206 protein-coding genes, 1 tRNA gene, 1 other RNA gene, 5 pseudogenes and 1 riboswitch (2 of these 214 only partly in view) are annotated in these 225947 nt (G+C 71.1%); of the genes and pseudogenes, 93 read left to right on the top strand and 120 right to left on the bottom strand.

Annotation, left to right across the window (positions count from 1 at the left end; all coding sequences use genetic code 11):
• A protein-coding gene (locus MQN93_RS10540) for a PhzF family phenazine biosynthesis protein (protein WP_037782533.1) crosses the window boundary here: on the bottom strand, positions 1-462 show its 5' portion. The gene continues 195 nt to the left of window position 1, outside the view; only the first 462 of its 657 coding nucleotides appear in the window; it begins with the start codon at positions 460-462; the stop codon falls past the left edge of the window.
• Positions 455-1096, bottom strand: coding sequence for a hypothetical protein (locus MQN93_RS10535; RefSeq protein ID WP_242709248.1), 642 nt, complete (start codon positions 1094-1096; stop codon positions 455-457). Before MQN93_RS10535 ends, MQN93_RS10540 begins: the two co-directional genes overlap by 8 nt.
• A gap of 243 nt (positions 1097-1339) precedes the next feature.
• On the opposite strand from MQN93_RS10535, the gene efeO reads away from it, so the two are divergent.
• Genes efeO through MQN93_RS10515 form a run of 4 tightly spaced genes read left to right on the top strand, consistent with a single transcriptional unit; the run spans position 1340 to position 5606 of the window.
• On the top strand, positions 1340-2479 hold the full coding sequence (gene efeO / locus MQN93_RS10530) for an iron uptake system protein EfeO (RefSeq protein WP_016435664.1): 1140 nt from the start codon (positions 1340-1342) through the stop codon (positions 2477-2479).
• 12 nt (positions 2480-2491) lie between these two features.
• Positions 2492-3769 (top strand): iron uptake transporter deferrochelatase/peroxidase subunit, encoded by a 1278-nt coding sequence (gene efeB, locus MQN93_RS10525; RefSeq protein WP_016435663.1) that lies wholly within the window; start codon positions 2492-2494, stop codon positions 3767-3769.
• Positions 3770-3772: 3 nt separating this feature from the next.
• A complete protein-coding gene (efeU, locus tag MQN93_RS10520) occupies positions 3773-4645 on the top strand; it encodes an iron uptake transporter permease EfeU (protein ID WP_242709247.1) in 873 nt (290 codons plus the stop codon).
• Entirely contained in the window at positions 4605-5606 is a 1002-nt protein-coding gene (locus MQN93_RS10515; RefSeq protein WP_242709246.1) for an SCO2278 family lipoprotein, read from the top strand. Before efeU ends, MQN93_RS10515 begins: the two co-directional genes overlap by 41 nt.
• Positions 5607-5633: 27 nt before the next feature.
• Here the strand turns inward: MQN93_RS10515 and MQN93_RS10510 are convergent, their stop codons facing one another.
• From MQN93_RS10510 to MQN93_RS10490, 5 genes are read right to left on the bottom strand one after another with little or no spacing between them, the layout of a single operon-like run.
• Positions 5634-6374, bottom strand: a complete 741-nt coding sequence (locus MQN93_RS10510) for a bifunctional DNA primase/polymerase (protein ID WP_016435660.1) — start codon at positions 6372-6374, stop codon at positions 5634-5636.
• A gap of 38 nt (positions 6375-6412) precedes the next feature.
• Complete coding sequence (locus tag MQN93_RS10505; protein ID WP_242709245.1) at positions 6413-7081, bottom strand: TetR/AcrR family transcriptional regulator; 669 nt, start codon at positions 7079-7081, stop codon at positions 6413-6415.
• Between the two features lie 25 nt (positions 7082-7106).
• Positions 7107-8120, bottom strand: a complete 1014-nt coding sequence (locus MQN93_RS10500) for a small ribosomal subunit Rsm22 family protein (RefSeq protein WP_242709244.1) — start codon at positions 8118-8120, stop codon at positions 7107-7109.
• Between the two features lie 24 nt (positions 8121-8144).
• On the bottom strand, positions 8145-9326 hold the full coding sequence (locus tag MQN93_RS10495; RefSeq protein ID WP_016435657.1) for a serine hydrolase domain-containing protein: 1182 nt from the start codon (positions 9324-9326) through the stop codon (positions 8145-8147).
• Positions 9278-10573, bottom strand: a complete 1296-nt coding sequence (locus tag MQN93_RS10490) for a multidrug effflux MFS transporter (RefSeq protein ID WP_016435656.1) — start codon at positions 10571-10573, stop codon at positions 9278-9280. The genes MQN93_RS10495 and MQN93_RS10490 overlap by 49 nt, the downstream gene beginning before the upstream one ends.
• 100 nt (positions 10574-10673) lie before the next feature.
• Here MQN93_RS10490 and MQN93_RS10485 point away from each other — a divergent pair, with 100 nt between their 5' ends.
• A complete protein-coding gene (locus MQN93_RS10485; protein WP_242709243.1) occupies positions 10674-11693 on the top strand; it encodes a Gfo/Idh/MocA family protein in 1020 nt (339 codons plus the stop codon).
• On the opposite strand, the gene MQN93_RS10480 is transcribed toward MQN93_RS10485, so the two are convergent.
• Complete coding sequence (locus MQN93_RS10480; protein WP_242709242.1) at positions 11680-13323, bottom strand: alkaline phosphatase D family protein; 1644 nt, start codon at positions 13321-13323, stop codon at positions 11680-11682. The genes MQN93_RS10485 and MQN93_RS10480 overlap by 14 nt on opposite strands.
• Positions 13324-13445: 122 nt before the next feature.
• Between MQN93_RS10480 and MQN93_RS10475 the strand changes: the two genes are divergently transcribed.
• Entirely contained in the window at positions 13446-14216 is a 771-nt protein-coding gene (locus tag MQN93_RS10475; RefSeq protein WP_016435653.1) for an SDR family oxidoreductase, read from the top strand.
• A gap of 239 nt (positions 14217-14455) precedes the next feature.
• Here MQN93_RS10475 and MQN93_RS10470 read toward each other — a convergent pair whose 3' ends face one another.
• The 3 genes from MQN93_RS10470 to MQN93_RS10460 all read right to left on the bottom strand — a co-directional run bounded on the left by MQN93_RS10470 (position 14456) and on the right by MQN93_RS10460 (position 17026).
• Positions 14456-15631, bottom strand: coding sequence for a D-alanyl-D-alanine carboxypeptidase family protein (locus tag MQN93_RS10470; protein ID WP_242709241.1), 1176 nt, complete (start codon positions 15629-15631; stop codon positions 14456-14458).
• A gap of 19 nt (positions 15632-15650) precedes the next feature.
• Positions 15651-16631: an aldo/keto reductase gene (locus MQN93_RS10465; RefSeq protein ID WP_242709240.1), complete on the bottom strand. Its 981-nt coding sequence runs from the start codon at positions 16629-16631 to the stop codon at positions 15651-15653.
• 68 nt (positions 16632-16699) lie between these two features.
• Positions 16700-17026 (bottom strand): nuclear transport factor 2-like protein, encoded by a 327-nt coding sequence (locus MQN93_RS10460; RefSeq protein ID WP_242709239.1) that lies wholly within the window; start codon positions 17024-17026, stop codon positions 16700-16702.
• Between the two features lie 140 nt (positions 17027-17166).
• On the opposite strand from MQN93_RS10460, the gene MQN93_RS10455 reads away from it, so the two are divergent.
• From MQN93_RS10455 to MQN93_RS10440, 4 genes are all read left to right on the top strand, one after another.
• Positions 17167-17733 (top strand): DoxX family membrane protein, encoded by a 567-nt coding sequence (locus MQN93_RS10455; RefSeq protein WP_242709238.1) that lies wholly within the window; start codon positions 17167-17169, stop codon positions 17731-17733.
• A 23-nt stretch (positions 17734-17756) separates the two neighbouring features.
• A complete protein-coding gene (locus MQN93_RS10450; RefSeq protein ID WP_242709237.1) occupies positions 17757-18179 on the top strand; it encodes a MazG-like family protein in 423 nt (140 codons plus the stop codon).
• Positions 18180-18273: 94 nt separating this feature from the next.
• Positions 18274-19890 (top strand): AMP-binding protein, encoded by a 1617-nt coding sequence (locus tag MQN93_RS10445; protein WP_242709236.1) that lies wholly within the window; start codon positions 18274-18276, stop codon positions 19888-19890.
• Positions 19891-19998: 108 nt separating this feature from the next.
• A complete protein-coding gene (locus tag MQN93_RS10440; RefSeq protein WP_242709235.1) occupies positions 19999-20418 on the top strand; it encodes a TOBE domain-containing protein in 420 nt (139 codons plus the stop codon).
• Positions 20419-20589: 171 nt separating this feature from the next.
• On the opposite strand, the gene MQN93_RS10435 is transcribed toward MQN93_RS10440, so the two are convergent.
• Both MQN93_RS10435 and MQN93_RS10430 read right to left on the bottom strand, forming a co-directional pair.
• On the bottom strand, positions 20590-21144 hold the full coding sequence (locus MQN93_RS10435) for a hypothetical protein (protein ID WP_278190564.1): 555 nt from the start codon (positions 21142-21144) through the stop codon (positions 20590-20592).
• A 165-nt stretch (positions 21145-21309) separates the two neighbouring features.
• Positions 21310-22491 (bottom strand): helix-turn-helix domain-containing protein, encoded by a 1182-nt coding sequence (locus tag MQN93_RS10430; protein WP_242709234.1) that lies wholly within the window; start codon positions 22489-22491, stop codon positions 21310-21312.
• 199 nt (positions 22492-22690) lie between these two features.
• Here MQN93_RS10430 and MQN93_RS10425 point away from each other — a divergent pair, with 199 nt between their 5' ends.
• Positions 22691-27847 carry a hypothetical protein gene (locus MQN93_RS10425; RefSeq protein ID WP_242709233.1) on the top strand — a complete coding sequence of 1719 codons (5157 nt, stop codon included), beginning with the start codon at positions 22691-22693 and terminating at the stop codon, positions 27845-27847.
• On the opposite strand, the gene MQN93_RS10420 is transcribed toward MQN93_RS10425, so the two are convergent.
• On the bottom strand, positions 27844-30639 hold the full coding sequence (locus MQN93_RS10420) for a helix-turn-helix transcriptional regulator (RefSeq protein WP_242709232.1): 2796 nt from the start codon (positions 30637-30639) through the stop codon (positions 27844-27846). The two genes, MQN93_RS10425 and MQN93_RS10420, sit on opposite strands and share 4 nt — an antisense overlap.
• Positions 30640-30908: 269 nt before the next feature.
• On the opposite strand from MQN93_RS10420, the gene MQN93_RS10415 reads away from it, so the two are divergent.
• From MQN93_RS10415 to MQN93_RS10405, 3 genes are all read left to right on the top strand, one after another.
• On the top strand, positions 30909-31577 hold the full coding sequence (locus MQN93_RS10415) for a helix-turn-helix transcriptional regulator (RefSeq protein ID WP_278190560.1): 669 nt from the start codon (positions 30909-30911) through the stop codon (positions 31575-31577).
• Positions 31578-31729: 152 nt separating this feature from the next.
• Positions 31730-32413 (top strand): Pvc16 family protein, encoded by a 684-nt coding sequence (locus MQN93_RS10410; RefSeq protein WP_242709230.1) that lies wholly within the window; start codon positions 31730-31732, stop codon positions 32411-32413.
• On the top strand, positions 32410-34437 hold the full coding sequence (locus MQN93_RS10405) for an ATP-binding protein (RefSeq protein WP_242709229.1): 2028 nt from the start codon (positions 32410-32412) through the stop codon (positions 34435-34437). Before MQN93_RS10410 ends, MQN93_RS10405 begins: the two co-directional genes overlap by 4 nt.
• Positions 34438-34465: 28 nt before the next feature.
• Here the strand turns inward: MQN93_RS10405 and MQN93_RS10400 are convergent, their stop codons facing one another.
• The 3 genes from MQN93_RS10400 to MQN93_RS10390 all read right to left on the bottom strand — a co-directional run bounded on the left by MQN93_RS10400 (position 34466) and on the right by MQN93_RS10390 (position 38810).
• Positions 34466-35836 (bottom strand): ricin-type beta-trefoil lectin domain protein, encoded by a 1371-nt coding sequence (locus tag MQN93_RS10400; protein WP_242709228.1) that lies wholly within the window; start codon positions 35834-35836, stop codon positions 34466-34468.
• Positions 35837-35840: 4 nt separating this feature from the next.
• Positions 35841-37262, bottom strand: coding sequence for a hypothetical protein (locus MQN93_RS10395; protein ID WP_016435637.1), 1422 nt, complete (start codon positions 37260-37262; stop codon positions 35841-35843).
• Positions 37263-37343: 81 nt separating this feature from the next.
• The gene (locus MQN93_RS10390) at positions 37344-38810 is read right to left on the bottom strand and encodes an eCIS core domain-containing protein (RefSeq protein ID WP_242709227.1); all 1467 of its coding nucleotides are present in this window, start codon (positions 38808-38810) and stop codon (positions 37344-37346) included.
• A 232-nt stretch (positions 38811-39042) separates the two neighbouring features.
• On the opposite strand from MQN93_RS10390, the gene MQN93_RS10385 reads away from it, so the two are divergent.
• The 4 genes from MQN93_RS10385 to MQN93_RS10370 all read left to right on the top strand — a co-directional run bounded on the left by MQN93_RS10385 (position 39043) and on the right by MQN93_RS10370 (position 41859).
• A complete protein-coding gene (locus tag MQN93_RS10385) occupies positions 39043-40632 on the top strand; it encodes a phage tail sheath subtilisin-like domain-containing protein (protein WP_242709226.1) in 1590 nt (529 codons plus the stop codon).
• 68 nt (positions 40633-40700) lie between these two features.
• Entirely contained in the window at positions 40701-41144 is a 444-nt protein-coding gene (locus MQN93_RS10380; RefSeq protein WP_016435634.1) for a phage tail protein, read from the top strand.
• A complete protein-coding gene (locus MQN93_RS10375) occupies positions 41144-41701 on the top strand; it encodes a hypothetical protein (RefSeq protein WP_242709225.1) in 558 nt (185 codons plus the stop codon). The genes MQN93_RS10380 and MQN93_RS10375 overlap by 1 nt, the downstream gene beginning before the upstream one ends.
• Entirely contained in the window at positions 41698-41859 is a 162-nt protein-coding gene (locus MQN93_RS10370; RefSeq protein ID WP_016435632.1) for a DUF6760 family protein, read from the top strand. Before MQN93_RS10375 ends, MQN93_RS10370 begins: the two co-directional genes overlap by 4 nt.
• A 1448-nt stretch (positions 41860-43307) precedes the next feature.
• Here the strand turns inward: MQN93_RS10370 and MQN93_RS10365 are convergent.
• Positions 43308-43979, bottom strand: coding sequence for a hypothetical protein (locus tag MQN93_RS10365; protein WP_242709406.1), 672 nt, complete (start codon positions 43977-43979; stop codon positions 43308-43310).
• Between the two features lie 550 nt (positions 43980-44529).
• On the opposite strand from MQN93_RS10365, the gene MQN93_RS10360 reads away from it, so the two are divergent.
• From MQN93_RS10360 to MQN93_RS10325, 8 genes are all read left to right on the top strand, one after another.
• The gene (locus MQN93_RS10360) at positions 44530-45279 is read left to right on the top strand and encodes a hypothetical protein (RefSeq protein ID WP_242709402.1); all 750 of its coding nucleotides are present in this window, start codon (positions 44530-44532) and stop codon (positions 45277-45279) included.
• 57 nt (positions 45280-45336) lie between these two features.
• On the top strand, positions 45337-45759 hold the full coding sequence (locus MQN93_RS10355) for a phage tail protein (RefSeq protein ID WP_016435630.1): 423 nt from the start codon (positions 45337-45339) through the stop codon (positions 45757-45759).
• A 17-nt stretch (positions 45760-45776) separates the two neighbouring features.
• A complete protein-coding gene (locus MQN93_RS10350; protein WP_016435629.1) occupies positions 45777-46502 on the top strand; it encodes a CIS tube protein in 726 nt (241 codons plus the stop codon).
• Positions 46502-48409, top strand: a complete 1908-nt coding sequence (locus tag MQN93_RS10345) for a VgrG-related protein (protein WP_242709224.1) — start codon at positions 46502-46504, stop codon at positions 48407-48409. The genes MQN93_RS10350 and MQN93_RS10345 overlap by 1 nt, the downstream gene beginning before the upstream one ends.
• 82 nt (positions 48410-48491) lie before the next feature.
• Positions 48492-48944 carry a GPW/gp25 family protein gene (locus MQN93_RS10340; RefSeq protein ID WP_016435627.1) on the top strand — a complete coding sequence of 151 codons (453 nt, stop codon included), beginning with the start codon at positions 48492-48494 and terminating at the stop codon, positions 48942-48944.
• A complete protein-coding gene (locus MQN93_RS10335) occupies positions 48944-50914 on the top strand; it encodes a putative baseplate assembly protein (RefSeq protein WP_016435626.1) in 1971 nt (656 codons plus the stop codon). The genes MQN93_RS10340 and MQN93_RS10335 overlap by 1 nt, the downstream gene beginning before the upstream one ends.
• Positions 50914-51480 (top strand): phage tail protein, encoded by a 567-nt coding sequence (locus MQN93_RS10330; RefSeq protein ID WP_016435625.1) that lies wholly within the window; start codon positions 50914-50916, stop codon positions 51478-51480. The genes MQN93_RS10335 and MQN93_RS10330 overlap by 1 nt, the downstream gene beginning before the upstream one ends.
• Positions 51477-52955 (top strand): NADase-type glycan-binding domain-containing protein, encoded by a 1479-nt coding sequence (locus tag MQN93_RS10325; protein ID WP_242709223.1) that lies wholly within the window; start codon positions 51477-51479, stop codon positions 52953-52955. Before MQN93_RS10330 ends, MQN93_RS10325 begins: the two co-directional genes overlap by 4 nt.
• A gap of 7 nt (positions 52956-52962) precedes the next feature.
• Here MQN93_RS10325 and MQN93_RS10320 read toward each other — a convergent pair whose 3' ends face one another.
• From MQN93_RS10320 to MQN93_RS10280, 9 genes are all read right to left on the bottom strand, one after another.
• Positions 52963-53337: a nuclear transport factor 2 family protein gene (locus tag MQN93_RS10320; protein WP_016435623.1), complete on the bottom strand. Its 375-nt coding sequence runs from the start codon at positions 53335-53337 to the stop codon at positions 52963-52965.
• Between the two features lie 68 nt (positions 53338-53405).
• A complete protein-coding gene (locus MQN93_RS10315) occupies positions 53406-54614 on the bottom strand; it encodes a beta-ketoacyl-[acyl-carrier-protein] synthase family protein (protein WP_242709222.1) in 1209 nt (402 codons plus the stop codon).
• Entirely contained in the window at positions 54611-55672 is a 1062-nt protein-coding gene (locus MQN93_RS10310) for a ketoacyl-ACP synthase III family protein (RefSeq protein WP_242709221.1), read from the bottom strand. The genes MQN93_RS10315 and MQN93_RS10310 overlap by 4 nt, the downstream gene beginning before the upstream one ends.
• A gap of 38 nt (positions 55673-55710) precedes the next feature.
• Positions 55711-56142, bottom strand: a complete 432-nt coding sequence (locus tag MQN93_RS10305) for a hypothetical protein (protein WP_016435620.1) — start codon at positions 56140-56142, stop codon at positions 55711-55713.
• Between the two features lie 81 nt (positions 56143-56223).
• A complete protein-coding gene (locus MQN93_RS10300) occupies positions 56224-57654 on the bottom strand; it encodes an MFS transporter (RefSeq protein ID WP_242709220.1) in 1431 nt (476 codons plus the stop codon).
• Between the two features lie 49 nt (positions 57655-57703).
• Positions 57704-59077 (bottom strand): aldehyde dehydrogenase family protein, encoded by a 1374-nt coding sequence (locus tag MQN93_RS10295; protein WP_242709219.1) that lies wholly within the window; start codon positions 59075-59077, stop codon positions 57704-57706.
• Between the two features lie 2 nt (positions 59078-59079).
• Positions 59080-60195, bottom strand: coding sequence for an AMP-binding protein (locus tag MQN93_RS10290; protein ID WP_242709218.1), 1116 nt, complete (start codon positions 60193-60195; stop codon positions 59080-59082).
• Between the two features lie 54 nt (positions 60196-60249).
• On the bottom strand, positions 60250-61317 hold the full coding sequence (locus MQN93_RS10285; protein WP_242709217.1) for a 3-oxoacyl-[acyl-carrier-protein] synthase III C-terminal domain-containing protein: 1068 nt from the start codon (positions 61315-61317) through the stop codon (positions 60250-60252).
• A complete protein-coding gene (locus MQN93_RS10280; RefSeq protein WP_242709216.1) occupies positions 61317-61784 on the bottom strand; it encodes an ester cyclase in 468 nt (155 codons plus the stop codon). Before MQN93_RS10280 ends, MQN93_RS10285 begins: the two co-directional genes overlap by 1 nt.
• Positions 61785-62267: 483 nt before the next feature.
• On the opposite strand from MQN93_RS10280, the gene MQN93_RS10275 reads away from it, so the two are divergent.
• The 3 genes from MQN93_RS10275 (at position 62268) to MQN93_RS44205 (ending at position 64632) form a co-directional block, all read left to right on the top strand.
• Positions 62268-62843 carry a TetR/AcrR family transcriptional regulator gene (locus MQN93_RS10275; RefSeq protein WP_242709215.1) on the top strand — a complete coding sequence of 192 codons (576 nt, stop codon included), beginning with the start codon at positions 62268-62270 and terminating at the stop codon, positions 62841-62843.
• 215 nt (positions 62844-63058) lie between these two features.
• Positions 63059-63805 (top strand): 3-oxoacyl-[acyl-carrier-protein] reductase, encoded by a 747-nt coding sequence (fabG, locus tag MQN93_RS10270; RefSeq protein WP_016435613.1) that lies wholly within the window; start codon positions 63059-63061, stop codon positions 63803-63805.
• On the top strand, positions 63802-64632 hold the full coding sequence (locus MQN93_RS44205; RefSeq protein ID WP_242709214.1) for a 4'-phosphopantetheinyl transferase family protein: 831 nt from the start codon (positions 63802-63804) through the stop codon (positions 64630-64632). Before fabG ends, MQN93_RS44205 begins: the two co-directional genes overlap by 4 nt.
• A gap of 17 nt (positions 64633-64649) precedes the next feature.
• On the opposite strand, the gene MQN93_RS10260 is transcribed toward MQN93_RS44205, so the two are convergent.
• The 6 genes from MQN93_RS10260 to MQN93_RS10235 form a co-directional block, all read right to left on the bottom strand.
• On the bottom strand, positions 64650-65237 hold the full coding sequence (locus tag MQN93_RS10260; RefSeq protein WP_242709213.1) for an RNA polymerase sigma factor: 588 nt from the start codon (positions 65235-65237) through the stop codon (positions 64650-64652).
• 762 nt (positions 65238-65999) lie between these two features.
• Positions 66000-67157 carry a beta-ketoacyl synthase N-terminal-like domain-containing protein gene (locus MQN93_RS10255; protein WP_242709212.1) on the bottom strand — a complete coding sequence of 386 codons (1158 nt, stop codon included), beginning with the start codon at positions 67155-67157 and terminating at the stop codon, positions 66000-66002.
• Positions 67154-68377 carry a beta-ketoacyl-[acyl-carrier-protein] synthase family protein gene (locus tag MQN93_RS10250; protein ID WP_016435609.1) on the bottom strand — a complete coding sequence of 408 codons (1224 nt, stop codon included), beginning with the start codon at positions 68375-68377 and terminating at the stop codon, positions 67154-67156. Before MQN93_RS10250 ends, MQN93_RS10255 begins: the two co-directional genes overlap by 4 nt.
• Positions 68370-68645 (bottom strand): acyl carrier protein, encoded by a 276-nt coding sequence (locus MQN93_RS10245; protein WP_016435608.1) that lies wholly within the window; start codon positions 68643-68645, stop codon positions 68370-68372. The genes MQN93_RS10250 and MQN93_RS10245 overlap by 8 nt, the downstream gene beginning before the upstream one ends.
• A gap of 83 nt (positions 68646-68728) precedes the next feature.
• Positions 68729-70009 carry an NAD(P)/FAD-dependent oxidoreductase gene (locus tag MQN93_RS10240; protein ID WP_242709211.1) on the bottom strand — a complete coding sequence of 427 codons (1281 nt, stop codon included), beginning with the start codon at positions 70007-70009 and terminating at the stop codon, positions 68729-68731.
• Positions 70006-70872 carry an alpha/beta fold hydrolase gene (locus MQN93_RS10235; protein WP_242709210.1) on the bottom strand — a complete coding sequence of 289 codons (867 nt, stop codon included), beginning with the start codon at positions 70870-70872 and terminating at the stop codon, positions 70006-70008. The genes MQN93_RS10240 and MQN93_RS10235 overlap by 4 nt, the downstream gene beginning before the upstream one ends.
• Before the next feature lie 395 nt (positions 70873-71267).
• Here MQN93_RS10235 and MQN93_RS44200 point away from each other — a divergent pair, with 395 nt between their 5' ends.
• The 4 genes from MQN93_RS44200 to MQN93_RS10215 all read left to right on the top strand — a co-directional run bounded on the left by MQN93_RS44200 (position 71268) and on the right by MQN93_RS10215 (position 77608).
• A complete protein-coding gene (locus MQN93_RS44200; protein WP_242709209.1) occupies positions 71268-72068 on the top strand; it encodes an AfsR/SARP family transcriptional regulator in 801 nt (266 codons plus the stop codon).
• 359 nt (positions 72069-72427) lie between these two features.
• The gene (lat, locus tag MQN93_RS10225) at positions 72428-73768 is read left to right on the top strand and encodes an L-lysine 6-transaminase (RefSeq protein WP_242709208.1); all 1341 of its coding nucleotides are present in this window, start codon (positions 72428-72430) and stop codon (positions 73766-73768) included.
• A 52-nt stretch (positions 73769-73820) separates the two neighbouring features.
• Complete coding sequence (locus tag MQN93_RS10220) at positions 73821-75374, top strand: aldehyde dehydrogenase family protein (RefSeq protein ID WP_242709207.1); 1554 nt, start codon at positions 73821-73823, stop codon at positions 75372-75374.
• Between the two features lie 119 nt (positions 75375-75493).
• Complete coding sequence (locus MQN93_RS10215) at positions 75494-77608, top strand: thiamine pyrophosphate-dependent enzyme (protein ID WP_242709206.1); 2115 nt, start codon at positions 75494-75496, stop codon at positions 77606-77608.
• A gap of 41 nt (positions 77609-77649) precedes the next feature.
• Here MQN93_RS10215 and MQN93_RS10210 read toward each other — a convergent pair whose 3' ends face one another.
• The 28 genes from MQN93_RS10210 to MQN93_RS10075 all read right to left on the bottom strand — a co-directional run bounded on the left by MQN93_RS10210 (position 77650) and on the right by MQN93_RS10075 (position 109560).
• Positions 77650-78639: a BtrH N-terminal domain-containing protein gene (locus MQN93_RS10210; protein ID WP_308404288.1), complete on the bottom strand. Its 990-nt coding sequence runs from the start codon at positions 78637-78639 to the stop codon at positions 77650-77652.
• A 97-nt stretch (positions 78640-78736) separates the two neighbouring features.
• Positions 78737-80524 (bottom strand): carbamoyltransferase family protein, encoded by a 1788-nt coding sequence (locus tag MQN93_RS10205; RefSeq protein WP_242709204.1) that lies wholly within the window; start codon positions 80522-80524, stop codon positions 78737-78739.
• Between the two features lie 15 nt (positions 80525-80539).
• A complete protein-coding gene (locus MQN93_RS10200) occupies positions 80540-80935 on the bottom strand; it encodes a pentapeptide repeat-containing protein (protein ID WP_242709203.1) in 396 nt (131 codons plus the stop codon).
• A 15-nt stretch (positions 80936-80950) separates the two neighbouring features.
• The gene (locus tag MQN93_RS10195) at positions 80951-81991 is read right to left on the bottom strand and encodes a DUF4872 domain-containing protein (protein WP_242709202.1); all 1041 of its coding nucleotides are present in this window, start codon (positions 81989-81991) and stop codon (positions 80951-80953) included.
• Positions 81988-82749, bottom strand: a complete 762-nt coding sequence (locus tag MQN93_RS10190; RefSeq protein WP_242709201.1) for a DNA alkylation repair protein — start codon at positions 82747-82749, stop codon at positions 81988-81990. The genes MQN93_RS10195 and MQN93_RS10190 overlap by 4 nt, the downstream gene beginning before the upstream one ends.
• Positions 82746-84242: a B12-binding domain-containing radical SAM protein gene (locus tag MQN93_RS10185; RefSeq protein WP_242709200.1), complete on the bottom strand. Its 1497-nt coding sequence runs from the start codon at positions 84240-84242 to the stop codon at positions 82746-82748. Before MQN93_RS10185 ends, MQN93_RS10190 begins: the two co-directional genes overlap by 4 nt.
• A gap of 6 nt (positions 84243-84248) precedes the next feature.
• Positions 84249-85088, bottom strand: a complete 840-nt coding sequence (locus MQN93_RS10180; protein WP_242709199.1) for a carbon-nitrogen hydrolase family protein — start codon at positions 85086-85088, stop codon at positions 84249-84251.
• A complete protein-coding gene (locus tag MQN93_RS10175) occupies positions 85088-85792 on the bottom strand; it encodes a class I SAM-dependent methyltransferase (RefSeq protein ID WP_242709198.1) in 705 nt (234 codons plus the stop codon). Before MQN93_RS10175 ends, MQN93_RS10180 begins: the two co-directional genes overlap by 1 nt.
• A complete protein-coding gene (locus MQN93_RS10170; protein ID WP_242709197.1) occupies positions 85782-87161 on the bottom strand; it encodes a coproporphyrinogen-III oxidase family protein in 1380 nt (459 codons plus the stop codon). Before MQN93_RS10170 ends, MQN93_RS10175 begins: the two co-directional genes overlap by 11 nt.
• On the bottom strand, positions 87158-88132 hold the full coding sequence (locus tag MQN93_RS10165) for an ABC transporter ATP-binding protein (RefSeq protein WP_242709196.1): 975 nt from the start codon (positions 88130-88132) through the stop codon (positions 87158-87160). Before MQN93_RS10165 ends, MQN93_RS10170 begins: the two co-directional genes overlap by 4 nt.
• Positions 88125-88904, bottom strand: a complete 780-nt coding sequence (locus MQN93_RS10160; protein ID WP_242709195.1) for an ABC transporter permease — start codon at positions 88902-88904, stop codon at positions 88125-88127. The genes MQN93_RS10165 and MQN93_RS10160 overlap by 8 nt, the downstream gene beginning before the upstream one ends.
• Positions 88901-89755 (bottom strand): carbon-nitrogen hydrolase family protein, encoded by an 855-nt coding sequence (locus MQN93_RS10155; RefSeq protein ID WP_242709194.1) that lies wholly within the window; start codon positions 89753-89755, stop codon positions 88901-88903. The genes MQN93_RS10160 and MQN93_RS10155 overlap by 4 nt, the downstream gene beginning before the upstream one ends.
• On the bottom strand, positions 89752-90936 hold the full coding sequence (gene mfnA / locus MQN93_RS10150) for a tyrosine decarboxylase MfnA (RefSeq protein ID WP_242709193.1): 1185 nt from the start codon (positions 90934-90936) through the stop codon (positions 89752-89754). Before mfnA ends, MQN93_RS10155 begins: the two co-directional genes overlap by 4 nt.
• 1 nt (position 90937) lies before the next feature.
• Positions 90938-91726 (bottom strand): carbon-nitrogen hydrolase family protein, encoded by a 789-nt coding sequence (locus MQN93_RS10145; protein ID WP_242709192.1) that lies wholly within the window; start codon positions 91724-91726, stop codon positions 90938-90940.
• Complete coding sequence (locus tag MQN93_RS10140; RefSeq protein ID WP_242709191.1) at positions 91723-92661, bottom strand: carbon-nitrogen hydrolase family protein; 939 nt, start codon at positions 92659-92661, stop codon at positions 91723-91725. The genes MQN93_RS10145 and MQN93_RS10140 overlap by 4 nt, the downstream gene beginning before the upstream one ends.
• 76 nt (positions 92662-92737) lie before the next feature.
• Entirely contained in the window at positions 92738-93790 is a 1053-nt protein-coding gene (locus MQN93_RS10135) for an AMP-binding protein (RefSeq protein ID WP_242709190.1), read from the bottom strand.
• Positions 93787-96870 (bottom strand): flavin reductase, encoded by a 3084-nt coding sequence (locus MQN93_RS10130; protein ID WP_242709189.1) that lies wholly within the window; start codon positions 96868-96870, stop codon positions 93787-93789. The genes MQN93_RS10135 and MQN93_RS10130 overlap by 4 nt, the downstream gene beginning before the upstream one ends.
• A complete protein-coding gene (locus MQN93_RS10125) occupies positions 96867-98375 on the bottom strand; it encodes a 4-hydroxyphenylacetate 3-hydroxylase N-terminal domain-containing protein (RefSeq protein WP_242709188.1) in 1509 nt (502 codons plus the stop codon). The genes MQN93_RS10130 and MQN93_RS10125 overlap by 4 nt, the downstream gene beginning before the upstream one ends.
• An 11-nt stretch (positions 98376-98386) precedes the next feature.
• Positions 98387-99853 (bottom strand): tryptophan 2,3-dioxygenase, encoded by a 1467-nt coding sequence (locus tag MQN93_RS10120; protein ID WP_242709187.1) that lies wholly within the window; start codon positions 99851-99853, stop codon positions 98387-98389.
• Positions 99854-99860: 7 nt separating this feature from the next.
• A complete protein-coding gene (locus tag MQN93_RS10115) occupies positions 99861-100109 on the bottom strand; it encodes a ferredoxin (protein ID WP_242709186.1) in 249 nt (82 codons plus the stop codon).
• Positions 100106-101479 (bottom strand): phenylacetate--CoA ligase family protein, encoded by a 1374-nt coding sequence (locus MQN93_RS10110; protein WP_242709185.1) that lies wholly within the window; start codon positions 101477-101479, stop codon positions 100106-100108. Before MQN93_RS10110 ends, MQN93_RS10115 begins: the two co-directional genes overlap by 4 nt.
• Positions 101476-102462 (bottom strand): BtrH N-terminal domain-containing protein, encoded by a 987-nt coding sequence (locus MQN93_RS10105; RefSeq protein WP_242709184.1) that lies wholly within the window; start codon positions 102460-102462, stop codon positions 101476-101478. Before MQN93_RS10105 ends, MQN93_RS10110 begins: the two co-directional genes overlap by 4 nt.
• Positions 102449-103126 (bottom strand): hypothetical protein, encoded by a 678-nt coding sequence (locus MQN93_RS10100; RefSeq protein ID WP_242709183.1) that lies wholly within the window; start codon positions 103124-103126, stop codon positions 102449-102451. The genes MQN93_RS10105 and MQN93_RS10100 overlap by 14 nt, the downstream gene beginning before the upstream one ends.
• Positions 103123-103812 (bottom strand): class I SAM-dependent methyltransferase, encoded by a 690-nt coding sequence (locus tag MQN93_RS10095; RefSeq protein WP_242709182.1) that lies wholly within the window; start codon positions 103810-103812, stop codon positions 103123-103125. Before MQN93_RS10095 ends, MQN93_RS10100 begins: the two co-directional genes overlap by 4 nt.
• Entirely contained in the window at positions 103805-105877 is a 2073-nt protein-coding gene (locus tag MQN93_RS10090; protein WP_242709181.1) for a molybdopterin-containing oxidoreductase family protein, read from the bottom strand. Before MQN93_RS10090 ends, MQN93_RS10095 begins: the two co-directional genes overlap by 8 nt.
• Positions 105874-106920 carry a BtrH N-terminal domain-containing protein gene (locus MQN93_RS10085; protein WP_278190558.1) on the bottom strand — a complete coding sequence of 349 codons (1047 nt, stop codon included), beginning with the start codon at positions 106918-106920 and terminating at the stop codon, positions 105874-105876. The genes MQN93_RS10090 and MQN93_RS10085 overlap by 4 nt, the downstream gene beginning before the upstream one ends.
• A 63-nt stretch (positions 106921-106983) precedes the next feature.
• Positions 106984-108288, bottom strand: coding sequence for a TrpB-like pyridoxal phosphate-dependent enzyme (locus MQN93_RS10080; protein WP_308404279.1), 1305 nt, complete (start codon positions 108286-108288; stop codon positions 106984-106986).
• A gap of 141 nt (positions 108289-108429) precedes the next feature.
• Complete coding sequence (locus tag MQN93_RS10075; protein ID WP_242709178.1) at positions 108430-109560, bottom strand: ParB/RepB/Spo0J family partition protein; 1131 nt, start codon at positions 109558-109560, stop codon at positions 108430-108432.
• Positions 109561-110300: 740 nt separating this feature from the next.
• Here MQN93_RS10075 and MQN93_RS10070 point away from each other — a divergent pair.
• Together MQN93_RS10070 and MQN93_RS10065 are read left to right on the top strand one after the other, a co-directional pair.
• Positions 110301-111473, top strand: coding sequence for a serine hydrolase domain-containing protein (locus MQN93_RS10070; protein WP_242709177.1), 1173 nt, complete (start codon positions 110301-110303; stop codon positions 111471-111473).
• Positions 111474-111591: 118 nt separating this feature from the next.
• Positions 111592-112030, top strand: a pseudogene (locus MQN93_RS10065) (DUF4291 family protein); the annotation flags it as partial.
• Positions 112031-112158: 128 nt separating this feature from the next.
• Here MQN93_RS10065 and MQN93_RS10060 read toward each other — a convergent pair.
• The 4 genes and pseudogenes from MQN93_RS10060 to MQN93_RS10040 all read right to left on the bottom strand — a co-directional run bounded on the left by MQN93_RS10060 (position 112159) and on the right by MQN93_RS10040 (position 115307).
• Positions 112159-112821, bottom strand: a complete 663-nt coding sequence (locus MQN93_RS10060) for a hypothetical protein (protein ID WP_242709176.1) — start codon at positions 112819-112821, stop codon at positions 112159-112161.
• Between the two features lie 294 nt (positions 112822-113115).
• Positions 113116-113526: RNase P RNA component class A (rnpB, locus tag MQN93_RS10055), an RNA gene on the bottom strand.
• Positions 113527-113680: 154 nt separating this feature from the next.
• Positions 113681-114400 (bottom strand): annotated as a pseudogene (locus tag MQN93_RS44360) (DMT family transporter); the annotation flags it as partial.
• Positions 114401-114485: 85 nt separating this feature from the next.
• On the bottom strand, positions 114486-115307 hold the full coding sequence (locus MQN93_RS10040) for a helix-turn-helix domain-containing protein (protein WP_242709173.1): 822 nt from the start codon (positions 115305-115307) through the stop codon (positions 114486-114488).
• Between the two features lie 205 nt (positions 115308-115512).
• Here MQN93_RS10040 and MQN93_RS10035 point away from each other — a divergent pair, with 205 nt between their 5' ends.
• Positions 115513-116322: a MerR family transcriptional regulator gene (locus MQN93_RS10035; RefSeq protein ID WP_242709172.1), complete on the top strand. Its 810-nt coding sequence runs from the start codon at positions 115513-115515 to the stop codon at positions 116320-116322.
• A pseudogene (locus MQN93_RS10030) lies at positions 116319-116924 on the top strand (hypothetical protein); the annotation flags it as partial. The gene MQN93_RS10035 and the pseudogene MQN93_RS10030, both read left to right, overlap by 4 nt.
• On the opposite strand, the gene MQN93_RS10025 reads toward MQN93_RS10030, so the two are convergent.
• The gene (locus MQN93_RS10025; RefSeq protein WP_242709171.1) at positions 116890-118347 is read right to left on the bottom strand and encodes an RNB domain-containing ribonuclease; all 1458 of its coding nucleotides are present in this window, start codon (positions 118345-118347) and stop codon (positions 116890-116892) included. The pseudogene MQN93_RS10030 and the gene MQN93_RS10025 overlap by 35 nt on opposite strands.
• A gap of 65 nt (positions 118348-118412) precedes the next feature.
• On the opposite strand from MQN93_RS10025, the gene yaaA reads away from it, so the two are divergent.
• Entirely contained in the window at positions 118413-119195 is a 783-nt protein-coding gene (yaaA, locus tag MQN93_RS10020) for a peroxide stress protein YaaA (RefSeq protein ID WP_242709170.1), read from the top strand.
• A 79-nt stretch (positions 119196-119274) separates the two neighbouring features.
• Positions 119275-119925, top strand: coding sequence for a bifunctional 4-hydroxy-2-oxoglutarate aldolase/2-dehydro-3-deoxy-phosphogluconate aldolase (locus MQN93_RS10015; RefSeq protein WP_016435590.1), 651 nt, complete (start codon positions 119275-119277; stop codon positions 119923-119925).
• A gap of 81 nt (positions 119926-120006) precedes the next feature.
• On the opposite strand, the gene MQN93_RS10010 is transcribed toward MQN93_RS10015, so the two are convergent.
• On the bottom strand, positions 120007-121038 hold the full coding sequence (locus MQN93_RS10010; protein ID WP_242709169.1) for a zinc-dependent alcohol dehydrogenase family protein: 1032 nt from the start codon (positions 121036-121038) through the stop codon (positions 120007-120009).
• A 143-nt stretch (positions 121039-121181) separates the two neighbouring features.
• Between MQN93_RS10010 and MQN93_RS10005 the strand changes: the two genes are divergently transcribed.
• Positions 121182-121982, top strand: a complete 801-nt coding sequence (locus MQN93_RS10005; RefSeq protein WP_242709168.1) for a helix-turn-helix domain-containing protein — start codon at positions 121182-121184, stop codon at positions 121980-121982.
• On the opposite strand, the gene MQN93_RS10000 is transcribed toward MQN93_RS10005, so the two are convergent.
• The 3 genes from MQN93_RS10000 to MQN93_RS09990 all read right to left on the bottom strand — a co-directional run bounded on the left by MQN93_RS10000 (position 121970) and on the right by MQN93_RS09990 (position 124803).
• On the bottom strand, positions 121970-123130 hold the full coding sequence (locus MQN93_RS10000) for a bifunctional RNase H/acid phosphatase (RefSeq protein WP_242709167.1): 1161 nt from the start codon (positions 123128-123130) through the stop codon (positions 121970-121972). The two genes, MQN93_RS10005 and MQN93_RS10000, sit on opposite strands and share 13 nt — an antisense overlap.
• Positions 123131-123202: 72 nt before the next feature.
• On the bottom strand, positions 123203-123946 hold the full coding sequence (locus MQN93_RS44195) for a zinc ribbon domain-containing protein (RefSeq protein WP_308404287.1): 744 nt from the start codon (positions 123944-123946) through the stop codon (positions 123203-123205).
• Positions 123943-124803, bottom strand: a complete 861-nt coding sequence (locus MQN93_RS09990) for a Nif3-like dinuclear metal center hexameric protein (protein ID WP_242709165.1) — start codon at positions 124801-124803, stop codon at positions 123943-123945. The genes MQN93_RS44195 and MQN93_RS09990 overlap by 4 nt, the downstream gene beginning before the upstream one ends.
• A gap of 244 nt (positions 124804-125047) precedes the next feature.
• Here MQN93_RS09990 and MQN93_RS09985 point away from each other — a divergent pair, with 244 nt between their 5' ends.
• Both MQN93_RS09985 and MQN93_RS09980 read left to right on the top strand, forming a co-directional pair.
• Complete coding sequence (locus tag MQN93_RS09985) at positions 125048-126244, top strand: hypothetical protein (protein ID WP_242709164.1); 1197 nt, start codon at positions 125048-125050, stop codon at positions 126242-126244.
• A gap of 97 nt (positions 126245-126341) precedes the next feature.
• Entirely contained in the window at positions 126342-126500 is a 159-nt protein-coding gene (locus MQN93_RS09980) for a hypothetical protein (protein WP_016435583.1), read from the top strand.
• An 80-nt stretch (positions 126501-126580) separates the two neighbouring features.
• On the opposite strand, the gene MQN93_RS09975 is transcribed toward MQN93_RS09980, so the two are convergent.
• The 3 genes from MQN93_RS09975 to chsH3 are packed head-to-tail and all read right to left on the bottom strand — an operon-like array spanning position 126581 to position 129545.
• Positions 126581-127522 (bottom strand): 3-oxoacyl-ACP reductase, encoded by a 942-nt coding sequence (locus MQN93_RS09975; RefSeq protein ID WP_016435582.1) that lies wholly within the window; start codon positions 127520-127522, stop codon positions 126581-126583.
• A 60-nt stretch (positions 127523-127582) separates the two neighbouring features.
• Positions 127583-128659 carry a Zn-dependent alcohol dehydrogenase gene (locus tag MQN93_RS09970; RefSeq protein WP_242709163.1) on the bottom strand — a complete coding sequence of 359 codons (1077 nt, stop codon included), beginning with the start codon at positions 128657-128659 and terminating at the stop codon, positions 127583-127585.
• A gap of 28 nt (positions 128660-128687) precedes the next feature.
• Complete coding sequence (chsH3, locus tag MQN93_RS09965; RefSeq protein WP_242709162.1) at positions 128688-129545, bottom strand: enoyl-CoA hydratase ChsH3; 858 nt, start codon at positions 129543-129545, stop codon at positions 128688-128690.
• 273 nt (positions 129546-129818) lie between these two features.
• Between chsH3 and MQN93_RS09960 the strand changes: the two genes are divergently transcribed.
• From MQN93_RS09960 to MQN93_RS09945, 4 genes are all read left to right on the top strand, one after another.
• Entirely contained in the window at positions 129819-130724 is a 906-nt protein-coding gene (locus MQN93_RS09960) for an ABC transporter ATP-binding protein (RefSeq protein WP_242709161.1), read from the top strand.
• 122 nt (positions 130725-130846) lie between these two features.
• Positions 130847-131563 (top strand): ABC transporter permease, encoded by a 717-nt coding sequence (locus tag MQN93_RS09955; protein WP_242709160.1) that lies wholly within the window; start codon positions 130847-130849, stop codon positions 131561-131563.
• A gap of 14 nt (positions 131564-131577) precedes the next feature.
• On the top strand, positions 131578-132864 hold the full coding sequence (locus MQN93_RS09950) for a sensor histidine kinase (protein WP_242709159.1): 1287 nt from the start codon (positions 131578-131580) through the stop codon (positions 132862-132864).
• Positions 132865-132925: 61 nt separating this feature from the next.
• A complete protein-coding gene (locus tag MQN93_RS09945; RefSeq protein ID WP_037782512.1) occupies positions 132926-133558 on the top strand; it encodes a response regulator transcription factor in 633 nt (210 codons plus the stop codon).
• A gap of 43 nt (positions 133559-133601) precedes the next feature.
• On the opposite strand, the gene MQN93_RS09940 is transcribed toward MQN93_RS09945, so the two are convergent.
• Positions 133602-135029, bottom strand: coding sequence for a DHA2 family efflux MFS transporter permease subunit (locus tag MQN93_RS09940; RefSeq protein WP_016435575.1), 1428 nt, complete (start codon positions 135027-135029; stop codon positions 133602-133604).
• A 229-nt stretch (positions 135030-135258) separates the two neighbouring features.
• Here MQN93_RS09940 and MQN93_RS09935 point away from each other — a divergent pair, with 229 nt between their 5' ends.
• Entirely contained in the window at positions 135259-136992 is a 1734-nt protein-coding gene (locus MQN93_RS09935; RefSeq protein ID WP_242709158.1) for an MFS transporter, read from the top strand.
• 158 nt (positions 136993-137150) lie between these two features.
• Complete coding sequence (locus tag MQN93_RS09930) at positions 137151-137819, top strand: class I SAM-dependent methyltransferase (protein ID WP_242709157.1); 669 nt, start codon at positions 137151-137153, stop codon at positions 137817-137819.
• Positions 137820-137828: 9 nt separating this feature from the next.
• On the opposite strand, the gene MQN93_RS09925 is transcribed toward MQN93_RS09930, so the two are convergent.
• Together MQN93_RS09925 and MQN93_RS09920 are read right to left on the bottom strand one after the other, a co-directional pair.
• The gene (locus tag MQN93_RS09925; RefSeq protein WP_016435572.1) at positions 137829-138050 is read right to left on the bottom strand and encodes a helix-turn-helix domain-containing protein; all 222 of its coding nucleotides are present in this window, start codon (positions 138048-138050) and stop codon (positions 137829-137831) included.
• Positions 138050-138541 carry a DUF2975 domain-containing protein gene (locus MQN93_RS09920; RefSeq protein WP_242709156.1) on the bottom strand — a complete coding sequence of 164 codons (492 nt, stop codon included), beginning with the start codon at positions 138539-138541 and terminating at the stop codon, positions 138050-138052. The genes MQN93_RS09925 and MQN93_RS09920 overlap by 1 nt, the downstream gene beginning before the upstream one ends.
• 106 nt (positions 138542-138647) lie before the next feature.
• Between MQN93_RS09920 and MQN93_RS09915 the strand changes: the two genes are divergently transcribed.
• From MQN93_RS09915 to MQN93_RS09900, 4 genes are all read left to right on the top strand, one after another.
• The gene (locus MQN93_RS09915; RefSeq protein ID WP_242709155.1) at positions 138648-139625 is read left to right on the top strand and encodes an N-acetylmuramoyl-L-alanine amidase; all 978 of its coding nucleotides are present in this window, start codon (positions 138648-138650) and stop codon (positions 139623-139625) included.
• A gap of 83 nt (positions 139626-139708) precedes the next feature.
• Positions 139709-140542 carry a DUF5336 domain-containing protein gene (locus MQN93_RS09910; RefSeq protein ID WP_016435569.1) on the top strand — a complete coding sequence of 278 codons (834 nt, stop codon included), beginning with the start codon at positions 139709-139711 and terminating at the stop codon, positions 140540-140542.
• Positions 140543-140649: 107 nt separating this feature from the next.
• Complete coding sequence (locus MQN93_RS09905; RefSeq protein ID WP_242709154.1) at positions 140650-141660, top strand: LLM class F420-dependent oxidoreductase; 1011 nt, start codon at positions 140650-140652, stop codon at positions 141658-141660.
• A 52-nt stretch (positions 141661-141712) separates the two neighbouring features.
• Positions 141713-142006: a hypothetical protein gene (locus MQN93_RS09900; protein WP_016435567.1), complete on the top strand. Its 294-nt coding sequence runs from the start codon at positions 141713-141715 to the stop codon at positions 142004-142006.
• A 33-nt stretch (positions 142007-142039) separates the two neighbouring features.
• Here the strand turns inward: MQN93_RS09900 and MQN93_RS09895 are convergent, their stop codons facing one another.
• The 3 genes from MQN93_RS09895 to MQN93_RS09885 are packed head-to-tail and all read right to left on the bottom strand — an operon-like array spanning position 142040 to position 145265.
• A complete protein-coding gene (locus tag MQN93_RS09895) occupies positions 142040-143107 on the bottom strand; it encodes a prenyltransferase/squalene oxidase repeat-containing protein (protein WP_242709153.1) in 1068 nt (355 codons plus the stop codon).
• The gene (locus tag MQN93_RS09890) at positions 143104-143853 is read right to left on the bottom strand and encodes a class I SAM-dependent methyltransferase (protein WP_016435565.1); all 750 of its coding nucleotides are present in this window, start codon (positions 143851-143853) and stop codon (positions 143104-143106) included. Before MQN93_RS09890 ends, MQN93_RS09895 begins: the two co-directional genes overlap by 4 nt.
• Positions 143847-145265 carry a glycosyltransferase family 4 protein gene (locus MQN93_RS09885; protein WP_016435564.1) on the bottom strand — a complete coding sequence of 473 codons (1419 nt, stop codon included), beginning with the start codon at positions 145263-145265 and terminating at the stop codon, positions 143847-143849. Before MQN93_RS09885 ends, MQN93_RS09890 begins: the two co-directional genes overlap by 7 nt.
• A gap of 210 nt (positions 145266-145475) precedes the next feature.
• Between MQN93_RS09885 and MQN93_RS09880 the strand changes: the two genes are divergently transcribed.
• On the top strand, positions 145476-146123 hold the full coding sequence (locus MQN93_RS09880) for a TetR family transcriptional regulator (RefSeq protein WP_016435563.1): 648 nt from the start codon (positions 145476-145478) through the stop codon (positions 146121-146123).
• Positions 146123-146767 (top strand): maltokinase N-terminal cap-like domain-containing protein, encoded by a 645-nt coding sequence (locus MQN93_RS09875; RefSeq protein WP_242709152.1) that lies wholly within the window; start codon positions 146123-146125, stop codon positions 146765-146767. Before MQN93_RS09880 ends, MQN93_RS09875 begins: the two co-directional genes overlap by 1 nt.
• Positions 146768-146789: 22 nt before the next feature.
• Here MQN93_RS09875 and MQN93_RS09870 read toward each other — a convergent pair whose 3' ends face one another.
• From MQN93_RS09870 to MQN93_RS09855, 4 genes are all read right to left on the bottom strand, one after another.
• Positions 146790-147878, bottom strand: coding sequence for a saccharopine dehydrogenase NADP-binding domain-containing protein (locus MQN93_RS09870; protein ID WP_242709151.1), 1089 nt, complete (start codon positions 147876-147878; stop codon positions 146790-146792).
• Between the two features lie 155 nt (positions 147879-148033).
• Positions 148034-148597 carry a TetR/AcrR family transcriptional regulator gene (locus tag MQN93_RS09865; protein WP_242709150.1) on the bottom strand — a complete coding sequence of 188 codons (564 nt, stop codon included), beginning with the start codon at positions 148595-148597 and terminating at the stop codon, positions 148034-148036.
• A 24-nt stretch (positions 148598-148621) separates the two neighbouring features.
• Positions 148622-150052: an amidase family protein gene (locus tag MQN93_RS09860; protein ID WP_242709149.1), complete on the bottom strand. Its 1431-nt coding sequence runs from the start codon at positions 150050-150052 to the stop codon at positions 148622-148624.
• 26 nt (positions 150053-150078) lie between these two features.
• A complete protein-coding gene (locus MQN93_RS09855) occupies positions 150079-150618 on the bottom strand; it encodes a DUF302 domain-containing protein (protein ID WP_242709148.1) in 540 nt (179 codons plus the stop codon).
• Positions 150619-150715: 97 nt separating this feature from the next.
• Between MQN93_RS09855 and MQN93_RS09850 the strand changes: the two genes are divergently transcribed.
• Positions 150716-151321, top strand: a complete 606-nt coding sequence (locus MQN93_RS09850; protein ID WP_242709147.1) for a TetR/AcrR family transcriptional regulator — start codon at positions 150716-150718, stop codon at positions 151319-151321.
• 66 nt (positions 151322-151387) lie between these two features.
• Here MQN93_RS09850 and MQN93_RS09845 read toward each other — a convergent pair whose 3' ends face one another.
• Together MQN93_RS09845 and MQN93_RS09840 are read right to left on the bottom strand one after the other, a co-directional pair.
• Entirely contained in the window at positions 151388-151660 is a 273-nt protein-coding gene (locus tag MQN93_RS09845) for a ferredoxin (protein WP_242709146.1), read from the bottom strand.
• A gap of 3 nt (positions 151661-151663) precedes the next feature.
• The gene (locus MQN93_RS09840; protein WP_016435555.1) at positions 151664-153121 is read right to left on the bottom strand and encodes an aldehyde dehydrogenase; all 1458 of its coding nucleotides are present in this window, start codon (positions 153119-153121) and stop codon (positions 151664-151666) included.
• Positions 153122-153283: 162 nt separating this feature from the next.
• Here MQN93_RS09840 and MQN93_RS09835 point away from each other — a divergent pair, with 162 nt between their 5' ends.
• From MQN93_RS09835 to MQN93_RS09825, 3 genes and pseudogenes are all read left to right on the top strand, one after another.
• Entirely contained in the window at positions 153284-154312 is a 1029-nt protein-coding gene (locus MQN93_RS09835) for a Strvi_7410 family MBL fold metallo-hydrolase (RefSeq protein WP_242709145.1), read from the top strand.
• Positions 154313-154321: 9 nt separating this feature from the next.
• A pseudogene (locus MQN93_RS09830) lies at positions 154322-154759 on the top strand (nuclear transport factor 2 family protein); the annotation flags it as partial.
• Positions 154760-154801: 42 nt separating this feature from the next.
• On the top strand, positions 154802-155167 hold the full coding sequence (locus MQN93_RS09825; protein WP_372504333.1) for a RidA family protein: 366 nt from the start codon (positions 154802-154804) through the stop codon (positions 155165-155167).
• A gap of 20 nt (positions 155168-155187) precedes the next feature.
• Here MQN93_RS09825 and MQN93_RS09820 read toward each other — a convergent pair whose 3' ends face one another.
• Positions 155188-155856 (bottom strand): phosphotransferase, encoded by a 669-nt coding sequence (locus tag MQN93_RS09820; protein WP_242709144.1) that lies wholly within the window; start codon positions 155854-155856, stop codon positions 155188-155190.
• Positions 155857-155873: 17 nt separating this feature from the next.
• Entirely contained in the window at positions 155874-158039 is a 2166-nt protein-coding gene (locus MQN93_RS09815; RefSeq protein WP_242709143.1) for an ATP-binding protein, read from the bottom strand.
• 196 nt (positions 158040-158235) lie between these two features.
• Here MQN93_RS09815 and MQN93_RS09810 point away from each other — a divergent pair, with 196 nt between their 5' ends.
• From MQN93_RS09810 to MQN93_RS09780, 7 genes are all read left to right on the top strand, one after another.
• Positions 158236-159081, top strand: a complete 846-nt coding sequence (locus MQN93_RS09810) for a PP2C family protein-serine/threonine phosphatase (protein WP_242709142.1) — start codon at positions 158236-158238, stop codon at positions 159079-159081.
• A 52-nt stretch (positions 159082-159133) separates the two neighbouring features.
• A riboswitch (cobalamin riboswitch) is annotated at positions 159134-159253 on the top strand.
• 120 nt (positions 159254-159373) lie between these two features.
• Positions 159374-160630, top strand: a complete 1257-nt coding sequence (locus MQN93_RS09805) for an SCO2321 family membrane protein (RefSeq protein WP_242709141.1) — start codon at positions 159374-159376, stop codon at positions 160628-160630.
• Positions 160631-160635: 5 nt separating this feature from the next.
• Positions 160636-161274 (top strand): SCO2322 family protein, encoded by a 639-nt coding sequence (locus MQN93_RS09800; RefSeq protein WP_242709140.1) that lies wholly within the window; start codon positions 160636-160638, stop codon positions 161272-161274.
• Positions 161267-162340, top strand: coding sequence for an energy-coupling factor transporter transmembrane component T (locus MQN93_RS09795; protein ID WP_242709139.1), 1074 nt, complete (start codon positions 161267-161269; stop codon positions 162338-162340). The genes MQN93_RS09800 and MQN93_RS09795 overlap by 8 nt, the downstream gene beginning before the upstream one ends.
• Positions 162337-164055 carry an ABC transporter ATP-binding protein gene (locus tag MQN93_RS09790; RefSeq protein ID WP_242709138.1) on the top strand — a complete coding sequence of 573 codons (1719 nt, stop codon included), beginning with the start codon at positions 162337-162339 and terminating at the stop codon, positions 164053-164055. The genes MQN93_RS09795 and MQN93_RS09790 overlap by 4 nt, the downstream gene beginning before the upstream one ends.
• On the top strand, positions 164052-164912 hold the full coding sequence (locus tag MQN93_RS09785) for an ECF transporter S component (protein ID WP_242709137.1): 861 nt from the start codon (positions 164052-164054) through the stop codon (positions 164910-164912). Before MQN93_RS09790 ends, MQN93_RS09785 begins: the two co-directional genes overlap by 4 nt.
• A 291-nt stretch (positions 164913-165203) precedes the next feature.
• A complete protein-coding gene (locus MQN93_RS09780) occupies positions 165204-165623 on the top strand; it encodes an aggregation-promoting factor C-terminal-like domain-containing protein (protein ID WP_016435544.1) in 420 nt (139 codons plus the stop codon).
• A gap of 150 nt (positions 165624-165773) precedes the next feature.
• Here MQN93_RS09780 and MQN93_RS09775 read toward each other — a convergent pair whose 3' ends face one another.
• Entirely contained in the window at positions 165774-166451 is a 678-nt protein-coding gene (locus tag MQN93_RS09775) for a GntR family transcriptional regulator (RefSeq protein WP_242709136.1), read from the bottom strand.
• Between the two features lie 107 nt (positions 166452-166558).
• On the opposite strand from MQN93_RS09775, the gene MQN93_RS44190 reads away from it, so the two are divergent.
• The 3 genes from MQN93_RS44190 to MQN93_RS09760 all read left to right on the top strand — a co-directional run bounded on the left by MQN93_RS44190 (position 166559) and on the right by MQN93_RS09760 (position 170013).
• Positions 166559-167725, top strand: coding sequence for a mandelate racemase/muconate lactonizing enzyme family protein (locus MQN93_RS44190; protein ID WP_242709135.1), 1167 nt, complete (start codon positions 166559-166561; stop codon positions 167723-167725).
• Positions 167726-167862: 137 nt separating this feature from the next.
• The gene (locus tag MQN93_RS09765; protein ID WP_242709134.1) at positions 167863-169209 is read left to right on the top strand and encodes a cation:dicarboxylate symporter family transporter; all 1347 of its coding nucleotides are present in this window, start codon (positions 167863-167865) and stop codon (positions 169207-169209) included.
• A 105-nt stretch (positions 169210-169314) separates the two neighbouring features.
• Positions 169315-170013, top strand: a complete 699-nt coding sequence (locus tag MQN93_RS09760; protein ID WP_242709133.1) for a YoaK family protein — start codon at positions 169315-169317, stop codon at positions 170011-170013.
• 27 nt (positions 170014-170040) lie between these two features.
• On the opposite strand, the gene MQN93_RS09755 is transcribed toward MQN93_RS09760, so the two are convergent.
• Genes MQN93_RS09755 through MQN93_RS09745 form a run of 3 tightly spaced genes read right to left on the bottom strand, consistent with a single transcriptional unit; the run spans position 170041 to position 171538 of the window.
• Positions 170041-170502 (bottom strand): pyridoxamine 5'-phosphate oxidase family protein, encoded by a 462-nt coding sequence (locus MQN93_RS09755; RefSeq protein WP_242709132.1) that lies wholly within the window; start codon positions 170500-170502, stop codon positions 170041-170043.
• Positions 170503-170504: 2 nt separating this feature from the next.
• Positions 170505-170960, bottom strand: a complete 456-nt coding sequence (locus MQN93_RS09750) for a hypothetical protein (protein WP_242709131.1) — start codon at positions 170958-170960, stop codon at positions 170505-170507.
• Positions 170961-171007: 47 nt separating this feature from the next.
• A complete protein-coding gene (locus tag MQN93_RS09745) occupies positions 171008-171538 on the bottom strand; it encodes a GNAT family N-acetyltransferase (RefSeq protein ID WP_242709130.1) in 531 nt (176 codons plus the stop codon).
• 92 nt (positions 171539-171630) lie between these two features.
• On the opposite strand from MQN93_RS09745, the gene MQN93_RS09740 reads away from it, so the two are divergent.
• Together MQN93_RS09740 and MQN93_RS09735 are read left to right on the top strand one after the other, a co-directional pair.
• The gene (locus MQN93_RS09740; RefSeq protein ID WP_242709129.1) at positions 171631-172467 is read left to right on the top strand and encodes a helix-turn-helix domain-containing protein; all 837 of its coding nucleotides are present in this window, start codon (positions 171631-171633) and stop codon (positions 172465-172467) included.
• Entirely contained in the window at positions 172439-172630 is a 192-nt protein-coding gene (locus MQN93_RS09735; RefSeq protein ID WP_242709128.1) for a DUF397 domain-containing protein, read from the top strand. The genes MQN93_RS09740 and MQN93_RS09735 overlap by 29 nt, the downstream gene beginning before the upstream one ends.
• Here the strand turns inward: MQN93_RS09735 and MQN93_RS09730 are convergent.
• On the bottom strand, positions 172614-173783 hold the full coding sequence (locus MQN93_RS09730) for a steroid 3-ketoacyl-CoA thiolase (protein ID WP_016435536.1): 1170 nt from the start codon (positions 173781-173783) through the stop codon (positions 172614-172616). The genes MQN93_RS09735 and MQN93_RS09730 overlap by 17 nt on opposite strands.
• A gap of 230 nt (positions 173784-174013) precedes the next feature.
• On the opposite strand from MQN93_RS09730, the gene MQN93_RS09725 reads away from it, so the two are divergent.
• Positions 174014-175249 carry a cytochrome P450 gene (locus tag MQN93_RS09725; RefSeq protein ID WP_242709127.1) on the top strand — a complete coding sequence of 412 codons (1236 nt, stop codon included), beginning with the start codon at positions 174014-174016 and terminating at the stop codon, positions 175247-175249.
• Positions 175250-175329: 80 nt separating this feature from the next.
• Here MQN93_RS09725 and MQN93_RS09720 read toward each other — a convergent pair whose 3' ends face one another.
• The 4 genes from MQN93_RS09720 to MQN93_RS09705 all read right to left on the bottom strand — a co-directional run bounded on the left by MQN93_RS09720 (position 175330) and on the right by MQN93_RS09705 (position 181176).
• Positions 175330-176484, bottom strand: a complete 1155-nt coding sequence (locus MQN93_RS09720; RefSeq protein WP_242709126.1) for a flavin-containing monooxygenase — start codon at positions 176482-176484, stop codon at positions 175330-175332.
• Positions 176481-176753, bottom strand: a complete 273-nt coding sequence (locus MQN93_RS09715; RefSeq protein ID WP_242709125.1) for a tetratricopeptide repeat protein — start codon at positions 176751-176753, stop codon at positions 176481-176483. The genes MQN93_RS09720 and MQN93_RS09715 overlap by 4 nt, the downstream gene beginning before the upstream one ends.
• A gap of 103 nt (positions 176754-176856) precedes the next feature.
• On the bottom strand, positions 176857-178509 hold the full coding sequence (locus MQN93_RS09710) for a helix-turn-helix transcriptional regulator (protein ID WP_242709124.1): 1653 nt from the start codon (positions 178507-178509) through the stop codon (positions 176857-176859).
• Positions 178510-179130: 621 nt separating this feature from the next.
• Complete coding sequence (locus MQN93_RS09705) at positions 179131-181176, bottom strand: bifunctional glycosyltransferase 87/phosphatase PAP2 family protein (protein WP_242709123.1); 2046 nt, start codon at positions 181174-181176, stop codon at positions 179131-179133.
• Positions 181177-181516: 340 nt separating this feature from the next.
• Between MQN93_RS09705 and proP the strand changes: the two genes are divergently transcribed.
• From proP to MQN93_RS09690, 3 genes are all read left to right on the top strand, one after another.
• Positions 181517-182872: a glycine betaine/L-proline transporter ProP gene (gene proP / locus MQN93_RS09700; protein WP_242709122.1), complete on the top strand. Its 1356-nt coding sequence runs from the start codon at positions 181517-181519 to the stop codon at positions 182870-182872.
• An 85-nt stretch (positions 182873-182957) separates the two neighbouring features.
• The gene (locus MQN93_RS09695) at positions 182958-184067 is read left to right on the top strand and encodes a DUF2330 domain-containing protein (protein ID WP_242709121.1); all 1110 of its coding nucleotides are present in this window, start codon (positions 182958-182960) and stop codon (positions 184065-184067) included.
• Positions 184068-184119: 52 nt separating this feature from the next.
• A complete protein-coding gene (locus MQN93_RS09690; RefSeq protein ID WP_242709120.1) occupies positions 184120-184788 on the top strand; it encodes an O-methyltransferase in 669 nt (222 codons plus the stop codon).
• Positions 184789-184830: 42 nt separating this feature from the next.
• Here MQN93_RS09690 and MQN93_RS09685 read toward each other — a convergent pair whose 3' ends face one another.
• A complete protein-coding gene (locus MQN93_RS09685) occupies positions 184831-185220 on the bottom strand; it encodes an FHA domain-containing protein (RefSeq protein WP_016435529.1) in 390 nt (129 codons plus the stop codon).
• Between the two features lie 81 nt (positions 185221-185301).
• Here MQN93_RS09685 and MQN93_RS09680 point away from each other — a divergent pair, with 81 nt between their 5' ends.
• Complete coding sequence (locus MQN93_RS09680; protein ID WP_242709119.1) at positions 185302-185718, top strand: DnaJ family domain-containing protein; 417 nt, start codon at positions 185302-185304, stop codon at positions 185716-185718.
• Here MQN93_RS09680 and MQN93_RS09675 read toward each other — a convergent pair.
• Both MQN93_RS09675 and MQN93_RS09670 read right to left on the bottom strand, forming a co-directional pair.
• Positions 185707-186351, bottom strand: a complete 645-nt coding sequence (locus tag MQN93_RS09675) for a hypothetical protein (RefSeq protein ID WP_242709118.1) — start codon at positions 186349-186351, stop codon at positions 185707-185709. The two genes, MQN93_RS09680 and MQN93_RS09675, sit on opposite strands and share 12 nt — an antisense overlap.
• A gap of 3 nt (positions 186352-186354) precedes the next feature.
• Positions 186355-187068, bottom strand: coding sequence for a hypothetical protein (locus tag MQN93_RS09670; RefSeq protein WP_242709117.1), 714 nt, complete (start codon positions 187066-187068; stop codon positions 186355-186357).
• A 154-nt stretch (positions 187069-187222) separates the two neighbouring features.
• Between MQN93_RS09670 and MQN93_RS09665 the strand changes: the two are divergent.
• Positions 187223-187708 (top strand): annotated as a pseudogene (locus tag MQN93_RS09665) (GNAT family N-acetyltransferase); the annotation flags it as partial.
• Between the two features lie 61 nt (positions 187709-187769).
• On the opposite strand, the gene MQN93_RS09660 reads toward MQN93_RS09665, so the two are convergent.
• Entirely contained in the window at positions 187770-189851 is a 2082-nt protein-coding gene (locus MQN93_RS09660; protein WP_242709116.1) for an MDR family MFS transporter, read from the bottom strand.
• A gap of 167 nt (positions 189852-190018) precedes the next feature.
• On the opposite strand from MQN93_RS09660, the gene MQN93_RS09655 reads away from it, so the two are divergent.
• Positions 190019-190972: a peptidoglycan-binding domain-containing protein gene (locus tag MQN93_RS09655; RefSeq protein ID WP_242709115.1), complete on the top strand. Its 954-nt coding sequence runs from the start codon at positions 190019-190021 to the stop codon at positions 190970-190972.
• 122 nt (positions 190973-191094) lie between these two features.
• Here the strand turns inward: MQN93_RS09655 and MQN93_RS09650 are convergent, their stop codons facing one another.
• Entirely contained in the window at positions 191095-191763 is a 669-nt protein-coding gene (locus MQN93_RS09650) for an HAD-IA family hydrolase (RefSeq protein ID WP_242709114.1), read from the bottom strand.
• 177 nt (positions 191764-191940) lie between these two features.
• Entirely contained in the window at positions 191941-192522 is a 582-nt protein-coding gene (locus MQN93_RS09645; protein WP_016435521.1) for a TMEM165/GDT1 family protein, read from the bottom strand.
• 354 nt (positions 192523-192876) lie between these two features.
• Between MQN93_RS09645 and MQN93_RS09640 the strand changes: the two genes are divergently transcribed.
• The 3 genes from MQN93_RS09640 to MQN93_RS09630 all read left to right on the top strand — a co-directional run bounded on the left by MQN93_RS09640 (position 192877) and on the right by MQN93_RS09630 (position 196012).
• Positions 192877-193521 (top strand): HNH endonuclease family protein, encoded by a 645-nt coding sequence (locus tag MQN93_RS09640; protein ID WP_016435520.1) that lies wholly within the window; start codon positions 192877-192879, stop codon positions 193519-193521.
• Positions 193522-193608: 87 nt separating this feature from the next.
• Entirely contained in the window at positions 193609-195237 is a 1629-nt protein-coding gene (locus tag MQN93_RS09635) for an alkaline phosphatase D family protein (protein WP_242709113.1), read from the top strand.
• Positions 195238-195403: 166 nt separating this feature from the next.
• The gene (locus MQN93_RS09630; RefSeq protein WP_016435518.1) at positions 195404-196012 is read left to right on the top strand and encodes a DedA family protein; all 609 of its coding nucleotides are present in this window, start codon (positions 195404-195406) and stop codon (positions 196010-196012) included.
• An 88-nt stretch (positions 196013-196100) separates the two neighbouring features.
• Here the strand turns inward: MQN93_RS09630 and MQN93_RS09625 are convergent, their stop codons facing one another.
• Together MQN93_RS09625 and MQN93_RS09620 are read right to left on the bottom strand one after the other, a co-directional pair.
• Complete coding sequence (locus MQN93_RS09625) at positions 196101-196325, bottom strand: DUF2277 domain-containing protein (protein WP_016435517.1); 225 nt, start codon at positions 196323-196325, stop codon at positions 196101-196103.
• 59 nt (positions 196326-196384) lie between these two features.
• A complete protein-coding gene (locus MQN93_RS09620) occupies positions 196385-197452 on the bottom strand; it encodes an aldo/keto reductase (RefSeq protein WP_242709112.1) in 1068 nt (355 codons plus the stop codon).
• A gap of 112 nt (positions 197453-197564) precedes the next feature.
• Here MQN93_RS09620 and MQN93_RS09615 point away from each other — a divergent pair, with 112 nt between their 5' ends.
• Both MQN93_RS09615 and MQN93_RS09610 read left to right on the top strand, forming a co-directional pair.
• A complete protein-coding gene (locus tag MQN93_RS09615) occupies positions 197565-198194 on the top strand; it encodes a TetR/AcrR family transcriptional regulator (RefSeq protein WP_242709111.1) in 630 nt (209 codons plus the stop codon).
• 51 nt (positions 198195-198245) lie between these two features.
• Complete coding sequence (locus MQN93_RS09610) at positions 198246-198572, top strand: DUF8825 domain-containing protein (RefSeq protein ID WP_242709110.1); 327 nt, start codon at positions 198246-198248, stop codon at positions 198570-198572.
• A gap of 46 nt (positions 198573-198618) precedes the next feature.
• Here MQN93_RS09610 and MQN93_RS09605 read toward each other — a convergent pair.
• Positions 198619-198690: transfer RNA gene (locus tag MQN93_RS09605), tRNA-Val, on the bottom strand.
• A gap of 197 nt (positions 198691-198887) precedes the next feature.
• On the opposite strand from MQN93_RS09605, the gene MQN93_RS09600 reads away from it, so the two are divergent.
• A complete protein-coding gene (locus MQN93_RS09600) occupies positions 198888-199661 on the top strand; it encodes a DUF4097 family beta strand repeat-containing protein (protein ID WP_016435513.1) in 774 nt (257 codons plus the stop codon).
• Between the two features lie 81 nt (positions 199662-199742).
• A complete protein-coding gene (locus MQN93_RS09595) occupies positions 199743-201116 on the top strand; it encodes a hypothetical protein (protein WP_242709109.1) in 1374 nt (457 codons plus the stop codon).
• A 22-nt stretch (positions 201117-201138) separates the two neighbouring features.
• Here MQN93_RS09595 and MQN93_RS09590 read toward each other — a convergent pair whose 3' ends face one another.
• Positions 201139-202287 carry an amidase domain-containing protein gene (locus MQN93_RS09590; protein ID WP_242709108.1) on the bottom strand — a complete coding sequence of 383 codons (1149 nt, stop codon included), beginning with the start codon at positions 202285-202287 and terminating at the stop codon, positions 201139-201141.
• Positions 202288-202386: 99 nt separating this feature from the next.
• On the opposite strand from MQN93_RS09590, the gene MQN93_RS09585 reads away from it, so the two are divergent.
• A complete protein-coding gene (locus MQN93_RS09585) occupies positions 202387-202602 on the top strand; it encodes an FmdB family zinc ribbon protein (RefSeq protein WP_037782505.1) in 216 nt (71 codons plus the stop codon).
• On the opposite strand, the gene MQN93_RS09580 is transcribed toward MQN93_RS09585, so the two are convergent.
• Genes MQN93_RS09580 through MQN93_RS09570 form a run of 3 tightly spaced genes read right to left on the bottom strand, consistent with a single transcriptional unit; the run spans position 202599 to position 207126 of the window.
• On the bottom strand, positions 202599-203477 hold the full coding sequence (locus MQN93_RS09580) for an HAD family hydrolase (RefSeq protein ID WP_242709107.1): 879 nt from the start codon (positions 203475-203477) through the stop codon (positions 202599-202601). The genes MQN93_RS09585 and MQN93_RS09580 overlap by 4 nt on opposite strands.
• Positions 203477-205939, bottom strand: a complete 2463-nt coding sequence (locus tag MQN93_RS09575; protein WP_242709400.1) for a phosphoribosyltransferase — start codon at positions 205937-205939, stop codon at positions 203477-203479. Before MQN93_RS09575 ends, MQN93_RS09580 begins: the two co-directional genes overlap by 1 nt.
• A gap of 20 nt (positions 205940-205959) precedes the next feature.
• A complete protein-coding gene (locus tag MQN93_RS09570; protein WP_016435508.1) occupies positions 205960-207126 on the bottom strand; it encodes an HpcH/HpaI aldolase/citrate lyase family protein in 1167 nt (388 codons plus the stop codon).
• A 208-nt stretch (positions 207127-207334) separates the two neighbouring features.
• On the opposite strand from MQN93_RS09570, the gene MQN93_RS09565 reads away from it, so the two are divergent.
• A complete protein-coding gene (locus MQN93_RS09565; protein ID WP_242709106.1) occupies positions 207335-208144 on the top strand; it encodes a TerD family protein in 810 nt (269 codons plus the stop codon).
• A gap of 15 nt (positions 208145-208159) precedes the next feature.
• Here MQN93_RS09565 and MQN93_RS09560 read toward each other — a convergent pair whose 3' ends face one another.
• The 6 genes from MQN93_RS09560 to MQN93_RS09535 form a co-directional block, all read right to left on the bottom strand.
• A complete protein-coding gene (locus tag MQN93_RS09560) occupies positions 208160-208897 on the bottom strand; it encodes a TerD family protein (RefSeq protein ID WP_016435506.1) in 738 nt (245 codons plus the stop codon).
• A 114-nt stretch (positions 208898-209011) separates the two neighbouring features.
• The gene (locus MQN93_RS09555; RefSeq protein WP_242709105.1) at positions 209012-210157 is read right to left on the bottom strand and encodes a DUF475 domain-containing protein; all 1146 of its coding nucleotides are present in this window, start codon (positions 210155-210157) and stop codon (positions 209012-209014) included.
• Between the two features lie 48 nt (positions 210158-210205).
• Entirely contained in the window at positions 210206-210781 is a 576-nt protein-coding gene (locus MQN93_RS09550; RefSeq protein WP_016435504.1) for a TerD family protein, read from the bottom strand.
• 128 nt (positions 210782-210909) lie between these two features.
• Positions 210910-211485 carry a calcium homeostasis/redox stress adaptation protein gene (locus MQN93_RS09545; RefSeq protein ID WP_016435503.1) on the bottom strand — a complete coding sequence of 192 codons (576 nt, stop codon included), beginning with the start codon at positions 211483-211485 and terminating at the stop codon, positions 210910-210912.
• Positions 211486-211598: 113 nt separating this feature from the next.
• The gene (locus tag MQN93_RS09540; protein ID WP_016435502.1) at positions 211599-212057 is read right to left on the bottom strand and encodes a peroxiredoxin; all 459 of its coding nucleotides are present in this window, start codon (positions 212055-212057) and stop codon (positions 211599-211601) included.
• A gap of 111 nt (positions 212058-212168) precedes the next feature.
• On the bottom strand, positions 212169-212600 hold the full coding sequence (locus MQN93_RS09535; protein ID WP_016435501.1) for a DUF3052 domain-containing protein: 432 nt from the start codon (positions 212598-212600) through the stop codon (positions 212169-212171).
• Positions 212601-212971: 371 nt separating this feature from the next.
• Here MQN93_RS09535 and aceE point away from each other — a divergent pair, with 371 nt between their 5' ends.
• Positions 212972-215719, top strand: coding sequence for a pyruvate dehydrogenase (acetyl-transferring), homodimeric type (aceE, locus tag MQN93_RS09530; protein WP_242709104.1), 2748 nt, complete (start codon positions 212972-212974; stop codon positions 215717-215719).
• Positions 215720-215789: 70 nt separating this feature from the next.
• Positions 215790-216536, top strand: a complete 747-nt coding sequence (locus MQN93_RS09525; protein WP_242709103.1) for a potassium channel family protein — start codon at positions 215790-215792, stop codon at positions 216534-216536.
• 64 nt (positions 216537-216600) lie between these two features.
• Here MQN93_RS09525 and MQN93_RS09520 read toward each other — a convergent pair whose 3' ends face one another.
• On the bottom strand, positions 216601-216909 hold the full coding sequence (locus MQN93_RS09520; RefSeq protein WP_037782496.1) for a hypothetical protein: 309 nt from the start codon (positions 216907-216909) through the stop codon (positions 216601-216603).
• Between the two features lie 302 nt (positions 216910-217211).
• A complete protein-coding gene (locus MQN93_RS09515) occupies positions 217212-218831 on the bottom strand; it encodes an MFS transporter (protein ID WP_242709102.1) in 1620 nt (539 codons plus the stop codon).
• Between the two features lie 66 nt (positions 218832-218897).
• Between MQN93_RS09515 and MQN93_RS09510 the strand changes: the two genes are divergently transcribed.
• The 3 genes from MQN93_RS09510 to MQN93_RS09500 all read left to right on the top strand — a co-directional run bounded on the left by MQN93_RS09510 (position 218898) and on the right by MQN93_RS09500 (position 221739).
• Positions 218898-219524, top strand: coding sequence for a TetR family transcriptional regulator (locus MQN93_RS09510; RefSeq protein ID WP_016435496.1), 627 nt, complete (start codon positions 218898-218900; stop codon positions 219522-219524).
• Between the two features lie 79 nt (positions 219525-219603).
• A complete protein-coding gene (locus MQN93_RS09505; protein ID WP_242709101.1) occupies positions 219604-220821 on the top strand; it encodes an alpha/beta hydrolase in 1218 nt (405 codons plus the stop codon).
• 57 nt (positions 220822-220878) lie between these two features.
• Positions 220879-221739 (top strand): DUF4429 domain-containing protein, encoded by an 861-nt coding sequence (locus MQN93_RS09500; RefSeq protein ID WP_016435494.1) that lies wholly within the window; start codon positions 220879-220881, stop codon positions 221737-221739.
• A gap of 1 nt (position 221740) precedes the next feature.
• Here MQN93_RS09500 and MQN93_RS09495 read toward each other — a convergent pair whose 3' ends face one another.
• Positions 221741-222757, bottom strand: coding sequence for an aldo/keto reductase (locus MQN93_RS09495; protein ID WP_242709100.1), 1017 nt, complete (start codon positions 222755-222757; stop codon positions 221741-221743).
• Positions 222754-223224, bottom strand: coding sequence for a MerR family transcriptional regulator (locus MQN93_RS09490; protein WP_037782493.1), 471 nt, complete (start codon positions 223222-223224; stop codon positions 222754-222756). The genes MQN93_RS09495 and MQN93_RS09490 overlap by 4 nt, the downstream gene beginning before the upstream one ends.
• A gap of 109 nt (positions 223225-223333) precedes the next feature.
• Here MQN93_RS09490 and MQN93_RS09485 point away from each other — a divergent pair, with 109 nt between their 5' ends.
• Positions 223334-224152 (top strand): serine hydrolase domain-containing protein, encoded by an 819-nt coding sequence (locus tag MQN93_RS09485; RefSeq protein WP_242709099.1) that lies wholly within the window; start codon positions 223334-223336, stop codon positions 224150-224152.
• On the opposite strand, the gene MQN93_RS09480 is transcribed toward MQN93_RS09485, so the two are convergent.
• On the bottom strand, positions 224149-224808 hold the full coding sequence (locus MQN93_RS09480; protein WP_242709098.1) for a pirin family protein: 660 nt from the start codon (positions 224806-224808) through the stop codon (positions 224149-224151). The two genes, MQN93_RS09485 and MQN93_RS09480, sit on opposite strands and share 4 nt — an antisense overlap.
• 92 nt (positions 224809-224900) lie before the next feature.
• Here MQN93_RS09480 and fasR point away from each other — a divergent pair, with 92 nt between their 5' ends.
• Positions 224901-225947, top strand: partial view of a fatty acid biosynthesis transcriptional regulator FasR gene (gene fasR / locus MQN93_RS09475; protein WP_016435489.1) — the 5' portion only. Its footprint extends 159 nt past the window's final position; only the first 1047 of its 1206 coding nucleotides appear in the window; its start codon is at positions 224901-224903; its stop codon lies off the right edge, out of view.

Raw genomic sequence — 225947 nt, 5'->3', positions numbered from 1 at the left:
CCGGGCGCGGACCCGCCCGGCGGGCTCGTCCTCCCAGGCCCAGGCATAGATCCACTCCCCCTTCGGGGGCACGGGCAGGTCGTCCACCTCGGCGGCCGTGGCGTACTGGCGCAGCGTGCGCGGCGGCGCCCACTCCGCCCGCGCCTCGATCCAGCAGAACTCCCCGTCCTGCCGTGCCCCGACCACCCCGGCGGGCGTCACCAGCTCGGGCACGTCGAGCAGCCAGGCCGTACCGACACAGGGGTGTCCGGCGAAGGGCAGCCGCAGGGTCGGCGTGTAGATGTCGATGACGCCCCGCTCCGGGTCGTCCACGAACACGGTCTCACTGAACCCGAGCTTCGCCGCGAACGCCTGCCGTTCCGCCCGCCCGGGCATGACGGATCCCTCACGTACGACACCGAGTTCATTGCCGTACCCGCCGTTCGCCGCGCAGAAGACACGCAGTACGTCGTAGTCAGTCACCCGGGCATTGAAACACTGCACGGGCGGCGAGGTCGTCCCAGGCGGCCCGTCCGCCGGGCAGGGGCAGGAACGGCGTGGAGCCCACCTCGTACGGCAGGCTCGCGAGGGTGTCGGCGTGCGCGCGCTCGAGAACGGCTCGTTGCCGGTCGGTGCCGAGCCCGGCCATGCGCTGCTCGTGCCGCTCGGCGATCTCCTCGGCCTCCCGCCGCCACGCCTCCTCGTCACTGACCCTGGTCAACACCACACACTCCGGCACCCGCCCCTCGGCGAGCGCCGCCACCGCCCGGTCGTGACCGTCCAGGATCAGCCAGCCGTCGAGGTGGCCCACCCACCAGAGCAGAACGGGCGCGAGCGTCCCGTCACGCACATGCTTGCGGTAGGCCTTCACCCGCGACGAGTCCGACGCCGACAGCCGCCGCAGCGGAAGAATGCCGTGCCAGCCGCCCCCGCAGTACAGCCCCAGACATCCGCCCGGCCAGTCCCGCACGAAGTCCTCGGTCCAGACGCCCGGCTGGAACGCCGTCCTCGCGGACAGTCCCCAGCGTCCGTCCTGCAGCGGGGTGCCCTCCGGGCTGTCCTGCACCTGCAGCACCAGTCGTCCCGGCCCGAGCACTTCCCTGCGGCCTCTGTTCACGGGAACAGTGTCAGGGCCGGCGCCGACCTTTGAATTTCCTTTGACCTTCCCATGGGGTGCGTTTTAGGCCGACGTGATCGGGCCGTGCTCATACAGCGTTTATGAGAGCTGAATCACCGCATGGGTGGGTATCGGGCAGGCAAGCCTTAGATAAGTTAGGCGAGCCTCACCATGCTTGTGTGAGCCCCGACACGCGATTTTTCGCCAGTACTGAACCCGGTACTTGAGCCTCTTGGAGCCCGGATGCGAGCCGCCAGACTCTCCGTCGTCACCGCCGTCGCGACCGCGGCGGCCCTGACCGCCGTCACGGGATGCACCGAGAAGAGCAAGGCCGACGGCGACGGCGCGATCAAGGTCACCGCGGCCGACGCCAAGTGCGACACCTCCACCAAGTCGGTGCCGGCCGGACAGGTCTCGCTGAGCATCGAGAACAAGGGCTCCAAGGCGACCGAGGTCGAGATCCTCTTCCCGGACGACCGGATCGTCTCGGAGAAGGAGAACATCGGCCCCGGCACCAAGTACCGGCTGACCGCCGAGATCAAGGCCGGTTCGTACGAGATCGCCTGCCGCCCCGGCATGAAGGGCCACGGCGTCCGCCAGAAGCTCACGGTCACCGGCTCCGGCAAGGTCACCAAGCGCGACCCGCAGCTGGACAAGGCCGTCGCCGCCTACCGCGCGTACGCGCAGGAGCAGGCCGACCAGACCCTCCCGAAGGTGGAGACCTTCACGAACGCGATCAAGGCCGGGAACCTCAAGGCCGCCCAGGACGCCTACGCCCCCTCCCGGGTCGGCTGGGAGCGCACCGAGCCGATCGCCGAGTCCTTCGGCGACATCGACCCGAAGACCGACACCCGCGCCGACGGCCTCGAGAAGGGCCAGAAGTGGACCGGCTGGCACGCGCTGGAGAAGGCGCTGTGGCAGGACAAGAAGATCGGCCCCGCGCAGAAGACCCTCGCCGACCAGCTGGTCACCGACCTCAAGGACTGGCAACAGCGGGTCGGCAAGGCCGAGATCACCCCGACCTCCATGGCCAACGGCGCCAAGGAGCTGCTGGACGAGGTCGCCACCGGCAAGGTCACCGGCGAGGAGGACCGCTACTCGCACACCGACCTCAGCGACTTCAAGGCCAACGTCGAGGGCGCCGAGAAGGCGTACGAGCTGCTCAAGCCGGTCGCGCAGAAGAACGACAAGGCGCTGACCACCGAGCTCGACCAGCAGTTCGCGTCGCTGAACACGACGCTCGACAAGTACCGCACGAAGAGCACCTCGGACGGCTTCGTGTCGTACGACAAGGTCACCAAGGAACAGCGCAAGGAGCTGTCGGACGCGGTGAACGCGCTCGCGGAGCCGCTGTCGAAGCTCGCCGCCGCCGTCGTGAAGTAGGGACGACCGACCATGACGGACACCCAGGAAGCCACCACCGCCGAGTCCGGTGACGCGAAGGCTCCGTCGCGGCGTTCGCTGATCGGCTGGGGCGGTGCCGGGCTCGCGCTCGGTGCCGTCGCGGCCGGCGGCGGCGTCGCGGTGAGCCGCGTCGGCGACGACGTGGATCCGGCCGCCGCCGACACCGGCGCCGCGGTCGCCTTCCACGGCGCCCACCAGGCGGGCATCGCCACGCCGGTGCAGGACAGGCTGCACTTCGCCGCGTTCGACGTGCAGAGCGACGACCGCGCCGCGTTCGTGCGGATGCTCAAGGACTGGACGGCTGCCGCGCGCCGGATGACCGCCGGGAAGGCGGTCGGTGACGGCGCGTACGGCGGTCTCGCGGAGGCCCCGCCGGACGACACCGGTGAGGCGCTGGGGCTCAAGCCCTCGCGGCTGACGCTGACCATCGGCTTCGGTCCGTCGCTGTTCGAGAAGTTCGGGCTGAAGGACAAGCGGCCGGCGGCCCTCGTCGACCTGCCGCAGTTCCCCGGCGACAACCTCGACAAGTCCCGTACCGGCGGCGACCTGTGCATCCAGGCCTGCGCGGACGACCCGCAGGTGGCGGTGCACGCGATCCGCAACCTGGCCCGCATCGGCATGGGCACGGTCAACATCCGCTGGTCGCAGCTCGGTTTCGGCAAGACGTCGTCGACGACGCCGGACGCGCAGACCCCGCGCAACCTGATGGGGTTCAAGGACGGCACCCGCAACATCGCGGGCACCGAGACGGACCGGCTGAAGAAGTTCGTGTGGGTCGGCGACGGCGACGGGCCGGACTGGATGACCGGCGGCTCGTATCTGGTCGCCCGGCGCATCCGGATGCACATCGAGACCTGGGACCGGACCTCGCTGCAGGAGCAGGAGGACATCTTCGGCCGGGACAAGGGCGAGGGCGCACCGGTCGGCAAGGCCAAGGAGCACGACGAGCCGTTCCTGAAGGCCATGAAGCCCGACGCGCACGTACGTCTCGCGCACCCGGACTCCAACGGCGGGGTGACGATCCTGCGCCGCGGCTACTCCTTCACGGACGGCACCGACGGCCTCGGCCGGCTCGACGCGGGCCTGTTCTTCCTGGCCTATCAGCGCGACGTCCGCAAGGGGTTCGTGCCGCTGCAGCGCAGGCTGTCGGCGCAGGACGCCCTCAACGAGTACATCCAGCACGTGGGTTCGGCGGTCTTCGCCGTTCCGCCCGGCGTCCGCGACAAGGACGACTGGTGGGGCAGCACGCTGTTCTCCGAGGAGGCGTAGCCCGTGTTCTCCAACTATCTGATCGGTCTGCGCGAGGGCCTGGAAGCCAGCCTGGTCGTCTGCATCCTGATCGCCTATCTGGTCAAGACCGGCCGCAGGGACGCCATCCGGCCCATCTGGATCGGTATCGCCGTCGCCGTCCTGATCGCGATGGGCTTCGGCTGCGCCCTCGAATTCGGCTCCCAGGAGCTGACGTTCCAGGCGCAGGAGGCGCTCGGCGGCTCGCTGTCGATCGTCGCGGTGGGCCTGGTGACCTGGATGGTCTTCTGGATGCGGCGCACGGCCCGGCATCTGAGGGCCGAGCTGCACGGCAAGCTGGACGCGGCCCTGGCGATGGGCACGGGCGCCCTGGTCGCCACCGCCTTCCTCGCCGTGGGCCGTGAGGGCCTGGAGACCGCGCTGTTCGTGTGGGCGTCGGTGCACGCGGCCAGCGACGGCACCCCGCGTCCGCTGGTCGGTGTGGCCCTGGGCCTGGCCACGGCGGTCCTGCTGGGCTGGCTGTTCTACCGCGGCGCCCTGAGGATCAACCTGTCGAAGTTCTTCACCTGGACCGGCGGCATGCTGGTCGTGGTCGCGGCGGGCGTGCTGGCGTACGGCTTCCACGACCTGCAGGAGGCCGACTGGATCCCCGGTCTGACGAACCTGGGCTTCGACATCAGCGGGACGATCCCGCCGGACAGCTGGTACGGGACGCTGCTGAAGGGTGTGTTCAACTTCCAGCCCGACCCGACGGTGCTCCAGGTCACGGTGTGGCTGCTGTACCTGATCCCGACGCTCGCGCTGTTCTTCGCCCCGGTAGGGTTCGCCTCCGGGAAGGGGAAGGTGAAGGTACCTGATGAGCAGGGATCGCGGCCCTCGAAGGCTCCGCAGGCTTGACCGCAGGACGCTGATCGCGGCCTCGCTGACCGCTTTGTCGATGACGGCGAGCGGGTGCGTGGTGGTCCACGGGGAGCGCGAGGTGCTCCCCTCCTCCACGCGCGCCGAGGCCGCGAAGGCGCTGGAGCAGTTCCTCGTCGCGTACAACAAGGCGGACAAGGCGTACGACAGTTCACTGGACGCCGACCATGTCACCGGCGCCCTGGGCGACATCGACGCGGCCCGGCTCAAGGCCGGTCATGCGAACAACCCGGACGGCAATCCGGCGCACACGCCGCTGAAGCTGACCGACGCGACGTACACGATCCCCAAGAAGGCCGGCTGGCCGCGCTGGTTCGTCGCCGAGGCGAAGGGCAACAAGGGCGGCAACCTGCACTGGCTGCTGGTGTTCACCCGCGACGGGCTGGGCCGGCCCTGGCAGGTGGCGTATCTGACGCTGGTCACCCCCGGCGCGCTGCCCAAGGTCGAGAAGGACGCGGACGGCTGGGCCGAGGCCGTGCCCGCCAACTCCACCGAACTGGCCGTCGCGCCCGGGGAGTTGAGCAAGACGTACGCGACGTATCTGAAGAGCGGCGGGAAGTCCTTCGCAGCGGGCCCGTACACCGACCAGTGGCGGGCGCAGCGCAAGAAGCAGTCCAGGCGGCCGGGCCTCGCCACCCAGTACATCGACGAGCCGCTGACGAGCGGTGACTACGCCCCGCTGGCGCTGCGCACCACGGACGGCGGTGCGCTGGTGTTCTTCACCACCCGCCGCTACGAGAAGCAGACCGCGGCCGCGGGCACCTCGATCCCGCAGCCGAACGCGAGCGTGAAGGCGCTGACGACCGGCGAGATCAAGCAGTCGCTGACGATGGAGTTCGTCTCCAACGGGGTGGCGCTGGACCCGAAGCAGGGTGCGGGTGACGGGCAGGTGTCGATGCTGTCCCGGCTGGAGGGGCTGACCTCGGCGCAGGGGTCCTAGCCCGGACGTGCCGGCAGCCCGGAGCGCTCAGTGGCGCAGGGGCCAGGCCGCGTTCGCGTGGTCGGGCTCCTCGCCGGCGTAGCGGGCGCAGGCGTCCGTGAGGATCTCCAGCAGGCTCAGCGGGTCGGGCAGCGGGTGTTCCGGGCCGCGCACCCAGTGCACGCTGCGGCCGTCGTCGCCGGGCAGCCGGGCGGGCGGTACGAGGACGTAGGACCCGCGGCAGTGCCAGCGCAGTCCGGGGTGCTCGTCCGCGGTCTCGGGGTGGCAGTCCAGCTCGCAGGGCCACCACTCGTCCTCGTCCTCCGGGGTGCCGCGGGTGAGGGTGAAGAAGAGGAGCCGGCCGTCGTCGCTCTCGGCGACCGGGCCGACCTCGACGCCGGAGCCGAGCAGCCGCTCCAGGGCCTCCCGGCCCGCTTCCAGGGGCACGTCGAGGACGTCGTGCACCATGCCGGTCGCGGTGATGAAGTTGGCCTGCGGCTGGTGCCGGGCCCAGCGCTCGATCTGTGCGCGGTCGGTGGTCGACTGGGTCTGCCAGGCGAACGACACCGGGTGCCGGGCCGGGGTGGGGCAGCCGACGCGGTCGCAGGAGCAGCGGTAGCCGGGGGCGGGGTGGGCGGCGGGGGCGAGCGGCAGGCCCGCTCCGGCGGCGGCCAGCAGCAGGGCCTCACGGGCGTCGCCGTCGGCGCCGGTGTCCTTCGGACGGCGTCCACGCAGCCACTGGGAGATCTTGCCCTGCCGGCCGGTGCGGCCGCCGAACTCCGCGCTCATCAGTCCCCTTGCCTCGCCGTCGTGCAAAACAGGATGCCCTATGGTCCCACCGAGTCGCGCTCCGGGGTGCCAGAAGGGACATCCGGGGTACGGGGGGCCAGACCGTGCAGGGCGTAGTCGACGAGGGTGTCGGTGTACTCGTAGGAGATGGGGCCCGTGTGCTGGAGCCAGCGCTGGGCGAGCGGTGAGACGAACAGTTCCAGGGCGATGCGCGGGTCGACCTCCGGGCGGACCTGGCCGGCCCGCTGTGCGGAGCGCAGCCGGTCGACGTAGAGCAGGAGCGAGGGTTCCATCAGCTTGGCCACGGACTCCCGGCCGAGCTGCTCGTTGACCAGGCCTTCGGCGGCCAGGGCCCGGGCGGGCACCTCGAAGCGGGGGTCGTGCAGCTGGTCGACGGTCAGCCGCAGTACGGCCTTGAGGTCGGCGGCGAGGTCGCCGGTGTCCGGGATGACGTACGGCTCGCGCTCCTGGCCCGCCTCGTGTGCGGCCTGGGCGCTGAGGTCGAGGAACGCCTCCAGCAGGACGTCCGCCTTCGACCCCCACCAGCGGTAGATCGTCTGCTTGCCGACGCCGGCCCGGGCGGCGATGCCCTCGATGGTCGTCCTCGGGTAGCCGACCTCGCCGACCAGTGCGAGGGCGGCGGCGTAGATCGCGCGTCGGGACCTCTCGCTGCGGCGGGTGGCGTCGGGGGCGGGCTTCTTGACCATGGTCCGACGGTACCGTTTCGCGGTTCTACGGCTTCTGCGTGTACGGGGGCTCCTGCGTGTACGGGGGCCAGGGGTCGCCCCACTCGGTGTCGCGGGCCGCCCGGTACAGGTCGCCGTGGCGCTTGGTGACGGTGGTGCGGCGCAGCTGTTCGTCCGGTTCGCACAGGTCGAGGAGGACCTGGCCCTTGCGGATCTGCAGGCGGCGGACCACCCGGGAGGGGGCCGGTGCGGCGGGGAGGCGGGTGGCGGCGACGTAGCTGAACTTCTCGTCCTCGTACGGCAGGGAGCCGCCCTTGACCTGGCGGTGCAGGGAGGAGCGGCTGACCCGGGCCGAGAAGTGGCACCAGTCCTCGCCGGGGACGATCGGACAGGCCGCGCTGTGCGGGCAGGGCGCGGCGACGCGGAAGCCGGCCGCGATCAGCCGGTCGCGGGCCTCGATGACGCGGGCGTATCCGGCGGGGGTGCCGGCCTCGACGATCACGACGGACCGGGCGGCGGACGCCGCGGCGTCGACGAGCGAGGCGCGGTCGGCCTCGGTCAGCTCGTTGAGGACGTAGGAGACGGTGACCAGGTCGGTGTCGTCCAGGGCGAGCGCCGGGCCGATCCGTTCGCGTCGCCAACTCGCCTGCTCCAGCGCCGGGTTGGCGGCGGCGAGCTCGCGGCCGAGGGCGAGCGCGGGCTCGGCCCAGTCCAGGACGGTGACGTCGCGCCCGCCGGACCAGGTGGCGGCGACGGCCCAGCTCGCCGCCCCGGTGCCGCCGCCGACGTCGGTATGACGGCCGGGCACGAAGTCCGGCACGGCCGCCGCGAACTCCCCCAACGCCGCCCGCACCGCCTCGAACGTCGCCGGCATCCGGTACGCGGCATAGGCAACGACATCGGCCCGGTCCCGCAGGATCGGCACATCGGTCGGGGTGGCCCCGCGATAGTGCCCCACAAGCCGCTCAACAGCCCGCCCGGCCTGCTTGGGCGGCAGCCCGTCCAAGAGGGCGGCGAGGGCGGTACGCAGGGTGTCGGGCGGGGATACGGGGGCGTTCACCGGGCGATTCTACGGCCGCCCGGGTCAGCGCTGGACCGGGCGTACGGCCCTGGCGATTCTGGTTGCCGCTGCTGACCGGGGGCGGCTGTCCGGTCGGCGGCGGCGGGGGTGGACCGTGTTGGCGAGGAGGATCAGGAAGGTGTCCGTCTGCGGGTCCATGACCAGGGACGTGCCCGTGAACCCTGTGTGCCCGGCCGCTCCCCGGCCCGCCAGTTCGCCCATGAACCACGGCTGGTCCACGGCGAAGCCGAGGCCCGGTGGGGTCAGCAGGAGTTCCACGAAGTCGGCGCCGAGGATGCGGGCGGGGCCGTAGGAGCCGCCGGCCAGGAGCGTGCGGCAGAACACCGCGAGGTCGCGGCCGGTGGAGAACATGCCCGCGTGTCCGGCGATCCCGCCGAGCGCCCAGGCGTTCTCGTCGTGGACCACACCGCGCACCATCCCCCGGTCGGCCTTGGCCCACGGCCGGCGCTGGTCCTCGGTCGCCGCGGCGCCGGGGCAGGGCCCGAAGTCGGTCGAGAGCATGCCCAGCGGGCGGGTGATGCCCTCGTAGATCAGGACGTCCAGGGTGCGGCCGGTGATCCGCTCCAGGACGAACTGCAGCAGCAGGAAGTTCAGGTCGGAGTAGGTGTAGGTGCCGGGGACGCCCACCGGTGTCTCCGCGCGTAGCCTGGCGAGCCGCTCGGTGTCGTTCGCGTAGTCGTACAGCGGGAGTTCGGGGCGCAGCCCGGAGGTGTGGGTGAGCAGTTCGCGCACGGTGATGCCGTGGCGGGCGGCGGCGGTGAACTCCGGCAGATACGCGCCGACCCGGGCGTCGATGCCGAGCGTGCCCCGTTCGATCTGCTGCACGGCGGCCACCGCGGTGAACAGCTTGGTCAGCGAGGCCAGGTCGAAGGGGGTGTCCACGGTCATGGCGACGCGTGCCTCGGCGGGCAGCTCGACCCCGCGGTCCGTCCCGGCGTCGTAGGCGGTGTAGCGCACGGCCCAGCCCGCCGCCTCCTCGACGGCGATCACCGGGCCGCGTCCGGCGACCACGACGGTGCCCGCGGCCCAGGGCTGCTCCCCGGTGGTGAGGTCGTGGACCTCCTGGACGAGGTGGCGGAGTTCTTCGGCGTCGAGTCCGGCCCGTTCGGGACTGTCTCTGCGCAGTCTCGGTGCGCTCAGCTCTCTGCTCCCTCCGCGTTCGCACGCACGTTCCAAGGACGGCACATTCCCACGAAGCAGGCCAGTGCCACCAGTGCTGCAGCCAGTTGGACGACGGCCATCGGGACGGCGGTGTGCTCCCCGGCGATCCCGACGAGAGGGGAGGCGACGGCGCCGATGAGGAAGGAGGAGGTGCCGAGCAGCGCGGACGCGGAGCCCGCGGAGTGCTTGGTGCGCATCAGGGCGAGCGCCTGGGCGTTGGGCAGGGTGATCCCCATCGCGGACATCAGCACGAACAGCGCGGTGGCGACGGGCACCAGGCCGACCGTGCCGAAGACCCCGGTGGACATCAGCAGCAGCGCGGTCGCGGCGGTGATGACGACGGCCAGTCCGAGGCCGAGGACCCGGTCGAGGCGGACCCTGCCGACGAGGATCTTGCCGTTGATCTGGCCGACGGCGACGAGCCCGACGGAGTTGACCCCGAACAGCAGGCTGAACGTCTGCGGCGAGGCGCCGTAGATCTCCTGCATCACGAAGGGCGAGGCGGACACGTAGGCGAACAGGGCCGCGAAGGCGAAGCCGCCCGCGAGCATGAAGCCGGTGAAGGGCAGGTCGGCGACGAGCCGGCGCATGCTGTGCAGGGCCTCGCCCACTCCTCCGCCGTGCCGCTCGCCCGCGGGCAGGGTCTCGGGCAGCCTCACCCACACGAGCGCGGTCAGCGCCGCACCGACGACGGTGAGCACCACGAAGACGCCCCGCCAGTCGGTCACCCGCAGGATCTGCCCGCCGATCAGCGGCGCGACGATCGGGGCGACGCCGCCGATGAGCATCAGGGTGGAGAAGAAGCGGGCCATCGCCACGCCGTCGTACAGGTCGCGGACCACGGCCCGCGCGATGACGATCCCCGCCGCGCCCGCGAGTCCCTGCGCCAGCCGGAAGACGACCAAGGTCTCGACGGTCGGCGCGAACGCGCACAGGACGGTGGAGACGACGAAGGCGAGCAGTCCGGTCAGCAGGGGGCGCCTGCGTCCCCACCGGTCGCTCATGGGACCTGCCACCAGCTGCCCGAGCGCCATCCCGAGCAGACAGGCGGTGAGGGTGAGCTGCACGGTGGCGGCGGACGCGTGGAGTGAGCCGGTGACCTCCGGGAGCGAGGGGAGGTACATGTCCATCGCCAGCGGAGGGATGGCGGTCAGTCCGCCGAGGATCAGGGTGACGAGCAACCCGGTACGGCGCACAGCGGTGGCGGCCGGTTGCTGCAACGCTCCGGCCGCCGGCTGTATGTGTGATGTCGAGGCCGCCTGTTCGGCCATGCGCCCCTCCCTTTCCGTTCGATACGCCACCTATGCTCTCAGCTCGAACACAGTGCGCAGGGCAGGCCCTGCGCGCGCACGAGCGAGGGCGGGTCGGGGAATGGCGGAAAGCGTGCGGTGGGGGATTCTGGCGACCGGCGGGATCGCCGCCGCCTTCGCGGCCGACCTGGTCGACCTGCCGGAGGCGGAGGTCGTGGCGGTGGCCTCGCGCACCGAGGCGTCGGCGAAGGCGTTCGCGGAGCGGTTCGGGATCGAGCGGGCGTACGGCGACTGGGCCGCGCTCGCCGAGGACACGGACATCGATGTCGTGTACGTCGCCACCCCGCACTCGGCGCACCGGGCGGCGGCAGGCCTGTGCCTGGAGGCCGGGCGCAATGTGCTGTGCGAGAAGGCGTTCACGCTCAACGCGCGCGAGGCGCAGGAGCTGGTGGCGCTCGCGCGGGGCCGCGGGAGCTTCCTGATGGAGGCGATGTGGATGTACTGCAATCCGCTCGTACGGCGCCTGAAGGAGCTCGTCGAGGACGGCGCGATCGGTGAAGTGCGCAGTGTGCAGGCCGACTTCGGGCTGGCCGGTCCCTTCCCTCCGACCCACCGGCTGCGCGACCCCGAGCAGGGCGGCGGCGCGCTGCTCGACCTCGGGGTCTACCCGGTGTCGTTCGCGCACCTGCTGCTCGGGGAGCCGTCGGACGTGGCGGCGCGGGCGGTGCTCTCCGAGGAGGGCGTCGACCTGCAGACCGGCGCCCTGCTCTGCTACGACAGCGGCGCCCTCGCCTCGGTGCACTGCTCGATCGTCGGCGGTACGGCGACCTCGGCGTCGGTCACCGGCTCCACGGGCCGCATCGACGTCCCCGGCGGCTTCTTCTACCCGGACCGGTTCGTGCTGCACCGGGACGGCCGTGACCCCGAGGAGTTCGCGGCCGCCCCGTCCGACGGTCCCCGCAACAGCCTCAAGCACGAGGCGCGGGAGGTGATGCGGGCCCTGCGGGCCGGTGAGCGCGAGTCGCCGCTGGTCCCGCTGGACGGCACCCTCGCGGTGATGCGGACCCTGGACGCGATCCGGGACCGTATCGGCGTGCGCTACCCGGGCGAGGACGCGCGCGGGGCCGTCACGCCCGTCTGAGGCCCTGCTCCCCCACCTCCGTCACGAAGGACGCGGCCGTCGTGAGCTCCGCCCCGGGTGTGGTGACGTACGGCACGGTCTTGAAGTCGGCGCGCGCCTGCGTCTGCTCCAGGGTGACCTTCACATAGCCGCGGCGGCCGTCGTAGAACTTCAGGTGGGGGTTGGCGGTCATGTACGTCGTCCAGTTGGCGGGCTGCTCGGAGCCGTCCCGGCCGCTGGTGACCGACGTGGCCACGATCTCCGTGCCGAGGGTGCGGGAGTCCGGGTCGTCGAAGTCGTCCTTGATGTCGAAGGCGTATCCGACGTGCACGTCGCCGCTGAGCACCATCAGGTTCTCGATGCCGGCCGCCTTCGCCCCGTCGAGGAGGCGGCGGCGGGCGGCGGGGTAGCCGTCCCAGGCGTCCATCGAGAGCTTGGGGTCCGCGTTGAGGTCCAGTCTGCGCCGGGAGAAGCAGACCTGCTGCGGCACGACGTTCCACAGCGCCCGGGAGGCGGTCCAGCCGTCGAGCAGCCAGCGCTCCTGCACCGCGCCGGTCATGGTGCGCGCCGGGTCCTCTGACTCGGGGCCCGAGACGTGCTTGGTGTCGTTGTAGGCCTGGTCGGAGCGGTACTGCCGGGTGTCGAGGATGTCGAACTGGGCGCGCAGCCCCCAGTGCAGCCGCCGGTAGAGCTGCATGTCCGGGCCGACGGGCAGCTGCGGGAGGCGCAGCGGCTGGTTCTCCCAGTAGGCGCGGTAGGCGGCCGCGCGGCGCAGCAGGAACTCCTCGGTCGGGACGGTGTTCTGCGGGACGGAGCCGGCGTAGTTGTTCTCGGTCTCGTGGTCGTCGAAGGTGACCACGAAGGGGTGTCTGGCGTGTGCGGCGCGCAGGTCGGCGTCGGTCTTGTAGAGGGCGTAGCGCAGCCGGTAGTCCTCCAGGGTGGTGCTCTCGCGGTCGTAGAGCGCCGGGAGCACCCGGTCGGTGTACTTGCGGGCGCCGCCGGCCGCGTCGACCGCGTACTCGTAGAGGTAGTCGCCGAGGTGGAGGACGAGGTCGACGTCGTCCTCGGCGAGATGGCGGTGCGCGGTGAAGTAGCCGTCGGTGTAGGCCTGGCAGGAGACGGCGGCGAAGGACAGGGCGGGGGTGCTGCTGTCGGCGGCCGGGGCGGTGCGGGTGCGGCCCGTCTCGCTGATCCAGGTGCCGGTGCGGAAGCGGTAGTAGTAGACGCGGCCGGGTTCGAGGCCCTGCGCCTCGACGTGCACGGTGTGGTGGAACTCGGGGTGCGCGATGACCGTGCCCTTGGCGACGGACGTGCCGAAGGTCTCGTCGTCGGCCATCTCCCAGTCGACGTCGACGCTTTCGGCGGGCATGCCGCCGTCGGGCTGGTACGGCGCGGGGGCGAGCCGGGTCCACAGCACCACCGAGCCGGGCAGCGGATCGCCGGAGGCGACGCCGAGCGTGAAGGGGAACTCGGTGATGCGGGCCGCGTCCAGGCGGGCGGCCGCCGCGGCGCCGGGTGTGGGCAGCTCGACGGCGAAGGCGAGCACGGTGGCCGCGGCGGTCAGGGTCAGCAGTCGGCGGCGGGTGATGTGGCGGGCGGCGGCGCGGAGTTCGGGGGTGTGCCACCCGGGCCGGATCGGTGTGATGGTCATCCTGGACAGTTGAGGGAGGAGCGCACGGGAGGCGCGGCACGACACTCCCTTGTCGGGTACACAGCACTCGGATGGCGGACGGCCCCGTCCCGCATCCCGGACCCTCGCCTACCCTGCGACGCATGGATGCCAAGCAGACGGAACAGCAATCGAGGACCGCCGTCGTGACCGGCGCCGGCTCCGGCATCGGACGGGCCGTGGCCGTGGAGCTGCTGCGCGCGGGCTGGTCGGTGGCGCTGGCGGGGCGGCGCCCCGAAACGCTGGAGGAGACGGCGGCGCTGGTGCCGGAGGGCGCGAGTCTCACCGTACGGACGGACGTCTCGCGGCCGGAGGACGTCGACGCCCTGTTCGCCGCCACGGTCGGCCGGTTCGGGCGGGTGGACCTGCTGTTCAACAACGCCGGGACGTTCGGCCCCGGCGGGGTGCCGGTCGAGGAGCTGCCGTACGACGCCTGGCGGCATGTGGTGGACACCAACCTCAACGGGGCGTTCCTGTGCGCGCAGGCGGCCTACCGGCAGATGAAGGAGCAGGACCCGCAGGGCGGGCGGATCATCAACAACGGCTCGATCTCCGCCCATACGCCCCGCCCGCTCTCCGTGGCCTACACGGCGACCAAGCACGCGCTGACCGGACTGACCAAGTCGCTGTCGCTGGACGGGCGGCCGTACGACATCGCGGTCGGGCAGATCGACATCGGCAACGCGGCGACCGACATGACCGCCCGGATGCAGACCGGGGCGCTGCAGGCCAACGGCGAGATCGCGCCCGAGCCCGTGATGGACGTGGCCGATGTGGCGCGCACGGTGCGGCACATGGCCGAGCTGCCGCTGGCGGCGAATGTCCAGTTCGCGACGGTGCTGGCCACGGCCATGCCGTTCGTGGGGCGGGGCTGACCGCACCTGCAGACCCTCAAGTCCTCGATTTGCACAAACGGAATGTGAACTTCCGTACCGTTGCGGCCGGTCGTAGGCCTATGCTCAAATCTCCTCCACAAGAGCTTCACACTTGGAGGAGTGCAGTTCCGTAGGCCAAACCGAGGGGGGAGACGGCAGCCGTTCCATCGCACCGGGTGGGGGTGGATCTCGCGTGGGACCGCGAGAGAAGCACCGGTGGATGGAACGGCTGCCGCGCGTCAGCCCGCGTGCCGTCCGCCGCTGCCGCGCAGCCGCCTGCGCAGCGCCCACACCCCGCCCGCCAGCACGACGACGGTGCCGCCCGCGCCCTCCAGCAGCCGCCAGGCCGAGGGGCTGCCCGCCGGTGCGCCCGGAGCGCCCGCCGCCGCCCGCGCCGCCTTGCGCGTGGGGGTCGTGCGCGCACCGCCCTCACTGAGCGGCCGGACCAGCGTGCCCACCGCCTTTGCCGAACTCCCCTTCGTGAAGCCCCAGTCGAGCAGCGCGGCCGTCTCCTCGTAGACGGCGTTGTAGCCGCTCGTGGGGTGCATCACCGTGACCAGCAGGGTGCGGCCGCCGCGGGTGGCGGCGCCGGTGAAGGTGTTGCCGGCGTTGCTGGTGAAGCCGTTCTTGACCCCGATCAGCCCGTCGTACGTCTTCACGCCCCAGGCACCCGTGAGCAGCCGGTCGGTGTTCTGGATCTGGAAGGTCTTCTTCCCGCCGGCCGGGAACTGGGCGGTCCGGGTGTGGCAGTACGCGCGGAAGTCCGCGTTCCGCAGGCCGTGCCGGGCGAAGAGGGTGAGGTCGTAGGCCGAGGACAGCTGGCCCTTGTGGTCGAAGCCGTCGGGGCTGACCACATGGGTGTCCAGGGCCTGCAGATCCTCGGCCCGTGCCTGCATCTCGGCGACCGTCTTCGCCACGCCGCCGTTCATATGGGCGAGCACATGCACGGCGTCGTTGCCGGAGCGCAGGAAGACGCCCTGCCACAACTGCTCGACGGTGTAGGTGATCCCGGGCTTGATCCCGACGAGGCTGGAGCCCGCCGGGATGTCGGCCAGCTCGGCCGCGGTCACCTTGTGCCGGTCGGTGCGGTGGAACTTCGTCAGCACCGTGTCCGCGAAGAGCATCTTCAGCGTGGAGGCGGGGGCCAGACGCCGGTGCGCGTCGTAGGAGGCGAGGACCTCTCCGCTGTCGTGGTCCGCCACGATCCACGCGCTCGCGGTGAGCTTCTTCGGCAGTCCTGTCGCACCGCTCACCTGAATTCCCTTACGGGCGAGGCGCGCACCGCCCACGACGGTGGCTGCGGCGGAAGCGGGGGCCGCCGCGGCGAGCGGGACGGCGGCAGCGGTCAGGCCGAGAGCGGCTCGCCGCGTCAGCGGAGAGAAAGCGTGCACCCCGGGACCGTACACCGCGCCCATCAGGAGTCCGGCCGGCGGTTCACCTGCCGAGGACGCGGTCGATCTCGGCCAGCTGTGCGGCGGTGAGCGGCCCCTTCGCGAGCGCGCCCGCGTTCTGCTCGGCCTGCGCGACCGAGCGGAAGCCGGGGATCGGCACGGTGCGCGGGCTGCGGGCCCAGATCCAGCCGAGGGCGCCCTGCGCGAGCGTACGGCCGCCGCTGGTGAGGATCTCCCGGATCGCGTCGACGCGGGAGAGCCAGTCGGAGTCGGCGCCGGTGCCCGCCGTAAAGCCCGGCAGCCACTCCGGCGGCGTGCTGCGGATGTCTCCGGCCTCCAGCGGGCCCTGGCGCTTGCCCGCCAGCAAGCCCATCGCCAGGGGGCTGCGGTTGATGCTCGCGAGATCCGACTCCTCGCACAGGGCGAGCATCTCGGGGGCGTCCTGGAAGACGTTGAGGGCGTGCTGCACGGCCGCGCAGTGGGTGCCCTCGGCGAAGACGGCGGCGCGCGCGGGGTCGTCGGTGCTCCACGCGTAGGCCCGGATCAGCCCCTCGCCCACCAACTCCTCGCAGACGTCGCGGAGCTGGGCCGCCCGGCCGGGGTCGGCGTCGGAGAGGTGCAGCTGGTACAGGTCGACGTGGTCGGTGCCGAGCCGCGCGAGGGAGGCGGTGAGCGCCTCGCGGACATGCTCCACGGAGTCGTCCTGGCCGAGCGAGGTGCGGGTGCGCTCGTCGAAGACGTTGCCCCACTTGGTGGCGACGACCACGTCCGCGCGCCGCTTGCCGAGCGCCCGGCCGAGCACGCGCTCACTGTGCCCGGTGCCGTAGGTGTCGGCGGTGTCGAAGAAGGTCACGCCGAGGTCGAGGGCCCGGTGGATCGCCCGTACGGACTCCTCGTCGTCGACCTTGCCCCAGCCGAGAGGCTGCCCGTCCGGGGAGGACCACTCCCCGCCGATCGCCCAGCAGCCGAAGCCGAGGGCGCTCACGTCGATGCCGCTGCTGCCGAGGGTTCTGTTCGTCTCCATGGCCGAAGACGGTAGGAGTTGGAGCGCACACCAAGGCAAGCCCCCCGGGCCCCTTTTGTGCGCCGGGTTCAGGCCTGGCCGGTCTCGAAGCGGGAGATCCGGCCGTCGTCGTCGACCGTGAAGCTCCACCGCGTGCGCATCTCGCCCCAGGTGTCGTTGCGGTAGTGGGCGAGGAGGGCGCGGCCGCCCTGGGACTCGTTGTCGACGTCCAGATGGCCGTTGGAGGAGAAGATCTCCCGGTCGATCCACTCGCTCAGATCACGGTCGGACCCGTCGTCCGACATCGTCGCGTTCTCCGCGAGCAGGTCCATGAATCCCGCGCGGTCGTGGGCGTTGACGGCGGTGACGAAGGCACGGACGGCCGGGTCGGTGAGTTTGGCAGGCTGAATCGTCATGCCAGCAGACTCACACCGGGGGCCCGGGCCCGCCACCCGTACGGCGGTCCGAGCGGGTGACGGGCGGTGCGAGGTGCGACGGTGGAGGAGCGGAGGGGAGACGGAGGGGGCTGTTCCTGCTGTCTGTTCCGGGAGAGACGATGAGCTGTTACGACCGCCGCGATCTCGGGCTGCTGCTGCTCCGGCTGGGTACCGGCGGCGTGCTGGCGGCCCACGGCGCCCAGAAGCTGTTCGGCTGGTTCGGCGGACACGGGATCGAGGGAACCGGCCAATTCATGGAGTCCGTCGGCTACGCACCGGGCAGGACGAGCGCGACCGCGGCGGGCCTCGCCGAGACCGGCGGCGGCGCCCTGCTGGCCCTGGGTCTGGCGACCCCCGCCGCGGGCGCGGCGGCGGCCGGTGCGATGGCGGGAGCGTCGGCGGTGCACGCACCCAACGGCTTCTTCGCCATGGAGGGCGGCTACGAGTACGCGGCGACCCTGGCCCTCGCCGCCACCGGCCTCGCGGTCGCGGGCCCCGGCCGGCTCTCCCTCGACCATGCGCTCGGCCATGTCCTGGACCGCGGCTGGATGGTCCCGGCGGCCCTCGGAGCGACGGCCGCGGTCACGGCGCTGGTGGTGGGGGCGCGCAGCAAGCGGCTGCGGAAGGCGGACCAGGACGAGCAGGAGGCGCTGTTCGCGGAGGAAGAGGCCCTGTTCGGCGCGTGACGTGATGGGGCAGGCTGCGTGCCATGACCGATCAGCCCGCATCCTCTCAGCTCCGTTCCGACGACTCCGAGGTCCGTTCCGACGACTCCGAGCTCCGTTGTGACGACTCCCGGCTCCGTTCCTCCGACATCTGGCCCTCCATCGACGCCCTGTGGGCCTGGCTCGACGACGGCCGGTCGCACGGCGGCGAGGAGGGGCTGCTGCTGCGCATGCTCAAGCTGTCGGAGGAGGTCGGCGAGGTCGCCCAGGCGGTGATCGGCGCGACCGGGCAGAACCCGCGCAAGGGCGTGACCCACACCTGGGACGACGTCCAGGGCGAGCTGTGCGACGTGGTGATCACCGCGCTGGTCGCCCTGCGCACCCTCACGCCCGACACGCGTGAGGTGTTCACCCGTCACCTCGCGCGGGTCACCGCCCGCTCCCTCGGTCCGTCGGACGGCAACTGACCGGCCCGATCGGGGCATTGGGCCGCGGGCCCGGGTCCGGGATACTGGCGCCGTGGCCGACCGACCACGGCACGCCGGAGACCGGGGGGCTGACATGGTGGGCACGTCGTACCGGACGGGCGAGCCCGGCGAGGAACTGCTGGACGAGACCGTCGGATCCCTGCTGCGCGGCGCGGCCGAGCAGGCGCCGGACGCGCTCGCACTGGTCGAGGGTGTGCCGGACCCCGCCGGGCGGCGGCGGTGGACGTACGCCGAACTGCTCGACGAGGCGGAGCGCGCGGCCCGGGCCCTGCTCGGCCGGTTCTCGCCGGGCGAGCGGGTGGCGGTGTGGGCGAACAACATCCCGGAGTGGGTGATCCTCGAACTCGCCGCGGCCCTCGCGGACATCACGCTCGTCACGGTCAATCCGGCGCTGCGCGAGGCCGAGTTGCGGCATGTGCTCGGCCATTCCCGGGCGGCGGGCGTCTTTCTGCGCCGGGAGTACCGCGGCAACCCGATGGCCCGGACCCTGGACGGCATCCGTGAGGACCTGCCCGATCTGCGCACGAGTGTGCTGTTCGAGGACTGGGTGGAGTTCTGCGCCGAGGGCTCGCCGGGGCGGGAGCTGCCCGAGGCGGACGGCTCGTCGCCGGCCCAGATCCAGTACACCTCGGGCACGACCGGCGTGCCGAAGGGCGTGGTGCTGCACCATCGCGGCATCACCAACAACGCACGGCTGGCCTATGTCCGCACCTTCGGGCTGCGGCCGGGCGAGGCGCAGCTCAATCCGATGCCGCTGTTCCACACGGCGGGCTGTGTGCTGGCCACCCTCTCGTCGATCGCGAGCCTCGGCACCCAGGTCCTGCCGCCGTACTTCGAGCCGGGGCTGATGCTCGAACTCACCGAGTCCGAACGGTGCGTGGTGATGGGCGGGGTGCCGACCATGCTCATCGCCATGCTCGAACACCCCGCGCTCTCCCGCACCGACCTCTCGTCCCTGCGGTACGTGCTGTCCGGCGGTGCGTCGGTCCCGCCCGAGCTGGTCCGCCGGGTCGAGGACACCTTCGGCGTGCCGATGTGCATCATCTACGCCCAGACCGAGGCCTCCCCGGGGATCACCATCACGCGGCTCGACGACACCCCCGAGGACCGTGCCCACACGGTCGGCAGGCCGCTGCCGCTGTCCGAGGTGAAGATCGTGGACGCGGCCGGCACGGTCGTCCCGAACGGTGTCACCGGTGAACTGTGCACCCGCGGCTACCACGTCATGACCGGCTACCTTGACGCCCCGGCCGACACCGCCGCGGCGGTCGACGACGACGGCTGGCTGCACACCGGGGACCTCGCGTCGATGGACGAGCGCGGCTACTGCCGTATCGAGGGACGGCTCAAGGACATGATCATCCGCGGCGGCGAGAACATCTATCCGCGCGAGATCGAGCAGGTCCTGGCCGAACACCCCGCCGTCGCCGAGGTCGCCGTCGTCGGCGTCCCCGACCCCGTCTGGGGCGAACGGGTCGCCGCCTTCATCCGCCGCGCCCCCGCTCGTACGGTCGCCGAGAAGGAGCTCTTCGATCACGTCCGCGCCCATCTCGCCCCGCACAAGACCCCTCGCACCTGGGTGTTCGTCGAGGACTTCCCGCTGACCGGGTCCGGCAAGATCCGCAAGAACGTGCTGCGGGAGGAGTACGCGGCGGGACGGCTCCGGGAGGAGGCGGACACGGGCGACTGACGCGCGCAGGCGCGCAACGGGCGTGGCGGAATTGGCTAGGTTGTGTCGCACAGTCGGCACAAAGCCCGGCATTCCGCCCCTTTTCCCACTCCTGTGAGGCGTCCCGACATGAGCCTGAGCATCCGGAACCAGATTCCCGGCACCGTCACCTCCGTCACCGCCGGGGAGGCCATGGCGACCGTGAGGGTGCGCCTCGACGGCGGCCAGGAGCTCACCGCCGCGATCACCGTGGACGCGGTCCAGGAGCTGGGGCTCGCACAGGGTTCGGCCGTGCGCGCCCTGGTGAAGTCCACCGAGGTCGCGCTCGCGAGCGCGCGCGTGGAGGGCCTGTCCATCCGCAACCAGCTGCCCGGCACGGTCCGTGAGGTCGCCGCGGGTGGCGCCATGGCCGCGGTCAGGGTCACGGTCGACGGGGGCGAACTGACCGCCGCGATCACCAGGGACGCGGTCGCCGACCTGGGCCTCTCGGCCGGTTCGCCGGTCGTCGCCCTGATCAAGTCGACCGAGGTGTCCCTCGCGACCGTGTGACGGCCTGACCTGCACCGGGACGTGTGAGCGGTACGGGGACTGCCGCGCCGCCCGCCGAGGGGGGCCCGGCGGGCGGCGTGGGGCCGCGGGTGGGGGGTGTCGTCCCGGGAGGCGGGGCCCGGTGTGGACGAAGCCGCGGCCGTTCTGGGGGCGAGCCGGCCGGTGCGGGGCTCAGCAGCCGCAGGAGTAGAAGAGGACGTCCCAGTGGTTGCTCTCGCGGGCGTAGATGTTCCCGGAGGCGGCCCGGTACTGCGGGGCGCCGTCGCCCGCGCGCGGGCCGATGTAGGTGAACGTGCCGGTGATGTAGTTGCTCAGGCACGTGGTGGGGTCGAAGTCGAGCTTGTAGCCGTTCCAGTGGCTGTACGTGCCGGAGGCGTGCCCCGTCTCGGTGCCGCCGGTGATGGTGGTCGCGCAGCCGCTGGCGTTCTTCAGCGTGATGGCGCCCTGCACGGTCGCCAGGTTGATCTGCTCGAAGGACGTGCAGGTGGGGTTGTTGCGGTCGGTGCAGTTGCCGCTGGATCTCCAGGCGACTCCCGCGCTGCGGAGCCGGTTCGCGGCGTCCGCCTGGCTCAGTTTGGTCACGGCGGCCGTCGAGGCGGCGGGGGCTGCCCAGGCCGTGGTGCCGGCGGCCGGGAGGGCGAGGGCGAGGACCGCGCCGCCCAGGGCGGCGGCGAGCTTGGTCTTGGTGTTCACGTCCTGGGTCTCCTTCGCTGGTTGGGGACACATGTGCTCGGCGCGGCCACGCCGCCCGGTGGAAGCGGCGCACAGGACGATGTCAGCCCCGGGCTGCGCGGCCAATGATCTGCGCGACATCGGGACAGCGGGCTGTCTCACCCCTTCCCACCTGCGGTGACGGGACGGGATGGGACGGAGGATGGGACGGGGGCGGGGCTACGGCTGCTTCTGCGAAGCCGTGGCGGCTCCCGCCTCGTACGCCTTGTCGCACGACGGCCAGGCGCGGAAGTCGTGGGTGCGGGCCCACAGGCGGTGGGCGGCCCGGATGTTCCACTCCGGGTCGAAGGCCTTGCGCGGGGTGCCGCCGAGTTGGCGCAGGGTGCCGTCGTAGAGCTGGAAGACGCCCCAGTTCCGGGTGCCGTTGGTGTTGCCCAGGCTGTAGAGCGGGTCGAGGTTCGAGGCGCACTCGGCGATGCCACTGGCGCGGTCAGGGTCCTCGGTGAAGACCTCGCGCACCCTCCGGTCGACCCGGGCGGGCGACCATGGGTGGGCCTTGACGTGGCCGGCGTAGAGGGCGCGTTTGGTCCTGTCGTCGACCGATCCGTTGGCCTCCAGCCCGGCGAGGACCTGGAAGACGACGACACGCATCTGCGTGATGGGCCCGAAGGCGCCGTCGACCTCGAGGTCGAGTCCGGCCTGTTTGAGCCGGAGTTGGAGTTCACGGACGCAGGAGTCCTGGTGTCCCATGGCCACGAACCGGCACTTGTCCGTCAGGAGGGGACGGCCCGCCGCGTCGTCGGCACCCGCCGGACGGTCGTCGGTGAGGAGGGCGGCGCCCATCACGGTCGCACCGACGGCGAGCAGGGCCACGAGGACGAGGAGCCATCGCCGCGGACGCGGCAGACGGCGCAGACGGAGCAGATGCGGCAGTCGGGGGCGGTGGGGCGGGCGGGGTGGTTCGGCCTCGCTGCCGGGTGACGGGGCCGGGGTCTTCGTCACCTCGGGTTCACCCGAGGCCGTGGGCGTCTCTGCGGGCGTCACTGTGGCGGCCACCGTCGCTCTGGCCGTGGGCGACGCCGACTGCTCGGCCGGGCGTGCGCCCCGGGCCGGTTCCGCCCGGACCGTTCCGCGTCTTCGCCCGGCGTCCACGAGCACCCAGAGCCGGTGCAGTTCCAGGAGTTCGTGCTGATCGGCCCCGCAGGCCTTGCCGAACCGGGCGAGGGGGTCGAAGTCGTTGGGGACGCCGGCGCCCGAGCAGTAGCGGTGCAGGGTGGAACCGCTCACCCCCGCCCGGCGCGCCAGTGCCTCGTAACTGCAGTCCGCCCGGCCCTTGAGGGTCTGCAGCAGATCGGTGAGTTCCCGCGCATAGCGGGACCCGGCAGTCCGTAGCTCGGTCACGCACATACCTCCACTGATCGGCGCCGTACGGCAGCGGAGTACACGGTGCCCCAACCGGTCGGTAACGTCCACAAATTCGAGGCGTTGCATGACCGCCGGATGTACCGCGGTCGGCGCCTGGGTGACTCGACGACGGCAAGAGGGGCCGGAGTTGCGGGAGAGACTCCGGGCCGCGTTCTCGCTGGTTACGTTGAGGTCTGTGCGGACGCAGAAGAGGTCAGGGGACGGCAGGAGCGGCGACGCGAAGGGGACGCCCCGGGTGCCCCGTGGCGCGGGTCCGGCCCACCCGGTGCTCGCCTTCCAGAACTCCGCCGGCAACGCCGCCACCGCCAGGGCGCTGCGGCCGGGCGGCCAACGGCCGGGGGCGGCACGCCCGTTCGCTCCGCTGCCCGGCGTCGACGAGCGGATCCAGGGGCTGGTGCTGCCGCCGTATCTGATGGATCTGGCGGCGGGAGGGCTGTCGACGGCGTACGGGCTGACCGGGCACGAGTTCGTGAAGAACGCGGTGGCCGCGGTGGTCGGGCACGGCGGGGGCACCGTCTCCGACATCGCGGCCGAACTGGCCGGGCGCCCCGAGACGTTCTTCGGGCAGGGCCGCGCCTTCGCCGTCGAGGGCACCAAGGGCAAGGACTGGTGGGACGTCACCGTCTCCATCGCCCCGGCGCCCGACGACCGGCCGCCCGTGTTCCATCCGAACGACCTGCTTCAGGAGGCCCCTTCGGACCCGTACGGGGCTCCGAAGGTGGGCCTGGACAACGACGCCGAGGGCAAGGACACCAAGGTCGACGTCCAGCACAACACCGCGGCCACCACGAGCACCACCGCCGGTTCGTCGTCCAGCAAGGGGGCGGGCGGCCTGGTCTTCGGGCTGGCGCCGGTGGCGCCCGCGCTGTGGCTGGGCGGGGCGGCCAGTGGCAGCGCCCAGCCCTGGCAGTCCTCCCGGGAGTCGCGCAGTCAGCGCAATGTGGCCGAGCCGCGTGTGCTGCGCAGCGACAAGGGCTCGGTCGAGGTGACGCGCAAGGTGCGCTACCTCGTACGGCTCAGGAAGCACGGCACCGAGCAGCCGCCGGAGCTGCTGCGCGCCTCCGGTTCGCTCACCCAGCGCGTGCCGACCGAGCATCTGGTCCCGGCCGGTACCACGACACCGGCCGCGCCGACGCCGTTCGCCGCCGGTGACCCCACTCCCGCGCGGGTCTCGCTCGCCGACTCGATGGCCCCGCTCGCGGTGACCGACAACGCCGCCCCGCACCAGGGCGGCCGGGGCCTGTTCGACGCGGTGCGCTCCGTGCTGCATCCCTCCCTGACGGCGCCGGGCGCGCCGGGGCTGGCCCGGCTCTACGAGGCGACCTCGACCGCGACGGTCCTGGAGGACATGCCCCGGCTGCTGCGGGACGGTGTGGTCGGCGAGGATCTGCAGTCCAAGGACGGGAAGACGGCGGGCAGTTACCGGCTGCACGCGACGCTCACCGGCCTCTCCCCCGCCTGGGGCACCGGAAAGACCCAGCTGCGCACCCATCAGCAGGCGCAGACCTCGGTCACGGAGAGCGCGGGCAAGGGCCGGGCGGTCACGGCGGGTGTGGGTCCGGCCATCGGCGTCGGGGCGGCCGGGAACGCGGCCGTCGTGCGGGGCACCGCCATGCCCGTCGCGGCCGCCCGCAAGGCGCGCTTCACGGCGACGGAGCAGAGCGTCTCCAGCCGGCAGGGCGCCGAGGTCCGGGGCGAGAAGGCGCTTTACCACGGGACGGTGCAGTTCACCGCGGAGGGCACGGGCCCGCGGTCGGCGGAGATGGTCCTGAATCCCGGGCGCCGGGTCGCCACCCACACGATGAAGGTGTGGATCAGCCTGCGGGCCGACGAGGCGCAGAGCCTCGGGCTGCCGCTGCCGCCGGGCATGGAGGCCGGGGACTTCACGAAGAAGCCGAAGCGGACCGACGAGAACGGCGAGGAGACGGACGTCGAGCGCCATCTCGCCTACGGCGGCAAGGGCTCCAACGTCGTGCTCAGCCAACTCGACACCGGACCCATGGTGCGGGCCGTGTGCGAGATGTTCGCCACCGACCCGAGGCTCGCGGGCTATCTGCCCGCCTTCGGCGCCACCGCGCCCGCCGCCCGCACCAGCGCCGAGGAGGCCGAGGCCCAGCGGCGCAACCACCGCGAGCTGATGACCGCCCTGTCGGAGACCAACCTGCGGGTCAACAAGGACCAGTTGCTGTCCACCGGCGTCACGGTCCGGCTGCGCCGCAAGACGGCGATGCACTCCCACGACGTACAGTTGCGGGTCCGGGGCGAACTGGGCGACAGCTCCTACCAGGGCGACATCAAGGACTGGCTGGTGCGCGCCCACTCCGGCGTCACGAGCAACTCACAGAGCGGGCGCAGCAGTTCGCGTTCGATCGGCGGTCTGGTGCTCGGCCAGGCCCGGCTGATCCCCGGTGCGCTGACCGCGTCGGCGCGCTACGAGCGGCACAGCACCGGGAACCGCCGCAACCAGGCCGGTCCCACCGGCCGTTCGGACGTCGTGACCAACGGCTCCGAGTCGGCCGCCGCGTTCTCGGCGCCCCTGCGGCTCGACGTGGACGTCACGATGACGTCCCGGCAGCGCAAGCTGGCCCGCACGCTCACCCCCGGCTCCCCCGGGCAGGACGCGCCGGAGTCCGCCCTGCTGGGCGGGCTGACCCTGCCGGAGCAGGACGTACGGCTGCTCACGCCGACGGAGTTCACGCTCGACCGGGCGGGCAAGGACCGGCTGGACGCGGTGGTCGGGGCCCGCAGGGCAGCGCCCGCGGCGCCCGACCACGACTTCGCCGCCGAGGGCATCGGCGACCTGGCCGCGATCACCCCGAGGCCGTCCGCCGGGCGGGTGCTGAAGGACTGGCAGCTGGTGGAGACCGTCGACGGGGAGCCCGTACGGGCCCTCGCCCGCGAGCTGCTGGCCCGGGCGGCCGCACGCAACAAGGGTGCGCACCGGGACACCGCGCTGGAGTCGGAGGGGCTCGCGCCGCTGCAGGCGCTGGAGGAGCGGCTGGGCGAGCGGGCGATCCAGGGGGCGCTGCGGCAGGCCGTGTCGTCCGGCTGGGTGGTGAAGAACCTGCGCTACCCGCGCCGTCTCGCGGCTCTCAACGGCGCGGTCGGCATCCGGCTCGCCCTCGCCAACCCCAGGTTCCTGCACCAGGGCGCGGGCCCCGGCACGGAGACCTTCGTGCTGGGCGGGCACCAGTCGGCCGGGCAGTCCGGGCAGGGCACCACGAGCACGGTGCAGTTCGGCGCCACCGGGTCGGAGAACGGCGCCGAGTGGCGCACCGGCCAGGGGCTGTCGGCGTCCCGGACCAGCGGCACGGGCGACAGCCGGGCGTCCGCGGTGTCCGGCACGGTCGAGCGCAACGCCCACACCCCGAAGAAGGCGCCCCTGTATCTGGTCCAGTGCGACGTGCTGGTGAACATGGTCGCGGAGGTCAAGGTCACCGGCGGCGGCCCCTACGTCGCCAAGGGCGCCCGGACCCTCCCGGCCGCGGCGGGCGTCTGGCTGACGGAGGCGCAGCTGCCGCCGCGGATCAGACGGCAACTGGGCCTGGACGAGGAGCCGGCGGCCACCACGGCGGGCTCGTCGCGGGGGCCGGGCGAGAGCCGGGCGGAGAGCTCCCGCATGGCCCAGGAGCGGGCGGCCGGTGCCTCCAAGGCAGGTGCGTCTGCGGCCGGTGCCTCCAAGGCAGGTGCGTCTGCGGCCGGTTCGTCCACTGTGTCTGCGGCCGGTCCCACCCTGAAGGCAGACGCCGCGCTCGGCTTCGGGATGATCGAGGACCTGCCGGACTTCGTCCCGCTGCTGGGCCGGCTGCGCGCGGACCTGGTGCGGCAGGGCCGGCAGGACGTCGCCGACGACCTGCTGCCGCGGCAGCAGCTCAAGGACCGCAACGACAACGTGCAGCGGCTGCTGCGCGTCCTGGACCGGGACGGCTCCATGGGGCTGCTGTCCGGTGCGATGGACGGCGGGGTCACCGTCGAACTGCTCGACGGCCGCAGGACGCCGTACTGGGCCGTGTTCAGGATCGTCCGCACGGGCGACGCCACCCACGCGGGCGACGCGACGGACGGCCGGGACATGGAGTACATCACCTCCGCCGTCTCGCAGAGCGCCGCCGCCCACGACCAGGGGGCGCAGACCGGCGTCGAGGGCGTCCTCGCCGGATCGGGCAAACCCGAGGGCGGGACGGGCCAGTTGAAGAGCACCGGCGGCGCCGCGGGCGTCGGTTACGCGTCCGGTGCCTCGCGGCGCGGCGGCTCCGCGAGCCGGGGGCAGCTCGGCATGAAGACGGTCGCGGAGGCGGGTGCGGCGCCGTCGGCGAGGATGCGCGTACCGATCCGGGCGAGCCTGGAACTGTTCAAGGGCGGCAAGCGGGTGGGGCTCGCCCTGATGGACGACCGCAGGACGGCGCTGACCCATCGCGTCCTCAAGAAGGACCTGGAGGCGCTCGGCAGGGTGGTCGCGCCGACCGTCCCCGCCGCGGCCCCGGCCCCGGCGGCCGCGAGCGGACCGGCCGGACTCGGGCCGTCCGGACTCGGCGCCTGGCGTGCGGCCGGTGTGCGGCTGCCGATGGAGGCGCAGGTCAACGGCTTCCAAGGCATCACCCAGGTACGGGAGTTGATGGCGTCCGCGGTCCGGCAGGCGGGCGGCGGCGACCGCTTCCGCGACAAGGGGCAGGCCGCGGCGTACGCCCTGAACGAGGCCGTGTCGACCGAGTGGATGATCGCCGCGCTGCCGCTGCTCACCTCTGCCGGGATCGATCTGCCGCCGGTGCACGCCTCCGGCGCGGAGGGCCAGGACCTGCGCGCCTCGCTGCACGCCCGGCTGCGGGAGGGCCGGGTGCTGGGCGTCGGCGACAAGATGACCTTCGAGACGGTGGGCCAGAGCCATCTGGAGGCGCCGCGGCCCACCCAGACGGACGGCCAGAGTTCGGCCGACCACGGCAGGCAGGGGCGGGGGCTCGCGGGCGCGGGGCTGCTGAACGCCGACGAGTTCCGGCTCAACCAGCTGATGGCCAACGCCGGCGGCTCGGGCGGCGCGACGGACGCCGCCGCGAACTCCGCCGGTTCGACGCCGCTGCACAAACCGAAGATGAGGTCGGTCCTGGTGCAGTTCACGCTGGATGTGAAGGCGGTGGCCCGGGTGAGCAACCGGGTGCGCGGCGGCCGCGGTGCCACGGCGGAACGCGAGACCACTCTCACCAGGCCGGTGGTGATCCGGATGCCGGAGCCGGTGGTCCGGCGGATGCTGGCCACGCAGGGTGCCGTGCTCCAGGACCCGGACAACCATCTGGGCACGGCGGCGACCGTCGCGCCGCCGCCCCCGCCCACGAGTTAGCCCGCGGCCGTCACCCCGCCCGCGCCCAGCGCCTCGCGCAGCTCGCCCCGGCGTCGTATGCCCAACTTCTTGTACGTGCTGGTGAGATGGGTCTCCACGGTGCGGCGGGCCAGGTGCAGCAGGCCCGCGATCTCGGTGTTGGTGCGGCCGTCGGCGGCGAGCTGGGCGATGCGCAGTTCGCTGCCGGTGAGGGAGCCGGAGCCGGTGCGGACGAGGGTGGGGCGGCGGGCGCCGCCCTCGCGCAGGGCGTCCCCGGCGAGGGTGCGCAGGCGCAACGCGCCCAGCCGTTCGGCGCGTTCGGCCGCGTCGCGCAGACACTCGCGGGCCCGCGCGCTCTCCCCGGCAGCGGTCAGCAGGCGGCCCTGCGCGATGAGCGCTGCCACCAGTTCCGGCTCCGTGGCGGCCGGGGCGTCCCGCAGCAGTCGTACGGCCTCCTCGGCCAGTTCCCGTCCGCGGCGGCCGCCGGTGGCGGTGGCCAGGGTGCGCAGGGCGCGGCCCACGGTGCGGGGCGTGCCCCATTCACGGGCCAACCGCAGCTCCTCCTCCGCCAGTTGGAGCGCCTTCCGCGGGTCGCCGAGCGCGAGGAGGCACTCGGCGGCGGCGGTGCGCCACGGTGTGACGACCGGGCTGACCACGTCCCGGGCCGACTGGCGGCGGCCGCACTCCAGGAAGTCGTGCAGGGCGGCGGCCCGGTCGCCGTCGGCGGCTCGCTGTACCCCCCGTGCGTACAGGAACCGGTTCAACTCCCAGGAGTCGGGCGCCTCGTACAGGTCGAAGCCGTCCGCGAGGCGGCGGGCCTCGGCCCTGCGGTCGCACTCCACCAGCGCGATCAGGGTGTGCGCGTGCTCGTTGGAGGGGCCGGTGACGGGCGGCAGGGGCGGCTCGGACGGCAGTCGGCCGTACGCGCCGCGAGCCGCCGCGATGTCGGCGCGGGTGTTGAGGAGGGCCTGGTGCATGGGGTGCAGCAGGCCGGGGCGCTGGCCCGCCAGGCCGCGTTCCACGAGCCGTTCCGCCTCGTCGAGCTCGTCGGCCCACTGGGCGATCGCGGCGGCCGTGCCGACCAGGAACGGCTCGGTCAGCGGGTCGGCCGGTTCGGCGAGCAGGGTGCGCACCCGCTGCATCGCCTCGGCGGCCGAGGTCAGCCCGGCGGTGGCGGCGTAGCGCACGAGCAGGGCGCGGGTGGCCGGGCCGACCAGTTCCGGCGTGTGTTCGGCGGTGTCGGAGATCCGGCGGTACACCTCCCGGCGGACGGTCTGGTCCTGGTCGGACAGCAGCGCGGAGGCGCTCTGCAGGGTGCCGGCGAGATCGGGGTGACCGGCGAGTTCCTCGTCCACCGTGCGCAGCACCTCCACCGCCGCGCGGGCCTTCCCGCGCCCGGCGAGCGCGGTGCCGAGGGCCAGCGCGGCCCGCACCCGGTCCTGCGGGGTGCCGGGCAGCCGCAGCGCCTCGGTGAGCCGCGGGATACCGGCCGAGGACGTGCGGCCCGCGACCTCCAGGGAGCCCAGCTCGGTCAGCAGCCGCTGGCGGCGGGTGTCGTGCAGCGGCTCGTCGAGGGCCCGGCGCAGATAGGCGACGGCGTCGTCGGGGCGGTCGTCGCGCAGGGCGAGCGAGGCGCCGTCCTGGAGGACCGATGACGCCCACAGGTCGTCCACCGGGTCGGACAGCAGGAGTTGGCGGGCGACGGTCTCGGTGGGGGCGCCCCGGTGCAGCATCGCCTCGGCGGCGGCGCGGTGTGCGGCCCGCCGCCGGGTCACGGGGACGCCGGTGAGCACCGCGTCGCGCAGCAGGGGGTGGGCGTAGCGCGGTCGGCCGCGCGGGTCGGGGCGCAGCAGGCCGAGCCCGGTCATGGCGGTGAGCCAGCCCGCCACCCGTGCGGGATCGGCCCCGGCCAGTTCGGCGAGCAGTCCCCCGAGGTCCTCGGCGGGCCGGCCGAGGACGCCGCCGCCCCGCTCCCACCCCTCGTCGAGCGCGGCGAGGGCGCGTGCGACCTCCGTCGTACCGGGGCCCGCGCTGTCCAGCCACCACGAGACGGCGGCCGGGTACCCGCCCGGGTAGAGGGCCGCGGACGTCTCGGGCACGACCGGGCGGTCCACGGGTCCGCCCAGGTCGTCGAGGAGCGCGCGCAGCAGGAGGGGGCTGCCTCCGGCGGCCCGTACGCAGTCGGCGACCCAGGGGCCGGGGGCGCCGGGGAACTCGGCGCGCACCAGTGCGGCCGCCGACTGCGCGGTGAGGGGGGCGAGGGTGTGGGTGTGCAGGAGGGCGGGCGACAGGGTGTGGCTGAAACCCGGGGCGGGCGGGTCGATGTCGTACTGGCTGCGTTCGGCGACGGCCAGCAGGATGGGCAGGGCGGAGAGGTCGACGTTGCGGGCGGTCTCCACCAGCCAGCGGTAGGAGGGTGCGTCGGCGAGGTGGACGTCGTCGACGGCGAGCAGCAGGGGTGCGGTGTCGGCGTGCTCGTGCAGCAACCGCCGTAGCCACGTACCGGTTTCGCGTTCACTGCCCCGCGGTAGTGCGTCGGGGGGCGCGAAGTCCGGTAATCGGTTGAGGAGTTGGAGTACGGCGGAGAAGGGCACCGTGGTGTCGGCCGGGGCGCAGCGGGCGCGCAGCACGCGCATGCCGTGCGCGGCGGCGTCCTGCGCCACGCTCTCCAGAACCGTGGTGCGGCCCGTGCCGGTGGCCCCGCGCAGCAGCACCAGGCCGCCCGCGCCGGACCGGGCGCGGGCGGCGGCGTCCGCCAGCAGCGCGACGGCGTCGCGGTGTTCGCGCGGCTGCTCGGGCGGCGCTTCGGACATCTGTGCCTCCTGGCTCGGACATGACGTGTACCGCTGTCGAGGACGACCCCGGCCGCCCCGCGGTGGCGTGACAAGTCCCACGGCGACCGGAACCGGCCATCCGGGAACCGCACCGCCCGGCACGGTCGTGGTGGTCGTACCGCGGATCTCGTGGTGTCTGTCGTGGTGCTCCACGATTGCCTCCGTCCCTCTCGCCACACGAGTGTGAACAGCGCACACCTGTCACCGGCCCCACCGAGGTGGACGGCACATGGACATGGGGGAAACGCTTGCTCAGCTCATCGGGGACCACGCGATCCGGGACGGCCGAAGCGCCGGAGCGGATACCGGTGGCGGTGCACGCCCTCGACCCGATCCTGCGCGAGGGCGCGACCGGCCAGCTGCGCCGGTTCCCGGAGATCGAGCTCCGTGAGGAGAGCGCGTCGGGCCCCGGCACGGTGGCGCTGCTCGTGGACGACGTGCTGGACGAGGCCGGTCTGACCCGGCTGCGCCGTCTGGTGCGCAGCGAGGGCGCGCGGGCCGTGCTGGTGGTCGGCTCCCTGCGGGAGAGCGAACTGCTGGAGGTCATCGAGTGCGGGGTCGGCGCGATCGTGTGGCGGCACGAGGCCACCGCGACCCGGCTGGTGCAGGCCGTGCTCGCCGCCGCGCGCGGTGACGGGGATCTGCCCGCGGATCTGCTGGGCCGGCTGATCAGCCAGGTGGGTGCGCTGCACCGCAGCGCCGCGGGCCACAGCGGCGGCCCGTCCTCGGGGCTGAACCCGCGCGAGGTGGACGTGCTGCGTCTGGTCGCCGAGGGGCTCGACACCGGAGAGATCGCCGGCAAGCTGTCCTACTCCGAACGCACGGTCAAGAACGTGATCCACGGGCTGACCACCCGACTGCACCTGCGCAACCGGGCGCACGCGGTCGCGTATGCCCTCCGGGAAGGCTACATCTGATCGAACGGGCAGCCCGCGCCGCCCTCTTGGGCAGCGCGGTCCGCCCCTCGGCCGTCCCCTGCGTGCCTGCTCGGACGGCCCGGGCGGAGGCAGGATCGGGTACGGCGGCAGGTTTCGTGCGGTGACCGGCACCGCGGGGCGGGAGCAACACGGTGATCCACGAGGTGGACGAGGTCCTCAAGGGCCTCCTCGGCGGCGGTGCGCTGGCGGGCTCCGGCATCGACGTCGCCTTCGACGCCCCGACCCGCGACTGGGCGGCCCGGCGCAACTCCCCCACCATCAACGCCTACCTGTACGACATCCGCGAGGACATCAACCGCCGTCAGCGCGGACACGTCCCGGTGCACGACGAGCGGGACGTGGTGGTCAAGCGCCGTCAGCCGCCGCGCTGGTTCCGGCTGTCGTATCTGCTGACGGCGTGGACGAAGCAGCCGCAGGACGAACACCGGCTGCTGTCCGCGGTGCTGGCCACGCTGATCCCGCGCGAGCTGCTCGCCCCCTCGGAACTGCCGGGCGCCCTGGGCGAGTTGGGGCTCACGGTGCCGGTGTCGGTGGCGGGCATCCAGACGGAGGCCCGTTCCATGGCGGAGATCTGGACCGCCCTCGGCGGCGAGCTCAAGCCGTCCCTCGACCTCGTGATCACCGCGCCGTTCCCGGCCTACCCCGAGTACGACGCCGGCCCGCCCGTCACCGAGGGCGCAGCGGTCCGTGTCCGCACCGGGGACGAGACCGCGCCGGTCACGGAGGAGCGCGCCCACCGGCCCGCCCAGGTGGAGGCGGCCCGCAGCGCCCGCCGGATCGCCCGGCGCGAGCGGGGGGCGGGTCCGGCCGAGTGACCACGCAGACACCGGCGTACGAGACCACGGACCAGGATCCCGCCGCCGCCCTCGTCGCCCGGCTCCACGCCCTGCGGGAGCAGGTCACCCTGCTCGTGGAGCACCGCTCCGCCGACGATCCCACGGCCGGTGACCCCCTGCGCGGCCTGTATCTGTCGGAGGAGGCCGTACGGCATCTGCTGCGGCCGGTCGAGCCGCTGCTGCCGGTTCCGGTCCTGCCCTCCCCTGCCGGGCAGCCCTACGACCGGCTGGCGGAGCTGTCCGGGCGGCTGGGGCTGACCGAGCTCGACGCGGCGCTGCTGCTCATCGCGCTCGCCCCCGATCTGGACCGCACCTTCGAGCCGCTGTACGGCTATCTCAACGACGACGTCAGCAGGCGCCGGGCCACCGTCTCGCTCGCCCTCGACCTGGTCGGCGCTCCCCTCCACTCGCCGGGCGCCCGGGCCCGGCTGCATGCCACGGCACCGCTGTGCCGGCTCGGGCTGCTCACCGTGGAGGAGCCCGAACGGCCCTTCCTCAGCCGCTCGTTGCGGGCACCGGACCGGCTCGTGGCGCATCTGCTCGGCGACGACACACCGGACGCGTCGCTGACCGGACACGTGCACGCGTTGCCGACGCCTTCGCGGCCGTACGACGACCAACCGCCAGGGTCGGACGACGAGTTCGGGCGCTTCGTGCACCGGCTGGCGGCCCGACTTGCCGACGGCTCCCCGCTCACCGCGTATCTCCGCGAGCGCCGCGAGGGCGACGGGCTCGCCTGCGCCGCCGCGGCGCTGCACCTCGCCGGCGTTCCGGCGCTGCGGTTCACCGGCCCCGAGGACCGCGTCCCCGACGTGCTGCGGGAGGCCCGGCTGCGCGGTCTGGCCGTGGTCGTCACCGGCCTGCCCCAACAACCGGCCGCGCTGATCCGGGAGTTGGCGGACGCGAGGGACGTACCCGTCCTGATCGCCGGTCCCCGCCCCTACGACCCCCACTGGTGCGACGAGGACCCCCTCGCCCTGGACGTGCCCCCGCAGCACACGGGTGCGCTGCGCGCCTGGTCGGCCGCACTGGGCGAGGAGGTGGACTTCGACCTGGCCGCCACCGTCGCCCCGTACCACCTCCCCGGCGACCGCATCGCCCGCGCCGTGCTCGCGGCCCGGAGCCTCGCCCACTTCGACGGCGGCCCGCTCACCCCTGCCCATCTGCGTCTCGCCGCCCGCCAGCAGTCCGCGTCGGGCCTCGAACAGCACGCCCGCCGCATCCGGCCCGCCGTCGACTGGCACGACCTGGTGCTGCCCGAACGGCCTCTCGCCCAGCTGCACGAACTCGCCCTGCGCGCCCGCCATCGCGACCGGGTCCTCGGCGACTGGCGGCTCAGCGCGGGTGGCGGCCGGGGCCGGGGGGTGCTCGGCCTGTTCGCCGGCGAGTCGGGCACGGGAAAGACCCTGTCCGCCGAGGTCGTGGCCGCCGAACTGGGCCTGGACCTCTATGTCGTTCAGCTGTCCTCGGTGGTCGACAAGTACGTCGGCGAGACCGAGAAGAACCTGGAGCGCATCTTCACCGAGGCCGACCGGACCGATGCCGTGCTCCTCTTCGACGAGGCCGACGCCGTCTTCGGCAAGCGGTCCGAGGTGAAGGACTCGCACGACCGGTACGCCAACATGGAGAGCGCCTATCTGCTCCAGCGTCTTGAGTCCTTCGACGGGATCGCGCTGCTCACCACCAATCTGCGCGCCAACATCGACGAGGCCTTCACCCGGCGGCTGGACCTGGTCGTCGACTTCCCGTTCCCGGACCGCGAGCAGCGGCTTGCGCTGTGGCAGCACAGCCTGTCCCACGTACCGTGCGCCGAGGACGTCCAACTGGGCTCGGTGGCAGCGGACTTCGAGCTCGCGGGCGGCTCGATCCGCAGCGCCGTGGTGACCGCGGCGTATCTCGCCGCCGGACGCGACGGCCTCGTCACCTCGGCGGATCTGCTGGAGGGGGCCCGCCGCGAGTACCGCAAGGCGGGACGGCTGGTGCCGGGCGAGGGCGCCTGGTGACTCCGGCGCCCCCGCCGTCACCTGAACCTCAGTCCTGCACGCGCCACTTCTGGTTGGGGGTGCCGGCGCAGGTCCACAGCTGGAGCTTGGCGCCGTTGCCGGTCTTGTTGTCCACGACGTCCACGCACTTGTCGGCCTGCGGGTTCACCAGGTCCCCCGCCTGGCTCAGCACGAACTGCTGGGCGGGGTTGCCGCTGCACCGCGCCAACTGGATGTGCGCCCCGTCCTCCTTGGAGCCCCACGCGACGTCCATGCACATACCGAGCGAGCGCACGGTGCCGTCACCGCGGAAGTCCCACTTCTGGTTGGCCGATCCGGCGCAGTCCCAGATCTGCAGCTGCTTGCCGTCCTTGCCCACGCCGTTCTGCGCGTCGGTGACGTCGATGCAGCGGTCGGAGCCCTGCCCGATGATGAGCTGACCCGGCACGGGCGTTGCCGACTTCTCGGGCTTGGCGGTGTTCTTCTTGGCCGGGGCCGGAGCACCCCCGCCTCCGCCTCCGCCGCCCGAACCGCCAGTGTCGGTGTCGTCGTCGGTGTCACCGCCGGTGGGGGCCAAGGGGGTTGAGGACGGAGTCGGGGCCGTGGACAGCGCCGGGCTGGGTGACGGCGCGGGCGCGAGCGTGTTGGCGGCCTCGACCTGCTTCTCCGTGGCGCCCGTGTTGACGGCGGGCTTGTAGGCGATCCACAGCATCACGAAGGTGATCGCCAGGGCCGTGAAGACGCCGAGGAAGGTGGCGAGCCAGCGGGGCAGGAAGCCTCGCTGGACGTAAGTCCCCTCCACCGGCAGGGGGTTGGCGCCCGAGCGCACGACGTTCAGCGTGTACGGCCGCTGCTCCTTGCCGCCGAACCACATGATCTGGCGCGGCTTGAGCGTCGTCCTCACGAACGCCGCGCGGCCCGGCTCGATCTGTACGTTGCTCGGGAAGATCTCGTACGACAGCTGGTCGCCGTTGTCGTTGCCGCTGATCGAGGCCATCAGCTTGGTGTTGCCGAGGTTGTCGACGGCCAGGCGGGGGCGCCCCCGGAACCGCCCCTTGACGGTGGGCGGGACGAGTTCGGCGCGCACCTCGGTGAACGGGGTGATCGTCAGGTTCCCCTCGGGGACGGTCGTCGCCTCCGGGTGCTCGGTCGGCGAGATCCGGACCGCGTACGGGTTCGGGCCGGCCACCGCGTCCGGAGTGCGCGGGGGCGCGAAGGTGAGGTCCACTGTGCCCGTCGTGCCCGGGTACAGCCGCAGCGTCTGCGGTTCCACCGTCGTCCACGGCGCGATCGACCCGACGGGCTCGAAGCGGTACTCGTCCACGACGTCGCCGGTGTTGCGCAGCCGCAGCCGTACGCGCGTGCTGCCACCCGGGTCCACGGTCGCGGAGGCGGGTTCCAGGGAAGTCCACAGGGTCATGCCGTCACACCGTCAGCTTGATGGCTTCGATCCAGCGCGCGTTGTCGAAGGCGCCGGCAGTGTTGAGGTCGGGGCGTGCGTTGTTGCAGGACTGGTCGCGCCAGTCCTGGTCGCGGACCTTGACCACGTTGCAGGCCTGGCCCGAGCCGACGTTCCAGACGAAGGTCACCAGGTACGGGGCGTCCTTCTTGGTGCTGCCGATGTAGTTGTCCTTGCCGTCCGCCTTGATGGCGGTCCAGTGCGGCAGCCACCTGCCCTGGCCGTTGGTGGACTGGTCGTCGTGCACCATGGCGCTGCCGGCCGAGCCCTGGACGCCGTAGACCGCGACGTTGAGGGCCTTGATCGCCCTGGCCTGTCCGACCGTGCCGCCGACGGTGCCGTCGCACACCGGCTTCTGCCAGCCCTCGCCCTCGACGAAGGCGCGGTAGCAGACGTGCCGCCCACCGGGGTCGCTGGCGGCCAGGCGGTTCACGGCGGTCGCCGCGGTGTCCGCCTTGGGCTTGGCCGTGGGCTTGCTCTCACCGCCGCCCCCGCCTCCGGATCCGCCCGAGCCGCCGCCGTCCCCGCCCGCGGGCGACGGTGTGGTGGTCGGCGCGGGTGCGGGCGGCAGGGCCGGTGACGGGCTCGCCGACGGGCTGGGGGCGAGGGTGGCGCCCGCCTCGACCTGCTTCTCGGTGGCGCCCGTGTTCACGGGGGGCTTGTAGGCGATCCACAGCATCACGAAGGTGATCGCCAGGGCCAGGATCACTCCGAAGAAGGTGGCGAGCCAGCGGGGCAGGAAGCCTCGCTGGACATAAGTCCCCTCCACGGGCAGGGGGTTGATGCCGGACCGCTGGACGTTCAGCGTGTACGGCCGCTGCTCCTTCGGCCCGAACCAGATGATGCGGCGCGGCTTGAGCGTCGTCTTCACGAACGCCGCGCGGCCCGGCTCGATCTGCACGTTGCTCGGGAAGATCTCGTACGACAGCTGGTCGCCGTTGTCGTTGCCGCTGATCGAGGCCGTCAGCCTGGTGTTGCCCAGGTTGTCGACCGCGAGCTTAGGCCTGCCGCGGAAGCGCCCCTTGACGGTCGGCGGGACGAGCTCGGCGCGCACCTCGGTGAACGGGGTGATCGTCAGGTTCCCCTCGGGGACGGTCGTCGCCTCCGGGTGCTCGGTGGGCGTGATCCGGACCGCGTACGGGTTCGGGCCCGCCACCGCGTCCGGGGTGCGCGGAGGGGAGAACGTCAGCTCCACCGTGCCGGTCGTGCCCGGGTACAGCCGCAGCGTCTGCGGCTCCACCGTCGTCCAGGGCGCGATGGGACCCACCGGCTCGAAGCGGTACTCGTCCACGATGTCGCCGGTATTGCGCAACCGCAGTCGGACACGGGTACTGCCACCCGGGTCCACGGTCGCGGAGGCGGGTTCCAGGGAAGTCCACAGGCTCACGGCATCACGCTAGGGGTCGAGAACGGCGCCGGTCAGGAGGCTTTGGGGCACACTCCGTGACCGGCCGGGCAGGGTGGTGGTTCAGTCCTTGAGCTCGTCGAGTCCCGGCTTGGCGCGCGGCCCGGTGGAGTAGGGCCGCATCGTCATGTGCTGCTGGCTGTTGCCGGCCATCTGCCGGAACTGGGCGAGGGTGACCTTGAGTTCGATGTCCCCGTAGTTGGGGTCCTTGTAGGTCACGACGCGGCTGGAGCGGTCGTAGGAGTCGATGAGCACGGCGTGGACGGTGCTCTCCATCGAACTCGCGGGGCGCCCGGTGAAGTCGACCACCGGGCCCTCGTCGCCCTTGGCGAGCTTGAACCGCCGCCGGATGCCCGCGTAGCTGGGCAGGTTCTGGTTCTCGATGGTCAGGCGTACGTCGTCCAGGCTCTGGTTGGCGTCGATCTGGACGGGGGCGGTGTCCAGCAGCCCGCTGACCTCGTCGCCCGCCGCACCGACCTTGTGCAGCAGCAGCTCGGCGCGGTCGTGGGCCTTGTCGTAGACCTCGCGGATCGAGTCGAACTGCGCCCTGCCGTCCTGGAATTCGAGCTTGTCCAGGGAGGCGTCGCCGCCGATCGAGCGGCGGGCGAAGGCGGCCACCTCGTCGCGGGTGATGTCCGTGTCGCCCTGGTGGTGCGCCCGCCAGTTGTCGAGCCGCGCGACCATGCCTGCCAGGGACTCGGCCATCATCTTGACGGCGAGCCGGCGGCCCTCGATCTTGTTGCCCTTGCCGCGCTCCTCCTTCAGGCGCTCGTCGCGGGCCTCCGTGGTCGGGTAGGCGCGCATGGCGACGGAGAGCGCCTGGACGGGCAGCCCGTGGTGCTCGGCGATGGCTTCGAGGACGTAGAGCCAGCAGGACGGTCCCTGCTGCACGGCGAGTTTCGTGACCCGCTGCACGACGCCGGTCGGCGCGGGTGCTGCGACGGCCTGCGCCGGTTCGCGCTGCACCGCCGGGACCGGGCCGCTCATCACCCGGCGGGCGTTGTCCACCGCCCGCCGCTCGCCCGAGTCGTCGACGTCGGAGACGCGGACCCCGGCGCCGTTGTCCGTGCCGGGGACGGGGCCTGCCAACTGGTCCTGGTAGTGGGTGAGTTCATGGGCCCAGTCCTCCTTGGTCATCGTGTCGCCGACGACCACATGGGGACCGGAGGTGTAGGCCTTGGCCTGCAGTTGCACGGCTGATTCCCGGGCCGTCGAGCCCGTGTGGACGCGCACGCCGCTGAAGTCGGCCCCGCCGAACCGGGCCTCCATCTCGGTGCGCAGTCCCGGGTCCATGGACTGCCCGGGCGAGCGCAGCACGTCGTGCACCAGGGCGCGGCGCTGCACGGACGGCACATGCCCGCAGTCCCCGTCGTGCTCGTGCCGTTCCTCCGCGATGGCCTGGGTCACCGCCGCGTTGCCCGCGAGGCGCTGCAGGTCCAGCATGCGCTGCGCGCCCGTGCTCGGCGCCGCGGTGGGACGGGACCGCTGTCGGTCGCCGTCCTCGTGGCCCTTGGCCCCCTGTGCGCGCACGACGCTCCCCTCGTTGCTGGACGGCCGGCTCTCCAGCCTTACGAGGGCTCCCGGGCCGCGGGAAGGGCCGAAGGGGCAGACACGGGGGCAGCGTCGCACCGTACGACCGGCCGGACTGCCCTTGCGGGCAAGGAGGTTGCCCGCACTCAGGCACCGGAGACCGTTTCCCGGCGGGTTGCGCGCGCGTGAGCCTGGGGGGCGTTCCTGTCTCGTACCCCGAGGAGAGCAGAGCATGCCGTCCTACCTGTCGCCCGGCGTCTACGTCGAGGAGGTGGCCAGCGGCTCGCGCCCCATCGAGGGGGTGGGCACGTCGGTCGCCGCCTTCGTGGGGCTCGCCCCGACCGGCCCGCTGAACGAGCCGACGCTGGTGACCAACTGGACCCAGTACGTGGCGAGCTTCGGTGAGTTCACCGACGGGTACTACCTCGCGCACTCCGTCTACGGCTTCTTCCAGAACGGCGGCACGGCGGCCTACGTCGTCCGCGTGGGCGGATCGTCCGAGGACGCCGCGGCGGGCGGCTCGGCCCCCGCCGCCGTGACCGGGTCCGCCGCCAAGCGCGCACTGCCCGCGGCGGAGCCGGCGCAGCTCGGCACGTTCACCGTGACGGCCATCGCGTCCGCCGGGAACGGCTCGCTGAGCGTCGAGGTCGCCGACCCGGAGGGCGACGGCCCGGCCGAGCGGTTCAAGCTGATCGTCAAGGACGGCGACAAGGCCGTCGAGTCGTTCGACGTGACCGCCAAGAAGGGCGGCCGCAACTACGTGGTCACGCAGGTGAAGGAGCGCTCCAAGCTCATCACCGTGACCGAGGCCGCCCCGGCCGCGCAGCTGGTCCGCCCGGACAACCAGACGGTGGCCCTGGTGGCGCCCGCGCCCGCACCCGCCGTACCGTCCGACGCCGCGCAGGGCGCGCACCCGGGCCCGGCGCAGTACCTCGGCGACTCCGCCGACCGCACCGGCTTCGGCGGCCTGGAGGCCGTCGACGAGATCTCCATGGTCGCGGTGCCCGACCTGATGGCCGCCTACCAGCGCGGTGCGATCGACCTGGAGGCCGTGAAGGCCGTGCAGCTCGGTCTGATCGCGCACTGCGAGCTGATGGGCGACCGTGTCGCGGTCATCGACCCGCCGCCTGGCCTGAATGCCCGTCAGATCCGGGTGTGGCGGCAGGAGACGGCCGGTTACGACTCCAAGTACGCGGCCCTGTACTACCCCTGGGTCAAGACCTTCGACCCCGCGAGCGGTCAGACGCGGATGATCCCGCCGAGCGGCCATGTGGCCGGCATCTGGGCCCGCAACGACTCCGAGCGCGGTGTGCACAAGGCGCCCGCCAACGAGGTCGTACGCGGTGCGGTGGACCTGGAGACCCAGATCACCCGCGGCGAGCAGGACCTGCTCAACCCGATCGGCGTCAACTGCATCCGCGCCTTCCCCGGCCGTGGCATCCGGGTCTGGGGTGCGCGCACCCTCGCCTCGGACCCGGCGTGGCGCTACCTGAACATCCGCCGGTACTTCAACTACCTGGAGGAGTCGATCCTGATCGGCACCCAGTGGGTGGTGTTCGAGCCGAACGACCACGCCCTGTGGGCCCGGATCCGGCGCAACATCTCGGCGTTCCTGGTCAACGAGTGGCGCAGCGGCGCCCTGTTCGGCCAGCGGCCCGAGGAGGCGTTCTACGTCAAGTGCGACGAGGAGACCAACCCGCCGGAGTCGGTGGACGTCGGCCGTGTCGTCTGCGAGATCGGCATCGCGCCGGTCAAGCCCGCCGAGTTCGTGATCTTCCGGCTGGCCCAGTTCTCCAGCGGCAGCGGGGAGTTGGAGGAGTAGGCCGCCCGGCCCGCCCTCCCCCGACGTCGTTTCCAGCACGCATCGACGCTTAGAAGGACAGCGAACGCATGAGTCTCCAGCCGGGTGACGCCCTCACCTCACACAATTTCGGACTGCAGATCGACGGCGTGATGGTCGAGTACCTCGCCGAGGTCAGCGGCCTGAGCATCGAGCAGGACGTCATCACGTACCAGCAGAACAGCCCGAACGGCCAGAACGTGGTCAAGAACCTGCCGGGCGTGAAGAAGAACGGCACCTGCACGGTGGTCCGCGGTATGACGCAGTCGGCGTCGTTCACGCAGTGGATCAACCAGTCCATCACCGGTCAGATGACGACGGCCCGCAAGAACGCGTCGATCATCATGATGGACTTCCAGAACAACCCCGTGAAGCGCTACCACCTGCGCAACGCCTGGTGCAGCAAGATCGACGCGAGCACGGTGAAGGCGGGCGAGGCGGCGGCGCTGACCGAGACCGTGACCATCACGTTCGAAGAACTGGTCATCGAGTAATGCGGCGTACGGCTGCCAGGGCCGGCGCCGTCGCGTACTCCGGCGCGGACGCGGGGACGTCCGTGCCGGAGGCGGGCGTGGAGTCGCCGGGGCCGGAGGCGACACCGGCCCCGGCGGCTCCCGTGCCCACACCCACGCCCGCGCCCGCGTCCGCGTCCGCGTCCGCGTCCGTGCAGCAACAGCAGTCCCTGCGCACGGAGTTCCCCTTCCAGCTGCCGCGCGGCTACGTCGACGAGTCGGGCACCGTACACCGGGACGGGGTGATGCGCCTGTCGACGGCACGCGACGAACTGGTGCCGCTGCGGGACGTGCGTGTGCAGGAGAACCCGGCGTATCTGTCGGTGGTGCTGCTGGGCCGGGTCATCACCCGGCTCGGCACGCTCCCGATGGTCCACGACGGCATCGTGGAGAACATGTTCGCCTCCGACCTGGCGTTCCTTCAGGACTTCTACCGCCAGATCAACGCGGAGGGGCACACCCGTGCCGCCGTGCAGTGCCCGCACTGCGCCGAGCCCTTCGAGGTGGAACTCGGCGGGAGCCGCCTGGGGGAATCGTGACGTACGCGACCGACCGGCTGCACGAGGAGATCGCGTACGTCGCCTACCACTTCCACTGGAGCATGGACGAGATCCTCGACCTGGAGCACCAGGACCGCCGGCGGTTCACGGAGGAGATCGCGTCCCTGGTGACGCGGGCCGCCGGAACGGAGGGCTGAGGGATGGGGTTCCTGGACCGGTTGCGGGGGCGGGAGCGTGAGGCCGCCGACGTCGCGGTTGCCGCGCCTGTCGCGGGTACGGCGGTGGATGGTGCCGAGGCTGCACGGGGTGCCGTGACATCGGATTCCGCGGCACCGCATTCCGCGGCGCCTGCTGCCGGGCGTCCCGTCGTCGCGGCGTCCTGGCCCGCGCTGCCGCCGATCCAGCGGACGCTCGGTGCCGGAAGGGGCGGGGTCGCGGACGCCGGGTTCGGTGGGCGGCTGCCGACGTGGCAGAACCCGTCCTTCATGGGTACGGCGTCCCACTCGGTCCTGGACGGACAGTCCAGCGCGCTCCTCGGCGACGCGGCCCGGCAGGCGACGGGGCGCCCGACACCGGGGCTCGAACGCCCTGCGGGCGCACTGCCGTTGGCCGGTACCGAGCCGGTGGTGCAGCGTGCGCCGGCGGTACCGCTGCGGGTGCTTCCGCCGCGGGGGTTCGGTGTTCCCGCAGCACGGAGTGGGGCCGCCGGTACGTCGGTTCCTACGGCGGCTTCCGCCTCGGGGGCGCCCTCGGTTCAGCGGGCGGTACGCACGGGCGACGCGTCGCCCACCCCCGCGGTGTCGGTGCCACCGACCACCGGGGTCAGGGTGACCCCTGTCCCGGCCGCCTCACCGTCGTCCCGACCGGGTCCGGCCTTCACCAAGGCGCGGTCCGCACCCGCAGCGGTACAGCGGCGCACCCTGCCGGTGGCCCCTCGGACGCCCACGTCCGCGGGCGGGGCAACCGGCGCTACGGGCGGACCGGATGCGACGCCGACCGACGCCGATGAAGCGGGGGTTCGGGCAGCTGGATCCCCTGGTGAGGCCGGCGGCACGGCGGTACAGAGGGCGCCGCACACCGGGGGTGCTTCCGACAGGACGTCGGCTGCTCCGTCGCGCGGAGCCGTGCCCGTGACCGGTGCGGCGACACAATCCACGCCGGGCCCCGGCACCACGACACCCGGAACGACGACGTCCGGCCCCGCACAGCCACCGCGCGCCCCCGGCCTTGGCACCCCCGTCCAGGGGACCACGGCCGCGAGCACCGCACCGATGCCCGTGCAGCGCAAGTCGGCGGGGTCGGGCGACACGTCGCAGAAAACGGCGCCTTCAAACGCCCCGGCAGCCGCGCCGCAGCGCACAGCGCCCGCGAGCGGCACGCCCACCCCCGCCCCTGGCCGGACCACCCCCACGCCTCCGGACCTGGCGCCGGAAAACACCCCGCCCGCGCCGATGCCAGTGCCGATGCCGGTGCCGGTGCCGGTGCCGGTGCAGCGGCAGTCCGCCCCCGCCCACACCTCGGCGTCCACACCGCGACCGGCAACGGCTCAACAGGCCGCCCCTCCGCCGCCCGCCGGACCGACACCGAGCACCACCTCCTCCTCCGAGTCCCCTCGCCCGGCCGGCACCTCCATGCAGCGGGGCTCTCAGCCCCTCGCACCGGCCCAGTCCAACTCCCCGCGCCCGAAGACCCCTTCGCCCGGCGCGACCCCGCCCGTACAGCGAAGTGCGGCCCGCTCGAAGCCCCGCCCCGGCCTCGGCGCGCCGATCGCGTCACAGCCCGCCACTCCGGGCACCCCCGCGAGCCCGCAGAGCAGGCCGACCACTTCGAACCCCGCGCCCTCCCAGCCCAGTTCGACGTCTGGTTCTGGTCGAACCACCTCGGCTGCCACTACGCCGCCGCACGGTTCGCCGTCCGTGCACACCACGGACGCACTCTCACAGTCCCGGCCCACGGATACGAACTCCCCGCCCACCACCACGAGTTCGCACCCACCCTCCGGCCCGGCCCCAACCCCGGCCGTCCAGCGCACCGCCTTCACCCCGGAACCGGCGTCATCCACGCCGCCGGCGGGCGGCCCCGCCGTACAGCGCACCACCTCCACCCCGGCATCGGCTCCCCCCGGCATCCGGCCCACGTCACCCGTGCCCTCGTCCACGGCCAACACCGCCCCCACCTCAAAGTCGCCCCTCTCCCTCGGGCAACCCACCCCACCACCTTCGACGTCGACTCCCCCCACCGCCCACCGCACCACCACCTCCCCCTCGACGCCGCCAGCCCACCCCTCCGACCAGGGCACCGCGACCGTCCAGCGCACCCCCACCTCCCCTTCGACGCCGCCAGCCCACCCGTCCGACCGGGCCACCCTCGCCGTCCAGCACACCCGACCCACCTCGCCGTCGCCAGCTCACCCCTCCGACCAGAGCACCACCACCCCGCCCGTCGCTCCCCCAACCGTCCAGCGCACCACCACCTCCCCCTCGACGTCGCCAGCTCACCCCTCGGACCAGGCCACCCCCGCCGTCCAGCACACCCGACCCACCTCGACGCCGCCAGCCCACCCCTCCGACCGGGACACCACCACCCCGCCCACCGCTCCTCCAACCCTCCAGCGCACCACCACCTCCCCCGCAACGCCGCCGACCCACCCCTCCGACCCGGCCACCCCCACCGTCCAGCGCACCCGACCCACCTCCTCCCGCCGCTCCCCCCTGGGTGCCCCCGTCACCGCGGCCCCCGCCGATGCCACACCTCTCAGCACTCCGACTCCGGCGGCCCCGTCCGGACCCGCGGCGCCCTTCCCCGCCGTAGCGCATCACGCTCCGGCGCCCCTCCCCACGGCACCGCCCGCGGCCACCACCACAGCAGTGCCCCTGTCCACAGCAGTGCCCCTCTCCGCACCGGCTCCCCTCCCCACGACCGGCCTGTTCACCCCCGCGGCATCGGCCACTCCACCGGCAGCCGTCCTCTCCACGGCCGCGGGCTCAACTCCCGCCTCCACGCCGCCGGTTCAACGCAAAGCCACCCCGCTCACCGCCCCCGCACCCCTGCGCGACCCGGCGTCCCCGACCACCGCCACGCACTCCCCCCTGCCCGTGGCGTCGCTGAGCCCGCCTCCTCACACCCCCGCAGAATCCCCCGCCCCTCGCGGCGCGAGCATCCCGCCCGTCGCCCAACGGCTGGGCCTGTTCAGCAAGTCCAAGCACACGCCCAAGGCCGAGACGACGACACCGAGCAACCCCCCGGCACACAGCACCACAGGCGCTCTCGCAGCGGCCGCGGCAGCGGCGGTCGGCACCACGCTCACGCACCGCATCTCACCGCCCGGACAGCAGGCCCCGTCGTCGCAGTCCCGCACCGACCCGCCACCGCCGTACAGCAGCTCGTCCACACCCCCGCCGCCGTACGAACCCCCCTCCGTCCACGCGGCCGCCGCCGCGCCACCCCCACCGGAGTACACCGCGATCCCGCCCGGCTCCTTCGACCCCCGTGAGCTCACCGACTTCCAACTCGACGAACTCGTACACCGGATCATCGGCCGCATCACCCGCCTGATCCGCACCGAACTCCGCATGGACCGCGAACGGATCGGCAAGCTCCGCGACCCCCGCCACTGACCGCCGTCCCCACCCCCTGAACGCCGTAGGCACCCCCTGAACGACAGAAAGGCCGAGATGTCCCGCCAGGACCCGGGCTCCACCATCTGGTTCTCCCTCAGCATCGACGGCGAGAGCCTCGGCTACTTCAACGGTTGCGAGGGGCTGTCGTCGCAGGTGGAGGTCGAGCGGCGGCAGGAGGGGGGCAACAACGGGTTCGTGTGGCAGCTGCCGACGCGGGTGACGTTCTCCACGATCCGGCTGACCCGCCCGCTGACCCCGGACACCACGAAGGTCGCCAAGTGGATCTCGTCCGTGCAGACCGGGATCAAGCGGCCCACGGCGCAGATCGCGGCGCTGCGGGCCGACGGCTCGGAGGTCGCCCGCTGGGGGCTCATCGACGTGCTGCCGGTCAGCTGGACCGGGCCCTCGCTCGACCCGGCGAGCCCCGCCGTGGCGACCGAGGTGCTGGAGATCGCCCACCACGGGTTCACGGACTGACGGGGAGGACGACACCGATGGCAAAGGGAAGCAGGGGCGGCGCGGGCAAGAGCCTGGTACGGGCCACGCTCGCGATCCACGAACCGCCGAAGGGCAAGAGCCGCACCCCGGGCGGCATCATCAAGACGTTCGGCTTCGACTTCAACCCCTCGGAGCTGTCGCTGACCCGTCGCGCCCAGTGGAAGGTCACCCCCGCGCAGATCGAACGGGACGGCCCGCTCCCGGAGTTCATGGGCGCGGAGCCGCGTGAGATGAGCGTGGAGATCTTCCTCGACTCCTCCGACGAGCCGACCAGCAACACCGTCCTGAAGAAGGTCGAGTCGCTGCTCGCCTGCTGCGAGGTGACGACGCGGAGCATCGCCGCCAAGCAGCCGTCGCCGCCGTGGGTGGTCTTCCAGTGGGGGTCGTTCTCGACGGCCCGGTTCACGGCCTACGTCAGTGCCGTGGAGGCCAGTTACACGCTGTTCTCGACGACCGGCGTGCCCATCCGCGCCACCTGTCGGCTGCAGTTGCACGAGATCCCCAGCAAGACCAAGGGGCAGAACCCGACCTCCGGCGCGCTGACCGCGCAGCGGGTGCACCGGGTGGTGGCGGGCGACTCACTGCAGTCGCTGGCCTGGCGGGAGTACGGCAACGCGGCCGCCTGGCGCTCCATCGCCGAGGCCAACGGCATCGACAACCCGGGCCATCTGCCGACCGGCACCGAACTGGTGCTGCCGGCCGCCGAGGAGGTGCGTACCTGATGGTGCAGTCCTCCTTCTCCAGCGTCGTCGACGTGAAGATCGGCGGTGCCAAGCTGCCGCCCGAGTTCGCGCCCGACCTGGTGGACAGCCATGTCGACCAGGGGGTGGGGGTGCCGGCCGCGTTCCGGCTCACGTTCCGCGACCCGTACCGGCTGCTGCTCGGCAAGCTGAACATCACCTTCGGCACCAAGGTGGTCTTCTCGCCCGTCGCCGACGGCGAGGGTGTCGGTGATCCGCTGCTGACCGGCGAGGTCACGGGCCTGGAGGCCGACTACGACGGCACCGGCAGCTACACCGTGGTGCGCGGCTACGACCTCGGCCACCGGCTGCTGCGCCAGCGCCGCGTGGCCGCCTACCGCAACCAGAGCGCCTCCGACATCGCCCGCAAGCTGGCCGCCAAGGACGGCGTGCCGATCGGCAACGTCGAGTCGACGAAGACGGTCTACGAGTTCATCTCCCAGTCGAATGTGACCGACTGGGACTTCCTCGCGCGCCTCGCCGACGAGAACGAGATGGTCATGTCCGTCGACGCGGACGGCAAGTTCCAGTTCGTCAAGCCCAAGTCGGCCTCCGGTGCGCCCTCGCCGAACACCGACGGCGACAAGAGCGCGTTCGTGCTGCAGGCCGGGCACGACATCCTGCGGCTGCGTGCCGCCGTCACGGCCGCGGACCAGGTGGGCAAGGTCGAGTCCCGGGGCTGGGACGTGACGACCAAGAAGAAGCTCACCGCCATGGCGCCCGCGACCGCCAACCCCGGTATCACCATCGGCACGTCACCTGGGGCGGCGGCCGGGAAGTTCACCACCGCCAAGCTCGTCGAGACGGGCACGCCGTACGACAAGCAGAGCGAGGTGAAGTTCGCCGCGGACGCCCTCGCCGACGACGTGACCGGCTCGTTCGCCGAGCTGGAGGTCATCGCGCGCGGAAATCCCAAGCTGCGCCCGGGAGTTCCGGTGGCGCTGGCGGACGTGGGCGTGCCGTTCGAGGGCAAGTACACGGTCACCTCGGTGCGGCATGTCTTCGGCGACGGCAAGCACTACGAGTCCTGGGTGACGGTCAGCGGACGGCAGTGGCGTTCGCTGTACGGGCTGGCCTCGGGCGGCGCGGACAGCGCCCCGCGGCTGCCGAGCGTGGCCAACGCGCTGGTCACGGACGTCAACGACCCGCTCAAGCAGGGCCGGGTCCGGCTGCAGTTCCCGTGGCTGGACGACACGTACGTCAGCGACTGGACCAGGACCGTGCAGATGGGCGGCCTGGGTGGCGGCGGGATCTTCCCGCTGGACGTCAACGACGAGGTGCTGGTCGCCTTCGACCGGGGCGCCCTGGACCATCCGTTCGTGATCGGCGGGCTCTACAACGGCCGGGACAAGCCGACCGTCGTCGCCGATGTGCCGTTGCACGACACCGTGCGCAAGAAGGCGAGCCGGCACACCGTCTCCGACCGGGACGGCAACCGCATGGACCTGCTCAGCCAGAAGACCGGCGGCCGCAAGCAGGGCGTGCGGCTGATCTCGGGCGACAAGGCTCTCACCATCAACCTGGACCGCACGAAGACCGAGATCGTCATCGACAGCAAGGGCTCGGTCACCATCAAGGGCAGCCGGTCGGTGTCGGTGGAGGCCGGCACCGACCTCACCCTGAGCGCCCGGCGGGCCCTGACCATCAAGAGCGGCGGCCCGCTGAGCATCCAGGGCGGCGGCATGGTCAACGTACGGGCCGCGGGCGAGATCGGGGTGAACGCGGCGGGCGTGCTGAACCTGAGCGCCGTCGGTGCCGCGAGCCTCACCGGCGGGGCCACCGTGCAGATCAACGCGGCCGTCAACACCACGATCAAGGCGCCGACCACGCTGGTCGCCTCGCCGGTGTTCGGCGTGACCACGATCCCCGTGCCGATGGTGATCCCGTGAGCCGCCGTCCTCATGTCCGTGTCCGTGTCCGTATCCGTGTCTGTGTCCGTGTCCGTGTTCGTGGTTGGCGGGTGGGTTGCTGATGGCCGAGCAGTTCGTCGGGTCCGGCTGGTCGTTCCCGCTGCGCATCGGGCCGACCGGCGGGATCGCGCTGGTCAGCGGGGAGCGGGAGATCGAGGAGGCGATCCGGCTGGTCCTGTCGACCGCGCCGGGCGAGCGGCCGATGCGGCCCGACTTCGGCTGTGCGATCCACGATCTGGTCTTCGCCCCGGTCAACGAGCAGACGGCAGGGCGTATCCAGCACGAGGTGCTGATCAGCCTGGACCGCTGGGAGCCGCGCATCGAGGTCGACGAGGTCGAGGTGACGGCCGGCGGCGACCAGAGCGTGCTGTTCATCGACGTCCGCTACTCGATCCGCGGCACCAACAACCCGCGCAGCCTGGTCTTCCCATTCTACGTCATTCCGTCCCACGACGAGCCCGACAGTCCCGGTGCGGCCGGCACCGCCGGTTCGGCTCCTGAAAGCGATCGCTGATGGCCCTGCCCTCCCCCAACCTCGACGACCGCCGCTTCCAGCAGTTCGTCGACGACGCCAAGCGCTACATCCAGCAGCGCGCCCCGGAGTGGACCGACCACAACGTCTCCGACCCGGGCGTGACCCTGGTCGAGACGGTGGCCCACATGGCCGACCAGATCGTCTACCGGCTCAACCGGGTGCCGGAGAAGAACCATCTGGCCTTCCTGGACCTGGTGGGGATCACGCTGTTCCCGCCGTCGGCGGCCCGTACGGAGGTGACGTTCTGGCTGTCGGCGCCCCAGGAGGAGGCGATCGCCGTGCCGGTGGGCACGGAGGTGGCCACCATGCGCACCGAGAGCGAGGAGGCGGTCGTCTTCGCCACCGAGCGCGAACTGAGCGTCGTACCGTGTGAGTTGCGTCATCTGCTGGTGCAGCACAAGGGCGAGCCGGCGACCGACCGTACGCCCGACCTGGCCGAGGACGACAAGGACGTCCTGTGCTTCTCGGAGTCCCCCGACCCCGGCGACTGCATGCTGCTCGGCCTGACCAACGCGGTGCCGCACTGCGCGGTCGCCCTCGACCTGGACAGCCGGGTCGACGGTGTCGGCGTGGACCCGCGGCAGCCGCCGCTGGTGTGGGAGGCGTGGACCGCGGACGGCTGGCAGTCCTGCGAGGTCGACCGGGACGGCACGGGCGGCCTCAACCGGCCGGGCGAGGTGATCCTGCACGTCCCCGGCGGGCATGTGCTGTCCCGCAACTCCGGTCAGGAGGCGGGCTGGATCCGCTGCCGGGTCACCGAACCCCTGCCCGACCAGCCCTTCTACACCACCTCGCCGACCATCCGTGCCGCCGAGGCCTTCACCGTGGGCGGCACCACGGGCGCCGTGCACGCCGAGACGGTGCACGACGAAGCACTCGGCGAGTCCACCGGTCTGCCGGGGCAGCGGCTGCGTCTCGAGCACGCGCCCGTGGTCGGCGACGACCCGCCGGTGCTGCTGCAGACCGCCGAGCACGACGGCTGGCAGGACTGGCAGGTCGTGACGCACTTCGCGGCCTCGGGGCCGTACGACCGGCACATCACCGTCGACGCCACGTCCGGGGAGATCGCCTTCGGCCCGGCGGTGCGCGAACCCGACGGCACGCTGCGCCAGTACGGCATGGTCGCGCCCAAGGGCTCCCCGATCCGCGCCCGCCGCTACCGCACCGGCGGGGGCCGGGCGGGCAACGTGGCCCGCGGCGCCGTCCAGATCCTGCGCACCTCCATCCCGTACGTCTCCGAGGTGATCAACCGCGAGGCCGCGCGCGGCGGGGTCGACGGCGAGACGGTCGAGGAGGCGAAGGTCCGCGCCCCGATCACCCTGCGCGCCCAGGAGCGCGCCGTCACCCTGCGCGACTACGAGGAGCTGGCCCGCCGTGCCGCCCCGGAGACCGCCCGCATCACCTGTCTGGAGGGCGAGGAGAGCGAGCACGGGGCGTATGCGGTACGGGTGTTGGTGGTGCCGCAGGCGGTGCCGGATCCCGGCGGACGGCTGCGCTTCGAGCAACTGGTGCCCGGGGACGCCCTGTTGGAGCGCATCACCCGTCATCTCGACGAACGCCGGCTGATCGGGACGCGGTTGGCGGTGGGGCCGCCGTACTACCAGGGTGTGACCGTCGTGGCGACGCTGCACGCGTTCCGCGGCGTGGACACCGACAAGGTGCGGCGCGACGCGCACGACGCGCTGTACCGGCACCTCGATCCGCTGACCGGCGGGGCGAACGGCGCGGGCTGGCCGTTCGGCCGGCCCGTGCAGTCGGGCGAGGTGTTCGCGGTGCTGCAGCGGGTGCCCGGGGTGGAACTGGTCGACGAGGTGGTGCTGCACCCGGCCGATCCGCTGACCGGCAAGCGCGGTGAGGCCACGGACCGCATCGACCTCTCGCCGCCGTCGCTGGTGTTCTCCTTCGACCATCGCGTACGGGTGATCGGGGACAGCGAGGGGGGCCGCTGATGAGGGGCTCGATCGACGGTCTCGAATCGTCGGCGCCGATCAGTCTGATGCTGCCCGCGGTCTTCGCCGACGACGACCTGGCGCAGCGCTTCGTCGCCGGTCTCGACGAGGTGGTCGCGCCGATCCACAACGTGCTCGACTGCCTCGACAGCTACTTCCGCCCGTCCCTGACCCCGCTCGACTTCGCCCAGTGGCTGGGCAGTTGGGTGGGTGCCGAGACGGACGGCAGCGAACCGGAACCGCTGCTGCGGGCCGCGGTGGCCGCCGCGGCGTATCTGCACCGCGTCCGGGGAACCGTGCGCGGTCTGTCGGAGGCGGTCAGGCTCGCCTTCGGCGTGGCACCGGAGATCACCGAGAGCGGGGCGGCGGACTGGAGCGCCAGGCCGCTGGGCCCGGTGCCCGGGGACCGGCGCCCCCGTCTCCATGTGCATCTGCGGCTGCCGAAGCCCACCCCGGCGGACCACCACCGCCTGGACACGCTGGTGGCCGCCGCACGTCCCGCCCATATGCCCTACACGGTCCAGGTGACCGCCGCACCCTCCGCCGAAAGGACCCCGTCCTCATGACGACCACCCAGAACTGCGCCGACTGCGGCACCCGCGCGGAACCGGGGCAGTCGTTCTGCGACGCCTGCGGCGCCGTACTGAGCTGGACGGAACGGGCGAACGCCGCGGTCGGCGGGGGTCCCTCCGGGGGTTCCGGCAGCAGGTCGGGGGCGGCACCGGACGCCGGGCAGGGAGCCGCGTCGCCCGCCGCGCGCACGGCGACGCCGGAGACGAACGTCGCACCCGCGACCTCCGCTCCCGCGCCTTCCGCACCTGCGCCGTCCGCTCCCGCCCCGTCCGCACCTGCCCCTTCCGGACCCGCACCTTCCGCTCCCGCCACCTCCACACCGGCCGCCTCCGCACCAGCCCCTGTCGCACCGGCCGCCCCCGCCCCAGCCCCTGTCGCACCGGTCAACTCGCCCACACCCACGGTCGTTTCACACCCCACACCCCCGGCCGTGGACGACACCGCCCCCACCGAGCCGGTCCCCGCGGCAGCGGCGCCCGCGCCCGGGCCGGAGATCCCCGGAAGCCCGGCCGCCCCCGTGGACCCGGAGGCCCGCACGGTCCCCCGGCCCGCCTCGGACCCCGACGGCATGACCGACCGGGCCCGGCAGCTGCTCGTACCGGTCGCGGATCCTGAGCCGCGGCCGTCGTCGGCGCCGTCCGTCGCGCCGGTGCTGCCCGGCCGTCCGGCGCCGCAGCGCCCGCAGGCCGTACGGGCCCCCGGGGAGGAACTCGGCCTCGACGGCGGGACGCCGTGCCCCTGGTGCTCCACCCGCAACCGCCCCGAGCGGCACTTCTGCACCCGGTGCGCGATGCCCATGGCGGGCGACGACCGGGCGCCGGGCCGGCTCCCCTGGTGGCGACGGCTCTTCGGGGCCGGCAACCGGGAGACTCCGTGGGCGGGCGACCGTCCCCGTCTGCGCCGTACGTTCGACCGGGTGCTGAGCTGGCTGGGCGCGGCGGTCGTGCTGACGCTGCTGGTCGTCCTGGCGTTCAACATTCCCAAGGGCGTCCAAGCGACGAAGGACCACTTCTCCAAGCGTGCCGCGGTGCAGCCGGACACCTGGAGCGCCTCGCGCTCCTACCCGGGTCACAAGCCGGACCTGGCGGGCGACAAGCTGAACAACACCTGGTGGGGTCCGGGCGTCTCGGAGTCCGGCGAAGGGCAGTGGCTGCAGGCCAAGTTCGACGAGCCGACCCGCCTCCTGGACCTGATCATCACCCCGGGCGTCTCCACCCGCCCGGACCAGATCACCCAGTCGGCCCGCCCTCACCGCCTGGAGGCCACCATCACCCTCGCCAACGGCAGGACCGTCACCCGCAAGATCACCCTCGACCCGGGCGCAGGCGGCCAGCGCATCCCGTTCCGCGTCGGCACGGTCAGCTCGGTCCGCTTCACGATCGTGTCCGCCACCGGCACGTCGTCGAAGAAGCAGGTCGCGATCGCGGAGATCGAGTTCTTCGGACCGTCCAGCGCGAACTCCTCCTGACGGCGTCTCACTCGATGACGCCGCGCTGCCCCGTCACCGAGTGCACCCTGCGGATGCGGCCCGCCTCGTCGAACTGGAAGACGTCGATGCCGCCGACGGTCCGGTCGGGTCCGACGCGCAGGTTCCACAGCGACACGGCGAATGCGGCACCGGCGTCCGCGAAGGTGCGGACGAGCGTGAATTCCAGGTCGTCGCCGAGCGAGGCCCGGAAGTCGCGCATGAACGTCTTCAGCTGTGCGGCGTTCGTGATGTCGTCCCCGTTGTGGGTCGAGGCATCGCGACCGAAGAAGATCGAGAACTCCGGGGAGCAGAGCTCGTCCGCGAGGTCGAATGCGCCGTTCCACATGTCGTTCCACTGATCCAGTTTCTTCAGGTCGATCATTCCTGAGCTCCGCCTGTCGTGTTTCTTGTTCGTACTTCTGGTTCTTACTTCTGGTTCTTGCTTCTTGGTCACGCGGCCTGCAGGGCCACCACCGAGGACTGGCTGCCCAGTGCGAACGCGAAGGACAGTGCGGCCCGTACGTCGGTGCGGCGTGCCCCGCCGAAGACGGAGTCGAGGCCGCACTCGGCGTCGGCGCGCACGCTGTTGGCCGTCGGGGCGATGGTCTGCGCGTCCAGCATGGAGGCGGTCGCGGCGACGTTGACCAGGGACGACGCCCCGAAGAGATGCCCGAATATCGGCTTCACCGAGGTCAGCGTCACCTCGGTGTCGTCGCCGAAGACGCGCCGGACCGCGCGGCTCTCGGCGACGTCGTTGGAGCGGGTGCCGGTGCCGTGTCCGCACACATGGCCGATGTCGCCGACGGACAGGTCCGACTTCTTGATCACCCGCTCGGCGAGCGCCGCGGTCTTCTCCCCCGACAGCTCCATCGTCGTCGGATGCGCCGCCTCGTTGGCGACCCCGGTCGCCAGCACCCAGGCGTAGACGTGCGCGCCGCGGGCCAGCGCGTCGGCCTCGCGTTCCAGGACGAGGGCCACCGCTCCCTCGCCGAGGGCGGTGCCGTCGCGGTCGGCGTCGTAGGGGCGGATCGAGTCCGCCGCCGTGGTGCCGAGGCTCAGCACCCGGGACTTCGGATCGGTGTACACCTGCAGCAGGTTGGCGGTCAGCGGGAACTCGTGGCCTACGACGACCATGACGTCGGCCTCGTCGGAGCGCAGTTCCGCGGCGGCCGACCGCAGGGCGTGGGTGCCGCCGACGCAGGCCGACGAGACGGTGGTGACGTAGCCCTGGACGCCGGTGCGGATGGCCGCGATGCTCGCCGGGGCGCCGGGCAGGCCGCCCAGCACCTGGCCGATGCCGGACGCCGAGTCGAACTCGCGCTCCCACCACTGCAGCGGGCCGCGGGAGGAGGAGGCGACGACTCCGGCGCGGTGCGGGTCGAAGTCGCCGACACCGGCGTCGGCCAGCGCCTCGTCGATGCTCGCGAGGGCCGCGAGGATCTCCCGCGAGTACTTGCTCGCGTGCTTGGGGTCCAGGCCCTCGACGACGGGGTCGTGGGTGAGCTGTCCCGCCATCACGGTCGGCACACCGCGGTCGTTGAACGCCGTGTGCGCGGTGAGCGCCGACTCCCCCTCGCGCACCCGGTGCCAGAAGTCGCCGGCGGTGCGGACCCCGCCGGCCAGCGTGAACCCCATCCCGGTGATCGCGAGGCGCGTCATGCGGCACGCTCCTCGGGTACTTGCAGGACCGCGCAGGTGTAGGAGTAGCCGCCGCCGGCCCCCAGGACGAGCACGATGTCGCCGGGTGCGAGGTCGCCGGCGGTCTCGGCGTCGGCGATGTTGGCGAGGAAGTCGCCCGCGCCGAGGTGGCCGGTCTCGCCGTAGTGGCACACGATCCGGTCGCTGTACTTCTCCTCGACCGGCCCGATCATGAGTTCGCGCACCTTGTCGCTGAGCCGCGGGGCGAGCACCTGGGTGATCCGCGGGTCGCCGGGCGCGAGGCCGGCCCGGTCGAGGGCCCGGTCGACGGCCTCGGTGATGCACTCGTGCGAGATCGCGCGCAGCCGGGGGCGGCCGCCCTCGTCGGAGAACTTCTCGGTCGGCATCGCGTTGATGTACGGCGGCGTCGCGAGCGGTTGCGGTCCGAAGCCGTCGTAGTCGTCGCGGGTGCGCCACAGTTCGGGCGCGGCGACATGCTCGACGGCCAGCACATGGAAGGCGTCGCCGGGGGCGGGCCGTCCGACGACGGCGGCCGAGGCGCCGTCGCCGTAGGCGAGCATGACGTGGCTGCGCCAGTGGTCGACGGCGGGTGCGCCGAAGCGGTCCGCCGCGACGATCAGTGCGTGGGCGTGCTCGTCCAGCCGCAGTTGTCCGGCCGCGAGGGTGAAGGCCATCGCGGCGCCGTTGCAGGCCTGTTGGACGCCGACGGGTGCGGCCGAGCGCGGCAGGCCGAGGCCGTCGGCGACGCAGTGCCCGGCGGTGAAGAAGGGGTTGCCCTGGTAGTTGGTCCATGCGTACGCCAGCAGCCCGACGTCGGCGGTGGGCACGCCCGATGCCGACAGTGCGGCCCGGCCCGCGCTGACCGCCATCGCCGGCGCGGACTCGGTGGCCCAGCCGCGGGCGATGTGCAGCGTCACCTCGCCGTGCCGGGCCGCCTGTTCGGCCGTGAGGTTCCCGGTCCGCACCTCGTCCTGGGGCCTACGTGTCTTCTCCGGGAACCAGCAGCGCGCCGCCCGGATACCGAGAAGTGGCTCGACCGTCCCTGTCTGCAGTGCCATGAGATGCTCCTCCGTTGTCTGGGATCCTGCGCGCGGGCTCAGGTCGTCCTGGTGACGGCGCCCTGGGACCAGCACTCGGTGATCTGCAGGGACGCGTCGACCTGGAAGATGTCGACCCCGACGAAGACGGCTTCCCGGCCGGGGATGTCGTGCGGCCAGCCGGTGGCGCCGGTCCAGGTGCCCGTGCCGACCCAGCGGTAGGCGAAGCGGCGCTCGGACTCGTCGACGAACGGCCCGAAGTCCGTGGCGTAGCGCAGTCCGTCGAATTTGCCGGTGAAGCCGGAGACCCATTGCGCCATTTCCGCCGGGCCCGAGATCGTCGACGGGTCGATGGTGGCGCCGATGTCGGGAAGGTGGAGTACGTATCCGGCCGGGGAGATGATCTCGTGGGCCACGTCGGAATCCTCGTTCCACATGCGCAGCCAGCTGTCCCATATTTTGTCCGCGACGGACGTGTCGAGCCTGAGCATTGGTGCGTTCCCCCATTGGTTCCGTGACGGCAGAAGTCGTTGATGGCGTGCAAGTCTGCGATGGCGTAAGGGCGTTGGCCTCTACGCCGTGGGAGCCGCGGCCGTCTTGCGCGGGCCGGCCAGGGCGATGGCGGCGGCGAGGACGGTGAGCACGGCGGCGGCGATCCACGCGTGGCGCAGGGCCGGTACCGGGGACTGGCCGGCGTGGGCGGCGCTGCCCTGGATGACGAGGAGCAGGGCGACACCGATCGCGATACCCATCTGCTTGGCCATGGTGTGCACGGCCGATCCGGAGGCGTAGAAGGCCTGCGGGATGGTGGCGGAGACCCGGCCCGCGAAGGCGGCCATCGCCACGATCGTGCCGATGGAGGTGAGCATGGAGCCGGGCATGATCGCTGCTGCGTACGGCAGTTCGGTCGGTGCGGTGACGGTCCACCAGACCATGCCAGCGCCGAGGACGACACAGCCGAGTGCCGCCGTGGCGGCCAGGCCGATGCTGCGGCCCATCCGGCCGGTGAGCATGGCGAAGATCGGCATCAGTACGGTTCCGGGCGCGATGGCGAGGCCGGTCTCGATGGCGGAGTAGCCGCGGACGTTCTGGGTCCACAGGACGACCGAGAGCAGCATCACCGCGAAGGCGGCGCTGTAGACGAACGCCGCGATGTTGGTGCGGACGTAGACGGGGATGGCGAGCAGTTCGCGCGGGACGACCGGGGAGGGGTGGCGCAGGTTGCGGACGACGGCGACGACGAGCAGGACCGCCGCGCAGCCGAACGCCGTCAGGGTGGTCGCCGAGCCCCATCCGGCGTCGGGCGCCTCGACCAGGGCGTAGACGACCGCGCCGGCGAAGAGGGCGACGGCGAGCGCGCCGATCAGGTCCGGGCGCGGGGCCGCGGAGTTCCGTTCCGAGCCGGGCAGCACGCGTACGCCCACGGCCACGGCCGCGGCTCCGATCGGCACGTTGATCAGGAAGATCAGCCGCCAGTCGTACTGGACGAGCACGCCGCCGACGATCGGCGCCATGGCCGCGGCGATGCCCCCCGCCGCCGTCCAGCTGCGGATCGCGCGCTGCTGCAGCTCGGGCGGGTTGACCTGCAGCAGCAGGCCCATGGAGGTGGGGGTGAGGGCTGCGGCGCCGAGCGCCTGGAGGGCGCGCGCGGCGATCAGTACCGGCAGGGACGGCGCGAACGCGCACAGGGCGCTGGCCAGGGTGAACAGCACCAGTCCGCCGAGGAAGGTCTGCTTGCGGCCGAGGTGGTCGGCGAGTCGGCCGGCCGGGATCAGCGCGGCGGCGTAGAGGATCGTGTACGCGTTCAGGGTCCAGCTGACGACGGCGTTGCTGTAGCCGGGGAACTCGTGCTCGATCGCCGGGAAGGCGACGTTCACGATCATCATGTCGAGGCTGGTCAGTACGAATCCACAGCACAGGACGGCGAAGACGATCGCTCGGCGGCGGTCGGTCGCCTTGTCCACCGGTGCGGTGGTGGCGAGGGCGGGCGAGTCGGCGCTCATGGTCCGTTCTTTCGGTCGGGTCGGGGTTGGTCGCTCGGTCGCGGCCGGGTCAGCGGATGACGCCCTTGGTCCGCATCAGGTGCTCGGACAGATAGCCGTCGTGGGGCACCCCCGCCTTCATCCAGGTCGTGGTGTGGGCGCCGACGTAGACGTTGGCGATGCCCGGCTCGTCGAGGAGGCGCTGCGCGAACTCCATGTCCTCGGTGATCGCGGCGACGACCAGCGAGCCGACCAGCGGCGCGATGCCGTCGGCCCGGCTGAACGGCGCGATCCACACGCAGGGGAAGGGCAGTTCGACGCCGAGCACGGGGGCCTTGGCGTCGGCCGCGACGCGTACGACGGGGTGCAGTACGGCGGTGTCCGGTGCGACCGTCTCGACGATGTCGGTGCGCCCGTGGGCGGTGGTGCCCTGTCCGACGCGCTCGACGTACTGCGCGAGTTGACGGGCCGTCACCAGGGGCAGCTCGGTGCGATGTTCGCCGGCCTCCGACTCGGCGAGCCGCTCGGCGAGCGCGGCGCCGAACTCCTCGGCCCGGGCCCGGTCTCCTTCCACGAGCACCGCGGTGGTGCAGGTGCAGGCGACGCCCCCGAGGCCTGCGACCGAGGCGGCGACGGTGTCCAGGTGGGCGCGCCAGTCGACGTCGTCGGTGATGACCGTCTTGGAGCGGCCCGGCCCCTGGGTGAGGACGGCCGGGTCGGCGGCGTACTTGTCCACGACGGACTGTCCGCCGTAGACCAGCGCCCGGTCGGCCTGCTCGACGAGCACGTCGGCCACCTCGTGGTCGGTGGGCAGCAGGGCCACGTGCGAGGTGAAGCCCGCCTCCCGGAAGGCGCGCACGAGGCGTTGCGGGGTGAAGGGCTCGCGGCTGGAGGGCCGGACGGCGACCGCGTAGCCGAGGGCGAGCGCGCTGGGCCACAGGCCGTGCACGCCCGGGGTGTTGCCGGAGGCGAGGACGGCGAGGGTCCGGCCCTGGCGGGCCCAGTAGGCCGCGCCCTCCCGCACCCGGGGGTCGTCGAGGCTTGTGACGGCTCCCCGCGGGATCTCCTGGGCGAGGGTGTCCGGCAGGGCGCGCAGGGTCCTGGCGATGGCGGCGATCGAGGCCTGGGCGACCGCGCGCGGCACGCCGGCGCACAGGCCGACCAGATCGAGGTAGTCGTCGATGGACTGCCCTTCGAGCACGGCGTTCTCGAACAGGTCGGCCGCTTTGGCGAGCATCTCCAGGCGGGTGGCGTACGGCAGCACCGGGGCATGCGCCAGCCGCGCGAAGGCGCGGGTGACGTAGAGCCGGGGCACCTCGGAGATGGCGCCGATCTCGCGGCCGTCCGGCAGGCGGAGCGGCTTGCTGCTGCGGGCCAGGTACTCGCCCGCGTCGGTGATCGCGTCGACGTGGGCGGACAGGGGTGCGCCGTCGGTGGTGCTCATCGTCAGTAGACCCCCTCGGTGACGTTCGTGCCGTCGAAGGACTTCACCGGTGCGACGTCGGCGACCGCGTCCCCGATGTGGCCGTCCTCGGCCGGCACCCGGATCGCGGTGTCGCGCTCCAGGTTGTTGGGGATGAACGCGAACTTGGTGATGTGGTTCATCACGATCTGTCCGCGCTCGCCGTGGGCGACCGGGCGCCCGGTGTCGGGGTCGACGACCCGGAAGAAGACGTAGGGCGAGAAGGGGTCGAAGGTCGCGAGGCCTGAGGGCTGCTCCTCCTTGCGTTCCACCGCGACGCTGAGGATGGTCGTGCTGCCGTAGCCGCCGACGATCGGGATGCCGGGGAAGACCTCCTCGCGCAGGATGGCGCGGGTGTCGGGGTCCATGTGTGCGCCGCCCCAGGCGATGCGCTTGACCTTGGAGCGGACGAGGTCGACGAGTTCGGGGCGTTCGGCGATCTTCGTCAGCAGGATCGGGATGGTCTGGATCATCCCGACGTCCTGGGTGACAAGGATGTCGGCGGTCTGGTCGACGAGGTGGTCGACGTAGGCGCGCAGTTCGTCGGTCTGGCCGCGCTCGATGAGCTTCTTGACCCAGCGCGGGTCGATGTCGATGGTGAACCGCTTGCCGCCGAGCGCGTGCGACTGGCGCACGGTGACCTCGCCGATCATGTGCGGGCCCGACGGTGTCGTGGCGAGCAGGTTGATGCCCGAACCGCCCAGGCCCGAGGCGGCCTTGCGGCCCGCCCAGGCCAGGTAGCGGGTGAACCAGTCCTCGAACATCACGAACCGCTTCGGCCGGCCCGTCGTGCCGCCGCTCTCGAAGACGGCCGCGATCTTGGGCGAGTCGCCGAGGCCGCGCGGGACGAGGTCCTCGGCGGCGATGTCACGGAACTCGTCGACCACGTTGGGGAATTGGGCGAGATCCTCGACGGTCTTCACGTCGGTGAGGGGGTCGAAGTCGAGGTCGGCCCTGCGCCTCAGCCAGAACGGCGACCCCGTCTCGGTCCCGAAGTGCCACTGCATGAGCGTGCGCACATAGGCGTCGGCGTCGGTGACGGTCTGCTGCAGCGGATCGATGTCCAGGATCGACCAGTCGGGGGCGCCGGGGACAGACATGGGTGGGTCCTTTCGAGGGTGTCGAATTCCTTGCGATTCAAGGGGTGTTGGCGTTCAGGGCCGCGGGACCGTGGGGCCGAGCTTCTGCACGAGGGCGGCCGACCAGGTGAACCCGCCGCCGCCACCGACGACGAGGGCGTACTGTCCGTCGGCGAGCAGGTCCGTGCGCCGCAGGTGGTCGAGGTTGGCGAGGAAGTCGCCCGCGCCCAGGTGTCCCGTCGTCTCGCGCTCGCAGTGCAGCGTCGGTCTCAGACGGGGGTCGATCGCCTCGGAGTACATGAGGTCGAGCACCTTGGGGCTGAGCCGGGGCAGCATCGTGGCCGCCACGTCGGTGATCCCGACACCGGCCGACTCGACGACGCCGCCGACCAGTTCACCGATCGTCTTGACGGCGGCCTCGCGGAACTCGTCGGTCCCGCCGGAGCGTTGGAAGAAGGCGCGCTTGGTGGCCTTCACGTCGACAGCCGCCCGCAGCTGGTGCGGGGTGCTGCCGAAGGCGTCGCCCTCGCGGTACATGGCCTCGAACTGCGGGCGGGCGCGCGAGTCCAGCGCGAGCAGGCGCAGCGCGGGCCCGGTCGTGGCGTCGGCCTGCGGGGAGAGGATGACGCAGGTGGCGCCGTCGCCGTAGACGGTGTCGTAGTCCCCGGCCCATCGGTCGAAGCCGCTGCCGCCGAAGGCGTCCGCGGTGGTCGCGACGGCCAGATCCGGCCCGCCCGGGGCCGAGGCGCCGGGGGGAGCCGCGCGGAGCCGGTCGACGCAGATGCTCAGGGCGGCTGCCCCGCCGTTGCACATCTGCCCGACCGACACCGGCACGCAGGCCTCGAAGCCGGCTTCGTGCGCGATGAAGTGCGCGGGCGACCAGAAGTCGTGGCCCTGGTAGTACGTGTGAGCGTGTGTCAGATGGCGGACACGATCCGGTAATACGCCCGCCTCGGCGGCGGCGGTACGGGCGGCGGCCGCGGCGAGCACGGGGGCCGGCTCGGTGCCGGCATGGACGCTGCGCACCCCGAGCCGCTCGCCCTCGTCCTCGGTGATCCGTCCCGACCGCACGGCGTCGGTGGCGGACTCCACTTCGGGCGGCAGCACGACGGCGCTGCCGATCACGAAGGCGGTGTGACCCATCAGGACCGGGCTCCCGCCGGGATCGCCGCCCCGAGCTGGCCGTACAGGTCGAGCTGGTCGTCGCTGAGCCAGTACTCGGCGATACGGCCGTCCTCCAGGCGCAGGATGTCGACGCCGCAGATCGAGACGTCGGCGCCCGGCGCGACGGTGGCGGTCGCGGGAACGCCGCCCTGCCATGTCCCGGTGAAGCGCCAGCGCGCCACGACGAACTGGCCGCCGGCGAGCCACGGGCCGAGTTCGGCGGCGAAGCGCGCACCGGGGCGGTAGCAGCTGCGGAATCCCTCGATCCAGCCGGTCACATGGTCACGCGTCGTCAGCGAGGACGACGGGGGCATTCCGAACGTCGGCAGGTGGACGGTCACGTCGTCGGCAATGAATTCCGCCGGGTCCGTCCGGCCCGTGCCGTTCCACAGGCCCGTCCAGTAATTCCAGATCGTGTGCGCGACGTCGGCCTGCGGATCGTTCAACAAGGATGGTGTGGGTTGCAACGTCCTTCTCCTTCGCTGTCGCCGCGGAAGTTTTCGACGGCGCCCTGCACATCTCGCGAGAGGCCCGCGGATTACGAATGCATGGCTCGGGACGGCTCACAAATCCTTGTCGGCCATTTACATCCCCCGCTCACGCTGTCCGGGAACAGCCGTGGCTCTCCGTGACGGCGGCTCACCCCCGGTGGGATCGACCATAGCCGAGCCCGCCACCCCTCGCAACCCCTAAGTAAGTAGTTGCAAACTAATGCCGAGGAGGCGTTACTGTCGCTCTGAGCTGCGTAAATGACTTTCATCCGCTGCCCGACGAGCCATCGTCGGATCAGGTTAGTTAGTGCTAGCATCCATGAGACGCGGCCCGCGGCGAGCCCGGGAGACGATGCGGCGGGGAGAGCAGGAACCTGCCACGGGACCCTGGGACCCTGACCGGGGCATGTGACACAATGAACTATGCAAAAAATCCGCATGTCCGCAGCAGAGCGACGAGCACAGGTTCTGGATGTCGCCATGCTGGAATTCGCCCGAACCGGGCTTTTCGGCACCCCCGTGGATGTGATCGCCAAGGCGGCCGGGGTGACGCAGCCATATGTTTTCCGGCTGTTCGGCAGCAAGACCAAATTGTTTACCGAATGCGTGCGCATTTCGTTTGCTCAGTCGACGACCCGCATGCTGGACGCGGCCGAGGGGCTGTCCGGGGTCAACGCCCTCATCGCCATGGGCAACCAGTACCGTTCGAACCTCGAGAACAACCCCGATGTGCTCATCCAGGTCCAGGCCTTCGCCGCCTGCGCCAACGACGAGGTGCGCGAGGCCGTCCGTGAGGCCTACGGCAACCAGTGGCAGCAGCTGGCCAAGCGGGCCGGCGTGGACGCCGTGCAGATGAAGATCTACATGGCGCTCGGGCTGCTGCTGAACGACCTGACGATGATCGACGCGAAGAACCCGGCGGGCGAGGACGAGCAGTGGGTGCAGGACGCCTACACCGTCATCGACGCCGACGTCTTCGCCGCGCTGGGCTCGCTGGACGACACCGGTAAGTGACGCGGTACCCGCGTCCGTTGCCACCACGGTTCCCGCGCCCCTTCTGAATTCCCGTCCGCAGCGCTGTATCCGACGCACCCTCCACCGCCTCTGTACGGGGGCCGGTGGGACACGGCCCCGAGGGGCCGTCCCCCGGTGACCGAACCGTCAGGGGCCGTGCGCGGCCCGTCTCCGTGCGGAGCGTGCGGAGACCGTATGTGGAGGGAACCGACGTCATGCCGGACCACCAGCGTCGTGCAGTCATCGTCTCGGGGGGATCTCGCGGTATCGGACGCGCCATCGCCGTCCAACTCGCCGCGGAGGGTTACGACATCGCCTTCTGCGGCCGCAGCCGTTCCGCCGCGGCCGACGAGACCGCCGAACTCGTCCGGGCGCAGGGGGCGGCGTGCTTCCACGCGCCGTGCGACGTCGCGGACCATCAGGCGGTGGAGACGTTCGTCAAGAGCGCCGAGCACGAACTCGGGCCGGTGTACGGCCTGGTGAACTCCGCGGGCATCGTCCGCGACAGCCATCTGGTGATGATGCCGGTGGAGGACTGGGGCGCGGTCATCGACGCCAACCTCACCGGCACCTTCAACTTCTGCCGCACGGTCGGCTTCGGCATGCTGAAGCGGCGGGCGGGCGTCATCGTCAACATCTCGTCCGTCGCCGGGGTCTACGGCCACGCCACCCAGGCCAACTACGCCGCGTCCAAGGGCGGGGTGAACAGTCTGACCCGCACCCTCGCCAAGGAGCTGGCGCGGCAGGGCATCCGGGTCAACGCCGTGGCCCCGGGCTTCATCGACACCGACATGACCGACACGCTGAGCGAGAAGGCGCGCAAGGACGCGCTCGCCTCGGTGCCGCTGCGCCGCTTCGGCACCGCGCAGGAGGTCGCCGACCTCACGTCCTTCCTGCTGTCGGACAAGGCGGGTTACATCACCGGGCAGATCCTCCAGGTGGACGGCGGCGTGGCCCTGTGACCCAGCCGCACGGGCGCCCGCTCCCCGGCGAGCTGCACGTGTGGTGGCTGCCGGTGCCGCCGGGCACGTCGTCGGGGCGCGCCCGCTCCGTGCTCGACGCGGCCGAGACCGAGCGGGCGGGCCGGGTGCGCCGCCCGGAGCGCCGGCACCGCTTCGTGCTGGCGCACGCCGGACTGCGTCTGCTCTGCGGCCGCTACCTCGGCACCGCGCCCGGCGAGGTGGCCTTCGAACGCGCGCCGTGTCCGCACTGCGGTGGCGGTCACGGCCGGCCCCGGCTGCGCGACGCCGGCGGACTGCACTTCTCCATGGCGCACTCGGGAACCGCCGTCCTCTACGCCTTCTCGACCGCTCCCGTAGGAGTCGACCTGGAGGCCGCACCGGCCCGACCCGGTCTGGAACGGACGGTCGGCGCCTGGCTGCACCCCGGTGAACGGCGGCAGCTGCACCGACTCCCGCAGGCCGAACGGCCGGGCGCCTTCCTGCGGTTGTGGGTGCGCAAGGAGGCCTATCTCAAGGGGATCGGCACGGGCATCGCGCACGGGGTGAACGGTCCGCCCGGTTCCTACGACGACGAATGGGCGCTGCTGGATCTCGGTGCACCCGAGGGATTCGTGGCCGCCGCGGCGGTACGCGGCGGTGCTCCGAAGACGCTGCGCTGCAGCTCGCTGTCGCCGTCGGCCGTGGCGAGGGGGACGGGGGCGGGGACGGGGACGGCGGTGTGGTCGTCGGTGCGGGAGGCGGCCGGGGAGGTGCCGCGAAGTCTGCTGGCGAAGGTGGCGAGTTGGCCTGCGCCGGGCGGCGACGGGATGGAGCGGACCCCGAACTGACGTCGTTGGGGCGGTGGTTATGCGTCGGCGGCCGTCAGCACACCCTGCGCCTCCAGCCGTTCGGCGAGGCGGCGCAGGGCGCGGCCGCGCAGTGGTCCCACGGAGCCGCGGGCGATGCCCAGAGTGCGGCTCACCTCGTCGTAGCCGGGGGCGGGGTCAGCGCTGAGCAGCGTCAGCAACGCGCGGTCTCGGGAGGGGAGTTGGGAGAGCGCGGCGAGCACCTCGGATCGGCGTTCGCCGGAGAGCACGGCGGTCTCGGGGCCGTTGCCGGTGGCGGGGCGGTCGAAGAAGGAGCCGTCGCCGACCGGGACGTAGCGGCCGGTGCTCCGACACTGCTTGAGGCTCTCCCGGCGGGCGCACGTCGTGATCCAGGCGGCAAAGCGGTGCGGGGAGTGCAGCCGGGCCATGCTCTGGTACACCCGCAGCCAGGTCAGCTGGTACACCTCCTCACAGTCGGCCGGGCTCAGGCGGTGCGAACGGGCCACCGTCCACACCAACGGCGAATACCGCTCCACAAGTGCCGCCCACGCCCGCTGACTTCCCGCCAGACAACCAGCGACGAGCTCGGCGGCGGACCCGGTGGGGGTGTCGGTGGTACGCGGCACCAGAACGGTTTCCTTCCAACGGTGGGGCGGCGGTCAGCCGCCTGGGCAGCGGGTGGGGTGGGCGGGGCGGGTGCCGGGACGCGCAACCGCTCCGGCCGGCACCCGACGACAGGTCTGCGTCAGCCGGACCGCCCGGCCTCCACGCCCACGCAGCCGACGTCGCCGTCCCGGGCCACCGCGGTGACCAGAGCGAACTCACCGGCGGGGCGCCAGGTGGGGCGGAGCAGGTGCCGGGACACACAACCGCACCGCCCGGCACCCGAGGACAAGGTCGGCATCAGCCGAGGTGCCCGGCCTCCACGACCGCACAGCCGACGTTCCCGTCCCGGGCCACCGCGGTGACCAGAGCGAGTTCGCCGGCTTGGGGTGCAGGCGGGGCACGTACCCGGACACGCAACCGCGCCACCCGGCACCCGGCACCCGGCACCCGGCACCCAACGACAGGTCCACGTCAGCCGAGATGCCCGGCCTTTTCGACCACGCAGCCGACGTTCCTGCCCCGACCACCGCAGCGACCAGGGCGAACTCACCGGCCGGGGCAGCCGGTGGAGCAGGTCGAGCAGGTGCCGGGACACGCAACCCCGCACCCCAGCCCCCGACGACAGGTCCGCGTCAGCCGGACTGCCCCGCTTCCACGACCGCGCAGCCGACGTTCCTGCCCCGACCACCGCAGTGATTAGGGCGAGCTCGCCCACCAGGGCAACGGGCGGGGCAGGTGCCAGGACGCAACCTCACCGCCCGGCACCCGTAAAGAAGTCGGCGTCAGCCGAGATGCCCCGCCTCCACGACCGCGCACCCGACGTTGCCGTCGCGGGCCACCGCGGTGACCAGGGCGAGCTCGCCCGCCGGGGCGGTGGTGTGCTGCCAGGTTCCGATCAGTGCGGCGATCTGCAGGATTCCGGCGGCGCTGAAGCACTCGCCGACCGACTCCTTCACCGCGAGGCGGCGGGCCGGTGAGCGGCCGCCGAGTGCCGTGCGCACCCCGCGCTCCTCGATGCGCTGCAGGCCGGTCAGCCCGGTGGCCCCGTAGGACACGGCGCCGACCTGTTCGGGCCAGCGGTCGCAGCGCTCCAGGGCGGTGGTGACGACCGAGGCCAGTCCGTCGGCGAGGCGGCCCGGTGCGCTGTATCCCGTCTCGCAGGCGAGCACCCGGGCGAGCACGGGACGGCCGGCGGCCGAGGCCTCCGCCTCCTGTTCGACCATCAGCATGGCGGCGCCCTCGCCGACGGGCGCGTCGGCCGCGAGCGACCCGGACAGATGCCAGCCCCAGGCGCTCTGCGCGCAGAACTCCTCGACGCCGCCGACCAGGATGCGGTCGGCGTGTCCCTGGCGCAGGGCGTTGCGGGCGTACCGGAGGGCCTGGACGCCGGAGAGATGGCCGCCCGCGATGGTGGCGTTGACTCCGTGGAGCTTGTGCCGGATGGCGATCTGACCGGCCGCGCAGTTCATCACCGTGTTGGGGAAGAGACTGGGGTTGACCAGGTAGGGCCGCTCCTGGCGCAGCGTCTCCAGGGAGAACTCGCTGGAGCTGCGGATGCTGCCGGTGCTGGTGCCCAGCACGACACCCGAACGCTCCCCGGTCTGTCCGGGGTGCGCGTCGAGCGTCAACCGGCAGGCCACCAGGGCGAGTTTGGTCGTACGGTCCAGATGCCGGGTGCCCTTGCGGCCGATCAGCTCGGCCACGGGCAGGTCGGGCACGACGCGCACCGGCCGGGGCGGCAGGCTCTCCTCGCCGAGGCCGGACGGGTCGGTGTGTCCCGCGGTGCCCTCGGCCACGGCGCGCCCGAGGGCGTCCAGGCCGATCCCCGCGGCGCTGACCGCGCCGACCGCGGTGACCGCGAGCGGGGTGACGGCGAACGGAGTACTTGCCGGCCGCGGCGCGGTGGCGACGGCGGCCGGGGCGGCTGTTGCCGAGGTCATGCGACCCTCCCGAGGATGGTGATGGCGTTGTTCCCGCCGAAGGCGAAGCCGTGGTTCTCCACGATCCGCGGCTGTGCCGGGCGCGCCCGGCCGGGCACCGGGTCGACACCCGGGCCGAGGTCGGGATCCGTGCGCTCCACTCCGGCCGTGGGCGGCAGGAAGCCGTCGTACAGCGCCCGACAGCAGATCAGCGCACCGAATCCGCTGGCGGCGCCCATGGTGTGGCCGATCATGGACTTGATGGAGCTGATCGGCGGGATCCGGTCGCCGAACACCGCGCGGGCGGCGGCGACTTCGGTGGCGTCGTTGGTACGGGTGCCGGTGCCGTGGGCGCAGATGTAGTCGATCTGTTCCGGCTCGACCCCGGCGCTGCGGTGGGCCGCGCGGATGCAGGCGGCGATGCTCGTCGGGTCGGGGTGCACCATGTGCTCGGCGTCGCAGTTGACGCTGTAGCCCAGCACCTCGGCGTAGATGCGGGCGCCGCGTGCGACGGCCCGTTCGTACGGTTCGAGCAGCAGGGCGACCCCGCCCTCGGCGGTGAGGATGCCGCTGCGGTCGGCGTCGAAGGGGCGGCAGATCTCCTCCGCGAGGGCGCCGAGCCGGTAGAACCCGGCGTGGGCCCAGCGGTTGAGGGAGTCGGCGCCGCCCGCGAGCATGTAGTCGGCGTCGCCGCCGGCCACCATGTCGAAGGCGTAGCCCAGCGCGTAGTTGCTCGCCGAGCAGGCCGTGGCGAGGGTCAACGCCTCGCCGGACAGGCCCAGTTCGCTGTTGACGGCGGCGGCGATCCGGCCGGCGGGCGCCGAGCCGACCAGGTCCGGCGGCAGAGACTTGAGGCCGTCGGCCGCCCAGGCGCCGACGAGTTCCTCGATCACCGCGGACTCGCCGCTGGTGGTGCCCATGACCGAACCGGCCCGGCCGCGGGCCAGGTCGTCGGCGGCGAGGCCCGCGTCCTCGACGGCGAGCCGGGCGGCCGAGGCCGCGAACTGGCTGCTGCGGCCCCACTGCCCGGGGTCGATGCCGCGCAGCCAGCGGCGGGGCTCGAAGTCGTGCACCTCTCCGGCGTGGACGTGCGGGAATCCGGTGGTGTCGAAGGACCGTACGGCAGAGGTGGTACGGCGTCCGGCGCGGATGGACGCGGTGAACTCGTCCGCGCCCATGCCCGCGCTGCTCACCGCGCCGAGGCCGGTGACGACCACCCGGCGTGTGCCGCGCTCAGACATCGGCTGCCTCCTTCAGGGACCGGGACACCACGGCGCGCACCCCGTCGAGGTTGGTCATCTCGGTCAGGTCGTCCTGCGGGATGGCGACGCCGAGGTCCTTCTCGATCCGGGCGAGGATCTCGATGGCGAGCAGCGAGTCGGCGTCGTGGTCGTCGATGAAGCTGCTGGTGTCGGTGAGCTCCTCGGGCTCCAGTTCCAGGACGTCGGTGACGATCGCGCGAAGGGTTTCGTCCTGCTCGGTGGTGAGGGTGGAAGCGGTGCTGGGCATGACGACTGCCTTTCGTGACAAGGGCGTTGAACGGAGTCGGAGGTGGTGCAGGTGGAGGTGGACGCAGGCGAGGGTGGCGGCCGTCAGTGGAGCCGGCCGGTGTCGGCGACCGCCGGCCGCGCGGGCGTGCCGCGGTGGCGGAGGTTGACGGCCGACGCCCTGGCCAGGGCCACCGGGTTGAGGAAGCGCAGCGGGCCGATGAGGCGGGAGGCGAACATGTGCATGTGCCGGGCCATCGCCTCGTCGCGGGCGGCGGCCGAGAACATCAGCCGCTCGAAGGGGTTGAAGGGGCGGCTCCTGGCGTAGTCGGCCGCCAGGTGCTGGTGTCCGCCCAGGGCCTTGCGGTGCCGGCGCCGGTAGACGGTGAGCGCGGCGGCGAGGTCTCCTCGTCCGGTCACCGCGTCGCCCGTCGACTCGGCGAGCCACTGCGCCGACTCCAGGGCCCAGCCGCAGCCGACGCCCCACAGCGGGTCGCCGCACAGGGCGGCGTCCCCGATGAGGGCGACGCCGGGTGCGGTCGGACGCCTGCTGTGCAGCGGGTAGTTGACCGTTCCGGTGACCTTGGTGATCCGCTGCGCCCGGTCGATCGGCGGCGCCTCGGGCAGCTCCCGTACGAACTGCAGGAAGGCGCCCTCCAGGTCCTCCCGGAACGCCGGCAGGCGCTTCTTGTCCGGGATGACGGCGACGACGGTGACGCCGTCGTCGTTCGGCATGGCGTAGGCCATGTCCGGCTCCAGGAACCAGGAGTGGGTGATGCCGTCCTTGAGCGGCAGGTCCCGGAAGTGCGCGAAGTAGCTGAAGCGGCCGTTGGTGAAGGTGCGGCCGGGTACGTCGGCGAACTTGGCGACGGCGGAGTCCTTGCCGTCGGCGCCGACGACGAGCCGGGCCCGGATCTCGCTGTCGCCCGCCTCGCGGCCGGTGACGCGTACGCCCACGGTGCGGTCGTTCTCCTTGACCAGCCCGGTCACGGTGTGCCCGAGCAGCAGGTCGACGCCGGGTGTCTCGGCGGCGCGGCGGCGCATCAGCGGGTCCAGGGTGCTGCGCCGCACGTTGTAGGCGTACGGCAGCTCCGGGCCGCCGGGTGCCGCCTTGGGCTCGATCCAGCCCCAACGGGTGTACCAGCGCGCCTCGTTGCGCACGGCGCCCACCTTCTCCAGGTCCTCGATCAGGCCGAGCTCGTCGAGCACCGGGTAGGCGCACGGCTGGAGGTAGTGGGTGCACAGGACCTTGTGCGCGGCCGGGTCGGAGCGGCGCTCCAGCAGGGCGACCCGGGCTCCGCGCCGGGCCAGCAGCATGGCGGCGGCGCTGCCCGCGATGCTGGCTCCGCTGATGACGACGTCGTAGGAACGATGGTGCTGGGTCATGCGCTGACTGCCTCCGAATCGGGCTCGAACAGACCGAGCAGGCCGAGGAATTCGACGATGTGCGCCGCCACCGCGTCCGGCGCCTGGACCTGGCAGAAGTGACCGAACGACGGGTCCTGCCGGGCCTCGGCGGCGGGGATGCGCCGCAGGAGTTCGGCGACCGCCTCCGGGGGCGCCGAAGGGTCGTGGTGACCGCTGATCAGGCGTACGGGCGAGGTGATCCGATGCAGCGGAAGGTCGGCGGCGCGCGCGAGGGCGGCGTAGAACTGCAGGAATCCGTGCGGCTCCACGCGCTCCCTGACCTTGCCGGTCATCGCCTCGACGATGTCCTCGGGCACAGTGGCGGCGCGCGGTCCCATCCGGCTGCGCAGTCCCTCGCCGAGCACGGAGCGGAAGCGCCGTACGGCCTCCGCGAAGAACTGCGGGTCCAGGGGCCGGTCGTGCGGCCGGTAGACGGGGGCCACCAGAACGGCCGGTGGCGGGGCGCCTGTCGAGCGGCGTGCGAGCAGGTCGAGCAGGGTCGTGGCGCCGAAGGAGTGGGCGACGATCGCGTCAGCGGGGTCCGGCAGCAGGGCGAGGGTCCGCTCCAGCCACAGCGCCGGTCCGCCCTCGCCGGGCCAGCGGTGCGAGGAGCCGGAGCACCAGGGCAACTGCAGGGCGTACAGGTGCAGTTGGGCGGGCAGGCAGCGGGCGAGAGGCGTCCAGCTGTCGGGGTTCTCGTCGAAGCCGTGGACCAGCGCGAGACGCGGTGCGCCGGGAGTGGCGGCCGGTCGCTCCAGCACGCGCAGCAGCTCGCCGCCCACCGTGTGCTCGGTGAGCAGCCGCCATGCCTCACCGTCCGGTGGGGCGTTGTCTGCCAGCAAGATGCATCACTCCTAGAGCGGGAGGTCCCGTGGAAGGCGTCCCGGCGGGATGGGCCGCGTCGGGCTCGGAAAGGGGCGCCGGCCGCAGGGGCGGGATCGGCCACGTTCGGCCGCACCGGTCGCGTCGGCGGCGTCGAACGGTTTCGAAACTACGAAGACCGTCGCCTCGGCGGGAGCTGCGTAGCGTGACAGTGGAGCGGCGCTTTAGAACGGCTTTGGGCGCTCTTACGGAAGAGGAAAGTCCGATTCAAAGAGGCGCCTGATGGCTCGCGGTGCCCCGCAGGTCACACCGATCCGGCCCCGACCGGGCCTCCACCAGCGGCCGTTGACATCCGCCGGACCGGATTTCTAAGCTCTACTAAGTGGTAAGTAACCACTAAATCGACGGGGGAATAGTGGATATATCCGTACTCGGGCCCTTCGATGTCCGAATATCGGGCAGCCCGATCACGCCCACCGCGGCGAAACCCGCCAAGTTACTCGCCCTGCTGGCCATCGAGAAAGGGCGCACCGTCGCCCTGGACGACTGCATCCGCGAACTGTGGCCACGCCGGGCACCACGCACGGCCAACGCCGCCATCCACACCTACATCAGCAAGCTCCGCGAGGCGGTCGCCGCCGCCGCACCCGGACTGGATCCCAAGTCGGTCATCGCGACCAGGCCCGGCGGCTATGTACTGACACCGCACAACTGGAGCAGCGACCAGGAGGAGTTCGAGCGCCTGGCCGAGCGCGGGCACCGCGCGGCGGCGTCCGCCGACGACGCGGCCGCCTCGACCCAGTTCCGCCGCGCACTCGCCCTCTGGACGGGCACCGCCCTCTCCAACGTCGAGGCCGGACCGCTGCTGCAGCGCCGCCGCGCCGAGCTGGAGGAGCGCCGCAAGTCCGCGTACGAGCGCTGCGTGGCCGCGGAGCTCCGCCTCGGCCGGCATTACGAGTTGCTGGGCGAGCTGGTCGCCCAGGCCTCCGCCGACCGCACCGACGAACAACTCCACGCCCACCTGATGCTCGCCCTCTACCGCGTGGGCCGCCGCGTCCAGGCCCTGCAGGTCTACCGCAACCTCCGCCACCAGCTGGTCAACGAACTCGGCCTCGAACCCTCCCCGGTGGTGCAGGCTCTGCAGCGCGCAATCCTCACCGCGGACCGGTCACTGCACCAGGTGGGGGATGCGGGGCAGGTGCGGAGGTCGGCATAGGCGGCTGCACGCGCCGCGCCCTTCTTTGACAGCGGGCCGGTGTATCCAACGACGCCTCCCCGGACTCTGTCCCCCGGGAGCGCGGCACACCGGGCCGGCCGGAAACCCTTTCCGGCCGGCCCGGTCCGCCCCTCCACTCGGCCCGACGCTGCAGCCGCCACGGGGCCCGAAGCCACGGGGCCCGAAGCCGAGCCGGACAAGGGTGCGGTACCTGCCCGTCCGGGCCCCGCTCGCCGCACCCCCATCTACCGATGCACGAAACCTTGCGGCCCCACCCGCCCCATATCTAAAATATTTGCGCAGATTCTCGCGTTCAACGAAGTTTCTTCGGTAGACGGCCAACGAGAGTAGGTGCCTCCATGACGGTCGCCGCAGTGTCGACAGTCCACCCCGACGAGGTGCACGAAAGGCTCGGCCGGCATGTGCTGACCGACGGTTTCAAGCTCGTGCTCGACCCGCTCGACAGCCAGGGCTCATGGATCGTCGACGCGCGCACCGGCGAGAAGTTCCTCGACCTCTACTCGTTCTTCGCGTCGGCCCCCCTGGGACTCAACGCACCGGGCATGGCCGACGACCCGGAGTTCATGACCCTCCTGGCGCAGGTCGCGGCGAACAAACCCGCCAACCCCGACGTCTACACGACGCACTACGCCGAGTTCGTGGAGACGTTCGCCCGCGTCCTGGGCGACCCGGCCCTGCCGCGCCTGTTCTTCGTCGAGGGCGGCGCCCTGGCCGTCGAGAACGCGCTCAAGGTGGCGTTCGACTGGAAGAGCCGCCGCAACGAGGCGGCGGGCCGCTCCCCCGAGCTCGGCACCAAGGTCCTCCACCTGCGCAAGGCCTTCCACGGCCGCAGCGGCTACACCCTCTCCCTCACCAACACCGAGCCAAACAAGACAGCCCGCTTCCCCAAGTTCGACTGGCCCCGCATCGACGTACCCGCCGTCCGCTTCCCCCTCGAAGCCCACCTCACCGAGACCGAGGAGGCCGAGCGACGGTCCCTCGCGCAGGCGCGCCAGGCCTTCGAGGACAACCCGCACGACATCGCCTGCTTCATCGCCGAACCGATCCAGGGCGAGGGCGGCGACAACCACATGCGCCCGGAGTTCCTCCAGGCGATGCAGGCGCTCTGCCACGAGTACGACGCCCTGTTCGTGCTCGACGAGGTGCAGACCGGCGTCGGCATGACCGGCACCACCTGGGCCTACCAGCAACTCGGCCTGGAGCCCGATATCGTCGCCTTCGCCAAGAAGGTCCAGCTGGGCGGCATCATGGCCGGGCGCCGGGTCGACCTGGTGCCCGACAACGTCCTCAAGATCTCGGGCCGTATCAACTCCACCTGGGGCGGCGGACTGGTCGACATGGTCCGCTCCCGCCGCATCATGGAGATCATCGAGAGAGACGATCTGGTGGCCAACGCCGCCGACGTGGGAGCGTGGTTCCTGAACGAGCTGCGTGATCTCGAAGCCCGGCACACACCGGTGGCGGCCAACGCACGAGGCCGCGGACTGATGTGCGCCATCGATCTGTCCGACGGCGGCGTACGCGACGACGTGGTACGCCGGCTGCGAACCGAGGAGCAGGTGATCGCCTTGCCGTGCGGCGAGCGAACGGTGCGCTTCCGCCCCGCCCTGTCCATCACCCGCGACGAGCTCAAGTTCGCCCTGCGGGCCCTGGACCGGGTCCTCGCCGACCTGAGCTGACCCGTACCCCTCACTCCTTCAAGTCCACCCCACCGAAAGGCAGGGCACAGACATGGCCCGTTCCGTCGCCTCGATCGTGGCCGGCCAACCGGTCGCCGGCGCTCCCGGCGGGACTCTCCGGCGCCCCAATCCCGGTCGTACCGCCGAGGTGGTCACCGAGGTCTCGCTCGGGGACGCGTCGACCTTCGTCGAGGCGGCCAGGGCCGCGAAGGAGGCCCAACGCGCCTGGGCCGACGTCCCGGCGCCGGTGCGCGGGTCGGCGATCGGCAAGATCGGCCGGCTCGTCGAGGCGAACAAGGAGCGGCTCGCCCGCATCGTGACCGAGGAGATCGGCAAGCCGCTCGCCGAGGCGCTGGGCGAGGTCCAGGAGATCATCGACACCTGCGACTTCTTCCTCGGCGAGGGGCGCAGGCTCTACGGCCAGACCGTGCCGTCGGAGATGCCCGACAAGCAGCTCTTCACCTTCCGCAACCCCATGGGCGCGGTCGCGGTGATCACCGCGGGCAACTTCCCGGTGGCCGTACCGTCCTGGTACCTGGTCCCGGCCCTCGTCACCGGCAACACCGTGGTGTGGAAGCCCGCCGAGTACGCCGCCGCGAGCGCCAAGGCCCTCTACGACCTCTTCGTGCACGGAGGCGGCCTGCCCGACGGCGTGCTCAATCTCGTCCTCGCGGACGGGGAGCAGACGTACGCCGGTCTGGAGTCGTCCCTCGACGCCGGACTGGTCGACAAGGTCGGCTTCACGGGCTCCACGGTCGTCGGCCAAAAGATCGGCGCCCTGTGCGGCAGCCATCTCCAGACCCCCTGCCTGGAGTTGGGCGGCAAGAACCCCCAGGTGGTCACACCGAGCGCGCAGCTCGACCTGGCGGTCGAGGGCGCGTTGTTCTCCGGTTTCGGCACCGCGGGACAGCGCTGCACCTCCCTCGGCGCACTCATCGTGCACGAGTCGGTCCACGAGGACTTCCTCGCCCGCTTCGACGCCGCGAGCCGCGCGGCCCGCATCGGCGACGCCTTCGAGGACGTCCTCTACGGCCCGATGCTCGACGAGCGCTTCGCGCAGCGCTACGAGTCCTTCCTCGGCTGGATCAAGGACCACCACCGCACATACGGCTCCGACGGCGTCGGACGCATCACAACAGCCAACCCGCGCAAGGGATTTGTGGGCGACCCCGAAGCGGGCCTGTTCTACCACCCGGTGATCGTCGACGGGGTGCGCCGTGACGACGACCTGTTCCTCAACGAGACCTTCGGCCCCCTCGTCTCGGTGGCCATCTACCGGACCTTCGACGAGGCCCTGGAACTGGCCAACGCCCACGGCTACGGCCTGTCCGCCGCGATCTACACCACCGATCCGCACGAGGTCTGGTCGTACCGTCGAGGCATCTCGGCCGGCATGGTCAGCGTCAACAACACCACCTCCGGAGCCGAGGCCCACCTCCCCTTCGGCGGCAACGGCAAGTCGGGCAACGGCAGTCGGCAGTCGGGGCAGTGGGTGCTGGACCAGTTCACCCGTTGGCAGTCGATGAACTGGGACTACTCCGGCCGTCTGCAGAAAGCGCAGATGGACGTGGCCACGCTGGAGCCCGACCTCTCCTTCCGCCTGTGAGCGCCGTGGGCGACCTGGACCGGCACTTCCGTGAGGGGGTGGGCGGTCTGCGGTCTGCGGGATCTGCGGGATCTGCGGGATCTGCCGGGTCTGGAGAGGCCGCGGGTGAGGCGGCTCATGTGCCGGTCGGCGGCCTGGGCCCCCGTACGGCACTGGACCTGTTCGACGCCCAACTGGAAAGCAGGCACACGGACTTCGCCGCCCGCTGGATGCAGCAACAGGGCCGCGGCTACTACACCATCGGTTCGAGCGGCCACGAGGGCAACGCCGCGCTCGCCCTCGCGCTGCGCCCCACCGACCCTGCCCTGCTGCATTACCGCTCGGGCGCGTTCTACTGCGCCCGAGCCCGGCAGGCAGGCGGCGTGGACGCGGTCAGGGACATGCTGCTGGGGGTGGCCGCCGCAGCGGACGAGCCGATCGCCGGCGGCCGGCACAAGGTGTTCGGACGCCACGAACTGGCCGTCGTCCCCCAGACGTCGACCATCGCCTCCCACCTCCCGCGGGCCGTCGGAGTGGCCTGGAGCATCGCCCGTGCGAAACGCCTCGGCACGCAGTGCGCCTGGCCGGCCGATGCGGTGGTCTGCTGCACCTTCGGCGACGCCTCCGTGAACCACTCCACGGCCGCAGGCGCCATCAACAGTGCCTGCAACACGGCATTCCAGGGCCTCCCGATGCCGATCCTCTTCGTCTGCGAGGACAACGGCCTGGGCATCAGCGTCCCGACCCCGCACGACTGGGTACGCCAGGCGTACGGCAACCGCCCTTCGCTGGCCTATTTCGCCGCGGACGGCTGCGATCCACAGGCCGCCTTCGAGACGGCGAGGGAGGCGGTGACCCACGTACGCAAGAACCGCCAACCCGCCTTCCTGCACCTGTCGATGGTGCGCTTCCTCGGCCACGCAGGCTCGGACGCCGAGGCCGCGTACCGTACGCCGTCCGAGGTGGCGGCGGACCTGGAACGCGACCCCCTGCTGGCGACGGCCCGCCTGCTCACGAGCACGGGCATCCTCACCCCGCAGCAAGTCCTCGACCGCTACGACGAGATGAGCGGACGGGTGCTGGCGGCCGCCAAGGAGACCCTCGACAGCGAGCCCCTGACCGCCGCCCCGCAGATCACCGCCCCGATCGCACCCCGGCGCCCGGACGTCGTGGCGACGACGGCCCGCCGGCGTGCGACGGAACCGGCCACCGCCCCCGTGGGCGAACCCGTGACCGTCGCCCAAGCCATCAACCACACCCTCGCCGACCTGCTCGGCATCCACCCGGAGATGGTCGTCTTCGGCGAGGACGTGGGCCGCAAGGGCGGTGTCTACGGCGTGACCCGCGGCCTGCAGCGCCGCTTCGGCAGCGCCCGCGTCTTCGACACCCTCCTGGACGAACAGTCCATCCTGGGCCTGGCGTTGGGGGCGGGCCTGTCCGGCCTGCTCCCGGTCCCGGAGATCCAGTACCTGGCCTACCTGCACAACGCCGCGGACCAACTGCGCGGCGAGGCGGCCACGTTGCAGTTCTTCTCGCAGGGCCAGTACCGCAACCCTCTCGTCGTCCGCATCGCCGGCTACGGCTACCAGCGCGGCTTCGGCGGCCACTTCCACAACGACAACGCCGTCGGCGCCCTGCGCGACATCCCCGGCCTGGTCATCGCCTCCCCCTCCCGCCCCGACGACGCGGCGGCGATGCTCCGCACCTGCGTGGCGGCGGCGAAGACGGACGGAACGGTGAGCGCCTTCCTGGAACCGATCGCCCTCTACCACACACGAGACCTCCACGAGGAGAACGACAACGCCTGGCTCGCGCCCTACCCGTCCCCCGCAAGCCACGTCCCCATCGGCCGAGCCCGCACCTACGGCACGGGCAAGGACCTGACCCTCGCCACCTTCGGCAACGGCGTCCGCATTTCCTTGCAGGCCGCCCGCCGCCTGGAGCAACAGGGCGTTTCCTGCCGGGTACTCGACCTCCGATGGCTGTCCCCCTTGCCGACCGACGACCTGCTCCGCGAAGCCCGCGCCACGGGCCGCGTCCTGGTGGTCGACGAGACCCGCCGTACGGGGGGTGTGTCGGAGGGAGTCGTCACCGGCCTGACCGACGCGGGATTCCGGGGCGCGGTCCGCCGGGTCACGAGCGTGGACAGCTTTGTCCCTCTGGGGAAGGCGGCGGAGTTGGTGCTGGTGTCGGTGGGGGATGTGGAGCGGGCGGCGGGTGATCTGCTCTCGGCGGGGCCGGAGGCTCACAGGTGATTGGTTCCGGCCGACACACCCCCCTCTAGCTCGATGCGGGGTCAGCTGGACAGTTCCAGGAGACGGCCCATGAGGCGCTGCTCCTCATCGGCGGCCTCGTGCACCAGTTTCGAAGCGTCGTGGAGGGAATCCGGCGACGAGGCGGCTCCTGCGTGGTCCAGCAGTCCGGCCACCTCGGTCCACTTCTTCGACACCTCGCGGTAGGCGTCGGAGACCTCCCGGAACTCGCCGGTACCGGTGAGTTCGGCGGTCTCCGCCAGGAAGTCCGCCCACATCGCGCGGAACAGGCCCCCACCCGTTCCCGCGTCCTCCATGATCGTGCTGATCTCGCGGAGGCTGACCGCGGGCGACTCGAGGTCGTCGAGCCATCCCGGCATGAGGTCGGCGACCTTGTGCATGCCCTTGTGTCCGAAGTTGGTGATCGGCGGATTCAGAATGGTCTCCGCCGCCATTTTGATGCCTTTGCGGGCGGCTTCCCCGAGATCGGGCAGGCCGCCCTTCTGGCGTGCGAGGGTGAATGCGCGGTTGCGTGAACTCATCGGTCCGCGTGCGTTGCGTGCGGTCGTGAGGGATTCGCTCGTTGCCCATTGCAGGCCGAGCGGCTGCGTTTCGACGAGTGCGAAGCGGTCGGCGTCGTCGCGTCCGACACAGGCGACATAATGTGCCGCGAACCGGAAGTCGTCGGTGGAGTAGTCGAGGAAGTAGCGGTCGAGCTTGAGGCCGACGACCGTTCCGGATTCAAGCTCTTCCAGCAGTTGTTCCCTCGCCCGTTTCACCGAGGACGTCTCGTGCACGGACAGCCGCAGGTTCAGTGCGTCGGCGAGATTGGCGGACAGCGTGTCGGGTTTGATGCGGCCGCCGACGAACGGCGTCGGCATCTGCTTCGTCCGCCAGTAGATGAACGACAGACCACCGGCAATGCCGAAGACCATCGACTCCGACAAGTCGATCTCTTGCTGCCGCAGCAGATTCACAAGGGTGGTCGACTCGCAGTGCTTACCGACGAACGGGTCCGCCTCCAGAAGCGACACGTGTTCACCTCTCCCTGTCTCCGCGTGGATCGTAGCGCAGCCTTCTTTACGGCGGTTGGCCTTGACGGCGGTCGGCGTCCGGGGACCGGAAAGGCGTTCACTCGCTCGAAGCGCGCGAGACAAGGAAGTTGCCGAGGAACAGGTGATCCATCTCCGTCTTGAGGAAACAGGCAAGAGCGTCGGCGGGTGAGCAGACGATGGGCTCGCCGGCGACGTTGAACGAGGTGTTGATCAGACAGGGAATCCCGGTGAGCTCGGTGAACTGGCGCAGGAGTTCCGCGAGGAGCGGATTGCTGTCCTCGGTGACCGTCTGGATCCGCGACGTGCCGTCGACGTGGCAGGCGCCCTGGATCTTCTCCTGGTATTCGGGGCGCACGGGAACCACGAAGGTCATGTACGGCGATGATGTCTTCTTGCCGAGTTCGAAGACGTCGGGCGCCATGTGTTCGAGGATCACGGGGGCGAAGGGCCGGAATTGCTCGCGGTGTTTGATGCGTTCGTTGATGATGTCCTTGATGTCGGGGTACCTCGGGTTGGCCAGGATGCTGCGGTTGCCCAGGGCGCGCGGACCGTACTCGAGGCGCCCCTGGAACCAGCCGATGACGCACCGCTCCTGCATCAGGGTCGCGGCCTTCCGCGGCACCTCCTCGGGGTCCAGTTCCCGCCAGGTGACCTGGTCCGCGTACTGCTGGAGGGCCGTCTGGATCTCCCGGCCGTCATAACTGGGGCCCAGGTACGGTGACCTGCCCGCCCGGGGCGGTGTGCCGGCTCGCTGACTTGCGAACAGAGCCGCGCCGATGGCCACGCCGACGTCGCTGGCGCCGAAGCTGACGTCCATCTCGGTGAAGCGTGAACGCTCCAGCAGTTTGCTGTTGTTGACGCAGTTCAGGGCGAGACCCCCCTCGAAGACCACGCGGGAAAGGTCGCTGCGGGCTTCGAGGATGCGGATCTGCCCGGCGGTCACCGTCTCGAGCATGTGCTGAGCCGCGCCGGCCACGCGGACCCGGTAGTCGAAATCCTCACGGCATTCCGCGTTGCCGCCGAAGATGCGGTCGAAGAGTTCGTAATAGGCGGGTACGGCGTTCGCCGGATAGGGAATCCGGTAGGTGCCGTCGGGGCAGATCTCGACCACGTCCGTGAGGAACGGGTTCGGCTCGGGCGGCGGGCCGTAGCCGGCCAGTCCCATCACCTTGTACTCGTCGTTGTTCGGGACGAATCCGAGATAGCGCGTCACCACGGAGAAGAGCATCGCCAGCGAGTGCCGTGAGTCGATGGTGACGTCGTCGAAGATCTTCGTCTCTCCGTCGCGCACCTCGCCCATGATCGACGACAGCCATTCGGCGCGGCCGTCGCTGATCAGGAATGCCGCGTCGCCGCCGCCCGACAGGTGGTATCCGGTCATCAGATGTGCGATGTGGTGCGGGACCCGGACCAGTTTCTCCGGGCTCAGCCGGTGGCCGGTGTATTCGAGGAAGTCGGCGTGGGTCGCCTCCTCGCTGAACAGCGCCTCATGGGTCTGAGCCAGGCGCTGGAGACGGGCGAACTTCGCCTCCACGGTCGCCGTGCTGTCCTCGGTGATCTCGGCGATCATCTTGTTCACCACGTCCTGGGAGAACTGCCAGGAGAAGGCGAAGGTGTCGACGTCGTCGAAGGTTATCCCGGCCGACTCCAGGCACCAGCGCATGGCGTTGACCGGGAATTTCGAGGTCTTCTTCTCCCGGTTGAGCCGTTCCTCCTCGACGGCGGCGACCAGCTTCCCGTCGATGAGGAGGGCGGCTGAGGAGTCGTGGCCGTACAGGAGGTGGCGGTCGATGCCGGTGGCGCGAAAGAGGCGCCCGAAGATTTCCGCAGACTTGCCGAATCCGTTGTAGCCCAGAATGATCACAAGGGGCTCCTTTCGCTATGGCCAGATCGTGAGGTAGTCCGAAATCACGGTCGTCCGCCGGAAGTTCGCGTCCAGCTCGGCGCCGGTCAGATCGGCGCCGCTGAGGTCGGCGCCGTCCAGATTCGCGCCGACGAGCCGGCAGTCGTTCAGCTCGGTGAGGATGAGGTACGCCTCGCACAGATCGGCGCCCTCCAGATTCGCCCCTCTCAGATCGGCGGACATCAGGTACGACTCGCTCAGCACGGCGTCGGTGAGGTCGGCGCCGGCGAGTTCGGCGCCGCGCAGATCGGCGCCGTGCAGCGCCGCTTTGCGCAGGTCCGGCCGGAAGGGGCCCTGGGCTCGGCGCCGGCGGGCGTGCTCGTTCCAGCGTTCGGGACCCTGGAGCAGTACGGACTCGTCCTCGGTGGGCATGTTGTGACCTCGCGGCTACAGGGTGGAGAGCGCGGTCAGCGCCCGCTTCTCGACGTCCATCGCGGACCGTGCCGTGTCCGCCACGGCGTCCACGAGTGTTTTGAGATCGTCGCGCGCGGTGGCGGTGGTCCCGGCTGCCGGCAGTGCGGCGCCCAGGGCCGACCACAGCCGGCCGCTCTCGTGGAAGTGTGCGGCGGCGTCTGCGTAGCGTGTGTCGCCGGTGCCGTCGGCCAGCTTCGTCAGATAGCGGCCGAGCATCGGACGGAACAGACCACCGCCGGTGCCGAACGACTCGATCTGCCGTCCCACGTGCAGGAGTTGGCGCGCCAGCGCGTCGACGCGCACCACCCGGCCGGTCAGGTCCACGTCCTCGACCTCGCCCTGCTTGGACTGTGGCCAGGACGGTGCCGTCGTGGCCAGCAGCTTCATCCCGGGGATGCCGAGGTGCCGGCTGCCCGGCCGGAGGACCTCGCGGCACAGGTTGCGGACGGCCACCGGGCCGACGAGGTCCAGCCGCGGAGTCCTGCGCGGCGCGCCGAACACGTACACCCTCCGGTCCGGGTTCAGCGGCGGCGAGTTGCGGCTGGAGCGGGCCGCCTCCAGCGCGTCCGCGGTCACACTCACGGTTTCGTCGAAGGCCGGGTCCGACACCTCGAACGCGTCGGCGCCGAGGATGCGGACCACGTTGACGAAGTACCCGCCGAAGGAGGAGCGCCCGTCCAGGCCCCAGTACGGGAGCAGTCCGAGGTCGACGCGGGTCATGGCGGCGGGCGCCGAGTCGAGCAGCTTCGCCAGGCCCGCAGAAGAACCGGGGGTGTGTGCGGCGACCTCGACGCCCATCAGCCGCGCGGCCCGGAGCGGCATGACCGCCTGCTTGCCGACGACGATGTCGGGCGCGTTGCCGTTGGCCGGGAAGAACGAGAAGCCGAAGCCTCCGTCCAGCCCGAACACGACCTCCTCGTCCACCGCGTGTCCGGCGGCGGCGAGCAGGGCGCACTGGCAGGCCGTCTCGCAGTGGATGCCCCGCCGGTGGACGTAGCGGCCGCTCGCGTTCATCGCGTCACCCCCTGTCCCAGGGCCATCAGGGACCGGCGCGTACGCGGGTCCATCTTCTCCACCGCGTACCGGAAGGTGTCGCGGGGCATGTCGGTGTGCCAGGTGCGCAGGAACTCGGTCACCTCGGCGGGGTGGACCTCGGCTGTGACCTTGAGCAGCCAGCCGCAGCCCTTCTGCACATAGGGGTCGCCGTCGTGCATCAGATGGGCGCAGTTGTCGAAGACGTGCGACGTCGGCAGTTCGAAGAGCGTCCGGCCCACCTTGCGCCGGACGAACTTCACGACCGCCACGTTCGCTGCGCGTCTGGCCCACGGGGAGGGGGACTCGACCCAGCGCCGTGTCCGCGGGATCAGCTCCAGATGGCCGAGGAAGAACGGGTACAGCAGCTTCAGGCAGAGGTCGTCGCACTGCGCCCAGTTGGACACGTACGTCTCCAGCCAGTGCTCGCAGCGCCCCAGCAACTCCTCGCCGAGTCCTGTCCGGGCGGCCTTGTGCAGGACGGCGAAGCCCAGTAGCACCTCCTCGTGGTGTTCGGCGCGGGCCAGCAGCGTCTCCGCCAGATGCAGTCGTGCCGCCGGGGTGATGTCGCGCCGGTCACGGAAGTAGTCGGTGGCGACGGCGGCGACCGCCGCGTTGCCGACGCCGAGCGCCCGGATCTCGTGCGGGAAGTACCGCTGCATGTTCGCCGCGAAGTCCGGATCCGCCCTGTCCGCAAGGGACTTCAGCAACTCGTCGGCGGCCGCTGGAACGTCCGTCATGAGGTGCCGATCGTCAGTTTGAGCGGTTGGGTGGTCGGCCGCGGTGCGCGTTCCAGGCGCGGCTTGCCCTGCATGACGTAGTCGTACTCCTGCTGCATCTCGACCACGGCCTGGATGGTGTCCTTCGAGCGGTCCGCCAGGTTCTGCCCGCCCAGGCCCCACCACAGGTACCAGTTCTTGTGGCTCAGGTAGGCGTCGCGGACGAAGTCGAGGGTCTCCCGGTCGGCGAGGATGGCCGGCTCCACGTAGAAGGCGGGGACGAACGTGCCCTGCTTCTCCTCCAGGATCCCCGCCTTGACGGCCTGGCGCTGGAGCTTGGTGCCGCTGAGGATGCGGATGCCGAGGTTGGCGTAGATCTGGGCCGGGTTGAGGTATCGCTCGGTGAAGCGGATCGACTCCTTCAGCGCCTGCGGAGTCTCCCCCGGCCCGCCGAGGAAGATGCAGTGGGTGTGCTCGATCGGGCTGGCCGTGAACAGGCGGTCGATCTCCAGGACCCGGGCCATGTCGAAGCCCTTCATCAGGTCCGCCAGGGCCTCGTCGGTGAGGGCGTCGGTACCGAGGTCCACCCGGATGCAGCCGGCCGCGTGCAGCAGTTCCACGAACTCCGGGGTGACCGCGTTCGGCGTCAGCTGGCAGTACCAGGGCACGTCGAGCTTGGCGCGGATCATCTCCTCGCACACCTCGGCGGCGTACTCCATGGGGTAGTTGAAGGTGGCGTCGACGATCTCGAACTCCCGCACGGCGGGGTTGTCCTTCATGGCCCGCTGGATCTCGCCGACGACCTCGGCCGGGTCCTTGAACCGGTCGCCCTTGCCCTCGGTCTTGCGGATGATGCAGTAGGAGCAGAACAGTTTGCAGCCCCGCTTGGTCTGCAGGGTCTCGATGGCGGGCTGGTGGTCGCGGGTGAGGTCGGAGGCCGCCGAGACGCCCTCCTCGAAGTACCGGGGGTCGTAGACCGACCGGTCGGGCTCCAACGCCCCCAGGTCGAACGCGGAGTTGGACTGGTTCTGGCAGAACCTTCCTTCGTCGTCGAGGTAGCACAGTCCCGAGATCGACTCCCGGCGTCCGCCGCTCCGGAGGTAGTCCAGCAGCTGGACGATGCCGGCCTCGCCCTCACCGGCGATGCCGTAGTCCGGCTGGGCGTACTCGAAGAACGACAGCGGCTCGACCGAGAAGCCGGATCCGCCGAGGACGACGGTGGCGCTGGTGTACTTGCGTACGCACTGGACGATCTTCTCGGTCATCGGGCCGAAGAAGACCGGGTCGATGAAGGTCAGGTTGTCCAGGTTGCGTACGGCGATGCCGACCACGTCGTACGTGTTGGCGGTCAGCCTTTCCCGGACCGCCTTGAGCTCACGGGACTCCCAGAGCAGGTCCAGGACGTCGACCTGGTGTCCGGCGTGCTTGAGGGCGGCGCTGATGTAGGCCATGCCGATGGGCAGTGCGGGGCGCGGCACCCGGATCTTGTTGGTGGAGATGAGCAGCACTCGCATGGGACGTCACTCTCCGAGCTGCCAGTACGTCGCCGGTTTCAGATCGCCGCGCAGGGTGGCTTTGGCGCGGTAGCGACGCATGCGGTCCAGGTCGATGTCGACGACGCCGACGCCCGGTTCCTTGCCGAGGTCCACCATGCGTTCGTCGCCGTCGACGAAGTCGAATCGTTCGGCCTCCAGGAACAGCGGGTCGGCCAGGATCTGGCTGCATCCCGTGTAGCCGAAGCCGGCGTACAGGTTGGTGCCGATGCCGGAGGCGAAGGCGATGATGCATTCGGCGTCCACGGCCCTCACCGGCAGCCGCATGTTCGCCACGTAGGCGAACATCTCGGGCACCAGCGCGGAGCACACGATGATGTCGACTCCGCGGAGGCAGTACTCCCGCGCGACCTCGGGGAAGTTGATGTCGTAGCCCTGCATCAGACCGATGCGCCCGAACTCGACGTCGAAGACGGGGTATTGGGTGCCGCCGGCGAGGTAGCGGGCCTCCAGTTCGTGGCAGTGCACGCGCCGATAGGTGCCGAGCAGGGTTCCCTGCGGGCCGGCCAGTACCGAGGTGCTGTAGTAGTGGCCGTCGTCACCGCGCTCCAGCAGTCCGGCCACGATGTGCGCGCCGGCCTGTTCGGCCTGCTCGCACAGGAAGTCGGTCTCCGGCCCGGGGATGGGCACCGACACGTCGGCCACCTCGAGGATGTTGCCGGAGGTGGAGAAGGCCTCGGGCAGGCAGATCAGGTCCGCGCCCTGTTCGACGGCCTCGTGGATGTAGTGCTCGGCCCGGCGCAGGTTCTGGGCCGGCTTGCCGAGCTTGGACTCCATCTGGACGACTGCGATCTTTGTCCCGGGCATCACAGGCTCACCGGCTCGAGGGGACGTGAGGAGATCACCAGGCCGAGGTCCTCCTCGACCACCTGCCAGTCCGTCAGGCCGGCCTCCTTGAGCAGCTCCGCCGCCTCGTCGCGGGTGTACGCGGCCTGCAGGGAGCGCATGAACTCCTCGCCGCCCTCCTTGACGAACTGGAGGATGAAGGTGATGTGCCCCTCCTCGGCGTGCCGGTTCATGTCCTCGATGATCACGACGCCGTCGGGTTTGCAGATACGGGCGCACTCCTTCAGCGTCTCCACCGGCCGCCGCCAGCGGTGCAGGGAGGAGAAGGAGAAGACGATGTCCGCGGAGTCGTCCGGGAACGGCAGCCGGCTCAGCCTGGCCATCTCGAACTCGACGTCGCCGGCGGTGTTCGCCCACACGGCCAGGGTCAGGTTGTCCTCGGCCACGTCGACGAGGTTCTGGTTCTCCTCCACCCCGGACACGGCGAGGTCCGGGAGTTTGCCGGCCACGTGCAGGGACAGCAGGCCGGTGTTGAAGCCGACCTCGACCAGGTCGGTCATTCCCTCGCGGACGTGGGCCAGGATGCGCTCGCTGGGCCGCTGGTAGGCCATCAGCGCGGAGCGGCGCATGCCGAGGTCGTAGAAGCGCACCTTGTCGATGTCGTCGTGCGGGGCCGGCTGCGGCACGCGCTCGGCGAGGTCGAGCAGTCGGGTCTCAGTGGTCATGGCCGACCTCCTCGGCCTTGGGACGGGGCGTGATCTGCACCGGGATCGGCTGCGAGGAGATGAAGTTGGAGATGTCCGCGCCCAGGTGCTGCGGGTAGCGGCGGTACTCCGGCGAGTAGAACGCCTTGGAGATGTTGTCCAGGTAGTACCAGCCCTTGGGGCCGGTCACCTCGATGCCGTCCTCGTTCGCGGTGATCAGTTCCTTCTCGATCAGGTCGTCGATCTCGGTGCGGAACATCTCCATGAAGTCGACGCCGTGGATGCGGCGGAACCGCTCGCGGTCGACCCGTCCGGCCTTGACGCCGAGGACCATCGTGCGGCGGATCGCCTCGGACTTGGTGATGTGCTTGCCCATGGAGATCGGCAGCCGGCCCTCCATGACCGTCTGGATGTAGCGGCCGATGTCGGGTTCGTTGAAGTACCAGTGGTCGCGCAGGTGCCCGGTCGCGGTGGGGCCGAGGGGGATGATGGGGATGTCCTCGCTCCACGACGTCTCGCCGTACTTGGGCTGGTAGCCGGGTTTGGCGAAGCAGTCTCCGTAGTAGCCCAGGAAGCCGCTCTTGGAGAGTTTTTCGGCGGCGAACAGGAACATCTCGTCGACGACGGCTTTCTCCGGGACCGGAGGCAGCTTCCTGCGCTTGGTGGAGACCTGCGCGAACTCCATGTACGTGTAGAACGAGATGCAGGTGACCCCGAGGTCGATGGCGACGTCGAGGCTGTGCTCCCAGCTCTCCATCGTCTGCCCGTTGATGCCGTGCATCAGGTCGATGTTGATGTTCTCGAATCCGCACCGGCGCAGCAGCCGGATGCTCTCTTTCAGCATCTCGGGATCGTTGGGGCGACCGATGTTCTTCAGTTCCTCCGGCACGAAGGTCTGCACGCCGAGGCTGATGCGCCGGATGCCGCGTTCCAGCAGGACCTTGGCCTTGCGCTCGGAGATGTCGACCGGGGTGGTCTCGATGGAGAAGTCGGCGTCCTGCTCGACGTTGAGGCTGCCGAACAGGTGGCCGAGCAGTTCGTCGAGCTGCGGTGCGGTCAGCGCGGTCGGGGTGCCGCCGCCGATGTAGCCGAGGGTGATGACGTGGTCCTGGATGTAGGGCCGGTTCGCGTAGTTGGTGATCTCCGCCTTGAGCGCTTCCAGGTAGGTGCGGGTCAGGTCCCGGTCGGTCTGGTGCTTGATGTACGGGCAGCTGAAGCAGAGGCGGTTGCAGAACGGGATGTGGACGTACACCCCCATCGGCTTGCGGGCGAACACCTCCTCCTCGTTCACCGGCACGTGCTTGGTCGGGTACTGCCGCACCCACTCGCTGTCGCGTTCGGGGTATTCCTTCCAGAACGGCATGCTCGTGGTCGTGGTGGTGATGCTCATGCGAGGTCCCCCAGTTCGACTTGTTCGACGATGGAACGGACGACGTCCGCCAGGGTGGGCTGGAAGTAGGACGCGGAGCGCAGCGCAAGTCCGGCGGCGTGGGCGCGGGCGACCAGCGCGGCCAGCGTGTCCTGGTGATCGCCGTCGGGCAGGTCGAGCTTCACGCCGTGTTCGACGGTGTGGACGGCACGGATCGGGCCGCCGGGCGTGGCCTGTTGCGCGGCCCAGTGGTGCAGCGGCGCGAGGTGCGCCTCGCCGAAGGCCTCCAGGATCAGGCTGGAGCGCTCGCCCCACCGGGTGACGGCGTCGAGTGAGGCGTCCTGGACCTGGTGGCCCTGGTGCAGCACGACGACCGAGTCGGCCAGCGCGAGGAGTTCGTCGCGGTGGTGGCTCGCGAACAGCACGCCGACGCCGTCCTTCTTCAGGCTCCGCAGCAGTTCCAGCAGCGTCTCGCGGGCCGTGGGGTCCAGACCCGTGGTCGGCTCGTCGAGGATCAGCAGGTCGGGCCGGTGCGCGACGGCGCAGATGACGTGCAGTTTGCGCTGGCTGCCGCCGGACAGGGAGCGGACGTAGTGGTGGCGGTACTGCTCCAGGTCCGCCAGTGCGATCAGCTCCTCGTAGCGGCCCGGTTCGGCCCGGCGGAGTTTGAGCTGGTGCTTGACGTACGTCTCCACGGTGACGCCGTCGGGCAGGTCCTTGGCCTGCTGGACGTAGCCGATGTGGCGGCTGACCTGTCCCCAGCGGCGGGGTGTCGTGCCGCAGACGCGTATGTCGCCGTCGGCCGGGCGCAGCAGGCCGGCGACGAGCCGGATCAGGGTGGTCTTACCGGCGCCGTTGGTGCCTATGACGGCCACGCCTTCGCCGGCGGCGACCGCGAAGTCGACGTCGCGCAGCGCGAATTCGGGGTTCACCCGGTGGGCGAGCCGGGAGACCGACAGCACGGGTGGGCCGGCGTTCGTGGGGTCAGCCATGGCCGATCCTCCTGCGGAAGGACCATGCGGCGATGCCGACGGCCAGGAACGAGTACGCCACCGCGAGGAGTGTCGAGGAGGCGGAGGCCGGGAAGTCCGGCGAGGTGGCGGCACGGAAGATGTCGACGTGCACGGCGAGCGGGAGTCTGGCGAAGACGTCGCCCAGCGTGCCGAGGTTGGTGAGCGGGAAGAAGATGCCGGCGAAGTACATGAGCGGGATGACGATGATGTTCACGACCGCCGGGAAGGAGATCTCGTTGGTGTAGGTGGCGACGAGGATGCCGAGGCCGGCGAAGGCCGTGCACGCGGTGAGGAAGCCGAGCAGGAACAGCGGCACCGACTCGATGCGGGCGTCGAAGACGCCGACGCCGAGGACGACCACCAGGGCGAACTGGAACAGGCACTTGAGCACGACACCGACGAGCCGGGCGAGCAGGAACCCGGAGTACGACAGGGGCGAGAGGATCAGGTCCTCGATGGTGCGGCGGTTGCGGTCGATGATGACCGTATAGCCGACGGTGTAGGTGCAGCTGAACATGATCCCGGCGCCGATGATTCCGGGGAAGACGAAGCCGAAGTAGTTGGCGGCCGTCGGTGCCGGGCTCACCATCTGGTCGGTGGCCGCCCCGAAGGCGAGCACCATCGAGACCGACGTCAGCAGGGTCGAGATCGCGAACAGGCGGTTGTCGAAGAACTGCCGCATGTCGATGGCGACAAGCCCGAGGACGTCGCCGAGCCAGCCGGACTCCGGCTGCACACGCATGGCACTCATCGAGCGCGGCTCCCGTGAATCGTGGTCCAGGTCGACCGCAGGTCGTCGTGGAAGGGCAGGCCGGCGCGGATCTTGCGCCGCTGCCGCCAGTGCACCTCGGCGTCGATCACCGTTTCGTGCGGGCCGGGGCCGGCCTCGGCGAGGATGTCCGCCTCCGGGTCCTGCCGGGCGTCCTGCACCAGACCGTCGACGATCATGCTGTGGCCGACGTACGTCATGTTGGCGAAGCGGTTCTCGCCGACGCCGCTGGCGAACACCAGCGCGCACTCGTTGTCGGCGGCCCGCGCGCGGCAGATGGAGCGCAGCGGGTGCGAGAACGGGCCGAAGAGGTTCGCCACGCAGACGACGAGGTCGGCGCCCTGGGTGAGGAAGTGACGGCTCGCCTCGGGGAACCGCACGTCGTAGCTGACTTGCAGGCCGATCCGTCCGACCGGCGTGTCGATCACCTCGCCCGGGGAGCCGCTGGACACGTACGCGGACTCGCCCTCCCACACGCAGGCCCGGCGGTACCAGCCCAGCGGGTCGCCGGCCGGGCCGACGAGCACGGCCGCGTCGAAGACGTCCCGCCCGGCCGAGAGCAGTACGCCCGCAGCGATGTGCATCCCGAGGGTGCGGGCCTGCTCGGCGAGGAACCGCACGACGGGGCCGTCCTCCGTGGTCGCGTCGGTGCGCAGGGTGGGGAAGTTGAGGCCGGTGGCGAACGTCGCCGGCAGACAGGCCAGGTCGGCCTCGCGTTCCCGCGCGGTGGACAGCAGCTTGGCGGCGCGTGCCAGGTTCTCGTCGCGCTCCCCCGGCTCGATCCGCATCTGGAGGGCGGCGAGCCGGGTGCCGGGGCCACGGAAGAGGCTCATCGCAGCGCCGCCTCGGCAGCGACTTCGCGGCGGGCGCGTTCCAGCACCGGGAGGAACTCGTCGACCATCTCCCGTGTCACATGGCGGGTGACGACGAGGCGCAGGGTCTCGCCGAACCGCTTCGAGGTGGAGACGATCCAGCCCCAGGATTCCAGCAGCTGCGAGATCCGCACCGCGTGCTCCATCTTGACGACCACGATGTTCAACTGCGGTTCGGCGGCCAGCTCGTGGCCCGCCGCGCGCAGTCCGGCCACCAGGTGCGCCGTCACCTCGAAGTTGGTGCGGGTGAGGGAGCAAAAGCCGTCCCGCCCGAGGTGCTCGAGCACCGCGTAGGTGGAGATCGCTGCGGAGCCGGGACGGGTGCCGAGCAGGGTGTTGTGCACCGGTGTGTCGACGAAGAAGGAATCGACCGCGAACCGTCCGGCGTCCTGGGCGCCCCGGAACAGGATCGCGCCGGCCGGGACGTTGGCCAGTCCGTACTTGTGCGGGTCGATGGTGATGGAGTCGACGCCGTCGACGCTGAAGTCGAACTGGGGCAGGTCGTGGCCGAGTTCGCGGGCAAAGGGGATGATGAAGCCTCCCGTGGCCGCGTCCACGTGCAGGTGTACGTTCCGGCCGCGGACCACCGGTCCGATCTCGTCGACGGCGTCGACGACCCCGAACTCGCTGCTGCCCGCGGTCGCGACGACCGCGACGGTGTGCTCGCCGATGCGCCGGGCGACCTCGGCGGCCGGCAGCCGCAGGTCGTCGTCGACGGGCACGACGACCGGGGTCAGCCCCAGCAGGCCGAAGACCTTCGTGAAGGAGAAGTGCACGGTGCTGCTGACGACGACTTCGGGCCGGTCGGTCAACGTCCCCCGGGCGCGGGCCGTTTCGCGGGCCACGAGCATCGCGATCAGGTTGGCCTCGGTTCCGCCGGACACCAGGCTCCCCGACCCGCCGCCGGGGTGGCCCAGCAGGTCGAGCAGCAGCTGGACGACCTTGCGCTCGATCCGCTTGGTGCCGCGGAAGATCCGCACATCGCCGAGGTTGGTGTGCGCCGCGGCGGCCGCCATCTCCACCCCCAGGGGGTGGGGTTCGGTGCAGATGGAGTTGAGCACCCGGTTCCACGGCACGTCGTCCGCCATGTCCGTCGCGATCCGTCGTCGCACGTCGGTTTCGGGAACGCCGGAGGTTCGCATGTCAGCTCACCTGCGCCGTGAGGTCGGAGTACAGCTCGGTGCGGCGTGCCCACAGACCGAACCAGAGTGTCTGCTGGAAGCGCAGGTCGGGTTCGCGCAGATGCTGGATGTTCGCCGCGTCCCACGGCGCCTCGATGATGCCTTCCCGGGTGCCCGCCTCGGCGGCGAATCCCTCGGGCATGGCCACGGCGCTGCCGCCGCCGCAGCGCTCGCTCAGCGAGCCGGCGAAAGCGACCGCGACGGTGTTGATGGTCGCGATGCCCCACACGGCGGCGCGCTGCGCGGCCTGCTGGGTGCCGTCGAGCGACCCGGCAACCAGCAGCAGCTCGGCGCCGGCCAGGCATTGGATGCGGGGTGGTTCGACCAGCCAGAAGTCGGGGCCGAGGAGCACTCCGACGCGGCCGTACGGCGTCTGCACGACCGGGAAGTCGTCGCCGGTGCCGGTCGTCCCGTCGGGCAGGATCGGCCGCTCCATCTGGGCGCACACCGAGCCGCTCGGGTCCAGCAGCCGGGCCACCTGCGTCAGCTCGCCGTCCGGCCGCTGCTCCGGCCAGGAGCCGGTGAGGACGTAGGCGCCCCGGGTCCGCGCCAGCGCCGTCAGGCGCTCTAGGCACCGCTCGCGCAGCTGCTGCGGCAGTGCCCGGACCTGGTCGCCGGTGGTGAAGGCGTTCTCGGGCAGGACGACGAACGACGCGTCGTCACTCACCCTGCTGTCGAGGTCGTCGAGCACGGCGGCGGCCGTCGCCTCAGGGTTCGCCCGGCGTGCGTGTTGCGCTACGAAGATGGTCACGGACGGGTCCCCTCGGTTGCGCTGGTCGCGGCGGCGGCCGGGCCACGGTGCGGGCCTTGGCCCCCGGTCAGGCTCGCCCTCAGTTCGGCGGCGAGGTCCCGGTTCTGCCCGGCGTACGGGGTGAGCAGTTTTTGGTAGGCGCCGGGCCTGCGCAGCTGCTGCCAGCGGCGGCCGTCGCCGGGGGCGGGCTCGTCGAGGTCGACGACGAGCACTTCCGGTTTGTCGCTGCCGGCCTGTGCGATCACGCCCTCCGGGCGGGCGACCAGGCTGGTGCCGGCGAAGTGGATCTCCACGAGGCGGTCCCCGCGTTTGCCGCGGACGACGCCGACCGAACTGGCGTAGACAATGTTGACGTCGTTCAAGTAGGCGGCTGTGCGCAGGGCGTTGACCATCAGCGGCTGGTTCTGTCCCAGCGTGCCGCCCGGTACGAAGATGGTGCGCGCACCGGCCAGGGCGAGCAGCCGGATGACCTCGGGGATCCAGAAGTCCGAGCACACGGCGATACCGATCTGCCCGAACTCGGTGGACATGACGCCGAGCGAGTCCGCCTGACGGCACACCACCATCTCGTTGCCGAAGGCGTGCGCCTTGATGGCACGCCCCGTGATGACGCCCTGCCGGCCGATCAGCAGGGACGTGTTGCGGTACATGCCGTCCTGCAGGTCCTCGACGATCGAGCCGAGCAGGATGTGTGTGCCGAGTTTGCGGGCCAGTGTCTGGAAGCCGTCGACGACCGGTCCGGGGATCGGGGTGTCGGTGCGCCCTTTCAGGCCGTCCTGGCCCGGCATGTACCAGGGCGGGCCGAGCAAAAACTCGGGGAAGCACACCAGGTCGATGTCGCCGGCGCTGCAGACGTCCTCGATCGCCTGGTGCGCGTTGCGCAGGCCGTCCTCGTGATCGTCGACCCATTGGGTCTGTACTACCGCTACCCTCATACGTCTTGTCTCCTCGCGATGCGCGATGCCACCGGTGGGTCGGCCGCCGCCATGGCTCGCCGCGGCCGGGTGCAGGTCATGACGTGGCGGTGCTCCAGTCCTTCGCATCGACGACGGTGACCTCGGCCTCGACGCCGAGCGCGTCGACGATCCGGCCGCGGATCAGCCGGTGCAGGGCGCCATCGGCCGGCGTCGTGGGGTCGGCCACGGCGCAGGTCACATGGAAGACGCCGGCCCTGCTGTCGCAGGCGAAGTGGGGCGCGAGACCGGCGTGTTGGAACACGATCCGCTCCACGTCCACCGCCGAGACGGGCCCTTCGGGTCCGGGCAGTGCCGCGGCCAGGCTGCCGAGCGGGACCAGGACCCGGCTCGCGGCACCGCAGTCGCAACGCCGGTCCGCCGGCCACAGCTCGACGAGTTCGCCGGTCGGTGCGCCGTCCAGGAGCAGTTCGCCGCGGTGCCCGTCGCGGACCTCCGCGCGGTGCCGGTTCCCGCACAGGTGCAGTCGGCCGTGCTCACAGGCGACGGCCGTCGTCGGTGTGGTCGGCGTCCCGTAGAGAGCGCAGGTCGTTGCCGCCCAAACGGCGCCGATGCGGTCGAGACGTTCGGTGGAGCAGGCCTCGCCCGCGCAGATGACGGCGCGGATCGTCGAGTCCTCGGGCCGCTGCCCTTGCGAGAGGGCGAGGCTCGCCAGTTCCGCGGCGAAACTCGGCGAGCACGCCAGGGCCGTCACCTCGTACTGCTCGATCAGATCGAGCAGCCGCGGCATCGGGCAGATGGTCCTGCTCGTCCCGACGCTGATCACCGAGGCGCCGACCATCTCGATCACGCGGTCCATCTCGGCGCCGATGAAGGACAGTTCGTACGGTACGGCCGAGACCACGACGTCGTCCTGGGTCAGCAGCCTGTCCAGGGCCAGCGTCAGGTCGATCTGGTTGAGGATCCACTCGTCGCGGGTCATCACGATCGGCTGTGCTGCGCCCGAGGGGGCGACCCGTTCGCCGTAGCGCGCGTGGACGGCGTCACGGCCGTGCGCTGTGTCGCTGGTGCCGCGGGTGTCGCGTGGGTCGCGGGTGAGGAGTTGCAGGAACTGCTCGTAGTGCGTGGCGATGGGCGTGGTCGTGGTCACCTGGCCTCCGTTTCCCGGGCGAATCGACGCCACCCGTGGTCGTCGGGCGCGCTGTTGTCCCGTTCGGCGCGCAGCAGTGGCCGGCGGTCGGTGTCGGCGTCGATGTCGACGTCGACGTCGACGACCGTCGCCAGGACGAACTGGTGGCCGCCGATCTGGTATGTCGACTTCACCGCGCAGTCGATCGTTCCGAGGGCGCCGGAGAGCCGGGGGCAGCCGTTGACGGACGGCGTCCATGAGAGGGCGTCGAAGCGGCTGTCCGGCCTGCCTTGCGAGAAGGCGTCCGACAGGTCTTTCTGGTCCTCGCCGAGGATGTTGACGCAGAACCGGCCGGTGTCCGCGATGGCGGCCCAGCTGGTGCTGCGTGAGCGCACCAGGAAGCCGATCAGGGCGAGTTCCTCGGACACGACGGTGAGCGAGCCGATGACCAGTCCGTACGGTGACGGTCCGTTCTGCCCGGACTGCGGTGCAGTGCCGGCGACCACCGTGACGGCTTGCGGCAGGAGGTCCCCGATGGCACCGAGGTCGGGCGTCGGGCTCGGCCGCCCGGTTCCCTCTCCGTTGACATTTCCGCATCCGTCCACGTTCACGTCTCGGGCGGGCTCACGCGCGGGCGTGGTCGCGTCGGGTCCCTCACGCAGGCTGCGCACGTACCGGCCCGTCACGCTGGCCGGGTTGGTGGCGAGTTCCTCCGGGGTGCCGCTGTGCACCAGCCGGCCGCCGTCGCGGCCCGCGCCGGGCCCGAGGTCGATCACCCAGTCCGCGAGGGCGATCACCTTCACGTCGTGCTCGATGACCACGACGGTGTTGCCGGTGGAGAGCAGCCGCTCGAACAGGGCGAGCAGATGGCGGATGTCGGCCGCGTGCAGGCCGCGGGTGGGCTCGTCGAAGATGAACAGGGTGTGGCTGCGGCGCTGTTTGAGCAGTTCGCCGGCGAGGTTGAGGCGCTGCGCCTCGCCGCCGGAGAGCGTGGTCGTGGAGCAGCCGAGCTGGAGGTAGCCCAGCCCGAACTCGTCCAGTACGCGCAGTGCTCGGACGACCTTGGGACAGTTCTCCGGGTCGAACCATTCAAGGGCGTCTTCGACGGTCATCGACAGGACGTCGTAGATGTTCCTGCCGTCCAGCCGTACGTCGAGGACATGCTCCTGGAAGCGGCGGCCGTCGCACTCGGGGCAGACGATGAACTCGCTCTTGAACAGGGTCATCTCGATCTCGGCCAGCCCGAGTCCCTTGCAGGACTCGCACCGCCCGCCGGCCACGTTCGGGCTGAACTCGGCCCGGCCGAGGCCGCGTTCGGCCGCGTCGGCACTGGCGGCGAAGGCGTCGCGGACGTGGTCGCTGATGCCGATGTACGTGGCGAGTGTGCTGCGGCTGGAGCGGCCGATGGGGCGCTGCTCGACGTAGATGACGTCGTCCAGGGCGTCGACTCCGTCGATGCCGGTGGTCCCGGCCGTCGTGCCCTTCGAGCGTTGGGCGATGGCGCGGGAGACCGACTCGTGGATGCCGGCCACCAGTGAGCTCTTGCCCGCGCCGGACACGCCGGAGACGCAGGTCAGCCCGCCGAGCGGGAACGTGGCGGTCACGTCCACGAGGTTGTTGCGGGTGATGCCGTGCACCTCGAGCCAGGGCGCGGCGGTGAGGTCGGTCTTCGTCCGCGAGGGCCTGTCCGACCGCATCGCGGTCGCCGTCGGCGAGTCGGCGTGGTTCAGCAGGTCGGCGAACCGGCCCTCGAAGACGATCTCGCCGCCGCGGGTTCCGGCGCCGGGCCCCAGCTCGACGATCCAGTCGGCTGCGCGGATCACCGACTCGTCGTGCTCGATGACGATGACGGTGTTCCCGAGGTCGCGCAGCCGCCGCAGGGAGTTGAGGATCTTTCCGGTGTCGGCCTCGTGCAGTCCGGCGGTCGGTTCGTCGAGGACGTACATGACTCCGGTCAGGTCGCTCGCCAGGTGCTGGGCCAGCAGCAGCCGTTGCAGTTCACCGCCGGAGAGGGTGGTGACCGGCCGCCGCAGCTGCAGGTGGCCCAGGCCGACCTCCTCGATGTTCGCGCTCTGCTTGACGATCGCGGCGGCGAGCTCGCGGACCTGCGCCGGTACGTCACCGGAGGCGAGTCCTTGGCGCAGCCGGTCGATGGAGCGCGACAGTTCGTCGCTCTGGAAGTCGTGGAAGGTGTGGCCGGCCACCGTGGCCTTGAGCGACTCGGGGCGCAGTCGCCCTCCCCGGCAGCCGGAACAGACCTCCCGTGCCAGGTAGTTGGCGAAGGCGTTCTTCCGGGCGGCCGACGACGCGTTGCGGTAGGCGCGTTCCAGGAAGCCCAGGATGCCCTCGAAGCGGAAGTCGTTGGTGACCTTGCGGATCTTGAGCGTGTAGATCGTGTCCGAGCCGTGCAGCACACGCTCGGTCTGCTCGGGGGTCAGCTTCTCGAACGGCAGGTCGAGGTCCAGGCCGATGTCCGCGGCCATCGCCTCGAAGGCCTTGCGTACGTTGGGCACGGCGAACGTTCCGGAGTCGGCGCCGTCCCAGATCTCGGTGAGCGTCTTCGACCGGTCCGGGATGATCTTCTCCAGTGAGAAGCCGACGAGTTCGCCGATGCCGTCGCAGGCGAGGCACTTGCCTTCCTTGCGGTTCGGGCTGAAATGCTTCGCCGTGTGCGGTTCGGCGAAGCATCCGCAGTCGTCGCAGAACAGGTCCGCGCCGGTCGGGCCGAGACAGGCCGGGCAGACCGGCCGCGAGCCGGCGCCGAACAGCAGCCGGTACAGGCCGTCGAGGCCGGTGAGGGTGCCCACGGTCGAGCGGGGGTTGGAGTAGCCTCCGTCGCGCTGACGCAGTGCCACCGGGGGCTGTGTGCCCGCGATCCGGTCGAACTGGTAGTCGCCGTCGCCCATGTCGAGGGACTTGCTGGACAGGGCGCCCAGGTACAGCGTCTTGGAGTGTTCGAAGAGGGTGTCGATGACCAGGGACGACTTGCCCGATCCGGAGACGCCCGCGGCGACGACCAGTTTTCCCTTGGGGAAGGAGACGTCGACCGACTTCAGGTTGTGGGTCGTGACTCCTTCGAGCCGAATGCTGTCGAGACTCATGTGTGGTCGATCCGCCCTTCGGCCAGCTTGCGGGCCTGGGTTTCGCAGCGCTGCAGGTCGGGATAGCGGGCGTAGAGCATCGAGCGGACCCGGGCGGGGTCGCCTCGGTTCCACGTCTCGTAGAGCTCCTGGCGCATGCCGAAGCGGTCGACGACGAGATCGGCGGCGAGCCGGAACAGGCGGGACTTGTCCTTGACCCCGAGTTCGCGCCCGCACATGTAGGTGTCCAGCACCGTGCGCAGATCCGGCGTGCGCAGATCGGCTTCCGAGGGCTGCATGATCAGGCCCGAGGCGCCGATCTGCCGGATGATCGCCGAGGCCCGGGTGGAGAAGCCGTCGGCAACGGCGTCGAGGGCGGCGGTGGAGCCGGGAGCGAGCAGTCCCGAGGTGGTGGGGCGGCATTCGGCGTCGACGGCGGCGAGGCCCAGTCGCACGATCTCGACGTACGAGGTGAGTTCGCCGAGGAGATCGCCGACCTGTCGGAACGTTTCGACGCCGATCGCCTGGGCCAGCAGCGACGCGACACCGAGCATGGTGCGCAGCCGGTGGTAGTAGCGCAGCTGGCCGGTGTAGAGCGACCACTTGTTCAGCTCGCCGAAGCCGCGGACGGCGGTGGCGGAGTCGTCGAGCAGGAAGACCCGGTCCATGGGGATGAACACGTCGTCGAACACCAGCATGGCGTCCTGCTCGTCGTAGTGCGCCGCGAGGCCGCCGAAGACGCCGGGGTCGGTGTACGACGTACGGCACAGGACGCGCAGGCCGGGCGTGGCCAGTGGCACGGCGAACCAGCAGACGTAACTGGGGTCCTCGCGCAGGTAGTTCGCGGGCGAGAGGTAGATGAGCACCTCGTGGGCGTAGGGCGCGAGGGTGGCGATCTGTTTGGCGCCCCGTACAACGATGCCGTCGGCGCCACGCCGTACGACCCGCAGCCCGAGTTCCGGCCGCTCGGCGGGGGTGGAGGAGCGGTCGATCTGGGGATCGCCCAGGCCGTGGGTGAGGGTGAGGTCGTTCTCGCGGCAGTAGTGGTAGTAGTTCTCCGCGTTACGGCCGAACTCCGGGTCCACCTTGGCCAGTTCGTGGCGGAAGTCGTAGAGGCCGACCACGACGTTCGACATGAAGTCGGGCACCCGGGAGAGCTGGCCGTAGGAGGCTTCCGCCCATCGGTGGGAGTTGGCCCACTTGCGGCTCAGTTCGTCCCGGTCGGCCGGCGCCAGGTACGACAGGCTGACCAGGTTGCCGGAGGTGTCCGAGCGGTGGAGCATCTCGTCGGCCCGGTCCGGCAGGTGCTGGGCGTCGTACAGGCCGGCGAGCGTGGTCAGCATGGGCCGGAACTTCGGGTCGCCGGTCACGTCGACGCGGCGTCCGTCGCACCAGACTTCCCGTTCGTCCTTGATGCTGGCGATGTAGTCGGACCCGCGCCAGGCCCCGCCGGGCGAGCCCGGCAGCAGGGCGGTCCCGTCGGTGGTGCGGTCGCTGTCAGAGGCTTGGGGTTCTGCGGTGGTCACCGTCCGCGCTCCTACGGGTTCCGCTCAGCCGCACCGGACCGGAACGGCTGATAGCTCTGCTCTTGCACCTGGGGGAAGTACTCGCGCGTCGCCTCGCCCACGACCCGCATCAGCTCGGAGTCGAGCGAGCTCGGATCGGTGATGAGCTTGGCCAGGGGCGAGTCCGGTACGGCGTTGGCCAGGCTCGTGCGGCGGGCGCGGTGGATCGCGGCCAGAGAGTGCTGGGCGTTGGCCGCGTCGCGCATCTTGTAGACGGCCTGGGGCCCGTCCGGTATGCCGATCATGGACTTGGTGCCGCCGCTGCCCAGGCAGTTGCGGGGCATGTGCAGATGTTCGTGCCGCCACTGCTGGTGGGCGGAGTGCAACTGGAAGGCCTGATCGACCACGGTGTGCCGGAGCCAGGCCGCCGGGTCGTCGTGGCGGCGGGCGTCGAGGTCACGGACGGTCTCCTCCAGCGACGAGCCGCCGAGCGAGGTCAGCCAGGCCTCGAGGTCGTTCCACATGTGCTTGAACAGGTCCCGGAACATGTGCTGTTTGATCGACAGCGAGTGGGTGCCACTGGCGGGCCCGAGATTGGTCCGGAACTCGTGATACTCGCCGGTCGCCAGATGCTCGGCCATCACCCGCTGCGCCTCGACGACCGGGGCGAGCAGCGTCCGGCAGACGGTCAGGTGCTGCGCGGCCCGGCTCAGGGCCGAGGCCCGGATGGCCCGGATGGCGACCTCGAGGTGGTCGTTGGCCTCGGCGCAGAGGATCTCCGGGATCTGGTGCAGGGCGACGAACTCCCCGTGCAGGGTGGCCGCGTTGAGCTCGGTGGCGGCGACCGCCCGCGCCAGGGTCTCGGCGGAGATGAGCTCGTCGGTGCTGCGGCTCACGCCGATGGGGACGGCGGTGAGGTCGCTCTCCCACTTGGTCGCGTCGTGGCAGCCGATCCGCAGGCCGTGCAGTACGCGATACAGCGGGTCGTCGATGCTCTTGGTGGCGATGGCGGTGCGGGTCGTCTCGGGCGCGGCGGTCAGCAGCGAGGCTTTGGCCGCGTCCTCCAGTTCCTGGTGGGCGTCGACGTAGGCCGCGTAGCCGGCGGATTCGGAGATGCTCAGGGTCGCGGTCCGGTCGGATACGGCGGATCCGAAGACGCTTCGGGTGGTGAAGGTCGCCGTGCCGAGCTTGCGCAGCAACCGGTGGAATCCGAGGGCCCATTGGCCGTAGCGGGAGGCGGTGGGGATGTCGTCGGCCAGCAGGCACGTCTGGGTCCTGCGGGCCAGCCGGGCCAGGTTGAGCAGGGCCACTTCCGAGGCTTGGAAGACGGCGCAGACCGTCGAGTCGTACGTGCCCTCCTGCACCCCTCGTGCGGCCCGTGCCTCGCCGAGCAGGTCGATGCGGTGCAGCTGGTCGTAGCTGTCGGCCACCGGTCCCAGTTCGGTCATCTGCCGGCCGGGGCACCCGCGGGCTATGGCCGGATCGTCCAGGCTTGCCATTGCGCCATCACTCCTCAGTAGGCCCCGCTGCGTACCGGATCGATTCGGTCGGGCAGGATTCGAATGCGTCGAGGACCCGCTCCAGCTCGTCGGGTGTCTCGGGCTGTTTGCACACGTAGTGGATGTCGTTGTCGAGGTCTGCTTCGAAGTTGTCGGGCGCCAGGTCGTTGCAGAGCTTGCAGTCGATGCAGGTGTCGTCGATCTCGAAGCGCCCGTCGAGCGGAAGACGTGTGGGAAGCGGCAGTTCGACCCTCACCGTCGGTCCCTCCCTCCTGCGTAGGCACTGAAGTTGCGCATCGTCGGTTTGGCCGAGGTGCGCAGCGCCGTCTCGAACCGGTCGGTGTCCAGGCGGCCGAAGCGCGTGGAGGCGCCGAGCCGCTCCCGGACGCCCGCCGCGATCGCGGTGCGGGTCGTGTCGTCGGCGCTCGCCGGCGGCAGGGCGATCTCCAGGGCGTTGCCGTCGATGTCGAAGGCGAAGTAGTACGGCGCGGTGGTCATGGCGCCCAGGACGATGTCCTCGATCTCCAGCTGGGAGGTCCAGCGGTCGCCGACCGGGATCCGGTCACCGATGCGGCCGCGGTGGCGCAGCCGGCGCGCGGGGGATCCGCAGGCGCACGGCGCCGCCTCGATCTGGCACACGTCGCCGGTGCGGTAGCGCAGCAGTGGCATGGCACGGCCGGCCAGTGTCGTCACGGCCAGCTCGCCGACGGAGCCGTCCGGCAGCCGTCGGCCGGTTGCGGGATCGACCACCTCGAAGAACGTGCGGGTCTCGACCAGGTGCAGTTCCCGGTCCGGGCAGAACATGGCCAGCGTGTTGGTCTCGGTCATGCCGAACATCGAGTACGCGACGGCGCCCCACTGGTCGGCCAGGCGGCGCTTCTTGGCGGGCGAGGCGCCCTCCCCCGCCATGAGGATCTTCGACACGGCGAGGTCCCGGCGCGGGTCGATGCCGCGTCGGCGGGCGATCTCGCCGAGGAACAGGGCGCGTGTTCCGGAGCACACGAGGGTGGTGGCGCCCGACCGCAGCAGGGCGTCGACCATGCGATCCGGTGTGCAGGACGGTGAGGCCGCGCCGAGCGGCACGATGGTGCAGCCGAGGATCTCGATGGCGCGGTCGAGGTCCTGACCCACTCCGGCGAGTTCGTAGGGAACGGCGATGGCGGCGACGTCTCGCTCGTCGAGCACGGTGGCGAGCAGGCCGGCGACGGTGAGGTTGTTCTCCAGCCAGTCCGCCATCGTGAAGAAGGCCGCGATCGGGCGTCCGTTGCCGGTTCCGGAGCTCTCGTCGAAGCGGATGACCTCGCGCCGGGGCACGGCGAGCATGCCCAGCGGGTAGGCGGCGGAGAGGTGTTCACGGGTGGTGAAGGGAATGGCCTCGAAGGCGTGCGGACGGCCCTGCGCGGCCGCTTCGGCGACGTCGGCCGGTACGTGGTCGGCGTAGAAGGGTGAGTTGCGGCAGGCGTGTTCCACGGTTGCGGCGAGCGCCTGGGCCGCCCAGTCGTCGAGTGCCTGCCGGTCCAGTGAGGTGACGGCGGCGACCTTGCGGGCGATGTCGACGCGGGAGACGAGGGTGTCGTGCAGCCTGCCGCGCGGGTCGTGGCCGGTCGGCCGGGCGATCGTGGTCATCGTGAGGCCTCCTCGAGCCGTGCCATCGCCGTACGCTCGTCGTTCGCGAGGACGTCGACGATCGACGCGGCCTCCTCGAGTGCGGGACGGACGGTGGTGTCGTCGGCGTCGCGCAGCAGGTTCGCGACCTCCGTCCAGCGTTCGGAGATCCGGCGGTACTCGACGGCGACCTCGTCGTAGGCTTCGATGCCGGTCAACTCGTAGGCCTCTTCGAGGAATTGCGCCCACATGGTGCGGAAGAGGCCGCCTCCCGTCCCGCCTTCCTCCATGCTGGTGCCGACGATGCCCATGGCCTCGGCGGGGCGGTCGAGGCGTTCGGGCCACTTCCGCATGAGCGAGGCGGCCTTGGTGATCCCCTTGAAGCCCATGTTGGTGATCGGCGGATCGAGGAACTCCTGTGCGGTGGCCAGGATCGAGGACCGGCAGGCCTTCGCGAGGACCGATTCCTCGTAGCCGCCGGGGCCCACCCGGACCGCGAGGCTGCGCGAGCACATGGGTCCCCTGGCGGAGCGGGCCTGGGTCAGGCTTTCGCGTGAGGTCGACTGCACTCCGAGGGAGCGGGTCTCGACGACGACGAAGCGGTCATCCTCGTAGCCGATGCAGGCGAGGTAGTGGGCGGCGAAGTGGTGGTTCTCGTGGGCGTAGTCGAGGTGGTAGCGGTCGAGCTTGAGTCCCACCACGTCGCCCTCGTCGAGCGCCTGGAGCAGGGTGGCCTCGGCCTTCGCCGCCGACGCGGTCTCCTGCGCCCGCAGTTCGAGGGTGAGGGCGTCCGCCACATTGCGGATGAGCTGGTCCGGCTTGACCCGGCCGGCGAGGAAGGGGGTGGGCATCTGCTTGGAGTGCCAGTACAGGAACGACAGGCCCTGCCCCAGCCCGAAGATCAGCGGTTCGCTCAGCTCGATGTCGTGGTTGCGGAGCATGTTGAGCAGCGTGGTGGATTCGCAGTGGTCACCGGAGTACGGCGAGATGTCAATGACTGCCATCGCTGTGCCCCGTCCCGGCGCGCGGCGCCTCGTACACGATCTCGAGCACGCTGTCGCTGTCGTTGTTGCGCACGTGCCCGTAGGTGTGGCCCAGTTCGTCCGCCTCGGTGAACGCGATCTTCTCGAGGTGATCGACGGCCTGGTCGAGGTGGTCCAGGACGTGGCGGACGTCGGTGTCGGTGTGCACGTCGACGGCGACGTGCGACATGAGCCGCCCCCGCTCGTCGGCGGAGCGGTCCGCCCAGGGGCCGTAGCGGCGGCAGGCGAACATCTCGATGACACGTCCGTCGGCGAGAACGATCGAGTTCCACCATCCCGGAGTGCCGTACTGCCGGGGTGAGATGTACGAGGGGCCCATCTCGACGGTGGTGACCTGGCCGGACGTCCGGAGGTCATGGAGGTGGGCGTGCCAGCCGAACACCTCGTCGTCGTGGTCGTAGTCGCCCATGTAGATGCCGATGTGGTTGACGCCTGCGAACCGCTCGACGACATGGTCGGGCGCGTAGCCGCACCAGGCCTTCAGGTACTGCCCGCAGTCGAGGCCCTGCCAGATGGCCGAGGTCTCGAGGATCTCCTCCCAGGAGCGGCCGAAGCCGGCCCGGTCGGGGAAGCGCCCGTCACGCGTGGCGGTGATGGCCGGCGACCTTCCCGCAAGTGGATTCATGGCGCGTCCTTCCTGCCAGTGATGACGTTGCCCATCTGGACTTGCGTGACGACGGCCGTCGCGAGCACGGTGCCGTGCAGCAACTCCTCGATCTCGCTCTTGGTGTACGAGGACTGGATCGAGGTCCGGAAGCCCGGCCGCATGTCGGCGGCGATGTTCGCCTTCATGAACTGGAACGTCGTCCGGTCGACGTCCCGGCGCAGATCGGAGATGACGTACCGTCCCCCCGGCTTCAGCACGCGGTGCATTTCCAGCAGGGCGGTCACCGGGTCCGCCCATTCGTGCAGCGAGGACGCGCTGATGACGTGGTCGAAGCGCCCGTCCTCGAACGGCAGCGCCAGCACGGTGCCGCATGCGTAGACGCATCGCGCGGTGACGCCGTACTCGTCCGCGTTGGCGCTCGCCCGCCGCAGCATGGCCGGTGAGATGTCGAGGCCGACGAGCCGGGCTGAAGCATCGGCCTGCGCGAGCCATTCCAGGCCCAAGTAGCCCGGTCCGCATCCGAGTTCCAGGACTTCACCGGAGTTGATCCCGGACTTCAGGATGTCGTCGACCTTCTCCTGGAGCCAGCCGTTGTCCCGGATGTGGCGTTGCATCTCGTCGTACTTGAAGGCCAGTTCGTCGCCCTGCAGGCCTTCGTCGGTCTCCGGTACGCGGGCGGCGACGGTGCCTCGCGCCCTAGCCACGGCCGGACTCCAGCCGCCGGATTCCCACCGCTACACCTCTCATCGTCGCGCTCCCCATATGCACGTCGGAACGGTCGTTGTTCGTCAGGAGATTGACCGAGGATCTGAGCGCCTCGTCGATCGAGGACTCGCCCGGATACCACCAGCCGGCGTCTGCCATCACGACGTTCGGTGCGACGGAGTCGGAGATCTTGACCGTCATGCGCACCCCGCGCCCACCGGCCCGGGTGAAGAGGTCCACCTCCTCACCGTCCGACAGCCCTTCCCGCTCCGCGGTTCTGGGATGAACGGTCACGCGCGCCGTGCTCTGGCTGCGCGACGTGGTCGGCAACTGGTGGAACTCGGTGTTGTAGAACTGCCGCGAATGGGCGCTGGTCATCACGTACGGAAGGTCCGGATCCGCGTCCGGCGGCCGTCGGAAGGCCGGAAAGGGCTCGTAACCCATGGCGCGCAGCCCGTTGTTCATCAGGTTCACGCGTCCGGAGCGGGTGGCGAATCCGCGGTCGCGGTACTTGTGATAGCGCTTCTCGTTCCGGATGTAGCCGATCTTCCTGAACTGTTCCCAGGTGAGATCGATGCCGGCCAGCTTGGCGTCGAGAGCGGCTTCCAGCGAGGGGAAGAAATGCCGGCTCAGACCGAGACGCCGGGCGAGTTCGAGGATGATCTCCTCGTCCGAGCGGCAGCCGTCGACCGTGGCGATCTTCTGCCGGGCCGCGATGTAGGAGTTGAACTCCACGATCTGATCGCGTTCGAGCCAGCTCGAGGTCGGCAGTACCACGTCGGCGTGCCGGGCGGTCGGCGTCATGAACAGGTCGCACACGACGACCAGGTCCAGCTTGGCGAGCGCCTGGCGGACCAGCTCGGTGTTTTCGTGCGAGGCCAGGATGTTGCTGCCGAAGATCACCATCGAGGTGATCGGGTACGGCGCCCCGCTCACGATGGCCTCGTGCAGGTCCCCCGGTGCGACCCAGCCGGACATCGAAAGGATCTTGTGCTTGTCGCCGCCGATCCGCTTCCTGGCCTGCTCCGGCGGGAGCAGGTCCGACCGGGGGAAGGCGCGCCGGCCCTCGATCGGCATCGGGTCCCAGATGACGTCCCCACCCGGAGCGTCGAGGTTTCCGCAGATCGCGGCGAGGATGGCGATGGCGCGGTGCGTGTCGAAGGAGTTCTCGTTCTGCGACAGACCGGTTCCGGCCTCGATGCAGGCCCGGGACGCAAGCGCGTAGGCGTGGGTCGCGTCGTGGATGAGCTGCGGTGTGAGGCCGGTGATCCGCGCGACCCGTTCGAGGTCGTACGCCCGTACGTGCTCGGTGAGTTCGTCGAACCCCGAGGTGTGCGCGGCGACGAAGTCGCGGTCGTACCAGCCCTCGTCGATGACGAGCCTGATCATGCCGAGGGCCAGCGCGCAGTCGGTGCCGGGCCGGACCGCGAGGTGCAGGCTGGAACGGGTCGCGGTCTGCGTGCGTCGCGGGTCGACGGTGATGACGCGGCTGCCCCGTTCCACGGCGCGAAGCAGCTTGACGCCGATCACGCCGTCGGAGTGGGTGCTCGGCTTGTTGCTGCCCCAGAGCAGAACGACCTCGGGATCCCCGTCGTAGTCGCAGAAGGTGAATCCGCCGTACGTCATGATCGAGGCCATGACGCGGGGGTAGAAGCACACGTGTGCCGGGCCGACCACATTCGGCGTGCCGATCGCGTTCGCGAGCCGGAACACCCACTCCTGGTAGTTGCGGTCGGTGCCTTGGGCGAGGACGACGGACTCGGGTCCGTGCCGGTCCATGGTCGCGGCGAGTTCGCTTCCGATGCGGTCGAGGGCGGCTTCCCAGCTGACCGGCTCGAACGTGCCCGAGCCGCGCGGGCCGGTCCGCACCAACGGTGTCGTCAACCGGTCCGGGCTGTGCAGCAGGTCGAGCGAGGCCTTGCCCTTGATGCAGAAGTAGCCCTCGCTCGTCGGATTGTCCGGGTCTCCGTGGATGTCGGTGGGAACGCCGTCCGTGACATCGACGATGGCGCCGCAACCGCCATGGCACATACGGCAGATGGACTTCACCTGGGTGCTCGTCACGCCGGCTCACCCGCCCGCTTGGTGGCCAGCGCGAGCAGCCCTTCGAAGATGGACTGCTCGGCGTCGGCGATCGAGTGGAGCCGTGCCGCGACGTCTTCCAGCTGCCTTCGCCCGCCGTCCGCGCCGCGGTAGGCCATCAGCATCTCGATGGCCTGGTCCCACTGCTGCTGTATATCGCCGAAGTCGTCGGCCAGCGAACCGAGTTCAGGGTCGTCGTAGCGCTGTCGCGCCTCGAGCAGGAACTCACGGTAGAGCTTGCGGAAGTTCGCTCCGCCGGTTCCGGCGAAGCGCCAGAAGCGGCCGACGCCCTGCACGGTCTCGTCTGCCTCGTCTGCGCAGGCGAGGGTGTCGCTCCAGCGGGCGATCTCGGAGGCGGCCCGTCGCAGGGCGCCGAGGCCGAAGCGCGGTCCGCGGTCCGTGGTCATCCTCTCCGCGGTAGGCAGGATGGCCTTCCAGATCTGCTCGCACAGGACCGCGTCGGTGTGGTCGACCAGCCGTGCCGGCAGCTGCTCCACGTACATCTGGAGATTCGGCGAGGGCATGAATCCCTCGTCGGAGCCGCGGGCCCGGCGCAGTGACTCCTCCGGGAGTGTCAGCGCGCCGCCCTGCTGATCGGTGTCGACGACGTAGGCGTGGGATTCGTCCAGGCCGTACAGCGCGATGTAGTGGGCCGCGAAGTGGCTGCGGGAGGCGAAGTAGTCGAGGTAGAAGATGTCGACGGACACGCCCACGACATGTCCCGCGTCGAGCAGCCGCACCGCTGCGGCGCGAGCGGATTCCGCGTCGGGTGAGTGCGATTCGCGCAATTCCGCACCAAGGGCAACGCAGGCGTTACGGGACAGCTGGGCGGGTCCGATCCGGCCGGTGAGCATGGGCGCGCTCCGACCAGGATCGGGAGCGTCCCAGTATTGGAAGTCGATCCCCTGGCCGAGGCCGAACAGCATGGCTTCGGAGATGTCGGCACCGGCATGGTGAATCATGTTCCGAAGGGTGGTCGTCTCACAGTGAACGCCGAGCTGGGGCTGGAATGTCGCCAAGCGCATAGGGATTCCCAATCGCGTCGTGCGCAGATGCCGGGAGATGACGAGCGGCTGCCTGTGATGTCGCTAGATGTCGAGCAGGACTTCGTCGTAGCCCTGCAGATCGAGGAATCCGGAGCCGCTGGCGAGGATCACGATCACCGGTTCGAGGTTTTCCGCGTCGGCCTTCGCCACGACTTCGAGCGCCGCGGCGACCGCGTGACCTGACTCGGGGGCGAGCAACAGGCCCTCGGTCTGCAGCAGTTGGCGGCCGGCTTCGAGTGCCGTCCGCTGGTCGAAGGCGACGGCATCCAGGACACCTTCGTGTCGCAGAAGGCTGACCAGGGCGGAACTGTGATGGTTGCGCAGGCCGCCGACGTGGTTGGGCGGTGGGACAAAGCTCTCGCCCATCGTGTAGCCGAGCACTTCGGGCGTGAATGCGCCCAGGTCGGTGCGGCCGTACTCGTAGACGCCCTGGGTGAGCCGGGGCGCCGCGGTGGACTCCGCGGCGAGGAAGCGGAGATCCGCTCCCTCGGCCCTGGCCCGCAGATGAGGGCCGATGAGACCGCAGAGATTGCTTCCGCCGCCCGAGCAGGCGATGAGGTGGTCGCCCCGGCCTTCGACGCCGAGGTCCTCGCCGTGGATGTCCTTGAGCTGCTGGGCGACTTCGAGCCCGAGCAACGTCTGATGGAGATAGACGTGCGGCATCCCGCTGCCGGCGAGATAGGCGGCGGAGGAATCGTGCAGAGCGTGCTCGATCGCGTCGCTGATCGCGGTGCCGAGGCTGCCGGGGTGGTCCGGGACCTCACCGAGGATCTTCCGCCCGATCGCCGTGTGGGCCGACGGCGAGGGCCGCACCGTGGCCCCCAGAAGCTCCATGTAGTGGCGCCGGTAGGGCTTCTGCTCGAGCGAGCACCTCACCATGAAGATCTCGGCCTTGAGCCCGAACATCTTCGCCGCCAGCGCGACACTCATCCCCCACTGACCGGCCCCGGTTTCGGTGACGAGTGTGGTCCGCCCTTCCTCGGCCGCGTAGTACGCCTGGGCGATCGCGGTGTTCAGCTTGAAGCTGCCGGTGGGAAGGACGTCCTCACGCTTGAGATAGATCCTCGCGCCCGTACCCAGATGCTGCTCGAGCCGCCGCGCCCGGTGCAGCGGAGTCGGCCGGCCGAATTGCCTCAGCCGCTCCACGACGGGTTCGGGTATCGCGATCCATTGCTCGTCCGAACTGTTCTGTTCCACGAGGACTCGCGGCCGGACTTTCGCGGATATCTCCGCGGCGGTGGGACTTCCGGAGTCCCTGATTGGAGGCATGGGAGCGGGCAGGTCTCCCAGGAAGTTGTACCAGTGTGATTGCTCATGCCCAGCATGGCTCGGGCTGTACGAAGTCACGTTCCCCCGCTTCGAATGTGTGAAAGCCGAATTGTGGCCCACCTTCCGACGGTTGCCGGGCACTCGATCGCTTTCTACGAATTACCGCGAGGCGCCGAACCGAAGATGCCGGAAACGGTACCTGCTGAACCGACCGAGAATCTATGCGCCACTCTCGCGGGCATTGATTCGCTCCGTCAATGATTCCGCGAGCAGTTGCCAGCTCTCGGCATGGTGCCGGGCCAGCTCGGCGATCAACGGCGCGCAGTGCATCGGGAGACTGTTCGCCATCGCCGCCCAGTCGTGCGGCTGTGTGGCCGCCGTGGGGTCCAGGGTCCGCAGCAGTTTCCGTCCCACCTCGGTGAAGCGCAGCGAGGGATCGGCGCGCAGCCGCCGGACCGCCAGCGAGAGGTCCGTGCACGCCGGGTGCGCCCTGGAACGCTTCACGATGGCGGGCCGGCCGGCTCCGCCGTCCCGGGCGGCCGAGGCGTCGTCCAGCATCGGCCCGCTGTCCGGCTCGGTCGCGGGGTGCCCGGCTTCGCTTTGCCGAGCCGGCTCGCACGCGGGCTCGCAGGCCGGCCGCACCGTCGGTGGTGGTTGCGCCGGGAGCGCACGTGCCTGCTTACGTGCGTCCTTCGCCGTGGTGAGCGAGATGCCCGCGGCGCGTGCCACCTCCCGCGCGGACGCGTCGGGGTGGGCGGCGAGGTACACCTGTGCGCGGCTGCGGCCTTCGGCCGCCGTGAGGGGGTAGGCCACCCCGTCGCGCCCGACGCGCATGGCGGTCGGGTGCGGAAGTTCCGCACCCGACCGGCGCCTGAGGGCAGCGACGGTCTTGTCCGACAGGCCCACGACCCCGGCCAGCCGCCTGTTGGACCACTGCGGGAAGTCGGCGAGCATGTGCAGGGCCGCGGCCTTGCGGTCGGCAAGGGAGAGCGGCAGGCCGTGGTTGCTGTTCAGCTTGACCGCGAGCACGAAGGCTTCGCGCTCGTCGCCGTTGAAAAGCACGGCACTTATGTGCGTGGCCCCGCTGTTCTCCACCGCCCGGAGCCGGTGCACACCGTCGATGACGGTCATCGTCTTGCGGTGGATCACGATCGGCGGGAGTTCGGAGCACACTTCGGCGAGTGCATTGATGTGCTGCGGATCCTCCCCGCCCGTACGGAGTGAGCCCGCGACCACGATGCGGCTAATCGGTACCTCAATGATCTCCGATAAGCGTCCACCGAGGTACGGATCAGGGCGGTGCAATGGGTGCTGTATCGACTTCTGTGCGGGTACAGAGGTGTGGTCCAACGCTCTTCCTCCCTCGCGAACGCACGGCGGACCTACCGGCTGTCCTACGACAGCATCCAACTGCGGAGCGGTCAGGCAGCGCGGGGCACCGCGGATCGCGGAAAGGGAAAGCGGTCATGGTCGATCGGAAAGGTGCAGAACATCGAGTCTCCCCCGTGACGCAATGTCGAGAACCGACCATCGCACACTCTCAGGAGGATCGAGTCGATGCAAGGTTTCTGTCATACGGCGCTGTTGTGAATCCCCACCGACCACACCATGATCGTTGAACCAGAAACAATGGGAGCGCTACCCCTGAGCCGCGGAATGATCGACTCCCCATAAACGCACGAGAAATGATCCGCCGGCGCGGCGATTACCGACGGGATTTCGAGCAGTCTTGTGCGAGCATGCGGGAACTCGGCAGTCCGGTCCCCTCACCCCGGTCCGGGCGTGTTCCTGGGACCGTCGACATGAACTCCCCGCTGAGTTCCCCTCCGTCGCAGCACAACGGGTCATGAGGAGCCGGCGGCTTGCGCCCTGCCGGAGTCTCCTCGGCAGCACACAGCCATCTCCCTCCTGCTTCTGAAAACGCGCATGAACCCTCAGTGGTTCCCCAGCCCCACGCGGGCACGTTCCGATGCGAGGGTCTCGCCGCGAGTGTGGGAGCGGAAACGAGCGAGCGCCACCCGTGCTGTGCCGATCGGCCACCGTCCCGAATTCAAGCGCAGCCCGCGACCGTCGATGCCAGGATGGACGGCATGACGATGATCGAAGGTGAGGTCGAGGCCGGGTTCGAGCCGGTGCGTGAGGCGTTCGAGGCGAACTTCTCGGAGCGTGGGGACATTGGTGCGGCGGTGTGCGTGTACCTGCACGGCCGACCGGTGGTGGACCTGTGGGGCGGCGTCGCCGATCGGGACACAGGTCGGCCGTGGACCCGGGACACGCTGCAACTGGTCTACTCGGCCACGAAGGGTGTGACCGCGACCGCGACTCATCTGCTGGTCCAGCGGGGCGAGTTGGACCTGGACGCGCCGGTGGCGACGTACTGGCCGGAGTTCGCCGCGAACGGCAAGGCGGACATCCCGGTGCGCTGGCTGATGTCGCACCAGGCGGGCCTGTTCGCCCTGGACCAACCGGTGCCGCTGGACGAGGCGTTGACCTGGCACCCGATGGTGGCCGCGCTGGCGGCGCAGCGTCCCCTCTGGCAGCCGGGCACGGCGCACGGATACCACGGCCGGACGTGGGGCTGGTTGGTCGGCGAGGTGATCCGCCGAGTGTCGGGGCGCACACCGGGCCGCTACGTCGCCGACGAGATCGCGGGCCCGCTCGGGCTGGACTTCTTCATCGGGCTGCCCGCGTCCGAACGCCACCGTGTCAGCCGCATGGTCTACGACCAGTCGGAAGTCGACGTGACCACCGTCCCCATCGAGTCGATCCCCGAGGAGTTCCGCGAACTGGTCGCCGCCATGGGCGACCCGAACTCCTTCTACAACAAGGCGTTCTCGGTCACCGACCCCGCCGAGATCGACTTCAACTCCCCTGAACTGCAAGCCGCGGAACTCCCGGCCTCCAACGGCATCGGCACCGCCCACGGACTGGCGCGCATGTACGCCGCCCTGATCGGCGAGGTCGACGGCGTACGCCTGTTCACCCCGGACACCCTGGAGTCGGCCACCAAGGAACAGGCGGGCGGAAAGGACCAAGTCCTGCTCCTCCCAAGCCGATTCAGCACGGGCTACATGCTGCCCACCCAAGACCTCCCCATGACCGGCCCGAACTCCTTCGGCCACATGGGCCGAGGCGGCTCCCTCGCCTTCGCCGACCCCGAAAACGGCATCTCTTTCGGCTACGCCATGAACAACATCATCGACGGCGGCGAGGACCTGCGGGCGACCTCGCTGGTCGACGCGGTGCGCAGGTCGATGACGTAGACACTGACGGGCTGCACGGTCAGCCCTGCCGTCCGACGTGGGCTGCGAGTCGAAACCCGGTGGTCACCCGAGCCCGGCCCAGCCCACGCGGTACGCCACGGAAGAACCGCTCCGCAGGATTCGCGCGCGCCACACGATTCGCGCGCGCCACACGGCGTCCACGATCACCGTCTATCAGGCGTACTCCCCCGAGATCGGGCTGCCCGCCGCCCGAGACGGCCGTTTCCCCGCCGTGTGGAAGCGGGGCGGCATGACGTGGATCAAGCCCAGTTTCCTGTGGATGATGTACCGCTCCGGCTGGGCACGAAGGAGGGTCAGGAGACCGTCCTCGCCGTCGAGATCACTCGCGACGGCTTCGACTGAGCGCTGCGCCACGCCTGCCTGTCGCGTTACGTCCGCGGGCTGCACCCTGATCACACCACCTGGCAGCGCGCCCTCAAGCGGGGCTCTCGGGCGAGGCGTCCCGTCATTACGCGGACGAGTGGATCGTGTCCATCGGCGACGATGTCCCGCATGAGTTGCTTCTTGAGGTGCGGCGCGTTGTCCACGCCACGGAACGTCAGATCCGCGAGGGCCACGATGGCACGGTCGCGTTCGTCCGGTGGATCGAGCGGGACCTGAAAACAGCCGTCCGGAACGATGACGCGGTAATCCTGGGGCGGCGAGGAGAATTGCTCTGCCGTCTTCACTCGGCCCCTCCGTCGGCCGGGATCGGCACGCCGTCTTTGGTCAGCGGATTGATTTGCATGGAGCGTACGGCCTCGTCGGCCAGCGCCGTGATCTCTTCTGAACGGGCGATCTTCTCCCAGTGCACCGTGACAGCGATCAGGGTCTGCAGGTCAGGTGGAAAGACGGCGTAGCGAATGCATTCGGTCAGCTTCCGGCCGAACCCGAGCCAGCGCCGCACCTTGAGCATGGACTGAACCCGGACCGCCGGTCCGGCAGGCAGCTCGAGTCGGGTGATTTGCGGCTCACCGGTGACCCGGGCATTCCCCCACTGCAGCATCAGGGGGGTGACCTCCTCGGCGCTGGGCCGGGGGACGCCTTCGTCGCGATAGCCGTCGACCATGAGGTCGGCGAGTGCCTCCCCCGCCTCTGTGTAGTACGCCGCCGCGAGGGCTGGCATATCACGGTTAAGGCGCACGGCCCGTCGGAACATGTCGTCGAAAGGCGCGCTTGTCTCGATCGCCAGGCCGCGTGGATTGAGGTCATTCACTACTTCTGTGGCCAGGGCCGTCGCCTCGGCCTTCGTGCCCTCCTGAATCGTCAGGTCGATCCAGCCTGGCTGAAATTCGAAAATGACCTCCCAGTTTTCATCCAGCGGTGGGGGGTCGCTCGAAGCGGTCACGTCTCTCCCTTTCAGCGGAGCAAGATCGTCTGCTCAGCCCAGTCCCCTGCCCGTGCTCTCGATCACGTCGAGAGCAAGTCGTTGGTGATCACCTTCGCCGCCACAGCGGCCCCAAGATGTCGATCCACCGGCCGTCCGCACGAGCAAAGATCTTACGGGGGTGCCGTCGGGGTGATCCACTCCGATGCCGCGACTCGTACCGGCCTGAGGAGGTATCTGGTCACGGGTCGAGGGAAGGGGCGCGTCGGCGCTGTGTGTTCGATCATGAACTCTGCATTGCAGAAACCGAAGCGGCAGACGAGTCGGGCTGTACGCCGGGTTCTGTTCCCCGGCTCCCTCGCGGGAGTCGGGGCGACGGCCATCCATCTAGGGTCGACGTTGCCGTCGGCCTCGTGCGGTCTACCCGGGGACTCGGGCGGGCAGCCCTCGAACGTCCCCGCAGAGCGCGCCTTTTACAGCGGCTCCTTTTGACCTTGCTCCGGGTGGGGTTTACCTAGCTGCTCAGGTCGCCCTGGGCACTGGTGGTCTCTTACACCGCCGTTTCACCCTTACCCGGCACCGAAGTGCCGGGCGGTCTGTTTTCTGTGGCACTGTCCCGCGGGTCACCCCGGGTGGCCGTTAGCCATCACCCTGCCCTGTGGAGCCCGGACGTTCCTCGGGGAGTTCTCCGTCAAGAGGACTCCACGCGGCCGTCCGCCCGGCTCGTCTGCCGTGTGGACCATGCTACCCGGCGGGTGGCCTTGCCAGGACCGGCAGCACCGGGGCCGGCAGCGCCGGAGCTTGCCCCCGGGCCCGCCGTCGCCAGCACCGACCCCGCCAGGATCAGCGTGAACGCCGCCCCGATGCCCAGCGTCAGGTCCTCCCCGAGGAACAGGGCGCCCGCCGCCACCGCCACCGCCGGGTTGACGTACGTGAAGACCGTCGCCCGCGTCGGGCCCACCTCCTTGATCAGCTCCAGGAAGGCCACGAAGGCCAGCGCCGTGCAGATTGCGCCCAGGCCGATCAGCGCCACCAGGACCGATGCCGACGGCACCTCGCTCGGCCAGCTCATCCCCGCCGCCGGCGCGTACACCAGCGCCGCGAGCGCCAGGCACGGCGCCGTCAGCTGCAGCGTCGGCACATCCTTCAGCCAGCGGGCCGCGATGAGCGGAGCCGTCGCGTAGCCCAGGACCGTCAGCATGACCTCGCCCAGGGAGCGGGCGTCTCCTCCCGTCAGGTGCGGGATCGTCAGGACGGCCACCCCCGCCAGGCCCAGCCCCAGCCCCGTCATCCTCCGAGCGCTCAGATGCTCCACATTCCCGAAGAAGCGGGACAGGACCACACCCACGATCGGTACGCCCGCGATGAGCAGGCCCGCCGTCGAGCTCGACAGGTTCCTCTCCGCGTCCGTCAGCGTGAACCACGGGCCGATGATCTCTATGCACGCGAAGCCCAGCATGGGCAGCCAGTGCGTACGGACGGTGCGGACCAGGCCACCCTGGCGTATCGCGAAGGGAAGAAGAAGGAGCGCGCCCAGGGCGCAGCGCGTGAACACCACCATGGACGGGGAGAGCGGGGCGTCCACCGCCACCTTGATCATCAGGTAGGGGATGCCCCAGACGACTCCCATCAGGGAGAACAGGAACCAGCCGCGTGCAGTCATACGGAGAGTTTCGGCCGCCCGGCTATCGGTCGTCTTGAACGCTGTTGCGGTACGCCGCCGGCGTCACCCCGAGCACCCGGCGGAACCAGCGCGTCAGGTGCGCCTGGTCCGCGAAGCCCACCAGGGCGGCGACCTCGGCCGGGCGCAGGCCGGTGTCGAGGAGGCGGCGGGCCCTGGTCACCCGGTACTGGGCCAGCCAGGCGTACGGCGGTATCCCCATCGTCGTACGGAAGGCGCGGAGGAGTTGGTAGCGGGACAGGCCCACGTCCGCCGCGAGTGAGGCGAGGGACGGGGGGTCCAGTAGTTCGTCTGCCAGGCGGTCTCGTACGGCGACTGCGATGCGGTCCGCGCCAGGGATCACGTCCGACGTGGGGCGGGACGCCGAGTGGCGGCGGGCCAGAGCTGTGAGCAGCCAGGGGAGGCGGGATTCCGCTTCCAGGGGGTCGGGGCAGGAGCGCAGGTCAGTGTGGGTGCGGAGGATGGCCGCTGCCAGTTCCGGGTCGTCTATCAGGGGCTCTCGGAAGTGGGGCAGGCCTTCGGAGAAGGTGCCGTCGGTGAGGAGGGCCGGGTCGGCGTACAGGGCCCGGTAGGCGTAGCCGTCCGTCGCGTTGCCCGGGCCGCCCGTGTGCATCTCGCCCGGGGCCAGGACCACGATCGAGCCCGGGCCCGTACGGATGTGGCCGCCTCGGTAGTCGATGACCTCGGAGCCGTCGACGCAGACGCCGATCGTGAACTCGTCGTGGGCGTGCGGGGCGTAGACGTGCTTGTTGAAACGCGCCGTCAGCAGGTCCAGCGCCGGCCCACAGCGGCCGAGCCTAGCCCTCGTCCACAGTGCCTGTTCCATACGTCGCCGCCCCCTTCCGTCGTCACAGGGTGCAACGCCGGGAGGCTCAGAGAAAGTCCGCGGTCTCTGTCGACCAGCAGTGACAGGGGGATGGCACCGCGCGCCTAGCATTGGGGCTTGACCTCCCGGTCGGGCCTGGCCTTGGTCGACAGGCCCCGCCGTGCCCGCTTGACCCTGCCGCGGCGTCAGCCTCTCTACTGGGCGTATGCGGATCGGAGAACTCGCTGCTGCTGTCGGCGTCACCACGCGGGCCGTGCGGCACTACCACCATCAGGGCCTGCTGCCGGAGCCCGAGCGGCTGGCGAACGGTTATCGGGACTACACGCTGCGGCATGCGGTCGTGCTCGCTCGTATTCGGCGGCTGACCGAGTTGGGGCTCGGGCTGGCCGAGGTGCGGGACGTGTTGGCCGATGACGCCGGTAAGGATCTGGCGGAGGTGCTGAGCGAGCTGGATGAGGATCTGGCGCGGCAGGAGGCGGCGATCCGGGAGCGGCGGGTGCGGCTGCGGGCGCTTCTGGACGCTGCCGACGGCATCCCCGCCGAAGGGCCCGTCTCGCCCTGGCTCAGTGCGCTCTTCCACGACATGGCGCACCTCGCCGCCGACTCCCCCATGGCCGCCAAGGACCGCGAGGTGCTCGCGCTCATCGAGACGACCACGGCACCCGAGGACCGCGAGCGGCTCAGTGCGGCGCTGGGCGCCGCCTTCGAAAGCCCTGAAGCGGTCGCACAGGCCGCCCAGGTCTACGCCCTGCTCGACGACCTCGCCGACGTCCACCCGTCCGACCCGTTCGACCCCTCCGACCCCTCCGACCCGTCCGACCCGTCCGATCCCTCCGACCCCCGCATCGAGGAGGCCGCCCGCGCCATCGCCGCCTGCCTCCCCCGCGACCTGCTCCCCACGGACATGACCGACCAGCACAGCAGCTTCCTGCGCGCCTTCTTCGCCGACTTCGCCCCGGCCCAGGCGGAGGCCATCCGTCGCGCACTGCGCATCCTCGACGAGGGACGGCCGTGAGACTCGCCCGTGTTCTGGTCCTGCATGAGCTGCGGCTCCTGGCCGGACTCGCCCTCTGGATCGCACGACGGACGCACGGCACGCGGGGCAAGGAAGCCTTCGGGTATGCGCGTGGGCAGGGCTTCGTGATGTTCGGCTTCGCCTTCGTCTGCGTCGTCGAATCCCTGACGATGTCCGTCCTGCTGCGCGACTACCCCACCGCGCATCGGATCGTCCTCGTCCTCGACGTCTACACCGTCCTGTTCGTGGTCGGACTGCACGCCGCCTCCGTCGTACGGCCGCACGTACTCGACCCCGACGCCCTGCGCATCCGTCGCGCCGCCCACGTCGACCTGCGCATACCTCTTCAGCAAGTCGACTCCGTACGACGCGAGTTGCGCTTCCACGACAACCGCGCGCACCGCCCCGACGGCGAACTCGACCTCCCCGTCGGCTCGCAGACCACCATCACGCTCGAACTCGCCGAGCCCGTAGCCCACTTCACCTTCCTCGGCCGCCGACGCGACGTCCGCCTCGTCCGCTTCCACGCCGACGACGCCGACACCCTCGTACGCGAAATCCGAGCCCTCAAGCAGGCGCGAACCGCACCTTCGCCAAGCCCGACCCCGAGCCCGACCCCGGGTCAGCCTGCAAGAGCCGCACCCGCAACCGCTCCCCCAGCGGCAGCGCCCCACCCCCTTCGACCCGCCCGATGACCGCCGGAGACGTCAACTGCACTTTCCCGAGCGTGGGTTTGTGGTCCTCGATCTCCACCACGTAGCCGTCGAAGACCTCCCCCACCCGGTCCTTGAGCAGCGCCGCCTCCACGATGTCGACGCACTCGCGCTCGACCGTGCCCGCGCGACGGGCCCCGTCGGCCATCTCGTGCGGGAGCGCGTCGAGTGCCGTGAGGACCCAGTCGGGCGGGGCCTCGCCGGCGACGGTCGCGAGGCAGATCTCGGCGGCGTACCGGTCGACCAACCGCCGGATCGGGGCCGTGCAGTGGGCGTACGGCGCCGCCACCGCCGCGTGGGTGGTGATCTCCGGGAGGCGACCGTCCGTGAAGACCGTGTAGCCCGCGCCCCGCAGCAGCGTCGTGCACTCCTGGAGGAAGGCCGCGTGGTGGGGTTGGTGGGGGTCCAGGGAGCGGACCAGTCGGGCGTACGAGACGTGGTGCGGCCAGTCGATGTGGAGGGCCTCGGCGGTGCGGCGCAGGCGGCCGACCGCGCCGTCGGGCGCGGCGGGCAGGGTCCGTAGGACACCCGTGCCCGCCGCCACCATCAGGTCCGCGGCCGCCATCCCCGTAAGCAGCGAGATCTGCGCGTTCCAGCCGTCGGCCGGGAGCGGGGCCCGGAAGCTCAGCTCGTACGCGTGGTTCCGCTGGACGATCTCCTGCTCGGGAACGTTGAGCGAGATCCCGCCCCGCTCCACCTCCAGCCGCTCCCGCGCCTGCCCGATCTCCTTCAGCAGCGCCAGCGGCTCCTCGGCCGTCCCGGCGTCGATCTGCTTCTGTACGGCGGCGTAGTCGAGGCGGGCCCGGCTGCGGACGAGCGCGCGGCGCACGTCGACGGTGACCGTACGGCCGTCCGCGTCGAGGTCGATCGTCCACAGGGCGGCGGGACGGGTCTCGCCCGGGAGCAGGCTGGCGGCGCCCTCGCTGAGCACCGAGGGGTGCAGGGGGACCTTCTCGTCGGGGAAGTAGAGCGTGTTGGCGCGGCGGTGCGCCTCGGCGTCGATCTCCCCTCCCGGTGCGACGAAGGCGGCGACGTCGGCGATGGCGTAGTGGACGCGATAGCCCCTGCTGCCGTGCCGGGACAGGTGCATCGCCTGGTCGAGGTCCCGGGAGGTCGGCGGGTCGACCGTGAAGAAGGGGATGTCCGTGGCGTCGTACGGCGGCGGAACCGGCGCCTTCGCGGCCCGTTCGGCTTCGGCCTCCACCTGGGGCGGGAAGCTCTCGGGGACGCCTAGTTCGGTGCGCAGCGCGGTGAGGGCGGCCCGGAGGGGTGCCTCGGGGGCGCCGGTCACGCGGATGTGGCGGCGGGGCATACAGCGAGGGTATGCAGATCGGGGCCCGTACGCTGTTCGGGAGCTCAAACCGAAGGAGATCTTCCGTGCTGGTCCTGCTGCCGCCCTCCGAAGGCAAGGCGACCTCCGGGCGTGGCGCCCCGCTGAAGCTGGAGTCGCTGTCGCTGCCCGGACTGACCGCCGCCCGTGAGGCCGTGCTCGGCGAGCTGGTCGAGCTGTGTTCCGGGGACGAGGAGAAGGCGCGCGAGGTGCTCGGGCTGAGCGAGGGGCTGCGCGGGGAGATCGCGAAGAACGTCGAGCTGCCGACGGCCGGAGCCCGGCCCGCCGGGGAGATCTACACCGGTGTCCTCTACGACGCCCTCGACCTGGCGTCGCTCGACGCGGCCGCAAAACGGCGGGCCACCCGCTCCCTCCTCGTGTTCTCCGGGCTCTGGGGCGCGGTCCGCGTCAACGACCGCATCCCCTCCTACCGCTGCTCGATGGGCGTGAAGCTGCCCGGGCTCGGGGCACTCGGCGCGCACTGGCGGGCGCCGATGGCGGAGGTGCTGGCGGAGGCCGCCGGGGACGGGCTGGTCCTCGACCTGCGCTCCTCCGCCTACGCCGCCGCCTGGAAGCCGAAGGGCGAGCCGGCCGGGCGAACGGCGAGCGTACGCGTGCTGCACGCGCCGACCCGCAAGGTCGTCAGCCACTTCAACAAGGCGACCAAGGGGCGGATCGTACGGAGCCTGCTGACGGCGGGCGCGGCGCCCAAAAGTCCGGCCGAGCTGGTGGAGGCGCTGCGCGACCTCGGGTACGTCGTCGAGGTGGAGCCTCCGAAGGGGAACGGGAAGGCGTGGATGCTCGACGTGTTGGTGCATGAAGTCCACTGACCTGGCCTGATGTCACCCATGGTTGCATTCTGCGCAATGGTCTTTGCGCAGGGTGCGCACCTCGGGGCACGATGAGTTCATGACCTCGCAGCCCGCCGTCTCCCTGCCCGCGTCCGTTCTCGACCTCGCGCCCGTCATCCCCGTCGTCGTGCTCGACGACGTCGCCGATGCCGTACCGCTCGCCCGCGCCCTGGTGGCCGGCGGGCTGCCCGCGATCGAGGTGACGCTGCGCACGCCGGCCGCCCTGGGTGCCATCCGCGCGATCGCCGGCGAGGTGCCGGAGGCCGTGGTCGGGGCCGGGACCGTGATCACGCCGGAGCAGGTGCGGGAGTCGGTGGACGCCGGGTCGCGCTTCCTGGTCAGCCCCGGCTGGACCGATCTGCTGCTGGACTCTATGCAGGCGTCCGGAGTGCCGTATCTGCCGGGGGTGTCCACCACCTCCGAGGTGGTCGCGCTGCTGGAGCGCGGGGTGCAGGACATGAAGTTCTTCCCGGCGCAGGCCGCGGGTGGGGCGCCGTATCTGAAGTCCCTGGCGGGACCGTTGCCGCAGGCCCGCTTCTGCCCGACGGGCGGGGTCGGCGCCGCGAACGCGCTCGACTATCTCCAGCTGCCCAACGTCGCCTGTGTGGGCGGGACTTGGATGATCCCCGCGGATGCCGTCGCGGGCGGGGACTGGGGGCGGATCGAGACGCTGGCGCGCGAGGCCTCCCAGCTCACGACAGCCGGATGACACTCACGCCACGCGGGTGACACTCACGCCAGCGGATGACGCTCACGCCACGCGGGTGACACTCACGCCAGCGGATGACGCTCACGCCACTCGGATGACGACCTTGCCGAAGGCCGCTCCGGTCGCGTAGTAGCGGTACGCCGCGTGCACCTCGTCGAACGGGAACACGCGGTCCACGACCGGGCGCAGGCCGTGCAGGGCGATCGCGCGGTTCATCCGCTCGAAGTGCGCGCGGCTGCCGACGAAGATCCGCCGCATCGTCAGCACGCTCGACGCGAGCGCGTCGGTGGAGATCTCCAGGCTGTGCCTGTGGGGGCTGTTGGCGGCGATGAGGGCGATGCGGCCGTAGAGGGCGGTCGCTCGGACCGACTGTTCGATGGTGTCCGGTCCGCCGGTCTCCACCACGAGGTCGGCGCCACGGCCGCCGGTCAACTCACGTACCTCAGCAGCCCACTGCGGACGTTCCACGTAGTTCAGTACGTGGTCGGCGCCCAGGTCCTTGAGGCGTGCGGCCTTTGCCTCGCCGGACGTCGTGGCCACGACCCGCGCTCCCAGCGTCTTGGCGAACTGCACGGCGAACAGCGCCAGCGCGCCGGTGCCGAGTGTCAGAACCGTCTCGCCGGGGAGGACGGCCTCGGCGCCGGTCAGGGCGTTCCATGCGGTGACACCCGCGCACGGCAGACAGGCCGCCTCCTCCCAGGTCAGATGGTCGGGCACCCGCACGGCAGCCGTCTCGTCGAGGCGCACGTACTCGGCGAGCATGCCGGGGAGCGTCGCGCCGGGCTGGTCGATCATGGCGCCGCTGATCCGGCCGTCCGGCCAGCGGGGGAAGTACGTGCTCGTGACGCGGTCGCCGATGCCGAAGCGCGTGACCTCCTCCCCCACCGCCACCACCTCTCCGGCCCCGTCACTGACCGGGATCACACCGGGGGCCGCCTTGAGGGGGTAACTGCCGTCCAGGATCAGCAGATCGCGCTTGTTGAGGGAGACGGCGTGGATGTGTACGAGGATGTCGCGGGGGCCGGGTGCGGGTGGGCCGCCGGGGGTGTCTCTGGGGACTATGCCGTCGACCGAGCCGGGGGTCTCCAGGTGATAGGAGCGGTAGGTGCGCATGCGGTCATGCTGGTCGGAGGGGGTACGGGCCTCAATTCCCGCTCGGGTATGACAGGCTGCTCGGGAATGACAGGCCGCTCAGGAATGAGGGGCCGCTCGCGTAAGAGGGGCCGTTGTCCTACCCGTGACGTACAACTGGACCCATGACCACCCACGCCGTCGAACCCTCACCCTTCGCCCGCGAGCTGCTGCGCTGGCGCACCACTCGGCGGGTCAGTCAGCTGGAGCTGGCCTTGCGGGCCGGGACCACGCAGAGGTACGTCAGCTTCATCGAGCGGGGGCGTTCCGTGCCGGGGCGGGCCGTCGTGATCCGGCTGGCCGAGTCGCTGGAGCTGACGCTCCGCGAGCGCAACGCGCTGCTGCTGGCGGCCGGTTACGCGCCCGCGTTCGCCGAGTCGTCGCTGGACGCGGCCGAACTGGAGCCCGTGCGTGAGGCGTTGGACGGGATTCTCGAAGGGCATCTGCCGTATCCCGCCGTGGTCGCCGGGCCGCGGGGTGAACTCGTCGCGGCGAACGCGGCGTTCGACGTTCTCACCGAAGGAGCGGCGCCCGGCCTCCTGAAGCCGCCGGTCAATGTCCTGCGGCTGGCCCTGCATCCGGACGGCATGGCCTCCCGCGTGGTGAACCTGCAGGCGTGGGGGCGGCACATCATCGAGAGCCTGCGGTCGCGGGCGCGCACCAGTCCGGACCCGCGGATGAGTGAACTGGCCGACGAGCTCGCCGCCTACGTGCCGCCACTCGCCGACCCCGGCGACGACTATCTCGGGTTCGCCGTCCCTCTTCGACTCCGTTGCCCGGAGGGCGAGTTGCGGCTGATGACCACGCTCACGTCCTTCGCCACCGCCGTCGACGTGACGCTCGCCGAGCTGCACCTGGAGGCGTTCCTGCCGGCGGACGCGGCAACGGCGGAGATCCTCCGTGGACGCGCCGCTCAGCGCAAGTGAGACGTGTCGTTGAAGAGCCGCACGCTCGCGTTCCCGTCTGCGTAGTACGCCACCGCCGACAGCGCGGCCGCTGACAGCTCCATGCGGAACAGGGCCGCGGGAGGGGCGCCCAGGGCCAGTTGCACGAATGTCTTGATCGGGGTGACGTGCGAGACGAGCAGGACCGTGCGGCCCGCGTAGGCGGCCACCAGCTTCTCCCGGGTGGCCTCGATACGGGCCCCGGTCGCGGCGAAGCTCTCCCCACCGCCGGTCGGCTCCGCCGTCGGGTCGGCCAGCCAGCGGTTCAGGTCGTCCGGGTAGCGCTCGCGCACCTCGCCGAACGTCAGGCCCTCCCACGCCCCGAAGTCCGTCTCGCGCAGCCCCTCCTCGATGCTCACCTCAAGACCGAGGTGCCGGGCCACGATCTCGGCGGTCTCACGGGTACGGGCCAGAGGCGACGCGACGACCGCCTGGATCGTTCCGCGCCGGGCCAGTGCGGCGCCCGCCCGCTCCGCCTGCTCCCGCCCGACATCGGACAGGGACGGGTTCGTCCCCCCGCTGCCGGAGAACCGCTTCTGCGGGGTCAGCGGCGTCTCACCGTGCCGCAGGAGCACGAAGGTCGCGGGCGCGCCCAGGTCGGCCGGCGCCCAGCCCGGACTGCTCACCTTGCCGACCACCGTCGCGGCCCGCACATCCGCCTCGGCCTTCGCCGCGGCGGCCTCCAGCTCGGCCGTCGACTCCGCTGCCGACCACTGCTCTCCCCGCGCGCCCGCGTCCATGGCCTCGTTCGCCAGCCGGTCCGCGTGCTTGTTCTTCTCCCGCGGGATCCACTCGTACGTCACCTGCTCGGGCGGGAAGACCCGTGCCGCCTCCATGGCCAGCGGCTTCATGTCCGGGTGCTTGATCTTCCAGCGGCCGGACATCTGCTCGACGACGAGCTTGGAGTCCATGCGGACGTGGACGATCGCCGACGGGTCGAGCTCGTGTGCGGCGCGCAGTCCTGCGAGCAGGCCCCGGTACTCGGCGACGTTGTTCGTCGCGACGCCGAGGTACTCGGCCGCCTCGACCAGCGTCTCGCCGGTCGCCGCGTCCAGTACGACGGAGCCGTAGCCCGCGGGCCCCGGGTTTCCCCGCGACCCGCCGTCCGCCTCGACGATGAACTCCCGCACGGCACAAGCCCCTTACGAACCTCAAGAACCCGAAAGCACCCGAAAGCACCCGAAAGCACCCGAAAAGGGTATCTACAGACCGGACTCGGCCGTGCGCACCAGGATGCGGCGGCAGTTCTCGCAGCGTACGACCGTGTCGGGGGCGGCGGCACGGATCTCGTTGATGTCGGTGATGGACAGCTCCTGGCGGCAGCCCTGGCAGGTGCGCTGGTGGAGCTTGGCCGCGCCGATGCCGCCCTGCTGCTCGCGCAGCTTGTCGTAGAGCCCCAGCAGGTCGGCGGGGATGGTGCCCGCGATGACCTCGCGCTCCTTCGTCACCGTGGCCACCTCGCCGTCGATCTCCTCGAAGGCGGCGTCGCGGCGCGCGGTGGCGTCGTCGACCTTGGACTGGACGGACGAGACCCGTTCGGTGAGCTCGGTGACCCGCTCCTGCACGGACTCGACGCGCTCCATGACCTCGAGGACGACGTCCTCCAGGTCGCTCTGCCGCTTGGCGAGGGAGGCGATCTCGCGCTGGAGGTTCTCCAGGTCCTTCGGGGAGGTGACCGCGCCGGAGTCCAGGCGCTGCTGGTCGCGGACGGCGCGCTGGCGCACCTGGTCCACGTCCTGCTCGGCCTTGGTCTGCTCCCGGGCGGTGTCGCTCTGCTTGGTCTGCGCGGCCACCAGCAGGTCGCGCAGCTGGGTGTGGTCCTTGTTCAGGGACTCGATCTCGGCGTGCTCGGGCAGCGACTTCCGCCGGTGGGCGAGCTGCTGGAGGCGGACGTCGAGTGCCTGGACGTCGAGAAGGCGGATCTGGTCGACGGGCGCGGCGTTCAGTTGGGGGCTCCTGCAGTGGTGTCAGGGGAGGCCGCGTGGGCCGTCCAGGGGTCGGTGACCGTCTTGGAGACATGGACGCGAAGGTCCCATCCATGACGGTCGGAGATCTCGTCGAGCTGGGTTGCGGCCAGCTCGCACCAGGGCCACTCGGTGGCCCAGTGCGCCGCGTCGAGCAGCGCGAGGGGGCTGTGTGCCACGGCCGCCGTGAATTCCGCGGCCGGGTGGTGGCGGAGGTCCGCCGTCAGAAAGGCGTCGACACCTGCCGCGCGTACGTCGTCGAAGAGGCTGTCGCCCGAGCCGCCGCTGACGGCGACCGTGCGGACGGTGGCCTCCGGGTAGCCGGCCACGCGGATGCCCTGCGCGGTGGCGGGCAGCCGGGAGGCGGCGCGTGCGGCGAACTCGCGGACGGTCAGCGGGTGGTCCAGTGCGCAGATCCGGCCGAGGCCGCGGCGGCCGTGCGGGTCGCCCGGGTCCGGCACGAGCGGTCGCAGGACGCGCAGGTCCAGTGCTCCGGCCAGTGCGTCGCTGACGCCGGGGTCGGCCTTGTCCGCGTTGGTGTGGGCGACGTGCAGCGCGATGTCGTTCTTGATCAGCGTGTGCACGACGCGGCCCTTGAAGTGGCTCGCCGCGACCGTGGTCGTACCGCGGAGGTAGAGCGGGTGGTGCGTGACGAGCAGGTCGGCGCCGAGCTTGATCGCCTCGTCGACGATCTCCTGGACCGGGTCGACGGCGAACAGGACCCGGGAGACCTCCTGGTCGGGATCGCCCACGACGGTGCCGACCGCGTCCCAGGACTCGGCCCGCTCGGCGGGCCACAGGTCGTCCAGCGCGGCGATGACTTCAGACAGACGGGGCACGGACAAAAGGCTACCTGCCTGATCTGCGCTGCTGAACCGAAGCCCGTTTCCGCCCGTATCAAGGGTGCGGCGACCTCCGGAGCGCGCGGCCCGCTCACGGCCCCCACGCGGCCTCCTCCAGCACACCCGCCCCCGTTTCCTCAGGCGAATCGCGCCCTGGCCACCCTTATGTGTGAAGCAGAAGCCCCGGCGTCCCACGTGTGTGCGTGCGAAAACTAGTTTCGTCGCCGGAGGTGACCAGATCATGACGGCGTGTGCGATCGAGCCCGAGGCTGCTTCCGAGGGCGGTCCACCGGAATCGGGCTGCACCATCACCGCGGACGGTGCCTATGGCGCCCGTCTCGCCCTGGACGGCGACTCCTGGTACCCGGAGCGCTGGACGCTGGACGGCCCGGAGCCGTACGCGGTGCCGCTGCCCGTGAGCCAGCCCGAGGAGCCCGGCACGCAGGTGCAGCCGATGGGCGACGGGCGGGTCCTGGTGTGCCGTCCGGTGGCCGGGCGGCACGTCTTCTGTCTGCTCTACCCGACCGGCCCCGGCACCGGCGAGGTCATGATCGGCGCGGTCGAGTGCCCGGACGAGGACACCCGGCTACGGCTGCTGCCGCCCGCGCCGGGCGGTGAGAAGGCGTACGCGCTCGCCGTGGGCCGGCACTCCAGCGCGGTCTGGCAGGTGGTGGGCGGTGCCTTCGGGCCCGAGCGGGTGGCGGAGATCCCGGGGCGCTGCTCGGGCGGGGTGTGGCTGGACCGTACGGGGCGGATGCTGGCGCTGGACCGTGAGCTCGGCGACCGGACGAAGGCGGTGGTGGTCGATCTGGAGCGGGCCGGGGAGATCTCGCCGCTGCTGCAGATCGCCGACGACAGCGACGACCGGCTGCTGCTCGCCGACCCGGACAGCGGACTGCTGCTGATCCGCTCGGACGCGCCCTCCCCCGGCGGCGGGGAGCGGCTGGGCTGGGGTGTGCTGGGCAGCACGCTGCCGGTGCGGTTCCCGGAGTGTCTGCGGCTCGCGGACTGTGCGGTCACGCCGTTCGCCATTCAGCCGGGGCAGGTGCTGACGCCGGAGAACTGCGGGGTGGCGCTGCGCATCGACGGGCCCGTCGGCAGCTGGGTGGGGCTGTGGCGGCCGGACCGGCGGCAGGTGCACCATCTCGCGGCGCCCGCCGGGTGGTTGACGGGCACGGGATGGTGGACACGGGACGGGGTGCTCCACCTGCCCTACGCCACGGCCGAGGTGCCGTGCGGCGTGGCGCGGATGGCCGTGCCTTCGGAGGAGACGGGGGATGCGCCCCCCGCGCCCGCGGGAGATGCGTCTCCCGCGGGCGCCGAGCCGTCGGAACCCTCGGAACCCTCGGAACCGTCGGAACCGGATCCTCCGGAGCCTGTCGCGCCGCGTCCCGTGCCCCTGCAGCAAGCGCCCTTGGGACGTCTTGTAACGAACTAGTGCCGATGGGCGTGCCCGTGTGGATTCGAACAACGGGGTGACGGTTATGCTCGCCGGGCTGTAAGAAAGATCAGTTTTGACGGGGTGAATACGTCCGATGAGCGACACCAGCACGACGGAGCAGCTGTCCGCCGACTCCCCGGAGGACACCGGCCGCGGCCGGCACCGGGGTGCGGTCTCGGCCCAGGAGAGCGAGTCCTCTCCGCACGGCCGGCACCGCAAGCCGGCCGGGGAGACCGCCGAGGCGGCTGTCTGACGGTAGTAGGTAGTGAGGGAGTGGGGGTGCCCGACGGGCACCCCCACTTCTTGTTGTGTCGTGTTGTGGGGCCGGTGTCCTCAGCCCCGCCGCCTGAGCCCCAGCACCTCCGCCGCCGCGAACGTCTCCCCCTGCGGCCGGTCCGCGTAGTGCGGGGTGAGCAGCGCGTCGAGCTCGTCGTAGGTGAAGGTCTCCTGCTTGCTGTCGAACTGCGCCCGTACGCGCGGCCGTTCGACGATCGCCACCATGCCGCCGTGCACCACGAGCAGCTGGCCGCTGACGCGGGCCGCGGCGGGCGAGGCCAGATAGCCGACGAGCGGGGCGACATGCTCCGGGGCGAGTGGGTCGAGGGCGTCGGCCGGCTGCTCGAACCCGGCGAAGACGTCCTCGGTCATCCGGGTGCGGGCGCGCGGGCAGATGGCGTTGGCGGTGACGCCGTACTTGGCCAGGGCGAGGGCCGTGGAGGTGGTCAGGCCGACGATTCCGCCTTTGGCGGCCGCGTAGTTGGGCTGGCCCGCCGAGCCCGCCAGGAAGGCCTCCGAGGACGTGTTGACGATACGGCCGTACACCGCGCCGCCCGCCGCCTTGGACCGCTCGCGCCAGTGCGCGGCCGCGAAGTGGGTCGTGTTGAAGTGGCCCTTGAGGTGGACGCGGATCACCGAGTCCCACTCGTCCTCGGTCATGGAGAAGACCATGCGGTCGCGCAGGATGCCCGCGTTGTTGACCAGGATGTCGAGCGTGCCGAACTCGGCGACCGCCAACTGGACTAGTTCTCCTGCCTGTTGGAAGTCGGCGACGTCGCCGGTGTGCGCCAGCGCCTTGCCGCCCGCGGCCCGGATCTCCTCGGCGACCTGTTCGGCGGGGCCCGCGGAGGCCTCCCCCGAGCCGTCGCGGCCCGGTTGCCCGAAGTCGTTGACGACGACGGCCGCGCCGAGCCGTGCGAGTTCGAGCGCCTCGGCCCGGCCAAGGCCCCGGCCGGCGCCGGTGACGATCGCGGACAGTCCCTGAAGTGGCAGTGACATCAAGGTCCTTTCAGTGTCGTCAAGGTTCCGTCCCGGGAGCGGAGTTCGACCGACGGCGGGTCAGATCTCGATGCACGTACGCAGCGCGGTCCCCGAACGCATCTGGTCCAGGGCCTCGTTGATGTCGGCGAGCGGCACCCGGTGGGTGATCAGGCCCGCCAGGTCGATACGGCCGGCCCGCCACAGGGCGATGGTGCGCTCGTAGGAGCGCAGGACGTCGCCGCCGCCGTACATCGACGGCAGGATCCGCTTCTCGTCGAAGAACAGCTCGAACATGTTGAGTTGGAGGAAGTCGTCCATGGCGCCCGCGCCGACGATGACGAGGGTGCCGCCGCGCCGGGTGTTCTCGTACGCCGTGCGGGCGGTGGCGGATTTGCCGACGACCTCGAAGACGTAGTCGAAGCCCTCGCCCGCGGTGACCTCCTGTTTGGCGCCGGCCAGCTCGTCCGGTGAAACGGCCCTGGTGGCACCGAACTCGAGCGCGGACTCGCGGCGTGAGGCGACGGGGTCGACGGCGACGATCTCGGCGGCGCCCTTGAGCCGTGCGCCCTGGATCGCGGAGATGCCGACGCCGCCGCAGCCGATGACGGCGACCGACGAACCGGCCTCCACGTCCGCGGTGTTGAGGGCCGCGCCGAGTCCTGTGGTGACGCCGCAGCCGATGAGCGCGGCGATGTCGAAGGGCACGTCGTCGGGGATCGGCACCGCGCAGCCCGCGTCGACGACGACCTCCTCCGTGAAGGTGCCGGTGCCCGCGAAGCCGAAGACGTCGCCCGCGGGGCGCTTGAAGTTGGGGGTGCCCGCGTTCATGAATCCGGCCAGGCACAGCTCGGTCTGGCCGCGCTTGCAGGCGGGACAGGCACCGCAGGCGGGCAGCCAGCACACCACGACCCGGTCGCCGGCCTTCAGGTTCCGTACACCTTCGCCTACTTCGACGACCTCGCCCGCGCCCTCGTGACCGGGGACGAACGGGCCGGGCTGCGGCAGCACCCCGCTCATCGCGGACAGGTCCGAGTGGCACAGCCCGGTGGCCCGCACCCGGATCCGCACCCTGCCGGGCCCGAACCCCACCGCCTCGACGTCGTCGAGGACCTCCAGCTTGTCCTGGCCGATCTCGTGCAGTACGGCTGCGCGCATGGTGCGCTCCCCTCGACTACCGGCTGTTTCAGGAGTGTTCGACGATCGTGTCGGCGAGGACGGGCGCGTCGTCCCGCTCGACGGCGCCGACGGCCACCCGCACCCGGCCGTCCCCCTGCCACATGCGGATGCGCAGGGTCTCGCCCGGGAAGACGACGCCCGCGAAGCGGGTGGTGTAGGAGCGCACCCGGGTCACATCGCCGCCGAGCAGGGTGTCGACGACCGTCTTGAGCGTCATGCCGTAGGTGCACAGGCCGTGCAGGATGGGCCGTTCGAACCCGGCGAGCTTGGCGAAGTCGGGGTCGGCGTGCAGCGGGTTCCAGTCGCCCGACAGGCGGTAGAGCAGCGCCTGGTCCTCGCGGATCGCCCGCTCGACGGTGCGGTCCGGGTCGCCCTCGGGCGGGTCCATGCGCGTGGACGGTCCTCGGTCGCCGCCCCAGCCACCCTCTCCCCGTACGAAGATCTGTGCGTCGTTGGTCCACAGCGGGCCGTCGGAGTCGGCGACCTCGGTGCGCATGACCAGCACGGCCGCCTTGCCCTTGTCGTACACGGCGGCGATGCGGCCGGTGGCGGTCGCGGTGCCCGCGACCGGGATGGGGCGGTGCAGGGTCAGCGACTGGCCGCCGTGCAGGACCTTGGCGAGGTCGACCTCGACGCCGGGCATGGACAGCCCGCTGATCACCCCGGGCGAGCCGGCGCCCGCGACGGTGGCGAAGCTCGGCAGGACGTGCAGCCGGGACTCCAGGGTGTAGCGCAGCTCGTCGGGGTCGGTGGCGGGCAGGCCCGCGCCGATGCCGAGGTGGTAGAGCTGGACGTCCTTGCGGTCCCAGGTGATCTCGCCGGTGTGGGGCTTCGCGGCGAGGGCCTTCGCTGCGTCGATGGGCATACGGCTCCTGACGTGGGAGGTGTGCGGGACCTCGGCGCGGCCGTCCGCACCGTCGGCCGCACCGAGGTCGTCACGCGTGCCGGCCTAGAACGCGTTCCAGTCCGGCGCCCTCTGTATAACCCAGCGCCCCGCAGTTGTGAAGGCTCCTGACGCAGTGTCAGTTCCGTGCGGTGGGCACCCATGACATTTGTCCTGCCGGAGTCGGTACAGGCGCATCTGCCGGGCGCGAGGCGGGCTCCGTAGCGTCGTCGGCATGACACAGACGGAGTCGGTATGACACAGACCAAGAACGCCGCCGTGTCCTTCACGGGGGCGGTCAAGACTTTCGGCGCCGTACGCGCCGTCGACGGCGTCGACCTGGAGATCGCAGCCGGCGAGACGGTCGCCCTGCTCGGCCGCAACGGCGCCGGCAAGTCGACCACGATCTCCCTGCTGCTCGGCCTGGACGAGCCCGACGAGGGCACGGTACGGCTCTTCGGCGCACCCCCGGAGCGGGCGGTGCGGGCCGGCAGGGTCGGCGCCATGCTGCAGGAGGCGCGCGCGGTGCCCCGGGTCACCGTGCAGGAGCTGGTGTCCTTCGTGGCCCGCCGCTACCCCGAGCCGATGCCCGTCGCGCGGGCGCTGCAGCTGGCCGGGATCACCGAGCTGGCGGGGCGGCGCGTGGACCGGCTCTCCGGCGGCCAGACGCAGCGCGTACGGTTCGCCGTCGCGCTCGCCGGGAACCCCTCGGTGATCGTCCTGGACGAGCCCACCGCCGCCCTGGACGTGGAGGCCCGGCACGCCTTCTGGGCGTCGATGCGCTCCTACGCCCGCCTCGGCCACACCGTGCTGTTCTCCACGCACCACCTTCAGGAGGCGGACGTGCACGCCGACCGCATCGTCGTCATCGACCACGGCCGGATCGTCGCCGACGGCACCGGTGAGCAGCTCAAGCGGGCCGTGGGCGGAAGCCTGGTCGCCTTCGACCTCGCGGGCCGCTCCACCGCGGGCCTGGAGCTGCTGCCCGGCGTACGGTCGGTGGAGGTGCGCGGGGACCGGGCACGGTTGCGCAGCGACGATCCGGACGCGACGGTGATCGCTCTGGCGGAACTGCACGCGATACGCGGCCTGGAGGTCGCCCCGGCGTCACTGGACGACGCGTTCCTGGCGCTGACGGCACCCCTGAAGGAGGCGGCGTGATGGGGCACCGTCCGCGGCCCGCACCCACCCGGGGCTCCGCCCCGGACCCCGTTCGGCCCGAGCGGCCTCGTCCTCGATCGCCGGACAGGCTCATCGGTTCACTCCGCCAAGGAGGCATCGGCATGTTCGACTACCTGCGACTCGAAGTCCGCCGCACCCTGCGTGACGTCGGCTTCGTCATCGGTGGGGTGGCGATGCCGGTGATGATGTACCTGCTGTTCACCAACCTCGGCGGGGACGACGGCGGCTGGAAGACCGGCGCGATGATCGGCATGGCCGGGTACGGTGCGGTCGGCTCCGCCCTGAACACCGGCGGCGGGGTCGCCGAGGACCGGGCGATCGGCTGGCTGCGGCAGCTGAGGGTGACCCCGATGACGCCGCGCCAGGTCGTGATCGGCCGGACGCTGACCGGCTCGGTGACGGTGCTGCCCGCGATCCTCGCGGTGCTCGCCGCGGGCGGGCTGATCAACGGCGTACGGCTGGACGCCTGGCAGTGGGCGGCGGTCGCGGGGCTGCTGTGGCTGGGCTCGGTGCCCTTCACCCTGCTGGGCCTCGGCAACGGCTACCGGCTGACCGGGCAGACCACCGGCGTCACGAACATGGTGTGCAATCTGGGCCTGTCCGTCCTCGGCGGCCTGTGGTTCCCGATCACCCTGTTCCCGCACTGGCTGCGCAGCGTGTCGCGGTACACGCCCACCAACCGCTTCGCCGAGCTCGGCACGTCGGCCGCGGTGGGCCACGCCCCCGCACTCGGCGCGATCACCGTCCTGACCCTCTGGATGCTGGCCTTCGGTTCGTACGCTGTGCTGTCGTACCGACGATCCGGCCGGACCGTCTGAACGGGGAGCGAGACATGTCCTGGATGCGAGAGATCACCTGTCAGGTGGGAGTGTGGCGGGCGGCGCGGGCCCGTTGGAAGGCGGACATGAAGCAGTACAAGGCCGCGCAGAAGGAGGGCCGCCGCACCGGGCGGACGCCCGAGCAGCCGGGTCCGCCGCCCAGCGGCTTCGCGCTGCTGCCCTGGCTGCTGATGGGCATGGGCGCCTTCTCCAACCTCTTCCAGGGCAAGACCCCCAACCCCTGGATCGGCGCCATCGGCCTGCTCGCCTTCAACTCGCTCTACATCTACGTCACCTTCCGTTCCTTCGTGAAGGACAAGCGCAAGGCCACCTCGACCCGGGTGGCGCTGGTCGTGATGACCCTGCTCACCATCGGCCTCTCCATGGGCTACGGCGGCAGCTGGCTGTACTTCTTCCCGCTGCTCGGCCTCGCCACCGGCGCCGCCATGCGCGGCCCCTGGCTCGGCCGCATCGGTCTCGCGCTGACCGCACTCGCGGCGGCGGTCTCCGTGTATCACACAGGCTGGAACGCCTCCCTGAACGTCGCCTACGGCACCTTCCTGTCGACCATGGTCACGGCCGCGATCCTGTCCCTGACGGAGGCCGTGCGCGAGCTGCACGAGGCCCGCGAGAAGCTCGCCCTGCAGGCCGTGGAGAAGGAACGTCTGCGCTTCTCCCGCGATCTGCACGACCTGCTCGGGCACACCATGTCGGTGATCGTGGTGAAGTCGGAGGCGGCCAGGCGGCTGGCCACGCGCGATCTGGACGCCGCGATCGCGCAGGTCACCGACATCGAGGCGGTCGGCCGCCAGGCGCTCACGGAGATCCGCGAGGCGGTCACCGGCTACCGCGAGGGCAGCCTCGCCACCGAACTGGACCGGGCCCGCTCGGTGCTGACCGCGGCCTCGGTCGAGCCGGTCGTGGCCCGCTCGGGCACTCCGCTGGCCCCGCAGACCGAGGCGCTGCTGGGCTGGGTGGTGCGCGAGGCGGTCACCAATGTCGTACGGCACTCCGGTGCCACACGCTGCGCGATCACGGTGGACAGCACCTCCGAGCGGGCCCGTCTCACCGTCACCGACAACGGCACCGGGGACACCGGCACCGGCGAGCCGTCCGCGGCCTCCCCGCCGGGCATCGGCGGCACCGGACTGAAGGGCCTGACCGAACGCCTCGCGGCGGCCGGCGGCTCCCTCACGGCAGGCCCCTCGCCGCGCGGCGGTTTCACGGTCTCCGCCGAACTACCGCGGGAGCCCAGCGACGTGCCGGACGCGGTGCTGGCCACGGCACCCACGGCGGGGTGACGGGGCGCGCTCGGCCCGCCTCACCTCCCCCACCTGGCCCTATTCTTGGTCCGTGAACGAGATGCCCCGGGACCACCGGCCGTCGAAGAGTGTGCGGGTTCTGCTCGCCGAGGACCAGGGAATGATGCGGGGCGCGCTCGCCCTGCTGCTGGGCATGGAGGACGACCTGGAGGTCGTCGCCCAGGTCGCGACGGGCGACGCGATCGTCGACGCCGTACTGACCCACCGCCCTGACGTGGCCCTGCTGGACATCGAACTGCCGGGCATGAGCGGCCTGGACGCGGCGGCCGAGCTGCGTGAACAGGCCCCGGACTGCCGGGTGTTGATCCTTACCACCTTCGGCCGTCCCGGCTATCTGCGCCGCGCCATGGAGGCCGGAGCCGCCGGCTTCCTCGTCAAGGACGGCCCCGTGGAGGAGCTGGCCGAGGCGATCCGCCGGGTGCTGACCGGCGAGACCGTCATCGACCCCGCGCTCGCGGCCGCCGCGCTCAGCGCCGGGCCCAGCCCGCTGACCGCCCGCGAGTGCGACGTCCTCAAGGCGTCCGTGGACGGCGCGACCGTCGCCGACATCGCCGCCAAGCTGCACCTGTCGGAGTCCACGGTCCGCAACTACCTGTCGTCGGCGATCGGCAAGACGGGCACCCGCAACCGGATGGAGGCGATGCGGGAAGCCCGCCAGCAGGGCTGGCTGTGACCCGCCACCGCGTCACCTCACTTCCCCGAAGCGGCGCGAACGGTCACTTCCCCGAAGCGGCGGAAACCCCTCGCGGCAGCCACGCCAGCATCAGCACCAAGCCCGCCAGCAGCACCACCGTCCCGACCCGGAACGCCAGCGCATAGCCCTCCGTCAGGGCCGCGGGCGTCACGCTGCCGCCCGTCCGGGCCGCCGCGATCGTCGACATGACGGCGAGGCCCAGCGAACCGCCCATCGTGCGGGAGGTGTTGATCAGTCCGGAGACCAGTCCGGCCTCTCCCGGCGTCGCCCCCGAGGTGGCGAGCGCGGCGAGCGGGGTCGCCATCAGGCCGGCGCCCAGCATCATCAGGATGCCGGGGAACATGATCTCCGTGAGGTACGCCCCCTGCGACGTCATCAGCGACTGCCAGCCGAAGCCGGCCGCCGCCACGACCGCACCGAGCGCGGCCACGGTGCGCGCGCCGAGCAGCGGCATGAAGCGGGGTGCCGCCTTCGAGCCGAGGAGCACCGCGAGGGAGCTCGGGACCAGGGCGAGGCCGGCCTCCAGCGGGGAGTAGCCCAGCACGTTCTGGGCGTAGAGCGTCATGAAGTACCACATGCAGAACATCGCCGACCCGCCGATGAACATCGCCGCGTTCGCCGACGACACCGACCGCACCCGGAACAGCCCGAGCGGCATCAGCGGGGCGGCCGTACGCGATTCGACGACGAGGAACAGCGCGATCAGCGCGAGCCCGGCCACGAGCGGGACCAGTGTGGCCGCCGCCGTCCACCCCTCGGCCTCGGTCTGCGAGATCCCGTACGCGAGGGTCGCGAGCCCGGCCGTCACCAGCACCGCGCCCGGCAGGTCGAGGCGCCGCCCGCCGCCGTTGCGGCTCTCCGCCAGCCACCGCATGGCTCCGGCCAGCACGACCGCGCCCACCGGCACGTTGATCAGGAGCACCCAGCGCCAGGACAGGCCGTCCACCAGCGCCCCGCCGACGAGACCGCCCGCGGCGCCGCCGCCCGCGCCCACGGCCGTCCACGTCGCTATGGCCCGCGCCCGCGCCGGGCCCTCGGGGACGGCGGAGGTCAGGATGGTGAGCGTCGACGGCGCGAGCACGGCCGCCCCCAGGCCCTGCACGGCCCGCGCCACCAGCAGCTGACCGCCCTCCTGGGCGAGACCGCCGCCCAGTGAGGCCAGCGTGAACAGGGCGAGCCCCACCAGGAACATCCGCTTGCGCCCGTAGAGGTCGCCGGCCCGCCCGCCGAGCAGCATGAACCCGGCGAAGGCGATCGCGTAGGCGTTCACCACCCACTGCAGGCCCTGCGGGCTCAGCCCCAGGTCCGTGCGCATCGACGGCAGCGCCACATTGACGACCGACACATCCAGCACGACCAGGAACTGTCCGGCGCAGGCGAGCGCCACGACCAGCCACGTGGGCGGCGTACTGCGGCGGACGGTCGGGGTGACCTCGGTGGCTTCCAGCATGCCTGTCATGCTCTCAACCCGCTCACACCCCTTGCATCGGGATTTCGCCCGACCAGGACTTCGGCCGCGAGACCTAGGCCGCAGCATTGGGAGCACCCGGGCTCCGGACCTGATGACCGATCAGATTCCCATGACCGGGTCAAGAAATGATTAGAGACCCGAAGCAACGGAATAGTTGCCTGTGCATACGAGGTTTACCCAGCACTTGTCTAACGGGAGGCCTCACGCAATGACGCACACGACGAACGAACCGCCCACCAGGAGGGCGACCGGGGCCGTCGTCCCGGTGCTCGCCTTCGCGGGCATCGTTGTCGCGGTGATGCAGACCCTGCTCGTCCCGGTCATCAAGGACCTGCCGCAGCTGCTGGACACCGAACCCAGCAACGCCACCTGGGTCCTGACCTCGACTCTTCTCTCGGGCGCCGTCGCCACCCCGATCATGGGCCGGCTCGGCGACCTGTACAGCAAGCGGCGCATGCTGATCCTCAGCCTCGCCGTGATGGTGGTCGGCGCACTGATCAGCGCCTTCACCAGCGATCTGCTCACGATGATCGCCGGCCGCACCCTCCAGGGCTTCGCCATGGGCGCGATCCCGCTCGGCATCGGCCTGATGCGCGACATGCTGCCCCGCGAGAAGCTCGGCTCGGCCATGGCCCTGATGAGCTCCTCCATAGGCGTCGGCGGCGGCCTCGCCCTGCCGCTCGCGGCGCTCGTCGCCCAGCACGCCGACTGGCACGCCCTCTTCTACGGTGCCGCGGGACTCGGTGTCCTCTCGATCGCCCTCACCCTCCTCGTCGTACCCGAGTCCCCGATGCGCGCGAAGGGCACCTTCGACGTGCTCGGCGCGATCGGTCTGTCGGCAGGACTGGTGCTGTTCCTGCTGCCGATCACCAAGGGCAGCGACTGGGGCTGGACCTCGGGCACCACGCTCGGCCTGTTCGGCGCCTCGGCGCTCGTGCTCGTCCTGTGGGGCGTGATGGAGCTGCGCAAGCAGGCCCCCCTGGTCGACCTGCGCACCACCGCCCGCCCGGCGGTCCTCTTCACCAACCTCGCGTCGATCATGGTCGGCGTCAGCTTCTACGTCGTCTCCCTCGTCCTTCCCCAGCTGCTCCAGCTGCCGAAGTCCACCGGTTACGGCCTCGGCCAGTCGATGGTCGTCGCCGGTCTGCTGGTCGCCCCGCTGGGCCTGACGATGATGTTCACGGCGCCCGTCTACGCCCGCCTGTCCGCGAAGTACGGTCCGAAGGTCACCCTGATCCTCGGCATGCTGATCATCGGCATCGGCTACGGCGCGGGCCTCGGCCTGATGAGCGCGCCCTGGCAGAGCGCCCTCATCGCGGTGATCCTCGGCGCGGGCATCGGACTCGCCTACTCCTCGCTGCCCGCCCTGATCGTCGGCGCGGTGCCGGCGTCGGAGACGGGCGCGGCGAACGGCCTGAACACGCTGATGCGTTCCATCGGCACGTCCGTGTCGAGCGCCGTCATCGGCATGGTGCTGGCGAACACCGCGAACAATGTGGGCGGCGTCGCGATCCCGACCATGCACGGGTTCCACGTCTCCTTCCTGATCGCGACCGCGGCCGTTGCCGTCGGCCTGCTGATGGCCCTGTTCCTGCCGAAGCCGAACCGTGCGCCGCAGCTGCGCGTGAGCAGCGCGGAGGAGGCCGGGATCGCTCACGCCGAAGCGGCTCTGCGGGGCTTCCGCGGGCGGGTGCTGGATGCCGAGGGTGCGCCGGTGGCGCGCGCCAAGGTGACGTTGATCGACCGGCGGGGGCGGCAGGCGGGGGCCGCCGTCTCTGCGGAGGACGGCAGCTATGTGATTGCCGTTCCGGCGGAGGGGGCGTATGTGCTGGCCGCGCGGGCTGTGGGGTATGGGCCGCTTGCTTCGGCTGCTACGCATCCTGGGGAGGAGCGGGCGGTGTCTGTGGATCTGGCGTTGCCCGGGGGCGCCGTGAGCGCGTAGGGCTCGGTCGGATCTGGTTTTTGGGCGGCTTTTCCGCCGTCGTGGCTGGTCGCGCAGTTCCCCGCGCCCCTAACAGACCTGCACCCCTGGTCGGAGCTTCGGCCGGGGGTGCGGCAGCATGGGGCGTCGATGTCTTCGTACGACCGGAAGGAACCCCCATGCCCGCGGGCGCACCCAAGTCCGAGATTCTGGCCGCGTTCGAGGCGGCCAAGGGGTTCATGCCGGTGGACGAGGGGCTGGCGTTGTACGCGGCGGCCGTGGAGGCGGGGGCGTTGGGGTTGCCTCTGCTGGAGGTGGGGACGTACTGCGGGCGGTCCACGGTGCTGCTGGCCGACGCTGCGCGTGAGGCGGGGGTCGTGGCGCTGACCGTCGACCATCACCGCGGCAGCGAGGAGCAGCAGCCCGGCTGGGACTACCACGACCCGGAGACGGTCGACCCCGAGATCGGTCTGATGGACACGCTGCCCACCTTCCGGCGGACCCTGCACCGGGCCGGGCTTGAGGAGCACGTGGTCGCGCTGGTCGGCCGTTCGCCGCAGGTGGCGTCCGTCTGGGGCTCGCCTATCGGCCTGGTCTTCATCGACGGCGGCCACACCGACGAGCACGCCACCGCCGACTACGAGGGCTGGGCCCCGCACGTCGCCGAGGGCGGGCTCCTCCTCATCCACGACGTCTTCCCGGACCCGAAGGACGAGTTCACCGGACAGGCCCCGTACCGCATCTACCTTCGGGCTCTGCGGTCCGGGGCCTTCACCGAGATCTCGGCGACCGGTTCCCTGCGTGTCCTGCGGCGCACGGGCGCGGGGACGTCGGCCACCGGGCGCTGAGGCACGGTCTCATCCGCTCGCGGCGTCGTCGGCCTCCCAGCGCAGCAGGTCGCCCGGCTGGCACTTGAGCACCTCGCAGAGGGCGGCGAGCGTCGTGAAGCGCACCGCCTTGGCGCGGCCGTTCTTGAGCACCGCCAGGTTGGCGGGTGTGATCCCCACGCGCTCCGCGAGCTCGCCCACGGACATCTTGCGCCGGGCCAGCATCACGTCGATGTCGACGGCGATCGGCATCAGATCACCTCGTCCAGCTCGGCCTGCATCCGCGTCGCCTCGACGTCGCGGGCGACGGCCTGGGCGAGCAGCATCCTCAGCACGAGCACGATCAGGGCGACGCCCAGGATGGCCACGCCGATCCCGGCCATGATGACGGTGACGCCGGGGTCCTCACGCTGACCGGGCGCGTTGACGCCCGTGACCGCGAACCACACCAGGGCGGCCGCCACGATCGCGCCGATCACCCCGTCCACGTACCGGAAGGCGGCATGGGTGAACACCGTTCCGCGGCGCACCATCGCCACCAGCCGCCATACGCAGACCACGGCGACCTGGACCGACACCATGCCCAGGATCGTGATCACGCGCATCGCGGTCAGCGGGAGTTTCCCGTCCTCCGGGTCGTTCCCGCTGACCAGAACCCAGACCATTCCTGCCTGAATGAGCACGGTGCCGACCAGCACCACACCGAGCACGGCGCGCAATGCACGCACTGCCAGCTGTCCCATGAGCCACCTTCCATCGATTCGCGATGGGAATCTATCGAAATTCGATAGGCGCCGCAACTGCGTGGGACTGCCACGCGCTCCCTGAACGGCCGCTAGGGTGGCAGGCGTGTCGTACGTAGGCCCGGACTTCGATCCTCCCCAGCCCCGCCGCCCCCGCTTCCGCCCCCTGACCGTCGCGGTCGCCGCGCTCGTGCCGGGCGCGCTGCTCGGATGGCTCGTGTACGAAGCGGTCGGCGGGACGGGAGGTGGGGACGGCGCGGACAAGGCGACCGTGCAGACCTCGGCCACGTCGGCGTCCGGGTCGACGGGGCCCAGCGCCGCCGGCTCCACCGCCACCGACGACAAGCATCCGAGCCCCTCGGCCACGCTCACCTCCCCCACCTCCTCGGCCCCCGCCGCCTCCGGCTCCCTCAAGGGCAAGGTCGTCGTCATCGACCCGGGCCACAATCCGGGCAACTTCCGGCACACGGCCGAGATCAACCGCCAGGTGGACATCGGCACCAACCGCAAGGAGTGCGACACCACGGGCACGTCCACCAACGCGGGTTACCCGGAGGCCCAGTTCACGCTGGACGTCTCCCACCGGCTGAAGGCGCTGCTGGAGAAGCAGGGCGCCACGGTGAAGCTGACCCACGACAACGGCTCCCCGGCCTGGGGTCCTTGCGTGGACGGGCGCGCCGAGATCGGCAACAAGGCCCACGCCGACGCCGCGATCTCCATCCACGCGGACGGCTCCGCCGTCGGCAACCGCGGTTTCCACGTCATCCTTCCGGGGTTCGTCGACGCGGGCGGCGCGGACACCAGCAAGATCGTCGGCCCGTCCGCCGATCTCGGCAACTACATCGCGGGCAAGTTCGTGCGCGCGACGGGCAGTGCGCCGGCCAACTACATCGGCGACGGCTCCGGCATCGTCACACGTAAGGACCTGGGCGGTCTCAATCTGTCAACGGTTCCCAAGGTCTTCATCGAGTGCGGCAACATGCGCGATAGCAAGGATGCGGCACTGCTCACCAGCAGCACCTGGCGACAGAAGGCCGCGCAAGGGATCTCTGATGGAATCGTGAGTTTCCTGCACGCTTCGTAAAAGGCGGGCGGATCCCGGCAGACACCCTGGTCGGGGGGACGATAGTGTCTACCGACGACGAGACGACCTACGAAGGACCTGAAGTGAATATCCGCTCCCTCACTCGAGGCGACGGCGTGGTGATCGGAGCAGCGGTGTTGCTGTTCATCGCGTCGTTCCTCGACATCTACTCCGTCGATGGGGCCCCTGACAGCGCCGAGCTCCCCAACTCCTGGGAAAGCGGTCCGGTCTTGATGGGCGTCGTCCTCGCGGGCATCATCGGCGCCGCGCTCGTCGTCGTGTCCCACGGCCTGCCGCAGGTCCCGAAGGTGGCCGGTCTCGACCTCGGCCAGTTCGGCGCGGCGTTCACGGTCTTCGCCGCCTGGTCCGCGCTCGGGAACATCTTCGACCCGCTCGGCGGCACGGACAACGTCGGCTCCGGTTCGGACAACGGCGTCAGCGCCGGCACCGGCCTGATCCTCGCGCTCATCGCGACCCTGGTCATGGCCGCGGCCGCCGTCGCCACCGCTCTCGTCCCCGCGCTCCGCGCGCCCCTGCTCCCCGCCCCCAAGCCCGCCGCCCCCCAGCCCTACGGCGCCCAGCCTCCCGGTGGTTACGGCTACCCGGGTGCGCAGCAGCCGCAGTACGGGGGCCAGCCGCAGCCCGGGCAGCCCTACGGCGGGCAGCCGCAGGCGGGTGCGCCGCAGCCGGGGCAGCCTCAGCCGCCGGCGGCCGGCGGGGACTTCTCGCCGTTCTGGTTCGCGGTGCCCGTGCCGCGGCCGCTGTTCGCGGAGGACGGTTCGCCGACGCCGATCGCCGAACTGGCGCCCGGCACCTGGTACCTGGCCGTGGAGCAGCGCGGTCCGGGTCTGGTCGCGCAGACGCAGGACGGCCGTCGTGGCGTTCTGCAGGACACGTCCGGTATCCAGCGCGGCTGAGTCCGCGCGCACGACCTCGCACGGCCCCTCGCCCTTCCGGGCGGGGGGCCGTTGCCGTACAGTCGCAGCTCACAGCCAGGTAACTGACGAACCGTCAGGAGGCGTCGATGCGACTCGGTCTCGCCCTCGGCTACTGGGGCCGCGGCCCCTCCGCGGACCACGTACCGCTCGCGCAGGAGGCCGAGCGGCTCGGGTACGACTCGGTGTGGACCGCGGAGTCATGGGGGTCGGACGCCTTCACGCCCCTGACCTGGATCGCGGCGCAGACGTCGACGATCAAGCTGGGAACGGCTGTTGCGCAGATGGCGGCCCGCTCGCCGACCACGACCGCGATGCATGCGCTCACCCTCGACCATCTCTCCGGCGGACGCATGATGCTCGGCCTCGGGCTGTCGGGGCCACAGGTGGTGGAGGGGTGGTACGGGCGGCCGTTCCCCAGGTCGCCGCTGACCGCGACGCGGGAGTACGTCGACGTCGTACGGCAGGTGCTGCGGCGGCAGGGGCCGGTCGTGGCGGAGGGGCGGTTCCACTCGCATCCGTATCGCGGTGAGGACGGGACGGGGCTCGGGAAGGCGCTGAAGTCCATCACGCATCCGCTGCGTCCCGATCTGCCCGTGCTGCTCGGTGCGGAGGGGCCGAAGAACGTCGCGCAGACGACGCGGATCGCGGACGGCTGGCTGCCGCTGTACTGGTCGCCGACCCGTCCGGACGTGTACGGACCGGCACTCGAGCAGCTCCCGCCCGGCTTTCTCGTCGCCCCGATGGCCCGCGTCCAGGTCTGCGACGACCTGGCGGAGGGGCTGCTGCCGGTCAAGACCATGCTCGGCTTCTACATCGGCGGCATGGGCCACGCGTCCCGCAACTTCCACGCCGACCTGATGGCGCGCATGGGGTACGAGGAGGAGGCGCGGCGCATCCAGCAGCTGTTCCTGGAAGGCCGGCGCGAGGAGGCGGTGCTCGCCGTCCCGGATGCCTTCGCCGACGAGATCTCCCTGGTCGGGCCGCGTGAACGGATCGCGGAGCGGCTGGAGTTGTGGCGCAAGGGGCCGGTGACGGATCTGCTCGCGCTGTCCCCGGACCGGCGGTCGCTGCGGGTGCTGGCGGAGCTCAACGCGTAGGGGCCGCGGGGCACCGAGGTTTTACCGGCGTTTCGGCGGCAACCCGTCAGGCATGTCCCCCCGATATCGCAACGGTGCCAACCAGGCCGGAACGGTCATCGCGATCGTCGCCGACGTCATGGCCCTCATCCTGGGCCTGTGGATCCTGATGTACCTGCTGGACGCGAACCGCGCGAACGACTTCGTGCAGTTCATCCACAACGCGGCCCTGTGGCTGGCGGGTTGGTCGCACGACCTGTTCACGTTCGACGAGGCATGGGCACGCGTGGTCGCCGGTTACGGCCTCGCCGCCGTGGTCTACCTCTTCGTCGGCCACGCCATCGCCAACCGCGTCCACCGCCACTGAGGCTCAAGCCCCCGACCGCTGCGGGCCGAGGGCTCAGCAGCAGTCGGGGTCGAGTCCTCGCGGCAGGCTCTCTCCGCCGAACACCGTGCATGTCGCCTCGTGGCCGCCCAGGGCGGCCACCGCGAGGAGGAGGGAGCCCGCCGTCCAGGTGGTCAGTTCCCGGGGCCAGACGGCCTCGTCCTCGAAGACGTAACCCGTCCAGTACAGGCCGCTCTCCGCGTCGCGCAGGTGCTGGATCGCCTTGAGGATGTCCAGCGCGCGGTCGGACTCGCCCATCGCCCAGAGCGTGAGGGCGAGTTCGGCCGACTCCCCGCCCGTGACCCAGGGGTTCGGGACGACACAGCGCACCCCGAGGCCGGGCACGACGAAGCGGTCCCAGCCTTCCTGGATACGGGACTTGGCCTCGGTGTCGGTGAGCGCGCCGCCCAGCACCGGGTAGTACCAGTCCATCGAGTAGCGGTCCTTGTCGAGGAACCGCTCGGGGTGCCGCCGGATCGCGTGCCGCAGGGCGCCGAGGGCCAACTCCCAGTCGGGCTGCGGCTCTTCGCGCTGCTCGGCGACGGCGAGCGCGCAGCGCAGCGCGTGGTGGACGGAGGAGGAGCCGGTCAGCAGGGCGTCGGTGGTGAAGGTGCCGTCGTCCTCGCCCTTCCAGCCGATCTCCCCGCCGGGCTGCTGGAGCCTGAGCACGTACTCGATCGCCGCGTACACCGACGGCCACATGCGGTCCAGGAACAGGTCGTCGCCGGTCGACAGGTAGTGGTGCCACACGCCGACCGCGATGTAGGCGACGAAGTTCGTCTCCCGGCCGCGGTCGGTGACGTCCGCGAAGTCCCCGTCGGCGTAGGCCGCGTACCAGGAGCCGTCCTCGTTCTGGTGGCGTGCGAGCCATGCGTAGGCCCGCTCGGCCGCCTCGTGCTCCCCGGCGGCGTCCAGCGCCATCGCGGCCTCGGTGTGGTCCCAGGGGTCCAGGTGGTGGCCGCGGAACCACGGGATCGCCCCGTCCTCCCGCTGCACGGCGAGGACGCCCCGTACGGTCGCGGCGGCCTGCTCGGCGGTGAGAACCCCGGGCAGGACGAGGTGTTCTGTCCGGGGAGTGGTCACCGGGCGTCCGCCCCGGCCTCGGCGAGCTTCGGCAGGTGCGGCTTGGTCGCGTAGGCCACGAAGCTCTTGCCGATCAGCGGGTTCAGCGCCTGCTCGGCGACCCGGGTCGCCAGCGGCTTCTTCATGATGTCCCAGACCAGCAGCTTGTGGTACGCCTTCACCGGCAGCGCCTGGTCGTTGTCGACACCGAACGCGCACTTCAGCCACCAGTACGGCGAGTGCAGCGCGTGCGCGTGGTGGGTGCCGTAGGGCCTGAGGCCGGCCTCCCGGATCCTGGCGAGGAGTTCGTCTGCCTTGTAGATGCGGATGTGACCGCCCTCGACCTCGTGGTAGGCGTCCGACAGCGCCCAGCAGACCTTCTCGGGGCCGTAGCGCGGGACGGTGATGGCGATCCGCCCGCCGGGCTTGAGGACCCGGACCATCTCGGCGAGCACGCCCTTGTCGTCCGGGATGTGCTCCATCACCTCGGAGATGATGACGACGTCGAAGGACTCGTCGGGGAAGGGCAGTTGGAGGGCGTCGCCCTCCATGGCCGTGGCGCTCGCGCCCTCGGGTGCCTCGCCGGCCTCCTTCATCGCGGCGAACCACTTGGCGACCTCGCGGATCTCCTCGCCGTTCTGGTCGAGGGCCACGACCTGCGCGCCGCGCCGGTAGCACTCGAACGCGTGCCGGCCCGCCCCGCAGCCGAGGTCCAGGACGCGGTCGCCCGGGGCGAGCGGGAACCGGGAGAAGTCGACGGTCAGCACGTGGCCCTGCTTTCGGGGTTGGATACGGCTAGTTCTGCTACGGCTGCCGCCTGGCCGGCCGCGGGGGTGTGGAGGGCCGCGGAGCGGCCGGGGGGCTTGCCGGCGGAGGCGGCCATGGCGGTGCGGTAGTGGCGCACCGTGCCCTCGGCGGCGCGGGCCCAGGTGAAGTGCTTCAGCACCCGCTCGCGGCCCGCGCGGCCGAGGCGCACTCTCAGTTCGGGGCTGGCCAGCAGGCGGTTGAGGGCCGCGGCCAGTGCGCCCGGGTCGCCGGGCGGTACCGCGAGGCAGGTCTCGCCGTCGGGTCCGGCGACCTCCGGGATGGCCCCGCCGGTCGTCGCGACGAGCGGTGTGCCGGTGGCCATGGCCTCGGCCGCCGGGAGGGAGAAGCCCTCGTAGAGGGAGGGGACGCAGGCGACCTCCGCCGAGCGGACCAGGTCGACCAGTTCGGCGTCCGAGATGCCCTTCACGAACTCGACGGCGCCTTCGAGGCCGTAGCGCTCGATCGCCTGCGCGACGGGCCCCTCGGTGGGCCGCTTGCCGACGACGACGAGGTGGGCGTAGGCGTGCTCGGTGCGGACCTTCGCGAGGGCCTCGACGAGGAAGACCAGGCCCTTGAGCGGCACGTCCGCGCTGGAGGTGGTCACGATCCGGCCGGGCACGACGGGCACGGACGGGTCGGGCGAGAACAGCTGCGTGTCCGCGCCGATGTGCACCACGTGGATACGGTCCTGCCGTACGCCGAGGTGGTCGACGATCTCGGCGCGGGAGGTGCCCGAGACGGTGAGCACGGAGGGCAGGCGGCGCGCGACGCGCTTCTGCATGCGGGTGAAGGCGTACCAGCGGCGCTTGGAGAGCCGCTGCTGCCAGCCCTCGGCCGCGTCCAGCTCCAACTGGCGGTCCACGGTGATGGGGTGATGGATCGTCGTGACGAGCGGGGCGCCGACGTCGCCCAACAGTCCGTAGCCCAGGGTCTGGTTGTCGTGCACGACGTCGAACTCGCCGCGCCGGGCGCGCAGATGGCGCCGCGCGCGCAGGGAGAAGGTGAGCGGTTCGGGGAAGCCGCCGGTCCACATCGTCGCCACTTCCAGCGCGTCGACCCAGTCGCGGTACTCCTCGCGCTTGGGGGTGCGGAAGGGGTCCGGTGAGCGGTAGAGGTCGAGGCTGGGCAGTTCGGTCAGGCTCAGGCGGTGCGCGTAGTCCGCGCCCTCGTCGAGGACCGGGTAGGGCTGGGAGCCGATGACCTCGACGCGGTGTCCGAGGCGGGCCAGTTCACGCGAGAGGTGGCGGACGTAGACGCCCTGGCCGCCGCAGAACGGGTTCCCTTTATAGGTGAGGAGCGCGATGTGGAGCGGTCGCTCGCCGTCGGCGGCGGGGTCCTCCCGGGGCCCTGCCTGACTGGCCTCAGCGGTCACTCTGGGCCCCCTTCTGCATGCACTGTCCCGCGAGATTACGCCGGGACGCTAATCTAGAACAAGTTTCAGACTTGATCGTCCAGGAGGCTCTGAATCTACCGGGCGGTAGGGGCGCTGTGAGCAGTGGATCAGGTGATTCGCGCCACGGCGGCGGTCCTGTCATGCTCGGTGCGATCACCAGCCCTCACCGACTGTCACGGAACGGGACCCATGCCTGCGCAAGCCAAGGAGGCCAAGGTGGAAACGAATGCCTCGCAGCCGGCCTCCCCGCCGCTCACCGAGCGGCAGGAGGCGCGTCGCCGGCGCATCCTGCACGCGAGCGCGCAGCTGGCCAGCCGGGGCGGTTTCGACGCGGTGCAGATGCGTGAGGTCGCGGAGTCCTCGCAGGTGGCGCTGGGCACGCTGTACCGGTACTTCCCGTCCAAGATCCATCTGCTGGTCGCCACCATGCAAGACCAGCTGGAGCACATGCACGGCACGCTGCGCAAGAAGCCCCCGACGGGCGACACGGCGGCCCAGCGGGTCGCGGAGACCCTGATGCGGGCCTTCCGCGCACTGCAGCGCGAGCCGCATCTGGCGGACGCGATGGTCCGCGCGCTCACCTTCGCCGACCGCAGTGTCTCGCCGGAGGTGGACCAGGTCTCCCGGCAGACCACGGTGATCATCCTGGACGCGATGGGCCTGGAGAACCCCACCCCCGAGCAGCTGTCCGCCGTCCGCGTCATCGAGCACACCTGGCACTCGGCCCTGATCACCTGGCTGTCGGGCCGCGCCTCCATCGCCCAGGTCAAGATCGACATAGAGACGGTCTGCCGACTGATCGACCTCACCGGGCCCCAGGGCCAGGACGGAGCATAGTGTCGACCATCCACCACACCACCGTGACGCCCACCAAGGTGGAGCTGCTGGCCGCGTGGCTGCCCACGCGTTCGTGGTACCACGGCGCGCCCGCACCGGAGTTGACGCGGGCCGGCGGCTTCCGCCTGGAGGACCCCGCGGGCGAGGTCGGCATCGAGTTCCTTGTCGTCACCGAGGCGTCGGGGGCCTACCTCGTACCGCTGACGTACCGCGGCGCCCCACTCGACGGCGCCGAGCACGCCCTCGTCGGCACCATGAAGCATGGCGTACTCGGACCGCGCTGGGCCTACGACGGCTGCCACGACCCCGTGCTGACACGGCAGTTGTGCGCCCTGATCGAGGGCCGCACCCCCGCGCACGCACAGAACGTCAGCGACACCCTCGACCACGAGGTCGTCCGGTCCTACGCCGGAGAGGGGCCGCTCGGCGTTCCGGGCGCTCCCGAGGACACGCGGGAGAGCACCGAGTTCGCCGTGGCGGACGGCCTGGTCCTGCGCCTGCACCGGGTGCTGACGCCGACACGGGGCGACCTGCCCGTTGCGGAGACCGTCGGTCATGTCTCGGGCATGTGGGAGCAGTTGGACGGCACCCGGGTGCGGGGACCGATCGCCACTCTGGTCCGCCGGGGCGGCGCCGGCGGGTGAGGCCGGCCGCGCTCGGCGGGGCTCAGTCGAGGACGAAGGTGCCGCCCGCGGCAACGGCGAGGTCGGGGCCGAGCACGGCCGCGGGGGTGTAAGCGCCGGGCTTGCCTTCGCCACGGGCGAGAGCGGCCGCGGTCTCGGCGGCGACGGCAGCGGTGTAGTCCATGCCGTCGTCGGCGCGCAGCCAGCCCTCCCGGCGGGTGCCGTCGGACCAGATGACGACCGCGTGGCCCCAGGAGTGCCGGCGCGGCCTGGGAGCGGCCTTCGTCCTGACACCTGCCATGCGGCGCACAGCGAAGCGCTGCAGTCGCGGGATCGACAGCAGCTTCCCGGCGAGCGGGAGGACCGCGCGGGCGACGGCCGAGGTGGGGGCGAGGGCCGTGGTGACGGTGACCGAAGGAGCACCGCTGGCGCGTTGTGCCGCCATGAGTTCGCCGGAGGGCGCGCCCGCGGACTTCACGGTCTCGCCGTCGGGCAGGGTGAGGTCCTGCGGGTCGGCCCCCAGGCGCCGGGTGACGAGTCGGCCCTCTTCGTAGGCGCGGCCTCCTGTGGCGATGACGTTCACGATGGAGGCGGCGAAGGCGGCGCCCACGGTGCCCGCGTCCGTGGCCACGGAGCCCAGGGCGTCGACGCGCACCCGCTCGGGCGTGGGGCGGTTCTCGCACAGCTTGGCGACGACGGCCTCGGTGGCCAGGACGCCGAATCCGGCGCCGGTGACCAGGGTGCTGCCCGCAGCGGAGGCTTCGTCGTGCAGGGAGAGGAGCCGGGGCAGGGCGACGAGGTCGGCGGCCATGTCGACGTAGTGCCCGCCGCCCCGCAGACAGGCGCGGGCGATCGGTGGGGCGGTCTCGGCGAAGTTGCCGATGGTGTTGACGACCACGGCAGGACGCTGCCGGGCGACCTCGGCCGCGATGTCGTCCACCGATCCCGTGACGACGACCTTCGCGCCCGCCCCGGGCCCGAGGTTCACCGCGGTCCTGCTCAAGGCTTCCTTGCCGCGCCCGACCAGCACGGGCGTGAACCCCTGCGCGGCCAGACGGGCCGCGACGGCACTGCCGATGCGGCCCGCCGCTCCGAGGATCCAGATCTCCCCGGTGGGTGTGTCCGGCGTCATCGCTTCTCCTGTCTGCGCGGTCGGTGGGGCGTGCGGCCGGCCGTCGCGATGTCTCACTGTGTCATCACCTTGAACCTATGATGACACAGTGAGACATGACCGGGATGACTGAGCGGGACGGAGCCCGTGCTGACTGAGCGGAACAGGGCCCGTGCTCAGGAGTCGAGGGCCTGCGTCAGTTCGGCGACGACGGCATCGAAACGTTCCGAGTACGCGGCCCCTTCGGGGTCGTCGAGCCAGCGATCGAAGGCCGCGTTGAAGGCGATCACGCCGACCTCGGCGAGTACGCCCGCCAGGGGTGCAGGGGCCCCGCGGCCGCGCAGGGCCTCAGCGAGCGAGCCGGCGACCAGCGCCGCCTTGGTGCGCTCGCGCTCCTGGAGCTCGGGGCTGGTGCGAATCACCTGGCGCCGCAGTTCGGCCGTCGGTACGAACTGGACCAGTTGATCGCCCACGGTACGCAGCGCGACCACTGCGGCATCCCACGGGCCGAGGCTCTCGTCGGCCTCGACCGCCGCCGCGCCCACGGCGGCGGCAAGCTGCTCCATGCCGGCGAAGAACGCGTCGCGCTTGTCGGTGAAGTAGCGGGAGTAGGTGCGCCTGGTGAGCCCCGCCCGCTCGGTGATGTCGGTGACCGTCACGTTCTCGTAGCCGCGCTCGGCGGACAACTCGATCGCGGCGTCTCTCAGCCGTTCCTTGGCCTGAGGCATCCAGCGGGGCATGCCGTCACATTAGCCGTCCTGGGCTCACGCAGGCGCAGGCAGAGTGTCGAGGACGGACTCCACCCGGCGTGCCAGGTCCAGGAGTTCCCTGTCGTGGCCGTAAGCGGCGTCGATCTCCAGGCCGATGGGCAGGCCGTGGCCGCTCAGGCCGATGGGGAGGCTGATGCCGGGCAGGCCCGCTCCGCTGGTGGGGACGGTGTTCTTCGCGAGGAACAGGTCGTTGACCTCTTCGCCCGCGACCGTGAACTTCGACCGGTGCTCGATCGGCGGCGCGGGGCAGGGCGTCGTCGAGAAGAGCAGCGCGTCGAACCCGCTCGTGAAGACCTTGCCGAACCGGCGCTGGAGTTCGGGGCGTTCGACGGCCAGGGTCGCCTCGTAGGCCTCCTGCGGGAGATGGCCCTGCCCGCTCGGCAGGACGAGATGGCTCCACACCTCTTTGAGCTCGGGCTTGAGCTCGCTGTAGATGTCGTCGAAGGACACGGGGAAGTTGTTCTGCCGGAGGAATTCCGTCACGGATTCCCTCGTCTCGCGGAAGAAGAGGTTCCATGTCAACCGGTCCGCGAGCGCCGAGAAGTCCTCACCGAGGTCGATCTCGACGACCTCGGCACCGGCGTCCCGCAGCCGCAGGAGCGCGTTCTCGAACTGCGCCTCGGTCTCCGGGTCGATCAACTCCATGTACTGGCGGGGAGCGACAGCGAACCGCGTGCCCCGCAGATCGGAGCGGTCGGAACGGGCGGAACGGGTCGCGGACACCCCGGCCGTGACGACCTGGTCGATCAGCGCACAGTCCTCGACGCTGCGTGCCAGGACACCTGTCGTGTCGAGCGTGTGCGAGATCGGCGCGACCCCGCCCCGCGGCCACCGTCCCGTGGTCGGCTTGAAGCCCACCACCCCGCACAGGGATGCGGGAACCCGGATGGAGCCGACCGTGTCGCCGCCCAGTGCGGCAGGCACGAGGCGGGCCGCGACCGACGCCCCGGAGCCGCTCGAAGAGCCTCCCGGCACATGATCGTGGCCGTAGGGATTCCTCACCTGCCCGTAGCGGCTGTTGTGCCCTGTCAGCCCGAACGACATCTCTACGAGATTGACCTTGCCGAGGATGATGCCGCCGGCGTCCTTGATCGAGCCGACCGCGTCGGCGTCCTCGTCCGGGGTGAAGTCGGCCAGGGTCCCGACTCCGAGCGTGGTGCGCAGACCACGGGTCGCGTAGCTGTCCTTCACCCCGATCGGCACACCGAGCAAAGGAGCGCCGGCACCCGCCGCGCGCGCCTTGTCCGCATCCCTGGCCGCGTCCAGTACGGCTGATTCGTCGATCGTGATGAACGCATTGAGCTCCGAATTCTCCCGCGCGCGCCGCAGAAGCGCGGCCGCGTACGACTCGGATGTGATGTCGCCGTCACGGATCGCGGCGGCCGCTGCGGCCACACCGAGTTCGGCGAGTTCGTTGTCCTGCATGATGACCTCTTTTGAATCAGTGCGAGTCAGTAGGAGCCCAGGGCGGGCGGCACAGGAACCTCCAGGACCCGCAGGAGGTCGACGACCTTGCGGTCCAGTTCCCGCCCGACGGCAGCGATGTCCTCGTTGCCGAAGCCGGCGAACCGGGTGCTGGGCTGGTCGATGGAGAAGCGCGTGACGCCGTGCGCGTCCTGGTGGATCGTCGTGCGCAGCGGGGCGTAGAGCATCACCGCCGGGTCGTGCCGGTACATGCGCTCGGCGATGGTGTGGTTGCCCATCAGGTAGGTGGCACAGGACCCCGGATTGCCCGCGAGCCGCATGGTCTCGCCCACATCCGTGCTCCAGAACCGCATGAACCCGTGCGGTGCGTTGTCCGCGGCGGCGGCGAGTACGGCGTCCCAGCTCGCCCGCTCCGCGCGGAGCCGCCCCAGCCGGTCGAGATCGAGTCCGGGCACCGCGGCCTCGTACCGGGCCCTGAAGTCCTCGTAGGAGGTTCCGGTGTCGATCGACCACCGGACGACCTCGTGGGGAACTGCGACGAAGTTCTGGACGGACATGACGGACATGCCTGATCACCCTTTCCGGTAAGTAAAGCGATCGCTGTACTTTGCTGAACGTAGCACCACCCCGGGAGCAAAGTAAAGCGATCGGTATACTTGCGGCATGGCGACGACTGAGACGACGGCCGGGACACCCCGACGAGGCGGGCGCGGGGCGCGGGAGCGCATCCTGCGGGCCGCGGTCGAGCTGTTCGCGCGTGACGGCATCCACGTCACCGGTATCGCGAAGCTGACCGACACGGCGCAGGTGTCGACCCGCACCTTCTACCAGCACTTCCCGAGCAAGGAAGCCCTGGTCAGCGCCTATCTGCAGCGGGTCGAGTCGGACCCGGAGGGTCCCGTGCACGGCGAGAGCGTCCTGGAGCGCAGCGATCTCGGTGCGCGCGAGCGTCTGCTGGCGCTGTTCGCCGACTCCGCGCCGACGCAGGTCGTGCGCGGCTGCCCCCTGCACAACGCCGCCGTCGAAGCGGCCGGGACGATGCCCGAAGCGACGGCACTGGTCGAGCGCCACAAGAAGGAGCTCACCGAGCGCCTGATCAAGACCGCCGCCGAGGCGGGCGCGCGCGAGCCCGAGACGCTCGGACGGCGGCTCGCCGTGCTGTTCGAGGGGGCCAACGCCCTGTCCACCTCGCTCAACAGCGCGCTTCCGTACCAGGACGCCCGGGGCCTGGCCGCGATGCTCATCGACCAGGCGACGGGCGCCAGTTGAGGGCGTCCGGCCCACACACCCGGCCAAGAAGCGCCGTCGCCTGCGGGCGACCTGATCAGGAACGCCCTAGTCCTCCGGCGGAAACACCGCCTCCCCGCTGTCCAGCAGGGTGATCTCGATCGCCTCCACCGGGCAGTTCTCCGCCGCGTCGAGGATGCGTTCGTTGGCGTCGCTCTCCGGGTCCACGGGATGGGACTGCATGGCGGAGTCGAGGCGGAAGGCGCCCTGGGCGCGGTTGACGCACTGGGCCGAGCCGATGCAGACGGAGCGGTCGACCTCGATGTGCCAGCGGTCGCCCGCCCTGACGCTCGAATGCGCTCGCGCGGGAGGTACCCCCATCGCTCACGCCTCCCAGCCGGCCGGCAGATGGATCATCTTGTACTCCAGGTACTCGCCGTACCCCTCGGGCCCGAACTCCCGCCCCAGCCCTGAGTTCTTGTAGCCGCCGAAGGGGCCGAGCATGTCCAGGCTGAAGGTGTTGACCGAGTAGGTGCCGGTACGGACCCGGCGGGCGACGTCGATGCCGTGCTCGACGTCCGCGGTCCACACGCTTCCGCTGAGCCCGTAGTCCGAGTCGTTCGCGATCTTCACGGCGTCGGACTCGTCGCCGTAGGGAAGCAGACAGATCACCGGCCCGAAGATCTCCTCGCGGGCGATCCGCATCGAGTTGTCGACGTCGCCGAAGAGGGTCGGCTCGACGTACCAGCCGCGGTCCAGGCCCGGTGGACGGCCGCCGCCGGTGAGGATCTTGGCGCCCTCCTCCTGGCCGATGCGGATGTAGTCGAGGTTGCGCTGCTGCTGGCGGCGGGCGACCAGCGGGCCGACCTGCGTTGCCGCGTCGAGCGGGTCCCCGACCACGAGCGCGCCGGCCGCGGCGGCGAAGGCCTCGGCGAACTCGTCGTAGCGCGAGCGCGGCAGCAGGATGCGGGTCTGGGCCACGCACGCCTGGCCGTTGTTCATCCAGGCGGCCGGGACGACACCCGCGACGGTGGACTCGACGTCGGCGTCCGGCAGCACGACCGCCGCCGACTTGCCGCCCAACTCCAGTGTCACGCGCGTGAGATGGCGTGAGGCGACCTCCATGACGCGCTTGCCCGCGGCCACCGATCCGGTGAAGGAGACCTTGTCGACGCCCGGGTGCCCGACCAGGTACTCACTGACCTCGCGGTCGGCCGGCAGGATCGACAGTACGCCTTCCGGCAGTCCGGCCTCGCGGGTGATGTCGGCCAGGATGTACGCGTCCAGCGGCGACTCCGGCGACGGTTTGAGGATCACCGAGCAGCCGGTGAGCAGCGCGGGCGCGAGCTTGGCGGCGGCGACGAACTGCGGGACGTTCCAGGGCACCACGGCCGCCACGACCCCGACCGGCTCCCGGCGCACCATGATCTTCCCGAGCGCGCCGTCGCGGGTCTCCTCGTAGGTGAAGCCGCGGGCGACCGTGATCGCCGCGTCCCACACCATCATCGCGCCGAGGGCCTGCGCCAGGACGCTCCAGGAGTACGGCGACCCGTTCTCGGAGGAGATCGTCCGGGCGATCTCCTCGTGCCGTACGGCGATCGCGTCCTTGATCCGGGTGACGACCTCGATCCGCTCGTCGAGCGACATCCGCGCCCAGGGCCCGTCGTCGAAGGCCCGGCGGGCGGTCTCGACGGCCCGGTCGACGTCGGCCTTCGAGGCGTGCGGCACCCGCCCGAAGACCTCCTCGGTGTGCGGCGAGATCACCTCGATGACGTCTGTGCCGAGGGGATCGGTCAACTCCCCGCCGATGAACAGCTGTCCGTGTTCCACGAGTTCGGTCATGACCGACTGCCTCCCCGGCGAGCTGGCTCTGACGGTTCATCAGATACGGGAACTGATACCAGTTCCACCCGGAGGAGTCCACAGGACCGCCATGGGTGACTTGGGCTCCCATTGGAACTGGTTCTAGTTATAGTGACGGCAAGGCGGCGGACAGGGGAACCCATGGCACAGGTCACCGACCACGGCGGCGGCGTACGGTCCGTCCGGGTCCCCATCCCGGACAACCCGCTCGGGCACACCCTCGTGTACGTCGTCGACACCGACCGCGGACCGGTCCTGATCGACACCGGGTGGGACGACCCCGGCTCCTGGTCCGTGCTCGCGGAGGGCCTGGCCGCCTGCGGCACGAGCGTCGCCGAGATCCACGGCGTGGTGATCACCCATCACCACCCCGACCACCACGGCCTGTCCGGCAGGGTGCGCGAGGCGTCCGGCGCCTGGATCGCCATGCACGCCGCGGACACGGCGATCGTCCGCCGCACCCGCGACACCCGACCCGGCCGCTGGTACGCGTACATGACCGCCAAGCTCACCGCCGCCGGCGCCCCCGAGGAGCACATCGCCCCGCTGCGCACCCCCCGCCCGCGCACCGGCCTGCCCGGCCTCTCCCCCGCCCTGCCCGACCGCGAGATCGTCCCCGGCGAGCTCCTCGACCTCCCGGGCCGCCGCCTGCGGGCGATCTGGACCCCGGGCCACACACCGGGCCACGTCTGCCTGCACCTGGAGGAGCAGCACCCGGGCCGACTCACGGGCAACGGCCGCCTGTTCTCCGGCGACCATCTGCTGCCCGAGATCACCCCGCACATCGGCCTGTACGAGGACCCCGACGACGCGACGGTCACCGACCCCCTCGGCGACTACCTCGACTCCCTCGAACGCGTCGGCCGCCTCGCCCCCGCCGAGGTGCTCCCCGCCCACCAGTACGTCTTCCCCGACGCGGCAGCCCGCGTACGGGAGTTGCTCGCCCACCACGAGTCCCGGCTCACCGATCTGCGCGCCCTCCTGATCGAGCCCCTCACCCCGTGGCAACTCGCCGAACGCATGGAGTGGAACCGCCCCTGGGCCCAAATCCCCTACGCCTCAAGGAACATCGCGGTCTCGGAGGCGGAGGCACATCTGCGGCGTCTGGTGAAGCTGGGGCGGGCGGAGGCGGTGGCGGGCAGCGATCCGGTGACGTACGTGGCCGTTTAATACACCTCCATGGAGAACCTCCTCGCCGAGCGCGCCTGTGAACGTCTGATCCTCGACTTCGTGCACCGCCTCGATCTGGGTGAACCGGCTTCCGTGGCCGAGCTGTTCACCGAGGACGGAGTCTGGGAGTGGCCTGCTCCGGGGGACGGACGGCGGTCCGAGGGGCGTGCGGCGCTGCGCGCGTACTTCGGCGCCCGCCCGGCGGACAAGCTCTCGCGCCGGGTGATGTCCAACATCCGAGTCACGGTGACGTCAGAGGACACCGCCGAGGCCACCTCGTACTTCACGACGTACCGCATCGAAGGCTGGTCGGGCGACATGGTGCCGGCCGCTCCGCCCGTCCAGGTCGGCCACTACGAGGACACCTTCCGCCGCGTCGACGGACAGTGGCTGCTCGCCTCCCGCACCCTGCGATTGCCCTTCAGCGGCCCCACCCCGCGCCAGGGCCGCGGCGCCCACGAAGCCGTCCGCACCGACCGCGCCCCCTTCATCCCCTTCCCCGACGGCACCGAGCCGCCGCTCTCCCAGGGCGTGCGCACGGGCCCCCAACTCTTCACCTCCGGGCAGGGCCCCCTGGACCCCGTGACCGGTGACATGCCGGCCGACTTCGCCGCGCAGGCGCTGCGGGTTCTCACCAACGTCGAGGCCGTCGTGGCGGCCGCGGGCGGCGACCGGCACTCCGTCGTCCGCTGCACCTGCTACCTGGCCGACCGCGCCCACTTCGCCGACTTCAACCGCGTCTACCGCGACTTCTTCGCCGACTGCTCCCCACTGCCGGCCCGCACGACGGTGGTGGTGCGGCCGGTGCGCGAAGGGGTGCTGGTGGAGGTGGACGCGGTGGCCGTGCTGGGGTGAGTACGGCCGCCCGCCGTGGATCAGCGTCCGTACGACCTGACCAACTCCTCCGCCTGACCGAGGAGTTCGACCTCCTCGGCGCTCATCATCACATCGGCCGCGCGTCGCCGCAGGGCCTCCGTCAGGCCGTCCTCGGTGAGGTGGGAGGGATCGGTCAGCAGTACGTCGAGCAGTTCGTGGGCGGGTCCCGCGATCGGCGCGTCGCCGACGGCGACCTGGGCCAGGATGACGGCGGACATGCCCCAGTCCAGCGCGGGGTCGCCCTCCTCGGTGTTGCTCCAGTCGATCACGCGCGGCCCGTCGGGCGTCAGCATCACGTTCTCCGGGTGGAGGTCCAGGTGCAGGATGCGGTGACCGGCCGAGGCCGAGCGGCGGCCGGGAATGGCGTGCAACTGCCGCAGCAGCCCGGCGAGCAACTCCCCGCCCTCGGCCGCGTCGATCAGCCCGGCGCCGTACGCCTCCACCATCGTCGGCCCGGCCAGCCGCTCCATCACGAGCTCCGTCCGCGTCGAATCGGCGAGCCGCACCCGCGGCACGGGATAGCCGTGCGCCCGCACATGCTCCATCACGGCCCCCTCGGCGACCGCGTCCCCCCACCCCGCACGGTTACGCCGCACCACCCACGCGCCGTCGATCTCGTACACGTCGTTGACCCGCCCCGAACCGAGCAGTCTCCGCGCATTCGCCATGGGCCGAAACTACCCAGTCAGACCTCGCCCGTCAGCGCGTGGTCGAGCCCTTCGTCGTACGACATCGCCGCGCCCTCCTCGTACGCCTGCTCGTAGGCCTCGTCGCCGAGGCGGGCGCGCAGGGTGCGTTCGCGGGTGCGGCGGGCGTCGAGCTGCTGGGGCGAATCCATCTGGGCGCGTCCGAGGAGATCCCAGATGCGCTGGCTGACGCCCTGGACGCGGGCGGCGAACCGGCCGTCGCCGCCGGTCGCCTCGGCTTCGGCCAGGATGTCGAGCGTGAAGGCGAGGCCGAGCGTGTTGTGCAGCGACCGGTGTCCGGCCAGCGCCTCGCGGCAGTTGCGGCGCGCCGCCTCGGTGTCGCCCCGGGCGACGTCCAGCTGGGCGAGGATCGCGTCGACGAAGGCCCTCGCCCAGCGTTCACCGCACTGCACACTGCTCGCCCTCATCACCCGGGCCGCCTCACGCGCCTTCTCGTGGTCACCGCGGTACAGATGGCTGTACACCACGGCCAGGTCGCTCATCACGAGCGCGGCTCCCCGCCAGTCCATCCCGATGAGCGGCGGCGGGTCGCAGGCCAGCACCTCGACCGCCTCGGTCAGCCGGCCGACGAGGGCCAGATAGCCGCCGGTGACATAGGCGGCGGCCCGGATCATGGCGGGATCGCCGAGTTCGCGCGCGACGTCGGTGCACTGCTCGCCCCAGGCCCGCACCATGGCGAGGTCGCCCTGGTTCATCGCGACGGCCCCGCGCGACCACACGGCGAGCAGGAGATCCGGCCCCGGCTCGTGCTCCTCGGCCAGCACCCGGTCCAGACGGATCTGGGCATCCCGCGGCATCCCGCAGTGGCGCCACAGGAAGCCGACGCTCCCGGCCATCTCCAGCGCGAGGCGGCTGTCCGGCTCGGCCAGCGCGCAGTCCATCGCGGCCCGCAGATTGGCGTGTTCGGCGACGACGCGGTCGCACCAGGCCACCTGTCTGCTCGTGTTCCAGTCGGAGCACGCCTCCCGGGCGAACCGGCGGTAGTGGTCGCGGTGGCGCAGTCGTACGGCCTCCTCCTCGCCCAGCTCGCGCAGCCAGTCGGCGCCGTACTCGCGGATGGTGTCCAGGAGCCGGAAGCGGTCCGGGTCCACGGGGTCGCGCAGCACGACCGACTGCTGCACCAACCGCAGCAGCAGGTCCCTGACCTCGTCGGCGTCCAGGGGCCCGCCCGCGCACACCCAGGTGGCGGCGCCCGTGGTGAACGTACCGGCGAAGACCGACAGCCGGGCCCACAACAGCCGTTCCAGCGGCGCGCACAACTCATGGCTCCAGCCGATGGTGGTGCGCAGGGTCCAGTGGCGCGGCGGTCCCTCGCCGGTGCGTTCCTCCGTCGCGAGGAGGTCGAAGCGGGAGCGCAGGCGGTCGGTGAGGAGTGCGTGGAGCTCGGCCAGGCCGCGGGTGGCCAGCCGGGCGGCGGCGAGTTCGAGGGCCAGCGGGATGCCGTCGAGGACCCGGCAGATGTCGCCCACCTGGCGGCGGGTTCGTTCGTCGAGGACGAAGCCGGAGTCCGCGCGGGTGGCACGCTGCGCGAACAGGGTCTCGGAGTCGGCCGGTCGGCGGCTGTCGGGGGCGCCGACGGGCAGCGGTTCGACTTCGAGGACCTGTTCCCCCGGCAACCCGAGGCGTTCCCGGCTGGTGGCGAGGATCCGCACTCCCGGCGCGGTGACCAGCAGGTCGGCGACGAGGGCCGCGCACTCCGGCAGCAGATGCTCGCAGGAGTCGAGCACCAGCAGCAGCTGTTTGTCCTGCGCCCATGAGCACAGGGCGTCCGTCACCGAGCCGGTCGACCGGTCGGCGAGCCGCAGCGCCTCCATCACGGCGAGGGGCACCTGGTCCCGGGCACGGAGCGCGGACAGTTCCACCAGCCAGACGCCGTCGGCGTAGGTCCTCGACGCCCGCCCGGCCGCCCGCAGCGCGAGCCGCGTCTTGCCGACCCCGCCGACACCGAGGAGGGTCAACAGCCGACCGCGGTCCCCGCCCGGACCCAACTCGTCGTCCACCGGACCCAACTCGTCGTCCAGGTGGGCGAGTTCCTTCAGCCTGCCGACGAAGACACGGGAGTCGGCGGGCAGGTTCCCGGGTCTGTGCACGTCGTTGTGCACTTCGCTGTGCACGTCCTTGTGCACATCGTCGTTCCAAGACACGCGCACCAGTGTCGTCGGTTCGCACGCACGCCCACGCCGGATGGTCATGCGCGACAGAAGATCACCGGAATTGGGCAGTTCGCGGCACATTCCGACGAGTTGCGCTCAACTGCATGCCGGGGCGCGACGGAGGAGGGATATTCGGACCTGTCACGGGAACAGCAGAGAGGGCGGCAAGGGCAACGCAATGAAGGCCGTGCACACACTGGTGATCGCGCTGTTCCTGATCGGACCGCTTCTTCTCTGCGCGTGGCTCCGCGTCAGACGCACCCTGCTCGCCCTCCGGACGGAACTCGCCCACGCGCACGAGGCGGTGCGCAGCACCCGGCAGCTGATCCTGCGCCCCCTCTCCCGCGACCTGGCCGGAACGCATGTGTGCACCCGCTACCACTGCGCCGGCTCCGAGTCGGACATCGGCGGCGATCTGTACGACGCCGCGGTGACGCCGTTCGGCCTCAGGATCGTGGTCGGAGACGTCCGCGGCCACGGCCTCGAGGCGGTGCGGCCGGCCACGGCGGCCATCGCCGCCTTCCGCGAACTGGCCTACACCGCACCCGATCTGCCCACCCTGGTCGGCCACGTCGACAAGCGGCTCGCCCCGGAGCTCGGCGCCGAGGACTTCGTCACCGCCGTGTTCGCCGAGTTCGCGCCCGGCGAGGTCCGCCTGGTCAACTGCGGTCACCCGCCCCCGCTGCGCGCCGGTCAGCGCGTCGAACTGCTCGAACCCGGCGCACCGGCCACGCCGTTGGGGCTGCACCCCGATCCACGCCAGTACCGCTTCCGGCTCCAGCCCGGCGACCGCCTGCTCCTGTACACCGACGGCCTCACCGACGCCCGCTCGGCCGACGGCACGCCCTTCCCGCTCGTGGCCGAGGCCACGCAGGCCCTGCGCGAGCCGCTGCCCGACGACGCCCTCGCCTCCCTCTACGACCGGGTCGTCGCCCACGCCGGTGCCCGCCGCGCGGACGACCTGGCGCTGGTCCTGTGCCAGCCGGCCGAGGTGCCGGCCCGGATCATGACGCAGGACGTCCGGCCGGCCTGAGACCCCGCACCGTCCCCGCTCTGTCCACAGGCGGCTCTCGGCCCATTCCTACGGCCCGGTACAGTGGCCAGGTCGTCATCACACCCGTACGGGGGGAAGCCGGTGCAATTCCGGCGCTGACCCGCAACCGTGACACCGCCCAAGGGCGGCCAGCCGGACTGCTCCGTACGGTCGTGACCGGCTCACGTGTGTCGGCAACCGGCCGGCGCACGGCACCGTCGAGGCATACGGAGCCGAGCCGCCCGGGGTGTCCCGTGCTGCCCGCTCCCGCAGGGAGAGGCACCCGCCGATCATGAACGTCGTACGCCGCAGCGCCGCGGCCCTGGCAGCCGCCGCCGTGATCGGCGCGGCCGCACCCGCTGTCGCCGCGTCCCCCTCGCCGTCCCCGTCGGCCCTGCCCGACGGCCTGTACGGCACCACGGACCCGAAGTACGACGGCGTCTGGCGCCAGTCGCTGGCCCTGCTCGCCCAGCACGAGACGGGCGTGCAGCCCGCGGCGAAGGCTGTCGACTGGCTGGCGGGGCAGCAGTGCGCGAACGGCTCGTTCGCGCCGTTCCGCGCCGACACCGGCCAGGCCTGCGACACCAAGACCATGGTCGACACCAACAGCACGGCCGCCGCCGTCCAGTCCCTCGCCGCGCTCGGCGGCCACGACACCACCACCGGCAAGGCGGTCACCTGGCTGAAGTCCGTGCAGAACAAGGACGGCGGCTGGGGCTACACGCCGGGCGGACCGAGCGACGCGAACTCGACGTCCGTCGTCATCGGCGCGCTCGCGGCCGTCGGCGAGAAGCCCGCGCAGGCCACCAAGGACGGCAAGTCCCCCTACGACGCCCTGCTCAAGCTCGCCCTCCCCTGCACGGCGGGCGGCAAGGATGCCGGCGCCTTCGCCTTCCAGCCGGACAAGAAGGGCAAGCTCGCCGCCAACGCGGACGCGACCGCGGCGGCCGTGGTGGGCGCTCTCGGCAAGGGCCTGACCGGGGCGGCCACGAAGCCGACCGGCACCGACCCGACGTGCAAGGGCTCCCCCGACGCCGAGCAGGCTGCGGACAACGGCGCCGCCTACCTCACCACCGCCCTCGCCAAGACCAAGCACCTGACCTCGGCCATGCCCGGCGCCAAGCCCCAGCCCGACTACGGCAACACGGCCGACGCGGTCCTCGCCCTCGCGACCGCCGGTCAGGGCGACAAGGCGGCCGGCGCCCTGGGCTGGCTACAGGCCAACTCCGGGCCGTGGGCCAAGGCGAGCGGACCGGCCGCGTACGCCGAACTGATCCTCGCCGCCAAGGCCGCCGGCGCCGATGTGCACGACTTCGGCGGCCAGGACCTGGTCGAGCAGCTCAACGCGACCGGCCCGAAGCCCGCGTCCGTCTCCGCTTCCACGGCGCCCGCCGACTCGACGAAGGCCGGCAAGGAAGGCAAGGAGGACAAGGAGGACTCAGCCAAGAAGGACGACAGCTCACCCTTCGGCGTCTGGTGGATCGTCGGCGTGTGCCTGGTCGCCGGTATCGGCGTCGGCTTCCTGCTCAGCGTCCGCAACAAGAGGTGACAGCCGTGCTCCGCCGTGCCGCAGTCCTTCTGGTCACGCTGTTCACAGCCCTCACCGCCACCGCCCAGGCCCACGCGACCGGCTACCGCTACTGGTCCTTCTGGGACTTCGACGGCGGCCGCTGGACCTACGCCACCCAGGGCCCGGCCACCGCCCGGCCCTCCGACGGCGATGTCCAGGGCTTCCGCTTCTCGGTGAGCGAGGACTCGGCCGACGCGACGAAGCCGCGCGGCACGACGTCGTTCGCGGCGATCTGCGCGCGGACCCCGGCACGGGACGGCATGAAGCGCGTGGCGCTCGTCATCGACTTCGGTACGGCGGCGGACGCCCCGTCCGGCGAGCGTCCGCCGGCCGGCCGCACGGCCTGCGCGCGGATATCCGCCGACGCGACGACCGCCGACGCCCTGGCCTCGGTGGCGAAGCCGCTGCGCTACGACACCAACGCCCTGCTGTGCGCGATCGCCGGGTATCCGCGGACGGGTTGCGGGGAGCCGGTCAGCGACGGAAAGCGGCCGACGACTGCTACCAAGGAGGCGCCGAAGAACGACAGCGGTCCGACCGTCGGCCTGTTCGCCGGCGCGGGCGCGATCGCCCTGCTGGGCGCCGCAGCGGTATGGCAGGCACGGCGACGCAGGCATGGCTAGTCGCGGTCGGCCGGCGCTGCACCCGGGCGCCTGGTGGCTGTGGGCGCTGGGTCTCGGCACCGCCGCCACCCGCACCACCAACCCCCTGCTGCTCGCCCTCCTCGTCGCGACGTCCGCGTACGTCGTCGCCACGTGCCGCCAGCGCGCGCCCTGGTCCCGTTCCTACTCGGCGTTCCTGAAGCTCGCCCTCGCCGTCCTCGTCATCCGGCTCTTCTTCGCGGTGGCGCTCGGCTCCCCCATCCCCGGCACCCATGTGATCGTCACGCTCCCCGAAGTGCCCCTGCCGCACTGGGCGCAGGGCATCCGCCTGGGCGGCCGGGTCACCGCCGAGTCACTCGTCTTCGCCCTCTACGACGGCCTGAAGCTGGCCACGCTCCTCATCTGCGTCGGCGCCGCCAACGCCCTCGCCAACCCCTCCCGCCTCCTCAAGTCCCTGCCGGGCGCGCTGTACGAGGCCGGCGTCGCGATCGTCGTCGCCCTCACCTTCGCCCCGAACCTCATCGCGGACGTCCAGCGCCTGCGCGCCGCGCGCCGGCTGCGCGGCCGTCCGGACCGCGGGGTGCGCGGTCTGCTGCAGGTCGGACTGCCGGTGCTGGAGGGCGCGTTGGAGCGTTCGGTCGCCCTGGCCGCCGCGATGGACGCCCGCGGCTACGGCCGTACCGCCGAGGTCCCGCCCGCCGTACGCCGCACCACGGCCGCCCTCACGCTCGGCGGCCTGCTCGGCGTCTGCGCGGGGACGTACGGACTGCTCACCGCGGCAGGCGGCACCTACGGGCTGCCCTTGCTCCTCGCCGGACTCGCCGCCGCCCTCGCCGGACTGCGGCTCGGTGGCCGCCGCAGTCTGCGCACGCGCTACCGCCCGGACCGCTGGGACGCCCGCGCCTGGCTGGTCGCGGGCTCCGGCGGGGCGGTCGCGGCACTCCTCACGCTCGCCTCCACGTCCGACCCCGAGGCCCTGCACCCCGGCGTCGTCCCGCTCGTCGCCCCCGCCCTCCCGCTGTGGCCCGCGGCGGCCGTACTGATCGGCCTGCTGCCGTCCTTCGTCGCCCCCAAGGAGTCGTCGTGATCCGCTTCGAGGATGTCTCCGTGACCTACGACGGCGCGTCCGAACCGACCATCCAGGGCGTCGACTTCGAGGTCCCCGAGGGCGAACTCGTCCTGCTGGTCGGCCCGTCGGGCGTCGGCAAGTCCACACTGCTCGGCACGGTCAGCGGCCTGGTCCCGCACTTCACGGGCGGCACCCTGCGCGGCCGGGTCACGGTCGCGGGCCGCGACACCCGCACCCACAAGCCCCGCGAACTCGCCGACGTCGTCGGCACGGTGGGCCAGGACCCCCTCTCACACTTCGTGACGGACACGGTGGAGGACGAACTCGCCTACGGAATGGAGTCGTTGGGGCTCGCGCCCGAGGTGATGCGTCGCCGCGTCGAGGAGACTTTGGACCTCCTGGGCCTCGCCGCCCTCCGCGACCGCCCCATCGCCACCCTCTCCGGCGGCCAGCAGCAGCGCGTAGCCATCGGCTCGGTCCTCACCCCGCACCCCCAGGTCCTCGTCCTCGACGAACCGACCTCGGCCCTCGACCCGGCGGCAGCGGAAGAGGTCCTGGCCGTCCTCCAACGCCTGGTCCACGACCTCGGCACAACGGTCCTCATGGCCGAACACCGCCTCGAACGCGTCATCCAGTACGCCGACCAGGTCACCCTGATGCCGTCCCCGGGAGCCCCGCCGCGGCTCGGCAGCCCGGCCGAGATGATGGCCGTATCGCCGGTGTATCCCCCGGTGGTGGCCCTCGGCCGCCTGGCGTCCTGGTCCCCGCTGCCCCTGACGGTGCGAGACGCACGACGCCGGGCGGGCGCACTGCGCGACCAACTCGCGCAGCCTGCGGGCAGTCGTGCCGCTGGGGCGGCACCCGTCCCAAAGAGAGGCGGCACCCGGCAAGCGCCGGTAAGCGCAACGCCCCCCACCCCGGCCCCCCCCCGCCGCTGGCGACGCACCCTCCGCAAGCCCACCACCCCCTCCGCAACCCCACCCACCGTCGCCGAAACCCACTCCCTCTCCGTCCGCCGAGCCCAAGTCCAAGCCCTACGCGACGTAACCCTCAGCATCACCCCCGGCGAAACCATCGCCCTCATGGGCCGCAACGGCGCAGGCAAATCCACCCTCCTCAACACCCTCGTAGGCCTGGTCCCCCCAACAACCGGCACGGTCCTGACCACCGGCGTACCCCCACACCGCACCGCACCCCCCGACCTCGTACGCCGCGTAGGCCTCGTCCCCCAGGAACCCCGCGACCTCCTCTACGCCGACACGGTCGCAGCCGAGTGCGCCGCAGCCGACCGTGACGCGCAAGCGGAAACCGGCACCTGCCGCGCCCTGGTCACACAGCTGCTCCCCGGCATCCAGGACGACACCCACCCCCGCGACCTCTCCGAGGGCCAGCGCCTCACCCTCGCGCTCGCCGTGGTCCTGACCGCGCGCCCACCCCTGCTCCTCCTCGACGAACCGACCCGGGGCCTGGACTACGCCGCGAAGACCCGCCTGGTCACCCTGCTGCGCGACCTCGCCGCCGAGGGCCACGCGATCGTCCTCGCCACGCACGACGTGGAGCTGGCCGCCGAGCTCGCGCACCGCGTGGTCCTGCTCGCGGAGGGCGAGGTGATCGCGGACGGCCCGACGGCGGAGGTCGTCGTCTCGTCCCCGTCCTTCGCCCCGCAGGTGACGAAGATCCTCGCCCCGCAGGAGTGGCTCACGGTCGCGCAGGTACGGGAGGCACTGACATGACCCCGCACGCCACACCGACGCGCACAGCAACCCAGCCCAGGACTACGACCGCACAGGCCAGAGCCATCCGCCTCGGCCCCCGCTCCACGGCCGCCCTCGCCCTCGTGAGCGCGGTCGGCGTCGTCGCGTTCGGCTGGCCCTTCCTCGCCCCGCCCGCCTCCGAGCTGAACGCCCACGCCCAGGACGCCCCCTGGCTCTTCGCGGGACTGCTGGTGCTGCTCGTTGCCGTCGTGGCCGCGACGATCTCCGAGTCCGGGCTCGGCCCGAAGGCGGTCGCCATGCTCGGCGTGCTCGCGGCGACGGGCGCCGCCCTGCGTCCGATCGGCGCGGGCACTGCCGGGATCGAGCCGATGTTCTTCCTGATGGTGCTCAGCGGCCGGGTCCTCGGGCCGGGCTTCGGCTTCACGCTCGGCTCGCTCACCATGTTCGCGTCGGCGCTGCTGACGGGCGGGGTCGGCCCGTGGATGCCGTTCCAGATGCTGGCGATGGGCTGGTTCACAATGGGCGCGGGGCTACTGCCGGGCCCGGACCGACTGCGTGGCCGCGCCGAACTCGCCCTCCTCGCCCTCTACGGCTTCCTGGCCGCGTTCGCCTACGGCACGATCATGAACCTGGCCGGCTGGCCCTTCATGGGCGCGCTCGCCTCGGACATCGCCTTCGACCCGCACGCGGCGGTCCCCGCCAACCTGGCGCGCTTCCTCGCGTACTGCACGGCCACCTCGCTCGGCTGGGACCTGGGCCGGGCCGCCGTCACGGTCGTACTGACACTCACGCTCGGCCCGGCCGTACTCAAGGCACTACGCAGAGCCACCCGGCGGGCAGCGTTCGAGACCGCGGTCACATTCGACCCCCGTTGAACGGTGAAGCACCCCACATGACCCATGTCACTCACTAATCACCCTAGTAGTGCATACCGGACAGCATGGCCACACCAAAACAGCCTTCGACCTGCCCTTTGAGAGCCAGATCACACGAACCCCTCACCCCCCAGATGCGACCACAACTAGTAAATACGGGCATTGCAGACACGATCCCAGCCTGTTTCTCTGGACGACGTCGCACGGCGCCGACGTACCCCCAGGGTCTCGGCGCCGACGTACGCCCCCGGCTTGCGAGCGACGCCACCGTCCCCGACGAGAAGGTTCCTCGTGACTGTCTCCCGCATCGCCCACCACCTCACGAACCCGAAGAAGGCCCTCGCCTCCGCCGCCGTGGCCGCCGCCACCGCCGGCATGGTGCTGACCGCGGCTCCCGCCCACGCCGCGACCGCCGACTCCGCCACCGAGGCCCGGTCGATCGCGCACAAGATGATCCCGAGCGCCGCGCAGTACAACGCCTTCAGCAAGATCGTCGAGCACGAGAGCGGCTGGAACGTCACCGCGACGAACTCCTCCTCCGGCGCCTACGGCCTGGTCCAGGCCCTCCCCGGCTCGAAGATGGCCACCGCCGGCTCCGACTGGAAGACCAACGCCAAGACCCAGATCAAGTGGGGCCTCGACTACATGAACTCCCGCTACGGCAGCCCGACCGGCGCCTGGTCCTTCTGGCAGGCCAACGGCTGGTACTGACCTGCCCGGTCCCCCCACACGCGAAGGCGACGGCCCCCGATCCCCCGGGCCGCCGCCTTCGCCCCGTTCTCGCCCCGGGCCGCCGCCCCGCAGGAGACGTCCGTCCTACTCGAGCCGACGGTGTACACCGCGTCTCCCCGGACGGGTGGTCTACGGATGGCCCTCGCGGACCTCCAGCGCGCTGATGGCTGTCGCGGTGAGGCTGTTGGCGATGTGGTCGTGCATGAGCTGTGCGGCCTGGTCGGACCGGCCGTCCACGACGAGGTCGACCAGGCGGTGGTGTTCCTTCAGGTCGCGGGTGCGGGGCTCGTCGCCGGGCGGCAGGTCGAGTCCGAGGCGGCGGTAGCGGTCGGACTTGTCCCACAGGTCGTCGAGCATCTTGATGAGAACGTCGTTGTGGGAGGCCCTGTACAGGGTCTGGTGGAAGACCCGGTGGGCCGTGAGGGCCCCTTCGCCCCACTGGCGCGTGACAGGCAGAAGCTGGTCGACAGCGGCCCGCAGCGCGGTGATGTCGTCGTCGGTGCGGCGTGTGGCGGCCAGTGCGGCCGCGGTGGGGTCGAGCGAGAGGCGGACCTCGAACAGCTGGCGGGCCTCGTCGGCGGTCATGGTGGACACCCGGACGTCGCGGTGGGTCTCCACGGTCACCAGCCCCTCGCTGCTCAGCCGTCGGATGGCTTCGCGCAGCGGGGTGATGCTCATGTTCAGCGACGCGGCGAGGTCGTACTGAGCGAGCCGGGAACCGGCCGGGAGGCTCCCGGTGAGGATCTGGTCGCGCAGTTCCGCGTAGGCGAGATCGCTCTTGCTGAGGAACATGTTCTGGCTCGGCATTGACCCTTGACCGTTCCCTTCCCCGAGGTGCCCACCCCTTGACATCGCCTCGGGGCGCAGCCCACTCTAACAGCCCTCGCATCTTATAAGTTACGAGAAAGGCTCCCGTGAAGATCACCAACGTCTACGAGGGCGTCGTCCCGATCAGCTCCTCGATCCGCAACGCCTGGATCGACTTCTCCTCCATGGACTGCTCGATCGTCGCGATCGAGAGCGACGTCATCCGCGACGGCAAGCCGGTCGTCGGCTACGGCTTCAACTCCAACGGCCGCTACAGCGCCGGCGAGATCCTGCGCCGCCGGGTCCTTCCCCGCCTGACCGCCGCCGAGCCCGGCAGCCTCCTGAACGAGGCCGGTGAGCTGGACCCCGCGAAGGCGTGGGACGTGATGATGCGCAACGAGAAGCCCGGCGGGCACGGCGAGCGCTCGGTCGCGGTCGGCGTCGTCGACATGGCTCTCTTCGACCTCGCCTCGAAGATCGCGGGACAGCCCCTGTACCGGTACCTGTCCGAGCGCCACGGCGACGGCACGCCCGACGACTCGGTGTTCGTCTACGCCGCCGGCGGCTACTACGCCCCCGGCAAGACGCTCACCGACCTGCAGAACGAGATGCGCGCCTTCCTCGACCAGGGCTACGACGTCGTCAAGATGAAGATCGGCGGCGCCGACCTCGCCGAGGACCTACGGCGTATCGAGGCCGTCATCGAGGTCCTCGACGGCGACGGCTCCCGCCTCGCCGTCGACGTCAACGGCCGCTTCGACCTGGCCACCGCCCTGGAGTACGGGCGGGCCATCGAGCCCTACCACCTGTTCTGGTACGAGGAGATCGGCGACCCGCTCGACTACCGCCTCAACGCGACCGTCGCCGAGCACTACAGCGGGTCGATCGCCACCGGCGAGAACCTCTTCTCCCTCCAGGACGCCCGCAACCTGATCCGCTACGGCGGTATGCGCCCGGACCGCGACATCCTCCAGTTCGACCCGGCGCTGAGCTACGGCCTGACCGAATACCTGCGCATCCAGGGCATGCTGCGGCAGCACGGCTGGTCCTCGCGCCGCTGCATCCCGCACGGCGGTCACCAGTTCTCCCTGCACATCGCGGCCGCCCTCAAGCTCGGCGGCAACGAGTCCTACCCCGGCGAGTTCCAGCCCACCGGCGGCTTCGCCGACGACGCCGTCGTGGAGAAGAGCCGCGTCGGCCTCACCGACATCCCCGGTATCGGCTTCGAGGGCAAGGCCGCCTTCCACAAGGTGCTGCGCGCCCTGCACAGCTGACGCTGCCGCACCGTGACGGCGCAGCTCCATCCACGCGCCACGTACGACCCCGGGGGGCGCGAGCCGCTTCGCGTCCCCTGTGCACACCCCCCGCGGGACAGGGCCAGACACGATCGTCGTGCAAGGGAGCACCAACGATGACATCCACTACCGCCACCGACCGACCGCCCCGGTCGAGGCTGAGCCGCCTGCTGCGTGAACTGTGGTTCCAGGTCGTCCTGGCCGCCGTCCTCGGTATCGCCGTGGGACTGGTCGCGCCCGGGTTCGGCGAGGAACTCAAGCCGCTGAACGACTGGTTCGTCGCGCTGGTCAAGATGATCGTGATCCCGGTCGTCTTCTGCGTGGTCACCACCGGCATCGCCGCCATGGACAACCTGCGCAAGGCCGGCCGCATCGGCGGGAAGGCGATCGGCTACTTCCTGGTGCTGTCGCTGGTCTCCATGCTGATCGGCCTGGTGGTCGCCAACATCTTCCATCCCGGAACCGGCCTCGACGTCGACCCCTCCACGCTGCGCGCCGAGGACGTGCCGAAGGCCGCCACCGAACACGCCACCTTCACCGGCTTCGTCTCCTCGCTGATCCCCACCTCGCTGCTGGGCGCGATCACGGGCGACGCGATCCTGTCCGCGCTCATGGTCTCCATCGTCTTCGGCGTGGCCCTGAACATGGCCGGGGAGGACGGCGCCCCGCTGACCCGCGGTATCAAGGCCCTCTCCGTCGTGGTCTTCCGCATCGTCGGCTGGGTGATGCGCCTGGCGCCGCTCGGCACCTTCGGCGCGCTGGCCACCGTGGTCGCCACCTACGGCGCCGAGAGCCTCAAGCAACTCGCCTACCTGATCATCCTGTTCACCGCGACCTGCGTGGTCTACATCCTCGTCGTGCTCGGGGCCATCATGCGGGCCTGCCGCATGAGCCTGTTCGCCCTCATGCGCTTCCTCAAGGCCGAACTGCTCGTCGCGCTGAGCACCTGCTCCAGTGAGGCCGTCCTGCCGCAGCTGGTCAGGAAGCTGGAGACCCTGGGCATCGGCCGGCCGGTGGTCGGCATCGTCATCCCTTCCGGGTTCTCCTTCAACCTGGACGGGTCCGCCGTCTACCTCACCATGGCCTCGATGTTCCTGGCCCAGGCCATGGGCATCGACCTGTCCTGGCAGCAGCAGCTCGTCATGGTCGGCGTCATGATGCTCACCAGCAAGGGCACCGCGGGCATCGCCGGCGGCGCGTTCATCGTGCTGGCCAGTACCGTCACCGCGGTCGGCCACATCCCCCTGGCGGCCCTGTCGCTCATCGTGGGCGTCGACCGGATCCTCAACGAGGGCCGCGTCTTCATCAATGTCCTCGGCAACGCGGTGGCCGCCATCGTGATCGGCAGGTGGGAGAAGGACTTCGACGCCGAACAGGCCCACTCCGTGCTGCATCCGGACAAGGACAGGATGCCGCCGCCGCCCGCGGCCCTCGACACCACCAAGGTCGGCGCCGACAGCTGACCCTCACGGAGGACGCGTGCCCGCCCCGCGCGCCCACATGCGAACGCCCCCCGCCTCCGTGGTGGACTGGGGTGCACCGCGTCCCTACTGCTCACCGGAGAGGCCATGGCCGAACAGAGCACCGGCACACAGGTGGGCGGCCCCGACCGGGAGGCGCGCGGAGTGCGGCTGGTGGCGGTGCTGTTGGGGCTCACCGTCGTCAGTGGGCTGATCGATGCGGTGAGTTATCTGGGGCTCGGGCATGTGTTCACGGCCAACATGACCGGGAACGTGGTGGTGCTGGGGTTCGCCGCGGCCGGGGCTCCCGGCTTCTCCGTGCCGCATACGGCGACCTCGCTGGCCTGCTTCCTGCTGGGTGCGGTGGCCGGTGGTCGGGTGGGGCGGTGGCGGGGTGAGGGGTCGCGTCGGACCTGGGCGCGGCTCGTGCTCGCCGCGGAGGCGGTGCTGGTCGGCGGGTCCGCCGTCGTCGCCTTCGCCGCCCCGCACGCCACGGCCTCCGTCTACGCCCTGATCGCCCTGACCGCCTTCGCGATGGGCCTGCGCAACGCCACCGTCCGCAGGCTCGGCGTCGCCGACCTGACGACGACGGTCCTGACGATGACGTTGACCGGCCTCGCCGCCGACTCCCGCGCGGGCGGCGGCTCCGGTCACCGTTCGCCCCGCCGCTCGGCCTCCGTCGTCGCCATGGCGGCCGGGGCCTGGCTGGGCGCGTGGCTGGTGATCCACCACGGGCTGGGCCCGCCCCTGCTGGTCGCAGCGTGCGCCACGGGGGTGCTCGCGCTGGTCGCGTCGGGGCGTGAGTAGCGGGCTGCCCGCCTCTACGGGCGGGCGTCAGCCCGGGTCCGCCGGGATGCGGTGGTCCGGGCGGCCGTCCTTGGCCAGGATCGAGTGGTCCTCGGCCACCGCGCGGTAGAGCCGGATGCCGGTGTCGCCCCGCACGTCGTCCACGGTCCACACCCGCCCGCCGTGCTGCAGCGAGCGGCGCGAGAACACCTCCAGCGCGCGCTCGGCGGCGTCCGGGGACTTCACCTCCTCGGCGACGGCGGACATGTAGACGCCCTGGCCGGTGCCGATGGGCGCCGACGAGTCGAAGACGCAGATCCCCACCTCCGGCCGTACGGCGATGTTGCGCGAGTGCCGCACCTCCGGGGAGGAGACCCACACGAACTCCCGGCAGTCCACATGCGCGAAGTAGACCGGCGAACTCCACGGCCGCCCCTCCGCGTCGGCGGTGGCGAGCACCATGTACAGGCCGGCATCGACGATGCCGCGCACGATCTCGTCGGGCTTCAAGGTCAGCGCCTCCTGCGGTAGGTGAGGACGAAGTCCTGTTCGTACGGGGCCGTTTCGTCCGCCGCCGTCTCCCAGGCACCGCGGATCGTGTCACCGTCCGCGCTGAGATGCCCGACGTAACGCTGGCGGAAGTGCAGCGGCGAGAAGTCCGGCTTCTCGCGCAGGAGTTGCCATACGCCGTCGTCGAACGTCATGGCGTACAGCCGTACGACGCCGCGTGAGTCGTAGTAGTGCTGCGTGTAGCCGCCGGTCTCCGGGTCCACGGCGATGATCGTCATGGCGTCCGGCGCGGGGTTCGGCGCCTGCGCCCGTTGCACCAGGAACTGCCCGTCCAGGCTCCACTCGAAGACGCTCCGCCCGGGCGGCACCTCCAGTCCGTCGAACTCGGCCTCCACGACCCACTCCCCGACCAGAACATTCAGCCGGTCGAGCGCTGCCTGCCGTTCCGTCGCGTCCACCGCGACCACCTCCCTCTCCCAGGGCAGACATCACCGGCACCCGAAACTCATCGCTCCGCCGTCGTCAGCCGCGCCGTGCGCAGGCCCTTCTCGCCGGGGTGCCGGGTCCGGTTGCCAACGGTCTCCCCCGCCTGCCCCTCGGGCCCGCCGATCTCGAACCCCAGGCTCCGCAGAAACCCCAGCCCCGGCTCCCAGCCCCCGGGACAGGTCGCCACCACGGTCCGCATCCCCCGCCCGGCCGCCTCCTCGATCAGCCGCCGCGCGACCCCGGCACCGACCCCCTGCCGCCGGGCCTCGGGGGCGACGAGAAACACCCCGACCGAGCAACTCCCCACATCGGGCCACCGGTCCACGACATCGACCAGCCCTACGACGTCGTCCGCACCCCGGCACAGCACGAGCAGCCTCTTCTGGTCGGGGGCCGCGCCCTCGGGCAGCGCGTAGTACAGACTCTGCACGTCCGCCGGGAGCGCCGGCACCCCGGTCGCCGCGACGAAGTAGTCCTCACAGGCCGCGAACAACCGCGCCACGCCCGCCTCGTCCTCCGGCCGCAACTCCCGCACTTCGATCTCGTCCATGCCTCAGAAGTATCCCGAGTTCACGGGACGCGCACCCTACGGCTTGACTACGCTGAGCTATCGACCGAACACAACACGTCCTGGAGTAGGCCTTGGTCCACATCGCCGCCCTCGACCCGGGCGCCTCGCCCCTCGACTACTACGGCTACGAACTGCGCCGCCACCGCGAAGCAGCCGGCCTGACCCAGAAACAGCTCGGCGACATCGTCAACTACACAGGTTCGCTGGTGGGCTTGGTCGAAACGGCACGCAGAGTACCGACAGTCGAGTTCAGCGAAAGGGTGGACGCTGCGCTGGGCACCGACGGGGCGTTGTCGCGGCTCCTTGAGCTTGTGATGCGCAGTCAACTCCCGAACTGGTTCCAGCAAGTGGCGGAGCTGCAGTCGCGGGCGGTGGAGATCTGCTCGTTCGAGATCCACATGGTTCACGGACTCCTCCAGACCCTCGACTACGCCCGTGCCGTGCTCGGCGTGCTGGATCAGGGCAACCTCGACGACCGCACCGCCGTGCGGCTGGCCCGGCAGAGCATCTTCGAGAAGGAGGAGCCGCCGGTCTTCTGGGCGATCCTCAGCGAGGCGGCCCTGCAACAGGAGGTCGGCAGCCGGGAGACCATGCGCGGCCAACTGGCCCAGCTGTCGAGTCACGAGCACAATCCTCGGATCAACGTGCAGATCCTGCCGTTCTCAGCAGGAGCGCACGCAGGACTGACGGGCTCGTTCGACCTCTATCGCTTCGCGAGCGAGCCGAGCATCGTCTACACCGAGGGATACGGGAGCGCGCATCCCACCGCGAATCCGGAGACCGTCAAGGACTGCTCGCTCCGTTACGATCATCTCCAAGCCGCCGCGCTGTCCATCAAGGAGTCGGCGGAGCTGATCCGGCGCGTGATGGAGGAACGCTATGGAGAACCAAGCGACTCAGTGGCGTAAGTCCAGCTACAGCAGCGATCAGGGCGGCAACTGCCTGGAGATCGCCGAACTGCCAGCGGCAACCGTGGCCGTACGAGACAGCAAAAACCCCGAAGGCCCCCGACTCACCTTCAAGCCGAGGGCCTTCGTCGAGTTCCTGGAGTGGACTACAGCCGCTGAATGATCGTCCCGGTGGCCAACCCCCCGCCGGCGCACATCGTCACCAGCGCGAACTCCTTGTCGCTGCGCTCCAGTTCATGCAGGGCGGTCGTGATGAGGCGTGCTCCCGTCGCCCCCACGGGGTGTCCGAGCGCGATCCCCCCGCCGTTGACGTTCACCTTCGACAGGTCCTGCTCGAAGACCTGCGCCCAGCTCAACACCACTGACGCGAACGCCTCGTTGATCTCCACGATGTCGATGTCCTTCAGGGACATCCCGGCCTTGCCCAGCACCGCGCGCGTCGCGTCGATCGGGCCGTCGAGGTGGTAGTGCGGGTCGGCCCCGACGAGCGCCTGCGCCACGATGCGCGCCCGCGGCCGTAGCTTCAGGGCACGGGCCATCCGCTTCGACGCCCACATGATGGCGGAGGCGCCGTCGCTGATCTGCGAGGAGTTCCCGGCGGTGTGGACCGCCGTGGGCATGACCGGCTTCAGGCCCGCCAGTGCCTCCATCGACGTGTCGCGCAACCCCTCGTCGCGGTCGACGAGGCGCCACATGCCCTGTCCGGCGCGCTGCTCGTCCTCGGTGGTGGGGACCTGGACGGCGAAGGTCTCGCGCTTGAAGCGCTCCTCCGACCAGGCCACCGCCGCCCGTTCCTGGGAGATCAGGCCGAGGGAGTCGACGTTCTCCCGGGTCAGACCGCGATGGCGGGCGATCCGCTCCGCCGCCTCGAACTGGTTGGGCAGATCGACGTTCCACTCGTCCGGGAACGGCTTGCCGGGCCCGTGCTTGGACCCCGATCCCAGCGGCACCCGCGACATCGCCTCGACGCCGCAGCTGATGCCGACGTCGATGACGCCCGCCGCGATCATGTTGGCCGTCATGTGCGAGGCCTGCTGCGAGGAGCCGCACTGGCAGTCGACCGTCGTCGCCGCGGTCTCGTACGGCAGCCCCATGGTGAGCCAAGCCGTGCGCGCGGGGTTCATGGACTGCTCGCCGGCGTGGGTCACGGTGCCGCCGACGATCTGTTCGACCGCGTCGGCGGGGATGCCGGTGCGCCCGAGGAGTTCACGGTAGGTCTCGCCCAGGAGATAGGCGGGGTGCAGATTGGCGAGCGCTCCACCGCGCTTGCCGATGGGGGTGCGTACGGCTTCGACGATCACGGGTTCGGCGGCCATGGTGGGGGAATCCTCTCCTCCGGTACCCGCGCGGCGCGGGGGCGTCCCGGCCGGCCCCGCCACGCTGAACTAGTACGTGTTCTAGTTCTGCATGCAGTCTGCTGACCCGGCGTGCACAACCGCAAGGGTCGTGCACGCAATTCGGCTTGCCGTACCTATTGCCTCTTGTAGAACCCGTTACTACCTTCACGGCAAACCTGATGGGCCGTCAGAACAGCTGGGAGTCGCCCATGCCCTGTCCAGCTCTCCCCGACGGGTTCGACCTCACCGACCCCGACCTGCTGCACCACCGTGTGCCCCTGCCGGAGTTCGCCGAGCTGCGGCGCGCCGAACCGGTCCGCTGGATCCCGCAGTCGGGCAATGTCGCCGGCTTCCAGGACGAGGGGTACTGGGCCGTCACCCGGCACGCGGACGTCAAGTACGTCTCCACCCACCCGGAGTTGTTCTCGTCCTGGCAGAACACGGCGATCATCCGCTTCAACGAGCACATCGAGCGCGACGCCATCGACATGCAGCGGCTGATCCTGCTCAACATGGATCCGCCGGAGCACACCCGGGTGCGCCAGATCGTGCAGCGCGTCTTCACCCCGCGCGCCATCCGGGCGCTGGAGGACCGGCTGCGCGAGCGCGCCCGCGCCATCGCGCAGAACGCCCTCGCCCAGGACGGCACCTTCGACTTCGTCACCGAGGTCGCCTGCGAACTGCCCCTGCAGGCCATCGCCGAGCTCATCGGCATCCCGCAGGACGACCGGGCCAAGATCTTCGACTGGTCCAACAAGATGATCGCGTACGACGACCCCGAGTACGCCATCACCGAGGAGGTCGGCGCCGAGTCGGCCACCGAACTCATCGCCTACGCCATGAACATGGCCGCCGACCGCAAGCAGTGCCCGGCCAAGGACATCGTGACGACGCTGGTGGCGGCGGAGGACGAAGGGAACCTGAACTCCGACGAGTTCGGCTTCTTCGTGCTGATGCTGTCGGTGGCGGGCAACGAGACGACCCGGAACGCCATCACCCACGGCATGCACGCCTTCCTCACCCACCCCGACCAGTGGGACCTCTACAAGCGGGAACGTCCGCAGACCGCGGCCGAGGAGATCGTGCGCTGGGCGACCCCCGTCAACGCCTTCCAGCGCACCGCCACCCAGGACCTCGAACTCGGCGGCAAGCAGATCAAGAAGGGCGACCGCGTCGGCATCTTCTACGCCGCCGCCAACCACGACCCCGAGGTCTTCACCGACCCCGACACCTTCGACATCCTCCGCGACCCCAACCCCCACCTCGGCTTCGGCGGCGGAGGCCCGCACTACTGCCTCGGCAAGTCGCTGGCCGTCCTGGAGATCGACCTGATCTTCAACGCCGTCGCCGACGCCCTGCCCGGTCTCACCCTGACCGGTGACCCCGACCGCCTGCGCTCCTCGTGGATCAACGGCGTCAAGCACCTACCCGTACAGGCCGGTTGACGAACTCGGGTCGGCGGCATCCCGGAGCCGCCGGCCCGTCGACGCTTCCGCGGTCCCCGAGGGAGGCGGGAGCCTCTCCCCTACGCCCCGCTCCTGCCTCCCCCGAGGGCCGCGGTGTCCTCGTCCTCGTTCCGGCCGCGCGCCGCGGGCCCGGACCGCGCCACCAGATGCCGTACGACATGCTCGGCGTCCCGGCCGACGCCCTGGATCATCGACGAGGCGACCGCGTACTGGAAGAGGCGGCCGACGAAGTACAGGCCGGGCGAGCAGTCCACCACGCCGCGGCGCTGGGCCGGTTCGCCGTCCTCGTCGAAGACGTGCGCGTCCGGCAGGTCGATCCAGGAGATGTCCGGCCGGTAGCCCGTGCACCACACGACGTTGGCGACGTCCGGCGTGCTGCCGTCGGCGAGCACCGGGCGGCCCTCGCGCACACCGGTCGTGCGTGCCACGCGCTCCACACCGGCCGCCTTCAGGTCGGCGGACTTCACCCGGATCAGCGGGGCGCTGTGCGCGAGCACCTTGGGGCGGACCTTGCGGCCGATCGGGGTGCGGACGGTCAGCACGTGGCGGAAGAGGAAGAAGAGCGCCGGGACCAGGACATGGGCGGGGCGGCGCTCGATGTGCCAGGGGAGCTGCCCCGGGTGCGGGCCCGAGAGCAACACCCGGTGGCTGCGGGCGAGTTCGAGCGCGATGTCGGCGCCGGAGTTCCCGGCACCGACGACCAGGACCGGGCCGTCCTGCAGCTCGCCGGGGTTGTGGTAGTCGGCCGAGTGCAACTGGCGGATGTGCGGGGCCAGTTGACCGGCGTAGGCGGGGGTTTTCGGCAGGCGGTCGTGGCCCGCCGCGACCACGACGTTGTCCGCCTCGTAGCGCAGGTCGCCGTCCGTCTCGACGAGGTAGCGGCCGCCTTCGCCATCGTACGACACCCTGCGCACCGCGGTCCGGGTCCGCACGGGCAGCTCCGCCCAGGCCGCGTACGCCTGGAGGTAGTCGGCGAACTCGTCGCGGGTGGGGAAGGACCAGGCGGGGCCGGGATACGGCAGTCCCGGCAGGCCGTCGAACCTCGCCGGGCTGAACAGCCGCAGCGAGTCCCAGCGCTGCCGCCAGGCGTCGCCGACGCGCTCGCCCGCGTCCAGGATCACGAACGGCCGTCCCCTGCGGGCCAGGTGGTAGCCGGTCGCCAGGCCGGCCTGTCCGCCGCCGATGACAACGGTCTCGATGTGCTCGGTGCTCATGACAGCTCCTTGAGGGTGTGGCTGCGGTCGGGAGGTGTCCGGCGGTGGCCGGCGCGGTCGGCCTCGTAGATCTCCAGCGCCTGCCGCAGCAGCCGCTCGGCCTCGGTGTACTCGCCGAGCAGTCGCAGCAGCGTGCCGAGGTCCGCGGCACTGTCGGCGAGCCGGAGCCGCGCCGCGCGTATCTGGGCTCGCAGGCTCTGCGGGGTGCCTTGCGGGGTGCTCCGCGGGGTACTCCGCGGGGTGCCTTGCGGGGTCTCGTCGTCGGACACAGCTCGATGCTCGCGCCCGGGCGGGCGCGGGCGCATCGACAGGAATGCCCAACCGTGCAGGTGGCGGCATGGGTGGTTCTACGCAGCCGGCGGCTGGGTGGTTCTACGCGGACGGGTCCCGCTCCACGAGCCCGTGCTCGAACGCGTACGCCGCGGCCGCCGTGCGGGACGTCACCCCGAGCTTGCCGAAGATGTTGCTGAGGTGACGGGCGACGGTCTTCTCGCTGAGGAACAGCTCCGCGGCGATGGCGTGGTTGCTGCTGCCGCGGGCCAGGAGTCGTACGACCTCCAGCTCGCGGGGGGAGAGCGGCGAGCGGTCCTCGCCGCCGGTCAGGCGCCGGACGCGGGCCGCGTCGGGACCGGCGCCGAGCCGCTCGAAGACCTGCCGGGCCGCGTCCAGCTCCAGTCCCGCCGACGCCTCGTCGCCGAGCGCCCGGCAGGCCAGACCCACCAACACCCCGACCCGCGCCGCCTCGTACGGCACGTCCAGCTCCCGCCACAGCCGCCCGGCCTCCCGCAGCGGCGGCAGCGCCTGCTGCGCGGCCCCTTCGGCCAGCCGTACGTCACCGGCGGCCTGCCCGGCCGTCGCGCGCAGGGCCGCCGCACCGTGGCCACGGGCGATCGCCCGCAGTTCGTCGACGGCGGGCGCCGCCTCGCGCGGGCCGTCCGCGCCGCCCGCCAGCAGGATCTCCACCGCCGCCGGCAGCAGCCGGGCCCGGCGCATCGGCTCCGCCGTCTCTGCCAGGGCCCGGCGGATCGCCGCCGTCGCCTCCTCGCGGCGGCCGCGGGCCAGCCAGAGCAGCGCGAGGCCCGGTTGGGCGTCCCAGCCGTGGTGCAGGGTGTCGCGGTAGGCCTGTTCGGCGTCGGCGAACTCGCCGCGCAGTCGGTGCAGTTCGGCCAGCTGGTAGAAGGCGCCGCCCGCCGCGCCCTCGCCGTAGCCGCCGGTCAGCTGGGCGCAGGCGAGACGTGCCTCGCGGACCGCGTCCGGCCAGGCGCCGCCGAGCTGGAGCAGGGCGACCCGGTGCACCCGGCACAGTCCGCGGTAAGCGCCGGTGAAGTCGGGCTGGGCGGCACACCACTCGGCCAGGGCATCGCTCCACTCCTGGGCGCGGCGCAGTTCCTGCAGCTCCTGGCAGATGCCGATGACGGCGCAGTAGATCATCCCGGTACAGCGCGCGGACACCGTGCCCCCGGCCACGGCCACCATCGCGTCGTCGAGGTCGGCGAGGCCGGCGGCGATGTCGCCGTTGCTGACGAGCGCGAGGCCGCGGAGCATCGTCGTACCGGCCGCGAGGTCGGGGTCCGTGCCGGGGTGCGCCGCCTCGGGCAGCCGCCGTACCGCCTCCAGCATCTGCGGGAACTCGCCCGCGCGGAAGTGCAGTTCGGCCTCCAGGAGCACCAGATACGCGCACTCCGCGCAGCCGGGCTCCGTCTCCGCCAGGCGCCGCGCGCGGGCCAGCCAGGCCCCCGACTGGGCGAACTCACCGCCCCACGCCAGCGCCTTGCACAGCCAGTACGCACAGCGCAGCGCCCGTCCCACGGCCCCAGCCTCCGCGTGCGCGGTGTACGCCCGACGCAACAGGGTGACCGCGTCGCCGCAGCGCCCCACCATGTCCGCGGCCTCGGCCAGCAACTCCAGGTCACCGATCCCCAGCGGCCGCTCGACATCAGCCGCCCCCAGCACCTCGCACGCCTCACCCCACGCCTGGACACGCACAGCCTCCCGCCCCCGCTCCACGCACGCGTCCCAGTCCATACCGCCTCCCCCCACATTCCACCCCAAACGGGGCGACGCTGTCAGCCGGGAAACGGTTCCTCCGCGGACCGCAGCTCCGGGCCCTGCCCAGTCCGCCGCCGCACCGCCCCCACCACGGCAAACCTCACCCGCGCTCCCTGCCACAGACCAGCCCGGCGACGACTCCCCCGCCGACACCCGCTCCTCGCACACCGCCGTCGCCGCGGGAGACCAGGCCCGCAACCCTGAAACAGGTCAGCCCGGAGACGGATCCTTCACCACCACCGATTCCTCGCGCACCGCCATCGCAGACCGAAGCTCGCCCGCAACCCCGTAACACGGACGCGAAACCGATCCCGCGCACCGACGCCGTGAGCCCGGCGACGACTCCCCCGCCGCCACCGACTCCACGCGCGCGCCGCCACCGCGGCGAACCCGGCCTGCGGCCCCCCCCAGAACACGTACGCCAGACCGAGCCCCCACCTGCGACGGCCGCACCGCCCACCGCGCCCAGCATCCGCCGACCGCCCGCCACCACAATCGCCGAGACCGCGCACCGACGCCGTTACTCCGGCTACCGCTCCTTCGCCCCCACCGACGCCGCACGCACCCCCGACACCGCGGCGAAGCCCCTGGTGCAGGTCAGCTCGGTGACGGTTGCCGCTCCGGTGCCGGCTCCTTGTGCGCCGCCGTTGTCGTGGTCGACCTCGCTCGTGGCCCCTGGAACAGATACGCGAGACCGAAGCCCGCGCCCACGACGGCCGCGCCGCCCGCCGCGTCCAGGACCCAGTGGTTGCCCGTGGCCACGATGGCCGAGACCGTGAAGAAGGGGTGGAGGAGGCCTAGGGTCTTCATCCACCACCTTGGGGCGATGACAGCGATCACCACGCCGCACCACAGCGCCCAGCCGAAGTGCAGGGACGGCATCGCCGCGTACTGGTTGGTCAGGGCCGTCAGGGTGCCGTAGTCCGGCTTGGAGAAGTCCTGGACGCCGTGGACGGTGTCGATGATGCCGAGGCCGGGGAGCAGGCGCGGTGGGGCCAGGGGGTAGAGCCAGAAGCCGACCAGGGCCAGCAGGGTGGCGAAGCCGAGGGACGAGCGGGCCCAGCGGTAGTCGACCGGGCGGCGCCAGTACAGGACGGCGAGGACGCTCAGCGGGACGACGAAGTGGAACGACTCGTAGTAGAAGTCGAAGAAGGAGCGCAGCCAGTCGACCTTGACCACCGCGTGGTTGACCCAGTGCTCGATGTCGATGTGCATGAACCGCTCGATGTCGAGGATCTCGTGGCCGTGGTGCTCGGCCCGCGCCCGCCCGGCCGAGTTGGAGCCGCCCGTCGCCGCGAGCCTGACCTTCTGGTAGGCGGCGTAGGTGACGCGGATCAGCAGCAGTTCAAGGAGCAGGTTGGGGCGTGTGAGGACCCGGCGCAGCACCGGCAGCAGCGGGACGTGCCGCAGCCGGGCCGGCACGGGCTCGGCGTACTCGGTCGGGACCGGTGACTGGTAGTGCGGCGAGGTGCGCGACAGGAACGGCACGAGCGTCGCCGCGGCGAGGGCGGCGAGCAGGACGACGTTGTCCCGCAGGGTGTACACCGCCGACATGTTCGGCAGGATCATCTTCGCGGGCAACGTCATCACCAGGACAACCGCCACCGGCCACACATACCGGTCGGAGGCCCGCCTGCCGACCCGCCCGACGACCGCGAGCAGCACCCACAGCAGCTGGTGCTGCCAGGTGGTCGGGGAGACGGCGACGGCCGCGCAGCCGGTGATGGCGACGGCGAGGAGCAGCTGTCCGTCGCGCGCGTAGCGCACGGCGCGGCGTACGCCGAGGACGGCGACCGCGACGCCGAGCGTGAAGAAGAGGGCGATCTCCAGCGGCCCGGTCAGGCCCAGCCGCAGCAGCGCGCCGTGCAGGGACTCGTTGGCGAGGTCGTCGGCCGGGCCGCCGAGACCGGTGCCCGCCATGTGGTGCACCCAGTACGTGTACGAGTCGTGCGGCATCGCGGCCCAGGCGAGCGCGGTCGACGCGACGAACGTGACCCCGGCGGACACGGCGGCCCGGCGCCGCCCGGTGAACCACAGCAGCGGCGCGAAGAGCAGCACGGTCGGCTGCAAGGCGGCGGCGAGCCCGATCAGGAGGCCGCTCGTACGCTCCCCGCGCACGATGAAGCAGCCGACGAGCACCAGCAGCACCGGCAGGATGCTGATCTGGCCGAGCCAGAGCGCGTTGCGGACCGGCAGCGACAGCAACAGCAGGCTGACCGCGACCGGCGCGGCCAGCAGCGAGGTCCGCCTGCTCACCGGCTGCGGCAGGGCGCGGGCCGCGACCAGGCCGAGCGCGACGACCAGCAGCAGCGTGCCGAAGGTCCAGCCCCAGCCGAGGGCCTGCTCGGCGGCGCGGGTGAGGGGTTTGAGGACGAGTCCGGCGAAGGGTGTGCCGGTGAACTGCGTGGAGTCGTACAGCGAGCCCTTCACATGCAGGACGCCGTTCGGGCCGACCCAGGTCTCCAGGTCGGTCAGCCGCTCGCCTCTGGGCGTGCTCAGCACGACGGCCACCTGGCGCACGACGAGGACCGCCGCGACCAGCCACAGGCCCAGGCGCGCCGCTCTCAGACGCCCCCTGGCCCCGCCGACAGCCGTCGCTCCGAAGGCTTTCGCCGGTCGCCCGCTGTGCTCCACGTTCGCCACGCCCCGTAGGCCTCCCGCCCCGCCGTTCTGAGTACCCCCCGAGAGAGACGCAGGCTACCCCTGCTTCACCTGTCGTCCGTTCTCCTTTTGTCGCAAAGACGATAGTGCGCAGGGGGGTCGGTTGCCTCTGCTGGACGCGAGATGGCTCACAACGAAAGCGGGTGGGAACGGCTCGCGGCCGGGCGGACGGCGCTGTACACACGCCCTTTAGGTGCGCTGTGCAACGACCTGCGTGCGATCCGTTAGGGGGCGAGGGCCCTTATGGTCGCTTTTCGGCCCCCGTCACCGTCGCCGGACGGGCCGCGCCCCTGTCCCCGTCGAAAGGTAGGCGAGCGAGCTCTTGGCGACAGCCACCGTCAGCGCCCCTCCCGTACGCATCGCCCCCGATGCCACCACCACCGACTCAGCCCTGGTCCGCCGCGCCGTGAAGGCCGCCGCGCTGGGCAACGCGATGGAGTGGTTCGACTTCGGCGTCTACAGCTACATCGCGGTGACCCTGGGCAAGGTCTTCTTTCCGTCCGGCAACCCCACCGCGCAGCTGCTGTCCACATTCGGCGCCTTCGCGGCGGCCTTCCTGGTCCGCCCGCTCGGCGGCATGGTCTTCGGTCCGCTCGGCGACCGGATCGGCCGGCAGAAGGTGCTCGCGGTGACCATGATCATGATGGCTGCGGGTACGTTCGCGATCGGCCTGATCCCGTCGTACGCCACCATCGGCGTCGGCGCCCCGGTGCTGCTGCTCGTGGCGCGGCTCGTGCAGGGCTTCTCCACCGGCGGCGAGTACGCGGGCGCGTCCACCTTCATCGCCGAGTACGCGCCCGACAAGCGGCGCGGGTTCCTCGGCAGCTGGCTGGAGTTCGGCACGCTGGCCGGGTACATCGGCGGCGCGGGTCTGGTCACGCTGATGACGGCGCTGCTGTCGAGTGACGACCTGGTGTCGTGGGGCTGGCGGATCCCGTTCCTGATCGCGGGCCCGATGGGCATCATCGGCCTGTATCTGCGGATGCGCCTGGAGGAGACGCCGGCGTTCGCGGCCGAGGTCGAGAAGGCGGAGGCCGTCCGGCCGAAGGTGCCGCTGCGGGAGATGATCACCGGTCAGTGGCGGGCGCTGCTGCTCTGCGTCGGCCTGGTGCTGGTCTTCAACGTCACCGACTACATGCTGCTGTCGTACATGCCGAGCTATCTCACCAGCGAGCTGCACTACGACGAGACGCACGGCCTGCTCGTCGTCCTCGGCGTGATGGCGCTGATGATGATCGTCCAGCCCTTCGCGGGCGCCCTGACCGACCGGGTCGGCCGCCGTCCCGTGATCGCCGCGGGCTGCGCGGGCTTCCTGCTCCTGTCCGTCCCGGCGATCCTCCTGATCCGCCAGGGCAGCCTGGCCGCCGTCGCCCTCGGCATGGCCGCCCTGGGCCTGCTCCTGGTCTGCTTCACCGCCGCCATGCCCTCCGCCCTGCCGGCCCTCTTCCCCACCCGGGTCCGCTACGGCTCCCTGTCCATCGGCTTCAACGTGTCGGTCTCGCTGTTCGGGGGCACGACCCCGCTGGTCGTCACAGCCCTCATCGGCGCCACCGGCAACATGATGATGCCCGCGTACTACATGATGGCGGCGGCCGTGATCGGCGGAGTCGCGGTCTGGTTCATGGCGGAGTCCGCCGGGCGACCGTTGCCGGGGTCGGCGCCGTCGGTGGAGGCGTAGGCGACCGCGCGAGCACGCCCCCCGGAACCACCCCGGCCCCCGTAGCGTCCCAAGGCTCGTTCACGGGGTTACGGAGGCTTGAGGGATGGGTCGTTTCCTGCGGAAATGGGTGCGCGGGCGGGTGCTGGTGGTCGTTCTGGCACTGCTGGGGATCCAGTTGGGGTCGCTGATCGCGCCGGCCTACGCGTGTGGCTGCGGGGCCATGATTCCGGGGGCGCGCGAGAACGTGGGCGTGGGCCGCGAGGAGTCCGTCGTGCGGTGGGACGGGCGGCGGGAGCAGGTCGTGATGAGTCTGACCGTCGACGGGGACGCCGAGAAGGCTGCGTGGATCATGCCGGTGCCGCATCGGGCCACGGTCAAGCTCGGTGACCCCGAGTTGTTCACCCAGCTCAGGGCCGCCACCGCCCCGGTGCACCGCGACCGCTATCACTTCTGGCCCGACGACGGCGACTGGCCGTTCGCGGCCGACGACAGCGCCGCCGCCACACCCCCGGGCGCCGGCGCGCCACGAGGCGTGGGCGTGGTCGGCCGGCAGAAGCTCGGCCCCTTCGACGTGGCACGCCTGACCGCCACCGACCCGGCCGCCCTGGACGACTGGCTGCACGACAACGGCTTCGTCATGCCCCCGCGCCTCCAGGACGCCCTGCAGCCGTACGTCAGCAAGCACTGGGAGTACGTCGCCGTCCGGCTCGCCCCCGACACCGCGGGCGCCCCCCTGAACGGCACCCTCGACCCCCTCCACCTCACCTTCGCGTCCGCCCGCCCCGTCTACCCGATGCGCCTGTCGCGCCTGGCCCGCACCCCGCAGTCGCTCGGCCTCTACGTCCTCGCCGCGCACCGCATGCAGACCCGCTCGGCGATCGGCGGCGAGCGCCCCCGCGTCACCTACGCCGGACGCGTCGACACGTCCCGGGGCCCGCTGGCCGACCTCGCCAAGGGCGCGCCGTATCTCACCGCCATCGGCCAGGAGTTCCCCGTGCCCTCGTCGATCTCCGGCGACCACGAACTGCGCCGGGCCCCCTCCGACGCCCCGTACCAGCAGGTCGTCTACGAGGACCACCTGCGCACGGTGGCCGGGATCCCCGCCTGGCTGCTCACGGTCGTGGGCACCCTCGCGCTGCTCGTGACGGCCGTGGTCCTGTTCGCCGTACGGCGCTCCCGAAGCCCGGAACCGGCGCATACTGGAGTTCGTTAGGCGAGCTAGTTAGAAGCCGTAACGAGCCGAGCCGTACGAAAGGCGCAGGTGAATGAGCGAGTCGCAGCTCTGGGACGACGTGGACGACTACTTCACCACCCAGCTCTCGCCGAACGACGAGGCCCTCGACGCGGCCGTCCGCGAGAGCGAGGCCGCCGGACTGCCGCGGGTCGCGGTCACCGCGCCCCAGGGCAAGTTCCTGCAGCTGCTCGCCCAGATCCAGGGCGCCCGCACCATCCTGGAGATCGGCACCCTCGGCGGCTACAGCACCATCTGGATGGCCCGCGCCCTCCCGACGAGCGGCCGCCTGATCTCGCTGGAGTACAGCGCCCGGCACGCCGAGGTCGCCACCCGCAACATCGCCCGCGCGGGCCTGGAGCGGATCGCCGAGGTGCGGGTGGGGCCCGCGCTGGAGTCGCTGCCCAAGCTGGCCGACGAGAACCCGGCCCCCTTCGACCTGGTCTTCATCGACGCCGACAAGGGCAACAACCCGCAGTACGTGGAGTGGGCGCTCAGGCTCACCCGCTCGGGCAGCCTGATCGTCGTCGACAACGTCGTACGGCAGGGCCGGGTCACCGACGCGGACAGCACCGACCCGGACGTCGTGGGCAGCCGCGCCGCCATCGAACTGATCGCCCGCCACCCGAGGTTGACGGGCACCGCGCTCCAGACCGTGGGCAGCAAGGGCCACGACGGCTTCGCGCTCGCGCGCGTGCTCTAGCCCGTACGGACCCGGAGCGCGGCCGAGTTCCCGGGGGCCGCGCTAGAACTCGTGGTAGAAGCCGATGTTGACGCTGCGCGGGGCCGTGCGGTCCTGGACGACGATCTCGCCGTTGCCGCCCCGGGGCAGCGCCACGGTCCCGCCGTAGACGAGCGGCTGCGCGTACTCCCCGACGACGAGCCGGACTTCGGAGGACGGGTCGGCCTGCGAGCCGCGCAGCCAAGTGACCTGCCAGGCACCCTCCGGGCCGCACTGGAACTCCAGGTGGACGCGCGAGACGAATAGCCAGTCGTCGGGCGTCGCCAGACGGCACACCGTCTTGTCCCGGCCCACCCGCAGCACGGCGCCGGGCTCGCTCGGCGCGTCGGCCAACATCATGCCGGCCGTGGCTCCTTCTTCGCCGGAGACGGTGGCCATGGTCAGTTCGAGCACGCGCTGCTCCTCATGAAGTGTCCTTACACAGCGGCCGCATACTAAATCGCCCGACCACACCGCGTCCGGCACAATGAAGTCATGACCGAGCGAAAGCCACCTGGCGTCTCGTTCGAGAGCTGGGTCGACAAGCAGATCCGGGACGCCGAGCGGCGCGGGGAGTTCGCCGAGATCTCCGGCGCGGGCAAGCCGCTGCCCGCCGACACGTCGTACGACGAACTGTGGTGGATCAAGGGCAAGATGGCCCGCGAGGGCCTCTCGGTCCTGCCTCCGACCCTGGCGCTGCGCAAAGAGGCCGAGGACGCACTCGCAGCAGCCTACGAGGCGCCCTCGGAGCGGATCGTGCGAAAGATCATCGACGACGTCAACGTCAAGATCCGCGAGATGATGTTCAAGCCGCCGCCCGGACCTCCGCTCGGCAAGAAGCCGTACGACGTCGAGGAGGTCGTCCGGGAATGGCACAGGCGCCGGACGGCAGCGGCCGGTTCATCCGCGTAGCAGGCGTTCCGCCAGTTCCCGGTAGTCCCGCAGGGCCAGCCGGAGTTGCTCGGTGTCGGGGTGCGTGGCCTTGGCCGCCCCGGTGTCCTTGCCGTCGTGCGCGCCCTGTCCGTCGTGCCAGGACGTGCGCAGGGTGCGGCGGCGCCGGGTCAGTGCCTCGGTGAAGCGGCCGGCGATCTCCTCCACCACGTGGTCGGCCTCCTCGACGGCCGCCTTCGGGCTGTCGACGAACCCCGCCACGGCGTTGCGGAGCCGCAGTTCGAGCTTGTCGCACTCGTCGTGGGGCAGCAGGCCGCCGGTGCTGTGGCCAGTGGGGCTCTTGTGCTCGGCGGTGCCGGTGTGGTCCGTACGGCCCGTGGGGTCGGTGAGGTCCTCCGTGCTCCTGGGGGCGGTGCCCGGGGCCGGGGCCTCGGGGTCGGCCGCCTCGTGCGGCGTCGGCGCCACCAGCCTGTCGTGGCCCGGCGCGGTCTCGCGTCCCGCGGTCTCCCGTCCGGCGGTCTCGCGTCCCGCGGTCTCGTCGGCGCCGTGGCCGGTGCCCTCGGTCGGCGTCGGTGCCACCAACCTGTCGTGACCCTGCGGGGTCCCGCGGCCCGCGGCCTCGTTCGCGCCGGGGCCGGTCGTTGCGTCCGTCATCGCTCAACTCCCCTTCGCATGGCGTCGGTCGAAGGCCCACGGCAGGGGGCTGCGGCCTTCGCCGTGACTCTTCTTCGTACGGTCCGTGGTGCGCGCGTGCGCCCGGTCGGCCGGGGCGGTCTCGTCGGTCCCGGTCCTGTGCGCCTTGTCGTCGTGGCGGTCGTGGGCCGTCAGGTCCTCGAAGAGGGCGCGGGCCTCGACCATGGCCTCGCGCATCTCCTCCGTGTCGGCCCGGGCGCCGTCCTGCCCGCTCGCACTCGCGCGTGCGACGCGGTGGACGTGCCGGTAGCCGTGCACATGGTGCGCGTGGTGGACGGAGAGCGCGGCGAGCTGCTCCTCGTACTGGCCGCCGTCCGGGAAGCCGCGCTCGGCGGCCAGTTCGGACAGCAGCCGGTCCGCCTCGGCGACCGCCTCGTGCGGTGCGTCGACGAACCGCTCCTGCGCCGCGGTCCAGCGGGCGGTGAACTGCTCGCGCCGGTCCGCCTCCAGCGGCCGCATACGCAGCGCACCGTGCCGCTCCACGCGCTCGGCGAGCTCGCGCTCGGTGGCCTTGGTGTCGCCGTCGTGGCGGGCCAGGGTGCGGTCGTACTCGGGACCGAAGCGCCGCTTCAGGTCCCGGCCGCCGCGCGGGCCCCGGTTGCGCAGGGCCAGAACGGCCGCGACAACCACCACGGCCGCCACGATCACGATCAGGGCGATGATCAAGCCTGTGGACATGGGTGCCTTCCGATGGGTCTGCTGGGTCGGCTGGGCCGGCCCAACGGGCCGGTTCTTCGTCCGGGTTGCCCGCAGGACCCCCCTCAAACGGCGCCCGTCGGTCCCCGCATATTCGGTTGCGGGCGGTGGGCGGCGCCTTACGACAATGTCCGCCATGACCTGGACCGTCGCCCCCGAGCCCTACGACTCCCCCGTCGCCGCCGCGCTGTGGCGGGCGTACTACACCGAGGTCAGCGACCGCTGGTATCTGCTGCACGAGCGGCGGCGCACCGACCCGGACGAGCTGGAGCGCGAGATCGCCGCCCACTCCGGCTCCGAACTCGCCCCGCCCACCGGGCAGTTGCTCGTCGCACGGCACGAGGGCGAGCCGGCCGGCTGTGCGGGCGTACGGCTGCTGGACGCGACGACCGCCGAGCTGACCCGGGTGTTCGTGCGCGAGGAGCTACGCGGCCGCGGCGCCGCCCCACTCCTGGTACACGCCGCCGAGGACGCCGCCCGAGCCCTGGGCGCCCACCAGATCATCCTCGACACCCGCAGCGACCTCATCGAAGCCCGCACCCTGTACGCACGCCTCGGCTACCAGGAAGGCGCACCCCACAACGACGACACCTACGCCGACCACTGGTACCGCAAGAACCTCACTGAGCCGCCTCGCTCCTCATGCGCCACATCCACGCCGACCACTGCACCCGCGAAAAACCTCACCGAACCCGCTGCACCGCCCCCTGGTGAGGCTGCTCGCGGTCCGAGCCGCACAGTTCGTCGTTGAGTTCGTGGATCAGTTGGGCGAGGTCGGTGGGGCGGTCGGGGCCCCACCAGTCGCCGAGGAGTTCCGCCAGCGACTCCTCGCGCGCCCGCGACAGGCGCTCGGCGACCTCGCGGCCCTGTGCGGTCAGGACGAGGTCCAGCCCCTCTCGGGTGGCCAGCCGGCGCTCCTCGACCTGGCGGGCGGCCTCGATGACGACCTGCAGCGGCAGCGAACTGCGCTCGGCGAGCAGGGCCGGCTCGACCCAGCCGTACTTCTTGATCCGCAGCAGCAGCCAGCTCGACGCGGGCAGCAGGTCGTAGCCGGCCCGCGCGGTGATCTTGCGATAGATCTCGCGCCGGCCCTCCCGGGTGCCGAGCACGGACAGCGCGCGGCACACCTCGTCGTAGGAGGAGCGCTCGACCGGGTTGCTGGCGAGGGTCTCCGTGACGTCGGGCGCGGTGACCGAGGCGCGCAGCTTGTCCTCCTTGAGGAACCAGGCGAGCACGAAGCCGAGCAGGGCGACGGGGGCGGCGTACAGGAAGACGTCGGTGATGGACGACGCGTACGCGTGCAGGGCGTCCGGGCGCAGGGCGGGCGGCAGCGAGCCGATGCCGCGCGGGTCGGACTTCAGCGAGTCCGCGGTGACACCGGGCGGGAGCCGCCTGCCGCTGAAGGCGTCCGCCAGCCGGTCGGTGAGCCGGCTCGCGAAGACCGTGCCGAAGACGGCGACGCCGAACGAGGCGCCGATCGAGCGGAAAAAGGTCGCGCCCGAGGTGGCGACGCCGAGGTCCTCGTAGGAGACCGCGTTCTGCACGATCAGCACCAGCACCTGCATGACCAGGCCGAGTCCGAGGCCGAAGACGAAGAAGTCCACGCTCATCACGGCGGTGGAGCTGTTCTCGTCGAGCCGGTGCAGCAGGAGCAGTCCGAGGGCGGTGATCGCGGTGCCCGCGATCGGGAACACCTTCCAGCGACCGGTGCGGCTGACGATCTGCCCGGACCCGGTGGAGGACAGCAGCATGCCGAACACCATCGGCAGCATGTGCACCCCGGACATCGTCGGCGTCACGCCCTGGACGACCTGGAGGAACGTCGGCAGATAGGTCATCGCGCCGAACATCGCGAAGCCGATGATGAAGCTGATGACGGCGGAGAGCGTGAAGGTGCGGATACGGAACAGCTTGAGCGGCAGCACCGGTTCGGCCGCCCTCCGCTCCACGGCCACGAACGCCACGGCCAGCACGACGCCGAGGACGATCAGCCCGATGATCTGCGCCGAGCCCCAGCCCCAGGTCGTACCGCCGAGCGAGGCCACCAGGATCAGACAGGTGGCGACCGAGGCGATGAGGAAGGTGCCGAGGTAGTCGATGACGTGGCGGGTGGACTTGCGGGGGATGTGCAGCGCGGTCGCGATCACGGCGAGCGCGATGACGCCCACGGGCAGGTTGACGTAGAACACCCAGCGCCAGCTGAGGTGTTCGGTGAACAGGCCGCCCAGCAGCGGGCCCAGCACGCTCGTCGCGCCGAAGACGGCCCCGAACAGCCCCTGGTAGCGGCCGCGTTCACGCGGTGCGACGACATCCCCGACGATCGCCATCGACAGCACGATCAGCCCGCCGCCGCCCAGGCCCTGTACGGCCCGGAAGGCGATCAACTGGGGCATGTTCTGCGCCATTCCGCACAGCGCCGAGCCGATCAGGAAGAGCACGATCGCGGTCTGGTACAGCTTCTTGCGTCCGTACTGGTCACCGAGTTTGCCCCACAGCGGCGTCGCGGCCGTCGAGGCGAGCAGGTAGGCGGTGACCACCCACGACAGATGCTCCAGACCGCCGAGATCGCTGACGATGGTGGGCAGCGCGGTCGCCACGATGGTCTGGTCGAGGGCGGCCAGCAGCAGCCCCAGCAGCAGCGCGCCGATCGAGACGAGCACGTTCCCGGACACGTGCTGCTGGGCTGAGCTGCCCCGCTGCGGGGGCTCTTCGGGTGGCTGCGCGTCTCGCACATTTCCCGTCATACCGTGCGCATCCCCGGCCATCCAGACCTCCCGAGGCTCCGGTTACACGTCCATGGTGATCGGTGTGACCAGTTATGGCCTGTTGAGTCCTGCTGGAAGCCGATATTCCGGGGCCGCGGCAACGGCCCGACCATGATCTGGATAACCTCTGGAGTTCGCGAGGGAAGCGTGAAGGGAGGGACGAACACGTGACAGACCCCACAGGTCACCAGTGCCCGGAGTGCGGAGCACCCAGAGACAGCGACAACACCCCGTCGTGTGGCTGCACCCGGCGGGCCGCCGACGCACTGCGCGACGCCCGTACGGCCGAGCAGGCGGCGGCAGAGGATTTCGATCCGCTGCGCATACGCCCTTATGTCGAACTGGAGCACGACGGCACCGCTCACGCCGACCCCCCTCCGCCGCCCGCCGAGGCGACGATGCCCCTGCGCGCGATACCCCCCACGCCCCCGGACACCGCCGACCTGAGCCTGTTCGAGGCCACGCCCCCCAAGGACGCCCCCGACGACGAGCACGACAGCACACCCCGACCCCGCGGCCGCCGCCGCACCGTGCTGCTCGGCGCGGGCGGCGCCGTCGTCGCCGTGATGACGGCGGCCGGTCTGGCGAGCGGACTGTTCTCCTACGACAAGCCCTCGCGCGACGGCGCCCTCCCCGACGACATACGAGCGAGCGTGCCGGACGACGCATCGACGACAGCGGAGTCCGCCCCGTCACCGGAGGCCGCACAGTCGCGCCGGCCATCCGCACCGCCCCCACCGACCCGGTCCGGCAGCGCGCCCCCGTCGCTCACGGCCTCCCCCACCCCCAGCACCTCGACAAGCCCCACCCGGACCCCGTCCGCATCGGCCACCCCCACCTCCCCGACGGCCACCGCGACCCGCAGCCCGGAAACCTCCGACAGAAGCGCCGACCGACCCCCCGTCCTTCACCGCGACTCCCAGGGCCCAGAGGTCACAGAACTGGAACTCCGCCTCACCCAACTCGGCCTCTACACCCGCAAACCCCGCGGCACCTACGACCGCTGGGTCGAGGACGCGGTCAGCCGCTACCAATGGGCGCGGGGAATCGACGGCGACGAACGCGGGGTGTACGGCAGGGAGACCAGACAGAGGCTGGAGTCGGAGACACGGGAGCCATAAGTTGATGAGCCTGTCCGACGTTTGAGGACGAGACCCTTCAGGGCCGAAGGGGGGTCTGGGGGCACAGCCCCCAGCACCACAGCAACCCCTGACTCACGGAAACCCTCAACTCACGGAAACCCTCAACTCACGGAAACCCGAATAACCCCGCCGCCAACACCTTCGACCCGCACCCGAGTCAAATCCCCCACCACCACATCGGGCTCATGCAGATCCGCCCGCCCCCCAACCCCCACCACCCGCATCCCAGCGGAGCGCCCCGCCTGGATACCGGCAGCCGAGTCCTCGAAGACGATGCAGTCGGCCGGCTCGACGCCCAGTTCGGCGGCCCCCTTGAGGAACCCCTCGGGGTCCGGCTTGCTGGCGCCGACCGACTCAGCGGTCACGCGCACGTCGGGCAGCCGGAGACCGGCAGCCGCCATCCGGGCCGTGGCGAGGGCCTCGTCGGCCGAGGTCACCAGGGCGTGCGGGAGGCCGCGCAGGGAGGCGAGGAACTCGGGGGCACCGGGGATCGCCACGACACCGTCCGTGTCGGCGGTCTCCTCGGCGAGCATGCGCGCGTTGTCGGCGAGGTTGTGCTCCACGGGGCGGTCGGGCAGCAGCAGCGCCATGGAGGCGTAGCCCTGGCGCCCGTGCACCACCTTCAGGACCTCGCCCGCGTCGAGGCCGTGCCGCTCGGCCCAGCGCCGCCAGATGCGCTCGACGACGGCGTCGGAGTTCACGAGGGTGCCGTCCATGTCGAGCAGGAGGGCGCGGGCGGTCAGGACGGTGGGCACGGTGGTGACCGTCATCGGCAGCTCCAAGCGCGAGGAGTGGGGCGGTTACGGGCCGCGGGGTGGGCGCCGTAGGACAAAACGGCCCCGCCCGCCGGTCAGGGAAAACGGGCGGGAGCCACTTTGTTCATCCACGGTACAAAATCGGGCCGGGATGCGCCACCGACTCCCGGAACAGTTCACGCGCCGTTCAGCTCAGCCGGCCACGGCTTCCCACAGGCTCCACACGCCGAGCGCGATCATCAGCAGCGCCGCGACCTTGGTGATGAGCGCCAGCGGCACCCGCTTCATCAGCGCCTTTCCGCCGACGATGCCGAGCCCGGCCACCGCCCACAGGGCCAGCACGGCACCGAGGCCGACGGAGAGCGGGTCGTCGTAGCGGGCCGCGAGGTTGGCCGTCATGATCTGCGTCAGATCACCGAACTCGGCGACCAGGATGAGCATGAACCCGGCGCTCGCCACCTTCCAGAAGGACTGGTTCTCGGGTTTGCGGATCTCCTCGTCGTCCTCGTCCTTCTTCATCAGCAGCACCGCGGCACCACCGAGGAAGAGCACACCCGTCAGCGCGTGCACGATCTGCTGCGGCAGCAGGGTGAGCACGCTGCCGGCCGCGACGGCGAGCACGACATGGAGCGCGAAGGCCGCGGCGACACCGGCGAAGACGTACGAGGCGCGATAGCGGGTGCCGAGGACGAGTCCGGCGAGCGCGGTCTTGTCCGGCAGCTCGGCCAGGAAGACGACGCCGAACACGAGCGCCGTGACGGTAATGCTGATCAAAAGCCCTCAATCGGTCGGGGCTGCCCCACCGAGAGTGTTCCTGCTGCACGACACCTCGGCACGGCAGCACACACGGATGCGCACTGCTCTGCCGAAGGTCTCGCTGGCCGACCCCGTGATCCGGGCCTGCCTCCGGGCGCCGGCTCAGACGAGCTGAGCAGTGTGTCGACGGTCCGGCGAAGAGCTACTCCCCTTCTGCGCCGTCCATCGTACGCGAAGGAAGTTCGGCCATAAACCTTGTCGTGTCATGTGCACGTCACTAACTTCTTACCGCACACACACTCTCCCGCAACGCGGCGACGCGAGCATTCCCCCGCCCGCCCGCCAAGCCCCCACACCCTCAAGGGAGTTCGCATGTCGAAGCTCTACGCGCGTCGACGGCTCAGCATACTCGCCGCGCTCACCGCGGTCGTGGCCTCGGTCGGACTCTTCAACGGTCCGACCGCCTCCGCCGCCCTCCCCACCCCGGTGAGCGCCGCCACCGCCCGCACCTACCTCGCGTCCCTCACCGTGGCCACCGAGAACCGCACCGGCTACGACCGCGACCTGTTCCCGACCTGGGACACCATCGAGGGCACCTGCAACACCCGCGAGTACATCCTCAAGCGCGACGGTACGAACGTCACCACCGACTCCGCCTGCACCGCCACCAGCGGCAGCTGGTACTCCCCCTACGACGGTGCGACCTGGAGCGCCGCCTCCGACGTCGACATCGACCACCTGGTCCCGCTCGCCGAGGCCTGGGACTCCGGCGCGAGCAAGTGGACGACCGCCCAGCGCGAGGCCCTCGCCAACGACGTCACCCGCCCGCAGCTGCTCGCCGTCACCGACAACGTCAACCAGTCCAAGGGCGACCAGGACCCGGCCACCTGGATGCCCTCGCGGACCGCGTACCGCTGCACCTACGTCCGCGCCTGGGTACAGGTGAAGCACTACTACAACCTCTCGGTCGACTCCGCCGAGAAGTCGGCGCTGACGAACTACCTGTCCTCCTGCTGACGGTCCCCTGCTGATCGTTACGCACGGAACCTCCCCGCGCTCCTCCGTCGTTCCGTACCGTACGGGGCGACGGAGGAGAGTGATCACGTGGCCGAACTGCGCCTGGGACCGCTGCTGAGGTACGCCGACGGCTCGTCCGCGACCGTATGGGTCGAGGCGAGCCGCCCGTGCACCGCCGAGGTGCGCTGTGCGGACGGGACCCGCGGCGAGTCCCGCACCTTCCAGGTCGCGGGCCATCACTACGCCCTGGTGGCGGTCACCGGACTGCCGCCCGGGACCAGCACGCCGTACGAGGTGTTCCTCGACGGCACACAGGTGTGGCCGCTGCCCGACTCCCCCTTCCCGCCCTCCGTCATCAAGACCTCCCTGGAGGACGACGACCTGCGCGTCTCCTTCGGCTCCTGCCGCTGGGCCGCCCCGGCCGCCGACGCCCACGACCCCGTCGGCCCCGACGCCCTGGACACCCTCGCCGCACGCATCGCTGCCCACCCGGACGGCGAACGGCCGGACGTACTGCTGCTGTTGGGCGACCAGGTCTACGCCGACGAGACCTCCGAGGCGACCCGCACCTGGCTGGCCGCACGCCGCGATCTGAACGACCCGCCGGGCAGCGAGGTGGCGGACTACGAGGAGTACACCCGGCTCTACTACGAATCCTGGCTCGACCCCGAGATCCGCTGGCTGCTGTCCACCGTGCCGAGCTGCATGATCTTCGACGACCACGACGTCATCGACGACTGGAACACCTCCACCGCCTGGCTGGAGGACATGCGGGCCACCGCCTGGTGGCGCGAGCGGCTGCTGAGCGGCCTGATGTCGTACTGGGTCTACCAGCACCTCGGCAATCTCTCGCCGGCCGAAATCGCCGACGACCCGCTGTACGCGGCGGTGCGCGAGGCCCCCGACGCCACCGACGAACTGCGCGCCTTCGCCTGCGCGGCGGACGCCGACGCCGCCGCCGTGCGCTGGAGCTACCGGCGCGACTTCGGCCGCACACGGCTGCTGATGGTGGACTCGCGCGCGGCCCGCGTCCTCGACGAGAAGAACCGCTCCATGCTCGACCCCGGCGAGGCCGAGTGGCTGCGCGAGCAGGTCCTCGACACGCCCGGGTCCTACGACCACCTGCTGATCGGCACCTCCCTGCCGTGGCTGCTGCCGCACCTGGTGCACGACGCCGAGGCATGGGACGCCGCCCTGTGCCGCGGGGAGCGCGGCGCGCGCTGGGCGCGGTTCGGGGAGAAGCTGCGGCGGGCGGCCGACCTGGAGCACTGGGCGGCCTTCCCCTCCTCCTTCACGGCGCTGGCCGACCTGATCGCCACGGCCGGCTCGGGGCCGGAGGCGCCGGCCACCGTGCTGGTCCTGTCGGGAGACGTCCATCACGCGTACGTGGCCGAGCCGTCCTGGCAGGACGGCGCCCCGGACGCCCGTGTGCTGCAACTGACCTGCTCCCCCGTGCACAACTCCGTGCCCCGGTACATGCGCTTCGGGTTCCGCTTCGGCTGGAGCGCGGTGGCCCGCGGCCTCGGCCGGCGCCTCGCCCGGCACGGCCGGTGCGACAAGCCGCCGGTGTCGTGGCGCAGGACGGGCGGCCCCTGGTTCGGCAACCAGCTCATGACGCTCACCCTGCGCGGGCGCTCGGCACGACTGCGGCTGGAGCAGGCACGGCCGGACAACGTGCTGAAGACGGTGACGGAGTCCACGCTCAGCCGCACCTGACGCCGGACGCGTGACGGGTGAACGAACTGTGCCGATCACACGCGCACCCCCTGAAACTCCTGTCACACTCCAGGCGTACGCTGTATGGCTGTTATGGCCGCCCCTGCCGCTCCCTCGCGACATCGCGGCACGGTTGGGTCAACGGGGGAGTCACGGGGAGTATGCGGTGCTGGAGAGTCTTGGGTCGCTGACCGGCAGCCCATGGATCTACGCGATGGTGGCGCTGTCGGTGCTGCTGGACGTGTTCGTACCGGTCCTGCCGAGCGGCGTCCTGGTCATCACGGCGGCCACGGCGGCGGCCGCCGGTTCGGCGACCGGGCAGGTGCCGCACGCGGTGCCCGACATCCTGGCGCTGACGCTCTGCGCGGCCACCGCCTCCGTCCTCGGTGACCTGGTCGCCTACCGGCTGGCCTGGCGCGGCGGCGAACGCCTGGACCGGGCGATCGCCCGCTCGCGCCGGCTGACCACCGCGCAGGAACGTCTCGGCGCGGCGCTCGCCCGCGGCGGCGGGGCGCTGGTCATCATCGCCCGGTTCGCCCCGGCCGGCCGCTCCGTGGTCTCCCTCGGCGCGGGCGCCGCCCACCGCCGCGCCCGCGAGTTCCTCCCCTGGTCCGCCCTGGCGGGGCTGGCCTGGGCGACGTACAGCGTGGCGCTCGGCTACTACGGCGGCCAGTGGCTCGGCACGACCTGGCTGGCCACGGCGGTGTCGGTCCTCGCCCTCTTCGGAGCGGGCGCGGGAGCGGCGTACGTCATGCGGCGTCCGGCAAAGGTCTGAGGCCGGCCGCCGGCGCGGCAGGCAACGGGCCCGCGCTTTCCCTTTCGCAGCCTGTCCAGATTCTCAGCCTGTCCAGGCTTTCAGCCCGTCAGGCCCGTACCTTCTGACCTCGTATCTCCAGGCCGTCCAGCAGTTGGGCGGTGGCCTGTGCGATCGCGGTGACGGCCTGGTCGAAGACCTCCTGGTTGTGTGCGGCGGGGGCCCGGAAGCCGGACACCTTCCGCACGTACTGCAGGGCCGCGGCCCTGATCTCTTCCTCCGTCGCCTCTTCGGGCAACGCGGGCGGACGCAGCGTCTTGATGCTTCGGCACATGGGACAAGTCTCGCCCAACTCGCGTGCGCCTGTGATGGGTCATGCGGCAGGCGAAGGCGTCATGCGGCAGGCGAAGGCGTGACGACCGGCGGTGCGACGACCGGCGGGTTGAGGCGGGCGAAGCCTTCCTGGCGCTGGTAGGGGAAGTACGGGTAGGGCGCCGTCCTGGCACTCGCCGCGTCGAGTCTCGCCATCTGGTCGGGCGTGAGCATCCAGCCGACGGCACCGAGGTTCTGGCGGAGCTGCTCCTCGGTGCGGGCACCGATGATGACGGAGGAGACGGTCGGTCGCTGCAGCAGCCAGTTGATGGCGATCTGCGGAATGCTCCTGCCGGTCTCCTGCGCGACCTCGTCGAGGGCGTCGACCACGCGGTAGAGGTGTTCGTCCTCGACCGGCGGGCCGAACTGCGCGGTGCGGTGCAGTCGGCTGTCGGCCGGCAGCGGCCGGCCGCGGCGGACCTTGCCGGTGAGCCGACCCCAGCCGAGCGGGCTCCAGACGAGGGCTCCGAGACCCTGGTCGAGCCCGAGGGGCATCAGCTCCCATTCGTAGTCGCGGCCGATGAGTGAGTAGTAGACCTGGTGCGCGACATGGCGCGGGTGGCCGTATCTCTCCGCGACCGCAAGGGACTTCATCGCCTGCCAGCCGGAGAAGTTGGAGATGCCGAGGTAGCGGACCTTCCCCGCGCGTACGAGATCGTCGAGCGTGGACAGGACTTCCTCGATCGGCGTGCCGGCGTCGAAGGCGTGCAACTGGAACAGGTCGATGTGGTCGGTGCCGAGCCGGCGCAGGGCGTTCTCGCATGCGGTGATCAGACGTGAACGGGAGGAGCCCGCGTCGCCGGGGCAGTCGCCCGTCGGCAGGCCGGTCTTGGTGGACATGATCACCTGGTCCCTACGGCCCTTGATCGCCTCGCCGAGCACTTCCTCGGAGGCGCCGTCGGAATAGACATCGGCGGTGTCGAACATCGTGATCCCGGCGTCGAGGCAGATGTCCACGAGCCGGCGTGCTTCCCGCGCATCGGTGTTGCCCCAGGCACCGAACAGCGGCCCTCGGCCGCCGAAGGTGCCGGCGCCGAAGCTCAGTACGGGGACCTGCAGGCCGGATGTGCCGAGCCGCCTGTATTCCATGACAGTTCACCTCTCGTCACTCGCCGCCGAATCCGGCTAACGGGATCTCAGTTCCGTTAATATGGATCTCAACGTAGCAGGTGTGAGCGATTAACGAAACTGGAGTCCCGTTATGGGCTTTGAGGGTGCGGATCCGGGGACCGTCCGTCCGGGAGGGCGCACGGCGCGAGTGCGGGCAGCGGTGCTGCGGGCGGCCGGGGACGCCCTGGCGGAGCAGGGCTTCGCCCACCTGGACCTCACCGACGTCGCACGCCGCGCCGAGGTGGGCAAGACCACCGTCTACCGCCGCTGGGGAACGGTGACCGGCCTGGTGGCCGACCTGCTCCTGGACATGGCCGAGCAGTCACTGCCACGCACCGAGACCGGCTCACTGCTCGGCGACCTCAAGGCCAACGCCCGCCTCGTGCAGCGCACCTTGGCCGACCCGCGGCAGGGGGCGCTGTTCAAGGCGGTGATCGCGGCCGCCACGTGCGAGGCGAGGACAGCCGAAGCACTGCACCGCTTCTACGACATCCGCGTCACGGAGTGGGCCCCCTGCGTCCAACTGGCCATCGACCGGGGCGAAGTACCCGAGGGCACCGACACCCACGAGGTGATCCGCGCCGTCTCCGCCCCCCTCTACTACCGCCTGCTCACCACCGACGACCACCTCGACGAAGCCACAGCAGACCGGGCGGCCGAGGCAGCCGCTGCGGCGGCGCGTGCGGGGGTGTATGTGCGGGGGCACGAGGGTCGTACGTGAACCCCGGGAAGGAACTCGCATCCCAAATTCGAACAGGCGTAGCATTGCCGCGTGGCAGCGAGCTATGACTTTCCGAGTGACCTCCTGGCCGGTCAGGAGGAGCTGCATCAGGTCCGGGCCGAACTGTCGGCCCTGCTCAAGCGGCTCCCCTGGTCGGTGGAACCGCTGGACGGCTTCAGCGACGACAACGGCTGGCGCAAGGTGGAGCGCCCCGCCTCCCCGGGCTGGACGGAAGACGAACAGGCCGAGGTGGAAAAGCTCCGCCGACGCGAACACGAACTCGCCGTCTTCATCACCACCCACCGCTTCTGGGCAGAAATCACAGCCCCCGACCGCGTCGAGGCCCGCACAAGCCTGAAGCACGCCCAGGGCGCCTGACGCAAGAGGACCCCGGCCGCAATCGGCCGGGGTCCTCTTCACAACGTGGGCGCGGACGGTTTCGAACCGCCGACATCCTGCTTGTAAGGCAGGCGCTCTACCACTGAGCTACGCACCCGGGAACAGGTCGACAGCCTACATTGCCCGGGGCGCCCTCCCGCAATCCCGTATCAGGGGTCGGCCCGGGGGTTTACCCCACCCCGGATCCGGGAGCGGCCCGGATCCCGCTGCGGCCCTTCGCTCCGTACGTTCTAGAGGTCAGCACAGCCAGCGCCGTCCGAAGAGTTCGCGTTCGTGTCCCAGGGGGAGATCACCATGGTCCGTAGCACCGTCATCGCTCGCACCGCACTGGCCGTCGGGGGCGTGGTGGTTCTTGTCGGGGCGGCGACCGCTTGCGGGGCTTCCGCGGGGGACGACAAGGATCCTGATCATCGGGCGTTCGCGTTGGAGGGGCGCACTCTCGTGGTCGATTCGGACGACTCGGCGTTGGAGGTCGTCGCGGCGGACGGCAATGCGCCGGGGAAGGTCGAGGTCACCCGGTGGTTCCAGGGGACGGTCGCGTTCGGGAAGGACCCGAAGGTGTCCTGGTCCATGAAGGGCGACCGGCTCACCCTGCGCGTGAAGTGTTCCGGTGTCGTCGCCGACTGTTCGGCCAAGCACCGTGTCGAGGTGCCGCGCGGGGTCACCGTGAAGGTCGAGGACGGGGACGGGAGCGTGCGGGCGCGTGGGTTCGAGGACGCGTTGAACATCCGTACCGGCGACGGGTCCGTGCATGTCACGGACTCCAGCGGGCCGCTCACCCTGCGCACGGGTGACGGCTCGGTGCACGCCGAGGTCTCGTCGCGGACGGTGCGCGCCGAGACCGGCGACGGCTCCGTGCATCTCGAACTCGGCGCCGTGCCCGACCTGGTGGACTCCCGCAGCCACGACGGGTCCGTCACGATCGCGCTGCCGAAGTCCACGTACCGCGTGACCACGAAGACGGGTGACGGATCGGTGGATGTGTCCGTGCCACGCTCCGACTCCAGCAAGCATGTGGTGTCCGCCCGGTCCGGCGACGGCAAAGTCACGCTCAAGACGGCGAACTGACCGGCCCGTGTGTTCGTCCCTAACCGGTGGGAGAATGAAACGAGGCACCGGCCAGGACGGATGACAGCACGGGAGAGGGATGTGACGGCGACACCTTCGCAGCCGTACCGGCCGTCGGTGCCGTACGCACACCGCCCGGCGGTCAGGGACACCCTCGCTCTGCTCGCCCTGCCGCTGCTCGCCGCGCCGGTGCTGGCCGCAGCGTTCGCCGGCGGTGGCACCCGGCGCTGGTTCGGCGGCCGGTCGGAGAACCAGCGGGCCCAGGCGCAGGCGGCGAAGGACGCCGCGGCGGCGGCGTTCTACGAGCTGGACACCGCGCAGCGCGATCTGCGGATCTCGATAGAGACGATCATGGCGGTCGACGACACCCCGGCCGCCCGGCGCGCGGTGTCCGACTTCGAGGCGCTGGGCCGCCGTATCGACGAGGCGAGCCATCGCTACATCGACGCCGTCGACGCCCATGACCTCGACCGGGACGACCTGGAGGCCTCGGTCGCGGCCCAGGCGCGCACGCAACTCGCCCGGGCCAAGGACGAGCTCACGGACGTCAAGCGGGAGCTGGATCGTTTCGGTGAGGGGCTCGGGCCGCTCCTGGGCAAGGCGGAGACCCAGCTCGCCCGGCTGGCTCCGGCGGTCGAGCGGGCGCGGCAGGGGCTGCTGGCCGCGTCGAACGCCCTGGATGCCGTACGGGAGACGGGGCTCAAGGCGGACGATCTCGCCGCCCGGCTCGCCGCCCTCGCGCCGGAGCTGACGAAGCTCAACCAGGGCGCGGGCCAGCACGGGGTGCCGCAGACCGTGGAGCGGGCCGAGCGCGTGGCACGGGAGGCGGCGGCGGTCCGCGCGGAGGCGGAGCGGCTGCCGGAGCGGGCCGCCGAGATCGACCACCGGCTCGTCTCGCTGCGCACCCGCGCGCAGGCGCTGACGACGCGCGCCGGGCAGGTGGAGCCGGTGCTGAGCGAGCTGCGGCGGCGGTTCGTCGCCGCGTGCTGGCAGGATCTGCAGCATGTGCCGGACCAGGCCGGGGAGAACGTACGGCTGGCCGAGCAGAAGCTGAAGGAGGCCCAGGCCGCGCGGGACGACCAGCGCTGGCCGGACGCGACCGCGCTGCTGTCGACGGTGCGGGCGCTGCTGAACACGACCGACGAGTCCGTGTCGGCGGCCCGCGACCGGCTGCAGCGGCTGAACGCGGTGCAGAAGGATCCGCAGCAGGAGATCGACCGCACGCGTTTCGCGATCCGGGACGGGCAGCGGCTGGCGATGACGGGCCGGACCACCCCCGACCCGCGGCACGCACGTCCGCTGGACGAGGCGGTGGCCCGTCTGGAGCGGGCGATCGGCTCGCTGGAGGGCCGTCATCCCGACTACTGGCACTTCCTGACGGAGACCGACGCGGTACGGCAGAGCGTGGGGCGGGTGGTCGCGCAGATCCGGGAGGAGCGCGGGGGCGGGCACTGAGCCCACACCTCCATAGGCCTGTTCAGCTGCGGTAGGCGTAGTAGGCCGCCTTCGGGTTCGCGGCGATCAGGCTGGTCAGCGATCGCCGGTAGGTGTCGGCGCTGTGGTAGGTCAGATACGGGACGCCGCTCGCGCTGCGGTAGGTGGTCAGCATCGAGTGCTCCTTGGACCCGTTCTTGTCGAAGTCCAGCTGCAGCACGTCACCGATCTCCATCTGGTAGGCGTTCGCCAGTGGTGTCGTCCGACGGGCGGTCTGGGTGAACCAGGACCACTCGTTCACACCGATCCAGGTGAGGGACTCGCCCGACGCCTTGGAGTACCAAGTCCCGTACTCCGAGCCGGCTTTGGTGACCTGCTTCCACCCTCCGGCGTAGAGGGCCTGGCTGAGGAAGTTGGTGCAGTCCCCGCCGTCGCCGCCGTACTGGCGGTAGGCGGAGTTGTAGTACTTCCAGTGCTTCTCGGAGTACGTCGCCATCGCCGCGTACTTGTACCTGGCGCCCGTGCCGAGGTTCTTGGCGCGTGTGGGGGCCGGGTAGGTGATCGCGGCTCTGGGGGCGTCGATGACGTCGCTCGGGCGGGCCGTGGCCGGGACGGCCGGGGCGGCCATCTGGACGGGCGCGTTGAGGGGGCGGGGGCCCTGGTCGGTGAGGCGTTCACCGGTGAGCTGCCAGGTGCCGTCCGGGGCGGCGGCGAAGATGAGTTCGTGGTGGGCGACGAAGGCCGTGGTGTCGGGCTCGTCGCCGCGGATCTTCGCGTACGTCAGTGTGGAGTCCTCGGTGACCTGGGCGGTGGCGGTACGCCCTCGCACCTGGACGCTGTCGACGGTGACCTCGGTGTCGGAGCCGGTGTAGGCCTCGCCGGTCTCGGCCAGCCGGGTGCGGGTGTCGTGCAGGGATGCCAGGGCGGCGGCCTCGGTCTTCGCCGCGGCGGCCGCGAGCCGTACTGCGCCGGGTGCGCCGGTCGTCTTCGATGCCGTGCGGCCGGGCGGGGAATCTTCTACGAGGGCTGTCGTGCGGTCGGTGAACAGGGTGTTCGCTGCGCGGGCGAAGGCGTTGACGGTGGCTGCGGTCACTTCGGGGGTGGGGGTTCCCTTGGCGGGGGCCGAGTTCGCGGTGGACAGCGGGAGCAGCGCGGTGGAGAGGGACAGGGCGGCCAGGGCGGTGCGTCTCACTGGGGGCTCCTTGCAGCGGCGGGGTTCATCGGCCTTGTGTAGACCGCCCTGTGCTCCCGGTGCCGGTCGCCGCGCCGGAGGGGCCGTTAATCTGAGCGCATGCCTCGATATGAGTACCGCTGCCGGAGCTGCGGCGACACGTTTGAAGTCAGCCGGCCGATGGCTCAGTCCTCCGACCCGGCCGAGTGCCCTGCGGGGCATGCGGACACGGTGAAGCTGCTGTCGACGGTGGCTGTTGGCGGGACGTCGTCCGCCCCCGCGGCTCCGCAGGGCGGGGGCGGGGGCGGTTGTTGTGGTGGGGGGTGCTGCGGCTAGGGGCGGGTGCGTTGTCGGGTGCGGGTGGGTTGTGGCTGGTCGCGCAGTTCCCCGCGCCCCTGAGGGGCTTGAATACGCGCCTCCTTCAAAAGTTCCCGGAGGATTTGTTCTCCTGCCAGCACCCCTCGTTCGGGTAGGGCCGTGATGGCCGGGGCCGTCCAGTCGTCGTCCGCCAGTTCGCCGTGGCCGGGGCGCCAGCCTCGGTCGGCGGCGAGGAGGAGGTCGGCGTCCAGGAGGGAGTCGCCCGCGGCCAGGGTCAGGTCGGCGCCGGTGCGGTGGGCGACCTCCCTCATGGCCGCGCTCTTGGTGAGCGGCTTGGGGACGGCGTAGATCTTGCGGCCCTGCAGCGAGACCGTCCAGCCGCGGTTCTCCGCCCACACCGCGAGCTCCTTCACCCAGTCCTCGGGCAGCAGTTCGCGTTCGACGACGAGGTAGGCGAAGAGGTCCTCGGCGACCCGGTGCTTGCGCACCCAGGCCGGATCCGCCGTCGCGAGCAGATGGTCCCGCACCTCGTCCAGCGGCGCGCACTGCTCGGCGAGACGCGCCGTCACCTGCGTGTGCCAGTCCAGGTCGGAGACGCCGTCCACCATCAGATGGCCGCCGTTGGCGCAGATCGCGTACTTCGGCGGCGGGCCCGGCAGGTTGATGCGCTGATATTGCGTACGGGTCCGGGTCGTCGTCGGCACGAACACGGCCGCGTCGCCGAGTTCGGTCAGCAGCCCGGCCGCGGTCTCGGTCATGAAGGACAGTGGTCTGCTCTCGTGCACCTCGACACACAGCAGCCGGGGCGCCCGGGCGTCGGGCATGGTCAGCGCGAGGGCGGCCGCGGAGTAGATGAGCGTACGGTCGAGGTCGCTCGCCACCAGCACCGGCATCAGACGTTCACCGCCCTGCCGTCGGCGCCGGTCGCGCCGCGGGTGTAGCGCGGGTGGATCAACCCGACGCAGGTGTACGGCAGTTCGCCGACCTCCTCGACGGGGACGCCGCGCTGCCCGGCCAGCAGGCGTACGTGGTCGAGGTCGGCGCCCGCGTCGGCCCGCGCGAGTATCTTCCAGGGCACCCGGCGCAGCAGCACCCGTGTGGTCTCGCCGACGCCGGGCTTGACGAGGTTCACGTCGTGGATGCCGTATTCCTCGCTGATGCGCTCGACGGCCGCCCACCCTTCCCAGGTCGGCTCGCGGTCGCCGGACAGCAGCTCTTTGGCCTGCGCGTCGACGGCGTCGGCGACGTCCGGGAAGCGGGCGGCGACGGCGTCGAGGAAGTCCACCGAGACGTCGGCGCCGGCGAGTTCGCGGTAGAACTTGGCGCCGTGGAAGTCGTACGGGCCGACCAGGTCCGCGCGCAGCACGGTGCGCGATATCAGGCCCGAGACCGTGGAGTTGAGGCACGCGGAGGGGATGAGGAAGTCCTCGCGGGTGCCGTACGTCCGCACGCAGGAGCCCGGGTCGGCCAGCACCGCGATCTCCGGGTCGAAGCCGGTGATGCCGTCGGAGGCCTCGAACTCCTCGATCGCGGCGGCCAGTTCACGGGTGATGGCGCCCTTGCCGGTCCAGCCGTCGACGAACACGACGTCGGCCGGGTCGTGGTGGGCGGCCAGCCAGCGCAGGGCGTTGGCGTCGATGCCGCGGCCGCGCACGATGGAGACGGCGTAGTGCGGCAGGTCGATCCCGTGCCGGAACTGCGCCCAGCGGCGCATCAGGACGCCGACGGGGGTGCCCGCGCGGGCCAGCGACACCAGGACGGGGCGGGGCGAGCGCTCGGCGAGCACGATCTCGGTGACGGCGCCGACCGCCTGCGCGATCCGGGTGGAGGCCGTCTTCAGGGCCGCGTGGTACAGCTCCTGGTACTGCTCGCTCGGCTGGTACTCGACGGGCAGCGACTCGGCGTAGTGCGCGCCGCCGCTCTGGATGGCCTCCTCGCGCTCCTCCGTCGGCGCCTCCAGTGTGACGTCCGAGAGGTCCTGCAGCAGCCAGCCGACCTCCTCGGGGGCGTACGAGGAGAAGGCGGGGCCGCGGAGGGGCTCGGGCAGCATGGCGGGCCTTTCGGGGACGTACGAGGGCACGACCGCGAGGACGGCGTGCGGGGTGTGCTCCGCCAGCTTGGCCAACAGGCCGTCGGGCGCGTGCAGTTCGGGGGTGTCCGCGGTCGAGTCGACCACGGCTATCACGGCGTCGAAGCCGGCGCCCGCGACGTTGTACGCGTACCGCTCGCCGGGGCCGTCGGCCGGGTTGTCGTGGGCGGGGAACACGATGCGGCTGCGTATCGCGTAGCCGGGGTCGTCGACGGCGAGGACCGGTGAGCGTGTGGTCGTCGAGTAGCGGACCTCGGCGTCGATGACCTGCTCCAGCTCTCGGGCGAGTCGGAGGGGGGCGTACATCAACTCCTCGAAGCCAAGTGTCAGTACGCGGCCGGCGTCGGTCGGGAGTGCCTCTGCGAGGCGGGCTGCCATGGCGGGGAGGGCGGCTTCGAGTTGTGTTCGGTGGGCCGGGGTGAAGCCGTGACGGCCGCCGTCGGGGAGGTTGCGGGGCCACAGGAGGTCGATGCGCTTGATTGCCGGGTGCGGGTGGTTCGTGGCTGGTCGCGCAGTTCCCCGCGCCCCTGAAGAACCGGGGGTACTCGCAGCCTCGTACCGCGCCACCAGCTCCCGCCCCTTTTCCAGGACCCTCTCGGGCAATCGCACCGTCCCCGAGGCGGCGGCGACGAGGTCGACCCGCGCACCGATCTCCTCCGCGAAGTCCGCGAGGCGACCCGCGTCGGCGGGTGAGCGCATGTCGACGAGGGCGACCACCACGTATCGTCGGCGCGGGTAGCGGGTGTGCAGGTCCCGGACGGTGTTCAGCACTGTGTTTCCGGTGGAGAACTCGTCGTCGACCAGCACCAGCGGCCCGTCCCCGGCCAGCAGCGCGGCATCCTCCGGCAGCAGCAGATGGGACGTCGCGTGGGAGTGGGATTCCTCGAAGCCGCCGGCGGGCGTCACCCCTGCGACCGGGCGGCGGGTGGAGTGCAGATAGGGCGCGAGTCCGATTCCGTCGGCGACCGAGTGGCCGAGTCCCGTGGCCGTCTCCGCGTACCCGAGCACGACCGCGTCCGCGGCCTCCTCGCCGAGCAGGTCCCGCACGCGGCGGCCGAGGGCGTAGCCGTATCCGTAGACGACGGCCGGTGACTGCGGTACGTGCTTGCCGAGCACGTGGGAGACCAGCAGATGGGCCCGCTTGGGGTTGCGCCGCAGCGCCAGCCCGAGCAGGTCGGTCAGCTTGTCGTCGCCCACGAGTTCGACGCCGAGCCGCTCTGCGACCCAGCTGCCGGACCAGACCCCGTTGTTCACTGCGTTGATGATGCGTCCCTAGATAGTGAGGCTCAGCCGGTGACGCCGGCGGCGAGCAGGTCCACGAAGCTGACGTCCTCGCGTGCGACGCCGAAGGCCTCGGCGCGCAGCAGGGTCCGCTCCGCCCAGGCGCGGTGCGGCTTCACCTCGTTCATCTTGTTCGTGTACGCCGATCTGAGCACACCCCCGCCGCCGCTTTCCGGCCGCAGGATGTCCGAGGCGTCCCGGAACTCTTCGTGACTGACCACGGACAGTGCGTGCACGGGCAGTACGTGGGAGGGGTGGATGCAGGTCTTGCCCAGCAGGCCGTTGGCCTGGTCCAGGGAGATCTCCCGCAGCAGCCCGTCCATGGCGTGCTCGATCAGTTTCTCGCGCAGCTCGACGGCCTGCCCCTCGAGGAAGGGGCTGGTGCGCAGCATCGGCTTGAACATGCGCTCCGGCACCCGGAAGTACTCCCACACGGGCCCGGTCACGGTGAACCCGGTGCCGTCGACGCGCCCGAGCAGATTCACCACGTCGGAGATCACGGAGGCGACGACATGGACGTCGTAGGCCGTCATGTCGGGGGCCCGGCGCAGGCCGTAGGTGGAGCAGAAGTCGGTCACTCCGAGGCGCAGGGCGAGCACGCGGTCGCGGTACTTGTCGACGACGCGGGCGATGCCCTCCAGGCTCTCCACCCGCGTCTCGCGGTAGAGGAGCTCGGGCGACTCCAGCACCGGCATGGCGAACAGCCGCTGCCCGCTCGCGGCCTCGGCGCTCGCCAGGGCCTCCAGGAAGGGGATGCCGCGCTCCGCGGTGAACTTGGGGAGGACGAATCCCGAGAGCAGACGGACGGACGGGCCGAGCCGCTCGACGAGGTCGGGGATCTGCTCGGGCGTGCGGACGCGGATGAACAGCAGCGGGAGGTCGGCCCCGCGGCGCTTGTGCAGCGCGGTGAACTGGCGGACGAGGTTCTCCTCGCCTGCCGCGACGTCCGCGTCGTCGATCGAGTCCTCCAGGCACAGCACCATGGAGACCACACCGCGCTCGGCCTGCTTGACGATGTCGTCGGCGAGCTGGGGCCGGGTGGCGGGGCTGTAGAGGGTGGCGCCCAGGGCCGCGGCGAGCAGCCGGGCCGGGGAGTCCGTGCTGAACTCGCACGGCTCCTGATGGAAGAGGCGCTGACGCACCTCAGGGGCAAGATGCCCGAAATGACGCATTGGACTCCCCCGTGGCGCAAGGTAAGGCTGTGGATTCGGTAAATAGGTGGCCGGTAATAGTACGTAGAGACCCATGTCGGGGGTTCCCGCCGGGCATGAATTTCTGGTAACTCGGCCATGTCGACGGCGATTCGGCACACCGTTTCCACGGCCGCGGTACTCCCACCCCGCGTTGTCGTGACCAGGACCGAGAGGGCAGGATGACCGCATGACGCACGCGATGCTGAAGGGGTCGAACGTCCCGCTCGAGGCCACCACGGTGCGTGCCGTGCTGCGCTGGACACCCGGGCAGGGGGTCCCGGACGTCGACGCCTCGGCGCTGCTCCTCGGCCCCGACGGTCGTGTGCGCTCCGACGAGGACTTCGTCTTCTACAACCAGCCCCGGCATCCGTCCGGGAAGGCGCGGTGGCTCGGAAAGAAGCGGGTCACCGACGGTCTCACCGACACGATCCAGACAGATCTGGCCGGAGTCGAGGCGGATGTCAGCCGTATTCTTCTGGTCGCTTCGGCGGACGACGTCACCTTCGACCGTGTCCAGGCGCTGCGCATCCTGCTGTACGACGCGGCAGGCGGCGACGAGCCGCTGCTGCACTTCGACATCAAGCCGGAGACGGGCCAGGAGACCGCCCTGATCTGCGGTGAGCTCTACCGCCGGGACGGGATGTGGAAGTTCCGCGCCCTGGGCGAGGGCTATTCGAACGGCCTGAAGGGGCTGGCCACCGAGTTCGGCATCTCGGTGGACGAGTCGGAGATGCCCGCCGAGCCGGCCCCGCAGACGGCCCCGGCCCTCGCGCCCGAGTTCTCCCAGCCTCTTCCGCCCGAGCAGCCCACGGCGGTCCCCGTCCAGCCCGCCTACGGCTATCCCCAGCAGCCACCCGCCACCCAGCCCGCCTACGGCTATCCGCAGCCCGCGGCGGCCGGCGCCCCCTCCGGCTACGGCTACCCGCCGCCGGTGACGGCCGTACCGGACCCGGACTTCCGCCTGCCGCCGCAGGGGCCGCAGTTCATCGGCCGCTAGCGCGTCCCCGCGCGTTCAGCGGTCCACCTTGGACTTGTATCCCCGGCCCCACTGCAGCCCCCAGCCGTACAGCCGGTCCAGCTCGGCCTGGAAGCCGTAGACGAACTTCACCTCGCGGCGTACGACCAGCTCGCCCTTGACGTTCTCGATCATCACGACGGCGCAGGAGCGGGCCTGCGGGTGGCGTTCGTCGAGGTGGATCTCGATGCGCGGGCCGTTGCTCGGGTAGAGCGTGACGATCGCGTGCGTACGGTCGAAGGCGGGCGTCTGGTCGTAAATGTACACGAAGACCAGGAGCCGTTTTATCTGCTCGCGGTGGTCGAGGTTGACGTACATCGTCTCGCCGGACGCCGATCCGAACCGGTCGTCGCCGCTGAGCTTGACGTACGGCGCCGCGTTCACGTCGCCGAAGTAGCCGCCGAGCGGCTGTACGACCCCCTTCGTGCCGTCCTGGAGCTCATAGAGGCAGCCCAGGTCGAGGTCGACGTTGACCATGCTCTGGCCGTGCCCCATGATCTCGGCGGGCTTGAGCGCCTTGAAGGGGTGGCGGAACAGGGACTCGCGCGGGGAGCCGCCGATGTCGGAGGTGCGCATCCGCCAGCTCAGGTTGACCCGGAGATGGCCCGTGGCCGCGCCCTGCTTGGTGAGTGAGACCTGGTGGTGCCGTTTGGTCAGCTCGATGGCGTTGGTGGCCGCGTTGCCCGAGTCGAAGTCGGTCTCGCGCCCGCCCCACAGTCCGTCCAAGAAGCCCATTTCCGCCCCCAGAATCACCCGGGTCCCGCAGAACCCGGACTGCCCTCGCACAACCGGCGGGGCGGCCGGAGGCCCGGCCGCCCCGCACAGAGCGTTCCCGCGTCCGCGGGTGCGTCACACCCCGGACGAGACCTCGGTCTTCTCGTCCGAGCCCTCGTTGCCCTCGGCCGCCGCGAGGGCGCGGTTGCGGCGCACGGAGGACCAGAAGGACCAGGCGATCAGGATGACGCCGACGAGGCCGGTGATGACCTCGTTGATCTCGTACTGGATGGTGACCATGAGGATCACGGCCAGTGCGCCGATCGCGTAGTGCGCGCCGTGCTCCAGGTAGACGTAGTCGTCCAGGGTGCCCTGGCGGACCAGGTAGACCGTGAGCGATCGGACGTACATCGCGCCGATGCCGAGGCCCAGCGCCATCATCACGATGTCGTTGGTGATGGCGAACGCGCCGATCACGCCGTCGAAGGAGAAGGACGCGTCCAGGACCTCGAGGTAGAGGAACATGAAGAACGCCGCCTGCCCGGCCAGCAGGACCGCCGGCTTCTTCTTGCCGGTGCGTTCGGCCTCTTCCTCCTCCTCGTGCTCGCGTTCCTCCTCGGCCTCGAGACGGTCCTCGAAGTAGCCCGACAGACCGCCGACCACCATGTACGTGATCAGACCCGCGATGCCGGCGATCAGCACCGTCTGCGCCTTGTCCACATGGCCGCCGCCGTGCTGGTGGGCGTGGGTGGCGAAGGTGAAGGAGGTGATCAGCAGGACGATCAGGGCGATGCAGACCGACAGCATGTCGACCTTGCCGAGCTTGGCCAGCGGCCGCTCGATCCAGCGCAGCCACTGGATGTCCCGGTCCTCGAAGATGAAGTCGAGGAAGATCATCAGCAGGAACATGCCACCGAAGGCCGCGATCGCCGGGTGGGCGTCGGTGACCAGTTCCTGGTAGCGGTCCTTGTTGTTGAGGGCGAGGTCGACGGCCTCGATGGGGCCCATCTTGGCCGTGATGGCGACGATGACGACCGGGAACACCAGCCGCATGCCGAAGACGGCGATGAGGACACCGACCGTGAGGAAGATCTTCTGCCAGAAGGCATTCATCTTCTTCAGGATCCCGGCGTTGACCACCGCGTTGTCGAACGACAGGGAGATCTCCAGGACGGCGAGGATAGCCACGATGCCGAAGGCCTCCCACCCCCCGTAGAAGACCGCCGCGACCAGGCCGAGCGCGGTAATCGCGAACGACCAGCCGAAGGTTTTCAGAAGCACTGGCTACCCAATCCGTAGGTACGGGTCTCCCCCGCGCCGTACTCGGCTTTACGAAACGTTGACTCCGAAGTCTAGAGCGATGCCCCGCAGTCCGGACGCGTACCCCTGACCTACCGCACGGAACTTCCACTCGCCCTGGTAGCGGTAGAGCTCACCGAAGATCATCGCCGTCTCGGTGGAGGCGTCCTCGGAGAGGTCGTAGCGCGCGAGCTCCTGGCCGTCGGCCTGGTTGACGACGCGGATGAAGGCATTGCTGACCTGGCCGAAGGTCTGACCGCGCTCGTCGGCCATGTGGATGGAGACGGGAAAGACGATCTTGTCGCACTGGGCGGGCACCTTGACGAGGTCCACCAGGATCGACTCGTCGTCGCCCTCGCCCTCGCCGGTGAGGTTGTCGCCGGTGTGCTCGACCGAGCCGTCCGGGCTCTTGAGCTGGTTGTAGAAGACGAACCACTCGTCACCCATCACCCGCCCGCCGGTGCACAGCAGGGCGCTGGCATCGAGGTCGAACGGGGCTCCGGTGGTGGAGCGCGCGTCCCAGCCGAGCCCGACCATCACTTGCGTGAGGTTGGGTGCGGCCTTGGAGAGGGAGACATTGCCCCCCTTGGCGAGCGTGACGCCCATGATGCTGGTCCTCCCCGAGATGGTGCTTCTTTGGTTGTCCTGCACTCCCCCAGAGGGGGCACCCCCGGGCGCCGCACGCAAACCGTGCGGCGCCGGACGGTACGAGCCTGTGACGTGAGCGTCCGGGCTCAGACGTTCACACCGAAGTCCTGCGCGATGCCGCGCAGGCCCGAGGCGTAGCCCTGGCCGATGGCGCGGAACTTCCACTCCGCGCCGTGGCGGTACAGCTCGCCGAAGACCATCGCCGTCTCCGTCGAGGCGTCCTCGGAGAGGTCGTAGCGCGCGATCTCCGCCTCGCCCGCCTGGTTCACGACGCGGATGAACGCGTTGCGGACCTGGCCGAACGACTGCTGGCGGTTCTCCGCGTCGTAGATCGAGACCGGGAACACGATCTTCTCGACGTCGGCCGGGACGGCGGCGAGGTTGATCTTGATCTGCTCGTCGTCGCCCTCGCCCTCACCGGTGATGTTGTCACCGGTGTGCTCGACCGAGCCGTCCGGGCTCTTGAGGTTGTTGAAGAAGACGAAGTTCGCGTCGCTGCCGACCTTGCCCGAGGAGTTCAGCAGCAGTGCGCTGGCGTCCAGGTCGAAGTCGGTGCCGGTCGTGGTGCGGACGTCCCACCCCAGACCGACGATGACCGCGGTCAGGCCCGGGGCCTCCTTGGTCAGCGATACGTTGCCGCCCTTGCTGAGGCTGACTCCCACGAGTCCTCCATTGGTGTCCAGGGGCGGGGTGCCCCGGCGTGCGTTTGACATCGGATCAACGAGTCGATCCTAGTGAGGGGTTCCCGCACCACGCAGGCCTTGGCACCGAAGAATCACAGGGTGTCGAGCGCCGTGACGTACTCGTTGAGGTCGCGGGCGTCGGGCAGGGCGTTGACGACGGTCCAGCGCACCACGCCCTCCTTGTCGATGACGAAGGTGCCGCGCACCGCGCAGCCCTTGTCCTCGGCGAAGACGCCGTAGGCGCGGGAGACCTCGCCGTGCGGCCAGAAGTCGCTCAGCAGCGGGTACTCCAGGCCCTCCTGCTCGGCGAAGACGCGCAGGGTGTGGATGGAGTCGTTGGAGACGGCGAGCACCTGGGTGTCGCGGTCGGCGAACTTCGGCAGGTTGTCGCGCACCTCGCACAGCTCACCGGTGCACACGCCGGTGAAGGCGAACGGGTAGAAGAGCAGGACCACGTTCTTCGCGCCACGGAAGTCGGAGAGCTTCACGGTGGCGCCGTGGTTGTCCTTGAGCTCGAAGTCGGGGGCCTTCTCGCCGACCTGGATCGACATCGCAGTATGTCCCTTTCGGTGGGGCTGTTCGGGTGGTGCGACCACCCTACGCAGCGATCACCGGGGAGCTGCGGACGGGCCGGGCACGACGTCCCGGCCCGTCCGGCGAGGTCACCTCTTGGACTTGGCCGCCTTCGGCGTCACGAGCCGGCTGCCGCTCCAGTCCTTGCCCACGCTGACGCTCTTGGAGGCGGACAGTCCCGCCGTCGTCGCGGCTTCGGAGATGTCGCTCGGCTCCACGTAGCCCTCACGGCCGGTCTTCGGCGTGAGGAGCAGGATGGAGCCACCTTCTTCGATGTACGTGGTGGCGTCCACCAGCGCATCCGTCAGGTCGCCGTCGTCGTCGCGGAACCAGAGCACCACGGCATCGGCGACGTCGTCGTAGTCCTCGTCCACGAGATCGCTGCCGATGACTTCCTCGATGGACTCGCGGAGTTCCTGGTCTACGTCGTCGTCGTAGCCGATCTCCTGGACCACCTGCTCGGGCTGGAACCCCAGCCTCACGGCAGGGCTCGTCTCCGCGTGGTCCGCGGTCGCGCTCACGGGTTGCCTCCTGATCATGTCTTGGAATGGGGGTCCCCCCTCGGGGGGACTTCAGCCACGCGCGTGCGCGAAGCATTGGCCGTAGTCCACACGGGCGGGACGGATCGCGCAAGTACCCGGCCGTTCAGACCGCCGAAACGGTGACGTTCCCGGCCGTGTCACCGCAACTCCAGGCACACTCACCGTGCCACAGGTGAGGTGCACCACACCCTTCTGCCCCCTTTGCGGCTTTGGGAACCCGATGAGGCCGAAGCGGGACCCGGTTACCTCACAGTAGAGATGACGTTTGCTTCACCGAGGTACACGATGGGGAACGGTGCAGGCACACCGAATTACACCTGAATGCAGCCCTCTGACAGGTAAGGAACAGCGTGGCTTCCGGATCAGATCGCAACCCGATCATCATTGGCGGCCTTCCGAGTCAGGTTCCTGACTTCGATCCCGAGGAGACCCAGGAGTGGCTCGACTCCCTGGACGCCGCCGTCGATCAGCGCGGCCGTGAGCGAGCCCGTTATCTGATGCTGCGGCTCATCGAGCGGGCCCGTGAGAAGCGCGTGGCCGTGCCGGAGATGCGCAGCACGGACTATGTGAACACGATCGCGACCAAGGACGAGCCGTTCTTCCCGGGCAACGAGGAGATCGAGCGCAAGGTCCTGAACGCGACCCGCTGGAACGCGGCGGTGATGGTCTCGCGCGCCCAGCGCCCCGGCATCGGCGTCGGCGGGCACATCGCCACCTTCGCCTCCTCCGCGTCGCTGTACGACGTGGGCTTCAACCACTTCTTCCGCGGCAAGGACGAGGGCGACGGCGGCGACCAGGTCTTCTTCCAGGGGCACGCCTCCCCCGGTATCTACGCCCGCGCCTATCTGCTCGACCGGCTCAGCGCCGAGCAGCTCGACGGCTTCCGCCAGGAGAAGTCCAAGAGCCCGAACGGCCTGTCCAGCTATCCGCACCCGCGCTCCATGCCGGACTTCTGGGAGTTCCCGACGGTCTCCATGGGCCTCGGCCCCATCGGCGCCATCTACCAGGCGCGGATGAACCGCTACATGCACGCGCGCGGGATCGCCGACACCTCCAAGTCGCACGTGTGGGCCTTCCTCGGCGACGGCGAGATGGACGAGCCGGAGTCGCTCGGCCAGCTGTCCATCGCCGCCCGTGAGGGCCTGGACAACCTGACCTTCGTCGTCAACTGCAACCTGCAGCGCCTGGACGGCCCGGTGCGCGGCAACGGCAAGATCATCCAGGAGCTGGAGTCGGTCTTCCGCGGCGCCGGCTGGAACGTCATCAAGCTGATCTGGGACCGCTCCTGGGACCCGCTGCTCGCCCAGGACCGAGACGGCCTGCTGGTCAACAAGATGAACACCACGCCGGACGGCCAGTTCCAGACGTACGCCACCGAGTCCGGCGCGTACATCCGCGAGCACTTCTTCGGCGACGACCAGCGGCTGCGCGCCATGGTCGAGAACATGACCGACGACCAGATCCTGCACCTGGGGCGCGGCGGTCACGACCACCGGAAGATCTTCGCGGCGTTCTCGGCGGCCAAGGCGCACAAGGGCCAGCCGACGGTGATCCTGGCCAAGACGATCAAGGGCTGGACGCTGGGCCCGAACTTCGAGGGCCGCAACGCCACGCACCAGATGAAGAAGCTGACGGTCGACGACCTCAAGCGCTTCCGCGACCGGCTGCACCTGCCGATCGCCGACAAGGAGCTGGAGAGCGGCGCCCCGCCGTACTACCACCCGGGGCGGAACTCCGAGGAGATCCAGTACATGCACGACCGCCGCAAGGGCTGCGGCGGCTACGTCCCCACGCGCGTGGTGCGCTCCAAGCCGCTCGACCTGCCGGACGACAAGGCGTACGCGACCGTGAAGAAGGGTTCCGGTCAGCAGTCGATCGCCACGACCATGGCGTTCGTACGGCTGCTGAAGGACCTCATGCGGGACAAGGAGTTCGGCAAGCGGTTCGTGCTGATCGCGCCGGACGAGTACCGCACCTTCGGCATGGACTCGTTCTTCCCGAGCGCGAAGATCTACAACCCGCTCGGCCAGCAGTACGAGTCGGTGGACCGCGAGCTGCTGCTCGCCTACAAGGAGTCGCCGACCGGTCAGATGCTGCACGACGGCATCTCGGAGGCGGGCTGCACGGCCTCGCTGATCGCGGCGGGCTCGGCCTACGCGACGCACGGCGAGCCGCTGATCCCGGTCTACGTCTTCTACTCGATGTTCGGATTCCAGCGCACCGGCGACCAGTTCTGGCAGATGTCCGACCAGCTCGCGCGCGGATTCGTGCTGGGTGCGACCGCCGGACGTACGACGCTGACCGGTGAGGGTCTGCAGCACGCGGACGGCCACTCCCAGCTGCTCGCCTCGACCAACCCGGCCTGCGTCGCCTACGACCCGGCGTACTCCTACGAGATCGCGTACATCGTGCAGGACGGTCTGCGCCGGATGTACGGCGCCTCCGAGGAGCACCCGCACGGCGAGGACGTCTTCTTCTATCTCACCGTCTACAACGAGCCCATCCAGCACCCGGCCGAGCCGGCGGACGTGGATGCCGAGGGCATCGTCAAGGGCCTGCACCGGCTGAGCGAGGGCACCTCGGGCTCGATTCCGGCGCAGGTCATCGCCTCGGGCGTGGCCGTGCCATGGGCGGTCGAGGCGCAGAGGATCCTCGCCGAGGACTGGAACGTCAAGGCGGACGTCTGGTCGGCTACCTCCTGGAACGAGCTGCGGCGCGAGGCCGTGGAGGTCGAGCGGCACAACCTGCTGCACCCTGAGGAGGAGCAGCGGGTGCCGTACGTGACGCGGAAGCTGAGCGGCGCCGAGGGCCCGGTGGTGGCCGTCTCCGACTGGATGCGGTCGGTGCCGGACCAGATCGCGCGGTGGGTGCCGGGGACGTACCAGTCGCTGGGCGCCGACGGGTTCGGCTTCGCGGACACCCGGGGTGCGGCCCGGCGCTTCTTCCACATCGACGCGCAGTCGATCGTGGTGGCGGTGCTGACCGAGCTGGCCAGGGAGGGCAAGGTCGACCGCTCGGTGCTCAAGCAGGCGATCGACCGCTACCAGCTCCTCGACGTGTCGGCGGCGGACCCCGGGGCTGCCGGGGGCGACGCGTAGGCAAGGCCCCTTCCGGAGGGCGATGGACCCGCGGGTCCGTCGCCCTTCACGTTTTCCTTACGATGCGGGCATGGAGCAACAAACGGCGCAAGCACGCTGGGAACACCTGACCCAGCGGCCTCTGCTGGCGCTCGCCCTGCTGTTCGCCGTCGCGTACGCCGTGCCGATCGTGGACGACTCGGTGGGGCACTCGCTGACCGCGGTGTGCACGGTGGTCGAGTGGGTGGTGTGGGGCGCCTTCGCCGCGGACTACGTGGCCCGGCTGGCCCTCTCCGACCGGCGCAAGGAGTTCGTTCGCCGGCACTGGCTGGACCTGCTCGCGGTGGTGGTGCCGATCCTGCAGCCACTGCGGCTGCTGCGCCTGGTCGCGACGCTGCTGCTGGTGGGGCGGCGGGCGCGGATGGCCGATCAGATCCGGCTGACGACGTATGTCGCCGGGGCCGTCGTCGGGCTGCTGATGTTCGGCTCGCTGGCCGTCCTGTCGGTGGAGCGGGACGCGCCCGAGGGGAACATCCGCACGCTGGGTGACGCGCTGTGGTGGTCGTTCACCACGATGACGACCGTGGGCTACGGCGATCACGCCCCGACGACCGGGCTCGGCCGGATGATCGCCGTCGGGCTGATGCTCTCCGGGATCGCCCTGCTCGGTGTGGTGACCGCGAACATCGCCGCGTGGTTCCTCGCGCGGTTCGAGAAGGACGACGTGGAGGAGCGCCGGCAGACGGAGGCCATCGAGGCGCTCACCGAGGAGGTACGGGCACTGCGGGCCGAGGTGGCCGAGCTGCGCGGGGCGCCCGTCGAGAAGGTCGAGACATGAGAGTCGAGACATGAGAGCGGGCCCCCGGTCGTCCCGCCGGGGGCCCTTCCCTCACGCACCCGGGTCAGAGCAAACCGCTGCCCGGGGCTGCCGCTCCCGCGAGCCAGATGATCGCGAGGAGCGTGTCGATGGCGCCCAGCACGAGCGCGACCAGAGCCGGTACGGGTCCCGAGCGGGACCAGGTGCGGCCCATTGCGAGCCAGCCGCACACGATCGCCACGGGGCCGAGGATGATCCCCAGCACGAAGAATCCCGCGACTGCGCAGATGACTCCGATGATTCCGAGCGTTGCGCGATCCGGCCCGGACCGTGACCACGTCCGGCCACGCGAGCGGGGGTGCCTGCGCGTTCCCTGTCCGAAGCCCGCCATCATCAACTCCCTGAACCCCGGGGTCTGTTCGGGGCTCGAAGAGCGGGTACCCCCGATCCGGCCGCTAACCCCCGGGCCGTCGGCGCGCTGTCCCCCTCCGGCAGCGCGCCGCAGCACCGGTCACCCCGTGAGCCGTACGAACTTGCCCGAGGAACATGCCGTACGGGGGGCTTGACCACTGTGACCTGCGGCGCGCACCGGAAGCGCGGATCTTTAGCCTCTTCACCCTGATAGGCGAAGTCGGTTTGAAATCCGCCGAGTTATGTGCGAAGGCACCGTGCCTTTCGCGCTCGTCCTTCGCCGTGTCAGATGTGGGCCGCGCCCGCACCCGCCTCCGCGTTCGCGCCCCGCTTGGTGAGCAGGGCGACGAAGACCGCCACGACCGCGACACCGCAGGCGACCAGCGAGGCGAAGCTCATGCCGGAGATGAACGTGTCGTGGGCGACGTCCGCGATCTTCGCGGCGATCGGCTCCGGGGTGCCCTTGGCGACCGGCGCCACGCCGACCTGGACCGCCTCGGAGGCCTGGCCCAGCTGGGCCGGGGTGAGCGGCGGGAGTCCGGCGTCCTTCCAGTTGCCCGCGAGATCGCCGTCGACCTTGGAGGCCATGACGGCGCCCAGCACCGCCGTACCGAGGCTGCCGCCGATCTGCATCGCGGCCTGCTGCAGACCACCGGCGACACCGGAGAGCTCCATGGGCGCGTTGCCCACGATGACCTCCGTGGCGCCGACCATGACCGGCGCGAGACCGAGGCCGAGCAGGGCGAACCAGACCGACATCAGGCCGCTGCTCGTGTCCACCTCCAGCGTCGACATGCCGTACATCGCGACCGCGGTGGCCGCCATGCCGCCCGCCAGCGGGATGCGCGGGCCCAGCTTGGTGATCATCACGCCCGCGAGCGGGGAGCCGACAATCATCATGCCGGTGAGCGGAAGCAGGTGCAGGCCGGCGTCGATCGGGCTCATCCCGTGCACGTTCTGCAGATAGAACGTCACGAAGAACAGGCCGCCGAGGAAGGCGATGGCCATCAGGACCATCAGGACGACGCCCGCGGACAGCGGGATGGAGCGGAACAGGCCGAGCGGGATCAGCGGTTCGGCGACCTTCGTCTCCCAGAAGGAGAAGAGGGCGAAGCCGACGACCGAGGCGCCGATGAACGCCCAGGTCTTGCCGTCGCCCCAGCCCCAGGCCGGTGCCTTGATCAGGGCCCAGACCAGGCAGAACATCGCGGCGGACAGCAGCGAGATGCCGAGCAGGTCGAAGGAGCGCGGGGCGTTCTCGGCGCGGTGGTCGCGCAGGATCAGCAGGCCGAGGACGAGGGCGATGACGCCGACCGGCACGTTGATGAAGAACACCGACTGCCAGTTGACGTGCTCGACGAGCACGCCGCCGAGGATCGGGCCGCCCGCGGTGGAGGCGCCGATGACCATGCCCCAGATGCCGATCGCCATGTTCAGCTTCTCGGCCGGGAAGGTCGCGCGCAGCAGGCCGAGCGCGGCCGGCATCAGCAGGGCGCCGAACAGGCCCTGGAAGACGCGGAAGGTGACGACCGCGGCGATGCTGCTGGACAGGCCGATGGCGCCCGAGGCGGCGGCGAAGCCGGTGACGCCGATCAGGAAGGTCTGGCGGTGACCGAAGCGGTCGCCGAGCTTGCCCGCGGTGATCAGGGAGACCGCGAGGGCGAGGAAGTAGCCGTTGGTGATCCACTGGACGTCGGCGAAGCTCGCCTTGAGGTCCTTCTGGATGGCCGGGTTGGCGATGGCCACGATGGTGCCGTCGAGGGCCACCATCATGACCCCTACGGCGACGGTTATGAGCGTGAACCAAGGGTGTCCGCGCAGCCCGGAGGCGGGCGGCACGCTCGACGGGGCTGCTGGTGCCTTGTCCCCCGACCCCGTCGATTCGATGGTGGTCTGACTAGTCATGCGTTCGAGGCTAATGACAGCGTCTGACAATTGACAAACCAATTCACAAGTCAGTAACTGACGCCTATGGAAACACTCCGCGAACGCAAGAAGCAGCGCACCAGGGACGCGCTGCTGCGGGCCGCCGTCGAACTGTTCACCACGCGCGGCTACGAGCGGACGACGGTCGACGAGATCGCCGATGCCGTCGACGTCTCGCAGCGCACCTTCTTCCGCTACTTCGCCGGCAAGGAGGAGGCCGCGCTCGCACTGCAGGAGCTGGCGGCGGCGCGGTTCGTGGAGGCGGTGCGCGAGCGGCCGGCCGCCGAGGCGCCGATGGAGGCGCTGCGGCAGGCGGTGCTGGAGGGCTGGGACACGCTGGGCGAGGTCATCGAGGCCGTCGTACCGGTCGAGCTGTACCTGCGGATGTACCGGGTGATCGAGTCGACGCCGGTCCTGCTCGCCGCCCACCTGCGGCGCAACGAGGAGATCGAGGACACCCTCGCGCGCGTGCTCGCCGATCGCGAGGGCGTCGACGTGGACGCGGACCCGCGGCCGCGGCTGGCCGTGGCGGTGTTCGGCGGGGTGATGCGGGTGACGGAGCGGCGGTGGGGCACGGACGGGGACCTCAGCCTGGACGCCATGCGCGGGCTGACGATCGCGTATCTCGAACAAGTGGGGCCCGCGCTCACACAGAACTGGAGGTCATCCTGACCATCGGAGGTTTATCGAAACGTGATCCCTGTCACTCGGCTCACGCGAGACCCTCTCGTTCTCCTAGTGTGTCCTCCCAGTGACTTCCTTCGACACCTCCCCGCAACTGAACGTCGGCCGCGCACTGCTCGCCCTGGCCGTCGTGTTCGTCATGCTCGCCACCACGGGCTGGACCGCGCTGCGCAGCCATCGCGCGGAGACACCGCTGCAGGCCTCGATCTCCTCCTGGCAGCACGGCCGCATCCACGGACACCACCTGCCGGACCCCGACGCGTCCCCCACCCGTCTGGCCCGCTTCTTCGCCTCACTCACCGCCCAGGAGCGCGCGCACCTCGCGCACCGCTACTCCCTGGCGGTCGGCAACATGAACGGCGCCCCCGTCTCGCTGCGCTACCGCGCCAACCGGCTCGCCCTAGCCGAACAGCGCAAGGTCGAGCACAAGCGCATGCACGACGTCCGTCTCTCGCCCTCCGGGCAGCACCAGGCCGGCCGCCGGATGCACCGCATCGAGGCGCTGATGGACGAGGGCCGGCACATCCTCGCCTTCGACCCCGCGGGGTCGGGGCGGGTCGCGGAGGTGTTCGGGGACCTCGACCGGGCCGAGCGCGTCTCGGTCGTCGTGCCGGGTGTGGACACCGACCTGCTGACCTTCCAGAAGACCAACCGGCAGTACACGGCGCCGGTCGGCATGGCCAAGTCGCTCTACGACGCCGAGCAGGCGGCGAGCCCGGCGACGCGTACGGCCGTCATCGCCTGGGCCGACTACACCGCGCCCGCCGGGCTCGGCATCGAGTCGGCGACGGCGATGCGCGCGGAGGACGGTGCGGTGCGGCTGAACGCGCTGGTGCGCAGCCTGCCCGGCCGTGCACCGGTGTCGCTGTTCTGCCACAGCTACGGCTCCGTGGTGTGCGGGGTGGCCGCGCACGAGATGCCGCGCCGGGTGGCCGACATCGCGGTGGCCGCCAGCCCGGGCATGCGGGCGGAGAACGCCTCGCACCTGCGCACCTCGGCCCAGGTGTGGGCGATGCGGGACGCCACGGACTGGATCCAGGACGTGCCGTACATGGAGGTCGGCGGGCTGGGTCACGGGGCCGATCCGGTGTCCGCGTCCTTCGGGGCGCGGGTGCTGTCGGCGCAGGGAGCCAAGGGACACGCCGGGTATTTCGAGCCCGGCACGGAGAGTCTGCGGAACTTCGCAGACATCGGAGTTGGCGCGTACCGCTCGGTGCACTGCGCGCGGGACGACGGAGCGTGTCACGCGGGTTTGTCCGGCGCGACCGCCGACGGACGCGCGTAGAGGCGCAGAAACTGCGGTCTGCGCAGGGTGGCGACGAAAGAGCAGGACCCGCATACGATGAGCCGCATGGGTGACGTACTGGCCGGATTTCATGCTGCCTGGGAGTTCGAGTCCGACTCCGTGCTCATCCGTTACGAACGGGGGATTCGAACACCCAAGCTGTTCCAGGCACTGGGTGAGCGGCGTGTTCCGAACGAGGCGATCTCCGGGGTGACGCTGACCCCCGGCCGACGCGGCACGGTGGTGCTGCGCGCCGAACTGCGTCCCGGCGCCGACCCGCTCCTGGAGGCGGCCGCGGGCCAGCTGAAGGAGGGGTGCGACCCGTACCGGCTGGTGCTGCCCGCCGAGCGCGAGACCCTCGCCGAGTACTACGCCGACGAGCTGCGGGCCCAGCTGAAGGACGACGGGGAGCCCGCCGAGCGGTATCTGGTCGACGCGCCCGAGGCGCCGCGGCAGTTCAAGGCGTACGACGCGAAGGCGTCCTTCGACGGCAAGACGGTGAACTTCCGCTGGTTCTGGACGGGAGCGTCGTCGGCGAAGTGGAAGGCCGGCGACCAGAGCTTCCCGGTGGCCGAGCTCAGCGGGGTCGAGTGGCGCTCCCCCGAGGTCTTCGAGGGCCATCTGCGGCTGGTGCGGCGCGACGGGTCCGCGGCGCCCGCGCAGCCCGACCAGGATCCGGCGTCCGTGGTGTTCGGCCTCGGGTACGGGCCCGTGCACGAGTCCCTGCCGTTCGCGGCCGCCGTGCTCGCGGCCGTACGGCAGAACGGGGCCGCAGCGGTCGTCCCCGCCGCGGCCCCGCGTCGCGACCCCGCCGACATCGCCGAGCGCATCCGTCACCTGGGCGAGCTGCACCAGGCAGGGCTGGTGACGGACGAGGAGTTCTCGGTGAAGAAGGCCGAACTGCTGGCAGAGCTCTAGATCACTCCCGGCCGGCCGACGTGAACGCCATGTCCGCGTACCGCTCGCCCGCGACCTTCCCGGCGATCGGCTCCAGCAGGGCCAGCTCGTCGTCGGTCAGGACGATGCGGGTCGCCGCCACGTTCTCCTCGACGCGGCTCGGCTTGCGGGTGCCGGGGATCGGGATCACCGGCAGACCGTGCACGGCCGACCGCTGCTGGACCCAGGCCAGGGCGATCTGGCCCGGCGAGGCGTCGTGGGCCTCGGCGACCGCGCGGATCGGCTCCAGCAGGGCGGCGTTCGCGGCCGCGTTCTCGCCGGTGAAGCGGGGCTGCTGGCGACGGAAGTCGTCGGAGGACAGCTCCGTGTCGGCGTTGGTGAAGGAGCCGGTGAGGAAGCCGCGGCCGAGCGGGGAGTACGGCACCAGCGTCACGCCCAGCTCCCGGGCGGCCGGCACCACGTTCGCCTCGATGTCCCGGCTGAACAGGGACCACTCCGACTGCACGGCCGCGATGGGGTGCACGGCGTGGGCCGCCCTCAGCTCCTCCGCGGTGACCTCGCTCAGGCCCAGCTGCTTGACCTTGCCCTCGCGCACCAGCTCCGCCATGGTGGCGACGGTCTCCTCGATCGGCACGTTCACATCGCGCCGGTGCATGTAGTAGAGGTCGATCACATCGACGTCCAGGCGCCTGAGGCTGGCCTCGACGGCCTGGCGGATGTAGGGCGCGTCATTGCGGATGACCCGGCGGGTGGGCTCGTCCGGCGGGATCGACAGGGCGAACTTGGTCGCGATGACCAGGTTGTCCCGGTTGGCCGTGAAGAACGGCGAGAGGAACTTCTCGTTCTCGCCCTGGCCGTAGGCGTCCGCCGTGTCGTACAGCGTGACGCCCAGCTCCAGCGCGCGCTCCAGGGTCTGGCGGGACGCCTTCGCGTCGACCGGGCCGTAGGCGAAGCTCATGCCCATGCAGCCCAGGCCCTGTACGCCGACCTCGGGGCCCGACGCGCCGAGCCGTGCGGTCTGGATCGTGCTGTCCGTCATCGAACCTTCTCTGCCTCGTAGGCGCGGGCGCGTTCGGCGTCCGCATAGAAACTGATCTTCCGGTCGAGCACCGCGAGGGTGTCCTGGAGCTCCGCGATCCGGGTCAGGACGTCCCGGCGGGTCGCCTCCAGCAGCTCGAAGCGCTCGCCGAAGGTGTGGTCGCCCTCGCGCACCAGCTCCGCGTAGCGCACCATGTCGGCGACCGGCATTCCGGTGAGCCGGAGCTTGCCGACCAGGTCGAGCCAGTCGAGGTCGCGGTTGCTGTAGCGGCGCTGACCGGTGTGCGAGCGGTCGACGTGCGGCATCAGCCCGATCCGCTCGTACCAGCGCAGGGTGTGCGCGGTCAGCCCGGTGAAGGCGACGACCTCGCTGATCGTGTAGGCGTCCTGCCCTTCGGGGCGCCGGTGCGGGTGGGGCGGGGCGCCACAGGCGTCGGTCCTGGTGGGCGTGGTCTCCATCACCGTCATGCCCTCAACGCTATGACCTTCGAGTGCACTCCAAGCAAGCGGAACGGGTAATAATCCGGCATGGGACCCGTTGCCGGAGCCGGGGCCGTGAACGCCTAGGCTCGTCGGCATGTCCTTGCAGAGCCTTGCGTTGATCGACAACTGGCCGGTTCCCGCTGCCGCGGCGGGTGTGGTGCGGGCCGACGGTACGGTACTCGGCACCCACGGCGCCGTCGACCGGCGCTTCCCGCTGGCCTCGGTCACCAAGCCGCTCGCGGCGTACGCCGCCCTCGTCGCGTACGAGGAGGGGGCGATCGAGCTCGACGAGCCCGCCGGGCCGCCCGGCGCGACGGTGCGCCATCTGCTCGCCCACACCTCGGGGCTGGCCTTCGACGAGCACCGGGTGACGGCCCCGCCCGGTGAGCGCCGGCTGTACTCCAACGCCGGTTTCGAGCAGCTCGGCGACCACATCGCGAAGGCCACGGAGATCCCGTTCGGGGAGTATCTGCGGCAGGCGGTGCTGGATCCGCTCGGGATGACGGGGACCTCGCTGGAGGGCTCCCCGGCGAAGGACGGCGTCTCGACGGTGGCGGACCTGCTGCGGTTCGCGGCCGAGCTGCAGGCGCCGCGGCTGCTCGACCCGCGCACGGTCGCCGAGGCGATGACGGTGCAGTACCCGGGCACCAAGGGCGTCCTGCCGGGCTACGGCCACCAGAGCCCCAACGACTGGGGCCTCGGCTTCGAGATCCGCGACTCCAAGTCGCCGCACTGGACGGGGAGTTCCTCGTCCCCGCGCACCTTCGGCCACTTCGGTCAGTCGGGCACGTTCCTGTGGGTCGATCCCGACGCGGGGGTCGCTTGCAGCGCTTTGACGGATCGGGACTTCGGACCGTGGGCGGTCGAGGTGTGGCCGGCGTTCACGGATGCGGTGCTCGCAGAGATCGGCTAGTTCGCCGTCATCTCCCACATCAGCAGCTCCGCCTCCGTAACGGCCTCCGTCTCCAGTTGCTTCGCGTCCGTGATGCGGGCCGCGTCGCCCGCGGTGAGGTGCTCGCCGTCGAGGCGGACGTCGCCGCGGACGACGTGGACGTAGACGTACGCGCCGTCCGGGATCGCCGTCCGCTCCCCCGCGCGCAGCCGCCGTACATGGAGCATGGCGCCCGCCTCCGGGACCGCGTACGGCGTGGAGTCCGCGATGCCGTGGACGATCTCGTACGCGGGGTCGCCGCCCGGTTCGAGGGGGGCCAGCCACATCTGCACGAAGACCAGCAGCCCGTCGCCGTCGTTGCGCTCCACGTGCCGTACGCCCGCCGCGGAGCTCAGGCGCTGTACGTCGCCGGGGCGCACCGTGGTGCGGTGGCCGCCGGAGTCACGGTGCGTCAGTTCGCCCTCGACCACCCAGGTCACGATCTCGGTGTGGCTGTGCGGGTGTTCGTCGAAGCCGGCGCCGGGCAGGAGCCGTTCCTCGTTGCAGGCGATGACCGCGCCGAAGCGGAGGTTGTCGGGGTCGTAGTGCGGGCCGAAGGAGAAGGCGTGCCACGACTCGATACCGGCTGCCGGGTCACCCCCCGGATAGCGCTCAGCTGCGCGCCGTACGTCCATCACGCACCCCACCGTAGCGGCGCGCGAACCCCGCCGGAGCGCCCGCCGCCGACCCGGCGACGCGCACTCCCGTCCGGATAAGGCAGTCTTGTCCCGTGCCCGAACCCGAAACGAGCAAGCCCGAAGCCGTTGCTGCCCCCGCGCACCCGCACGCGCGCACCCTGAAGCGACTGGAGAAGTCGTCCGGCTCGCTCGCCGCGCAGGCGATCGCGCGCATGGACGAGACGCTGCCGTGGTACCGGGCGATGCCGCCGGAGAACCGTTCCTGGATCGGTCTTGTCGCCCAGGCCGGTATCGCCGCCTTCACCGAGTGGTTCCGGCACCCCGACGCGCCCCAGGCCATCTCGACGGACGTGTTCGGGACGGCTCCGCGCGAGCTGACCCGGGCGATCACCCTGCGCCAGACCGTGGAGATGGTGCGCACCACCATCGAGGTCATGGAGAGCGCCATCGACGAGGTGGCCGCCCCGGGCGACGAGAGCGTGCTGCGCGAGGCCCTGCTCGTCTACGCCCGCGAGATCGCCTTCGCCACCGCCCAGGTCTACGCCCAGGCCGCCGAGGCACGCGGTGCCTGGGACGCCCGCCTGGAGTCCCTCGTCGTCAACGCCGTGCTGAGCGGGGAGGCCGACGAGGGCGCGGTCAGCAGGGCCGCGGCCCTGGGCTGGAACGCGCCCGAGCATGTCTGCGTGGTGCTGGGGACCGCCCCCGACGGCGACTCCGAGCTGACCGTCGAGGCGATCCGGCGGGCCGCCCGGCACGCCAAGCTCCAGGTGCTCACCGGGGTGCTCGGCGACCGGCTGGTGGTCATCGCCGGCGGCAGCGACAACCCGCTCGCCGTGGCCAAGTCGCTGATCGGGCCGTACGCGGCGGGGCCCGTGGTGGCCGGGCCCGTGGTGGCGGATCTGCTCACCGCGACCCGCTCCGCACAGGCCGCGGCCGCCGGCCTCAAGGCGTGTTTCGCCTGGCAGGACGCTCCGCGGCCGGTGCTCGCGGACGATCTGCTGCCGGAGCGCGCCATCGCCGGTGACCCGAGCGCGCGCGAACAGCTGGTGGAGGAGATCTACAGACCGCTGGAGGAGGCCGGGTCGGCTCTTCTGGAGACGCTCTCCGTCTTTCTGGAACAGGCGAGCAGTCTCGAGGGC

Source organism: Streptomyces spinosisporus (genome assembly GCF_022698145.1).
Lineage (GTDB): Bacteria > Actinomycetota > Actinomycetes > Streptomycetales > Streptomycetaceae > Streptomyces > Streptomyces spinosisporus.
This window is presented reverse-complemented; position numbering and strand designations above follow the sequence as displayed.

What these genes read in the sequence shown, in the direction of transcription:
- efeO (WP_016435664.1), top strand. Translation starts at nt 1,340, where the DNA reads ATGCGAGCCGCCAGACTCTCCGTCGTCACCGCCGTCGCGACCGCGGCG.
- efeB (WP_016435663.1), top strand. Translation starts at nt 2,492, where the DNA reads ATGACGGACACCCAGGAAGCCACCACCGCCGAGTCCGGTGACGCGAAG.
- MQN93_RS10515 (WP_242709246.1), top strand. Translation starts at nt 4,605, where the DNA reads ATGAGCAGGGATCGCGGCCCTCGAAGGCTCCGCAGGCTTGACCGCAGG.
- MQN93_RS10510 (WP_016435660.1), bottom strand. Translation starts at nt 6,374, where the DNA reads ATGAGCGCGGAGTTCGGCGGCCGCACCGGCCGGCAGGGCAAGATCTCC.
- MQN93_RS10505 (WP_242709245.1), bottom strand. Translation starts at nt 7,081, where the DNA reads ATGGTCAAGAAGCCCGCCCCCGACGCCACCCGCCGCAGCGAGAGGTCC.
- MQN93_RS10490 (WP_016435656.1), bottom strand. Translation starts at nt 10,573, where the DNA reads ATGGCCGAACAGGCGGCCTCGACATCACACATACAGCCGGCGGCCGGA.
- MQN93_RS10485 (WP_242709243.1), top strand. Translation starts at nt 10,674, where the DNA reads ATGGCGGAAAGCGTGCGGTGGGGGATTCTGGCGACCGGCGGGATCGCC.
- MQN93_RS10480 (WP_242709242.1), bottom strand. Translation starts at nt 13,323, where the DNA reads ATGACCATCACACCGATCCGGCCCGGGTGGCACACCCCCGAACTCCGC.
- MQN93_RS10475 (WP_016435653.1), top strand. Translation starts at nt 13,446, where the DNA reads ATGGATGCCAAGCAGACGGAACAGCAATCGAGGACCGCCGTCGTGACC.
- MQN93_RS10470 (WP_242709241.1), bottom strand. Translation starts at nt 15,631, where the DNA reads ATGGGCGCGGTGTACGGTCCCGGGGTGCACGCTTTCTCTCCGCTGACG.
- MQN93_RS10465 (WP_242709240.1), bottom strand. Translation starts at nt 16,631, where the DNA reads ATGGAGACGAACAGAACCCTCGGCAGCAGCGGCATCGACGTGAGCGCC.
- MQN93_RS10460 (WP_242709239.1), bottom strand. Translation starts at nt 17,026, where the DNA reads ATGACGATTCAGCCTGCCAAACTCACCGACCCGGCCGTCCGTGCCTTC.
- MQN93_RS10455 (WP_242709238.1), top strand. Translation starts at nt 17,167, where the DNA reads ATGAGCTGTTACGACCGCCGCGATCTCGGGCTGCTGCTGCTCCGGCTG.
- MQN93_RS10450 (WP_242709237.1), top strand. Translation starts at nt 17,757, where the DNA reads ATGACCGATCAGCCCGCATCCTCTCAGCTCCGTTCCGACGACTCCGAG.
- MQN93_RS10445 (WP_242709236.1), top strand. Translation starts at nt 18,274, where the DNA reads ATGGTGGGCACGTCGTACCGGACGGGCGAGCCCGGCGAGGAACTGCTG.
- MQN93_RS10440 (WP_242709235.1), top strand. Translation starts at nt 19,999, where the DNA reads ATGAGCCTGAGCATCCGGAACCAGATTCCCGGCACCGTCACCTCCGTC.
- MQN93_RS10435 (WP_278190564.1), bottom strand. Translation starts at nt 21,144, where the DNA reads ATGTGTCCCCAACCAGCGAAGGAGACCCAGGACGTGAACACCAAGACC.
- MQN93_RS10420 (WP_242709232.1), bottom strand. Translation starts at nt 30,639, where the DNA reads ATGTCCGAAGCGCCGCCCGAGCAGCCGCGCGAACACCGCGACGCCGTC.
- MQN93_RS10400 (WP_242709228.1), bottom strand. Translation starts at nt 35,836, where the DNA reads ATGACCCTGTGGACTTCCCTGGAACCCGCCTCCGCGACCGTGGACCCG.
- MQN93_RS10385 (WP_242709226.1), top strand. Translation starts at nt 39,043, where the DNA reads ATGCCGTCCTACCTGTCGCCCGGCGTCTACGTCGAGGAGGTGGCCAGC.
- MQN93_RS10380 (WP_016435634.1), top strand. Translation starts at nt 40,701, where the DNA reads ATGAGTCTCCAGCCGGGTGACGCCCTCACCTCACACAATTTCGGACTG.
- MQN93_RS10375 (WP_242709225.1), top strand. Translation starts at nt 41,144, where the DNA reads ATGCGGCGTACGGCTGCCAGGGCCGGCGCCGTCGCGTACTCCGGCGCG.
- MQN93_RS10355 (WP_016435630.1), top strand. Translation starts at nt 45,337, where the DNA reads ATGTCCCGCCAGGACCCGGGCTCCACCATCTGGTTCTCCCTCAGCATC.
- MQN93_RS10350 (WP_016435629.1), top strand. Translation starts at nt 45,777, where the DNA reads ATGGCAAAGGGAAGCAGGGGCGGCGCGGGCAAGAGCCTGGTACGGGCC.
- MQN93_RS10345 (WP_242709224.1), top strand. Translation starts at nt 46,502, where the DNA reads ATGGTGCAGTCCTCCTTCTCCAGCGTCGTCGACGTGAAGATCGGCGGT.
- MQN93_RS10340 (WP_016435627.1), top strand. Translation starts at nt 48,492, where the DNA reads ATGGCCGAGCAGTTCGTCGGGTCCGGCTGGTCGTTCCCGCTGCGCATC.
- MQN93_RS10335 (WP_016435626.1), top strand. Translation starts at nt 48,944, where the DNA reads ATGGCCCTGCCCTCCCCCAACCTCGACGACCGCCGCTTCCAGCAGTTC.
- MQN93_RS10330 (WP_016435625.1), top strand. Translation starts at nt 50,914, where the DNA reads ATGAGGGGCTCGATCGACGGTCTCGAATCGTCGGCGCCGATCAGTCTG.
- MQN93_RS10325 (WP_242709223.1), top strand. Translation starts at nt 51,477, where the DNA reads ATGACGACCACCCAGAACTGCGCCGACTGCGGCACCCGCGCGGAACCG.
- MQN93_RS10320 (WP_016435623.1), bottom strand. Translation starts at nt 53,337, where the DNA reads ATGATCGACCTGAAGAAACTGGATCAGTGGAACGACATGTGGAACGGC.
- MQN93_RS10315 (WP_242709222.1), bottom strand. Translation starts at nt 54,614, where the DNA reads ATGACGCGCCTCGCGATCACCGGGATGGGGTTCACGCTGGCCGGCGGG.
- MQN93_RS10310 (WP_242709221.1), bottom strand. Translation starts at nt 55,672, where the DNA reads ATGGCACTGCAGACAGGGACGGTCGAGCCACTTCTCGGTATCCGGGCG.
- MQN93_RS10305 (WP_016435620.1), bottom strand. Translation starts at nt 56,142, where the DNA reads ATGCTCAGGCTCGACACGTCCGTCGCGGACAAAATATGGGACAGCTGG.
- MQN93_RS10300 (WP_242709220.1), bottom strand. Translation starts at nt 57,654, where the DNA reads ATGAGCGCCGACTCGCCCGCCCTCGCCACCACCGCACCGGTGGACAAG.
- MQN93_RS10295 (WP_242709219.1), bottom strand. Translation starts at nt 59,077, where the DNA reads ATGAGCACCACCGACGGCGCACCCCTGTCCGCCCACGTCGACGCGATC.
- MQN93_RS10290 (WP_242709218.1), bottom strand. Translation starts at nt 60,195, where the DNA reads ATGTCTGTCCCCGGCGCCCCCGACTGGTCGATCCTGGACATCGATCCG.
- MQN93_RS10285 (WP_242709217.1), bottom strand. Translation starts at nt 61,317, where the DNA reads ATGGGTCACACCGCCTTCGTGATCGGCAGCGCCGTCGTGCTGCCGCCC.
- MQN93_RS10275 (WP_242709215.1), top strand. Translation starts at nt 62,268, where the DNA reads ATGTCCGCAGCAGAGCGACGAGCACAGGTTCTGGATGTCGCCATGCTG.
- fabG (WP_016435613.1), top strand. Translation starts at nt 63,059, where the DNA reads ATGCCGGACCACCAGCGTCGTGCAGTCATCGTCTCGGGGGGATCTCGC.
- MQN93_RS10255 (WP_242709212.1), bottom strand. Translation starts at nt 67,157, where the DNA reads ATGACCTCGGCAACAGCCGCCCCGGCCGCCGTCGCCACCGCGCCGCGG.
- MQN93_RS10250 (WP_016435609.1), bottom strand. Translation starts at nt 68,377, where the DNA reads ATGTCTGAGCGCGGCACACGCCGGGTGGTCGTCACCGGCCTCGGCGCG.
- MQN93_RS10245 (WP_016435608.1), bottom strand. Translation starts at nt 68,645, where the DNA reads ATGCCCAGCACCGCTTCCACCCTCACCACCGAGCAGGACGAAACCCTT.
- MQN93_RS10240 (WP_242709211.1), bottom strand. Translation starts at nt 70,009, where the DNA reads ATGACCCAGCACCATCGTTCCTACGACGTCGTCATCAGCGGAGCCAGC.
- lat (WP_242709208.1), top strand. Translation starts at nt 72,428, where the DNA reads ATGACGGTCGCCGCAGTGTCGACAGTCCACCCCGACGAGGTGCACGAA.
- MQN93_RS10220 (WP_242709207.1), top strand. Translation starts at nt 73,821, where the DNA reads ATGGCCCGTTCCGTCGCCTCGATCGTGGCCGGCCAACCGGTCGCCGGC.
- MQN93_RS10200 (WP_242709203.1), bottom strand. Translation starts at nt 80,935, where the DNA reads ATGCCCACCGAGGACGAGTCCGTACTGCTCCAGGGTCCCGAACGCTGG.
- MQN93_RS10195 (WP_242709202.1), bottom strand. Translation starts at nt 81,991, where the DNA reads ATGAACGCGAGCGGCCGCTACGTCCACCGGCGGGGCATCCACTGCGAG.
- MQN93_RS10190 (WP_242709201.1), bottom strand. Translation starts at nt 82,749, where the DNA reads ATGACGGACGTTCCAGCGGCCGCCGACGAGTTGCTGAAGTCCCTTGCG.
- MQN93_RS10185 (WP_242709200.1), bottom strand. Translation starts at nt 84,242, where the DNA reads ATGCGAGTGCTGCTCATCTCCACCAACAAGATCCGGGTGCCGCGCCCC.
- MQN93_RS10180 (WP_242709199.1), bottom strand. Translation starts at nt 85,088, where the DNA reads ATGCCCGGGACAAAGATCGCAGTCGTCCAGATGGAGTCCAAGCTCGGC.
- MQN93_RS10175 (WP_242709198.1), bottom strand. Translation starts at nt 85,792, where the DNA reads ATGACCACTGAGACCCGACTGCTCGACCTCGCCGAGCGCGTGCCGCAG.
- MQN93_RS10170 (WP_242709197.1), bottom strand. Translation starts at nt 87,161, where the DNA reads ATGAGCATCACCACCACGACCACGAGCATGCCGTTCTGGAAGGAATAC.
- MQN93_RS10165 (WP_242709196.1), bottom strand. Translation starts at nt 88,132, where the DNA reads ATGGCTGACCCCACGAACGCCGGCCCACCCGTGCTGTCGGTCTCCCGG.
- MQN93_RS10160 (WP_242709195.1), bottom strand. Translation starts at nt 88,904, where the DNA reads ATGAGTGCCATGCGTGTGCAGCCGGAGTCCGGCTGGCTCGGCGACGTC.
- MQN93_RS10155 (WP_242709194.1), bottom strand. Translation starts at nt 89,755, where the DNA reads ATGAGCCTCTTCCGTGGCCCCGGCACCCGGCTCGCCGCCCTCCAGATG.
- mfnA (WP_242709193.1), bottom strand. Translation starts at nt 90,936, where the DNA reads ATGCGAACCTCCGGCGTTCCCGAAACCGACGTGCGACGACGGATCGCG.
- MQN93_RS10140 (WP_242709191.1), bottom strand. Translation starts at nt 92,661, where the DNA reads ATGAGGGTAGCGGTAGTACAGACCCAATGGGTCGACGATCACGAGGAC.
- MQN93_RS10130 (WP_242709189.1), bottom strand. Translation starts at nt 96,870, where the DNA reads ATGAGTCTCGACAGCATTCGGCTCGAAGGAGTCACGACCCACAACCTG.
- MQN93_RS10120 (WP_242709187.1), bottom strand. Translation starts at nt 99,853, where the DNA reads ATGGCAAGCCTGGACGATCCGGCCATAGCCCGCGGGTGCCCCGGCCGG.
- MQN93_RS10110 (WP_242709185.1), bottom strand. Translation starts at nt 101,479, where the DNA reads ATGACCACGATCGCCCGGCCGACCGGCCACGACCCGCGCGGCAGGCTG.
- MQN93_RS10105 (WP_242709184.1), bottom strand. Translation starts at nt 102,462, where the DNA reads ATGGCAGTCATTGACATCTCGCCGTACTCCGGTGACCACTGCGAATCC.
- MQN93_RS10100 (WP_242709183.1), bottom strand. Translation starts at nt 103,126, where the DNA reads ATGAATCCACTTGCGGGAAGGTCGCCGGCCATCACCGCCACGCGTGAC.
- MQN93_RS10085 (WP_278190558.1), bottom strand. Translation starts at nt 106,920, where the DNA reads ATGCGCTTGGCGACATTCCAGCCCCAGCTCGGCGTTCACTGTGAGACG.
- MQN93_RS10070 (WP_242709177.1), top strand. Translation starts at nt 110,301, where the DNA reads ATGACGATGATCGAAGGTGAGGTCGAGGCCGGGTTCGAGCCGGTGCGT.
- MQN93_RS10040 (WP_242709173.1), bottom strand. Translation starts at nt 115,307, where the DNA reads ATGGAACAGGCACTGTGGACGAGGGCTAGGCTCGGCCGCTGTGGGCCG.
- MQN93_RS10035 (WP_242709172.1), top strand. Translation starts at nt 115,513, where the DNA reads ATGCGGATCGGAGAACTCGCTGCTGCTGTCGGCGTCACCACGCGGGCC.
- MQN93_RS10025 (WP_242709171.1), bottom strand. Translation starts at nt 118,347, where the DNA reads ATGCCCCGCCGCCACATCCGCGTGACCGGCGCCCCCGAGGCACCCCTC.
- MQN93_RS10015 (WP_016435590.1), top strand. Translation starts at nt 119,275, where the DNA reads ATGACCTCGCAGCCCGCCGTCTCCCTGCCCGCGTCCGTTCTCGACCTC.
- MQN93_RS10010 (WP_242709169.1), bottom strand. Translation starts at nt 121,038, where the DNA reads ATGCGCACCTACCGCTCCTATCACCTGGAGACCCCCGGCTCGGTCGAC.
- MQN93_RS10005 (WP_242709168.1), top strand. Translation starts at nt 121,182, where the DNA reads ATGACCACCCACGCCGTCGAACCCTCACCCTTCGCCCGCGAGCTGCTG.
- MQN93_RS09985 (WP_242709164.1), top strand. Translation starts at nt 125,048, where the DNA reads ATGACGGCGTGTGCGATCGAGCCCGAGGCTGCTTCCGAGGGCGGTCCA.
- MQN93_RS09980 (WP_016435583.1), top strand. Translation starts at nt 126,342, where the DNA reads ATGAGCGACACCAGCACGACGGAGCAGCTGTCCGCCGACTCCCCGGAG.
- MQN93_RS09975 (WP_016435582.1), bottom strand. Translation starts at nt 127,522, where the DNA reads ATGTCACTGCCACTTCAGGGACTGTCCGCGATCGTCACCGGCGCCGGC.
- MQN93_RS09970 (WP_242709163.1), bottom strand. Translation starts at nt 128,659, where the DNA reads ATGCGCGCAGCCGTACTGCACGAGATCGGCCAGGACAAGCTGGAGGTC.
- chsH3 (WP_242709162.1), bottom strand. Translation starts at nt 129,545, where the DNA reads ATGCCCATCGACGCAGCGAAGGCCCTCGCCGCGAAGCCCCACACCGGC.
- MQN93_RS09960 (WP_242709161.1), top strand. Translation starts at nt 129,819, where the DNA reads ATGACACAGACCAAGAACGCCGCCGTGTCCTTCACGGGGGCGGTCAAG.
- MQN93_RS09955 (WP_242709160.1), top strand. Translation starts at nt 130,847, where the DNA reads ATGTTCGACTACCTGCGACTCGAAGTCCGCCGCACCCTGCGTGACGTC.
- MQN93_RS09950 (WP_242709159.1), top strand. Translation starts at nt 131,578, where the DNA reads ATGTCCTGGATGCGAGAGATCACCTGTCAGGTGGGAGTGTGGCGGGCG.
- MQN93_RS09945 (WP_037782512.1), top strand. Translation starts at nt 132,926, where the DNA reads ATGCCCCGGGACCACCGGCCGTCGAAGAGTGTGCGGGTTCTGCTCGCC.
- MQN93_RS09940 (WP_016435575.1), bottom strand. Translation starts at nt 135,029, where the DNA reads ATGCTGGAAGCCACCGAGGTCACCCCGACCGTCCGCCGCAGTACGCCG.
- MQN93_RS09935 (WP_242709158.1), top strand. Translation starts at nt 135,259, where the DNA reads ATGACGCACACGACGAACGAACCGCCCACCAGGAGGGCGACCGGGGCC.
- MQN93_RS09930 (WP_242709157.1), top strand. Translation starts at nt 137,151, where the DNA reads ATGCCCGCGGGCGCACCCAAGTCCGAGATTCTGGCCGCGTTCGAGGCG.
- MQN93_RS09925 (WP_016435572.1), bottom strand. Translation starts at nt 138,050, where the DNA reads ATGCCGATCGCCGTCGACATCGACGTGATGCTGGCCCGGCGCAAGATG.
- MQN93_RS09920 (WP_242709156.1), bottom strand. Translation starts at nt 138,541, where the DNA reads ATGGGACAGCTGGCAGTGCGTGCATTGCGCGCCGTGCTCGGTGTGGTG.
- MQN93_RS09905 (WP_242709154.1), top strand. Translation starts at nt 140,650, where the DNA reads ATGCGACTCGGTCTCGCCCTCGGCTACTGGGGCCGCGGCCCCTCCGCG.
- MQN93_RS09900 (WP_016435567.1), top strand. Translation starts at nt 141,713, where the DNA reads ATGTCCCCCCGATATCGCAACGGTGCCAACCAGGCCGGAACGGTCATC.
- MQN93_RS09880 (WP_016435563.1), top strand. Translation starts at nt 145,476, where the DNA reads ATGCCTGCGCAAGCCAAGGAGGCCAAGGTGGAAACGAATGCCTCGCAG.
- MQN93_RS09870 (WP_242709151.1), bottom strand. Translation starts at nt 147,878, where the DNA reads ATGACGCCGGACACACCCACCGGGGAGATCTGGATCCTCGGAGCGGCG.
- MQN93_RS09865 (WP_242709150.1), bottom strand. Translation starts at nt 148,597, where the DNA reads ATGCCCCGCTGGATGCCTCAGGCCAAGGAACGGCTGAGAGACGCCGCG.
- MQN93_RS09860 (WP_242709149.1), bottom strand. Translation starts at nt 150,052, where the DNA reads ATGCAGGACAACGAACTCGCCGAACTCGGTGTGGCCGCAGCGGCCGCC.
- MQN93_RS09855 (WP_242709148.1), bottom strand. Translation starts at nt 150,618, where the DNA reads ATGTCCGTCATGTCCGTCCAGAACTTCGTCGCAGTTCCCCACGAGGTC.
- MQN93_RS09850 (WP_242709147.1), top strand. Translation starts at nt 150,716, where the DNA reads ATGGCGACGACTGAGACGACGGCCGGGACACCCCGACGAGGCGGGCGC.
- MQN93_RS09845 (WP_242709146.1), bottom strand. Translation starts at nt 151,660, where the DNA reads ATGGGGGTACCTCCCGCGCGAGCGCATTCGAGCGTCAGGGCGGGCGAC.
- MQN93_RS09840 (WP_016435555.1), bottom strand. Translation starts at nt 153,121, where the DNA reads ATGACCGAACTCGTGGAACACGGACAGCTGTTCATCGGCGGGGAGTTG.
- MQN93_RS09835 (WP_242709145.1), top strand. Translation starts at nt 153,284, where the DNA reads ATGGCACAGGTCACCGACCACGGCGGCGGCGTACGGTCCGTCCGGGTC.
- MQN93_RS09820 (WP_242709144.1), bottom strand. Translation starts at nt 155,856, where the DNA reads ATGGCGAATGCGCGGAGACTGCTCGGTTCGGGGCGGGTCAACGACGTG.
- MQN93_RS09805 (WP_242709141.1), top strand. Translation starts at nt 159,374, where the DNA reads ATGAACGTCGTACGCCGCAGCGCCGCGGCCCTGGCAGCCGCCGCCGTG.
- MQN93_RS09795 (WP_242709139.1), top strand. Translation starts at nt 161,267, where the DNA reads ATGGCTAGTCGCGGTCGGCCGGCGCTGCACCCGGGCGCCTGGTGGCTG.
- MQN93_RS09785 (WP_242709137.1), top strand. Translation starts at nt 164,052, where the DNA reads ATGACCCCGCACGCCACACCGACGCGCACAGCAACCCAGCCCAGGACT.
- MQN93_RS09775 (WP_242709136.1), bottom strand. Translation starts at nt 166,451, where the DNA reads ATGCCGAGCCAGAACATGTTCCTCAGCAAGAGCGATCTCGCCTACGCG.
- MQN93_RS09765 (WP_242709134.1), top strand. Translation starts at nt 167,863, where the DNA reads ATGACATCCACTACCGCCACCGACCGACCGCCCCGGTCGAGGCTGAGC.
- MQN93_RS09760 (WP_242709133.1), top strand. Translation starts at nt 169,315, where the DNA reads ATGGCCGAACAGAGCACCGGCACACAGGTGGGCGGCCCCGACCGGGAG.
- MQN93_RS09745 (WP_242709130.1), bottom strand. Translation starts at nt 171,538, where the DNA reads ATGGACGAGATCGAAGTGCGGGAGTTGCGGCCGGAGGACGAGGCGGGC.
- MQN93_RS09735 (WP_242709128.1), top strand. Translation starts at nt 172,439, where the DNA reads ATGGAGAACCAAGCGACTCAGTGGCGTAAGTCCAGCTACAGCAGCGAT.
- MQN93_RS09730 (WP_016435536.1), bottom strand. Translation starts at nt 173,783, where the DNA reads ATGGCCGCCGAACCCGTGATCGTCGAAGCCGTACGCACCCCCATCGGC.
- MQN93_RS09725 (WP_242709127.1), top strand. Translation starts at nt 174,014, where the DNA reads ATGCCCTGTCCAGCTCTCCCCGACGGGTTCGACCTCACCGACCCCGAC.
- MQN93_RS09720 (WP_242709126.1), bottom strand. Translation starts at nt 176,484, where the DNA reads ATGAGCACCGAGCACATCGAGACCGTTGTCATCGGCGGCGGACAGGCC.
- MQN93_RS09710 (WP_242709124.1), bottom strand. Translation starts at nt 178,509, where the DNA reads ATGGACTGGGACGCGTGCGTGGAGCGGGGGCGGGAGGCTGTGCGTGTC.
- MQN93_RS09695 (WP_242709121.1), top strand. Translation starts at nt 182,958, where the DNA reads ATGGGTCGTTTCCTGCGGAAATGGGTGCGCGGGCGGGTGCTGGTGGTC.
- MQN93_RS09690 (WP_242709120.1), top strand. Translation starts at nt 184,120, where the DNA reads ATGAGCGAGTCGCAGCTCTGGGACGACGTGGACGACTACTTCACCACC.
- MQN93_RS09680 (WP_242709119.1), top strand. Translation starts at nt 185,302, where the DNA reads ATGACCGAGCGAAAGCCACCTGGCGTCTCGTTCGAGAGCTGGGTCGAC.
- MQN93_RS09675 (WP_242709118.1), bottom strand. Translation starts at nt 186,351, where the DNA reads ATGACGGACGCAACGACCGGCCCCGGCGCGAACGAGGCCGCGGGCCGC.
- MQN93_RS09670 (WP_242709117.1), bottom strand. Translation starts at nt 187,068, where the DNA reads ATGTCCACAGGCTTGATCATCGCCCTGATCGTGATCGTGGCGGCCGTG.
- MQN93_RS09660 (WP_242709116.1), bottom strand. Translation starts at nt 189,851, where the DNA reads ATGGCCGGGGATGCGCACGGTATGACGGGAAATGTGCGAGACGCGCAG.
- MQN93_RS09650 (WP_242709114.1), bottom strand. Translation starts at nt 191,763, where the DNA reads ATGACGGTCACCACCGTGCCCACCGTCCTGACCGCCCGCGCCCTCCTG.
- MQN93_RS09640 (WP_016435520.1), top strand. Translation starts at nt 192,877, where the DNA reads ATGTCGAAGCTCTACGCGCGTCGACGGCTCAGCATACTCGCCGCGCTC.
- MQN93_RS09625 (WP_016435517.1), bottom strand. Translation starts at nt 196,325, where the DNA reads ATGTGCCGAAGCATCAAGACGCTGCGTCCGCCCGCGTTGCCCGAAGAG.
- MQN93_RS09620 (WP_242709112.1), bottom strand. Translation starts at nt 197,452, where the DNA reads ATGGAATACAGGCGGCTCGGCACATCCGGCCTGCAGGTCCCCGTACTG.
- MQN93_RS09615 (WP_242709111.1), top strand. Translation starts at nt 197,565, where the DNA reads ATGGGCTTTGAGGGTGCGGATCCGGGGACCGTCCGTCCGGGAGGGCGC.
- MQN93_RS09600 (WP_016435513.1), top strand. Translation starts at nt 198,888, where the DNA reads ATGGTCCGTAGCACCGTCATCGCTCGCACCGCACTGGCCGTCGGGGGC.
- MQN93_RS09585 (WP_037782505.1), top strand. Translation starts at nt 202,387, where the DNA reads ATGCCTCGATATGAGTACCGCTGCCGGAGCTGCGGCGACACGTTTGAA.
- MQN93_RS09580 (WP_242709107.1), bottom strand. Translation starts at nt 203,477, where the DNA reads ATGCCGGTGCTGGTGGCGAGCGACCTCGACCGTACGCTCATCTACTCC.
- MQN93_RS09570 (WP_016435508.1), bottom strand. Translation starts at nt 207,126, where the DNA reads ATGCGTCATTTCGGGCATCTTGCCCCTGAGGTGCGTCAGCGCCTCTTC.
- MQN93_RS09565 (WP_242709106.1), top strand. Translation starts at nt 207,335, where the DNA reads ATGACGCACGCGATGCTGAAGGGGTCGAACGTCCCGCTCGAGGCCACC.
- MQN93_RS09560 (WP_016435506.1), bottom strand. Translation starts at nt 208,897, where the DNA reads ATGGGCTTCTTGGACGGACTGTGGGGCGGGCGCGAGACCGACTTCGAC.
- MQN93_RS09550 (WP_016435504.1), bottom strand. Translation starts at nt 210,781, where the DNA reads ATGGGCGTCACGCTCGCCAAGGGGGGCAATGTCTCCCTCTCCAAGGCC.
- MQN93_RS09540 (WP_016435502.1), bottom strand. Translation starts at nt 212,057, where the DNA reads ATGTCGATCCAGGTCGGCGAGAAGGCCCCCGACTTCGAGCTCAAGGAC.
- MQN93_RS09525 (WP_242709103.1), top strand. Translation starts at nt 215,790, where the DNA reads ATGGAGCAACAAACGGCGCAAGCACGCTGGGAACACCTGACCCAGCGG.
- MQN93_RS09520 (WP_037782496.1), bottom strand. Translation starts at nt 216,909, where the DNA reads ATGATGGCGGGCTTCGGACAGGGAACGCGCAGGCACCCCCGCTCGCGT.
- MQN93_RS09515 (WP_242709102.1), bottom strand. Translation starts at nt 218,831, where the DNA reads ATGACTAGTCAGACCACCATCGAATCGACGGGGTCGGGGGACAAGGCA.
- MQN93_RS09510 (WP_016435496.1), top strand. Translation starts at nt 218,898, where the DNA reads ATGGAAACACTCCGCGAACGCAAGAAGCAGCGCACCAGGGACGCGCTG.
- MQN93_RS09500 (WP_016435494.1), top strand. Translation starts at nt 220,879, where the DNA reads ATGAGCCGCATGGGTGACGTACTGGCCGGATTTCATGCTGCCTGGGAG.
- MQN93_RS09495 (WP_242709100.1), bottom strand. Translation starts at nt 222,757, where the DNA reads ATGACGGACAGCACGATCCAGACCGCACGGCTCGGCGCGTCGGGCCCC.
- MQN93_RS09490 (WP_037782493.1), bottom strand. Translation starts at nt 223,224, where the DNA reads ATGACGGTGATGGAGACCACGCCCACCAGGACCGACGCCTGTGGCGCC.
- MQN93_RS09485 (WP_242709099.1), top strand. Translation starts at nt 223,334, where the DNA reads ATGTCCTTGCAGAGCCTTGCGTTGATCGACAACTGGCCGGTTCCCGCT.